General features: G+C 64.8%; 222 protein-coding genes, 2 tRNA genes, 2 pseudogenes and 1 riboswitch (2 of these 227 cut by a window edge). Of the genes and pseudogenes, 101 read left to right on the plus strand and 125 right to left on the minus strand.

What is annotated here, in order from left to right:
• On the plus strand, window positions 1–304 hold the 3' end of the coding sequence (locus ACZ1JX_RS15510; RefSeq protein ID WP_465124409.1) for a methyl-accepting chemotaxis protein. The gene continues 1499 nt to the left of window position 1, outside the view; only the last 304 of its 1803 coding nucleotides appear in the window; the start codon falls outside the window, past its left edge; the stop codon is at window positions 302–304.
• A gap of 60 nt (window positions 305–364) precedes the next feature.
• Here the strand turns inward: ACZ1JX_RS15510 and glpX are convergent, their stop codons facing one another.
• A complete protein-coding gene (glpX, locus tag ACZ1JX_RS15515; protein WP_465124410.1) occupies window positions 365–1357 on the minus strand; it encodes a class II fructose-bisphosphatase in 993 nt (330 codons plus the stop codon).
• A gap of 305 nt (window positions 1358–1662) precedes the next feature.
• On the opposite strand from glpX, the gene ACZ1JX_RS15520 reads away from it, so the two are divergent.
• Window positions 1663–2034 (plus strand): hypothetical protein, encoded by a 372-nt coding sequence (locus ACZ1JX_RS15520; RefSeq protein WP_465124412.1) that lies wholly within the window; start codon window positions 1663–1665, stop codon window positions 2032–2034.
• A gap of 13 nt (window positions 2035–2047) precedes the next feature.
• Here ACZ1JX_RS15520 and ACZ1JX_RS15525 read toward each other — a convergent pair whose 3' ends face one another.
• Together ACZ1JX_RS15525 and ACZ1JX_RS15530 are read right to left on the minus strand one after the other, a co-directional pair.
• A complete protein-coding gene (locus tag ACZ1JX_RS15525; protein WP_465124413.1) occupies window positions 2048–3355 on the minus strand; it encodes a homoserine dehydrogenase in 1308 nt (435 codons plus the stop codon).
• 85 nt (window positions 3356–3440) lie between these two features.
• Window positions 3441–4334 carry a hypothetical protein gene (locus ACZ1JX_RS15530; protein ID WP_465124414.1) on the minus strand — a complete coding sequence of 298 codons (894 nt, stop codon included), beginning with the start codon at window positions 4332–4334 and terminating at the stop codon, window positions 3441–3443.
• A 346-nt stretch (window positions 4335–4680) separates the two neighbouring features.
• Between ACZ1JX_RS15530 and ACZ1JX_RS15535 the strand changes: the two genes are divergently transcribed.
• From ACZ1JX_RS15535 to ACZ1JX_RS15550, 4 genes are all read left to right on the plus strand, one after another.
• Entirely contained in the window at window positions 4681–5343 is a 663-nt protein-coding gene (locus ACZ1JX_RS15535; protein ID WP_144904723.1) for an energy transducer TonB, read from the plus strand.
• An 82-nt stretch (window positions 5344–5425) separates the two neighbouring features.
• The gene (locus ACZ1JX_RS15540; RefSeq protein ID WP_465124415.1) at window positions 5426–6181 is read left to right on the plus strand and encodes a MotA/TolQ/ExbB proton channel family protein; all 756 of its coding nucleotides are present in this window, start codon (window positions 5426–5428) and stop codon (window positions 6179–6181) included.
• A gap of 117 nt (window positions 6182–6298) precedes the next feature.
• On the plus strand, window positions 6299–6829 hold the full coding sequence (locus ACZ1JX_RS15545) for an ExbD/TolR family protein (RefSeq protein WP_465124416.1): 531 nt from the start codon (window positions 6299–6301) through the stop codon (window positions 6827–6829).
• A 42-nt stretch (window positions 6830–6871) separates the two neighbouring features.
• On the plus strand, window positions 6872–7312 hold the full coding sequence (locus tag ACZ1JX_RS15550; protein ID WP_465124417.1) for an ExbD/TolR family protein: 441 nt from the start codon (window positions 6872–6874) through the stop codon (window positions 7310–7312).
• Window positions 7313–8810: 1498 nt separating this feature from the next.
• On the opposite strand, the gene ACZ1JX_RS15555 is transcribed toward ACZ1JX_RS15550, so the two are convergent.
• Both ACZ1JX_RS15555 and ACZ1JX_RS15560 read right to left on the minus strand, forming a co-directional pair.
• A complete protein-coding gene (locus tag ACZ1JX_RS15555) occupies window positions 8811–9158 on the minus strand; it encodes an arsenate reductase (protein ID WP_465124418.1) in 348 nt (115 codons plus the stop codon).
• Window positions 9155–9466 carry an antibiotic biosynthesis monooxygenase family protein gene (locus ACZ1JX_RS15560; protein WP_465124419.1) on the minus strand — a complete coding sequence of 104 codons (312 nt, stop codon included), beginning with the start codon at window positions 9464–9466 and terminating at the stop codon, window positions 9155–9157. The genes ACZ1JX_RS15555 and ACZ1JX_RS15560 overlap by 4 nt, the downstream gene beginning before the upstream one ends.
• A 75-nt stretch (window positions 9467–9541) precedes the next feature.
• Here ACZ1JX_RS15560 and aroC point away from each other — a divergent pair, with 75 nt between their 5' ends.
• Together aroC and ACZ1JX_RS15570 are read left to right on the plus strand one after the other, a co-directional pair.
• Window positions 9542–10609 (plus strand): chorismate synthase, encoded by a 1068-nt coding sequence (gene aroC, locus ACZ1JX_RS15565; protein WP_465124420.1) that lies wholly within the window; start codon window positions 9542–9544, stop codon window positions 10607–10609.
• A gap of 76 nt (window positions 10610–10685) precedes the next feature.
• Window positions 10686–12005: a dicarboxylate/amino acid:cation symporter gene (locus ACZ1JX_RS15570; RefSeq protein WP_465124421.1), complete on the plus strand. Its 1320-nt coding sequence runs from the start codon at window positions 10686–10688 to the stop codon at window positions 12003–12005.
• A 3-nt stretch (window positions 12006–12008) separates the two neighbouring features.
• Here ACZ1JX_RS15570 and ACZ1JX_RS15575 read toward each other — a convergent pair whose 3' ends face one another.
• From ACZ1JX_RS15575 to dapB, 3 genes are read right to left on the minus strand one after another with little or no spacing between them, the layout of a single operon-like run.
• Window positions 12009–12413: a hypothetical protein gene (locus ACZ1JX_RS15575; RefSeq protein WP_465124422.1), complete on the minus strand. Its 405-nt coding sequence runs from the start codon at window positions 12411–12413 to the stop codon at window positions 12009–12011.
• Window positions 12410–13096, minus strand: a complete 687-nt coding sequence (gene nth / locus ACZ1JX_RS15580) for an endonuclease III (protein ID WP_465124423.1) — start codon at window positions 13094–13096, stop codon at window positions 12410–12412. The genes ACZ1JX_RS15575 and nth overlap by 4 nt, the downstream gene beginning before the upstream one ends.
• A 19-nt stretch (window positions 13097–13115) precedes the next feature.
• Entirely contained in the window at window positions 13116–13844 is a 729-nt protein-coding gene (gene dapB / locus ACZ1JX_RS15585) for a 4-hydroxy-tetrahydrodipicolinate reductase (RefSeq protein ID WP_465124424.1), read from the minus strand.
• Window positions 13845–13879: 35 nt separating this feature from the next.
• On the opposite strand from dapB, the gene ACZ1JX_RS15590 reads away from it, so the two are divergent.
• The gene (locus tag ACZ1JX_RS15590; protein WP_465126436.1) at window positions 13880–14593 is read left to right on the plus strand and encodes an NAD-dependent deacylase; all 714 of its coding nucleotides are present in this window, start codon (window positions 13880–13882) and stop codon (window positions 14591–14593) included.
• A 70-nt stretch (window positions 14594–14663) separates the two neighbouring features.
• Window positions 14664–15068, plus strand: a complete 405-nt coding sequence (locus ACZ1JX_RS15595; protein ID WP_465124425.1) for an acyl-CoA thioesterase — start codon at window positions 14664–14666, stop codon at window positions 15066–15068.
• 297 nt (window positions 15069–15365) lie between these two features.
• On the opposite strand, the gene ACZ1JX_RS15600 is transcribed toward ACZ1JX_RS15595, so the two are convergent.
• The 3 genes from ACZ1JX_RS15600 to ubiG form a co-directional block, all read right to left on the minus strand.
• Entirely contained in the window at window positions 15366–15752 is a 387-nt protein-coding gene (locus ACZ1JX_RS15600; protein ID WP_465124426.1) for a hypothetical protein, read from the minus strand.
• Between the two features lie 220 nt (window positions 15753–15972).
• Window positions 15973–16155, minus strand: coding sequence for a hypothetical protein (locus ACZ1JX_RS15605; protein ID WP_465124427.1), 183 nt, complete (start codon window positions 16153–16155; stop codon window positions 15973–15975).
• 3 nt (window positions 16156–16158) lie between these two features.
• Window positions 16159–16911 (minus strand): bifunctional 2-polyprenyl-6-hydroxyphenol methylase/3-demethylubiquinol 3-O-methyltransferase UbiG, encoded by a 753-nt coding sequence (gene ubiG, locus ACZ1JX_RS15610; RefSeq protein WP_465124428.1) that lies wholly within the window; start codon window positions 16909–16911, stop codon window positions 16159–16161.
• An 84-nt stretch (window positions 16912–16995) separates the two neighbouring features.
• On the opposite strand from ubiG, the gene ACZ1JX_RS15615 reads away from it, so the two are divergent.
• Window positions 16996–18252, plus strand: coding sequence for an aspartate kinase (locus ACZ1JX_RS15615; protein ID WP_465124430.1), 1257 nt, complete (start codon window positions 16996–16998; stop codon window positions 18250–18252).
• A gap of 61 nt (window positions 18253–18313) precedes the next feature.
• Here the strand turns inward: ACZ1JX_RS15615 and ACZ1JX_RS15620 are convergent, their stop codons facing one another.
• A complete protein-coding gene (locus ACZ1JX_RS15620) occupies window positions 18314–19000 on the minus strand; it encodes a pentapeptide repeat-containing protein (protein ID WP_465124431.1) in 687 nt (228 codons plus the stop codon).
• Window positions 19001–19307: 307 nt separating this feature from the next.
• Between ACZ1JX_RS15620 and ACZ1JX_RS15625 the strand changes: the two genes are divergently transcribed.
• A complete protein-coding gene (locus tag ACZ1JX_RS15625; RefSeq protein ID WP_465124432.1) occupies window positions 19308–20318 on the plus strand; it encodes an NAD(P)H-dependent flavin oxidoreductase in 1011 nt (336 codons plus the stop codon).
• 4 nt (window positions 20319–20322) lie between these two features.
• The gene (locus tag ACZ1JX_RS15630) at window positions 20323–21564 is read left to right on the plus strand and encodes a TCR/Tet family MFS transporter (protein ID WP_465124433.1); all 1242 of its coding nucleotides are present in this window, start codon (window positions 20323–20325) and stop codon (window positions 21562–21564) included.
• On the opposite strand, the gene ACZ1JX_RS15635 is transcribed toward ACZ1JX_RS15630, so the two are convergent.
• Together ACZ1JX_RS15635 and ACZ1JX_RS15640 are read right to left on the minus strand one after the other, a co-directional pair.
• Complete coding sequence (locus tag ACZ1JX_RS15635; protein WP_465124434.1) at window positions 21537–22172, minus strand: HNH endonuclease; 636 nt, start codon at window positions 22170–22172, stop codon at window positions 21537–21539. The genes ACZ1JX_RS15630 and ACZ1JX_RS15635 overlap by 28 nt on opposite strands.
• A 156-nt stretch (window positions 22173–22328) precedes the next feature.
• Window positions 22329–23747, minus strand: a complete 1419-nt coding sequence (locus ACZ1JX_RS15640) for a M20/M25/M40 family metallo-hydrolase (RefSeq protein ID WP_465124435.1) — start codon at window positions 23745–23747, stop codon at window positions 22329–22331.
• 181 nt (window positions 23748–23928) lie between these two features.
• On the opposite strand from ACZ1JX_RS15640, the gene gyrB reads away from it, so the two are divergent.
• Window positions 23929–26439, plus strand: coding sequence for a DNA topoisomerase (ATP-hydrolyzing) subunit B (gyrB, locus tag ACZ1JX_RS15645; RefSeq protein ID WP_465124436.1), 2511 nt, complete (start codon window positions 23929–23931; stop codon window positions 26437–26439).
• 2 nt (window positions 26440–26441) lie between these two features.
• Window positions 26442–26693, plus strand: a complete 252-nt coding sequence (locus tag ACZ1JX_RS15650) for a hypothetical protein (protein WP_465124437.1) — start codon at window positions 26442–26444, stop codon at window positions 26691–26693.
• Between the two features lie 150 nt (window positions 26694–26843).
• Here the strand turns inward: ACZ1JX_RS15650 and ACZ1JX_RS15655 are convergent, their stop codons facing one another.
• From ACZ1JX_RS15655 to ACZ1JX_RS15665, 3 genes are read right to left on the minus strand one after another with little or no spacing between them, the layout of a single operon-like run.
• Window positions 26844–29258: a ligase-associated DNA damage response DEXH box helicase gene (locus ACZ1JX_RS15655; RefSeq protein WP_465124438.1), complete on the minus strand. Its 2415-nt coding sequence runs from the start codon at window positions 29256–29258 to the stop codon at window positions 26844–26846.
• 22 nt (window positions 29259–29280) lie between these two features.
• Window positions 29281–31062 (minus strand): hypothetical protein, encoded by a 1782-nt coding sequence (locus ACZ1JX_RS15660; RefSeq protein WP_465124439.1) that lies wholly within the window; start codon window positions 31060–31062, stop codon window positions 29281–29283.
• A gap of 10 nt (window positions 31063–31072) precedes the next feature.
• Window positions 31073–32794, minus strand: coding sequence for an Hsp70 family protein (locus ACZ1JX_RS15665; protein WP_465124440.1), 1722 nt, complete (start codon window positions 32792–32794; stop codon window positions 31073–31075).
• A gap of 176 nt (window positions 32795–32970) precedes the next feature.
• Between ACZ1JX_RS15665 and ACZ1JX_RS15670 the strand changes: the two genes are divergently transcribed.
• Entirely contained in the window at window positions 32971–33849 is an 879-nt protein-coding gene (locus ACZ1JX_RS15670) for a BON domain-containing protein (protein WP_465124441.1), read from the plus strand.
• Here the strand turns inward: ACZ1JX_RS15670 and pgmG are convergent.
• The 3 genes from pgmG to ACZ1JX_RS15685 are packed head-to-tail and all read right to left on the minus strand — an operon-like array spanning window position 33833 to window position 36361.
• Window positions 33833–35239, minus strand: a complete 1407-nt coding sequence (gene pgmG / locus ACZ1JX_RS15675; protein ID WP_465126437.1) for a phosphoglucomutase/phosphomannomutase PgmG — start codon at window positions 35237–35239, stop codon at window positions 33833–33835. The genes ACZ1JX_RS15670 and pgmG overlap by 17 nt on opposite strands.
• 13 nt (window positions 35240–35252) lie before the next feature.
• Window positions 35253–35543, minus strand: coding sequence for a J domain-containing protein (locus tag ACZ1JX_RS15680; RefSeq protein WP_465124442.1), 291 nt, complete (start codon window positions 35541–35543; stop codon window positions 35253–35255).
• Window positions 35543–36361 carry a division plane positioning ATPase MipZ gene (locus tag ACZ1JX_RS15685; RefSeq protein ID WP_465124443.1) on the minus strand — a complete coding sequence of 273 codons (819 nt, stop codon included), beginning with the start codon at window positions 36359–36361 and terminating at the stop codon, window positions 35543–35545. Before ACZ1JX_RS15685 ends, ACZ1JX_RS15680 begins: the two co-directional genes overlap by 1 nt.
• 98 nt (window positions 36362–36459) lie before the next feature.
• Between ACZ1JX_RS15685 and panC the strand changes: the two genes are divergently transcribed.
• Window positions 36460–37320, plus strand: a complete 861-nt coding sequence (gene panC, locus ACZ1JX_RS15690) for a pantoate--beta-alanine ligase (protein WP_465124444.1) — start codon at window positions 36460–36462, stop codon at window positions 37318–37320.
• A complete protein-coding gene (locus ACZ1JX_RS15695; RefSeq protein ID WP_465124445.1) occupies window positions 37317–37646 on the plus strand; it encodes a DUF2322 family protein in 330 nt (109 codons plus the stop codon). Before panC ends, ACZ1JX_RS15695 begins: the two co-directional genes overlap by 4 nt.
• Window positions 37647–37667: 21 nt before the next feature.
• Here the strand turns inward: ACZ1JX_RS15695 and ACZ1JX_RS15700 are convergent, their stop codons facing one another.
• From ACZ1JX_RS15700 to ACZ1JX_RS15715, 4 genes are all read right to left on the minus strand, one after another.
• Window positions 37668–39053, minus strand: a complete 1386-nt coding sequence (locus ACZ1JX_RS15700) for a methyl-accepting chemotaxis protein (protein WP_465124446.1) — start codon at window positions 39051–39053, stop codon at window positions 37668–37670.
• A gap of 145 nt (window positions 39054–39198) precedes the next feature.
• Entirely contained in the window at window positions 39199–40047 is an 849-nt protein-coding gene (locus tag ACZ1JX_RS15705) for a metallophosphoesterase family protein (RefSeq protein ID WP_465124447.1), read from the minus strand.
• A gap of 34 nt (window positions 40048–40081) precedes the next feature.
• Window positions 40082–40951, minus strand: coding sequence for a diacylglycerol kinase family protein (locus ACZ1JX_RS15710; RefSeq protein WP_465124448.1), 870 nt, complete (start codon window positions 40949–40951; stop codon window positions 40082–40084).
• Between the two features lie 52 nt (window positions 40952–41003).
• The gene (locus ACZ1JX_RS15715; protein ID WP_465124449.1) at window positions 41004–41270 is read right to left on the minus strand and encodes a hypothetical protein; all 267 of its coding nucleotides are present in this window, start codon (window positions 41268–41270) and stop codon (window positions 41004–41006) included.
• Between the two features lie 244 nt (window positions 41271–41514).
• On the opposite strand from ACZ1JX_RS15715, the gene ACZ1JX_RS15720 reads away from it, so the two are divergent.
• The gene (locus tag ACZ1JX_RS15720; protein WP_465124450.1) at window positions 41515–41841 is read left to right on the plus strand and encodes a UrcA family protein; all 327 of its coding nucleotides are present in this window, start codon (window positions 41515–41517) and stop codon (window positions 41839–41841) included.
• Between the two features lie 88 nt (window positions 41842–41929).
• On the opposite strand, the gene ACZ1JX_RS15725 is transcribed toward ACZ1JX_RS15720, so the two are convergent.
• Window positions 41930–42424, minus strand: coding sequence for a winged helix-turn-helix transcriptional regulator (locus ACZ1JX_RS15725; protein WP_465124451.1), 495 nt, complete (start codon window positions 42422–42424; stop codon window positions 41930–41932).
• A 156-nt stretch (window positions 42425–42580) separates the two neighbouring features.
• Here ACZ1JX_RS15725 and ACZ1JX_RS15730 point away from each other — a divergent pair, with 156 nt between their 5' ends.
• From ACZ1JX_RS15730 to ACZ1JX_RS15750, 5 genes are all read left to right on the plus strand, one after another.
• The gene (locus ACZ1JX_RS15730) at window positions 42581–42937 is read left to right on the plus strand and encodes a CC_3452 family protein (protein ID WP_465124452.1); all 357 of its coding nucleotides are present in this window, start codon (window positions 42581–42583) and stop codon (window positions 42935–42937) included.
• Between the two features lie 129 nt (window positions 42938–43066).
• Window positions 43067–43774, plus strand: a complete 708-nt coding sequence (locus ACZ1JX_RS15735; RefSeq protein WP_465124453.1) for a hypothetical protein — start codon at window positions 43067–43069, stop codon at window positions 43772–43774.
• A gap of 47 nt (window positions 43775–43821) precedes the next feature.
• Window positions 43822–44220: a peptide-methionine (R)-S-oxide reductase MsrB gene (gene msrB, locus ACZ1JX_RS15740; RefSeq protein WP_465124454.1), complete on the plus strand. Its 399-nt coding sequence runs from the start codon at window positions 43822–43824 to the stop codon at window positions 44218–44220.
• 174 nt (window positions 44221–44394) lie between these two features.
• Entirely contained in the window at window positions 44395–46530 is a 2136-nt protein-coding gene (locus ACZ1JX_RS15745) for a transglycosylase domain-containing protein (RefSeq protein ID WP_465124455.1), read from the plus strand.
• 99 nt (window positions 46531–46629) lie between these two features.
• Window positions 46630–46872, plus strand: coding sequence for a hypothetical protein (locus ACZ1JX_RS15750; protein WP_465124456.1), 243 nt, complete (start codon window positions 46630–46632; stop codon window positions 46870–46872).
• Window positions 46873–47269: 397 nt separating this feature from the next.
• On the opposite strand, the gene ACZ1JX_RS15755 is transcribed toward ACZ1JX_RS15750, so the two are convergent.
• The 3 genes from ACZ1JX_RS15755 to hflK form a co-directional block, all read right to left on the minus strand.
• Window positions 47270–48808 (minus strand): Do family serine endopeptidase, encoded by a 1539-nt coding sequence (locus tag ACZ1JX_RS15755; RefSeq protein ID WP_465124457.1) that lies wholly within the window; start codon window positions 48806–48808, stop codon window positions 47270–47272.
• Window positions 48809–48949: 141 nt separating this feature from the next.
• Complete coding sequence (hflC, locus tag ACZ1JX_RS15760; RefSeq protein ID WP_465126438.1) at window positions 48950–49792, minus strand: protease modulator HflC; 843 nt, start codon at window positions 49790–49792, stop codon at window positions 48950–48952.
• 10 nt (window positions 49793–49802) lie between these two features.
• Window positions 49803–50903, minus strand: coding sequence for an FtsH protease activity modulator HflK (gene hflK / locus ACZ1JX_RS15765; protein WP_465124458.1), 1101 nt, complete (start codon window positions 50901–50903; stop codon window positions 49803–49805).
• Window positions 50904–51268: 365 nt separating this feature from the next.
• Here hflK and ACZ1JX_RS15770 point away from each other — a divergent pair, with 365 nt between their 5' ends.
• From ACZ1JX_RS15770 to ACZ1JX_RS15800, 7 genes are all read left to right on the plus strand, one after another.
• A complete protein-coding gene (locus tag ACZ1JX_RS15770; protein WP_465126439.1) occupies window positions 51269–52036 on the plus strand; it encodes an Mrp/NBP35 family ATP-binding protein in 768 nt (255 codons plus the stop codon).
• 5 nt (window positions 52037–52041) lie between these two features.
• Window positions 52042–54342, plus strand: a complete 2301-nt coding sequence (locus tag ACZ1JX_RS15775) for a xanthine dehydrogenase family protein molybdopterin-binding subunit (RefSeq protein WP_465124459.1) — start codon at window positions 52042–52044, stop codon at window positions 54340–54342.
• 20 nt (window positions 54343–54362) lie between these two features.
• A complete protein-coding gene (hemH, locus tag ACZ1JX_RS15780) occupies window positions 54363–55376 on the plus strand; it encodes a ferrochelatase (protein WP_465124460.1) in 1014 nt (337 codons plus the stop codon).
• A 68-nt stretch (window positions 55377–55444) separates the two neighbouring features.
• The gene (locus ACZ1JX_RS15785; RefSeq protein ID WP_465124461.1) at window positions 55445–56839 is read left to right on the plus strand and encodes a cytochrome P450; all 1395 of its coding nucleotides are present in this window, start codon (window positions 55445–55447) and stop codon (window positions 56837–56839) included.
• A 114-nt stretch (window positions 56840–56953) separates the two neighbouring features.
• Entirely contained in the window at window positions 56954–57214 is a 261-nt protein-coding gene (gene rpsT, locus ACZ1JX_RS15790; protein WP_144904814.1) for a 30S ribosomal protein S20, read from the plus strand.
• 639 nt (window positions 57215–57853) lie between these two features.
• Complete coding sequence (dnaA, locus tag ACZ1JX_RS15795) at window positions 57854–59248, plus strand: chromosomal replication initiator protein DnaA (RefSeq protein WP_465126440.1); 1395 nt, start codon at window positions 57854–57856, stop codon at window positions 59246–59248.
• 227 nt (window positions 59249–59475) lie between these two features.
• Entirely contained in the window at window positions 59476–60243 is a 768-nt protein-coding gene (locus tag ACZ1JX_RS15800; protein WP_465124462.1) for a HesA/MoeB/ThiF family protein, read from the plus strand.
• Window positions 60244–60461: 218 nt separating this feature from the next.
• On the opposite strand, the gene acnA is transcribed toward ACZ1JX_RS15800, so the two are convergent.
• Together acnA and ACZ1JX_RS15810 are read right to left on the minus strand one after the other, a co-directional pair.
• On the minus strand, window positions 60462–63134 hold the full coding sequence (gene acnA, locus ACZ1JX_RS15805; protein ID WP_465124463.1) for an aconitate hydratase AcnA: 2673 nt from the start codon (window positions 63132–63134) through the stop codon (window positions 60462–60464).
• A 229-nt stretch (window positions 63135–63363) separates the two neighbouring features.
• A complete protein-coding gene (locus tag ACZ1JX_RS15810; RefSeq protein ID WP_465126441.1) occupies window positions 63364–64239 on the minus strand; it encodes a DMT family transporter in 876 nt (291 codons plus the stop codon).
• 180 nt (window positions 64240–64419) lie between these two features.
• Between ACZ1JX_RS15810 and ACZ1JX_RS15815 the strand changes: the two genes are divergently transcribed.
• Window positions 64420–65811: a L,D-transpeptidase family protein gene (locus tag ACZ1JX_RS15815; RefSeq protein WP_465126442.1), complete on the plus strand. Its 1392-nt coding sequence runs from the start codon at window positions 64420–64422 to the stop codon at window positions 65809–65811.
• 190 nt (window positions 65812–66001) lie between these two features.
• Here ACZ1JX_RS15815 and ACZ1JX_RS15820 read toward each other — a convergent pair whose 3' ends face one another.
• From ACZ1JX_RS15820 to ACZ1JX_RS15855, 8 genes are all read right to left on the minus strand, one after another.
• Entirely contained in the window at window positions 66002–66625 is a 624-nt protein-coding gene (locus ACZ1JX_RS15820) for a murein L,D-transpeptidase catalytic domain-containing protein (protein WP_465124464.1), read from the minus strand.
• A 51-nt stretch (window positions 66626–66676) separates the two neighbouring features.
• On the minus strand, window positions 66677–67180 hold the full coding sequence (locus ACZ1JX_RS15825) for an N-acetyltransferase family protein (RefSeq protein ID WP_465124465.1): 504 nt from the start codon (window positions 67178–67180) through the stop codon (window positions 66677–66679).
• A 5-nt stretch (window positions 67181–67185) separates the two neighbouring features.
• Window positions 67186–67818, minus strand: coding sequence for a DUF4919 domain-containing protein (locus ACZ1JX_RS15830; RefSeq protein ID WP_465124466.1), 633 nt, complete (start codon window positions 67816–67818; stop codon window positions 67186–67188).
• Between the two features lie 45 nt (window positions 67819–67863).
• Window positions 67864–69000, minus strand: a complete 1137-nt coding sequence (gene ispG / locus ACZ1JX_RS15835; RefSeq protein WP_465124467.1) for a flavodoxin-dependent (E)-4-hydroxy-3-methylbut-2-enyl-diphosphate synthase — start codon at window positions 68998–69000, stop codon at window positions 67864–67866.
• Window positions 69001–69040: 40 nt separating this feature from the next.
• Complete coding sequence (locus ACZ1JX_RS15840; RefSeq protein ID WP_465124468.1) at window positions 69041–69553, minus strand: N-acetyltransferase family protein; 513 nt, start codon at window positions 69551–69553, stop codon at window positions 69041–69043.
• A 40-nt stretch (window positions 69554–69593) separates the two neighbouring features.
• Window positions 69594–70016 (minus strand): hypothetical protein, encoded by a 423-nt coding sequence (locus ACZ1JX_RS15845; protein ID WP_465124469.1) that lies wholly within the window; start codon window positions 70014–70016, stop codon window positions 69594–69596.
• A gap of 95 nt (window positions 70017–70111) precedes the next feature.
• Window positions 70112–71551 carry a metalloprotease TldD gene (gene tldD, locus ACZ1JX_RS15850; protein ID WP_465124470.1) on the minus strand — a complete coding sequence of 480 codons (1440 nt, stop codon included), beginning with the start codon at window positions 71549–71551 and terminating at the stop codon, window positions 70112–70114.
• Window positions 71552–71607: 56 nt separating this feature from the next.
• A complete protein-coding gene (locus ACZ1JX_RS15855; RefSeq protein WP_465124471.1) occupies window positions 71608–71808 on the minus strand; it encodes a zinc-finger domain-containing protein in 201 nt (66 codons plus the stop codon).
• 71 nt (window positions 71809–71879) lie between these two features.
• Here ACZ1JX_RS15855 and ACZ1JX_RS15860 point away from each other — a divergent pair, with 71 nt between their 5' ends.
• Window positions 71880–72839, plus strand: coding sequence for an ABC transporter ATP-binding protein (locus ACZ1JX_RS15860; protein ID WP_465124472.1), 960 nt, complete (start codon window positions 71880–71882; stop codon window positions 72837–72839).
• A 450-nt stretch (window positions 72840–73289) separates the two neighbouring features.
• Window positions 73290–74876, plus strand: a complete 1587-nt coding sequence (nadB, locus tag ACZ1JX_RS15865) for an L-aspartate oxidase (RefSeq protein ID WP_465126443.1) — start codon at window positions 73290–73292, stop codon at window positions 74874–74876.
• On the opposite strand, the gene ACZ1JX_RS15870 is transcribed toward nadB, so the two are convergent.
• From ACZ1JX_RS15870 to trmB, 3 genes are all read right to left on the minus strand, one after another.
• Complete coding sequence (locus ACZ1JX_RS15870) at window positions 74873–75400, minus strand: hypothetical protein (protein ID WP_465124473.1); 528 nt, start codon at window positions 75398–75400, stop codon at window positions 74873–74875. The two genes, nadB and ACZ1JX_RS15870, sit on opposite strands and share 4 nt — an antisense overlap.
• A gap of 124 nt (window positions 75401–75524) precedes the next feature.
• The gene (locus ACZ1JX_RS15875) at window positions 75525–76292 is read right to left on the minus strand and encodes a sulfite exporter TauE/SafE family protein (RefSeq protein ID WP_465124474.1); all 768 of its coding nucleotides are present in this window, start codon (window positions 76290–76292) and stop codon (window positions 75525–75527) included.
• Window positions 76293–76416: 124 nt separating this feature from the next.
• Window positions 76417–77133 (minus strand): tRNA (guanine(46)-N(7))-methyltransferase TrmB, encoded by a 717-nt coding sequence (trmB, locus tag ACZ1JX_RS15880; RefSeq protein ID WP_465124475.1) that lies wholly within the window; start codon window positions 77131–77133, stop codon window positions 76417–76419.
• A 124-nt stretch (window positions 77134–77257) separates the two neighbouring features.
• On the opposite strand from trmB, the gene ACZ1JX_RS15885 reads away from it, so the two are divergent.
• Entirely contained in the window at window positions 77258–78076 is an 819-nt protein-coding gene (locus ACZ1JX_RS15885) for a helix-turn-helix domain-containing protein (protein WP_465124476.1), read from the plus strand.
• A gap of 77 nt (window positions 78077–78153) precedes the next feature.
• Here the strand turns inward: ACZ1JX_RS15885 and ctrA are convergent, their stop codons facing one another.
• Window positions 78154–78855 carry a response regulator transcription factor CtrA gene (gene ctrA / locus ACZ1JX_RS15890; RefSeq protein ID WP_011443965.1) on the minus strand — a complete coding sequence of 234 codons (702 nt, stop codon included), beginning with the start codon at window positions 78853–78855 and terminating at the stop codon, window positions 78154–78156.
• A gap of 317 nt (window positions 78856–79172) precedes the next feature.
• Entirely contained in the window at window positions 79173–80168 is a 996-nt protein-coding gene (locus ACZ1JX_RS15895) for a tetratricopeptide repeat protein (RefSeq protein ID WP_465124477.1), read from the minus strand.
• A gap of 231 nt (window positions 80169–80399) precedes the next feature.
• Here ACZ1JX_RS15895 and ACZ1JX_RS15900 point away from each other — a divergent pair, with 231 nt between their 5' ends.
• From ACZ1JX_RS15900 to ACZ1JX_RS15915, 4 genes are read left to right on the plus strand one after another with little or no spacing between them, the layout of a single operon-like run.
• The gene (locus ACZ1JX_RS15900) at window positions 80400–82976 is read left to right on the plus strand and encodes a cyclic nucleotide-binding domain-containing protein (protein WP_465124478.1); all 2577 of its coding nucleotides are present in this window, start codon (window positions 80400–80402) and stop codon (window positions 82974–82976) included.
• Between the two features lie 4 nt (window positions 82977–82980).
• A complete protein-coding gene (locus ACZ1JX_RS15905; protein ID WP_465124479.1) occupies window positions 82981–83877 on the plus strand; it encodes a hypothetical protein in 897 nt (298 codons plus the stop codon).
• Window positions 83878–83884: 7 nt separating this feature from the next.
• Window positions 83885–85768 carry a cytochrome c3 family protein gene (locus tag ACZ1JX_RS15910; protein WP_465124480.1) on the plus strand — a complete coding sequence of 628 codons (1884 nt, stop codon included), beginning with the start codon at window positions 83885–83887 and terminating at the stop codon, window positions 85766–85768.
• A 20-nt stretch (window positions 85769–85788) separates the two neighbouring features.
• Window positions 85789–86640 carry a phosphodiesterase gene (locus tag ACZ1JX_RS15915; protein WP_465124481.1) on the plus strand — a complete coding sequence of 284 codons (852 nt, stop codon included), beginning with the start codon at window positions 85789–85791 and terminating at the stop codon, window positions 86638–86640.
• A 12-nt stretch (window positions 86641–86652) separates the two neighbouring features.
• Here ACZ1JX_RS15915 and ACZ1JX_RS15920 read toward each other — a convergent pair whose 3' ends face one another.
• The 3 genes from ACZ1JX_RS15920 to lptB form a co-directional block, all read right to left on the minus strand.
• Window positions 86653–88677: an amidohydrolase family protein gene (locus tag ACZ1JX_RS15920; protein WP_465124482.1), complete on the minus strand. Its 2025-nt coding sequence runs from the start codon at window positions 88675–88677 to the stop codon at window positions 86653–86655.
• Window positions 88678–88726: 49 nt separating this feature from the next.
• Complete coding sequence (rpoN, locus tag ACZ1JX_RS15925) at window positions 88727–90220, minus strand: RNA polymerase factor sigma-54 (RefSeq protein ID WP_465124483.1); 1494 nt, start codon at window positions 90218–90220, stop codon at window positions 88727–88729.
• A 127-nt stretch (window positions 90221–90347) separates the two neighbouring features.
• The gene (gene lptB / locus ACZ1JX_RS15930; RefSeq protein ID WP_465124484.1) at window positions 90348–91124 is read right to left on the minus strand and encodes an LPS export ABC transporter ATP-binding protein; all 777 of its coding nucleotides are present in this window, start codon (window positions 91122–91124) and stop codon (window positions 90348–90350) included.
• 229 nt (window positions 91125–91353) lie between these two features.
• Here lptB and ACZ1JX_RS15935 point away from each other — a divergent pair, with 229 nt between their 5' ends.
• Both ACZ1JX_RS15935 and ACZ1JX_RS15940 read left to right on the plus strand, forming a co-directional pair.
• The gene (locus tag ACZ1JX_RS15935; RefSeq protein WP_465124485.1) at window positions 91354–91719 is read left to right on the plus strand and encodes a hypothetical protein; all 366 of its coding nucleotides are present in this window, start codon (window positions 91354–91356) and stop codon (window positions 91717–91719) included.
• 107 nt (window positions 91720–91826) lie between these two features.
• Window positions 91827–93173, plus strand: a complete 1347-nt coding sequence (locus tag ACZ1JX_RS15940; protein ID WP_465124486.1) for a TldD/PmbA family protein — start codon at window positions 91827–91829, stop codon at window positions 93171–93173.
• Between the two features lie 60 nt (window positions 93174–93233).
• On the opposite strand, the gene ppa is transcribed toward ACZ1JX_RS15940, so the two are convergent.
• The 3 genes from ppa to ACZ1JX_RS15955 form a co-directional block, all read right to left on the minus strand.
• Window positions 93234–93773: an inorganic diphosphatase gene (gene ppa / locus ACZ1JX_RS15945; protein ID WP_465124487.1), complete on the minus strand. Its 540-nt coding sequence runs from the start codon at window positions 93771–93773 to the stop codon at window positions 93234–93236.
• Window positions 93774–93860: 87 nt separating this feature from the next.
• Window positions 93861–94511 carry a DUF1345 domain-containing protein gene (locus ACZ1JX_RS15950; protein ID WP_465124488.1) on the minus strand — a complete coding sequence of 217 codons (651 nt, stop codon included), beginning with the start codon at window positions 94509–94511 and terminating at the stop codon, window positions 93861–93863.
• A 5-nt stretch (window positions 94512–94516) separates the two neighbouring features.
• Complete coding sequence (locus ACZ1JX_RS15955) at window positions 94517–96478, minus strand: M61 family metallopeptidase (protein WP_465124489.1); 1962 nt, start codon at window positions 96476–96478, stop codon at window positions 94517–94519.
• Between the two features lie 102 nt (window positions 96479–96580).
• Between ACZ1JX_RS15955 and hisS the strand changes: the two genes are divergently transcribed.
• From hisS to metK, 6 genes are all read left to right on the plus strand, one after another.
• A complete protein-coding gene (gene hisS / locus ACZ1JX_RS15960; RefSeq protein WP_465124490.1) occupies window positions 96581–97837 on the plus strand; it encodes a histidine--tRNA ligase in 1257 nt (418 codons plus the stop codon).
• 136 nt (window positions 97838–97973) lie between these two features.
• Window positions 97974–99038, plus strand: coding sequence for a peptide chain release factor 1 (gene prfA / locus ACZ1JX_RS15965; protein ID WP_465124491.1), 1065 nt, complete (start codon window positions 97974–97976; stop codon window positions 99036–99038).
• A gap of 99 nt (window positions 99039–99137) precedes the next feature.
• Window positions 99138–100004 carry a peptide chain release factor N(5)-glutamine methyltransferase gene (gene prmC, locus ACZ1JX_RS15970; RefSeq protein WP_465124492.1) on the plus strand — a complete coding sequence of 289 codons (867 nt, stop codon included), beginning with the start codon at window positions 99138–99140 and terminating at the stop codon, window positions 100002–100004.
• A gap of 195 nt (window positions 100005–100199) precedes the next feature.
• The gene (locus ACZ1JX_RS15975) at window positions 100200–101144 is read left to right on the plus strand and encodes a DUF4167 domain-containing protein (RefSeq protein WP_465124493.1); all 945 of its coding nucleotides are present in this window, start codon (window positions 100200–100202) and stop codon (window positions 101142–101144) included.
• Between the two features lie 61 nt (window positions 101145–101205).
• Window positions 101206–102813, plus strand: a complete 1608-nt coding sequence (gene lnt / locus ACZ1JX_RS15980) for an apolipoprotein N-acyltransferase (protein ID WP_465124494.1) — start codon at window positions 101206–101208, stop codon at window positions 102811–102813.
• A gap of 72 nt (window positions 102814–102885) precedes the next feature.
• Entirely contained in the window at window positions 102886–104097 is a 1212-nt protein-coding gene (gene metK / locus ACZ1JX_RS15985; RefSeq protein WP_465124495.1) for a methionine adenosyltransferase, read from the plus strand.
• Between the two features lie 77 nt (window positions 104098–104174).
• Here metK and ACZ1JX_RS15990 read toward each other — a convergent pair whose 3' ends face one another.
• A complete protein-coding gene (locus ACZ1JX_RS15990; protein ID WP_465124496.1) occupies window positions 104175–105689 on the minus strand; it encodes a DEAD/DEAH box helicase in 1515 nt (504 codons plus the stop codon).
• Window positions 105690–106016: 327 nt separating this feature from the next.
• Between ACZ1JX_RS15990 and ACZ1JX_RS15995 the strand changes: the two genes are divergently transcribed.
• Window positions 106017–107327 (plus strand): M20/M25/M40 family metallo-hydrolase, encoded by a 1311-nt coding sequence (locus ACZ1JX_RS15995; RefSeq protein WP_465124497.1) that lies wholly within the window; start codon window positions 106017–106019, stop codon window positions 107325–107327.
• Window positions 107324–107512 carry a DUF1289 domain-containing protein gene (locus tag ACZ1JX_RS16000; protein ID WP_465124498.1) on the plus strand — a complete coding sequence of 63 codons (189 nt, stop codon included), beginning with the start codon at window positions 107324–107326 and terminating at the stop codon, window positions 107510–107512. Before ACZ1JX_RS15995 ends, ACZ1JX_RS16000 begins: the two co-directional genes overlap by 4 nt.
• Here the strand turns inward: ACZ1JX_RS16000 and ACZ1JX_RS16005 are convergent.
• Entirely contained in the window at window positions 107485–108819 is a 1335-nt protein-coding gene (locus ACZ1JX_RS16005; RefSeq protein ID WP_465124499.1) for an alginate export family protein, read from the minus strand. The two genes, ACZ1JX_RS16000 and ACZ1JX_RS16005, sit on opposite strands and share 28 nt — an antisense overlap.
• 89 nt (window positions 108820–108908) lie before the next feature.
• Window positions 108909–109111: riboswitch (yybP-ykoY riboswitch) on the plus strand.
• 13 nt (window positions 109112–109124) lie between these two features.
• On the opposite strand from ACZ1JX_RS16005, the gene ACZ1JX_RS16010 reads away from it, so the two are divergent.
• Together ACZ1JX_RS16010 and ACZ1JX_RS16015 are read left to right on the plus strand one after the other, a co-directional pair.
• A complete protein-coding gene (locus ACZ1JX_RS16010; protein ID WP_465124500.1) occupies window positions 109125–109700 on the plus strand; it encodes a TMEM165/GDT1 family protein in 576 nt (191 codons plus the stop codon).
• A 38-nt stretch (window positions 109701–109738) separates the two neighbouring features.
• Window positions 109739–110230: an MmcB family DNA repair protein gene (locus tag ACZ1JX_RS16015; protein ID WP_465124501.1), complete on the plus strand. Its 492-nt coding sequence runs from the start codon at window positions 109739–109741 to the stop codon at window positions 110228–110230.
• Here the strand turns inward: ACZ1JX_RS16015 and ACZ1JX_RS16020 are convergent.
• Window positions 110227–110622: a hypothetical protein gene (locus ACZ1JX_RS16020; protein ID WP_465124502.1), complete on the minus strand. Its 396-nt coding sequence runs from the start codon at window positions 110620–110622 to the stop codon at window positions 110227–110229. The genes ACZ1JX_RS16015 and ACZ1JX_RS16020 overlap by 4 nt on opposite strands.
• Before the next feature lie 432 nt (window positions 110623–111054).
• On the opposite strand from ACZ1JX_RS16020, the gene ACZ1JX_RS16025 reads away from it, so the two are divergent.
• Window positions 111055–111131, plus strand: a tRNA-Arg gene (locus tag ACZ1JX_RS16025).
• Between the two features lie 146 nt (window positions 111132–111277).
• Here the strand turns inward: ACZ1JX_RS16025 and hisI are convergent.
• The 9 genes from hisI to ACZ1JX_RS16070 form a co-directional block, all read right to left on the minus strand.
• Window positions 111278–111685 (minus strand): phosphoribosyl-AMP cyclohydrolase, encoded by a 408-nt coding sequence (gene hisI, locus ACZ1JX_RS16030; protein ID WP_465124503.1) that lies wholly within the window; start codon window positions 111683–111685, stop codon window positions 111278–111280.
• A 146-nt stretch (window positions 111686–111831) separates the two neighbouring features.
• Entirely contained in the window at window positions 111832–112119 is a 288-nt protein-coding gene (locus tag ACZ1JX_RS16035) for a hypothetical protein (protein WP_465124504.1), read from the minus strand.
• A gap of 229 nt (window positions 112120–112348) precedes the next feature.
• Window positions 112349–113275, minus strand: a complete 927-nt coding sequence (locus tag ACZ1JX_RS16040) for a glycoside hydrolase family 130 protein (RefSeq protein WP_465124505.1) — start codon at window positions 113273–113275, stop codon at window positions 112349–112351.
• Complete coding sequence (locus ACZ1JX_RS16045) at window positions 113275–113538, minus strand: SDR family oxidoreductase (RefSeq protein ID WP_465124506.1); 264 nt, start codon at window positions 113536–113538, stop codon at window positions 113275–113277. The genes ACZ1JX_RS16040 and ACZ1JX_RS16045 overlap by 1 nt, the downstream gene beginning before the upstream one ends.
• A 276-nt stretch (window positions 113539–113814) precedes the next feature.
• The gene (locus ACZ1JX_RS16050) at window positions 113815–115161 is read right to left on the minus strand and encodes a dihydrolipoyl dehydrogenase family protein (RefSeq protein ID WP_465124507.1); all 1347 of its coding nucleotides are present in this window, start codon (window positions 115159–115161) and stop codon (window positions 113815–113817) included.
• A 239-nt stretch (window positions 115162–115400) separates the two neighbouring features.
• A complete protein-coding gene (locus ACZ1JX_RS16055; protein ID WP_313922127.1) occupies window positions 115401–117398 on the minus strand; it encodes a glycoside hydrolase family 15 protein in 1998 nt (665 codons plus the stop codon).
• A gap of 2 nt (window positions 117399–117400) precedes the next feature.
• Complete coding sequence (locus tag ACZ1JX_RS16060; protein ID WP_313922128.1) at window positions 117401–118207, minus strand: SDR family oxidoreductase; 807 nt, start codon at window positions 118205–118207, stop codon at window positions 117401–117403.
• Between the two features lie 170 nt (window positions 118208–118377).
• Window positions 118378–118971, minus strand: a complete 594-nt coding sequence (locus tag ACZ1JX_RS16065; protein ID WP_313922129.1) for a DUF3231 family protein — start codon at window positions 118969–118971, stop codon at window positions 118378–118380.
• A 588-nt stretch (window positions 118972–119559) separates the two neighbouring features.
• Window positions 119560–120036 (minus strand): MerR family transcriptional regulator, encoded by a 477-nt coding sequence (locus tag ACZ1JX_RS16070; RefSeq protein WP_465124508.1) that lies wholly within the window; start codon window positions 120034–120036, stop codon window positions 119560–119562.
• 217 nt (window positions 120037–120253) lie between these two features.
• Between ACZ1JX_RS16070 and ACZ1JX_RS16075 the strand changes: the two genes are divergently transcribed.
• The 13 genes and pseudogenes from ACZ1JX_RS16075 to ACZ1JX_RS16135 all read left to right on the plus strand — a co-directional run bounded on the left by ACZ1JX_RS16075 (window position 120254) and on the right by ACZ1JX_RS16135 (window position 129164).
• Window positions 120254–120424: a hypothetical protein gene (locus tag ACZ1JX_RS16075; RefSeq protein WP_465124509.1), complete on the plus strand. Its 171-nt coding sequence runs from the start codon at window positions 120254–120256 to the stop codon at window positions 120422–120424.
• A 139-nt stretch (window positions 120425–120563) separates the two neighbouring features.
• On the plus strand, window positions 120564–121202 hold the full coding sequence (locus ACZ1JX_RS16080; RefSeq protein ID WP_465124510.1) for a hypothetical protein: 639 nt from the start codon (window positions 120564–120566) through the stop codon (window positions 121200–121202).
• A gap of 178 nt (window positions 121203–121380) precedes the next feature.
• Entirely contained in the window at window positions 121381–121947 is a 567-nt protein-coding gene (locus ACZ1JX_RS16085; protein WP_465124511.1) for a sigma-70 family RNA polymerase sigma factor, read from the plus strand.
• Window positions 121934–122575, plus strand: coding sequence for an NrsF family protein (locus tag ACZ1JX_RS16090; protein ID WP_465124512.1), 642 nt, complete (start codon window positions 121934–121936; stop codon window positions 122573–122575). The genes ACZ1JX_RS16085 and ACZ1JX_RS16090 overlap by 14 nt, the downstream gene beginning before the upstream one ends.
• Window positions 122576–122722: 147 nt before the next feature.
• Window positions 122723–123427 (plus strand): tRNA-dependent cyclodipeptide synthase, encoded by a 705-nt coding sequence (locus tag ACZ1JX_RS16095; protein ID WP_465124513.1) that lies wholly within the window; start codon window positions 122723–122725, stop codon window positions 123425–123427.
• A 527-nt stretch (window positions 123428–123954) separates the two neighbouring features.
• Window positions 123955–124593: an organomercurial lyase MerB gene (gene merB, locus ACZ1JX_RS16100; protein WP_465124514.1), complete on the plus strand. Its 639-nt coding sequence runs from the start codon at window positions 123955–123957 to the stop codon at window positions 124591–124593.
• A 320-nt stretch (window positions 124594–124913) separates the two neighbouring features.
• The gene (locus ACZ1JX_RS16105) at window positions 124914–125327 is read left to right on the plus strand and encodes a mercuric transporter MerT family protein (RefSeq protein ID WP_465124515.1); all 414 of its coding nucleotides are present in this window, start codon (window positions 124914–124916) and stop codon (window positions 125325–125327) included.
• A 31-nt stretch (window positions 125328–125358) separates the two neighbouring features.
• Window positions 125359–125673: a cation transporter gene (locus tag ACZ1JX_RS16110; protein ID WP_465124516.1), complete on the plus strand. Its 315-nt coding sequence runs from the start codon at window positions 125359–125361 to the stop codon at window positions 125671–125673.
• 10 nt (window positions 125674–125683) lie between these two features.
• Window positions 125684–125944, plus strand: coding sequence for a mercury resistance system transport protein MerF (gene merF, locus ACZ1JX_RS16115; RefSeq protein WP_465124517.1), 261 nt, complete (start codon window positions 125684–125686; stop codon window positions 125942–125944).
• The gene (gene merA / locus ACZ1JX_RS16120; RefSeq protein ID WP_465124518.1) at window positions 125941–127374 is read left to right on the plus strand and encodes a mercury(II) reductase; all 1434 of its coding nucleotides are present in this window, start codon (window positions 125941–125943) and stop codon (window positions 127372–127374) included. The genes merF and merA overlap by 4 nt, the downstream gene beginning before the upstream one ends.
• A gap of 3 nt (window positions 127375–127377) precedes the next feature.
• On the plus strand, window positions 127378–128226 hold the full coding sequence (locus ACZ1JX_RS16125; RefSeq protein WP_465124519.1) for an alkylmercury lyase family protein: 849 nt from the start codon (window positions 127378–127380) through the stop codon (window positions 128224–128226).
• Window positions 128227–128234: 8 nt separating this feature from the next.
• Window positions 128235–128402: pseudogene (locus ACZ1JX_RS16130) on the plus strand (helix-turn-helix domain-containing protein); the annotation flags it as partial.
• 63 nt (window positions 128403–128465) lie between these two features.
• A complete protein-coding gene (locus ACZ1JX_RS16135) occupies window positions 128466–129164 on the plus strand; it encodes a LysR family substrate-binding domain-containing protein (protein WP_465124520.1) in 699 nt (232 codons plus the stop codon).
• Here ACZ1JX_RS16135 and ACZ1JX_RS16140 read toward each other — a convergent pair.
• The 11 genes from ACZ1JX_RS16140 to trbB form a co-directional block, all read right to left on the minus strand.
• Entirely contained in the window at window positions 129136–129399 is a 264-nt protein-coding gene (locus ACZ1JX_RS16140; protein ID WP_465124521.1) for a DUF2274 domain-containing protein, read from the minus strand. The genes ACZ1JX_RS16135 and ACZ1JX_RS16140 overlap by 29 nt on opposite strands.
• Before the next feature lies 1 nt (window position 129400).
• The gene (locus ACZ1JX_RS16145; protein WP_465126444.1) at window positions 129401–130534 is read right to left on the minus strand and encodes a TraB/TrbI/VirB10 family type IV secretion system protein; all 1134 of its coding nucleotides are present in this window, start codon (window positions 130532–130534) and stop codon (window positions 129401–129403) included.
• A 113-nt stretch (window positions 130535–130647) separates the two neighbouring features.
• The gene (gene trbG, locus ACZ1JX_RS16150) at window positions 130648–131715 is read right to left on the minus strand and encodes a P-type conjugative transfer protein TrbG (protein ID WP_465124522.1); all 1068 of its coding nucleotides are present in this window, start codon (window positions 131713–131715) and stop codon (window positions 130648–130650) included.
• Entirely contained in the window at window positions 131712–132401 is a 690-nt protein-coding gene (trbF, locus tag ACZ1JX_RS16155) for a conjugal transfer protein TrbF (RefSeq protein WP_465124523.1), read from the minus strand. The genes trbG and trbF overlap by 4 nt, the downstream gene beginning before the upstream one ends.
• A 2-nt stretch (window positions 132402–132403) precedes the next feature.
• Window positions 132404–133744 carry a P-type conjugative transfer protein TrbL gene (gene trbL, locus ACZ1JX_RS16160; protein ID WP_465124524.1) on the minus strand — a complete coding sequence of 447 codons (1341 nt, stop codon included), beginning with the start codon at window positions 133742–133744 and terminating at the stop codon, window positions 132404–132406.
• A gap of 1 nt (window position 133745) precedes the next feature.
• Window positions 133746–134135 (minus strand): putative entry exclusion protein TrbK-alt, encoded by a 390-nt coding sequence (trbK-alt, locus tag ACZ1JX_RS16165; RefSeq protein ID WP_465124525.1) that lies wholly within the window; start codon window positions 134133–134135, stop codon window positions 133746–133748.
• A gap of 15 nt (window positions 134136–134150) precedes the next feature.
• The gene (gene trbJ, locus ACZ1JX_RS16170; RefSeq protein WP_465124526.1) at window positions 134151–134909 is read right to left on the minus strand and encodes a P-type conjugative transfer protein TrbJ; all 759 of its coding nucleotides are present in this window, start codon (window positions 134907–134909) and stop codon (window positions 134151–134153) included.
• On the minus strand, window positions 134906–137344 hold the full coding sequence (gene trbE / locus ACZ1JX_RS16175; protein WP_465124527.1) for a conjugal transfer protein TrbE: 2439 nt from the start codon (window positions 137342–137344) through the stop codon (window positions 134906–134908). Before trbE ends, trbJ begins: the two co-directional genes overlap by 4 nt.
• Before the next feature lie 14 nt (window positions 137345–137358).
• Entirely contained in the window at window positions 137359–137634 is a 276-nt protein-coding gene (locus ACZ1JX_RS16180) for a VirB3 family type IV secretion system protein (RefSeq protein WP_110781228.1), read from the minus strand.
• Entirely contained in the window at window positions 137634–137966 is a 333-nt protein-coding gene (locus ACZ1JX_RS16185; protein ID WP_465124528.1) for a TrbC/VirB2 family type IV secretion system protein, read from the minus strand. Before ACZ1JX_RS16185 ends, ACZ1JX_RS16180 begins: the two co-directional genes overlap by 1 nt.
• Complete coding sequence (gene trbB, locus ACZ1JX_RS16190) at window positions 137963–138949, minus strand: P-type conjugative transfer ATPase TrbB (RefSeq protein WP_465124529.1); 987 nt, start codon at window positions 138947–138949, stop codon at window positions 137963–137965. Before trbB ends, ACZ1JX_RS16185 begins: the two co-directional genes overlap by 4 nt.
• A 166-nt stretch (window positions 138950–139115) precedes the next feature.
• Between trbB and ACZ1JX_RS16195 the strand changes: the two genes are divergently transcribed.
• Window positions 139116–139307, plus strand: coding sequence for an SRPBCC domain-containing protein (locus ACZ1JX_RS16195; protein ID WP_465124530.1), 192 nt, complete (start codon window positions 139116–139118; stop codon window positions 139305–139307).
• 92 nt (window positions 139308–139399) lie between these two features.
• Here the strand turns inward: ACZ1JX_RS16195 and ACZ1JX_RS16200 are convergent, their stop codons facing one another.
• A complete protein-coding gene (locus tag ACZ1JX_RS16200; RefSeq protein ID WP_465124531.1) occupies window positions 139400–139522 on the minus strand; it encodes a hypothetical protein in 123 nt (40 codons plus the stop codon).
• Window positions 139523–139553: 31 nt separating this feature from the next.
• Window positions 139554–139820 carry a hypothetical protein gene (locus ACZ1JX_RS16205; RefSeq protein WP_465124532.1) on the minus strand — a complete coding sequence of 89 codons (267 nt, stop codon included), beginning with the start codon at window positions 139818–139820 and terminating at the stop codon, window positions 139554–139556.
• Between the two features lie 271 nt (window positions 139821–140091).
• Between ACZ1JX_RS16205 and ACZ1JX_RS16210 the strand changes: the two genes are divergently transcribed.
• From ACZ1JX_RS16210 to arsH, 5 genes are read left to right on the plus strand one after another with little or no spacing between them, the layout of a single operon-like run.
• A complete protein-coding gene (locus tag ACZ1JX_RS16210; protein ID WP_465124533.1) occupies window positions 140092–140460 on the plus strand; it encodes an ArsR/SmtB family transcription factor in 369 nt (122 codons plus the stop codon).
• Window positions 140453–140995, plus strand: coding sequence for an arsenate reductase ArsC (locus ACZ1JX_RS16215; protein ID WP_465124534.1), 543 nt, complete (start codon window positions 140453–140455; stop codon window positions 140993–140995). The genes ACZ1JX_RS16210 and ACZ1JX_RS16215 overlap by 8 nt, the downstream gene beginning before the upstream one ends.
• 8 nt (window positions 140996–141003) lie before the next feature.
• Complete coding sequence (gene arsC / locus ACZ1JX_RS16220; protein WP_465124535.1) at window positions 141004–141429, plus strand: arsenate reductase (glutaredoxin); 426 nt, start codon at window positions 141004–141006, stop codon at window positions 141427–141429.
• Window positions 141430–141437: 8 nt separating this feature from the next.
• Window positions 141438–142493 (plus strand): ACR3 family arsenite efflux transporter, encoded by a 1056-nt coding sequence (arsB, locus tag ACZ1JX_RS16225; protein WP_465124536.1) that lies wholly within the window; start codon window positions 141438–141440, stop codon window positions 142491–142493.
• Window positions 142494–142495: 2 nt separating this feature from the next.
• The gene (arsH, locus tag ACZ1JX_RS16230; RefSeq protein ID WP_465126445.1) at window positions 142496–143206 is read left to right on the plus strand and encodes an arsenical resistance protein ArsH; all 711 of its coding nucleotides are present in this window, start codon (window positions 142496–142498) and stop codon (window positions 143204–143206) included.
• An 85-nt stretch (window positions 143207–143291) separates the two neighbouring features.
• On the opposite strand, the gene ACZ1JX_RS16235 is transcribed toward arsH, so the two are convergent.
• The 22 genes and pseudogenes from ACZ1JX_RS16235 to ACZ1JX_RS16340 form a co-directional block, all read right to left on the minus strand.
• Entirely contained in the window at window positions 143292–143720 is a 429-nt protein-coding gene (locus tag ACZ1JX_RS16235) for a ribbon-helix-helix protein, CopG family (RefSeq protein ID WP_024922534.1), read from the minus strand.
• A gap of 7 nt (window positions 143721–143727) precedes the next feature.
• Window positions 143728–145713, minus strand: a complete 1986-nt coding sequence (locus ACZ1JX_RS16240) for a conjugal transfer protein TraG (RefSeq protein ID WP_024922535.1) — start codon at window positions 145711–145713, stop codon at window positions 143728–143730.
• 24 nt (window positions 145714–145737) lie between these two features.
• On the minus strand, window positions 145738–147477 hold the full coding sequence (locus tag ACZ1JX_RS16245; RefSeq protein ID WP_024922536.1) for a relaxase/mobilization nuclease domain-containing protein: 1740 nt from the start codon (window positions 147475–147477) through the stop codon (window positions 145738–145740).
• A gap of 244 nt (window positions 147478–147721) precedes the next feature.
• Entirely contained in the window at window positions 147722–148429 is a 708-nt protein-coding gene (locus tag ACZ1JX_RS16250; protein ID WP_465124537.1) for a lytic transglycosylase domain-containing protein, read from the minus strand.
• A 69-nt stretch (window positions 148430–148498) separates the two neighbouring features.
• The gene (locus ACZ1JX_RS16255) at window positions 148499–148936 is read right to left on the minus strand and encodes a DUF736 domain-containing protein (RefSeq protein ID WP_465124538.1); all 438 of its coding nucleotides are present in this window, start codon (window positions 148934–148936) and stop codon (window positions 148499–148501) included.
• Window positions 148915–149460 carry a S26 family signal peptidase gene (locus ACZ1JX_RS16260; RefSeq protein ID WP_024922539.1) on the minus strand — a complete coding sequence of 182 codons (546 nt, stop codon included), beginning with the start codon at window positions 149458–149460 and terminating at the stop codon, window positions 148915–148917. The genes ACZ1JX_RS16255 and ACZ1JX_RS16260 overlap by 22 nt, the downstream gene beginning before the upstream one ends.
• Window positions 149457–149978: a DUF2840 domain-containing protein gene (locus tag ACZ1JX_RS16265; RefSeq protein WP_465124539.1), complete on the minus strand. Its 522-nt coding sequence runs from the start codon at window positions 149976–149978 to the stop codon at window positions 149457–149459. Before ACZ1JX_RS16265 ends, ACZ1JX_RS16260 begins: the two co-directional genes overlap by 4 nt.
• Window positions 149975–150229: a hypothetical protein gene (locus ACZ1JX_RS16270; RefSeq protein WP_024922541.1), complete on the minus strand. Its 255-nt coding sequence runs from the start codon at window positions 150227–150229 to the stop codon at window positions 149975–149977. Before ACZ1JX_RS16270 ends, ACZ1JX_RS16265 begins: the two co-directional genes overlap by 4 nt.
• On the minus strand, window positions 150226–150864 hold the full coding sequence (gene parA, locus ACZ1JX_RS16275) for a ParA family partition ATPase (protein ID WP_024922542.1): 639 nt from the start codon (window positions 150862–150864) through the stop codon (window positions 150226–150228). Before parA ends, ACZ1JX_RS16270 begins: the two co-directional genes overlap by 4 nt.
• Window positions 150865–151196: 332 nt before the next feature.
• A pseudogene (locus ACZ1JX_RS16280) lies at window positions 151197–152018 on the minus strand (replication initiator protein A); the annotation flags it as partial.
• Between the two features lie 18 nt (window positions 152019–152036).
• The gene (locus tag ACZ1JX_RS16285; protein WP_006022608.1) at window positions 152037–152318 is read right to left on the minus strand and encodes a helix-turn-helix transcriptional regulator; all 282 of its coding nucleotides are present in this window, start codon (window positions 152316–152318) and stop codon (window positions 152037–152039) included.
• Window positions 152319–152457: 139 nt separating this feature from the next.
• Window positions 152458–153000, minus strand: a complete 543-nt coding sequence (locus tag ACZ1JX_RS16290; RefSeq protein WP_036253777.1) for a DUF2285 domain-containing protein — start codon at window positions 152998–153000, stop codon at window positions 152458–152460.
• Window positions 152924–153232 carry a transcriptional regulator domain-containing protein gene (locus ACZ1JX_RS16295; protein ID WP_081766815.1) on the minus strand — a complete coding sequence of 103 codons (309 nt, stop codon included), beginning with the start codon at window positions 153230–153232 and terminating at the stop codon, window positions 152924–152926. The genes ACZ1JX_RS16290 and ACZ1JX_RS16295 overlap by 77 nt, the downstream gene beginning before the upstream one ends.
• Before the next feature lie 113 nt (window positions 153233–153345).
• The gene (locus ACZ1JX_RS16300; protein ID WP_024922545.1) at window positions 153346–153612 is read right to left on the minus strand and encodes a DNA -binding domain-containing protein; all 267 of its coding nucleotides are present in this window, start codon (window positions 153610–153612) and stop codon (window positions 153346–153348) included.
• Window positions 153613–153713: 101 nt separating this feature from the next.
• Complete coding sequence (locus ACZ1JX_RS16305; protein ID WP_024922546.1) at window positions 153714–153968, minus strand: helix-turn-helix domain-containing protein; 255 nt, start codon at window positions 153966–153968, stop codon at window positions 153714–153716.
• 206 nt (window positions 153969–154174) lie between these two features.
• A complete protein-coding gene (locus ACZ1JX_RS16310) occupies window positions 154175–154504 on the minus strand; it encodes a DUF736 domain-containing protein (protein WP_024922551.1) in 330 nt (109 codons plus the stop codon).
• Between the two features lie 597 nt (window positions 154505–155101).
• Window positions 155102–155539: a hypothetical protein gene (locus ACZ1JX_RS16315; RefSeq protein WP_024922552.1), complete on the minus strand. Its 438-nt coding sequence runs from the start codon at window positions 155537–155539 to the stop codon at window positions 155102–155104.
• Window positions 155540–155681: 142 nt separating this feature from the next.
• Window positions 155682–155849: a hypothetical protein gene (locus ACZ1JX_RS16320; RefSeq protein WP_162835316.1), complete on the minus strand. Its 168-nt coding sequence runs from the start codon at window positions 155847–155849 to the stop codon at window positions 155682–155684.
• Between the two features lie 220 nt (window positions 155850–156069).
• A complete protein-coding gene (locus ACZ1JX_RS16325; RefSeq protein ID WP_465124541.1) occupies window positions 156070–156510 on the minus strand; it encodes a hypothetical protein in 441 nt (146 codons plus the stop codon).
• A gap of 58 nt (window positions 156511–156568) precedes the next feature.
• On the minus strand, window positions 156569–157492 hold the full coding sequence (locus ACZ1JX_RS16330; RefSeq protein WP_465124543.1) for a DUF2493 domain-containing protein: 924 nt from the start codon (window positions 157490–157492) through the stop codon (window positions 156569–156571).
• Window positions 157493–157803: 311 nt separating this feature from the next.
• Window positions 157804–158841 carry a DUF7146 domain-containing protein gene (locus ACZ1JX_RS16335; RefSeq protein ID WP_465124544.1) on the minus strand — a complete coding sequence of 346 codons (1038 nt, stop codon included), beginning with the start codon at window positions 158839–158841 and terminating at the stop codon, window positions 157804–157806.
• The gene (locus tag ACZ1JX_RS16340; RefSeq protein ID WP_465124545.1) at window positions 158841–163154 is read right to left on the minus strand and encodes a strawberry notch-like NTP hydrolase domain-containing protein; all 4314 of its coding nucleotides are present in this window, start codon (window positions 163152–163154) and stop codon (window positions 158841–158843) included. Before ACZ1JX_RS16340 ends, ACZ1JX_RS16335 begins: the two co-directional genes overlap by 1 nt.
• 241 nt (window positions 163155–163395) lie before the next feature.
• Here ACZ1JX_RS16340 and ACZ1JX_RS16345 point away from each other — a divergent pair, with 241 nt between their 5' ends.
• Complete coding sequence (locus tag ACZ1JX_RS16345; protein WP_024922557.1) at window positions 163396–163755, plus strand: hypothetical protein; 360 nt, start codon at window positions 163396–163398, stop codon at window positions 163753–163755.
• Window positions 163756–163758: 3 nt separating this feature from the next.
• Here ACZ1JX_RS16345 and ACZ1JX_RS16350 read toward each other — a convergent pair whose 3' ends face one another.
• The 4 genes from ACZ1JX_RS16350 to ACZ1JX_RS16365 form a co-directional block, all read right to left on the minus strand.
• The gene (locus ACZ1JX_RS16350; protein WP_465124546.1) at window positions 163759–163989 is read right to left on the minus strand and encodes a DUF6117 family protein; all 231 of its coding nucleotides are present in this window, start codon (window positions 163987–163989) and stop codon (window positions 163759–163761) included.
• Entirely contained in the window at window positions 163986–164399 is a 414-nt protein-coding gene (locus ACZ1JX_RS16355) for a hypothetical protein (protein ID WP_024922559.1), read from the minus strand. Before ACZ1JX_RS16355 ends, ACZ1JX_RS16350 begins: the two co-directional genes overlap by 4 nt.
• A 166-nt stretch (window positions 164400–164565) precedes the next feature.
• Window positions 164566–166704, minus strand: a complete 2139-nt coding sequence (locus ACZ1JX_RS16360; protein ID WP_465124547.1) for a ParB/RepB/Spo0J family partition protein — start codon at window positions 166702–166704, stop codon at window positions 164566–164568.
• Between the two features lie 172 nt (window positions 166705–166876).
• Window positions 166877–168070 (minus strand): hypothetical protein, encoded by a 1194-nt coding sequence (locus ACZ1JX_RS16365; RefSeq protein WP_024922561.1) that lies wholly within the window; start codon window positions 168068–168070, stop codon window positions 166877–166879.
• Window positions 168071–168324: 254 nt separating this feature from the next.
• Between ACZ1JX_RS16365 and ACZ1JX_RS16370 the strand changes: the two genes are divergently transcribed.
• Genes ACZ1JX_RS16370 through ACZ1JX_RS16400 form a run of 7 tightly spaced genes read left to right on the plus strand, consistent with a single transcriptional unit; the run spans window position 168325 to window position 176183 of the window.
• Entirely contained in the window at window positions 168325–168918 is a 594-nt protein-coding gene (locus ACZ1JX_RS16370) for a DUF6088 family protein (protein ID WP_024922562.1), read from the plus strand.
• A complete protein-coding gene (locus tag ACZ1JX_RS16375) occupies window positions 168911–169927 on the plus strand; it encodes a nucleotidyl transferase AbiEii/AbiGii toxin family protein (RefSeq protein ID WP_465124548.1) in 1017 nt (338 codons plus the stop codon). The genes ACZ1JX_RS16370 and ACZ1JX_RS16375 overlap by 8 nt, the downstream gene beginning before the upstream one ends.
• A gap of 17 nt (window positions 169928–169944) precedes the next feature.
• On the plus strand, window positions 169945–170727 hold the full coding sequence (locus tag ACZ1JX_RS16380; RefSeq protein ID WP_465124549.1) for a HamA C-terminal domain-containing protein: 783 nt from the start codon (window positions 169945–169947) through the stop codon (window positions 170725–170727).
• Window positions 170714–174217 carry a DEAD/DEAH box helicase gene (locus ACZ1JX_RS16385; protein ID WP_465124550.1) on the plus strand — a complete coding sequence of 1168 codons (3504 nt, stop codon included), beginning with the start codon at window positions 170714–170716 and terminating at the stop codon, window positions 174215–174217. Before ACZ1JX_RS16380 ends, ACZ1JX_RS16385 begins: the two co-directional genes overlap by 14 nt.
• A 15-nt stretch (window positions 174218–174232) precedes the next feature.
• On the plus strand, window positions 174233–174934 hold the full coding sequence (locus ACZ1JX_RS16390) for a competence protein CoiA (protein ID WP_465124551.1): 702 nt from the start codon (window positions 174233–174235) through the stop codon (window positions 174932–174934).
• Window positions 174931–175047 (plus strand): SEC-C metal-binding domain-containing protein, encoded by a 117-nt coding sequence (locus ACZ1JX_RS16395; RefSeq protein WP_161773054.1) that lies wholly within the window; start codon window positions 174931–174933, stop codon window positions 175045–175047. The genes ACZ1JX_RS16390 and ACZ1JX_RS16395 overlap by 4 nt, the downstream gene beginning before the upstream one ends.
• Window positions 175044–176183 (plus strand): DUF3800 domain-containing protein, encoded by a 1140-nt coding sequence (locus ACZ1JX_RS16400; RefSeq protein ID WP_465124552.1) that lies wholly within the window; start codon window positions 175044–175046, stop codon window positions 176181–176183. The genes ACZ1JX_RS16395 and ACZ1JX_RS16400 overlap by 4 nt, the downstream gene beginning before the upstream one ends.
• 26 nt (window positions 176184–176209) lie before the next feature.
• Here ACZ1JX_RS16400 and ACZ1JX_RS16405 read toward each other — a convergent pair whose 3' ends face one another.
• Window positions 176210–177571: a tyrosine-type recombinase/integrase gene (locus ACZ1JX_RS16405; RefSeq protein ID WP_465124553.1), complete on the minus strand. Its 1362-nt coding sequence runs from the start codon at window positions 177569–177571 to the stop codon at window positions 176210–176212.
• A gap of 373 nt (window positions 177572–177944) precedes the next feature.
• Here ACZ1JX_RS16405 and ACZ1JX_RS16410 point away from each other — a divergent pair, with 373 nt between their 5' ends.
• The 3 genes from ACZ1JX_RS16410 (at window position 177945) to ACZ1JX_RS16420 (ending at window position 180448) form a co-directional block, all read left to right on the plus strand.
• Window positions 177945–178313, plus strand: coding sequence for a hypothetical protein (locus tag ACZ1JX_RS16410; protein WP_465124554.1), 369 nt, complete (start codon window positions 177945–177947; stop codon window positions 178311–178313).
• A gap of 34 nt (window positions 178314–178347) precedes the next feature.
• Window positions 178348–178665 carry a hypothetical protein gene (locus ACZ1JX_RS16415; protein ID WP_465124555.1) on the plus strand — a complete coding sequence of 106 codons (318 nt, stop codon included), beginning with the start codon at window positions 178348–178350 and terminating at the stop codon, window positions 178663–178665.
• A gap of 805 nt (window positions 178666–179470) precedes the next feature.
• The gene (locus ACZ1JX_RS16420; RefSeq protein ID WP_465124556.1) at window positions 179471–180448 is read left to right on the plus strand and encodes a bile acid:sodium symporter family protein; all 978 of its coding nucleotides are present in this window, start codon (window positions 179471–179473) and stop codon (window positions 180446–180448) included.
• 37 nt (window positions 180449–180485) lie between these two features.
• Here the strand turns inward: ACZ1JX_RS16420 and katG are convergent, their stop codons facing one another.
• Both katG and ACZ1JX_RS16430 read right to left on the minus strand, forming a co-directional pair.
• Window positions 180486–182705, minus strand: a complete 2220-nt coding sequence (gene katG / locus ACZ1JX_RS16425; protein WP_465124557.1) for a catalase/peroxidase HPI — start codon at window positions 182703–182705, stop codon at window positions 180486–180488.
• A gap of 594 nt (window positions 182706–183299) precedes the next feature.
• A tRNA-Gly gene (locus ACZ1JX_RS16430) sits at window positions 183300–183374 on the minus strand.
• Between the two features lie 217 nt (window positions 183375–183591).
• On the opposite strand from ACZ1JX_RS16430, the gene ACZ1JX_RS16435 reads away from it, so the two are divergent.
• Together ACZ1JX_RS16435 and ACZ1JX_RS16440 are read left to right on the plus strand one after the other, a co-directional pair.
• Window positions 183592–184488, plus strand: a complete 897-nt coding sequence (locus ACZ1JX_RS16435; RefSeq protein WP_465126446.1) for a tetratricopeptide repeat protein — start codon at window positions 183592–183594, stop codon at window positions 184486–184488.
• Between the two features lie 5 nt (window positions 184489–184493).
• Window positions 184494–185123, plus strand: a complete 630-nt coding sequence (locus tag ACZ1JX_RS16440; protein WP_465124558.1) for an LON peptidase substrate-binding domain-containing protein — start codon at window positions 184494–184496, stop codon at window positions 185121–185123.
• Window positions 185124–185274: 151 nt separating this feature from the next.
• On the opposite strand, the gene ACZ1JX_RS16445 is transcribed toward ACZ1JX_RS16440, so the two are convergent.
• From ACZ1JX_RS16445 to ACZ1JX_RS16475, 7 genes are all read right to left on the minus strand, one after another.
• Window positions 185275–185895, minus strand: coding sequence for a MarC family protein (locus ACZ1JX_RS16445; protein ID WP_465124559.1), 621 nt, complete (start codon window positions 185893–185895; stop codon window positions 185275–185277).
• Window positions 185896–185899: 4 nt separating this feature from the next.
• Window positions 185900–186673, minus strand: coding sequence for a hypothetical protein (locus ACZ1JX_RS16450; RefSeq protein WP_465124560.1), 774 nt, complete (start codon window positions 186671–186673; stop codon window positions 185900–185902).
• A gap of 158 nt (window positions 186674–186831) precedes the next feature.
• On the minus strand, window positions 186832–187725 hold the full coding sequence (folD, locus tag ACZ1JX_RS16455; protein WP_465124561.1) for a bifunctional methylenetetrahydrofolate dehydrogenase/methenyltetrahydrofolate cyclohydrolase FolD: 894 nt from the start codon (window positions 187723–187725) through the stop codon (window positions 186832–186834).
• Between the two features lie 31 nt (window positions 187726–187756).
• Complete coding sequence (locus ACZ1JX_RS16460) at window positions 187757–188056, minus strand: YggT family protein (protein WP_196276059.1); 300 nt, start codon at window positions 188054–188056, stop codon at window positions 187757–187759.
• 177 nt (window positions 188057–188233) lie between these two features.
• Window positions 188234–188743: a hypothetical protein gene (locus ACZ1JX_RS16465; RefSeq protein ID WP_465124562.1), complete on the minus strand. Its 510-nt coding sequence runs from the start codon at window positions 188741–188743 to the stop codon at window positions 188234–188236.
• 61 nt (window positions 188744–188804) lie between these two features.
• A complete protein-coding gene (argB, locus tag ACZ1JX_RS16470; RefSeq protein WP_465124563.1) occupies window positions 188805–189713 on the minus strand; it encodes an acetylglutamate kinase in 909 nt (302 codons plus the stop codon).
• 76 nt (window positions 189714–189789) lie between these two features.
• Window positions 189790–190455: a queuosine precursor transporter gene (locus ACZ1JX_RS16475; RefSeq protein WP_465124564.1), complete on the minus strand. Its 666-nt coding sequence runs from the start codon at window positions 190453–190455 to the stop codon at window positions 189790–189792.
• 85 nt (window positions 190456–190540) lie between these two features.
• Here ACZ1JX_RS16475 and ACZ1JX_RS16480 point away from each other — a divergent pair, with 85 nt between their 5' ends.
• On the plus strand, window positions 190541–191797 hold the full coding sequence (locus tag ACZ1JX_RS16480) for a NupC/NupG family nucleoside CNT transporter (RefSeq protein ID WP_465124566.1): 1257 nt from the start codon (window positions 190541–190543) through the stop codon (window positions 191795–191797).
• Between the two features lie 118 nt (window positions 191798–191915).
• Here ACZ1JX_RS16480 and ACZ1JX_RS16485 read toward each other — a convergent pair whose 3' ends face one another.
• Both ACZ1JX_RS16485 and mutS read right to left on the minus strand, forming a co-directional pair.
• Complete coding sequence (locus ACZ1JX_RS16485; protein WP_465124567.1) at window positions 191916–192530, minus strand: 5'-methylthioadenosine/S-adenosylhomocysteine nucleosidase; 615 nt, start codon at window positions 192528–192530, stop codon at window positions 191916–191918.
• Window positions 192523–195099: a DNA mismatch repair protein MutS gene (mutS, locus tag ACZ1JX_RS16490; RefSeq protein ID WP_465124568.1), complete on the minus strand. Its 2577-nt coding sequence runs from the start codon at window positions 195097–195099 to the stop codon at window positions 192523–192525. The genes ACZ1JX_RS16485 and mutS overlap by 8 nt, the downstream gene beginning before the upstream one ends.
• Before the next feature lie 155 nt (window positions 195100–195254).
• On the opposite strand from mutS, the gene ACZ1JX_RS16495 reads away from it, so the two are divergent.
• Together ACZ1JX_RS16495 and ACZ1JX_RS16500 are read left to right on the plus strand one after the other, a co-directional pair.
• Window positions 195255–196913: a hypothetical protein gene (locus ACZ1JX_RS16495; RefSeq protein WP_465124569.1), complete on the plus strand. Its 1659-nt coding sequence runs from the start codon at window positions 195255–195257 to the stop codon at window positions 196911–196913.
• Window positions 196914–197073: 160 nt separating this feature from the next.
• Complete coding sequence (locus ACZ1JX_RS16500) at window positions 197074–199338, plus strand: NADP-dependent malic enzyme (protein ID WP_465124570.1); 2265 nt, start codon at window positions 197074–197076, stop codon at window positions 199336–199338.
• 142 nt (window positions 199339–199480) lie between these two features.
• Here the strand turns inward: ACZ1JX_RS16500 and thiS are convergent, their stop codons facing one another.
• Complete coding sequence (gene thiS / locus ACZ1JX_RS16505) at window positions 199481–200476, minus strand: sulfur carrier protein ThiS (protein ID WP_465124571.1); 996 nt, start codon at window positions 200474–200476, stop codon at window positions 199481–199483.
• 43 nt (window positions 200477–200519) lie between these two features.
• Complete coding sequence (locus ACZ1JX_RS16510; RefSeq protein WP_465124572.1) at window positions 200520–200891, minus strand: MerC domain-containing protein; 372 nt, start codon at window positions 200889–200891, stop codon at window positions 200520–200522.
• Between the two features lie 129 nt (window positions 200892–201020).
• On the opposite strand from ACZ1JX_RS16510, the gene ACZ1JX_RS16515 reads away from it, so the two are divergent.
• The 7 genes from ACZ1JX_RS16515 to ACZ1JX_RS16545 all read left to right on the plus strand — a co-directional run bounded on the left by ACZ1JX_RS16515 (window position 201021) and on the right by ACZ1JX_RS16545 (window position 205220).
• Entirely contained in the window at window positions 201021–202085 is a 1065-nt protein-coding gene (locus tag ACZ1JX_RS16515; protein ID WP_465124574.1) for a COX15/CtaA family protein, read from the plus strand.
• Window positions 202082–202423, plus strand: a complete 342-nt coding sequence (cutA, locus tag ACZ1JX_RS16520) for a divalent-cation tolerance protein CutA (RefSeq protein ID WP_465124575.1) — start codon at window positions 202082–202084, stop codon at window positions 202421–202423. The genes ACZ1JX_RS16515 and cutA overlap by 4 nt, the downstream gene beginning before the upstream one ends.
• 93 nt (window positions 202424–202516) lie before the next feature.
• The gene (locus ACZ1JX_RS16525) at window positions 202517–202831 is read left to right on the plus strand and encodes a hypothetical protein (RefSeq protein ID WP_465124576.1); all 315 of its coding nucleotides are present in this window, start codon (window positions 202517–202519) and stop codon (window positions 202829–202831) included.
• 51 nt (window positions 202832–202882) lie between these two features.
• Window positions 202883–203185 carry a HigA family addiction module antitoxin gene (locus ACZ1JX_RS16530; RefSeq protein WP_465124577.1) on the plus strand — a complete coding sequence of 101 codons (303 nt, stop codon included), beginning with the start codon at window positions 202883–202885 and terminating at the stop codon, window positions 203183–203185.
• A 157-nt stretch (window positions 203186–203342) separates the two neighbouring features.
• Window positions 203343–203822 (plus strand): 50S ribosomal protein L13, encoded by a 480-nt coding sequence (gene rplM / locus ACZ1JX_RS16535; protein ID WP_011446923.1) that lies wholly within the window; start codon window positions 203343–203345, stop codon window positions 203820–203822.
• Between the two features lie 2 nt (window positions 203823–203824).
• Complete coding sequence (gene rpsI, locus ACZ1JX_RS16540; RefSeq protein WP_465124578.1) at window positions 203825–204367, plus strand: 30S ribosomal protein S9; 543 nt, start codon at window positions 203825–203827, stop codon at window positions 204365–204367.
• 157 nt (window positions 204368–204524) lie between these two features.
• Entirely contained in the window at window positions 204525–205220 is a 696-nt protein-coding gene (locus ACZ1JX_RS16545; RefSeq protein ID WP_465124579.1) for an HPP family protein, read from the plus strand.
• 4 nt (window positions 205221–205224) lie between these two features.
• Here the strand turns inward: ACZ1JX_RS16545 and ACZ1JX_RS16550 are convergent, their stop codons facing one another.
• A complete protein-coding gene (locus tag ACZ1JX_RS16550) occupies window positions 205225–205920 on the minus strand; it encodes an SOS response-associated peptidase (RefSeq protein ID WP_465124580.1) in 696 nt (231 codons plus the stop codon).
• Between ACZ1JX_RS16550 and ACZ1JX_RS16555 the strand changes: the two genes are divergently transcribed.
• Window positions 205895–206659 (plus strand): class II aldolase/adducin family protein, encoded by a 765-nt coding sequence (locus ACZ1JX_RS16555; protein ID WP_465124581.1) that lies wholly within the window; start codon window positions 205895–205897, stop codon window positions 206657–206659. The two genes, ACZ1JX_RS16550 and ACZ1JX_RS16555, sit on opposite strands and share 26 nt — an antisense overlap.
• Before the next feature lie 32 nt (window positions 206660–206691).
• Complete coding sequence (locus ACZ1JX_RS16560) at window positions 206692–207201, plus strand: (2Fe-2S)-binding protein (protein WP_465124582.1); 510 nt, start codon at window positions 206692–206694, stop codon at window positions 207199–207201.
• Between the two features lie 57 nt (window positions 207202–207258).
• Here ACZ1JX_RS16560 and ACZ1JX_RS16565 read toward each other — a convergent pair whose 3' ends face one another.
• Window positions 207259–209340 carry a TonB-dependent receptor gene (locus ACZ1JX_RS16565; RefSeq protein WP_465124583.1) on the minus strand — a complete coding sequence of 694 codons (2082 nt, stop codon included), beginning with the start codon at window positions 209338–209340 and terminating at the stop codon, window positions 207259–207261.
• Between the two features lie 186 nt (window positions 209341–209526).
• Between ACZ1JX_RS16565 and arsC (ACZ1JX_RS16570) the strand changes: the two genes are divergently transcribed.
• Together arsC (ACZ1JX_RS16570) and ACZ1JX_RS16575 are read left to right on the plus strand one after the other, a co-directional pair.
• Window positions 209527–209868 (plus strand): arsenate reductase (glutaredoxin), encoded by a 342-nt coding sequence (arsC, locus tag ACZ1JX_RS16570; protein ID WP_465124584.1) that lies wholly within the window; start codon window positions 209527–209529, stop codon window positions 209866–209868.
• 591 nt (window positions 209869–210459) lie between these two features.
• Window positions 210460–210672, plus strand: coding sequence for a DUF4431 domain-containing protein (locus ACZ1JX_RS16575; RefSeq protein ID WP_465126447.1), 213 nt, complete (start codon window positions 210460–210462; stop codon window positions 210670–210672).
• A 176-nt stretch (window positions 210673–210848) separates the two neighbouring features.
• Here the strand turns inward: ACZ1JX_RS16575 and ACZ1JX_RS16580 are convergent, their stop codons facing one another.
• The 4 genes from ACZ1JX_RS16580 to ACZ1JX_RS16595 form a co-directional block, all read right to left on the minus strand.
• Window positions 210849–210980, minus strand: a complete 132-nt coding sequence (locus ACZ1JX_RS16580) for a hypothetical protein (protein WP_465124585.1) — start codon at window positions 210978–210980, stop codon at window positions 210849–210851.
• Window positions 210981–211260: 280 nt separating this feature from the next.
• On the minus strand, window positions 211261–212391 hold the full coding sequence (locus tag ACZ1JX_RS16585) for a M14 family metallopeptidase (RefSeq protein ID WP_465124586.1): 1131 nt from the start codon (window positions 212389–212391) through the stop codon (window positions 211261–211263).
• A gap of 258 nt (window positions 212392–212649) precedes the next feature.
• Complete coding sequence (locus ACZ1JX_RS16590) at window positions 212650–213249, minus strand: DUF4136 domain-containing protein (protein WP_465124587.1); 600 nt, start codon at window positions 213247–213249, stop codon at window positions 212650–212652.
• 72 nt (window positions 213250–213321) lie between these two features.
• Complete coding sequence (locus ACZ1JX_RS16595) at window positions 213322–213990, minus strand: DUF4136 domain-containing protein (protein ID WP_465124588.1); 669 nt, start codon at window positions 213988–213990, stop codon at window positions 213322–213324.
• Between the two features lie 118 nt (window positions 213991–214108).
• On the opposite strand from ACZ1JX_RS16595, the gene galE reads away from it, so the two are divergent.
• Window positions 214109–215110 carry a UDP-glucose 4-epimerase GalE gene (galE, locus tag ACZ1JX_RS16600; RefSeq protein WP_465124589.1) on the plus strand — a complete coding sequence of 334 codons (1002 nt, stop codon included), beginning with the start codon at window positions 214109–214111 and terminating at the stop codon, window positions 215108–215110.
• Here galE and ACZ1JX_RS16605 read toward each other — a convergent pair.
• Window positions 215107–215829, minus strand: coding sequence for a hypothetical protein (locus tag ACZ1JX_RS16605; RefSeq protein ID WP_465124590.1), 723 nt, complete (start codon window positions 215827–215829; stop codon window positions 215107–215109). The genes galE and ACZ1JX_RS16605 overlap by 4 nt on opposite strands.
• A gap of 178 nt (window positions 215830–216007) precedes the next feature.
• Here ACZ1JX_RS16605 and ykgO point away from each other — a divergent pair, with 178 nt between their 5' ends.
• Both ykgO and ACZ1JX_RS16615 read left to right on the plus strand, forming a co-directional pair.
• Window positions 216008–216133, plus strand: coding sequence for a type B 50S ribosomal protein L36 (gene ykgO, locus ACZ1JX_RS16610; protein WP_011446910.1), 126 nt, complete (start codon window positions 216008–216010; stop codon window positions 216131–216133).
• A gap of 132 nt (window positions 216134–216265) precedes the next feature.
• Window positions 216266–216874 (plus strand): HAD-IA family hydrolase, encoded by a 609-nt coding sequence (locus tag ACZ1JX_RS16615; RefSeq protein ID WP_465124591.1) that lies wholly within the window; start codon window positions 216266–216268, stop codon window positions 216872–216874.
• Window positions 216875–217051: 177 nt separating this feature from the next.
• Here ACZ1JX_RS16615 and ACZ1JX_RS16620 read toward each other — a convergent pair whose 3' ends face one another.
• From ACZ1JX_RS16620 to pepN, 4 genes are all read right to left on the minus strand, one after another.
• Window positions 217052–217927 (minus strand): OmpA family protein, encoded by an 876-nt coding sequence (locus tag ACZ1JX_RS16620; protein WP_465124592.1) that lies wholly within the window; start codon window positions 217925–217927, stop codon window positions 217052–217054.
• Between the two features lie 272 nt (window positions 217928–218199).
• On the minus strand, window positions 218200–218829 hold the full coding sequence (locus tag ACZ1JX_RS16625) for a glutathione S-transferase (RefSeq protein ID WP_465124593.1): 630 nt from the start codon (window positions 218827–218829) through the stop codon (window positions 218200–218202).
• A gap of 5 nt (window positions 218830–218834) precedes the next feature.
• A complete protein-coding gene (gene pgeF / locus ACZ1JX_RS16630; protein ID WP_465124594.1) occupies window positions 218835–219596 on the minus strand; it encodes a peptidoglycan editing factor PgeF in 762 nt (253 codons plus the stop codon).
• Window positions 219593–221374 carry the 3' portion of an aminopeptidase N gene (gene pepN / locus ACZ1JX_RS16635; protein ID WP_465124595.1) on the minus strand. Its footprint extends 870 nt past the window's final position, so 1782 of the gene's 2652 nt are visible here — the last part of the coding sequence; the start codon falls outside the window, past its right edge — the gene reads right to left on this strand; it ends in the stop codon at window positions 219593–219595. Before pepN ends, pgeF begins: the two co-directional genes overlap by 4 nt.

Here is a 221374-nt window from a genome sequence, read left to right on the forward strand (position 1 = left end):
CGTGCTGGTGTCACAAATCGCCCAGTCCGCTGCGCGACAGGCGGAAAGCCTCGAGCAGGTCAACGCCGAAGTCGCCGCCATGGACCGGATGACGCAAGCCAACGCGGCGATGGTCGAAGAATCGTCCGCCGCCACGCGCAGCCTGTCAGCCGAAGCCGAGCGCCTGACCACTCTGGTTTCGTCGTTCCGGACGCGTGATGTCGATCATCGCCCCGGCCAGGTCAGCAACCCGCAGAACCTGCGCCGGACCTCTGCCCTCCAGACCGAACGCGCCATGCCTTCCGTCGTCCGATACGGGACATGACGCAAGAAAGGCCGGATGCTCCCACGAGCACCCGGCCTTCCATGTGTCTGATGCCGACGATCAGCGGCCCTTGCGGTGCTCGCCCTTGACCCAGCGGACGGTGCCCGAAGAGGCGCGCATCACGACGCTTTCGGTGGTCATCGTGCCGTTCTTGTGGACCTTGACGCCGGCCAGCAGTGAGCCGTCGGTCACGCCGGTGGCGGCGAAGATGCAATCGCCCTTGGCCAGTTCGATCAGGTCGTACTGCTTGTTGAGGTCCTCGATGCCCCACTTGCGGGCGCGGGACTTCTCGTCCTCGTTGCGGAACAGCAGGCGGCCCTTGAACTGCCCGCCGACGCAGCGCAGCGCGGCGGCTGCCAGCACGCCTTCGGGAGCGCCGCCAGTGCCCATGTACATGTCGACGCCGGTGTCCTCGTTGGTCACCGCGATCACGCCGGCCACGTCGCCGTCCGGGATCAGCTTGATGCCGCAGCCCAGCGCGCGCAGCTCATCGATAAGGGCCGAGTGGCGCGGACGGTCGAGCACGCAGACGTTGATGTCGCCCGGAGCCACGCCCTTGACGGCGGCGACAGCCTTGACGTTTTCGCTTGGCGACTTGTCGAGATCGATGATGCCTTCGGGATAGCCGGGGCCGACCGCGAGCTTGTCCATGTAGACGTCAGGCGCGTTGAGCAGGCCACCTTCTTCGGCAACGGCCAGCACCGCCAGCGCGTTGGGGCCGTCTTTCGCGGTGATCGTCGTGCCTTCGAGCGGATCGAGCGCGATGTCGATCTTGGGGCCCTTGCCGGGCGCCGCGCCGACCTTTTCGCCGATGTAGAGCATCGGGGCCTCGTCGCGCTCACCTTCGCCGATGACCACGGTGCCGTCCATATACAGTTCGTTGAAAGCAGCACGCATGGCTTCGACGGCGGCGGCATCGGCGGCCTTCTCGTCGCCACGGCCGATCAGGCGCGACGCACCGATTGCGGCGGCCTCGGTCACTCGGACCATCTCAAGCACGAGTACGCGGTCGAGGACCTGGGACGGGGCGGGGTTCTTGGTCTTTTCGGTCACGATGGCTCCAGCTCAGACGGGTGGTAACTGTAGTGCTCTACTACCAGATCGGTTCAGCCAGTGTGCATGATCTCACCGGCAAGACCGGCTCGACGCAGCCCCCAAGCTGTGCAAACGTATGCGCAAACATCACTGTGTCGCGCAAAGAGCTTTGCATGGCACAGGTGACGCGGGTGTGACCTGGCACTAGACGCGAGGGAAGGGTTTTGTCGAGACGCAGAGTAGCAGTTCTGGCAGGCATTGCGCTTCTTTTTGGCGCCGCGCCGCTTGCTGCGCAAGATTCAGCCGGTGCGCCTTCCGCCCCGGTGCAGGGACCCACGGTCACCGGCGTTGCGCAGAGCGATGCCGATGTCGCCCGCAATCTCCTGACCAACTCCCAGACGCAGCGGTGCAGGCCGATGCAGCGTTCGGACGGCACGATCGTCGTCTGCGGCGGCAAGGAAGCAAGCGAGCGCGAGCGCATCCCCCTGCGGGATGAGACGGATGGTGCGAAGTCGACCAACGACGGATTGCCGCGCGCGCCGAACGTCTCGGGCCTGCGCGATTGCAGCCGCGGCTGCATCGGCCTGGGCGGCAAACCGAACGAGATCTACCTCTTCGACATCAAGGCGCTGCCCCCGCCCCCGCCGGGTTCAGATGCGGACCGTATCGCCAAGGGCGAGATTCCTGCGCCCTGAGGCGCAAGCCATCTCACTCTCCGAGGATGTGCATGACCAGCGGCGGTTCGGCGAGAACCGGTGAGCCTTCGAGCAGCCGCAGCGCCTCGGTGATCGCGCTTTCCGGGCCTTCGTGCGTGACCATCGATACCATCACCGGCGCGGCATCGGCGCCGCCCTTCTGGATCAGGCTCTCGATAGAGACACCAGCGTCGCGCATGGCGGCGGTGATTTCGGCCAGCACGCCCGGGCGGTCGGCCACGGTGAAGCGGATATAGGCCTTGCCGGTGCGGTGGCCGACTTCGGCAGGGGCCGCACGGTCAAGCTCTGCCACGGGGATCGAGAACGGTGCGCCGATGTCGCCACGGGCGATATCGATGAGGTCGGCAACGACCGCGCTGGCGGTCGGGCCATCGCCCGCGCCTGCACCCTGGAACAGGAGGCGACCGACGAAGTTGCCCTCGGCAACCACTGCATTGGTCGCGCCATCGACGTGCGCCAGCGGATGATCGCGATGGACCAGATGCGGGTGGACGCGCTGGAACAGGCGGCGGTTGCCCTCGGCGTCGATCTCGGTATCGGCCATGCCGATCAGGCGGATGTAGTAGCCCAGCGCATCGGCCTGCGCGATATCGGCGGCAAGCACGCGGCGGATGCCGGTTGCGATGACCGGCTTGAAGTCCACCGCGGTCCCGAACGCGATCGAGGACAGGATCGAGAGCTTGTGCGCCGCGTCGATCCCGTCGATGTCAAAGGTTGGGTCGCTCTCGGCATAGCCCTTGGCCTGTGCTTCGGCGAGCACGTCGGCGAAGTCCCGGCCGGTGTCTTCCATGGTCGAGAGGATGTAGTTGCAGGTGCCGTTGAGGATGCCATAGACCCGCGCGATCTCGTTCGCGGCGACGCCCTCTTTCAGGCCCTTGATCACCGGAATCCCGCCCGCGACCGCCGCTTCGAACTTGAGCGCGACCTTGGCCGCTTCGGCCTTGGTGGCAAGTTCGACGCCGTGATGGGCGATCATCGCCTTGTTGGCGGTGACCAGCGCCTTTCCGGCCTCGAACGTGGTGCGGGCAAGCGCCAGCGCCGGGCCATCGGCCCCGCCGACCAGCTCGACCACGACATCCACATCCGGCCGCTCGCCAAGGATGACCATGTCGTCTTCCCAGGCGTAGCGCGAGACGTCGAACCCGCGATCCTTGTGGCGATTGCGCGCGCTGACCGTGGTGATCACGATGGGACGGCCGGCGCGCCTCGTGATCAGGTCTGCGTTGGCCTCCATCAGCCGGATCACCCCGCCGCCAACCGTGCCAAGCCCGGCCAGTGCGATGCGCAATGGTTCGCTCATGTCATTCCCGTCCGCTGGAATCTGCTATCTGTGCGCGGCGGGCCTTAGGGGACAAGGGGCACGCGGGCAACAGCCGGTTTGGCGCTCAGCGCTCCACGGCCGGACGGCTGCGCGTGCACTCGCCAAGCTCGGCCACGACAAAGGCGTAGTCCTCTGCCGCAGCGCGCACCTGGGATGCACTGCCCGACAGACTCGCGCCCGGCGGCATCGAGCTGGGCAGGCTGCAGGCGAGGCGATACCAGGTCAACGTATCTCGCGCGGGCGGGCGGGCCGCCTGATCGACGATCTCGGACAGGCTCACGCCCCAGGTGCGGTTCATGCCAGGCCGGCGGATGACCGAGACCGAGACCGGCGCATTGTTCTCGGTCTGGAGGAAGACCTGCGTTTCGCCTTCGCCGACAAGGTTGCCGGGAACGTAAAGCACTTCACGCACTCCGCTGACACGCGGAGGGGCTTCGGGCGAGAGCATCTCGGTGAGGATTGCACGGGTGCGCATCTCCGTTTCTCCGGACCAGGCGATCTGTGCGCCGCCGTCGACGAGACGCAATTCGCCTGGCCGGCCAGCGACCGTGCGGGCGAAGATCAGGACAACCGCCTTCGACAGCTTGGGCACCTTGCCCTTTGCATCAAGGGGGATGTCGGCGAGATAGCGCACGGTTTCGCCCATTGCCGGGCCGGTCAGCACCGTTTGCGTCCTCGCTTCGACCAGAAGGCGCGCCATGCCCGGGGCAAGGCCGGGCGCCTGTTCGGGCTTCAGCCGCGAGACTTTCCTGACCTGTGCACGCAGGACGACCTCTGCCGCGTCAGCCATCGAGGCAATATCGGCGTAAGTGAGCGCCCCGGCCGCAGAGGTGGTGACACCGTTGGCAGAGCCCCGAATCGGGGCTTCCTGCGCGATCGCGGTGCTGGCAGCGAATCCGGTGGCCAAGGTCAAGGCGGCGGCCGTCATGAGGGCGAACTTGAACGGGAATGCAGGCATTACGGTATCTCCGGCACCACGCAGGCTAGCATGGGCCCTTCGTTTCTGGCTGATTTCAGGCAGTGCAACCCTGAATCACCAGTTAACGGATAAAGCATTTGCGCGCCTTTGGCTTCGCCGTTAAAGATGCGCCCGTTCGGGCAATCCAAAAACAAGCAGCCCGACGCTTGCCGCCGCCAAACCCCCTGGTTTGATGTCGGCGGACCGGGTTGCCGGCAGGGTGGATTGAAATTTGCTGGATTGGCCTTCGGGCAGGACGGTGATCCTGCGCGCGGGCTCCACCTTGGTCAGGGCCGTATTGCGCGTGCTCCGGGCTCAGGTGGGCGATCAGGAGTATTGGAGCTGAATGGCATACGCTGACCAACAGATGAGCGGTAACAAGATCACCGCGCTCATCGTCGTTGCGATTCTTCATGTCGCCGTTGGCTACGCGCTCGTTACGGGCCTGGCTCAAGAGGCGTTCAAGAAGGTCAAAGAGGTGACCTCGGCGGTCAACATCGAGGAAGAGAAGCCGCCGGAGGAACCGCCGCCGCCGCCTCCTCCGAAGGAGAACACGCCGCCGCCGCCGATCGTCGCGCCTCCGCCGCCGATCAGTTTCAACGCGCCTGCTCCGCAGGTGCAGACGGTCAACGAAGCTCCCCCGATGCCTGCTCCGCCGGCACCGGTTGCGCTTCCTGCGCCGCCTGCAGCTCCGCCCCCGCCCCGGTTTACGCCGAAGGCAGCTGTCCCCAAGGGTCAGCCGGGCAACTGGGCAACGTCGAACGACTACCCATCGCGTGCGCTTCGCGAAGAGCGTGAAGGCACCACGGGTTTCCGTGTCACCATCGGCACCGATGGCAAGGTCACGGACTGCCAGATCACCAGGTCTTCAGGCAGCCCCGATCTTGACGAGGCCACGTGCTCCAACGTCCGTCGCCGCGCGCGCTTCCAGCCCGCGACCGATGGCGAAGGGCAGCCGACGACCGGATCGTACTCGAACTCGATCCGCTGGGTTATCCCGAAGGATTGATTCGGCTCACGGATTTGACACGGAAGTCCGGCACCTGACGGCTTTCACGCACTTTGATTTGAATTGAAGAGGAAGACTCGCAATGTCCATCTACGCACTTGCTGCCGCCGCCGCTGGCGCAGCGCCGCAGAAGTCCTTCGGCATCAAGGAAGCGCTGTTTCCCAACGGCCAGCCCAACTGGATCGGTATCGCCACCCTCGTGATCCTCGCGATCATGTCGTTCGGCTCGTTCTACATCCTGTTCACCAAGCTCATGGAGCAGAACAAGATCATGGGCCAGTACAAGAACATCGGCACCTTCTGGCGCGCCGGTTCGCTGCGTGAAGGCGCTGCCAAGCTCGAGAAGAACTCGGCATGGCGCCAGATCGTCGACGACGGCCTCGCTGCTGAAGACCAGCACTCGAAGATGACCGACTCGCTCGAAGCCCATGACTGGCTGCACGGTTCGCTCGCCCGCTCGGAAGCGTTCATCAACGCTCGCCTCGCTGGCGGTCTGCCGTTCCTCGCAACCGTGGGCGCTACCGCACCGTTCATTGGTCTGTTCGGTACCGTGGTCGGCATCTACAACGCGCTGATCAACATCGGCCTCGCCGGTTCGGCCTCGATCGACAAGGTCGCAGGTCCGGTCGGTGAAGCTCTGATCATGACCGCGCTGGGTCTGCTCGTCGCTGTTCCGGCCGTGCTTGCCTACAACTGGCTGCAGGCTCGCAACAAGAAGATCGCCGAACTGCTCTCGGGCTTCTCGACCGATCTGCTGGCGAACATCAACTCGAAGGGCGCTGTGAAGCCGGCCGTTCCGGCTGCTCCGGCTACCCCGGCAGCACCCGTCAAGAAGTAATCAGGATTGGGCCGGATCAACGTCCGGCCCCTTTCCGGAAACGCGAGTCTCGGGCCGGAGCCGATCTCCGGATATCTCCGGCCTCCCTCGCGGCTCAGAACGGATAGGATGTAACCCATGGCAATGTCTGTAGGCGGCGCTGGCGGAGAAGAACGCCCGATGTCGGACATCAACACCACGCCGCTCGTGGACGTGATGTTGGTGCTGCTGATCATCTTCCTCATCGCGGTGCCCGTCGCGATCCAGTCGATCGAAAAGCTCAAGGTTCCTGTTCTTGTCAGCGAGGAATCGCAGGACAAGGTCGAAAACCTGATGCTCTCGGTCGTCTCGACGGACGCTGCAGGCCGTAGCCCGAGGGAGCCCGGTTACGAGGGTTCTTCGCGCACCGGCCAGTGCCGCGTCTATTTCAACAACATCAGTCCGGTGGACAACCAGGAGCTGTACCAGCAGGCTTTCAATCGCCTCGATGCGATCGTGAAGCGTGAAGGCGGCGCCGCCAACATGGATCCGGAAAAGATCCCCGAAGTGCACATCCGCGGCGACGTGAATGTCCCCTGGAAGTGCATCGCTGGTGCGATCTATAACGTCCAGTCTGCTGGCTATCCGAAAGTCGGCTTCATCTCGACCCCGGTCGATCCGAACGGCTAACCCCGTTCCGACCGGGCCAGAGAGCGAACAGGAGTACCAACCATGGCAATGAGCGGCGGCAAGGATGATGGCTCGCCGATGATGGAAATGAACACGACGCCGTTGATCGACGTCATGCTCGTTCTCCTCATCATGTTCATCATCACCATCCCGGTGGCCACGCATGCGGTGAACATCGACCTCCCGCAGCCGACGAACATCCCCAACGACGTCAAGATCGATCCGATCAAGAACAAGCTGGTGCTGACGGCGACCAACCAGATCCTCTGGAACGGTGCAGCCATCAACGAAGGCCAACTGGTCTCGATCATCGCTTCGACGAAGGGGATTGATCCCGAGCCGGAACTGCAGTTCCAGCCCGAGGAATACGCCAGCTACGAGATCGCGAACCGGATGATGAAGATCATCACGGACGCCAAGGTCACGAAGTTTGGCTTCGTTGGAAACGAGAACTTCGCCACCTTCGAAAAGGGTCCTGCATAAGGTCCCTGCCGGAACTGGCTGAGACGAAAGGGGAGCGGGCGCGAGCCGGCTCCCTTTTTGTTTGGGTAACGCTGCGGGGTTTGGCGTGAGATGTGTCTGGCAGTGCGCCGGGGCGCCCACCCCTCTTGTTCTCGCAGAGACGCAGAGGGAGCAGAGGGCGCAGAGAAGGTTACGGGCTTCGCCCGGGGTGACTCACGCGAAGACGCAAAAAAGTTGTGCGCGTTGCAGGCCTTCAGCGTCATTCGGATGAAACGGCAGCAGACCAAGGCGGCTTTTCGTCGCACGCACGACATCTTGGCGTCTTTGCGTGAGATACTCTTTTCTTCCTCGCGCGAAACCCTCTCCTGCGCCCCCGCGAAGGCGGGGGCCTCGGGCGGTTTGCTGTGAGGGTCTGTAAGACCACCGAGGTCCCCGCCTTCGCGGGGACGCTTGAATTCTCACGCAAAGCCGCAAAGGCGCGAAGGTGTTGCGCTTTGGGGTGAGGATGCGTGTGGTTGGTAGGTGGTTGAGGAGTGGGACGCCTGCGGCGGGCGCGACGTCTTTGCGTCTTTGCGTCTTTGCGTGCGATTACTCTGTTGCGCTGGGGTGCCCACCCCGCTGCGACTAACCTAGCCTTTGCGGGTGAGCGCAGGATGCTTGTTTCTCGCAGAGACGCAGAGGGAGCAGAGGACGCAGAGAAGAAAGACGGCTGAAGGTGGCTGCGCCGCAGGCTTCCTCCCTTTCACTCTGCGATCTCTGCTTCCTCTGCGTCTCTGCGAGAAACCCTTTTCTGCTGGTGCGGAGGATCATCCGCTGGCGAGTGCGGACGGTAACGCCGGTGGGAAAGCACAGATCGCGCGACCGGTGCGGTGCCGTTGTGGCACGCGCGGGAAGGGCGCGGGACCGGTTGCGAGTGGCCGGGGGGCGGTTCCGGACCCCTTGTCGGCTCAGCCTGTGGGCGGACATAAGCGAAAGGACGAAGCTTTGGCAGCGGCTCGCGGGCTGCCTTGGCTTCTGGCAAGCGGCTGCGTGAAAAGAACCTGTCGTTTGCGCAGACTTCGTCACGCAAGTCATGGCGGGTTCCGCATCCGCAGCGTCGCTCAGGGTTCGGCGCCGTGCTATCAGCCCTGAGTTGTCCTGTCTGTCCTTGGGTAACGACAGGGTTTGCCCGGTGGGTCTTGGGCTTAACGCCCCGCATTGAACCCGCACGCACCTGCCGCACCGATCGCGCCGGAAGCTTCGGCCACAACCTCGGCTTCCGAAGGGAGAGGAGCGGGTTGGCCTTTTGCCCTCTCCTGACCTGTGGCGGGGCGTATAACCTATATGGTTCTTTTTGTCAAGATGGGTTGCGATCGCAGGCGTTTGGAACGCGCCGTCTTACTTGTCGTCGTTCCGGACTTGATCCGGGACCCCGCTCTTTTCGCAGGGGTGGCGCTGAATAAAAGCGGGGCCCCGGGTCAAGCCCGGGGCGACGGTGGGGTAGCAGAGGGTGCGATGGGGTCGCGTCAACGGATGGCGTTCAGCCTAATGCCGCTGCCCATTCCGCTTCCTTGAAGCCGACGAGCAAGCCACCGGGGTGTTCTACAATCGGCCGCTTGATGACCGAGGTATTCTCGGACAGCACGGCGGGAGCGCCTTCGCCAGCGAGCGCAGACTTCTGTGCGTCGTCAAGCTTGCGGTAGGTCGTCCCGGTCTTGTTGACGACCTTGTCCAGCCCGGCGGCGTCGATCCACCGGGCGATCCTAGCCGGGTCGGCGCCCTGCTTCTTGTAGTCATGGAAGGTGTAAGCGATGCCCTTGCCGTCGAGCCAGGTGCGGGCCTTCTTGACCGTGTCGCAGTTGGGGATGCCGTAGAGGGTGATGCTCATGTGTCCTGCCTGTTGAAGCGGTGCACCCGGGTGGGCGTGCCTGCGAAAAGGGTGTAGCTCTCGTAGTATTCGGCGCGGCCCTTGCCCTGCATCTCGGCGTGATGGGCGACACGCCGCCAGGCCAGAGCGGCGGCTTCGTCTTCCCATTCCGACAGGGCGATGACTTCGCCATCCTCGGCGGTGTAGCTCTTGAAGCCGAGGTAGCCGGGTTGCTGCGCGGCGAGCAGTTCCATTGCGTGCGCATCGACCGAATAGGCGGCGGCATCGATATCGGCGCGCTTGCGGTTGCGGAATACGACGAGGAACATGGAGCTTGCGATAGCGCGGCGCGCGATGCGCCGAAAGGTGGACTTTTCCTCCCATCCCCGGCAAAGGCGTGGCCCATGAGCCTGAACAGCTTCGGTCACCTCTTCCGTTTCACCACCTGGGGCGAAAGCCACGGGCCGGCCATTGGCGCCGTGGTCGACGGCTGCCCTCCCGGTCTTGCCATCAGCGAGGCGCAGATTCAGCCGTTTCTCGACGCGCGCCGCCCCGGCCAGTCGCGCTTCACCACGCAGCGGCAGGAACCGGATCAGGTCCGCATCCTCTCGGGCGTGTTCGAAGGCAAAACCACGGGAACGCCGATCAGCCTGATGATCGAGAACGTCGACCAGCGTTCCAAGGACTATGGCGATGTCGCCAAGGCCTATCGCCCCGGTCACGCCGACTATGCCTATGACGCCAAGTACGGCTTCCGCGACTATCGCGGTGGTGGCCGCTCGTCCGCGCGCGAGACAGCCTCGCGCGTGGCGGCAGGTGCGGTTGCGCGTCTGGTCATCCCAGAAGTCTCGATCCTCGCCTGGGTGAGCGAGATCGGTGGCGACAGGATCGACATGGATCATTTCGATGCCGCCGAGATTGGTCGCAACCCGTTCTTCTGCCCGGATTCGTGGGCAGCGGCGCGGTGGGAGAAGCTGGTCGATGATGCGAGGCTGTCGGGTTCGTCGCTTGGCGCGGTGGTGGAATGCGTGGCGACCGGCGTTCCGGCGGGCTGGGGCGCGCCGCTTTATGCCAAGCTCGATGCCGAGCTGGCGCACGCCATGATGGGCATCAACGCGGTCAAGGGCGTGGAGATCGGCGACGGATTCGAAGCTGCCCGCAATACCGGTGAAGGCAATGCCGATCCGATGCGGCCCGGTGATGGGAGCCCTGAGTTTCTTGCCAACCATGCGGGCGGCATTGCGGGCGGCATTTCCACCGGTCAGCCGGTGACGGTGCGCGTGGCGTTCAAGCCGACTTCCTCGATCCTGACGCCGATGCCGACGATCACCCGTGAAGGCGAGGCCACTGAGCTGTTCACCAAGGGCCGCCACGATCCCTGCGTCGGCATTCGCGGGGTTCCGGTGGTCGAGGCGATGATGGCGCTGGTGCTGGCGGACCAGAAGCTGCTGCATCGCGGGCAAGTCGGTTAAAAGACGCGGGCGGCGGTTGAGCCGCGCCTGAAACGTCGTTAGTCTCGCCTGCAACAATATTGCGGGAGCACGTTTCTTGGCCAGGCGCCTTACCCTCTACATCGTGATCGGCATGGTGCTCGGCATCCTCGTCGGCTACCTGCTCAACACCAGCTATCCCAAGGGTGACGCGACGCTGGCGCAGATCGCCGATTATCTGAAGCTGCTGCCCGACATCTTCCTGCACCTGATCAAGATGATCATCGCGCCGCTGATCTTGGCGACGCTGGTGACCGGCATCGCCGGGATGGGCGACAGCGCGGCGCTGGGCCGCATCGGCGGGCGGGCGCTGGCGTGGTTCATCACCGCAAGCCTGATTTCCATCGGGCTCGGCCTGCTGCTGGTGAATCTGTTCAAGCCGGGCGTGGGCCTTGAGTTTACCGCTGTAGGGCCGGTCGGCGATCTGGCGACGGCGGACTTCACGCTGCGCCACTTCGTGCTTGAGATCTTCCCGACCAGCGCATTGGATGCGATGGCGAAGAACAACGTGCTGCAGATCCTCGTTTTCTCGCTGTTTGCGGGTGTGGCGCTTTCGGCCATCGGCGAGACCGGCGCGCCGATCGTGCGCGGGTGCGAAGCGCTGGCCCATCTGATGCTGCAGATCACCGACTATGTCATGCGGATCGCGCCGCTCGCGGTGTTCGGTGCGCTCGCTTCGGTGATTGCGACCAAGGGCCTTGGCATCGTCATTACCTACGGCGTGTTCGTTTCCGAGTTCTACTTCGGCCTGCTGCTGCTGTGGATCATCCTGCTGACGCTGGGCGGCATTTTCCTCAAGGGGCGGGTGATCACGCTGGCGCGCTACATCCGCGAGCCGATCCTGCTGGCGTTTTCGACCGCGAGTTCCGAATCCGCGCTGCCCAAGCTGTTCGAGCAGCTGGACCGCTTCGGCGTGCCACGCCGCATCTCGGGCTTCGTGCTGCCGCTGGGCTACAGCTTCAACCTCGATGGTTCGATGATGTACACCAGCTTTGCGACGATGTTCATCGCGCAGGCCTATGGCATCGAGTTGTCGATGGGGCAGCAGATTGCCATGCTGCTGACGCTGATGGTCACGTCGAAGGGCATTGCAGGCGTGCCGCGCGCCAGCCTTGTGGTGATCGCGGCAACGCTCACGCAGTTCGGCCTGCCGCTGGAAGGCATTGCGCTGCTGCTGGGCGTGGACACGTTCCTCGACATGGGGCGCACGGCGACCAACGTGGTGGGGAATGCAGTGGCGACTTCGGTCATCACCAAGTGGGAAGGCATGCTCCAGCCGCCGATGGACCCGGACGCCGAACCACCCCACGCGCCTGCGCACACGGCGGCCGACGGGCGGGCGGGTCTGAACCTCGATCCTGTCAATTACGAGAAGTAGGCCCTACTTCTCCAGTTCAACCGGGGTAAATTCACCCAGACCGCAGGCACCACGGTTGACCGGGCCGGGGCCAGCGTTGTTCGTGATCACCGTGATGATGTCGACGTTGCACAGCTGGCTCAGCGACGTGCCATAGGCGAAGGCGCGTTCGAAGCCGAGGCTGAAGCAGCGGTTGGGCAGGGTGTTGCGATACCACTGGTTGCCGTTGGTGCGGAAATCGATGGTCCAGTCATCGCGCACCTGGCTTTCGCGGATGTTCTGAATGGGGATGCAGTTCACCGGCTTGCCGACGATCTTGGCCTTGGGAATGTCGGCGCGGTGGCCGTCATTGCCGCCCTTGGCGCTTGCGGTGCAACCCGCAATGGCCAGTGCAAGTGTTGCGATCAGAAACGGAGTCATGCGCTTCATGCCTTGCTCTCCTTCCTTGTTTTGCGGCTTGCTGGTGCCTTTTCGCCTTTTTCCAGAACCTTGCCCTTGAAACCGCAAAGGTCAACCAGCCCGCAGTGCCAGCATTCCGGCGTCCGCGCCTTGCACACATAGCGACCGTGGAGGATCAGCCAGTGGTGGGCGCCGACGCGAAACGGCTGGGGGACGCTTTTCTCCAGCCCTTTCTCAACGGCGAGCGGCGTCTTTCCCTTCGCAAGGCCGGTGCGATTGCCGACGCGGAAGATATGCGTATCGACCGCAAAGGTTTCCGCGCCGAACGCGCAGTTCATCACGACGTTGGCGGTCTTGCGGCCGACGCCGGGGAGCTCGGTGAGCAGATCGCGGTCGGCCGGGACCTCACCGCCATATTTCGCCACGAGAATTTCGGCCATGGCCATGACGTTCTTGGCCTTGGAATTGAACAGGCCGATGGTCTTGATGTGGCTCTTGAGGCCCTCTTCGCCGAGGTCGAGCATGTCCTGCGGCGTCTTGACCAAGGCGAAGAGCTTGCGCGTGGCCTTGTTGACGCCGACATCGGTTGCCTGCGCCGAGAGCGTGACGGCGACCAGCAGCTGGTAGACGTTACCGTATTCCAGCTCCGTTTCGGGAGAGGGATTTGCTTCGGCAAGGCGGCGGAAGAATTCGAAGATGTCCGCCTTCTTCATGTCAGAGCCCCAAATACCTTCACAAACCAAGCACTTCCGGCATAGTGTAGCGGCCCGGTCCCTTGCCGATGATCCACTCTGCCGCGCGGATCGCACCCTTGGCGAATATGCCGCGGTTTTCGGCGAGGTGGGAGAAGGTCAGCCGTTCGTTGTCGGCAAGGAAGTGGACCGAGTGGTCGCCTGCCACGCTGCCGCCGCGCAACGCGGCAAAGCCGATGGTGCCGGCCTTGCGTGCGCCAGTGATGCCATCGCGACCGCGCACGGCTTCGTCGGCGAGGTGAACGCCGCGCCCCTTGGCCGCCGCTTCGCCGAGCAGCAGCGCGGTGCCCGAGGGCGCATCCACCTTCATGCGATGGTGCGTCTCGACAATCTCGATGTCCCAGTCCTCGCCGAGGCGAGAGGCGGCTTCCTGCACCAGATGGGCGAGGAGGGTCACGCCCAGAGAGGTGTTGCCGGTCTGCAGCACCGGGATGCTGACGGCGGCGGAATCGATCAGCCAGTGGTGGCGTTCCTCAAGCCCGGTCGTGCCGATGACGATGGGCACGCCTGTGTGGATCGCCGCATCGAGATTGAACTCGAGCGCGCCGGGTGCCGAGAAGTCGACCAGCACGTCGCTGGCCTGAGCGAGGGCGAGGGGATCGCCGCCCTTGTCTATCCCGCCCGCGAACTCGTGCCCTGCTGCCGCTACGGCTGCCTGCAGCGCATTGCCCATTCGTCCAGCGCTGCCGATGATTCCGATTCTTGCCATTGCCTGCCCCTTGCGTCGCGTGCTTCATGGTCGCGATGAAACGCCCGCGCAATATCGTCATTCTCACTGGAGCCGGAATTTCCGCCGAATCCGGCATCGATACCTTTCGCGGGGGTGGTGGCCTGTGGGAGCAGCACCGCGTCGAGGACGTGGCGACGCCCGAGGCCTTCGAGCGCGATCCAGGCCTTGTCCTGCGCTTCTACGACATGCGCCGCGAGGCGATCCAGACCAAGTTGCCCAATCCGGCGCATCACGCACTCGCCCGGCTGGACCGCGAATGGCCGAAGAAGGCAGGTGGCGAGGTGCTGATCGTGACGCAGAACGTCGACGATCTGCACGAGCGCGGCGGCGCGTTGAACGTGCTGCACATGCATGGTGAACACCTCAAGGCCTGGTGCACGTCCTGCGACACGCGCCACCGTTGGACCGGGCCGATGCTCCATCGCCCGCCGTGCCCCACCTGCGGCATGGCCGCGCTGCGTCCCGATGTCGTCTGGTTCGGTGAGATGCCCTACCGGATGGGGGAGATCTATCAGGCGCTGAGTGGCGCGGACCTGTTCGTTTCCATCGGCACGTCGGGCGCGGTCTATCCGGCGGCGGGTCTTGTGCGCAATGCGCGCGAGCTTGGCATGGATACGCTGGAGCTCAATCTGGAGCGCAGCCAGGGCTCGGCGTGGTTCCACGAGACCCGGCTTGGCCCGGCGTCCGAGGTCGTCCCTGCCTGGGTCGAGGAACTGCTTTCCAGTTAAAGTGTTGCTGGCTTGAAAAGGGTGACACGGCGCCTGTCATTGGCGTGCGAATCATGTTACCTACATTGATGTGAGCAATGTGATCCCCCATCTCGTCCCTATCGCCGTAAAGCCCGCTGACATCGACTTCATGGGCCATGTCAACAATGCCTCGTACCTTACGTGGGTGCAGGACGCAGTGATCGACCACTGGCGCGCGCTGGCCCCTGCCGATGCGGTAGCGGCGCACCTGTGGGTCGCATTGAAGCACGAGATCACCTATCGCCGCCCGACCTTCCTCGAAGACACCGTGATCGCTCACGTGATCCTCGAGAAAGTGCAGGGCGCGCGCGCGTTCTACGAAACCATCATCAAGCGCGGCGAGGAAGTGCTGGCCGAGGTCAAGTCCAGCTGGTGCTGCCTCGATGCCGAGACCCTGCGCCCCGCGCGGCTGGCGCGCGATCTGGTCGAGAAGTTTCTGCCTTCTTCGGACTGAGCTTTAGCGCCAGTAATCGCGCCGCAAGGCGCCGTCGTATCGGCCCGAACGCAGGCAGCAGGACTTGAAACCTGTTCCCCGAACCGCAGGGGCAAGGGTCCTGTCGACCGAGGCGTTCCAGCAATTCCACGCTCATCGGATCGTCTGAACTGCCCCGGACCGTGCGCTGGCCGCGCTTGACGCGCGTTTCGCTCGGGAAGCCCTTACGGCGTTTGGATGTCGGCTCGAAAGCAGGGCAGGGCGTCGTAGTTGTCGGTCTTCATGGTAACCTCCTTCGTTGGAATTTCTTGAGCCGCGTCAGTGCAGTTGGCGCGGCTCGGGCTTGGCAACCACCTGCCAGCGGTCCCGGTAGAGCAACTGTCCCGGATCGCGCGTCCATTGCCGGTGAACCGGCACACCGCACTCTTCGAGCAGGGCTGCGAGTGCATGGGCATGGCCCAGCATTTCGCGGGCATCATCGCGAAACCAGCATACGCCATCGGACCACCGCCGCCCCTTTGCGACGACGGTAAACCGGTTCGGCACCGGCAGACATTCGTTGAACCAGTCCAGTTCGCGCCGAAGCGCGATCAGGACGGGCGTGTCTTCCTCCCGCTCCCACCACAGATCACAGGCGGTGCGGAACGGACCCGGCGCCACGCTCGCTCGCGTGATCACACCGGGCGTCGTGAAACGCGCATACATTTGAGAATTCTCGCTCGCACGGCAGAGGCCAACCGCGCGTGCGGAGCGTCTCAACCGGTCATGTCAGGGAAATGTGAAGCGCGCTTTGCGCTTTTATGTCCTGCCTGGTGGCAGCATGCATGCAAACATTGGCTGCCTCCTGGCATTTGACTGCGCGGACCATCCGCGAGCAAGTTCCGCGCCGATACCGTATTACGCAGAGGCGCGCAAGAATGCCCGCTCAGCGCAGCTTGGCGATGGAGAGGCCGTCGCTCTTGGCGCGCAGTTTTACCGATTCCTCGCTGCGGGTGAGGGCCTTGGCGATGGCTTTGAGGGCCATGCCTTTCTTGGCAAGCGTGTGCAGTTTCTGGATCTCGTCCGCGGTCCAGGCCTGCTTGTGGCGTTCGAAGCGTTCGGCGGCCATGATTCAGTCCTTCCGGGTCACGGTGACGATGTAATTCAGGGCGAGATCGTCCGAAAGGTGCAGGCCTTTCGAAACGCTCCACGCGATGCCGAGGGGATTGCCCATCTTCAGGCCCGCCGCATCGAGCAATTCGTGCAGTTCGACGGGCGTGATGAAATCGTCCCAGTGGTGCGTGCCCTTCGGCACCATGCCGAGGCTTTCAGCCCCCTCGACCAGCAGCAGGCGCGAGCGCGTGGTGCGGTTGGGGGTGGAGAGGATCATCAGCCCGCCGGGGGCAAGCGCGGCTTCGAGCGCAGCGATGAACGCGGCCTTGTCGGCGACGTGTTCGATCACTTCCATCGAGGTGACCAGATCGTATCCGGCAAGTCCGAGCTGGCCGACGTCACCGCAACGATAGTCGATGGCAAGGCCTGACCCTTGGGCATGGAGGCTTGCCGCAGCGATGTTTTCCTTGGCGGCGTCGACTCCGGTCACCTCGGCACCGAGACGGGCCAGCGGTTCGCACAACAGCCCCGCGCCGCAGCCGACATCGAGCGCACGGCGCCCCGCCAGCGGCTTCACCCCGCGCGAATCGGTGCCAAAGTGTGCATCGATGGCATCGCGGATGAAGGTGAGGCGCACCGGGTTGAGCTTGTGCAGCATGGCCGAGGAGCCCTTGGGGTTCCACCAGTCTGCCGCCAGCTTGCCGAAGTGGGTGGCCTCAGAATCTCTGATGGTGACCGGACGAATGGTATTCGCAGAGGTTGCATTGCTCATATCACGTCCCTAAAGCGCCCGCGCTGCAAGGTCCACCGGCCTTGCGGGCAAGATTCTTACGCGCAAGACTTCAGGAGCAAGCCCTTGGCCCGCATCGTGATGAAATTCGGCGGCACCTCGATGGCCGGAACCGAGCGCATCCGCCGCGTGGCGCGCATCGTGCAGCGCCAGCAGGCCGCGGGGCATGAGGTTGCGGTGGTCGTTTCGGCCATGGCGGGCGAGACCGATCGCCTCGTCAACTTCTGCCGCGAGGCGAACCCGCTTTACGACCCGGCTGAATACGACGTGGTCGTGGCCAGTGGCGAGCAGGTGACTTCGGGCCTTCTGGCGATGCACCTGCAGGCGCTGGGCTGCAAGGCACGCTCGTGGCTTGGCTGGCAGCTGCCGATCCATACCGACGATGCCCATTCCAAGGCGCGCATCGAAGGCATCGACTCCGAAGCTGTGCTGGCTTCGATGGCTTCTGGCGAGATCGCGGTGATCCCCGGCTTCCAGGGGCTGTCAGACAAGGGGCGCATCACCACGCTGGGCCGTGGCGGTTCTGACACTTCAGCCGTCGCCGTGGCCGCAGCGGTCAAGGCCGACCGTTGCGACATCTACACCGACGTCGACGGAGTCTACACCACCGATCCGCGCATCGTCGCCAAGGCGCGCAAGCTGAAGAACGTGACTTACGAGGAAATGCTCGAACTGGCATCAGTCGGCTCGAAGGTGCTGCAGACCCGTTCGGTCAGCCTTGCCATGAAGGAAGGCGTGCGCGTGCAGGTGCTGTCCTCGTTCATCGACGACGATGCCCCTGCTGCCGACACGATCCCTGGAACGATGATTGTCTCTGACGAAGAGCTCGAAGGACTTGATATGGAACGCCAGCTGATCACCGGCATCGCTGCCGACAAGAACGAGGCCAAGGTCACGCTGACCCGCATCGCCGACCGCCCCGGTGCCGTCGCCGCGATCTTCGGTCCGCTGGCTGCTGCCAACATCAACGTCGACATGATCATCCAGAACATCGCCAAGGACAAGGGCGAGACGGATGTGACCTTCACGGTGCCGATCTCGGACCTCGCCCGCACCCAGGCGCTGCTGGAAGAGCGCAAGGACACGATCGGCTACTACCGCATGCTGGCCAACAGCAAGGTCGCAAAGATCAGCGTCGTCGGTGTCGGCATGCGAAGCCACGCAGGCGTTGCCAGCACCATGTTCCGCGCGCTGGCCGATCGCGGCATCAACATCCAGGCGATCACCACCAGCGAGATCAAGGTCTCGGTGCTGATCGACGAGGACGAGACCGAACTCGCCGTGCGCGTGCTGCACACCGCTTACGAGATGGACGCGGAGTAAGCTTCGGCTATCGCCGAATGCCCACCCCCCACCCCTCCCGCCTGCGGGAGGGGAGCCGCCATCAGCGAATCAGCAGGCCCCAGCCGGACAGGAGCTGTTCGGCCTGTTCGCGCGAGATCACCGCGCCTCTGAACACCCGCGCATCTTCGAGCTGAAGACCGCCAAGGTCCGCTCCGCGCAAGTCTGCGCCCGCAAACTGCGCGCCATCGAGATTGGCTTCGCGCAAGCTGCAGCCTTCCAGCACCGCGCCGCGAAAGTCGGCCTTGCTGAGGTCCGCTTGCGCCAGATCGAGGCGCACCAGCTTTTCCTTGCGGAACGACAGGCCAGGCAGGCGCGCGCCGACCAGCAGGACTTCCTCGAACACGAAGCCCATGCCCTTGGCCATGTGCAGGTCTGCACCGGTCATGCGCGTGGAGACGAAGTGGGCCGAGCCGATGTTGGCGCGGCGGAAGGCGGCATTGTTGAAGTCGCAGGCCGAGACGCGGGCTTCCTCGAGGTCTGCGCCGGTGAGGTTGGCGAAGGGCGCCTTGCACCCGCGCCACGTCGTCCGCATCAGCTTCGTGCCCGAAAGGTCGGCATGGCGCAGTGAACAGCGCTCGAAGGTCCAGCCGGTCAGGTCGAGCTTCGAGAGGTCGGCTTCATCCAGATCGCAGTCGGTCAGGTGATGCGCGCCTTTTGGAGCCATCGCCAGGAGGTCTGCGCGAGCAAGGGTTCGGTCGGAAACGATGGGGGCGGTTGCTGCGGTCATCGCCAGCGCATAGGCCAGCGCCGCGTATATCCCAAAGCAAAACCCCACCTCCCGGTCCGATCCGGAACCGAGAGGCGGGGCGCGACCCGGGCCAGTCAGGAGATTGAGAAGACCGGCTCAAGGGCTCGGTGGGTGAGGGGGAACCCACTTGCTGCAATCCTTCTACGCCACGGATAACAATCGGTAAAACGGGTTAAATTGGGCAGAGATATCGCTTTTGGCGATCATATGGCCCAAGTCCGGCCTTGTTGCCGACACGATGCGGCCCTAAAGCGCGCGCCGGACTACCGGACGGGACTCTCAAGCTATGACCGCAACACCCAAGACATCTGGCCTGATGCGCCGTGGCGCCGAGTTCCTCGGCACGGAGCACGCGATCCTTTGCGGGGCGATGAGCTGGGTCTCGGAGCGCAATCTGGTCTCGGCGATCAGCAACGCGGGCGGCTTCGGCGTGATTGCCTGCGGGGCGATGACGCCCGAACTGCTCGACACCGAGATCGCAGCTACAAAGGCGCTGACAGACAAGCCTTTCGGCGTGAACCTGATCACCATGCACCCCGCGCTGTTCGATCTGATCGCGGTCTGCGCGAAGCATGGGGTCGGCCATGTCGTGCTGGCAGGCGGCATCCCGCCCAAGGGCAGCGTCGAGGCGATCAAGGCGTTCGGGGCCAAGGTGCTGGTGTTCGCGCCGACGCTGGCGCTCGCGAAGAAGCTGCTGCGCTCCGGCGCGGACGCTCTGGTCATCGAAGGATCGGAAGCGGGCGGGCACATCGGGCCGGTGTCCACTTCCGTTCTGGCGCAGGAATTCCTGCCTGCGCTGGCTGCCGATCACGTGGTGTTCGTGGCCGGTGGCATCGGTCGGGGCGAGATGATCGCCAGCTATCTGGAAATGGGCGCGAGCGGCGTGCAGCTCGGCACCCGCTTTGCCTGCGCCACCGAATCGATTGCGCACCCCGCGTTCAAGGCGGCGTTCTTCCGGGGCAATGCCCGCGATGCGGTGGCTTCGGTGCAGGTCGATCCGCGCCTGCCGGTGATCCCGGTCCGCGCGCTCAAGAACAAGGGCACCGAGGAGTTCACCGCCAAGCAGGTCGAAGTCGCCAAGATGCTCGACGAAGGCAAGGTCGACATGGCGCAGGCGCAGCTCGAGATCGAGCATTTCTGGGCCGGAGCCCTGCGCCGCGCGGTGATCGACGGCGATGTCGAGCGTGGCTCGGTCATGGCGGGCCAGTCGGTCGGCATGGTAAACAAGGAAGAGCCTGTGGCCGAGATCATCGCCCAGCTCATGGCGGGAAGCGAGGAAGCGCTCTCCCGGCGCTGATCCGATGGCCGCAAATCGCGCCTCGTTCGGGATCGTCTTTGCGATCGTGCTGATCGACATGCTCGGTTTCGGCATCGTCACGCCGGTGCTGCCGGGGCTGATCATGTCGCTCAAGCATGTTGATGTCGGCACGGCGGCGTGGTACGCGGGCTGGCTGGGCGCGGGCTATGCGCTGATGCAGTTCATCTTCGCGCCGGTGCTGGGCAACCTGTCGGACCGCTACGGGCGCAGGCCGGTGCTGTTGGCGGCGGTGTTCGTGCTCGGGCTGGATTATCTGCTGCAGGCGATGGCCCCGAACTTCGGCTGGCTGATTGCCGGACGGCTGATCGCAGGCGTGACCGGAGCCAGCTTCTCGCCTGCCTATGCCTATATCGCCGACGTGACCCCGCCGGAAAAGCGCGCGGCAAACTTCGGCATGATGGGGCTGGCGTTCGGCATCGGCTTTGTCGTCGGCCCGGCGCTGGGCGGACTGCTCGGCTCCATCGACGCGCGCCTGCCGTTCTACACCGCCGCAGGGCTGGCACTGGCCAATGCCGTGTTCGGGTTCGTCTTCCTCAAGGAATCGCTCGGCAAAGAGAACCGCCGCCCGTTCGACTGGCGCCGCGCCAACGCGCTCACATCGCTGCGCGCGCTCAAGGGGCAGAGCCCGACCGTGCTGTGGTTCGTGGCGGCGCTTGGCACATGGCAGCTGGCGCATATCGTCTATCCCGCCGTATGGTCCTACTTCGCGATTGCCGCCTACGGCTTCAGCGTGCGGCAGGTGGGCATAGCGCTGGCACTTGTCGGCTTTTCCAGCGCGCTGGTGCAGGGCGTGGGCTTGCGCATGCTTCTGCCCAAACTGGGCGAGCGGCGCGCGGTGATCCTTGGCGTTTCAGGGCTGTGCGTTTCGGCGGTGCTCTATTCCACCGCCCACACAACGTGGCAGGTCTATCTCGCCATCGCCGTCGGCGCGCTGCAGGGGTTCGTCCAGTCCCCGATCGCCGCGTTCAACAGCCGCGCGGTCGATGCGCGCAGCCAGGGCGAGTTGCAGGGCGCGGTCCAGGCCATCGGCTCGATTGCCGCGATCGTCGGCCCGCCGATGTACACGCAAGTGCTCGAGCGCTTCAGCGGCCCGCACGCAGTGCTGCACCTGCCGGGCATGCCGATCCTGCTGGCGGCGGCGATCTCGGTGGTTACTCTTGCCCTGTTCCTGAAGGGTGCGTCGTTGCTCGACCGCAGTCAGCTTTCCAGCTCGACATCCCAGTAGAGCCAGTCGCGCCAGGTTTCGTGCAGGTAGTTCGGCGGGAAGGCGCGGCCGCGTTCCTGCAGTTGCCACGTGGTCGGACGGATCGCGCGGTTCATCAGCCGCATGTGCGCCTGTTCGGGTGTCCGTCCGCCCTTCTTGAGATTGCACGGCGCACAGGCCGCCGCGACGTTCTCCCACGACGTGCGTCCGCCAAGGCGGCGCGGGACGATGTGGTCGAAGGTCAGGTTCTCGTGGCAGCCGCAGTACTGGCACTGGAAACGGTCGCGCAGGAACAGGTTGAATCGGGTGAAGGCGGGATATTCGCTGGGCCGCACGTACTGGCGTAGCGCGATCACCGAGGGCAGCTTCATGCCGAAGCCGGGGCTGTGCACCTCGCGCTCGTAAGTCTCGATGATGTCGACGCGTTCGAGGAACACCGCCTTGATCGCAGTCTGCCATGACCACAGGCTGAGCGGATAGTAGCTGAGCGGCGTGTAATCGGCATTGAGGACCAGCGCGGGGCAGTTCGCCAGATGCCGGTCATTTTGCAAAACGTCGTTGAAGGCGGTGCTGTCACCGCTGTTGGGCCTGGCCGAAGCCGCCCGATCGATCAGCGCCTTATGGAGCACGTCCGGATCGCTTCCCTGCAGGCAAAGGCAATCGCGCCTCCGCAGGGGCAGTCATGGCTGAGCCTCGTGACCGCAGTGTTACGCATGGGCCCAAGAGACACCTGCGCGAGTCTGCCGTCAAGAGGCTCTCGCGCAGGGTTTCCACAGGACGTTGTTTCAGAACGCGTAAGCGCGCACCAGTTCGTTCAGCAGGTCCCGACCGGTCATGGCCGAACTCACCGCGAGGCGTTCGTTGAGGCCATGCGTCCCGTTGCCGTCAGGATCGCCGAACAGTCCCGGCGGGCCATAGCTGGGGATGCCAATCGCTCCGAGAAAGACGCCGTCGGTGGCGCCGGTCGACATCATCGGCACCATCGGCACGCCGGGATAGTACTTCGCCACCAGCTTCTCGGCAGGCCCGGTAATCTTCGGATCAAGCGGCGGCGCCACGGCATCGGGCCCGCGATTGTCGGTGCGGGCCACGGTCATGCGCGGATCGGCGATGACCTCCTCGAGCGTCTTGCGCACCGCTTCCGCCGAGACGCCGGGGAAGATGCGGCAGTTGATGTTGCTGCCGGCACGCTGGGGCAGGGCGTTGTTTGCGTGGCCCCCGTCGAGCAACGTGGCGACGCAAGTCGTGCGCAGCATCGAGTGGAACGAACGGTCGGTGTTGAGCAGGGCTTCTGCCGCCTTGTCCTGCGGGTTGGCGGCGATGGTGACCATGGCCTTGCCCATGTCGTCGCCGCGCGCCGCTCCGGCCTTGGAAAAGAAGGCACGGGTCGTATCGTTGAGCATCAGCGGGAATTCGAAGTTGCGAATGCGCACCAGCGCGTCGGCGAGTTCATAGATCGCATTGTCGCGCACCGGGGTCGAGCTGTGCCCGCCGGGGTTGGTGGCTTCGATGCGGTAGTTGACCGGCGTCTTCTCGCCCACATGAATGGTCTGGACGACGACCTTGCCGCCTTGGTCGAGGCGCTTGTCGGTCCGGCCGGAGCCGCCTTCGTTGAGCGCAAATTCGGCGGCGATGAGGTCCTTGCGGTTCTCGGTCAGCCATTTCACCCCGTTGAACGCGGTGCTGGTTTCCTCGCCGCAGGTCAGCGCCAGCTTGAGCGTGCGCTTGGGCTTCTGGCCTGCCTTGCGCAGGGTCATGAACATGTCGACCCAGATCGCGTCCAGCGCCTTCATGTCGGCCACGCCGCGCCCGTAGAAATAGCCGCCTTCCTCGATGAAGGTGTAGGGATCGCGGGTCCAGTCCTCGCGCTTGGCGACGACCACGTCGAGGTGGCCGAGGAGGAGGATCGGCTTGGCGGTCTTCGAAGTGCCCGGAAGGATCGCCACGATCCCGCCTTCCCTGGGCGCTTCGGGCACGGCGAAGCGATGGATTTCGGCATCGGTGAAACCGGCCTTGCGCAAGTGGCCCTCGATCTTGTCGGCGAGCGCGGTGCAGCTTCCGGTGGTGATCGAAGTGTCGGTCTCGACCATTTCCTTGAGCAGCTCGCGATAGGCCAGCTGGTCCGGCCGGAGCGCGTTCTCAGCCGCCAGTGCGGGGGTGGAAAGGAGGCCGGTGGCGACCCCGAGGGCGAGAATCTTGCGCATTGTGGAACCCCTGTCGGCGGGGCAGCGTGAGGCCCCGAAAGAGGCATATCAGCAAGATTGCGCGCCCTTGCATACAGCCTTGTGCCGTGCTCGCTCCGAAGTCGACGATTTCACGCCCGTCGCTGTGTAAAACAGGGCGGATTCGCTTGGGTTTTTGCCCTTTCGTGCCTATGTGCAAACTATGGCCAGCACCAACGAAAACACCCCGAACACCAACGCCTATGGCGCCGATTCCATCAAGGTTCTCAAGGGCCTCGACGCGGTCCGCAAGCGCCCCGGCATGTACATCGGCGATACCGACGACGGCTCGGGGCTGCACCACATGGTGTTCGAGGTTTCGGACAACGCGATTGACGAGGCGCTGGCCGGGCACTGCGATCTGGTGCTGATCGAACTAAACCCCGATGGCTCGGTCTCGGTCGAGGACAACGGCCGCGGCATCCCGACCGACATTCACGCCGAAGAGGGCGTCTCGGCCGCCGAAGTGATCATGACCCAGCTCCATGCGGGCGGGAAGTTCGAGAACACGTCTGACGACAACGCCTACAAGGTTTCGGGCGGTCTGCACGGCGTCGGCGTCTCGGTGGTCAACGCCCTGTCCGAATGGCTGGAGCTGACCATCTGGCGCGACGGCAAGGAGCACTGGATGAAGTTCGCGCACGGCGATGCCGTTGCGCCGCTCGAAGTGCGTGGGCCCGCTCCTGAAGGCAAGAAGGGCACCCGCGTGACCTTCCAGGCCAGCCACGACACCTTCAAGAACGTGCTCGAGTTCGATTTCGACAAGCTTGAGCACCGCTACCGGGAACTCGCCTTCCTCAACTCGGGAGTGCGCATCCTGCTTCGCGACAAGCGCCACGAGGAGGTCAAGGAGCACGATCTCTACTACGTCGGCGGCATCGCGGCCTTCGTGAAGTACCTCGATCGCAACAAGCAGGCGCTGATGCCCGAACCGGTGGCGATTTCGGCCAATCGCGATGGCATCGGCATCGACGTCGCGCTGGAATGGAACGACAGCTACTACGAAAACGTGCTGTGCTTCACCAACAACATCCCGCAGCGCGATGGCGGCACACACCTGGCTGCATTCCGCGCGGCGCTGACCCGTACGCTGAACGGCTATGCCGAGCGTTCGGGCATGCTCAAGAAGGAGAAGGTCACCCTTACCGGTGACGACATGCGCGAGGGCTTGACCGCCATCGTCTCGGTCAAGCTGCCTGACCCGAAGTTCTCCTCGCAGACCAAGGACAAGCTGGTCTCCTCCGAAGTGCGCCAGCCGCTCGAAAGCCTGATGGCCGACAAGATGGCCGAATGGCTTGAGGAAAATCCCGCGCACGGCAAGGCGATCATCCAGAAGGTGATCGATGCCGCCGCCGCACGCGAAGCGGCCAAGCGCGCCCGCGAATTGACCCGCCGCAAGGGCGCGATGGACATCGCCTCGCTGCCGGGCAAGCTCGCTGATTGTCAGGAACGCGATCCCGCCAAGTGCGAACTGTTCCTGGTCGAGGGTGACTCGGCAGGCGGCAGCGCCAAGCAGGGGCGTGACCGCAAGACGCAGGCGATCCTGCCGCTCAAGGGCAAGATCCTCAACGTCGAGCGCGCCCGCTTCGATCGGATCATCGGTTCGAAGGAAGTCGGCACGCTGATTCAGGCGATGGGTACCGGCCTGCGCGACGAGTTCAACCTCGAAAAGCTGCGCTATCACAAGATCGTGATCATGACCGACGCCGACGTCGACGGCGCGCATATCCGCACGCTGCTGCTGACGTTCTTCCACCGCCAGATGCCCGATATCATCAAGGCCGGCCATCTCTTCATCGCCCAGCCACCGCTCTACAAGGTCGCCAAGGGCCGCAGCGAGGTCTACCTCAAGGACAACGCCGCGCTCGATCGTTACCTCGTCGAAGCCGGCCTTTCCGGGCGCGTGCTGGAAACCACCGGCGGCGCGCGCAGCGGTCCCGATCTGGAAGCACTGGTCGAACACGCGCTGCGCCTGCGCAACCTGATGGCTTTCGTGCCACGCCGCTACAATCCGGCGATCATCGAAGCGCTGGCCCTGTCCGGCTCGCTCGAGCACGCCATTGCCGGGGCCGAGCGCGATGCGGCGCTGGCCCGCGCCGCCGACTGGCTGAACCGCGGCGATGGCGAAGCGCGCTGGACCGTCGAGCTTGCCGAAGAAGGCGGCTACCACGTCAAGCGCGTGTGGCGCGGGGTGACCGATCATCACGTGATCGAAGCCGGGTTCCTCGTCAGTGCCGAAGCGCGCAAGCTCGCCAAGCTCGCCGCCGAAAACGCCGAAGTCTATGCCGGTATGGCCCGTCTGGTCCGCGCCAGCTCCGCGCCGGTCGATGCCGAGCCCGTGGCTGTGGCCGAAGGGGAAGAGGATGCTCCCGCAGCCGCCCCTGCCGCCAAGGTCAAGGATGCGATCACCCGGCCTTCGGAACTGCTCGACGCGGTCTTCGCCGGTGGCCGCAAGGGCCTGTCGATCCAGCGCTACAAGGGTCTTGGCGAAATGAACGCCGAGCAACTCTGGGAAACCACGCTCGATCCCGACAACCGCTCGCTGCTGCAGGTGAAGGTCGAGGACGCCGACATTACCGACGAAATCTTCACCCGCCTGATGGGCGACATCGTCGAACCGCGCCGCGAATTCATTCAGGAAAATGCGCTGAACGTGGCCAATCTGGACGTTTGAGGATGGCGTTTACCGACGATATCCCGTGGGATCAGCCCGCCACGATGATCGACCTTGAAGGTCGCGCCCCGATCATCGGCACGATCCGCGACTGCGCGCTGCACTATGGCCTCTACAAGCCCCATGCGCGCGACAATGCGCGCGTCCTGCTGACCAAGCCGATCCATCGCGAAGGCCGGGCGACGCGCACGTGGCTGCTCGATCCTTCGGAGATTGCCGAACTGGCCGACCGGCTAACGCGCGAGACGAACTGAATTGAAGCGGGACCCCGGGTCGAGCCCGGGGTGACGAAGAAAAAGACAGCATTATCAACCGTCACCCCGGCGAAGGCCGGGGCCCATATGCTCTCGTTACATGGTCATGGATCCCGGCCTGCGCCGGGATGACGGAAATGTGGGATAGTTTTAGTCCGCCCGCATCGCCGCCGATGCAAGACTCTCGGCCTCGATCAGCAGTTCGTCATCAGCAGCGCCCGCTGGCGTCGTCTCGCGCCCGATCATCACCAGCACCGGCACCGCCAGTGGACTGACGCGGTCCAGCTCCACGTGGACCAGCTGCTCCTGTGCCCGGTCGAGCAAATCCCCCAGACGGCCGACATCAGTCATCCGCGCCCGCGCATCGGCCCATGCGGCTTCGATCAGCAGGTGGTCCGGTTCGTACTTGCGCAACACGTCGTAGATCAGGTCGGTCGAGAAGGTCACCTGCTTGCCCGATTTGCGCTTGCCCGGATGCTGCCGCTCGACCAGCCCGGAAATCACAGCCACCTCGCGGAAGGCGCGGCGCAGGAGGTGCGATTCCTGCACCCATTCCACGAACTCATGCGCCAGAATATCGGGCGAAAGCAGCGGCGCCGGGTCCTCCACCGGCCGCGCGCTCCACACGGCGAGCGAATAGTCGTTTGCCACGAACCCCAGCGGCACCAGCCCGCGCTCGTTCATCCGCCGCGTGATCAGCATGCCGAGCGACTGGTTCGCGTTCCACCCCTCGAAGGTGTAATAGACGGTGTAGTGCTTGTTCTGATACGGAAAACTCTCCGCCAGCAGCATTCCCGGCCCCGGCAACCTGCTGCGCCAGTCCTGCATTTCCAGCCACTCGCGCACGTCATCGGGAAAGCGCGACCAGCCCGCGCGGTCCACCAGCAGGCCCCGTACCCGGTCCGAAAGGTGCGTCGTCAGCGGCAGGCGTGCGCCCATATAGCTCGGGATCTGCCCCGGCTTCTTCGCCGCCCGCACGATCAGCTCCAGATCGCGCACGCCTTCGACCTCAAGGTCCATGCCGGCAAAGCGGATCGTGTCGCCCGGCGAGAGCGTCGCGCCGAAGCTTTCCTCCACCTTGCCCAGCGAGCGGCCGTTGCGGAATCGCACCTCGAGCATTTCGGAATCGACGATGATCCCCGCGTTCAGCCGGAACCGTGCAGCATGTTCGGGATGGGTCAGCCGCCAGGTGCCGTTGCGGTCCCGCACGATGCGTTTGAACCGGTCGTAGGCCCTAAGCGCGTACCCGCCCGTCGCGACGAACGCCAAGACCCGCTGCCACTGCGCCTCGTCAATCCAGCGATAGGGATGGGCCGAACGCACCTCGGCATAGAGCGCGTCTTCGTCAAACGGACCCGCGCAGGCGCAGGCCATCACGTGTTGTGCCAGCACGTCGAGGCCGCCGGGGCGGAAGTCCTCGCCATCGCGCTTGCCCTCATGCACCGCTTCCTGTGCGGCAAAGGCCTCGAGAAACTCGAAACGGTTGCCGGGAGCCAGTAACGCGCGGCTTGGGCAGTCGAGCCTGTGGTTGGCCCGCCCGATCCGCTGCAACAGGCGCGAGGAGCCCTTGGGCGCGCCCATCTGCACCACCAGATCGATGTCACCCCAATCGACACCGAGGTCGAGGCTGGCAGTGCAGACCAGAGCGCGCAATTCCCCCCGCGCCATCGCCCCTTCCACCTTGCGCCGCGCTTCCTTGGACAGCGAGCCATGGTGGATGCCGATGGGCAGGTGATCGTCGTTCACGTCCCACAGCAGCTGGAAGATGTATTCCGCCAGAAACCGCGTGTTTGTGAAGATCAGCGTGGTCCTGTTGCGGCGGATCTCGTCATAGAGCTGCGGCACCGCCCATGCCGCTGCATGGCCGCCCCAGGGCACACGCTGGTCCTCGGGGTTCATGATGGAAAGCTCGGGCTTCACGCCTTCCTCCCCCTCCACCAACCGCACCGAAGCGGCATCGCCATCGGGCGCGAGCCAGGCGCAGAAGTCCTGCGGATCGGCCACCGTCGCCGAAAGCGCCACGCGTCGCATGTCTGGCGCAAGCGCCTGCAAACGCGCCAGCGACAGCGCCAGCAGATCGCCGCGCTTGCCCGTGGCAAAGGCATGCACCTCGTCCACGATCACCCGCTTCAACCCGGCAAACATCGTCGCAGCTTCCGGATAGCTCAGCAGCAGCGAAAGCGATTCAGGCGTGGTCAGCAGCACATGCGGCGGCCTCGCCCGCTGCCTCGCCTTGCGGTCGGACGGCGTATCGCCGCTGCGCGTCTCGACCCGGACATTCAGCCCGATCTCGCCAATCGGCGTGAGCAGGTTGCGCTGCACATCATGCGCCAGCGCTTTCAGCGGAGATACGTAGAGGGTGTGCAGCCCGTCTTCCGGTGGATCGTCACCCGCAAAGTCTGCCAGAGTCGGCAGGAACCCCGCCAGCGTCTTGCCCGCACCCGTATCGGCTACCAGCAGCGCATGCTGCCCCTCGCGCGCGGCCTCAAGCATCTCGCTCTGATGCCGCCGCACGCGCCAGCCGCGAGCGGTGAACCAGTCGGTGATGGAGGCGGGCAACGTCATCACCCTCAAGATAGGGATCGCCTCAAAGAACCGAAAGGATTGCCTCGCGCTCCTTGGCCGATCCCTTCCACGCAAGGGTCGCGTCGAGCAGGGCAATGGTCACGGCGCATTGGTCGGCGTCCGATCCCTTGTTGCCCATCGCCTGGCTCACGCGCTTGTCCGGAAGGCCGGTGGCGGTCATGACCTTTTCGACCAGCGCTCCCGGCACGCTCGCCGTTCCTGGCGCGATCCGTTTTGGTGGCCCGAGCTGGCGCGCATCGAGCATGCGCGTTGCCAGATCCCGCTCACGCAACTGCAGCGCCACAGGTATCGACACTTCAGGCGCCAGCCTGCGCGTCCGCACGAAAGCCATGCATTGCGCCGCCCCTGCCTTGCGCGCCGCCCGCAGGATATCGGCGCGAATGCGCTGCACGTCGGCCAGAAGCTGGCCCTTCTCGACCAGAGCGGTCATGTACATGCGCTCGCGCACCAGATCGTGGACCTTGGAGACATAGACCTCGTCGCTGCTGCCGTCGCTGCGCGCGATGGTGCGGTTGGCGCTGAACAGCGCGGCGAGATCGGGCTGCAGCGATTGCAACCCGTCAAACGTGATCTCCGGCCCGAACACCGTCGTCACTGCGCGGTTGATGATCTCCTGCTCGCGTGCCGTATCGGCAGCGGACAGCTCGATCGGTGGCACCGGCGGCGGCGCGTTGTTCCGGTCACTGTCGCTGAAGGCAAAGCGCAGCACCTGCACCAGCAGGATCACGCCGAAGATTATCAGCCGCCCGTTGCTGAACCAGCCTTGCCCGACGTTGCCGCCCGACGACTTCTCCCACAGCGCGACCCGCCAGGGATCGAAGTGGTGCTCCAGTTCGGGAAAGTTGCGCCGTATTCCTTCGAGCAACTGCTCCACTTCCGCGCGCTTGACGAACCAGCCGCGGCGGCTGCCCTGTTGCGCGGGCGTGGTCAGTTCCCTCCACGCCTTGTGCAGCGGGTGCTTGGGGTCTTCCACCTTCTCGCGGAAGCGCAGGCCTCGCAGGCGGGCGTTGAGGAAAGCCACCGCAGGCCGCTCGGAAACCTGCCCGCGCTCGCTTTCCCAGCCGAAAAGCGCGGCAGCAGGTTCGAGCAGCGGGGCCGAGCGCGGCCAGGCATCGGCGAGAATGCGCGCCAGCCAATTGTCGATCTCGTCGAAGGCGGTCACACTGACCGTTTCGGCATGACGCAGCACGGCTTTCAGATGGCCCAGCGCCATCGCCTCCTCCCAGCCTTCCAGCGGGGGAAGCTCGTCGTCATGGGCTTCGGGGAGGAGCAGGCGATAGAGCGCCTGTTCGTGCGCCCATGCCGGCATTACGGCATCCGATGTCGCCTCAAGGCCCAGCAGCACCGGGCGCGCAAACGGATCGCGCGCCACCGCGATGGCCTGATCTGCCGGGGCCTGTGCCGCCGAGAAGCCGCTGACCACGTCAAGCTTGGGCGCAGCACCGCCAAGCCGTGTTGTCAGACTTGGGTCGGATTCGCCCTTGGCCTCGGGTGCGGCATAGAGCCAGTTGGAAGGCTCAGGTTCCGGCTCGGTGGAAGCTTCCGGTTCTTCAAGCGGAGTCACGCCCGCGAATGGATCGAAGTCGTCCTCGGCAGGGGGCTTGGTGGCCTGCATCCTTGCCCAACGCAGCGCCGCATCGCGCGCCTCGCGTAACCGGGCGTAGCCATCGACGTCCTTGTCGACGTCCATCGCCTTCAGGCGCTCGGCATAGGCACGCCGGATCGCCGCCACTTCGGGCGTCTTGGCAATCCCGAGGACTTTCCAGGCCTGGGTCGGTGTCATGTCGTTGGTGTCAAAGCGGCGGGTTCGCTTCGAGCATGTCGAGCAGTTCGGTCAGCCCTGCCGCCGCATCGGTGATCCGGCGGGGGTCCTGGCTGTCGAGCGCGGCCACGAACATGCGCGTCCGGTCGCCGACTACGGCGCGGATGTCGCCGAGGAACTCCTCGTAGCAGCGCTCCGCCCGCGCGAGCAGCGCCTGATTGCCCGCTTCCTCGCGAGGGTGATGCTTCAGCGCGGCCAGCGCCTTGCGCCGCGATTCCAGATCGTTCGCGGCCCGGCGATCTTCCTCGTCGATGATCACCAGGTTGTGCTTCGCGCCGGTCAGCGGCACTTCCACGTCAACCTCGAGCAGGCCCGAACTGTCGTAGGAAAAGCGCACGTCGATCGACACTTCGCCTGCGGGACGCGGCGGCACGGGAACCTTGAGCTGGCCGAGGTGGACATTGCCCGAAACCTCGCGCGCCTCGCCCTGATAGATCTTCACCTCGATCTGCTTCTGGTTGTCGGCCATCGTGCTGTAGAGCCCGGAGCGGCTGACCGGGACCGGGGTATTGCGCTCGATGATCGGCGAGAACAGGCCCTGCTGCACCGTGCCGCGCGCCGAATGCTCCGCAGTCTCGATGCCGAGCGTAAACGGGCAGACATCGGTGATGCGGATTTCCTCAAGGCCCCCGTCGCGCGCGATCAGCCCGCCCTGAATCGCCGCGCCCAGCGCCACGGCATGGTCGGGGTGGACCGAGGAATTGGGGAAGCGCCCGAACAGCCGGGTGATCGCCTTGCGCACCACCGGCATGCGCGTCGCCCCGCCGACGAGCACGACCTCGCTCAAGCTTGCCGCATCGATCTGGCTGTCGCGCAGCGCGCGCACCACCGGATCGCGCAAGCGCTTGATCAGCCCTTCGGCCTGCGCTTCGAACTCGCTGGTGGTGACCGTGGTGGAAAGTCGCTGGTTGTCCACGGTCAGCGCGAATTCGGTCTCCTGCGCCTCGCTCAGGGCGCGTTTGGCCTTCTCGGCGGCCTGCAGCAGCAGCGCCTGCGCGCGTTGCTCGCCCAGCTTGCCGAGCAGCCCGTCAGGATCGAGCCGCCCGCGTACCGCCGTTGCCAGTGCCGAGTTGAAATCGTCGCCGCCCAGCCGGTTGTCGCCTGCAGAGGCGCGCACCTCGACGATGCCTTCAAACATCTCGACGATGGAGACGTCGAACGTGCCGCCGCCAAGGTCGAACACCAGAAACGGCTCGCGCTGCTCCTTGTCCTGCAGCCCGAAGGCGAGCGCGGCGGCGGTCGGCTCGTTGATCAGGCGGCGGACGGTCAGCCCCGCCAGCTCTCCCGCGCGCCGGGTGGCCTTGCGCTGGCGGTCGTTGAAATAGGCAGGAACCGTGATCACCGCTTCGGTCGGGCGCGTGCCGGTCAGCGCGGTCACATCGTCGCGCAGCGCCATCAGCACCAGCGCGGAAAGATCCTCGGCGGAGAACTCCTTCTTGCCCAGCTTCACCTTGCGGTCGGTGCCCATGTAACGCTTGAAGCTGGTCGCGGTCGCCCCGTCTTTCAGGCCCACGCGCTCGAGCGCGGCGGCGCCGACCAGCGTCGTGCCATCGGGCAGGACCGAGACGGCCGAAGGCGTCAGCAGTGCGCCCAGCGCATTGGGCACCAGCTGCGCCTGTCCCCCGCCATTGTCGTCTGCCTGCCACAGGGCCACCGCGCTGTTGGTGGTCCCCAGATCGATCCCGATGAGCATTCGTCTTCCCGTTCTGGTCAAGCGGCGTGATGCGACAGGCCTTGCGCGCTTGGCAAGCGCAAAGCGCTGCATCCTGTCGCGCGACGGGATGGCCGCTGGATGCGTCAGGATGCGGGGGCAGGGAGCGCTCCGGTCCGTTTCCTCTTCACGACAATCATTTTGAATGGAGAAGAGCCATGGCCCAAGGCACGGACTGGAATTCGCGCGACCGCTGGCAGGACGAGGAGCGACGGCCGAGCCGCGACTATTCCGGCGAGTTCGCGCCCGAGTTTGCGCGCGACCGTCTTGATCGCAACGACCGGGATCGAGACCAGTGGAGCCGCTCGGGCTCGACCGGCGCCGCCACCCCGCGCAACGATCCTCCGTCGCAATGGCAGGGCCGCGACATGCGCGGCGATCGCCGCACGCATGACTGGGAGGTGGGTGACCGAAATTATGCCGGTACGGGGCAATCGGCCGCACAGCGTCGCCCGCGTTACCGCGACATCGGCTTCGGTGGAAGCGACACCGCAGACTACTTCACCGCTGAAGACTATGGCGAGGGAAGGCGGGCCTGGAACGGTCCGACCGGACAGGGCGCCTACGGCACCGGCAGCAGCGGCGGTTATCCTTCGTCTTACGGCTACAGCGGCAGCGGGGCCTATACCGGTCGCGATCCGCGCGGCTTCTTCGACCGCGCTGTCGACGAGGTGCGCGGTTGGTTCGGCGACGAAGATGCGCTCGAAAGGCGTGAGGAAGACCATCGCGGGCGCGGCCCCAGCGATTACACGCGGTCGGACGAACGCATTCGCGAGGACGCCAACGATCACCTGACCGACGATTCCCGGATCGATGCTCGCCAGATATCGGTCACCGTGACCGAGGGCGAAGTGACTCTTTCGGGCACTGTCACCAGCCGGATGGACAAGCGCCGCGCCGAAGACATCGTCGAGGCGATCAGCGGCGTGAAGCACGTGCAGAACAACCTTCGGGTAAAGACCGGCAGCGGTCTCGAAGGGCAGGGTGGAACGCTCGGCTGGGGCAATGGCGACCGCTCGGTTACGCCGGACGCTTGATCCCCACCGCGGCAAGGCGGGCATCGACTTCGGCCAGGAGCCGGTCGAGCCCGTCCTCGTCGCGGGCCTCGGCGCGCACCACCAGCACGTCCTCGGTGTTCGAGGATCGCAGCAGCCACCAGCCGTCCGGCGTATCCACGCGAACGCCATCGGTATCGTTGACTTGCCGCCCGTCACCCCTGAGCGCCGCCAATACTTGCGCGACCGCAGCCACCTTGCGTTCGCGCGCCACGGCAAAGCGCAGTTCGGGCGTGGCGACCATTTCCGGCATCGCATCACGCAAATCCGTAAGCGACTGTCCGATTCGGACTGTCGCCGCGATCAGGCGGACGGCGGCATAGAGCGCGTCGTCATAGCCGAAGTACTTGTCGGCAAAGAACACGTGCCCGCTCATTTCCCCGGCCAGTGGTGAACCTGTTTCCTTCATTTTGGATTTGATCGGAGAGTGTCCGGTCTTCCACATCAGCGGCACGCCGCCCAGTTCGGCGATGCGCGCAAACAGGGTCGAACTGGCCTTCACATCCGCGATAATCGTGGAGTTTGGCTGCTCGTGCAGCAGTTCCTGCGCATAGATTGCCAGCAGCTGATCCGCCCAGACCACCCGGCCCTTGCCGTCCACCGCTCCGATCCTGTCGCCATCTCCGTCGAAGGCCAGTCCAAAGTCGAGGTTTCCCGCCACGACAGCCGCTCTCAGATCGGCGAGATTGGATTCCACAGTCGGATCAGGATGATGGTTGGGAAAATGGCCGTCCACGCTCGTGTAAAGAAGGACATGCCGTCCAGGCAGTCGCGCCGTCAGCGCCTCGATGACGGGGCCGGCAGCACCGTTGCCGGCATCCCAGCCGATGCCCATGCGGCTGAGGGCAGCCGGATCGATCCCGTCCAGGGCGCCGATCAGGCAATCGACGTAGGCGGTGGCAATGTCGGCGTTCTCGATGCTGCCCCGGCCGGACGTCCAGTGGCCTTCACCGGCGATGCGCCCGAGATCCTCTATGTCCCCGCCAAAGAAAGGAGCCCCTTCAAGTACCATCTTGAAGCCATTGTGATTGGCGGGATTGTGGCTGCCGGTTACGTGAACGCCGCCCTGCACCTCTGGGGTTAGGGCGCCCGCTGCAGGCGTCGCCGCAAAATAGAGCATCGGGCTGGGGCCAAGTCCGATCCGCACCACGTCCACGCCGCTGGCGGTCAGCCCTTCGACCAGCGCGTGTTCGAGCACGGGCGAACTGACACGCCCGTCATAGCCCACCGCGACCCGCGATCCACCACGCGCTCTAACCACGCTGCCAAAGCTGCGTCCAACCGCCCGCGCATCGTCTGCGCTCAGCGTCTCGCCGAACACCCCGCGAATGTCATATTCGCGCAGGATCGAGGGGTGGAACTCGTGGGCCAATTTGCCCGCCGCCTCAGCTGCCGCGCCGGTCCGAGAGCCGTGCCAGCAGCAGGTCGCGTGCGGCGTTGGCTTCATGCACCGCCTCGTTGCTGCCGCCCCGGTCCGGATGGACCTTCTGGATCAGCCGACGGTGCGCCTCGATCACCTCGTCATAGCCCGCCTGCGCGCCGATCCCGAGCAGGTTGCGCGCCCGCTTCTCGTTCGCCGCGCGCGGATCGCCTTGCAGCAGTTCCCACGGCCAGCGCCCTGACAGCAGCTTGCAGGCAATGCTGACAAGGGCGGCAAGCGTGAGCAGCTTGATCATCAGGCCGCGCTTTCCAGCTTGGGTTCGGGCGCAGCCTTGGCCGGCACCGGCAGATTCAGCCCCATGACCAGCGTGCGCAGTTCCTGCCGCGCCACCAGATGGCTGGTGCCCAGCTCGCCCAGATGCCCCTTGTCGAGCAAGGTCAGCCCGCTCGGGAACAGTTCGCGATAGATCACGCGTTCGGAAAGGCCGCTCGCCACACGAAAGCCCACGCGCTTGGACAGCTCGGTCAGTGCCTGGTCGATACGCCGCTGGTTGCGGGCCTCGGTATAGCCGGTGCGGTTGCGCACCACGACCCAGTCCATCTCGCGCCGCGAATCCTTTATCGTCGCCATTGCCCGCTTCTTGCGCGCTTCCCAGATCAGCTCGGCATAGAACGACAGGCGGCGCACCTTGAAGGTCTCGGCGTCCACCTGCCCGATCAGGTCGAAGTCGACGAAGCTGTCGTTGAGCGGCGTGACCAGCGTATCCGCACGCGTTGCCACGTGGCGGGCCATTACGTCGTCGCGCCCCGGCGTATCGTAGATGATGAAGTCGCAGGTTTCGGCCAGCCGCTCGCTCAGCGCGTCCAGTTCCTCGACATTGTCCCCGCCGAACACCTCGAACGTCGCCGTCGGCAGCGCGATCTCGCGGCGCTTCATCGTCTCGGCGCGGTTTTCGAAATAGCGGTGCATCGTGCGCTGGCGATGGTCGAGGTCGATCGTCGCCACCCGTGCGCCCTGATAGGCCAGCGCCACGGCGACGTGCACCGCCGTGGTGGACTTGCCGGTGCCGCCCTTTTCGTTGGCGAAGACAATGCGGTGCGGGCCGTTTGACAAGGCTGGAATCTCTCTCGGTTGTTGCAGCGTCAGGCTTGCGAGAGGCGTTCGCCGCCCGTATCGCCCGTCCGGTCAGACTTAGGGGAGTGGCTGCCAAGGTGCAAACGATCAACCGGCTGGAAGACCTGCGCAAAGCGGTCGACGCGCTCAAAAACGGGGGAAAAACCGTTGCCTTCGTCCCCACCATGGGCGCGCTGCACGAAGGCCACCTGACGCTGGTACGTGAGGCCCGCCAACGCGCCGATCACGTTGTCGCCTCGATCTTCGTCAACCCGCGCCAGTTCGGCCCGAACGAGGATCTCGACGCCTATCCGCGCCGCCTCGCCGCCGATGCTGCCCTGCTCGAGGCCGAGGGCGTCGCCATCCTGTGGGCCCCCACAGTCGATCAAATGTATCCGGACGGCTACGCCACCAACATCAGCGTCTCGGGCGTGAGCGAAGTCGCCTGCGGAGCCGCGCGCCCCGGCCATTTCGATGGCGTGGCGACCGTGGTGTGCAAGCTGTTCAACCAGGTCCGCCCCGACTTTGCCCTGTTCGGCGAGAAGGACTGGCAGCAGCTCGCGATCATCCGCCGCATGGCGCGCGACCTCGACCTGACCCAGCCCCACGTTTCGAACATCATCGGCGTCGAGACTGTGCGCGAGCCGAGCGGCCTCGCCATGAGCAGCCGCAACCAGTACCTGACGGAAGACGAGCGCACGCAGGCCGCAGGCCTTTCGGCTGCCATGCGCCGTGCCATCGCCGCAATCGAAGGTGGTGCCGATGTCGCGCAAACGCTCGCCACGCTGAACGCAGACATCCTCGCCACCGGCTTTGCCTCGGTCGACTATGCCGACTTGCGCGACGCCGCCTCGCTCGAAGCGCTGGAACACTATGCCGGGCAACCCGCCCGCCTGCTCGTCGCCGCGCGCATCGGCGCGGCCCGCCTGATCGACAACATGCCCGTAGGACCGCAATGACCCCGATTCACCCTACCGCCTCGTTCAAGGACAACCTTGCCCTGCTGCCCTCGATCGAGGGCATTGCACGCATCGACCTGATCGATGCCACAGGCGCCGTTGTCGCCAGCATTGCCAACGAGCCGGGCAAGCAGGGTTCGCTCAAGGTCTACAACTATCTCAAGCTGTGCTTCGGAAAGCTTGATGAAGCTGCGGCGAAGCATGGACTGGCGGTGTTCGGCGAGCATACGCCTGATGCCATGGCGCGTCCCGGCGCGCATCCGAACATCGATCGCCTGCTGGCCGTCGATGCCGCCGGACTCGAGATCACGGTGCTCGCGAAGTAGCAAAGACGCGTCCGGGGTTGTTCAGAACTCCGACCAGTCATGCGATGGAACCGCCTTCAGCGCGGCATTGCCCCGGCTCTGGTAGATCGGCTGTGGGGCCGGTGCTGCGGAGCGAAGCGGCGTTGCACCGCGCCTGCCTGTCTCGAACCGTTGTACAACGCCAACGAGTTCTGCGGCCTCTTGCGACAATGATCGTGCCGCCGCCGTGGATTCCTCGACCATGGCTGCGTTCTGCTGGGTGACGCGGTCCACCTCTGCCACCGCCGTGTTGATCTGCTGCAGGCTGACGGCCTGCTCCTGCGCCCTGGCCGCAATCTCCGAGACGAGGGTGTTGATCTCGCCTACGCGATTGAGGACTCCGGTCAGGACGAGGCCGGTCTGCCCCACCAGGTTCACGCCGGAGGCGACCTGTCCGCTCGAGGTCGAGATCAGCGTGCGAATATCGCGTGCCGCGTCGGCAGAGCGCTGGGCAAGTGCCCGCACTTCGGTGGCGACAACGGCAAAACCCTTTCCGGCATCGCCGGCCCGCGCCGCTTCGACACCGGCGTTCAGGGCCAGCAGATTGGTCTGGAAGGCAATGCCATCGATCAGCCCGATGATCTGGCTGATCTCATCGGCAGATTTGGCGATCGCGGCCATTGCATCGACGGCCTTGTCCACGACTGCGCCGCCGTTGCTGGCCTCTACCTGCGTCCGCGTAATCGAGTTCTGCGCATCGTCTGCCGATCTTGCCATGGCCTCGACGCCGAGCGTAACCTGATTGAGCGCAGCCGAAGTTTCCTCGACGCTTGCAGCCTGCTTCTCGTTCCGCCGGGCAAGATCGGCCGATGCCGTGTTGATCTCCTCAGAGCCGTTCATGACGCTCTGCGCGGTGTGGTTGACGCTGCTGATGGCCTTGCTCAGCGCATCGACGGCGCGATTGAAGTCGAGGCGGAGATCTTCGTAACCACCGGGAAAAGGCTGCTCGATGGCGCAGTTCAGCCTGTTGTCGGCAAGTGCACCCAGCGATGTCTTGAGCGCCGAGACGACCTGCTCCTGTGCGACCTTCGCTCTTTCGACCTGCAGGGCGTTCTCCGTGAAGATCGCCATGGCCTTGGTCATCCGGCCCACGCAATCTCGGTGGTCGGTATGATGGATTTGGCTCCGGGTATCCCCGGCGGCCAGCGCTTCCATCCGCACCACGGTGTTCACATAGGGCGTGCAGATGCGCTCCTTGGCGATCAGCGTCGTGACGATGATTGCGACGAGCGATGCCAGGGCAATGCCAATTGGCACTGTTGGTGATGCCAGATTGTAAACCCCGAGGATGGTTGCAATCAGCCCCACGCTCGACAGCGTGCTGTAGGCGATCAGGAGTATCGTGAACTTCTGCCGGATAGGAGCATCACGTTCGAACCATGTCAGCATTGCAACTCATCCTGCACCTTTGCCCGACCACCTGCGCGTAAAGGTTCGCAGCGAGCCTGCCTTGTCATCGCAGAATGTGGGAGAAGTGCCCAAACAATGCCCAAAGGTGCATAAGGATTTGCACTAGGGTTTGGGCTGCATCTTCTTAGTGAACCGGCGGATCAACCGCCGGCACCGCTCCAACCGGTGCAACCGGCTCACCTTCGGTCCGTGGCGGCAACGCGTTCTCCGGCACGTCTTCGATCATCATGTCGCGCGAGGATACGTGTTCGAGGTTGCGCACTCGCACTGCGATCGTTTCGCCTTCAAAGGTCAGTTCGTTGAAGCTTGGCGGAGTGGAGCGGACGCGCTGGCTCAGCGTGCCGGCGCCGATCATCCGCACCGGGCCGTTGGGCGTCGGGTGGATGAGGTCGAAAGCGTCGTGGACGTGGCCTGAAAGCACGGCGAGCACATTGCGCCTGGCGAGTTCGGCAAGTGCATGGTTGCCGCCCCGGGTCAGCGCCTTGCCGCGCGTTCCGGCCTCCACCAGCGGATGGTGGCAGGCGACGATGGCGCGTGTGCCTTCAGGAAGCGCGTCGATGGCGGACAGGGTATGCGCCAGTGCGGCCTTGCCCACCGTGCCCTTCGACCAGTTGAGACGGAACTGCGCGCGTGCAGTAGTCTTGAGCGGCACGATCTTCGCACCCGGAATCGGCAGCTCGCGCTCCAGCACGCCCTCGATCGAGCGGAAGCGGCGATACGGATCGGTGAAGCGCTCGATCAGGTTGAAGTAGGGCAGGTCGTGATTGCCGACCTCGACGGTTACCGGCACGTCGAGCGCCTTGATCCAGTGGCAGGCGGCAGCAAACTCGCGGTGCCGCGCGCGCATCGTCAGGTCGCCAGTTATCGCCACGGCATCAGGCTTCTCGCGCGCGATGCACTGCGCCACCCAATCGAGCGCGCGGCGGTCTTCAAGGCCGAAATGGATGTCGCTGATGTGAAAGATGCGGGTCATGCGCGCCGGTTGATCGTCGCTGCGGGCGCGGCGGTCAAGGTCCCGTGGACGCGGTGGAAATGAAGTCCAGCGCAAAGGTATCGCAGGTGATCCGCTCTTCCCGCCCGCCTTCGCGCCGTTCGCCATCGATCATCAGTGCGATCGGCCCTTCGCTGGCCAGCGTGACCGCCCGGAACCTGCCGAGTTCGTCATGCGGTCCCTGGCGGAAATCGCGCTTCACCAGCATGGCAAAGCCTTGCGCGGCGAACTCGCCAATGTCGGAGAAATCATAGCCGTCGGCTTCCAGCTCATCGCCGCTGCAGCCGATGCGGACCGCGCGATAGCCTTCGGCCTTTCCAGCGGCCGGATCGGTCAGGCGCACGCCCGGGCCGTCGCGGGTTTCGCGAAGAGCGTTGCCGAAGGTCTCGGCAATCGCGGCGAGATCAAGGTCCCGCACGCCTTCGCGCACGTCGGCCCACATCGCGCCGGGTCCTGCCAGCACTTCGATCAGGCCTGCGCCCTGCGCGGTGCGGATGGCGGGGCGACGGATCTTGCGCGCGCCGGGGAGCGCGCCGGTGATCGCCTCGGCCGGAACGTCGCCATGGAGCGATTTGGCGAGGAGGTTCTGCGTGCCGCCGGGCAGGACCAGCAGCGCGCCGCCCCAGCCTTCCAGCGCAGAAGCGGCCGCGTTGACCGTGCCGTCGCCGGTAAAGACAGCGAGCGTTGCGACGCCTGCGGCGTCCAGCGCCTTGCGCGTCGGCAGGTCCTCATCGGGAAAGCGGATCACGCGTTCCGGGGCGCAACCTGCTGCGGCAAGCGATGCGGCGAGGTCGTCGACGGCGGCATCGCTGTTGCTGCCGCTTGCCGCATTGGTGAGAAGCCAGAGAGGGGAGAGTTCCATCACGCCCAGAACCGGTGGCGCCATTCAAAGTTCCGGGCCAAAGTTCCGGGCCAAAGTTCCGGCCCAGGGTTTCGCGTCACACCTTGTCGGTCAGGATCAGCCAGGCCGAGAAACTGTTGAGCATCGAATAGACCACATAGGCAATCGGGCCGCCGACATTGCCTTCCGATGCGAAGAGCAGCGCGCCTAGCAGCAGCGCGAACTCCACGAGCATGGTGAACCGTCCGCCGAGGCTGTGCACGATCCACGGCATGCGGCCGATCATCGGGTGTCCGCTGTCCATCACCGCGCGATGAAGGGCGAAGTTGCCGATGCCGAGGAGGAAGGTGATCAGAATCGCCATGAACGGCGATGACCCTAGGGAATCGCCATCGAATTGTCACACCTGCAGTTCGTGGAGTTGGAATTGCATTTCGTCGGACGGGCTAAGCACTTGTCGGACGTAACGGAAAGCTGGTCGAGGCGCGCAAGATTTCATCGCCGGTCGGGCGTAGCGAGAATGCATGCGGTGCACCGGAAGAGCCGGACAGCCGCTGAAACGCCCCCCAGCCGGTTCCCTCGCCGGCACCCCGTCGAAGGAAGTTGCCATGTTCGCCAAGACCCTGTTCTCCGCCGGCCTCCTCGGCCTCGCTCTCGCCGCCAGCCAGCCTGCCCAGGCCGCCGAAAAGCTGGTGCGCTACCACGATCTCGATCTGTCCACCAAGGACGGCAGCAAGGAGCTCGATGCCCGTCTGCGCAAGGCCGCCAAGGACGTTTGCGGACTGAGCCAGCCCGATCTGCCCTCGTCCGAATGGGAATCGGCCCGCCAGTGCTTCGCCAAGTCGCTCGCCGATGCCCGCAAGGCCAAGTCCGGCGCAGTGCAGGCCACAGCGCTTGCCGCAGCCAAATCCAAGTCCGACCTTGCTGTCCGCTGATCCCGGCAGCTTGCACAACCCGGCGGATCCAGTCCCCCACCGGGTCAAACTTGAAGGGGTCGTCCAGAAACGGGCGGCCCCTCTTTCCTCAGCTCACCTCGCGCAGCGCGGGGCTGGGTGCCTGCTGTTCAAGCTCGGCGCGATCCCGCCAAGTCAGGTCTTCGGGCGAAAGCCTGCGACCGTCATGCGACTGGATGCCGATTGGTGCGATGGGCTGCCCGTCGCGCGCGTCGCACAGCACCGGATTGGCCGGAACGCCCAGTTCCCACTTCTCGCCCCACTGGCGCAGCGCCAGCATGGCGGGGAGAAGGTCGATGCCCTTGGGCGTCAGGCGGTATTCGATGCGGCGGCGATCATCGGCGCAGTGTTCGCGCTTGAGGATGCCCGCCTCGACCAGACGCGACAGGCGGTTGGACAGGATATTGCGGGCAATGCCGAGCTGCTCGAGAAAATCCTCGAAGTGGCGCACGCCGTTGAACCCCGCGCGCAGGATCATGAAGGACCATCGCTCGCCCATCGCTTCAAGCGCGCAGGGCAGGCCGCACTGGGCGATTTCACCCAAAGGTTCACGAAGCTTATCCATGTCATCCTTTGCATAGCCCATTTGCAGGACCTGTTTAAGTTTCTAGTTGCAACCTGAAACCTATATTGATAGGTAGCGATTCGCAACGGAAATAGCATCCTCTCCAGAACCCCGCAATTTCCGAAGCCCTAAACAAGGTAATCCAGGGGAAGAACAATGTTTGCACTCAAGACCAACAGCGCCCTGCGCCAGCTCCTCCCGGCCGTGCTTGCCCTCGTCGGCACCACGGTCAGCTTCGCCGTGACGGCTGAAACCGCTCGCGCTGCCAGCAACGGACCGTTCTATTCGGTCAAGCTGACCCGTCCGATGGATGGCACGCAGAAGCTCGTCCAGAAGGGCGTGCTGTGGAAGTGCGACGGCGCAGAATGCTCCGCCGCCCGCGACACCTCGCGCCCGGTGATCGTCTGCGCCCGCCTTGCGCAGAAGGTTGGCCCCGTCGCCCGCTTCGCCACGCCCGAAGGCGAACTCGCTGCGCAGGACCTCGCCCGCTGCAACGAAGCGGCTGCCGGATAAATCCGACTTTCGATCTCCAGCGCATTCCCGGAACGATACCCTGCCGGGGGTGCAATCCCTGACCGTGAAGGTCATTGGGCCGCGAACGGGACGCCTGTTCGCGGCCCCTTTTTTCGCTATGGTCGTGCCATGCGAATGCCCTCCACAGTTACCGCCCTGCTCGGCGGAGTTGCTCTTCTGCTCGGCGGAGTTGCCCCTTTGCCCCCCCAGAGTTGGAAACTTGCCGCAGCCACTCCTGCGCTATCTTCGCAGACCCGCGAGGACCTGCGCTGTTCGGCTGCATTTGCGGTGGTCGCGCTGGAGCAGGCGGGCGGCGATGCGCTTGCCGGGTGGCCCTTACTGGCGGTGCGCGGCAAGCGTTTCTTCGCCGATGCCGGGCAGAAGGCGATGGCCGAAGGTGCGCTCACCCGCGAACAGGTGCGCGAACTCATCACCGCCGACGTGACCGCTCTGCAGAGCGCCCCCGATCCCGACAAGGCCTTGGCCGCGCTTGCAAAACCCTGCGTCGCCCGGCTCGACGAAACGGTCGCCCCGCTGGCCACGCCGAACCTCAAGCAATGCGCCGCCATCTTCGATCTTGCCTATGACGAAGTCCATGGCCGCCAAGGCATGACTCCTGCGGCGCAGGACCTCAAGACACTCGCCTCGGTGCTGGCAGCGCGCGAACGCGAGGCGCTGATCGCGGCTGGAGGCACAGGTGACGATGCCGACCGCGCGCTGGCCGAGGCACGCACGGCGATGAGCGTCATGGACCCCGACGGGACAGCGCAGGCCGAGAAGTACGATCTCGCCCATTGCTACGACCTCGCAAAACCTGCCGAGAAGTCGCACTATTGAGCGTTGGGGCAGCGCTCCCCATATTCGCGGCCAAGGAGATCCCCCAGATGCCCGACAAGATGAACCTGAGCGATGCCGAATGGCGCGAACGCCTCTCGCCCGAACAATACCATGTCCTGCGCCAGGGCGGCACGGAACGCGCCTTTACAGGGGCTTATGAGAAGAACAAGGCGAGCGGCGAGTATCACTGCGCCGGTTGTGGAGCGCCGCTGTTCACGTCCGAAACCAAGTACGACAGCGGATCGGGCTGGCCGAGCTTTTATGCCCCGGTCGCCCCTGACGCGATCGAGGAGCACCGCGATACCTCGCACGGCATGGTCCGTATCGAGGCGCGTTGTGCGCGCTGCGACGGGCACCTCGGGCACGTCTTTCCCGATGGTCCCAATCCGACCGGCCTGCGCTACTGCATGAACAGCGCCTCGCTGGATTTCACGCCGGACGATTGAGGCCTGACCGACGCTGGCAGATTGCCAGCGCCGGTTCGCCGATTTGCAGTTAACCCGGCGTTGCGATTGCCCTATGCACAGGCGCGGTGAGCGTGGCGCCATCTGCCGTTGTCGCATCCGGTCCTGCGGACCACTGCGTCACGGGTCGATATTGAGGGAAGCGGTACAAGACTGATGGCCAGACGGGACATTCCCCGCCGCCCCGACGGCGGCAGGTCCGAACCGCAACCCAAAGGCAGGTCCACGCTCGGACGGTGGTTTCGCCGTCTTGTGGCGTGGGGCGCAGGCTTCGCGCTGCTCGGCACGATCGCGCTGGTCGTGGCGGTTGCCGTCACCGCGCGATCGCTCCCCGGTTACAGCGAGCTGAAGTCGAGCCAGACCGGCCAGATGATCGTGGTGCGCGCCGCCGACGGTTCTGAGATCGTCACGCTTGGCCCGAGCTACGGCAAGTGGGTGCCCTACGAGCGCATTCCGCAGGCCATGAAGGATGCGATGATCTCGGTCGAGGACCGGCGCTATCGCAGCCACTGGGGCGTCGATCCCATCGGCATCGTCCGTTCGCTGATGGTCCGCGTCGAAAGCGGCACGTGGAAGCAGGGCGGCTCGACCATTACCCAGCAGCTGGCGCGCAACATCTTTCTGAACAACACCAAGACCTTCGCCCGCAAGGGACGCGAGTGGGTCCTGGCGCTTGCGCTGGAGCAGAAGTTCTCGAAGGACCAGATCCTCGAACTCTATCTGAACAAGGTCTACTTCGGCGGCGGCGCCTACGGGATCGACAGCGCCGCGCGCAAGTTCTTCGGCCATTCGGGCGAGGAGATCACCCTGCCCGAGGCCGCGATCATCGCAGGTCTGGTCAAGGCACCGTCGCGCTATTCGCCGACCGCCGATGCCGATGCCGCGGTGGGCCGCGCGGGTGTGGTGCTGCAGACCATGCAGAACGCGGGCGTGCTGACCGCGCAGGAAGTGCAGGCGATCGACCTCAAGGCCGTGAAGATGGTCGAGGATCGCGCAAGCCAGAACTCGGCGCGCTATTTCACCGACTGGGCCTTGCCGCAACTCGACCTGATCCTGCCCGAAAACGACAAGCCGATCGAGGTGTGGACCACGCTCGACCCGATCGCCCAGAAGGCGGCGACGAGCGCGATTGCCGGATTTGCTCCGAAGGGCGCGCAAGGGGCGCTGGTCTCGCTTGACCGCGACGGTGCGGTGCTGGCGATGGTCGGCGGCACCGATTACGTGACCTCCAACTACAACCGCGCGGTCAACGCCGTGCGACAGCCGGGTTCGGCGTGGAAGCTGTTCGTCTATCTCTCCGCGCTCGAAGCGGGCTACACGCCAGATGACCGCGTGGTCGACGAGCCCGTCACCATCGATGGGTGGACGCCGCGCAACGATGGCAACCGCTATGCCGGTGAAATCGACCTGCGCACCGCGTTCGCCTATTCCAAGAACACCGTGGCGGCGCAGCTTGGCAACGAAGTGGGCTTTGGCACCGTGGCCAACATGGCGCGGCGCTTTGGCATCACCACCCCGATCAACACGCTGCCATCGATGGTGCTGGGATCATCCGAAGCGCGGGTGATCGACATGGTCCGCGCCTTCGCCTCGGTCCAGGCCAAGGGCATGTCGGTGACGCCCTATGGCATCCGCAAGGTGACCACGACCGACGGCGAAGTGCTCTACAAGCATCGGCCCGACAGCTCGCAACAGCTGGTGCCGCCCTATGTCGCGGCGGCCATGACCGACCTGATGCAGACTGCCGTCAACATCGGCACGGGCCGCGCCGCTCAGATCGGCAGGCCGGTGGCGGGCAAGACCGGCACGACCTCGTCCAACAAGGATGGCTGGTTCCTCGGCTTTTCGAGCGGGATCACCACCGGCGTGTGGATGGGCCGCGACGATGCAAAGGCCGTGCCCGGCTTGCAGGGTGGTGCGGCCCCGGCGCGCGCCTTTGCCGCCTACATGAAGGTCGCCACGCGCAAGCGCCCGGTCGAGCAGTTCGACACCGAACTGAAGCTGCCGCAATGGCAGTTGGAGCCCGATGGCGAGGCGATGCAGGGCAATCCCGACGACTACTTCTACGTCGACGAGCAGGGTAACCTGGTAGATCCTTCGCGCAGGCAGGCGGTCAATCCTGACGGGCTCGATCCCGAGGCTCCACCGGAAGGTGTGCCGCCGGACGTGCCGCAGGCCGCAAACGATGACTTCCTCAACCGGGCGACCGGTCGGCGCGATCCGGAAACTGCGCCGCCCGCCGCCGGAACGCGTCCGAGGCCTACCAGCACGAGGCCTGCGACCTCTCCCTGATTCCTTTGCGGCCTGAACCTTTTGTCTGAACCATTTGGCTGTCCGTTCGTTGGCTGCTCGATGGGAGGCGCCCTCGCCTCCCGAACGAGGAGACGAACCATGAGCCTGCTGCAATGGGCGGTCGCTGGTGCGGCCGGATACGCGATCTATCGCGCGGTGCAGAAGAACAAGACCGAACAGGCCCCCGCCGCTTTCGCGCAAGGGGAAGAGACCGGCGGCAACTTTGCGCAAGTGCGCTCCGCCGGAGTTGAAGGGATGCGGTCGGATCCCAAGCGCTGGGATGCGGTAGATCAGGCCTCGGACGAAAGCTTCCCGGCCAGCGATCCGCCGTCGACGTATTGATCGCGGTTCTACCTTGCCTACGTCATCCCGGCGAAGGGCAGGATCCATGGGCTTTCGTTGAGACGCAAACATTGCGCTTTGCGAGAGGTTATGGGCCCCGGCCTTCGCCGGGGTGACGGTTGGGGTGAGTGGAGGATGGAGTTACATCTAGCCGGTGTTCTGCGGCCAACATCCTGAATGGCCGCCCTAACCACTCCCGTCATCCCGGCGCAGGCCGGGATCCATGGGCCTTCGTTGAGACGCAGACTTTGCGCTTTGCGAGAGGTTATGGTCCCTGGCCGACGCCGGGGTGACGGTTGGGAGAGTTGGGACTGACGGGAGAGGTGGGGCGGGGCCCAACAGAAAAGGGCCGCTCCATCGCTGGGGCGGCCCTTTCTCTTTTCGTTGTTTGCATGGATCAGCGGATGCGGACCGGGGCGTAGAGTGGGGGCTGGCCGCGGCGCTGGATGCGCAGGAGCACGGCCTCGCGGCCATCGGTCTTGGCCTGACGCACGATCCGTTCCAGATCGGCGACCGTGGTGACGCTCACGTAGTTTGCCGAGAGCACGATGTCGCCACGCTGCAGGCCCTTGGTCCCCGCATCCGAGGAAGCATCTACTGCCGTGATCACCACACCCTTGGCGTCCTCGCCTGCGCCGAGCTGGCGGGCGATCTGCGGGGTGAGCGGGATGGCGGCAATGCCGAGCGAGCCTTGCAGGACGCTGGGGCCCTGCTGCTGTTGCGGCTTGCTGTCGGGGCCGAACTGGTCGTCGTCCTGCGCATCGGGATCGAAAGTCTGCTGGGCGAGTTCTTCCTCGCTCGGGCGCTTGCCGACGACGGTCTGCACCGTCAGGCGCTGACCGTTGCGGATCAGTTCGATCGGGATGCGCTTGCCCGGCGTGGTGTTGGCGACGATGAACGACAGGGTCTGGTCAGGGGTGACCTCCTTGCCATCGACCTTCACTACGACGTCACCAGCCTGCATGCCGGCCTTTGCTGCTGCCTGTCCGGGTTCGACCGCCTGGATGAATTCGCCGCGGTTCTTCGGCAGGCCGAGCGAGGCGGCGAGGTCTTCCGAGAGGCCCTGGATGCGCACGCCGAGGTAGCCGCGTTCGATCGCCTGACCCGCACGCAGCTTGTCGACGATGGGGGCGGCGATTTCTGCCGGGATGGCAAAGCCGATGCCGACCGAGCCGCCGGTGGGCGAGAAGATCGCGTTGTTGATGCCGATCACGTTACCCGCCATGTCGAACATCGGACCGCCCGAGTTGCCCCGGTTGATCGAGGCGTCAGTCTGCAGATAGCGGTCATAGGCAGAGCCCGAGCCGGTGTTGCGATAGACCGCCGAGATGATCCCCTGCGTGACCGTGCCGCCAAGGCCGAACGGGTTGCCGATGGCGATGACCCAGTCTCCCACCCGGGCCTTCCGCGAATCGCCGAACTTGACGAAGGGGAAGGGCGTCGGGCGGCTGATCTTGAGCACCGCGAGGTCGGATGCGGCGTCCTTGCCGATCAGCTTGGCGGGGTATTCGGTGCCATCGGGCGTGGTGACGGTGATCGATTCGACCTCGCCCTGCCCGTCGGCGGTGATCACGTGGTTGTTCGTCACCACATAGCCGTCCGCCGAGATGATGAAGCCCGAGCCCAGCGACTGCGCCTCGCGCGTCTGCGGGCTGCCGCCCTGACCGCCGCCGAACAGATCGCCGAACGGCGTTCCGGCGAAGGGGTTGTTGGGCTGCACCTTCACGCGCTGGCGGGTGGAGATGTTCACCACCGCAGGCTGAAGCTGCTGCGTGAGGTCTGCAAAGCTTGACGGGGCGCCCGCGCGCGGGACGACGCTGCGCATCTCCGACTGGTCGTTCTGCGCGACTTGCGCGCCTGCGGGAAAGCCTGTCACCAGGGTCAGTGCGCTGCCTGCGAGCAGCAGCGCCGAAGTCACACCATAAGCGTATCGCACGTGGCCTGGTCCTCTTTGTCTATAATGCGCCGGGGGCGGCGCGGCTGACTTGTGCCGCAGTCGATTCACGCGTCTTGCGATGAACGGACTTTGAATGACGATGTTCCGTATCGTTCAGGTTGCGGTTTCACTTTCCCCGAGTCACTTACCTTTGAACTGGCGGAGGTATTCGTTGTCGGGCGAGAGCACGATCGAGGTGCTTGACCCCTTCTGCGCAAAGGTTGCGTCGTAGCTCTGCATCGCGCGGTAGAAATCATAGAACGCCGGGTCCTTGTTGAAGGCATCGGCATAAGTCTTGGCGGCGGTGGCTTCGGCGGTGGCGCGGATGATTTGCGCCTGCTTCTGGCCCTGCGCACGGATCGTGGCTGCTTCCTGCTGGCGCGCGGTGGCCATGCGGGTGAAGGCGGATTCGAGCGGTGTGCCTTCGGGAAGGTCAGCCCGCTTGATCCGCACGTCGATCACTTGCGCGCCATATTCGCGGGCTTCACGGTCAAGGCCTTCGCGGATTTGCTCCATCGCGCGGCCGCGATCGGCCGTGAGCAGCGAGCCGAAAGTGCGCTTGCCCAGTTCCTGTCGCAGCGCGGAGTTGAGGATCGGCTGGAGCTGTTCGGCGACGCGCTCGGTCGTCCCCGCCGTCTGCACCATGCGCACCGGATCGATGATGCGGAAGCGGGCGAAAGCGTCGACCTCGAGGCGGCGCTGATCGGCAGAGAGGACCTGCTGGCGCTCCATGTCGAGATCGAGGATGCGTTTGTCGACCTCGACCACCTGTTCCATGAACGGGATGCGCCAGATCAGGCCTGCGCCGGTCTGGCCGAAATCGGCATCGGGCTTGAAGCGGTTGACCACGCGTTCGGGCTGGCCGAGGCGGATGATCACGGCCTGGGTCTTCTCATCGACGACCTTGAGGCAGCTGGCGGCGGCGGCAAGCGCGATCAACGCGGCGATGATCGGGGCTTTGCGTTCCTGCCAGAGTGTCTGCATGGCGCTCATCTTACTGGCCCCCTTCCTGCGGCTTCTGATTACGCTTCATTTCGGGAAGCGGCAGGTAGGCCTGGGTGTTGGGCGTTTCGAGGATGACCTTGTCGGTCTGGCTCAGCACGCGCTCCATGGTTTCGTAGTACATGCGGCGGCGGGTGACCTCGGGCGCAAGCTTGTACTGTTCGTAGACCTTGTCGAACGCGGTTGCCTCGCCCCCTGCGCGGGCGGTGAGCTGCTGCGCCCACGACTGCGCACGGTTGATCTCGCTCTGCGCGTCCTGCTGGGCGGCGAGCACTTCCTTGAAGGCATCGACGACCTTGGCCGGGGGATCGGTCTTCTTGATGTCGACGCCCTGGATCAGCACGCCCGAGCGGTAGGCATCGAGCACGCGCTGCATCCGGTCGCGGACGTTCTGTTCGATCTGCTGGCGGCCCGAGCCCATCGCGTCGTTGAGGTTCACCTCGGCGATGGACTGGCGCATCGCGGCTTCGGCCACTTCGCGCACCGTCTGGTCCGGATCGGCGAGCTGGAACATGTAGAGCTTGAGGTCCTTGATGTTCCAGCGGACGAGGTAGGTCAGGTCGACGAGGTTCTGGTCGGCGGTCAGCATGAGCTTTTCGCCATCGCCCTCGGGGATCGATTCGCGGCGGATCGAGGTGACGTCCTCCACCTTCACCGACTGGATCGGCCAGGGCAGGGTCAGCGCCATGCCGTTGTCGATGGTGCGGCTGTAGGAGCCGAAAGTGGTGACCACGCCCTTTTCCTGCGGGGCGATGCGGTGGACCATCGAAGTGCCGAGCCAGACCGCAATGATCAGCGCGATGCCGACCGGCGCCCACGACTTGCCATCGGGGCGCTGCGGCAGGCGGGGCATGTTGGGACCGCGCCCGCCGCCGCCGCCATTCCCGCCGCCCTTGCGGTTGCGGAACAGGTCTTCGATGTTGGGGCCACGGCGCGCAGGGTCCTTGGCAGGCTCGGACGACTGCGGCGGGAGCCATGGGTTGCGCGGGCCTTCGGCGGGCGGTGAAGAGGGAGGCGGTGATGCTTCGCCATCAGCAGCGGGCGGCGCATCGTTGCCTCCGCCAGAGCCCCAAGGGCTTTTCTTTCCGGTCATGTAAAGGCCCCGGCCAAAACGCGCGATCAATCCGCCCAAGTCTGTCATGCATTCGTTATAGGAAGCCCGGGCGCGAAAAACAGTGTCCATTCCCGAAAATTCATCTGCTAGGGGGCATGAGAAGGCTCCGAGGGGGAGCAGAACAGGGAAATGGCGTGAGCATCGAAGAACAGGCGCTGCGCGAGGCGCTGAATGCGGTGGCGGGCGACCGTCTGCAGTCGGTCAAGCTTGCCAGGAGTGAGGCGGGTGAGGCCGCAACGATCTTGCTGGAAGTGGGCGGGCTGGACCGGCTCGACCGCGACAAGCTGGAAATGGCGCTGCGCGACGCGGCGAGGAAGGCTGGCGTGGCCGAAGTGCGCATCGGCATGACCGCCGAGCGCAAGGCGCGGGTGATCATCGCGGTGGGTTCGGGCAAGGGCGGGGTCGGCAAGTCGACGCTGTCTGCCAACCTTGCGGTGGCGATGGCGCGGCTCGGGCGCAAGGTCGGGCTGGTCGATGCCGACATCTACGGCCCCTCGCAACCGCGCCTGCTCCTCACCGAAGGCCGCAAGCCCGAGGCCGAGGGCAACAAGATGATCCCGATCGAGAGCCCCTATGGCGTGCCGATGCTGTCGATGGGGCACCTCGTTCAGCCGGGACAGGCGATTGCATGGCGCGGGCCAATGGCGGGCAATGCACTGGGCCAGCTGATCGACGCGCACTGGGGCGATACCGAGATCATCGTCGTCGACCTGCCGCCCGGCACCGGCGACGTGCAGCTGACCATGCTGTCGAAGCACAAGCCGGCAGGTGCGGTGATCGTATCGACGCCGCAGGATCTGGCGCTGATGGACGCGACGCGGGCCATCGGCCTGTTCGAGCAGGGCCAGGTGCCGATCGTCGGCATGGTCGAGAACATGGCGGGGTACATCTGTCCGCATTGCGGCGAGGAGAGCGATCCCTTCGGCGTGGGCGGCGCGGAAGCGGCGGCCAAGACGATGGGCCTGCCGTTCCTTGGCCGGGTGCCTCTGGACATGGCGATCCGACGCGAGAGCGATGCGGGCAATCCGCCTGCCGCAGGCGACACCCCGCAGGCCGAGGCGTTCCTCTCGATTGCGCGGGCGGTGCTCACCTGGCTTGACGGGAAGCGCTGAGGCCCATGCGCCTCACCCGGCGAGGGATGCTGGTGGGAGCAGGATTGGGCGGCGCGCTGCTCATCGCCTTCCCGCTGATTCCCCGCCGCTATCCCGTGCCGCTTGAGGCAGGCAAGGACGAACATGTCGTCGATGCCTTCCTGAAAGTGGGGCGGGTCAAGGGAGGTAAGGACTGCATTCTGACGGTGGCGGTGCCCTTCTGCGAGATGGGGCAGGGGATCACCACGCTTGTCGCGCAGATCATCGCGGACGAGGCTGGTGCAGACTGGCGCAAGGTGGCGGTGGAAGCCGCGCCGATCAGCCCGGCCTATGCCGATCCGGTGCTTTCGGGAAAGTGGGCGCCGCTGTGGATGCCAGCGTTTGCCTCGCTTGGTGCGGATGCCGAAGGTATGCTGGCGCGGCTCCATGCCGAGCGTGGGCCGCTGATGATCACTGCCGATGGCACGGCGCTCGCCGCTTTCGAAGCGCCCTTGCGCGAAGCGGGTGCGGCGCTGCGGGCGATGATGGCGCAGGCTGCCGCCGACAAGTGGGGCGTGGGCTGGGAAGAGTGCGAGACGAAGGACAGCTTCGTGATGCACGGGAAGCAACGCCTGTCCTTTGCCGAGCTGCTCGATGCGGCGGTGGACTACGATCCGCCCGCCGTCCCGGTGCTGCGCGCCGAACCGCTGCGGGAGAAGCCGGGGCAGTTTCCCGAAGGCGCGCCGCCACATCATCCCCGGCTTGACCTTCCCGCCAAGGTTGATGGCAGCTTTACCTTTGCAGGCGATGTGCGCCTGCCCGACATGGTTTTTGCCGCGATTGCCCACGGGCCGCAGGGAGCAAGCGTGCTGTCGAGCTATGACAAGCAGGCCGCCGCTCGGGTGCGCGGTCTGGTCGGCGTGGTCCATGCCAAACGTTGGCTGGTCGCAGTGGCGACCGACTGGTATTCGGCGGACAAGGCGGTGCGCGCGATGGAGCCGCGCTTCAAGGCCGACGGTCCGATTGCCGACAGCGAGAAAGTGCTGGTCGCGCTCGACAAGGCGCTGACCAAAGGTGAGCCGGAGCGCTTGTTTGCCGAGGGCGATCCCGACGTCCTGCTCGCCAAGCCCTCGCTGTCCGCGCGCTATGATGTGGAGCCCGCGTTCCACGCGCCGCTGGAGACGGCGAGCGCGACGGCACGGCTTCGCCATGGCTTGCTGGAACTGTGGATCGCAACGCAGGCGCCAGAGCGGGCAAGGCGCGCGGCGGCGCGGGCGGCCGGTCTCTCGCGGCGTGACGTGATCGTCTATCCCTTGCACGCGGGCGGCAGCTTCGATGCGCGGCTCGATGTGCGGATCGCCGCCGAAGTCGCAGCCATTGCCAATACCATCGGCAAGCCGGTGCAACTCACGTACTCGCGCTGGCAGGAAGCGCTGGCCGGTATTCCCCGCACGCCCGTTTCGGCGCAGCTCGACGGCGCGCTGAGCCCGGACAAGACGCGGGTGCTCGGCTGGCGGGCGCGGCTGGCGGTGCCTGCGACCGCGATCGAATCCGGCGCGCGGTTGCTCGATGGCTGGGGCGTGAAGGATGCGCTCGACCTGCAGAACAAGGCCGATCCGATGGCCTGCGAAGGCGCCATGCCGCTTTACCGCATTCCGGAAAAGGCGGTGGAGCAGGTGCCGCTGGCGCTGCGGCAACCCACCGCGCGGTTTCGCGGGCAGGCCCATGGCTATACCGCGTTCTTCACAGAATGCTTTGTCGACGAGCTGGCCCATGCGGCGGGCAAGGAGCCGCTGTCGTTCCGCGTCGGCATGCTGGAGGGCGAACCAAGGCTGGTGTCCTGCCTGCAGGGCGCAGGCCGTCTGGCGCAATGGGGCGGCGGGATCGACGCTTCGGGGCAGGGCATCGCCTGCCACCAGATGGAGCTTGCGCTTGGTGGCGGCAGGGTCGCCAAGGGCCTGATCGCCGTCGTCGCCACCGCGCGCAACGAAGCGGGCGTGGTTCGGGTCGAGCGGCTGAGCGCCTTCGTCGACATCGGCCGCATCGTGAATATCGACATCGCTCGCCAGCAGATCGAAGGCGGGCTGATGTTCGGGCTCGCCCATGCTGTCGGCGGGGCCAGTGGCTATGCCAGAGGGCGCCCCCTTTCGGGCAGACTCTCGCAATTGGGCCTTCCTCTGCTTGCCGATTGCCCCAAGGTTGATATTGCCTTTGCCGACAGCAACGAAGACCCGTTCGACCCCGGCGAACTGGGCATGGTTGCGGTGGCCCCTGCCATCGCCAATGCCCTGTTCTCTGCCACGGGCGTGCGCTTCCGCCGCCTGCCGCTGATTTCCGAAGGCCTCTAGGCCCTCTTTTAAGGACCGTAATGGAACGCCCAGCCGACCATCCTGTTGTGCTTACCGGCAAAGTCGGCGTGCTTGTCGTCAACCTCGGCACGCCTGACGCGCCCGATGTGAACGCGGTGAAGCGCTACCTCAAGGAGTTCCTCTCGGACCCGCGCGTGGTCGAGATTCCGAAGCTGATCTGGCAGCCGATCCTGCGCGGGATCATCCTCAACACCCGGCCGAAGAAGTCCGCCCACGCCTATTCACAGGTGTGGAGCGAGGACGGCTCGCCGCTTGCCGCGATCACCAAGGCGCAGGCGCGCGCGCTGCAGGAGCGGCTGGGCGATGCCGCGATCGTGCGCCATGCGATGCGCTACCAGTCGCCCTCGATGGCCAAGGAGCTCGATGCGCTGCTGGAGGCAGGGTGCGAGCGCATTCTGGTGGCCCCGCTCTATCCCCACTATTCGGGCGCAACGACTGCCTCGGCGCTCGATGCCGTGGCCGACTGGATCAAGGCGCGCCGCCGTCTGCCCGCGCTGCGCACGCTGCCGCCCTATCACGACGATCCGGCCTATATCGGCGCCCTCCATGCGGACATGAGCCGGCAGATGAGCGCGCTCGACTTCGCGCCCGAAGTGCTGATGCTGAGCTATCACGGCATGCCCGAACGCACGCTGTTTCTGGGCGATCCCTATCATTGCCACTGCCGCAAGACGTCGCGCCTGCTGGCCGAACGCTTTGCGCAGAGCCATCCCGAGCTGCGACTGGTAACCACGTTCCAGTCGCGCTTCGGGCGGGCCAAGTGGCTGGAGCCTGCGACCGATACCGTGCTGGTCGAGGAAGCGGGCAAGGGCACCAAGCGCGTGGTGATTGCCGCGCCGGGTTTTTCGGCCGACTGCCTCGAGACGCTCGAGGAACTGGCGATCCGCGGCAAGGAGGATTTCGAGGCGGCAGGCGGCACGCACTTTGCCGCGCTCGAATGCCTCAATTCCGGGGCGGAGGGCATGGACCTGCTCGAGACGCTGGCGCGGCGCGAGCTTTCGGGCTGGATCTGAAGAACCCGCTTGGCTGCTGCTGACAGCCATGTTAATTGACCGGTTAAACCACGATACCGGGAGATAGCATGGCCAGCCTCGCGCCGGACATCCGCAACGACCTTCATACAGAACGCGCCAATCCGCACTGGGTGCGGCTGGGCGGCGACCATAAGCTCGATCACATTCCGGGCGAGGACGGCTGGCCGGTGCTCGGCACCACGCTGATGCAGCTGGCCGACCCGATCGGCTTCCAGAAGCGCATGGTCGATGCTTACGGCCCGGTGTTCCGGACGCGCAGCTTCGGGCGGCGCGGGGTCAACCTGATCGGGGCCGACGCCAACGAACTGGTCCTGTTCGACCGCGACAAGCTGTTCTCGAACGAGCAGGGCTGGGGTCCGGTGCTCAACCTGCTGTTCCCGCGCGGGCTGATGCTGATGGACTTCGAGGCGCACCGGGTGGACCGCCGCGCGCTGTCGATCGCGTTCAAGCCCGAGCCGATGCGCGCCTATTGCTCCGTGCTCAACAGCGGCATTGCCTCGGCCATCGAAGGCTGGGGCGGCAAGATGCGCTTCTATGACGCGATCAAGGCGCTGACGCTCGATACCGCCGCGTCCAGCTTCCTCGGCCTGCCGCTGGGGCCGGAGGCGGACCGGCTGAACAAGGCCTTCGTCGACATGGTCCAGGCCTCGGTCGGCGTGGTGCGCAAGCCGCTGCCGTTCACCAAGATGGGCAAGGGCGTGGCCGGGCGGCGGCTGATGGTCGACTACTTCGGACGGCTGGTGCGCGAGCGTCGGGCCAATCCGGGGCAGGACATGTTCAGCCAGTTCGCGCTCGCCACGCGCGACGACGGATCGCTGCTGCCCGAAGACGTCGTGGTCGATCACATGATCTTCCTGATGATGGCCGCGCACGATACGATCACTTCGTCTGCCACGGTGCTGTTCTGGCAACTGGCGAAGAACCCCGAATGGCAGGACAGGCTGCGCGCAGAAGCGCGGGCAGTGACGGGGGGTGATGGCTTGCCGCTGGCCTACGAGGACCTCGGCCGGATGGAATTGACCGAGATGGCATTCAAGGAAGCGCTGCGCTTCATGCCGCCGGTGCCCAATATGCCGCGCCGCGCCTTGCGCGATTTCGAGTTCGGGGGTTTTCGCATTCCGGCAGGCACGCCCGTCGGCATCAGCCCGGCCGCCGTTCATGCCGACCCGGCGCACTGGGATTCGCCGGAAGTGTTCGATCCGCTGCGCTTCACGCCCGACAAGGTGGCGGCGCGGCACAAGTATGCCTGGGCGCCGTTCGGCGGCGGAGCGCACATGTGCCTGGGGCTCCACTTTGCCTATATGCAGGTCAAGCTGCTCGCCAATCACATCCTCACCCGCTTCGAGGTGCGGATGCAACCGGGGGCCGAGCCTTCGTGGCAGGCCTGGCCGATCCCCAAGCCGCGCGACGGGCTGCGCGTGGAACTGCGCCGAATCTGTTGACGATTCGGGCACTCGCAGTTAAGGGGCGCGCTTTCCGACGGGATTTCCCGTCACTCCACGAGAATTCATGCGGCCGCCCCGTGCGCCCGCTAAGGCACGAGAAACAGGAAAACCATGGCCAACACGCCGCAAGCCCGCAAGCGTATCCGTCGCAATGATCGTCGCGCCGAAATCAACGGCAACCGCCTTTCGCGCATCCGCACCTTCGTCAAGAAGGTCGAATCGGCGCTCGCTGGTGGCGACAAGACGGCTGCTGCTGCGGCGCTCAAGGAAGCCCAGCCTGAACTGGCGCGTGGCGTGGCCCGTGGCGTGCTTCACAAGAACACCGTTGCCCGCAAGATGTCCCGCCTGTCGAAGCGCGTCGCCGCGCTCTGATTCGGCTGCTCTCTGCCTGACCGGAGGTCGGGACGGGAGATTCGGATCTGCGCATGATTCTCTCCTGCCCCTTTGGGCCTAAGGGATATCCCGCAGATTCGGGCACAAAGACGGAACATGGCCGACGGGTTTCCCGTCGGCCGTTTTCGTTTCTGCGGCATGTCACGCAGCCGTCTGCGCATTGTTACAGTGTGCAGTCGCAACAAGTCACGGAATCTACGCGATTCGCTTGGCTCCAACCTAATGCATAAGTAAAAATCCCTATTTTTCAGTAACTTGATGCATCTCTGCGGGTTAGGGCGAGTCAAGGGCATTTATTTCAGTTTTTTTGCGCTCGCCCCGCTTGCGTGATGCCCCCCAACACCAATAGACAATGCGGACCGGGGGCGGGAATCACTGCTCATCGGCGTCACAAGAAAATTCTTCGAACGGGGTCTGCCGCGCGCGTGCGTGGCGGGGCGGCAGGTTAATTGTGCCTGCATGCCGGACAGCGTGCGGGTAGGGAAGTCGGGGCAGCGACGCGTGAAGATTGATGATTTCGCAGGGGGGGCCGGCAGCCACGACGTGGCGGCCGTGGCCGGAGCCGACCGGATCGGCAACGAGCGGACTACAGCGGGCAGGAAGGGAAAAGACAGCACGATGATCGAGGACCAGGAAGCGCTGGATCTTGCAGCAGACTGGGCCGACATCAGCCAGGGGCTGAAGAAGGATCTCGGCCCGCAATTGCATGCGCAGTGGATCAAGCCGATCCAGCTCGGATCGTTCTGCAAGGAAACCGGCACGCTGGACCTGTTCCTGCCGACCGAGTTCTCCGCGAACTGGGTGGCCGACCGTTTCGCCGACCGGCTGAGCCTTGCGTGGAAGATCGCCCGTTCGGAAGTGCGCCAGGTGCGCATCACCGTCCACCCGCGCCGTCGCTCGATGCCCGAGCTGCGCATCGGCGGTGAATCGCCGGTCCAGGCGCGCGTGCCAGCCCACATGAGCGCTGCTCCGGCCATGATCGATTCGGCGCTTTCGGGTCTCGATCCCTCACTGACATTCGCCGAATTCGTCTCGGGCTCGGCCAACGTGCTGGCGGTCAACGCCGCCCAGCGCATGGCCGCGATCGAAACCCCGCAGTTCTCGCCGCTTTACCTCAAGGGATCGACCGGACAGGGCAAGACGCACCTGCTCCACGCCATCGGCCACGCCTTTGCCGCCAACAAGCCCGGCGCGCGCATCTTCTACTGCTCGGCCGAGCGGTTCATGATCGAGTTCGTCCAGGCCATGCGCTCCAACGAGATGATCGAGTTCAAGGCCCGCCTGCGCGGCTTCGACATGCTGCTGGTTGACGACATCCAGTTCATCATCGGCAAGGCGAGCACGCAGGAGGAATTCCTCCACACGATCGACGCGCTTATGAGCGCGGGCAAGCGCCTTGTCGTCGCTGCCGACCGCGCACCGCAGGCACTGGACGGCGTCGAGCAGCGCCTGCTCTCGCGCCTGTCGATGGGCCTTGTGGCAGACATTCAGCCGGCCGACATCGAACTGCGCCGCAAGATCCTCGAACATCGCCTGAACCGTTTCGGCAACACGCAAGTGCCGTCAGACGTTGTCGAGTTCCTTGCCCGCACGATCAACCGCAATGTGCGCGAGCTGGTCGGCGGCCTCAACAAGCTGATCGCCTATGCGCAGCTGACCGGTCAGCCGGTCTCGCTGCAGCTGGCCGAAGAGCAGCTGACCGACATCCTCTCGGCCAACCGTCGCCGCATCACCATCGACGAGATCCAGCGCACGGTCTGCCAGTTCTACCGCGTTGACCGCACGGAGATGGCTTCCAAGCGCCGCGCGCGCGCTGTGGTGCGCCCGCGCCAGGTGGCGATGTACCTCGCCAAGGTGCTGACGCCGCGCTCGTATCCTGAAATCGGCCGCAAGTTTGGCGGGCGCGATCATTCGACGGTGATCCATGCCGTGCGCCTGATCGAGGAACTGCGCACCCGCGATGCCGACATGGACGGCGACGTGCGCACGCTGCTGCGGCAGCTGGAAGACTGAGAAGTTTAGGGGCGGTTCACGCAGAGACGCAGAGAAGAAGTGGAGGCGCAGAGAGGTCGGGCGCGGCCGATAGGCCGCTTTGTCCATCAATGATCACGTCAGAGTCCGGGCAGAGATTATCGAGCGGCTTTGCCGCAAGGGCAACGTCTCTCCGCGCCTCCACTTCTTCTCTGCGTCTCTGCGTGAACTCCCTTCCTCTTCTGCCCCGCAGCCCCTAACTGCACATCATGACGCCAGACCGCCTCGACCGCTTCGCCCGCCATATCGTCCTGCCCGAAGTGGGCGCGATGGGGCAGGCGCGGTTGGCGCAGAGCCATGTCGTGCTGATCGGCATGGGTGGCATCGGCTCGCCCGCCTTGCAGTATCTCGCAGGGGCTGGCGTGGGGCACCTGACGCTGGTCGATGACGATGTGGTCGAGGCAAGCAACCTGCAGCGCCAGACGATCTATACCGAGGCTGACATCGGCAAACCGAAGGCCGAAGCATCGGCGGCTTGGGTGGCCGCGTTCGATCCAGCGCTGCAGGTCACGGCGCATGTCACCCGCATCACGCGCGACAACGCCGCCGGGTTGATTGCCGGAGCGGATGTGGTGCTCGATGGCTGCGACAACTTCGCCACGCGCCTTGCCGTCTCCGACGCCTGCGTGAAGGCTTGCGTGCCGTTGACCAGTGCTGCGCTCGGGCGGTTCCAGGGACAGGTGGCGAACTTTGCCGGGCATCGTGAAGGGCATGCCTGCTATCGCTGCTTCGTGGGCGATGCCTTCGATTCCGAGGATTGCGATACCTGTGCCGATCTTGGCGTGCTGGGCGCGATGGTCGGCATGGTCGGCGCATTTGGCGCGATGGCTGCGATGCGGGTGCTGCTGGAGGGCGTCTCGACGCTCGGCGATCCGCAGTGGGGGCAGTTGCACGTTGTGGACGGCCTGAAGCCCTCCCTGCGCACGATGCGCATTGCGCGCGACACGGACTGCCGCGGGTGTGGTTCTCGCCTCTGAGGCGGCGCAGGCAGCCCACCCCGCTGCGACTAACTTCACTGCGTTCAGTAAGTCTCGCGGCCCTCCCGTTTGCGGGAGGGCTGGAGCAGCGCGCTTAACTCCCCTCCCGCAAGCGGGAGGGGTTGGGGGTGGGCATTCCCTGACCTTGCCGTACAAACAGAAAAGGGCGCGAGGACCGAAGTCCCCGCGCCCCTTCTGTCTGGCTCTGAAGCCGCGTCTTACGAAGCGAGCTTGCGTAGCACGTAGTGCAGGATGCCGCCGTTCATGAAGTACTCGACTTCGTTGGCGGTATCGATGCGGCACAGCGCGGTGAAGGTCAGCTTGGTGCCGTCCTTGCGCGTCACTTCTACTTCCACGTCCTGACGCGGCTGGAGGTTTGCCACGCCCTTGATGGTGAAGGTGTCGTCAGCCGAGAGTGCCAACGAGGTGCGGTTCTGACCTTCCTTGAACTGCAGCGGCAGCACGCCCATGCCGACGAGGTTCGAGCGGTGGATGCGCTCGAAGCTTTCGACGATCACGGCGCGAACGCCGAGCAGGTTGGTGCCCTTGGCCGCCCAGTCGCGCGAGGAGCCGGTGCCGTATTCCTTGCCCGCGATCACGACCGTCGGCGTGCCGTCGGCCTTGTGCCTCATGGCGACGTCATAGACCGAGCCGACTTCATCGCCATAGCGCGAGAAGCCGCCTTCGATGCCGGGGACCATCTCGTTCTTGATGCGGATGTTGGCGAAAGTGCCGCGCATCATCACTTCGTGGTGGCCACGGCGCGCGCCGTAGGAGTTGAAGTCCGCCTTCGAAACCTGATGTTCCATCAGCCACTTGCCCGCCGGGCTGTCAGCCTTGATCGAGCCTGCAGGGCTGATGTGGTCGGTGGTGATCGAATCGCCGAGGATCAGCAAGGGCTTGGCCTCGATGATGTCGTTCACCGGCGAAGGCGTCATGCTCATGCCTTCGAAGTACGGCGGGTTGGCGACATAGGTCGACCCGGCGCGCCACTGGTAGGTTTCCGAGCCGGTGACGTTGATTGCCTGCCAGTGCGCATCGCCCTTGTAGACGTCGGCATAGCGGGCCTGGAACATCGCGCGGTCCATGCAGCCGGCCATGGTGGTGGCGACTTCGCTGTTCGAGGGCCAGATGTCCTTCAGGTAGACGTCAACGCCATCCTTGCTCTTGCCGATCGGAGTGGTGGTGAAGTCTTCGATCACCGTGCCCTTGAGCGCATAGGCGACGACCAGCGGCGGCGAGGCGAGGAAGTTGGCGCGCACGTCGGGCGATACGCGGCCTTCGAAGTTGCGGTTGCCCGAGATCACGGCGGCAGCAACGAGGCCGTTGTCGTTGATCGCCTTGCTGATCGGTTCGGAAAGCGGGCCCGAGTTGCCGATGCAGGTCGTGCAGCCATAGCCGACGAGGTTGAAGCCCACCGCATCGAGGTGCTCCTGCAGGCCTGCACGGACGAGGTAGTCAGTGACGACCTGGCTGCCGGGGGCCAGCGAGGTCTTGACCCACGGCTTGGGCTTGAGGCCGAGTTCGTTGGCCTTCTTGGCCACGAGGCCAGCGGCCACCAGCACGCCCGGGTTCGAGGTGTTGGTGCACGAGGTGATCGCAGCGATGGTCACGTCACCATCGCCGATGTCGTAGTCGGTGCCTGCCACCGGAACGCGCTGCTGCGCCTTCTTGTAGGTGTTGGCCATGTCGGCGTTGAACACGTCGTCGACTTCGGGAAGCGAGACGCGGTCCTGCGGGCGCTTGGGGCCTGCGAGCGAGGGCACCACGGTGCCAAGGTCGAGTTCCAGCGTCGAGGAGAAGATCGGCTCGACCGAGGGATCGATCCAGAAGCCCTGCTCCTTCGCATAGGCTTCGACGAGCGCGATCTGCGATTCCTCGCGGCCGGTCAGGCGCAGGTAGTCGAGCGTCTTTTCGTCGATGCCGAAGAAGCCGCAGGTCGCGCCATATTCAGGCGCCATGTTGGCGAGCGTCGCACGGTCGGCCAGCGACAGCGCGGCAAGGCCGGGGCCGTAGTATTCGACGAAGCGGCCGACCACGCCGTGCTTGCGCAGCAGATTGGTGCAGGTCAGCACGAGGTCGGTGGCGGTGACGCCTTCCTTGAGCTCGCCGGTGAACTTGAAGCCGACGACTTCGGGGATCAGCATCGAGACGGGCTGGCCGAGCATCGCGGCTTCGGCCTCGATCCCGCCAACGCCCCAGCCGAGCACGCCAAGGCCGTTGACCATGGTGGTGTGGCTGTCGGTGCCGACGCAGGTGTCTGGGTAGGCCACGGTCGCGCCGTTCTGGTCCGTGCTGGTCCACACCGTCTGCGCGATGTTTTCCAGATTGACCTGGTGGCAGATGCCGGTGCCCGGGGGCACGGCGTAGAAGTTGTTGAGGCTCTTCGAACCCCACTTGAGGAAGTCGTAGCGCTCCATGTTGCGCTCGTACTCGATCTCCATGTTCTGCTCGAACGCCTTGGGGTGGCCGAATTCATCGACCATGACCGAGTGGTCGATCACGAGGTTGACCGGCACCAGCGGGTTGATCTTGCTGGTATCACCGCCGAGCGTGGCGATGGCATCGCGCATCGCGGCAAGGTCGACCACGCAGGGCACGCCGGTGAAATCCTGCAGCAGCACGCGCGCCGGGCGGTACTGGATCTCGTTGTTCGATTCGCTGGGGTTCTTCTGCCAGTCGACCACGGCCTTCACGTCGTCGGTCGAGACAGTGAAGCCGCCGTCCTCGAAGCGCAGGAGGTTCTCGAGCAGCACCTTCATGGAGAAGGGCAGGCGAGAGATGTCACCGAACTTGGCCGCAGCCTTGTTGAGCGAATAGTAGGCGAACTCCTTGCCGCCCACGTTCATCGTGCTGCGGGTGCCGAGCGTATCCTGTCCGACCTGGGTCATGGCTGTGCGTCTTCCCTCCTGTCGCGGCCGCAACGCGATTGTGTCGCGCGGGGAATCGCCGAAGGGCTCGTGGCCCATAGGCGGCGCGACGAAATGCGGCCTGAAAGCCCGAGCGCGATGCGCGCAAACCGGCCATGCGTCAAGGGCGGGAAGAGGCCAATCTGCGCAGGTGCGGCACAATTTGCCGCGCATCACGCCGTATTGATTATCAATAGCAATAATGACTGCTTCACGCTGCCGGTGTGCTGCTTCGCGTGGCATAGAGGCACCCTGCCACGATCAGCGCAACGCCGGTCAGCATGGTCAGCGTGACCGGCTCGGCAAAGGCAATCCAGCCGACGATGGCGGCCCAGATGAACGCGGTATACTCGAGCGGGACCAGCACTTGCGCCTCGGCGCGGCCATAGGCCCAGCTCAGCAGCATCAGCGAGGCGGCAGACAGGATCGCCGAGACGACCAGCAGTTCCCACACTGGTGCCGTGGGAAAGGGAGCGAACCACCAAGCGCCAAGGCCGAGAAAGCCGAACTGGACCAGCGCCTGAAAAAACGCCACTTCCTCGGGCCTGGCGAGCAGCGCCTGCTGCCGTTGCAGCACGAGGTTCCAGGCATAGAGCACGGCCGAGACCAGCGTGGCGACCAGGCCCTTGACCGCCTCGGTATCGGAAGGGCCGCTCAATTGCCCGCCCGCAATGATCGCCACCCCTGCCAGTGCCAGCAGCGAGCCACCAATCGCCGCAGGGCGCACTTTTTCGCCCAGCAGGATGGCGGCGAGATAGAGCGCGATCAGCGGGGCGATGAACGACAGCGCAATGCCCTCGGCCAGCGGCAGGCGGACGATGCCGTAAAAGAACAGGACCGCCATGGTCGAAGCCACGGTGCCGCGCAGGATGTGGACCTTGAGCGTACTCCATGCAGGCCAGCCCTGTCCGCGCCATAACCACAGCGGCAGCATCAGCAGCGACCCGGCAAGGCCGCGCCAGCACATTGCGGCATAGGCACCGACCGCAATCGAGGCGGCTTTCATCACCCCGTCCATCACCGAGAAAAGCGCCAGGCCAAGCATTGCCGCCAGCACGGGGAACAGGGGAAAGCGCACGTCGTTCATCCATGTGCCATAGGCAAACTGGTTGCGACTTGAAACCATCTTGTAGGGCGAGCAGATGATTAAGCCTCCAGACAGGCCCGAGGTCCGATAGATGCGTGGCTTGATAGTCGATGGGGCTTGAGGCAGGACATGAAGGTGAGGCCTCAGGCCTTGCGAACGTGGGTGCGAGTGAACAGGGAAATGCAAAGCGTGAAGCGTGCGATCGAAGGGACCGGCCTTTCCGGCAAGCTTGGCGTGGCGTTCTTGGCGCTTTCCATCGCGACCCAGCCGCTGGCTGCACAAAGCGCTGCCTCGGCAGGGCCGGTCGATCTGACCAAGCAGGCCAAGCCCGCGCCCGTTGCACCCCCGATTGTTGCGCCGACTCCTGCTGCCGCTGCTACCGCCGCCCCTGCAGAGGCTTTGCCTGCACCTGCACCGCACTGGACGCAGAGCGACGCGCAGAGCCTGCTCGTGACGATCAAGGGCATTGGCGCCGAGGGTCTGTTCCCGCGCGACTATCAGCCCGAAGTGCTCTCCGCTGCCATCGTCAAGGGCGAGGGGCCGGAGCTTGACGAAACCGCGACCCGCCTGTTCGGCTGGCTTGCCGAAGACCTGCGCGACGGACGCACGCCGATGACCGCGCGCGTGCAATGGTTCGCAGTCGATCCCGATCAGGACGTCAACCCGACCTCGCTGATCCTCGCCGACGCGCTGGCAAGGCATGACGTGAAGGGTGCGCTGATGGCGCTCCTGCCGACCGTGCCCGACTATGCCGCGCTCAAGGCCGCACTGCCCAAGGCACAGACACAGAAGCAGGCCGCACTGATCCGCGCCAACATGGACCGCTGGCGCTGGCTCGCTCGCGATCTCGGCACGCAGTATCTGCTCGCCAACGTGCCGGAACAGATGCTGCGCCTGACCGTGCGCAACAAGATCATCAGCACCTACAAGGTCATTGTCGGCAAGCCCGGCAAGACGGCGACGCCGCAGTTGGCCGAGACGGTCGAGGGCGTGATCTTCAATCCTACGTGGACCGTGCCGCAGTCGATCGTGGTGGGCGAAGGGCTCGGCGCGCGACTTGTCGGCAACCCCAAGCAGGCCGAGCGCGAGGGCTACAAGGTGACCAAGGCCGCTGATGGCACGATCTATGTCGTGCAGCAGCCCGGAGACACCAATTCACTGGGCCGCATGAAGCTCGACATGCCCAATGAACACGCGATCTTCCTGCACGACACGCCCAACCGCAACCTGTTCAACCTCCCCGCCCGTGCGCTCAGCCATGGTTGCGTGCGCGTGGAGCGGGCGACCGAACTGGCAATGACGATGGCGATTCTCGGGGCAGGCATGACGCCGGACGACGCGGTCACCGCGCACACCTCGAAAGTCTATACCAAGGTGCCGATGACCAAGACCTTCCCGGTCTATCTCACCTACTTCACCGTGGCGCGCGACGTGACAGGCATGCTGCGTTCGTTCCCCGACATCTACGGGCGTGACGCGCCGGTGCTGGCAAGTTTTGCCCAACCGCGCCAGCTGCACACCACGCAGCGCAAGAGCAACGAAGCGGTGATCAAGCTCGACAATCCGCTTTGATCTGGGCCGCTTTGTCGCCGTGAGAACAAGGCTCAGCGTCTGCCAGCGCAAACAGCGTTTCGGCAGCAAGGAGGAAGCCGTCGAGGCCGCGACAAAGAGCGGCCTCTTGCTCCATCCCTATGAATGTGACCGGTGCTTGCGCTGGCACCTGACGAGCCGGACCAAGGGGCGTCGTCAGCCCCGCCCTTTGTTAACCTAGGCCCAGTCTGTCCGCATAGATCAGGCGGCCACCCGAAAGGTGCCACAGCGCCTCGTTGAAGTCCGCCTCGCTCATTGCGAAGCAACCATCCGAGCGACCGAGCTTGCCCCACTTTTCCAGCATGTCGGGATTGGCGTACCACGCCGGGTGCAGCACGATCGCACGGTCGAGCACGTTGCTGTTCTCTGGGCCAAGACCGCCCAGCCGGATCGAGGTGCCGTACTTGCCCTTGTACCATTCGTAGGTGACATAGGCCCCGCGCGACGTGGCAAGGCTGCCGACATCGTTCGAGAAGGTCTTGAGGAACCCGTCATGTTCGGGGTCAGACCCGCGACCGTGCGCGACGAGGAACGAGCGGACTTCGCCGCGTTCGAGGTTGGCAAAATGGAACCGCGGCAGCGAGGAGGGCAGTGCGAAGTCCGCGATGCCGACGATGTCCGTCCGCCACAGCGAGGCGCGGTGCTTTTCGACCTGCTCGGCCGCGATGCGCAGGACTTCGCGGTGCTGCTCATTGGGATAGTAGGTCGCGGCCGCAACGCGCGGAGGGAAGACAGCTGCAGCAGCGCTTGCCGCAACGCCTGCCAGTACCGTTCGCCTGTCGACTCGATGTGTCATGCCAAGTCCCGTACCACGCCGCCCCCGTATCGGGCGTGAACGGTTGCCATTCTATGCGTTTTCGACCGAATTTCCAGCATTCGCGCCAAGCTGCTTCAAGGCCGGGCCATCGACGCGCATTACGGTCCATTCGTCCATGAACCTGGCGCCGAGCGACTTGTAGAAGCCGATGGCAGGTTCGTTCCAGTCGAGTACCGACCATTCCAGCCGCGCGCAGTCGCGTTCCACAGCCAGCGCAGCCAGATGCGAGAGCAGCGCCTTGCCAAGGCCCGACCCGCGCGCCTCAGGCTTTACGAACAAGTCTTCGAGATAGATCCCCGGCTTGCCCTCGAAGGTCGAGAAGTTGTGAAAGAACAAGGCAAAGCCCTGCGGCGTGCCGTCGATCTCGCCGATCACGACTTCGGCATAGGGGCGCGGTCCGAACAGCTTCTGCCCAAGCACGGCCTCGTCGAACCGCACTTCGTGGGCGAGCTTTTCATACTTGGCCAATGCGCGGATCAGGTTGGCAATCAGAGGGACGTCAGAGGAGGTGGCAGGGCGTATGGTCGTCTGCATCCCTGTCAAAGTCCCAGCCCTTCGAATTGCTTGCCGAAGAAGAAGTCGATGTTGAAGTGAAGCGTCAACTCCTTGCCCGTCTCGGAGCTCGTTACCGTCATTGCGTCAAATCTCTTGCCATCTTCCATCACGAGCGCCTGCATCTTCGGCTCGAAGCCGATCAGTCGCAGTACCTGATACTCTTCGTCGATGCTGACCGCATTCCATGCTGTCTTTGGAGACTGTCCGTCCTTGCCGTCCATAACCGACTCAAGCAGCGCCATGAGCAGGTTGTGCTGGCGGGCTTCCTCGTCCTTGCGCCCCAGCTTGGACAGCGCAATCTCGGTGAGCAGGTTTGCATCCATGTCGAGGGGGTTTTCCGCAAGTTGCTTTGCGGCAACCTCCAGTGCTTTTTCGGGGTTCTTCTCAAGCGTCTCGAAGGCCTTGCGGCCGTCCTCCCAGCGTGGTGCCATGTAGGAGAAGCGGCGTGAGTTTTCCTGCCGCAGCCATCTTACGTCGGCAGCGGGGTCCTTCGCCTTCGTTTTCTCGACCATGGCAGAGAGGGCGGCAGGATCGACCTTTTCCTTGGCCAGCACGGGGCTGGAGCCGAGGCCAAGCAACAACAATGCTCCGGCCGCGATGAACGCCCTTACTCCCATGATCTGCCCCCTGCTTCGATTGTCGACGGTAATCGGGCAGCCAAGCTACTCCGCCGCCTCGGTCACGTTCCCCGCGTCGCTGGTTGCCGCTTCGATTTCCGCCGCCTTGGCTTCGACCAGCGCGACGATGTGCTCCAGCATTTCCTCGGACTGCACGGTATGGTCGGTCACGCCCGAGAGATAGACCATGTGCTTGCCGTTGCCGCCGCCAGTGAGGCCGATGTCGGTCTCGCGCGCTTCGCCGGGGCCGTTGACGACGCAGCCCAGCACCGAGAGCGAGAGCGGCGTCTTGATGTGGGTCAGGCGCTTTTCGAGCGCTTCGACGGTGCGGATCACGTCGAATCCCTGTCGCGCGCACGACGGGCACGAGACGACGCGGACGCCGCGGGTGCGAAGGCCGAGCGACTTCAGGATCTCGAAGCCGACGCGCACTTCCTCTTCCGGCTCTGCCGAGAGCGAGACGCGCAAGGTATCGCCGATCCCCGCCCAGAGCAGATTGCCGATGCCGATGGAGGATTTGACCGTGCCGCCGATCAGCCCGCCTGCTTCGGTGATGCCGAGGTGCAATGGGCAGTCGACCGCTTCGGCAAGGCCCATGTAGGCCGCAACCGCAAGGAATACGTCGCTGGCCTTCACCGCCACCTTGTATTCGTGAAAATCGTGATCCTGCAGCAGCTTGATGTGATCGAGCGCGGATTCGACCAGCGCTTCGGGGCAGGGCTCGCCGTACTTCTCGAGCAGGTCCTTCTCGAGGCTGCCGGCGTTGACGCCGATGCGGATGGCGCAGCCGTTGGCCTTGGCGGCGCGGACCACTTCGGCGACGCGTTCGTTGCTGCCGATGTTGCCGGGATTGATGCGCAGGCACGCAGCGCCAGCATCAGCCGCTTCGAGGGCGCGCTTGTAGTGGAAATGGATGTCCGCAACGATCGGGATGCGCGCTGCCTTGACGATCTTGCCAAGCGCCGCCGTGCTTTCGACGTCGGGGCACGATACGCGGATGATGTCCGCGCCAGCATCTTCGCAGCGGCGGATCTGGTTGATCGTGGCCACCGGGTCGGACGTCGGCGTGTTGGTCATCGTCTGCACGGTGATGGGGGCATCGCCGCCGACGGGGACGGTGCCGACCATGATCTGGCGGCTCTTGCGACGCGCGATATCGCGCCATGGACGGATCGAGGACATGCACCCTCTATAGGGTGTCCCGCGCCCGTCCGGAAGGCTTCTAAAGTGGCCCTGCGAACATGAACTCCGGATCGCAGTGATCGCCGACCCAGAATTCGATGTCGGCAACCTTTTCGAGGCCGTAGCGGCGGTAGAAGCGCTGAGCCTCCGGGTTGTGGGCATAGACCGAGAGCTGCATCTCGTCGGCTCCCCAGGCGCGTGCCTCGGCAATAGCCCAGTCCATCAGCCGCGCGCCGTGGCCGCGACCGATGAGGTCGGGATCGGTATAGAGTTGCTTGAGCTCCATCGGCCGTTCGGCACCGGTCTTCGGGGGCAGGGTGCTGGTGCGGACGATCTTGCAGAAGCTGGTGAGTCGACCCTGTTCCTCAACTACCGCGATCTTCATCGAAGGATCGGCAAGCTGCGCAGCGACTGTGCTCTCGGAATGCGATTCCTCGAGAAACCGGGCAAGGTTCCCGGCGCTGTAGAGATGGCCGAACTTGGCGATGAAGGCACGTTGTCCCAGATCAGCAAGGGCAGCAGTGTCGGCGGCGGTGGCAAGGCGGAGCGTCATGCCCCGCCTTAGCCCGCAATTGCCGCGTCTTCCAAGAGGCTCAGCTGCCCTTGGCGTCCTTCACCTTGGTGTAAGGCACGAACTTGCCCAGTCCGATCGACCCGCGCCAGAATCCGACATTGCGATCGACCATACGTACGATGTCGACGCTGCAAAGCTGTGCGCCGAAAGGCGTCGTCACCATGATGTCGTTGTCGTCGAGCGAGCTGGCGCCTGAGTCCGGGCGATTGACCCAGATCGTGTTGCCCGAGTCATATACGATCGCGGTCTTGTCGTAGATGCGCGTGTTGATCACGCGCGGCAGATAGAGGCAATCCTGCGGCTTGCCCGCAACGCGGCCTTCCAGGGTCTTTGCGAGCTCCTGCTCAGGGGTGAGACGCGGCTTGGCGTCGGCGGCAGCTCCGGAAAGGAGCAGCGATCCGGCGGCCAGTGCCGCAGCGATCCTGCTGGCGGTATTCTTCATGACTGGCACTTCCTTCTGAGTCGGTCTGGTACCTTTGGCACGGATCGGCTTAACCCGCGCTGACCACACAACGCCGCATGTCGGGAAAGCCTTCGTCAGGCTGTCCCGCCCACGGTCAGGCCTTCGACCAGCAGCGTCGGCTGGCCGACGCCCGCGGGAACGCTCTGTCCGCCCTTGCCGCAGACGCCGACGCCTTCATCGAGCGCGAGGTCGTTGCCGATTCCGGTGACCTTGGTGAGGCACGTGGGGCCATCGCCGATCAATGTCGCGCCCTTGATCGGTGCGCCCAGCTTGCCGTTCTCGATGCGGTAGGCCTCGGTGCAGGAGAACACGAACTTGCCGCTGGTGATGTCCACCTGCCCGCCTCCGAACGACTTGGCGAAGATGCCGTTCTTGACGCGGGACAGCAGTTCGGCCGGATCGTCGCTCCCGCCGCGCATGAAGGTGTTGGTCATGCGCGGCATCGGCGCATGGGCAAAGCTCTCGCGCCGCCCGTTGCCGGTGGGCGCGACGCCCATCAGGCGCGCGTTGAGGCGATCGTGGATGTAGCCCTTGAGGATGCCGTCCTCGATCAGCACGTTCTCCTGCGTCGGGGTGCCCTCGTCGTCGATGGAGAGCGAGCCGCGGCGACCCTGTCCGTTCACGCCGAGCAGCGTGCCGTCGTCGACCACGGTGACGCCGGGTGCGGCCACGCGCTCACCGATGCGGCCGGAGAAGGCGCTGGTGCCCTTGCGGTTGAAATCGCCTTCAAGGCCGTGGCCGACCGCTTCGTGGAGCAACACGCCGGGCCAACCTGGGCCGAGCAGCACGGTCATCTCGCCCGCTGGTGCGGCCACCGATTCGAGGTTCACCAGGGCCTGTGCCAGTGCCTCGTCGATCGCGCGGTTCCAGGTCTCGGGCGAGAAGAGGTCGTCATAGAGGCGGCGGCCGCCGATGCCGAACGAGCCGGTTTCGCGCCGTCCGTTCTGTTCTGCCACGATCGAGACGTTCAGGCGCACCAGCGGGCGGACATCATGGGCGACGAAGCCGTCGGCGCGGACGATCTCCACCACCGACCACGAGCCCGAAAGCGAGGCGGAAACCTGTGCCACGCGCGGATCGCGGGCGCGCGCGGCAGCGTCGATGGTTTCGAGCAGCTTGACCTTGGCCTCGAACGGCACGGCGTCGAGCGGCGAGGCTTCGGTATAGAGATGGCGGTTGTTGTTGCGCGGCGGCGGGGCAGGCTGGCCCTTTGCCGGATCAAGCAGCTTGAGCGTCTCGCCAGCACGCGCGATGGCGGCGGCGGAAATCTCGTTGGCATGGGCAAACCCGGTCATCTCGCCCGAGACGCCGCGAAGGCCGAAGCCCGCATCGCGCGAATAGTCGGCGGTCTTCAGGCGCCCGTCGTCGAACCCGAAGCTCTCGCTGGCGATGAACTGGAGGTAGAGTTCGCCATCGTCGCAGGATTTCAGCGCATTGGCGGTTATTGCCCGCGCCTCGTCAGGAGAAAGCAGGCCGGAGCGGTAGAGCAGCGAGCGTGTATCGGGATCGGTCATGGGACCGATATAAGCACTGGGTCACAGAAGGCCAGAGGCGCTTCCGTGACGGTCCTTCAGGCAGCCGCCGCCGTATCGGCCGGACCGCCCTTGAGCACGAAGCGGCGATCGCAGTAGCCGCATTCGACGTAGCCCTTCTCGTCGATCTCGAGCCAGACGCGGGGGTGGCCGAGGGCGGCGCCGCCACGAATATCAGACGCGCCATCGCACTTGACGCGATGATGATCGGTGAAGACGGTTTCGGGTGCCTGAATCATGGGCCTGCGGCTAGCAAATCGGCGGGCTTGAGACAATTGCGTTTTCGCTGGCACTGGTGCAGGCAGCGGCGATGGCAAGCACCGACGATACTCCCCCCGCAATTCGAATTCGCGATCTGGTGAAGCGCTATGCGCCCACGGGCAAGGCACCAGGCAAGCTGGCCCTCGACGGCGTCAGCTTCGATGTGCCGCAAGGCCAGATATTCGGGCTGCTCGGACCGAACGGCGCGGGCAAGTCGACGCTGATCAACACGCTGGCCGGCCTCGTCATGAAGACTTCAGGCAGTGTCGAGATCTGGGGGCACGATATCGACCACGACGTGCGCAACGCCAAGGCCTCGATCGGGATCGTGCCGCAGGAGATCGTGTTCGACCCGTTCTTCACGCCCGCCGAAGTGCTCGACAACCAGGCCGGGCTCTATGGCGTGCCCAAGGCGATGCGGCGGACCATGGAACTGCTGCGCGCGGTGCATCTGGCCGACAAGGCCGATGCCTATGCCCGGTCACTGTCCGGTGGCATGAAGCGCCGGCTGCTCATCGCCAAGGCCATGGTCCATGCCCCGCCGGTTCTTGTGCTCGACGAGCCGACCGCAGGCGTCGACGTCGAGTTGCGCCGACAGTTGTGGGAACTGGTCGGCGAACTGAATCGTGACGGGGTGACGGTGGTGCTGACCACCCATTACCTCGAGGAGGCGGAAGAACTCTGCGACCGGATCGCGATCATCAACCATGGCAAGCTGATCGCCAACAAACCCACGCGCGAGCTTGTCGACATGGCGCGCGAAAAGATTGTCGTGCTCACGCTGGACCGCGACGTCGATGTTGCGCCGCAGCATCCAGCCTTCCTCAAGAGCTTGATTTCAGGCGAACGGCAGGTCGAGATCGGCTATGACAAGGACCGCATGACCGCAGGCGAAGTCATGTCTCTGGTACAGGGACAAGGGTTTGCCATTGTTGATGTTTCGACGCGCGAAGCGGACCTTGAAGACGTGTTCGTCACTCTGACCAGCCAGCCCAAGGAGGCGGCCTGAACATCTGTCAGAAGCGGCAGAAATACACGGGAAACCGACGTTCCTTAGGAATCCTTGCGCCAGCCACCTCGCTCGCGACGACGGATCTGCGCTTCACAACGCTTGCATTTGCCTACGAAGGAACGACCGTCCCATTCCACGCCAGCGCGTTGTGGACGGTGTCGGTCGAACAGGCAGAGCAGTCTTGCAAAAGGCACAGGGCCCTCCATCCCGCGTAGGAATTTATACGCAGAAATACCTACCATGCTGCGCCTGCGAAGCAAGCGACCAAAGTGGTTAAGGAGTATTAAAGTCGGCTCGACCGTGGGCGGCTCGGGCGCTGCCAAGACTTTCCCGATGGATCGCCAGTCGCTAGGGCAGATACAGACCAGTCAAAGCAGTGCCATGAACCGGCATCAGGCAATGGAGAACCGCTTGAGCGGCAAGGACAAGGGCGAAAGGTCCGTGAGGATGCAGGACAGCCACGATGTGCTGATCATCGGATCAGGCGCGGCAGGGCTGACGGCTGCCCTGGTGCTCGCCGAGACCTGCCGGGTGCTGGTGCTTGCCAAGGGCGGGCTTGACGGCGGATCGACCAACTGGGCCCAAGGCGGCATTGCCGCCGTTCTCGATGCGGGCGATACCTTTGACGACCATATTCGCGACACGATGATCGCCGGGGCAGGGCTCAACCGGCGCGAGACGGTGGAGTTCGTGGTCGAGAATGCGCCAGAGGCGATTCGCCGCCTCGAACAACTTGGCGTGCCGTTCAATGCCGAGGCTGGCTCGCTCCATCTGACGCGCGAGGGCGGGCATTCGCATCGCCGCATCGTCCACGTCGATGACGCGACCGGTGCCGCTGTCCAGAAGGCCCTGCTCAAGGCTGCGCGAGAACATCCCAACGTCACCCTGCTGCCCGGGCGCACTTGCATCGACCTGATCACCGGTCGCCACGAGGCTGCGCGCTATTCGGGGTCGGGGCGGGTCTGGGGCGTCTATGCGCTCGACGAAGCGACCGGCAAGGTCGAGGCGCATACTGCGCGTGCGACCATTCTGGCGACGGGCGGTGCCGGGCGCGTCTACCAGTTCAGCACCGCACCGCGCGGGGCGACCGGCGACGGCATCGCCATGGCCTGGCGTGCGGGCGCGCGGGTTTCCAACATGGAAATGATGCAGTTCCACCCGACCTGCCTCTACAACCTCGAGGTCAAGAACTTCCTGATCACCGAGGCCGTGCGCGGCGAAGGCGGGCGGCTGATCAACCCCCGCACCGGCAAGCGCTTCATGGAGTTCTACGACGCCGCACGGCTTGAACTCGCACCGCGTGACGTGGTCGCGCGCGCGATCGATGCCGAAATCAAGAAGTTCGGCCTCGACTACGTCCACTTGGACATCAGCCACATGCCCGAAGACTTCGTTCGCGGGCACTTTCCGAACATCTACGAAAAGCTGATGGGCCTGGGCATCGACATGACGCGCCAGCCAATCCCGGTAGTTCCGGCCCAGCACTATACCTGCGGTGGCATTCTGATCGATCTTGACGGTCGGACCGACCTGCCGGGTCTCTATGCTGCGGGTGAGTGCACTGAAAGCGGGTTGCATGGTGCGAACCGCCTTGCATCCAACTCGCTGCTGGAATGCTTCGTGTTTGGCGATGCCGCGGCGCGCGACATCCAGCGGCGCTGGGACAGCTTTGAAGCTCCGCCCGAAGTCCGCCCCTGGGACGAGAGCCGCGTCACTGATTCCGACGAGGAAGTGGTGATCAAGCAGAACTGGACCGAGATTCGCCGGTTCATGTGGAATTATGTCGGCATCGTCCGCACCGACAAGCGGCTCGAACGCGCCGCGCACCGGATCGCGATGCTGAGTGGCGAGGTCAACGACTACTACGGCCACTTCCGCGTGACGACCGACCTGATCGAACTGCGCAACCTGCTGCAAAGCGCCGAACTGATCGTGCGTTCGGCGCGGGCGCGGCACGAAAGCCGGGGGCTGCACTACACGCTGGATTATCCGCAGACCGATGCAGTGGCGCGCGATACGGTGCTCGTACCTTAGGCGGCCTCGGCTTCGACGAACTCGGGGTAAAACACTGGTTCCCGCTTTAACCAGCCTTGCGCTGTCGCAGCCGCTTCGCTGATCGACTGGAGCAGATCGCGGCGGCGGTCGGCGCGGATCACCGGCAGAGCGGCTGCGCCGCAGAACGCGCCGGGGAGCCATGGCCGGACTTCTGCGCCGAGCAACCGTTCGTAGAGGAAGCGAAAAGCCGAAAAGCCGGTCAGGCGGTCCTGCGAAAGGTCGAACGCAGTCAGCCGGACGAGCGGGCCGATGAAGGGCTCGAGGCTGCCAAGATCCTGCACGTCGGGCAACAACTGGCGTAGCAGGGGAAGCTCGCGGTAAAGGTCCGCCTGCTTTTCGATCGCGCGGGCCTCTTCGGAACTGCGCGCCCAGCGCCGCAGTGTATCGCTTCGTCCGCGCGCGATGTCGAGGCTGCGGCGGATGTAGCGCTGCTCGCACGGGGCGAAGCTTGCGAACTCGCGCAACTCGGCAATGGTCATGCTGCTTGCGCCGTGATGCGCCATGGTCCTGCCCTCCTGCCGCACGACTCGGGTTTTGCGGCAGGATCAGTATGGCGGATCGTGGTTAATGGTGCGTTAGAGGATCAATCCGATTGCGCTGCGCATGAATGCGCAGCGCAAGGCAGGATCACGCAAAGGCCTTGTACGCCCCGTAAGCGCTGGTCAGCGTGAGTACGATCCCGACCATGATCAGCATGGTCTTGGCAGGAATGTGCTTGGCAGCCCAGGCGCCGAACGGTGCGGCTGCCAGACCGCCGATCAGGAAACCGAGTGTAGCCCCGGCAACGTCGGCAACGCCAAGGTGCCAGATGAACGTGGCCGACACGGTCAGCGTCAGGAAAAACTCGACTGTGTTTACCGTGCCGACGACCTTCCGCGGATCGGCGCCTTGAATCAGCAAGTTGGAGGTCACCACCGGCCCCCAGCCACCACCGCCAGCAGCATCGAGGAAGCCGCCAACGAGCCCGAGCGGCGCAACCCAGCCTGCTTCCTTGATCTTGGGCGGATAGAAGATGCCGCGGACCAGCAGATAGACGCCGATCGCCGAAAGATAGAGCAGCACCCAAGGCTTCACCACCGACGCATCAAGCGAGGAAAGCACGTAGGCCCCGAGTATGCCGCCGGCCATGCCGGGCAAGAGCAGTCGGAAGAACAGCTTCTTGTCGACATTACCGTGGAACAGGTGGCTTATGCCCGACGTCGCCGTGGTGAAGCATTCGACGATATGCACGCGCTGCGAGGCCAGTGCCGGCGGCACGCCCAGAACGCCGACGAGAAGCGTGTTCGAGATCACGCCGAAGGCCATGCCCAGCGCGCCATCGACCATCTGCGCGGCAAAGCCGACCGCGATGAACGGAAGCAGTGCCGTGAAATCGAAGCCTGCCAGAAAATGCATCGCGAATCCTTCCCCTGTCGGGCGGGAGGATTAGCCGGAAACAATCTCTACCAAAACAGAAGAATTTATTGCGCGCCACGAAATGCCGCTTTGCTGCGGCAGGCTGCAGGCCATTCAGGACTGCTCAGCGGCGCCGGTAGCGGAAGTACCACACTTCGTGCCCGTATACCGTGCGCGCCTTGTGCTCGTAGCGTGTTTCCGGCCAGCCGCCGGGGCGGACCTGAAAGTCCTTTGCGTCCTTGGCCAGCCAGGCGAACTGGTGCTTGTGGCGACGCATGACCATCAAAGCGTGACGCAGGTAGATCGCGTGGTCGGTGCCGAAGCGGAATTCGCCACCGGGCTTGAGTTTTGCTGCGAACAGGTCGAGCGGGCCGTCGTTCATCATCCGCCGCTTGGCGTGGCGTGCCTTGGGCCAGGGGTCGGGATGGAGCAGGTAGAGGAAGGACAGCGCGCCATCGGGAATGCGCCGCAACACTTCCAACGCATCGCCGTGATGGATGCGCACGTTCGGGATCGGCGGATGGGCGCCATTGTCCCCCGACACATGGGTCAGCGCCTGCGCCACGCCGTTGAGAAACGGCTCTGCCCCGATGAAACCGTGGTCGGGCAGCATGTCGGCACGGAATGCCATGTGCTCTCCGCCGCCGAAGCCGATCTCGAAGTGGAGCGGACGAGTCTCGCCGAACAGCGCCTTTGCCGTGATCGGCCCTTCGGCAGGCATGGAGATCTGCGGGAGCAAATCGTCGACCAGCGCCTGCTGCCCTTGTCGCAGAGGCTTGCCCTTGGCGCGGCCATATAGGCGGTTGATCGTCGTCGGATCGCCGGATTTGTAGGCTGTCATGGCGGCGGCGTTTGGCAGCGGGGCGGGCGGGGGTCAATATGATCGGCCCCAAGATCGCACGCGCGCGCCAAGGTACAAGAAAATTGGATGGACGCTATGGGGCGGCTGTGGTGATCAAGCAGGCATGCCTGCCATCGATCCTGGCCCCCGCGCGATAGCGGAACTGACCGACAGGGAACTCGAAGTCCTTCGCCTGCTCACCGCCGGCCACACGATAAAGTCGATAGCGACCTCTCTTGGCCGTAGCGAAGCCTCGATCAACGAGCGGCTGCGCGACGCCCGGCGCAAGACCGGGATCGGCAGCAGCCGCGAACTGGCCCGGCTCGTGGCAGGACAGGAAAACTGGCCCAGAAAAACTGATCTTCCTTCGCCCGGCCTCTCGGGTGACGCCGATGAACAGCCCGCAGATGCGGCGCGTCATTGGCCGAAAGGAAAGATCGCCATGCTTACACTCATTCCCCTTGCCGCCGGTCTCATGCTGGTTTCGACCGGTTCCCAGCAAACCGCGCAGGCACCGGCTGAACACACGGCCGCTGCAATTGCCTCGCCGCTCGTCGGCAAGTGGTCGCTGGACACCGCGCGCATTCCCGCAGACGAGCGACCCCGCAGCGTCACGATCGCCTTCAGCGTCTCCCCCGATCAGCGGTGGAGCACGCAGGTCGATATCGTCGCGCCCGACGGCAACGAGATGACTGCAAGCTCGACGGCACGGCTTGATGGCGTGGCCGTGCCGATATCGGGCAACATTCCGATCTACGATGCGGCATCGCTGCGTCAGCCCGCTCCGAATACGCTGGTCATGACGCTCGGGAAGGCAGGCACGCCCGTTGCTACCCGCGTTTATACGGTGGCCCGCGACGGCCAGTCCATGACCGAGACGATCGTCTGGGCGGAAAAGACCATGCCCAAGATGGAAACGACTTACTTCAACCGCGTGGGTTGAGAGCACCGTCCCTGAAAACGAAAACGGCCCGCCGTTTCCGGCGGGCCGTCTCAGGGATGGCGTTGCTTGTGCGGCCGTCAGGCGGCTTCGATCGCGCTCATGTCGTCCGGATCGCGCAGCACGTAGCCGCGGCCCCAGACGGTTTCGATGTAGTTCTCGCCGCCGCAGGCATGGGCCAGCTTCTTGCGCAGCTTGCAGATGAACACGTCGATGATCTTGAGTTCGGGTTCGTCCATCCCGCCATAAAGGTGGTTGAGGAACATTTCCTTGGTCAGCGTGGTGCCCTTGCGCAGCGAAAGCAGCTCGAGCATCGCGTATTCCTTGCCGGTCAGGTGCACGCGGGCACCATCGACCTCGACCGTCTTGGCATCGAGGTTTACCGAAAGCTTGCCGGTGCGGATGACCGACTGCGAGTGGCCTTTCGAACGGCGCACGACCGCGTGGATGCGGGCAATCAGTTCTTCGCGGTGGAACGGCTTGGTCACGTAGTCGTCCGCGCCGAAGCCGAACGAGCGGACCTTGCTGTCCATCTCGGAGATGCCCGAAAGGATCAGGACCGGCGTCTGCACCTTGGCGACGCGCAGCTTCTTGAGCACGTCATAGCCGTGCATGTCCGGCAGGTTCAGGTCGAGCAGGATGATGTCGTAATCATACAGCTTGCCCAGATCGAGGCCTTCTTCGCCAAGATCGGTAGAGTAGACGTTGAAGCCTTCGGTCGTGAGCATGAGCTCGATCGCCTTGGCCGTGGTAGGTTCGTCCTCGATCAGCAGTACGCGCATTGATCCGCCCCTTGATTGCCATGTCCCCTTGGCAATTAACCCGCCTTCAATTCGGGTTGCCCGCCATTAACCATAGGAGGAATGAACATGAAAGGTTAATTTGTTGTAAAGCCGCAGGCAGGGTTCAATCGCGTTAACCGGCCATGTGTCGGACAATGAATCGTTTTGGCACGAAAGTGATTCAGATCGGGACGAAAAGTGCCCGAATTCCGGGTGTCCCGTAATGAATCACCCGGTCTCGCAGGTCGGCTAAATAGCGCACCATGGTTAACGGGAATGCCATTCGGCCTTCGCAGAAACGATTCGCTCCGTGCGAATCAGGCCCCGGCAATCCCCAGAGTGGACGCCGCTTCGCGTAACTTTCTCGCACTCGCACTGTCGTTGCGGAAAGCCGCAAGGCCCTTCTGCAGGGCTTGCGCGGCCTTGCGCGGCTCGCCCAGCTGCATCCGGCTGCGCAGCAGCATGATCCAGCGGTCGACATCGGCCGGGTCCTTGTCGAGCTTCGCTTCCAGCCCGTCGACCATGCCGCGGATCATCGCTTCCTGCTGGCCTTTGGGCATACCCGCAGCGGCCTTCATCTGCTCGCTGGTGGGGCCGGGGATTGCCGCGGCGGCCTTGTGTGGGCCGTCGGTGATCACGCCATTGGCAGGCGCTGCGAACTTCGCTTCGGCCAGCCGCTTCTCGACATCGATCTTGCGCTTCTCGCCGACGTTGCGGATGACTTCGCGAATGTCCTCGGCATAGGGCGCATCGGCCGGCGTGTCCTCAAGCAGGTCGAACCACGCATTGATCGCCTGGCGGTGTCGACCAGAAAGGTCCATCGCCACGGCCTGGAAATAGCGCGCGCGGGCGTCCTTGGGGTCGAGCTTGATCGCCTTGTCGAACGCGGCCTTGGCGTCGCGCGGCATCCGGCCTTCTTCCTTGCTCGCCAGGACAAGCGCCTCGCCAAGGAACGACCAGGTCTCGGCATGGTCGGGATCCAGCTTGGTCGCCTTCTTGAGCGCTGTGGCCGCTTCGGCATAGCGTTCGGTCTGAAAGTACGACCAGCCGAGCATCCGCCAGCCTTCGGCATCGTCGGGCGTTTCGGCGAGCTTTGCCTCGAGCTTGGCAATGACATCGTCGACCGAGGGCTGCTGGCTCGGCACCGCAGGCGGCGGGACGGCGGCGGGCGGAGGCGTTTCCGGTCCGCGCATCATCGCGACTCCGCCCGCACCGAGTGCGATCAGGCCCGCAGCTACGAGCGCGATCTTGCCGATTCGCGATGCACCCTGCGCAGGTTCGCGCGCTTCGGTGGCAGGTTCGGGATCGGTCATCGCAAACTCCTGTCGGATGCCTTGCACGTCATCCGTCTGCTGCGCCGCATATCGTGCGGGGGCGGGGGCGCGCAAGCCATTGCGCCGCAAAGACGGTGCAGCGAATTTTGCGACTGGCAATGCGCGGGTCTTCGGCTAAAGTCCGCGCGATAGGGGTCGCAAATCGGTTTTTGAAAGCGGGCAGGGGCAGGGACATGCTCCGTTCGCTTGCGATGCGGGGGACGCATACCGGTGGGCGAGGTTTTCAAGGTTGCGATTATCGGTTCGGGCCCGGCAGGCATGAGCGCTGCCGGACGCGCAGCGCAGCTTGGCCTGAGCCACGTGCTGCTCGAAAAGACCGACCACCTCTCGGACACGATCTACAAGTACCAGAAGGGCAAGCACGTGATGGCCACGCCATCGCAGCTGATCCTGCGGTCGGATCAGGAGTTCGACGCGGGCAAGAAGGAAGACATTCTCGACAAGTGGAACCGCCGTAGCGCCGAACTCGGCGTGAACGTGATGTACAATGCCGAGGTCAAGTCGATCAAAGGCACCGGCGATCCGATTCCGGGTTCCATCCAGAAGATCGTCACCCGCGCGCGAGATGGTTCGAGCACCACCACTGAACTCCAGCGCCATGCGCCGCCCTATGCCATCGTCCTGACCAACGGCGAGACGGTCATGGCCGAGAACGTCGTGCTGGCCATCGGCACGCAGGGCAACCCCAACCTGATGCGCTGCCCCGGCGGCGATCTGCCGCACGTCACCTATCAGCTCGATGACCCTTACGCCGTGCTCGACCAGCACATCGTCGTGGTCGGCACCGGTGACGCAGGGATCGAGAACGCGCGCGGTCTTGTCGAGGACCCGGCGCAGGGCAACGTGGTGACGGTGCTGAACCGCAGCCCGAAATCGACCAACGTCCGCGAAAGCTTCGCCACGGCCAAGGAGCCGAACGCCAAGGCGCTGGTCGAGGACGACGCTGCGGGCAAACTCACGATCCGCTACGAGACCGAGACCAAGGCCATCGAGCCGGGCTGGATCACGCTGTCCACGCGCGATGGCGAGGAGCGCATCCGCTGCGACCGGATCATTGCCCGCATCGGCTCGGCCCCGCCGCGCGGCTTCGTCGAAGGGTGCGGGATCGAGTTCGCCAGCGCCGACCGTCTCGCCTTCCCGACGCTTTCGCCGCAGTTCGAATCGACCGCGCCCGGTATCTTCGTGATCGGCGCGCTGGCGGGCTATCCGCTGATCAAGCACTGCATGAACCAGGGCTACGATGTCGTCGAGTTCATCAACGGCAACACCGACTTGAAACCGGCGGATGAGCCGCTGCTTGAAGCCAAGTTTGCAGGACTGCCCGGCAACCGTTCGGTCAATGACTGGCTGGAATTCCTGCGTACCAACGTCACCATTCTCGATGGCATGACCACGCTGCAGCTGCGCGAATTCATGCTCGATTCCGCCGCGCGCGCCTATGCCAAGGGCGAGACCATCTTCGAGAAGAACGACCCCGGCTCCTCGCTTTTCGCGATTGCCTCGGGCTCGGTCCACGTCCGGCTTGATCCCAAGGATCCATCGAAGGTCGTTCCGATCCCGGCGGGCACGATCTTTGGCGAAGTCGGCCTGATCTCGGGCCGCAAGCGCGGCGCGACCATCGTTGCGGCCGAAGACACCATCTGCGTCGAGATCAGCCGCAACGCCGCGCTCAAGCTGCAGAGCCAGGTGCCGACCGCCAAGCGCGCGATCGAGCGCATCTCGACCGAGCGCCAGATCCTGCAGATGTTCGGCTCGGGCCTGACCAGCGCCGACATTGCCGAAGTCGTCGAAAGCTCGAAGATCCTTCAGGTCCGCGCGGGCGATGCGATCATCAAGGAAGGCGACGAGGACAAGGACATCTATGTCATCCGCGTCGGCTCGATGGTGGTCGAAAAGGAAGTCGGCGGAAAGCCGGTGTTCCTGTCCTACCTGCCTGCCGGGTCGTATGTCGGGGAAATGGCGCTGATCGATGGCGGCCGCCGCACGGCTACGGTGCGCGCCGCGATCAAGAGCGAGGTCATCAAGATCGATGGCGAGGCATTCGGCCGTGTCCTTGCGGCCAAGCCTGCTCTGCTCGAACGCGCGCGCAAGGACATGGAAGTCCGCCGCGCGACCAACGCCTTCATCGAATCGAAGAAGGACAGCTTCTCCGGCGTTGTCGACCTCTACTCCGAACAGGCCAAGTTCCTCGTTTCGCAGGGTCTAGGCGAAGCGACCGACGTGCTGCTCATCGACGAGCGGCTTTGCGTGGGCTGCGACAATTGCGAGAAGGCCTGCGCCGACAGTCATGACGGCCTCTCGCGGCTGGACCGCGAGGCAGGCAAGAGCTTCGCCCACCTCCACGTGCCGACCTCGTGCCGACACTGTGAACACCCCCACTGCATGGCCGATTGCCCGCCCAACGCGATCCATCGCGGGCCGGACGGCGAGGTGTTCATCAACGATACCTGCATCGGCTGCGGCAATTGCCAGCGCAACTGCCCCTATGGCGTGATCCGGATGGACAAGGTGCCGCCGAAGAAGCCGTCGCTGCTGTCATGGCTGTTCTTCGGCTCCGGGCCGGGACCGGGCGAGCCGCCGTACAAATGGTCGAAGAAGAACACCAAATACACCGGCGATCCGGCAGTGGACGAACTTCTCGACCGCAAGAAGGCGATCAAGTGCGACATGTGCGCCGGGATCGAAGGCGGCCCCAGCTGCGTCCGCGCTTGCCCGACGGGCGCTGCCATCCGCGTATCGCCCGACGAGTTCCTGACCGTCGCGCGGCTCGAGAACGAGGGGGTCTGAGCCGATGGCATCTGTCGCACCACGCAAGCGTACCGGAGCCAGTCGCGAACGCACCAGCACGCACGAGGGCTTCCTCACCCACCGCAACCTGTTCTGGGGCAAGCTCTCCGCCGCGCTCGCCGCTGTCCTGATCGGGCTCTACATCTTCGTGCCGCTGCCGGGCACGCACTTCGGTTCGAGCTGGCTGGGCTACACGCTCGGCACTATCGGCGCGCTGCTGATCCTGTGGCTGACCATGCTCGGCATGCGCAAGCGCGCGATCACGCCGGGGCGCTGGAGCCTCAAGGGCTGGACTTCGGCTCACGTCTATCTCGGCCTGTGCCTTACCGTGATCGGCACGCTCCATTCGGGTTTCCACCTCGGCTGGAATGTCCACACCCTGGCCTGGGCACTGATGCTGATCGTGATCGGATCGGGGATTTTCGGCATCTGGGTCTATGCCACGCTGCCGCGCGCGCTCTCGTCCAACCGCTATGACGAAGAAGGTGCGATCACCGAAAAGCAGATGATCGAAGCGCTGCGCTCGCTCGACCGCCAGATCCACGATGCCGCCCAGCCGCTCGACGTTGAGACCGCAACGCTTGTAGGCAAAAGCCTCGACGAGGATCCCTTCGCTGGCTCGTTCTGGAACCGAATCACCGGCAAGTACCCGAACTGCACCACGCGCAGCACTGCGGCCGAACTGCGGCGCATTCGGACCTACCGCCCCCGCATCGCCAACGACCCGCTCGACAAGGTCGACGCGCTGCTGACGCGCAAGGAGGCGATGCTCGGGCGAATGCGACGGCACTTGAAGCTCAAGTCATGGCTGCAGGCCTGGCTCTACATCCACGTGCCCGTGACCTTTGCGCTGATTGCGGCGCTTTCCGCCCATATCGTCAGCGTCTTCTTCTACTGGTGAGCGAGAGATGAGCTTCCTAGTCCGCCAGATCGCGCTCAAGTCCAGTGGCGAGGAGATCGTCCGGCCGTCAACGGTCGAGGGTGACGTCCTGACCATCGGCCGCGATGCCGCATGCGACATCCACCTCCCCGACCTTGCCGTCGACCCGCGCCACGCGCAGGTCAGCCGGCAAGCCGACGGCAGCCTCGTCATCGCCTCGATCGGCGCGCAGCCGTTCGAGGTCAACGGGCGCAGCACCACACAAAGCCCGTTCGATCCAGCGGTCGGAGCCGAGCTCACATTCGGCGGGCACCGCATCTCGGTGTCGAACGATGTGGAAACCGGCGCCGCCACCTTCACCGTCCGCCGTGTCGAGGCCGTGTCCGATTCGGCCGAGGACAAGGACATCACCACTGTCTACACGCTCAAGGGCCTGCTGCCCGGCAAGCGCATGTCGGCGTGGACGTTTGCGGTACTGGTGCTGATCTCGTTCCTCGCCTTCCCGATCTATAGCTACATGACCTACAAGCCGCTGGCGATGCAGGAAAAGGCGCGCAGGCCTGATGGCTTCCATGCCGACCAGACCTGGTCGTCCGGCCCCTTGAGCCTTGCCCACAAGAACCTCGGCGGCGATTGTCAGGCCTGCCATACGCAGGCCTTCGTCGCGGTGACAGACAAGGCCTGCCTCACCTGCCACACCAAGGACGCGCATGATCACATCGCCGACAAGTCGCGCCTGCTGAAGGCTCGCGGCGCACCCACCGGCATGGCCGCATTCCAGCGCGCGGTCGCCAATGCCTTCAACCGCCCCGCCGGTCGCTGTGTCGATTGTCACACCGAGCATGAAGGCGCGGGTGCTATGCCGGCCACCCAGCAGAAATTCTGCGCCGATTGCCACAACGGGATGAAGAGTCGCTTGGGCGATACCAAACTTGCCGATGCCGCCGATTTCGGAACGATGCACCCCCAGTTCAAGCCGATGATCATCAGCGGCATGAACGGCAAGAAGCCGCTGTTCCAGCGCGCGAACTGGACGCCGGGGCTGACCGAGAACAACGGCCTCAAGTTCACCCATGGCCAGCACCTGTCGAAGACCAACGGCATTGCCCAGATGGTCCGCCGCATGCCCGGCCGCTTTGCCGCGAACGATGCCCTGCAGTGCAAGGATTGCCACAAGGCCGATGCCACCGGCACCCGCTTCAAGCCCGTGGTGATGGAAGATTCCTGCCAGTCCTGCCACTCGCTCGGGTTTGACCAGATCGGCGGCACTTTTCGCACGCTGCGCCATGGCGAACCGGAACTGGTCGTGGCCGATCTGCGCGCCTTCTATCGCGGCGGCGCTCCGGCGCGTCCGGCCAACCTCTCAGGCCTCGCCCGCCGCGTGCCCGGCGATGCCGCGCTGCGTTCGACCGCGGCGGACTATGCCCGCGCCGTGCGCTTCTACCCGACGCAGGCCGATCAGGCCGTGGCGCAAGTCTTCTCACAGGGCGGCATGTGCTACGATTGCCATACCGTGACGCGCGATGGTTCGGCTGCGACCGGCGGCTTCACCGTGCAGCCAGTCGCCCAGAACGATCGCTACTACCACAAGGGCTGGTTCGATCATAAGGCGCACAACAAGAGCGATTGCGCCGATTGCCACGTCAATGCAGGCACGTCGAACAAGGCGACTGACCTGCTGGTGCCGGGTATCGAGGGCAAGGGCGGCTGCCGCTCCTGCCACGTCGGCGGCGAGGGCGCGAAGCTTGCAACCGTATCCGTGAAAGACCCTGTCGATTCCTCCTGCGCAATGTGCCACTCCTATCACATGGATGCAGGCGCTCCCTGGGCGCCCAAGAAGGACCGGAAGAAGGACGTGGCGCAAACCGTTGCCGTGGCTGAAAGGCCCCGGTTCCCGGTCAAGCTGCGATAAAGCGCCGGGACGGGGGGACGATGCTGATCGCGCAGGTCACGGATATTCACCTGGGATTCGAACCCGATTCCCCCGGCGAATTCAACCGGCAGCGGCTTGACCGCGTGCTTGGCGAACTGGCGGCCATGCAGCCACGCCCCGATCTGCTGCTCGCCACAGGTGACCTGATCGATCGTGGTGACAAGGCCAGTTACGAGCGCCTGCGAGAGGCCTTCGCCGACCTGCCGTTCCCCGTCCACTACGCGCTCGGCAATCATGACGTGCGTGCAACGTTTCAGCAGGTCTTTCCGGAAGTCGCTTTTGATGGCGGTTTCCTGCAGTATGTCGTTGATTCTGGTCCATTACGGTTGATCGTGCTGGATACGCTCGAGGAAGGCCGCCATGGCGGTGCCTTCTGCGAAGCACGCGCTGCGTGGCTCCAGGCCCGCCTTGATGAAGCGCCCGAAGTGCGCACGCTGATCGTCCAGCACCATCCACCGGTCGAAGTTGGCATTCCCTGGATGAACACCGATCCGGCGGAACCCTGGGTTGAACGCCTTGCCCAATGCCTTCGCGGGCGGAGCAATATCGTCGGCGTGGTGTGCGGCCATATTCACCGCGCTGTGACTACGGCGTGGGAGGGCACCATCGTCGCCACCTGCCCGTCAACCGCACCGCAAGTCGCGCTCGATCTGCGCCCGATCGATCCTGACGTGCCGGACGAGCGCCACCTGATCATCGCCGACCCGCCGGGCTATGCGCTGCACTGGTTCAACGGTCGCGAGCTGGTCACCCACTGGGATACGGCGGAGGATCACCCGGTCCTCGCGCGCTATGACGCCAACCTTCAGGGCATGATTCAGGACATGCTGGCCGAACGCCCTCAGGTCTAAGGCCCGTCCGCGCTATGGCGCGGCGCTGACTTTCGGAGCGGTGGCAAACGGCTTGATGCCAAGCTTGGGGTAGATCTCTGCCGGGTAATAGAACGTCCCGTCCTTCACAACCATGGCGATGGATTTGATCGCCTTGAGGTCCTGCGTCGGATCACCCGGCACGAGGAAGAAGTCCGCCAGCTTGCCCCGCTCCAGCGAGCCGAGCTGCTGATCCTGCTTGAGGTAGGCCGCCATTTCCAGCGTGGCGCGCGACAGGACCTGCCCCGGCGTCATCCCCAGCTTGCCGAACAGTTCCAGCTCGCGATGATAGTTGAACGCCCCGCCAAGGTCGGTCCCGGGGATCAGCAGGATGCCCTTGCGGTTCATCTCGGTCAGTGTTTCGAGCACCTTGCCATAGGCAGCCACGTACTGTGCGCGCTCCTGCGGCGTATCGGTGCCGAACAGTGCCTGCTTCAGCTGGCGCTGCTCCGCAGGTGGCATGTGGTCGATATAGTCCACCGCGCCCGGATTGGGCTGGCCATCCAGCGCGGTGAGGCCCAGTTCGTGGATGCCGATCGTCGGCTCGTGCGCGGTGTGCCGGGCGACCATTGCATCGAGCGTCGCCTGCACTTTGGCGGATTTGATGTCGAGTGTGGGGAACCGGCGCATCGCAGTGAAGCGGAACAGCGTGCGGGTATCCTCGCCGGGGTTCAGCACCCAGCCGAGCATCAGCTGGTTGACGTGGGTGATCTCGTCGAACCCTGCGGCAATCATCGCGTCGGCATTGGAAAACGCCGGCACATGCCCTGCCACCCTCATGCCCAGACGATGCGCTTCTGCCACCAACGCGGGAGCCCAGCCCGGATTCATCGAATTGTAGAGCTTGGCCTGCCAGAAGCCGCGCGCAGCATACTTGCGAACCGCAGCAATGGCTTCGTCCTGCGTCGATACCAGCGTGCCGTTGCGCGCCGAGAACGGGCTCTTGCCTTCGATGAAGCCCGAACGGACGATGCGCGGGCCTGCCAGTTCCCCCTTGTCGATCCGCGCCACCAGCTTGTCGAGCACGTCGTCGCGGTTGCCCATGTCGCGCACCGTGGTGACGCCTGCCAGCACATTGAGCAGGGCGTCCTGCTGCCCGATGTGCCCGTGCATCTCGTAGAGCCCCGGCACCAGCGTGCCGCCGCTACCCTCGATCATGGTTTCGCCCGGCGTTGCCACGCTGCCCGCAGCAACCACTTCGCTGATGCGGTTGCCGGACACGACCACGTCGCGCAGATCGGTCAGCGCCTTCGACGCGGGATCGAACAGCCGCACGTTGCGGATGCGCACCGGCCCGGCATAGTGCCGTGCGCCCTCCGCCTGTAGCCGCGAGAACCGCTCGGCCCCAAGCTTTTCGGCCAGAGCGACGAGCGGCTCTTCCGAAACCTTCTCATAGCCCTTGCGCACCAGCACGTTGCTGTCGGTCAGCACCGCGAACAGCTCGCCCGAACTGTCGAGCGCTATGTAGTTCGGATCGAGTGCCAGCCCGCCCAGTTCGTAGATCGTGACCTCGATCTTGCCCTCGGGACCATCGAAGCTGCGGCGGTCCCGTTCGACCAGCGTCGCCGTCCCGCCCGGCGCGATGGCAAGGCTGCGGCCGGGGGTAGCGAGAAGAGCCTTGGCAAGGATCGCGATGTCGAAGACGGACCCGTTCTGCGTGACGTAGAAGCGGGGGGCATCCTTGCCCTTGATCGTGCCCTTGCCGGCAAGGTCGGTCCAGCTGGCACCTGCTGCCGTGCGCCGGAAGCTTTCGTTGACGGCATTGCCGAACGTGGTCCTGCCGGTGATGCGCCAGTCGAGCGGTGCACCATCGGCATCAAGCGTCACCGTTTCCCGGATCGTCGGCCCGCGCCCATTCTGCTTGATGTCGTAGTCGATGCTGACCTTGCGGCCCTCGCGGTCCACCACGTAGCGGCCGATGTCGACGCCCTCGGTCACCATGCGGAACTCAATGGGCCTGGCGCAGAGCGGCGATGCGGCGCTGGCGAGCGCCGCGGCGAGGAACAGCTTGAATTTCATGGCAGGATTGGCCCCGGAAAACGTTTCAATTGCGACGAGGCTAGCCCAGTCAGCGCACGCCTGCCAGAGCCTTCTGCCGCCGCCGCTGCACCGAACTGCCAAGGCCAATTGCCTCGCGATACTTCGCCACCGTGCGCCGTGCGAGGTCGAAGCCGCGCGCCTTAAGCAGGTCGACCAGCGCATCGTCCGAAAGGATCGCCTTGGGGTCCTCGGCATCGATCAGCTGGCGGATCGCGGCCTTCACCGCCTCAGCCGACGCACCTTCGCCATCCGACGATCCCACGCCCGAAGTAAAGAAGTACTTCAGCTCGAAGGTGCCGCGATTGCAGTGCAGGTACTTGTTCGAGGTCACCCGGCTGACAGTCGATTCGTGCATCGAAATCGCCTCGGCCACGGTGCGCAGCGTCAGCGGGCGCAAGTGCGCGACGCCGTGGCGGAAGAAGCCGTCCTGCTGCTTCACGATCTCTGCCGCGACCTTGAGGATCGTCTTCTGCCGCTGGTCGAGCGCTTTCAGCAACCAGTTGGCATCAGCCAGCTTCTCGCCCAGCCAGGCCTTGGCGTCCTTGGTCATGCACGCGCCGCGCATCTCGACGTAGTAGCTGCGGTTGACGATCAGCCGGGGCAGGGTTGCCTGGTTAAGCGCGATGTCCCAGCCGCCATCCTTGCCGCTGCGGATCAGGATGTCGGGCACCACCGCCTCGGCCATTCCTCCCCCGAAGCGCAAGCCCGGACGCGGATCATAGCTGCGCAACTCTGCCAGCATCTCGGCAAAGTCCTCGTCATCGACCTGGCAGAGCCGCTTGAGGCGTGCGATTTCGCCCCGCGCGACCAGCTCCAGGTTGTCGATCAGACGCGCCATGCACGGATCGTAGCGGTCCGCTTCCTTGGCCTGCAGCGCGATGCATTCGGCCAGATTGCGCGCGCCCACGCCCGTCGGGTCGAGCGACTGGACCAGCCCCAGCGCGCGCTCTACCACCACCGCCGAAAGGCCAAGCGCTTCGGCCACTTCGCCCAGCGGCACCGTCAGATATCCGGCTTCGTCGAGCTGGTCGATCAGCCAGCGTGCCACGAACAGCAATTGCGGATCGGATGTCTCGGCACCGATCTGCGCATGAAGGTGCTCAGCCAGCGTTTCCTCGCTGCGCCCCCGCTCTTCGATGTCCGGCCCTTCACTTCCGCCACCGCCCATCTCGCGCGAGGAGGACAGCTCGAAAGTGCTGGCATCCCCGGTGTCGCGATCCCGGTCTAGCGCCGAAGCGTCGATGTCGAGCGGCCGGTCCTCGGCCACGCGCCCTTCCGACACGAGCTGGTCCACCGGCGAGGATTCGAGATGCGTGCGGCGCAGTTCTTCGGGCACCGCCTCCACGGGTTCGCCTGCGGAACTTTCGCCGATTTCAAGCAGGGGGTTGGCGTCCAGCGCCTCGCCGATAAAGGCCTCGACCTCGAGGTTGGACAGCGCCAGAAGCTTGATCGCCTGCTGCAACTGCGGCGTCATTACCAGCGACTGGGTCTGCCGGATGTCCAGCCTTGGCCCGAGCGCCATGGTCTAGATCCCCCCCGAGATCCGCATCAGCCAACCTGCTTCGACAGGCTCAGCATGAGCGGTGGAAAGGCAGGTTCATGCGCAGCCCCCGCTCGTCCTGAGCCTGTCGAAGGACCGCAAGCCAGTCTCACAGCGTAAAGCCCTCGCCCAGGTAGAGCCTGCGCACGTTGGCATCGGCGACCAGCGCTTCGGGGCTGCCGGCAAACAGCACCTGCCCGCCATAGATGATGCAGGCGCGGTCGACGATGTCGAGCGTTTCACGCACGTTGTGGTCGGTGATCAACACGCCGATGCCGCGCTCCGAAAGGTCCTTTACCAGATGGCGGATGTCGCTGATCGAGAGTGGGTCGATCCCGGCAAACGGTTCGTCGAGCAGGATGATCGAGGGCCGTGCGGCCAGCGCCCGGGCAATCTCGCAGCGTCGCCGCTCACCGCCTGAAAGAGCCATCGCGGGGCTGGAGCGCAGCCGGGTCAGTCCGAATTCGTCGAGCAGGCGCTCAAGCTCGGCTTCGCGCGTAGCCTTGTCGGGCTCGATCAGTTCAAGCACGGTAGAGATGTTCTGTTCCACCGTCATGCCCCGGAAGATCGAGGTCTCCTGCGGCAGGTAACCAAGCCCGAGGATCGAACGGCGGTACATCGGCAGCTTGGTGATATCCACGCCATCGAGCAGGATGCGCCCCGAATCCGGCCGCACCAGCCCCATGATCGAATAGAAGCAGGTCGTCTTGCCCGCGCCGTTCGGCCCCAGCAGCCCCAGCACTTCGCCCTTGCCGACCGAAAGCGAGATGTCGGTCAGTACCGCCCGCTTGTCGTAGCTCTTGGCGATCGACACGACCTCAAGCCCGCCTTGCGGAATGGGCGGTGCGGCATTCGCGGGGGCGGCAGCTTCTTCGATCACAGTCATCAATCAGGCTCTGCAGTTTCAGGCGCTTGGGGCCACCAATAGCGTTTCAGCGCCGCGCGGCAAACCCCGCAGCGTGCGATTGGCAGGATTTATGCGTGGTACTGCTTTTGCAAAGGTGAACGGGCGATGATGTCCCGATGAAGAACGCACCGAATTGGAATTGATCTTGCAGGTTCGGCCCGCGCATGATCTAGTGCTGCCGGAGCAGGATAACCGAAGGAATGGTGCCATGAACAAGGCCCTCCAGTCGCAGAAGAGCCAGTCGGCAACGGTCGATTGGCGCAAGAAGATGAGCAACAATGTTGCCTACGGTCTTCTCGTATACACCGGCCTGCAGATCTTCGTGACCATGCACGAGATCCAGGGAAAAAGCGCCTCGATCCTGCCGGTCTTCGTGCTTGTCATGCTGGTCGCCGCGATCATCCCGCTGTTCCGCCATTTCGAACGTCGCTGGGAGCACCTCACCGACGATCAGGCGCACAATCCGGCCTACAGCGCTGCGTTCAGGCGCGATCAGATCAAGGTCTGGGCCTTGGCAGCGCTTCTGCCATTCCTGATCACCGGCGGGTTCAAGGCCTTCACCGCGCTTTCCTGATCGGCGGCCTGCTTCTCGACCTGATTGACCGCCACGACCTATCGATTGCCCCCGCCCCGCGAGGGCGCTAGACCCCGCAGCCTTGCCGCTTGCGAAAAGGTCTATCCATGCTGCCACCCGCCGATGCCCAGGAGCGCTGCGAAGCGCTGATCGCACGCGCACGCCGTGCCGGGGCCGATGCGGGCGATGCCGTGTACCTCGGCAATGCCTCCGAATCCGTCTCGGTCCGCCTGGGCGCGCTCGAGGAAGTGGAGCGCTCCGAGTCCGAGAACATCGGTCTTCGCGTATTCGTCGGCGGCGCGTCGGCCTCGATCGGATCGACCGACCTTGGCGATGCCGCGCTCGATGAACTCGCCACCCGCGCCGTCGCCATGGCGCGGCTTGCCCCTGCCGACAGGTTCGCAGGGCTCGCCCCCGAAGAACTGCTGCTGAAGGGTCCCGCTCCCGATCTCGACCTCGATGATGCCACCGAACGCAGCCCTGCCGAACTGCGCCGCCTTGCCGAAGAGGCTGAAGACGCCGCGCGCGCGGTTGCTGGCGTGACCAACAGCGAAGGCGGAGGGGCCAGTGCGGGGCGCGGACTCTTCGCGCTGGCCACCAGCCACGGCTTCTCGGGCGCCTACGCCGCCTCCAGCCACAGCCTGTCAGCCAGTGTCGTCGCGGGCGAGGGAAGCGCGATGCAGCGCGACTATTCCTGGCGCAGCACCCGCTTTGCCGCAGACTTGCGCGCGCCTGCCGAAATCGGCCGCGAAGCAGGCGAGCGCGCGGTGCGCCGCCTCAACCCCGGTCGCGTCAAGAGCGGGCCGATGCCCGTGGTGTTCGACCCGCGCGTCGCCAACTCCATTGTCAGCCACCTCCTTGGCGCGATGTCGGGTGCTTCCATTGCCCGCCGCGCCAGCTTCCTGCTCGACCGCGACGGGCAGAAGCTGTTCGACAGCTCGATCACCATCACCGACGATCCCCTGGTCGCGCGCGGCATGCGCTCGCGGCCCTTCGATGGCGAAGGCCTGCCGACTTCGGCGCGCAAGATCGTCGATGCCGGGCAGATCACAGGCTGGCTGATGGACGCCGCCGCCGCGCGCCAGCTTGGCGCCACGCCCACCGGCCACGCCTCGCGCGGCTCGTCGGGCGCACCGCACGTCACCTCGAGCAACGTCGTGCTCCACCCCGGCACGATGACACCGGCGCAACTCATCGCCGACATCGCCGATGGCGTCTATGTCACCGAACTGATCGGCCACGGCGTCAACGGCGTGACGGGCGACTACAGCCGCGGTGCATCGGGCTTCAGGATCGTGAATGGCGAGATCGCCGGGGCGATTGCCGAGTTCACTGTCGCGGGAAATCTCATCGACATGTTCGCCGCGATGACCGCCGCCAATGACCTCGAAGTCTATCGCGGCATCGACACGCCCACCCTGCGCATCGACGGCATGAGCGTCGCAGGAGACTGACGCAAAAAGGGGCGCCGGTCCCTGCGAACCGACGCCCCCTCCTAATCTTACGTGGAACGATCAGGCCGGCTTGGCGGCCTTGGCGCGTTCGATCGCCTCGATGGTGATGCGCTTGGCATCGTCCGCACCGCCCCAGGTGCCGACGCGGACCCACTTGTCCTTTTCGAGGTCCTTGTAGTGGGTGAAGAAGTGCTCGATCTGCTGCATCACGATCTCGGGCAGATCCTCGCGCTCCTTCACGTCCGAATAATACGGGAAGGTCGAATCGACCGGCACGCAGACCAGCTTTTCGTCGCCGCCATGCTCGTCTTCGAGATTGAGCACCGCAATCGGGCGGGCACGCACGACCGAGCCTGCCAGGAACGGCGAACGGGCAATGACAAGTGCGTCAAGCGGGTCGCCATCGGGCGAGAGCGTGTGCGGCACGAAGCCGTAGTTCGCCGGATAACGCATCGGCGTGTGCAGGATGCGGTCGACGAACAAGGCGCCCGAAGCCTTGTCGAACTCGTACTTGACCGGCTCGCCGCCGACCGGAACCTCGATGATGACGTTGAGGCTTTCCGGCGGATTGTCACCGGTGGGGATCATGTCGATGCGCATCTTTGGCCCTGTTCGCTAAGGGTGGAGAGAATGCCCTGCCCCTAGCGAAGCCGCTTGTGCACCGCAACAAGACTTATGGCGAAAGGCCTATCCGAGTGCGTTGATAGTGAAGGCGATCACCCCAATGTTGAACACGAAGGCCGCGAAAGAGTGCAACGTGGCAATCCGGCGGATCGAGCGTCCGGTGATCTGGGTGTCCGATGTCTGGAAGGTCATCCCCAGCGTGAAGCTGAAATAGGCGAAGTCGAGGTAGTCGGGCGTCTTCGTGCCGGGGAAGTCGATCCCTGCGCTGTCGGCCCCGTCGCGGGCGGAATAGTAGAGGTGCGCGTAGTGCAGCGCATATACGGTGTTGGCGAAAAGCCAGGTCAGTGCCAGCGTTCCGATCAGCTTGGCCAATGCCACCTGGTCGCCGCCCGATGCTCTTGGCAACTCGGCCGAGATCGCCGCGAGGACGACCATGGTCACGATCGTGGTGATCGCCAGCACGAACATCCGGTTGGCGTCGTTGTCGGCCGCGTGGCGACGAATTTCGGCCACGCTCGAATCGCGCAGCAGGGGGATAAGCGAGAGCAGGAACACCACCGCGGCCAGATCGAAGGCCATCGCGGCAGTGTCCGTCATGCTCTGTGCCGCAGCGAAGTGCCGGAACGTGAAGAAACCCGCCACCAGCACGACAAGGAACAGGACGAAGCGGGGCGGCGCTAGCCGGTTTCCCAGCGTTGCGCCGCCGCGCGCCATGCCGATTACTTCTTCGACTTCGCGACCGCAGCGCCGGGACGCTTCGGCTCGAGCAGCAGGTCGAGCCCGGTCGGTGCCTTGCCCGCAGCCACGCGTTCCAGCCACGGATAGCGAAGGCCATCCCTGTAATCGAGCTTCACCGTCTCGAACTGGCTGCCGCGCTTGACCAGCAGTTCCAAAGGAGCCCCCTTCTCACCCTTGGCCGCAGTGATCGCCTTCTTCATGTCGTCGGCGCTGTAGGCCGCACCGTTCACCGCCATGATCTGCGTGCCGGTCACGATGCCGGCATTGAACGCCGGGCTGTCCCAGCGTGTGCCGGTGACCTTGCCGTCCTTGTCGAGCGAGATACCGATCGAGTTGGCAAGGCTCAGGCCCTTCCCGAAGTCGATCGCGGCCTTCATGTAGGGGTTGGGCTCTTCCTTCCAGACCAGCTTGTAGCCACCCTTCTCGATCCCGTTCAGCGGCGCGGGCTGGCCCGGCTGGTTGATGCGGGTGTCGATCAGTTTGGCCCAGTCATAGGGATAGAGCGCATTGAGCTTGGCGACGATCTCGTCGACCTCGAATGGGATCTGGCCGTAATCGCCCGGATTCATGCCGAAGAAGGCCTTGGCGAAATCGTCGATCGACTTCTTGCCGCCGGTGCCTTCGCGAAGGATCTGGTCGATCTCGAGCCAGACCAGCGCACCTTCGGTGTAGTAGTCCTCGTTGCGGGCGAGCGAAGAGTAGGGCTTGGGCTTGCGCGAGGCGAAGACCGGATCGAACCCGGTATCCTCGACCGAGCGCCATTCGCGGCCGGGCTGCTGGGTAAAGCCACCGGCCCATGCCGCCAGCATGCCCAGCACCATGTCCTTGCCCTGCATCCCCGAACGCGCGGCGAGCACCGCGCCCCAGAACTGGTCCTGCCCTTCATAGGTCCACAGCAGGTCGCCCTGCATCGGCTGGCGATAATCGGGCGTCCACAGGCGAGCCGGACGCCGGAACTTGCCCGACCACGAATGCGAATATTCGTGCGGCAGCAGGTTACGGTCCCACTCCTGCTTGGCCCACTCGGTAAAGGCCTCGGGCTCCAGCTGGTTTTCGCTCGACCGGTGGTGCTCAAGCCCGATCCCGCCGATCTTGTCCGACAGGGCGAGCAGGAATTCGTAGTGATCGAAGTGGTTCGCGCCGAACGCCAGACGGGCCTCCTGCACCAGTGCAGTGTGCGCGGCGATGTGCTCGGGCTTGGCGGCAAGCTGCTCGGGCTTGTCGGCCACGACATTGAGCGTGACGTTCTGCCCCAGATCCCACTTCTTGAAGTACTTGCCGGCAAAGATCGGCGAATCGACCAGCGTTTCGTAGTCCGTCTCGGCCCAGGTCACGCGGTTGCCCGCCATGCTCATGCCGTCCAGCGCAGTTGCCGGAGTCCAACCCTGCGGCAGCGTCACCGTCGGCTTCACGCGGATGCGGCGGACGTAGTGGCCTGCGGGGTAAAGGCTCATTTTCTCCCACTGCAGGTTGAGCATTTCGGACGTCATCGTGATGCGCCCTTCGGCCGATTGCAGCGGCGAGGTGTGGATCAGCTTGGCGACGACTTCCTTGGCCCCTGCGGGCAGCATGACGTGGAAGGCATAGACCTCGACCCGGTCACGCTTCCACTCGACCGGCTTGCCATCGACAAAGAACTGCACGCCCACCAGTTCGGCCAGAGGACCGCGCGGGCCATGGTTGCCGGGCAGCCATTGCGGATAGAGCAGGATGAGTTCCTTGGCGCCTGCCGCCACGGGAATCGTCTGGGTCACCTTGTAGTCGCCGCGCACCACGTCGGTCGCGTCGATATCGAGCGTCATCGTGCCAGGATAGGCGACGTCCTGCGCATCCGGCACAGTCTGCTGGATCGGCACGGCCATCGGCGCGGAGTTCGCGGCGAGGGCGGTGGTGGAGACGGAAAGGGCGAGGAGGAGCGGAGCTGCCGTGAAGTGCTTGATCATGGGGCATGTTCATGGCGCGAAGCAGTCGCATCCGCAACCAGTCTCATCCGCCTTTTTGTCAGTGCTTTCCGTTTTCGCGCTTTCGGGCTAATCGCGCGCTCCATGAGCACACAGACACCAAGCATCCAGACCCCTCAGGCCATCCGCGGCACCCAGGACATCTTCGGCCCCGATGCCGAGGCGTTTGCCTTCGTCGTCGAGACCTTCGAGCGCGTCCGCAAGCTCTACCGCTTCCGCCGCGTGGAAATGCCGGTGTTCGAAAAGACCGCCGTGTTCAGCCGCTCGCTGGGCGAGACGACCGATGTCGTCTCCAAGGAAATGTACAGCTTCGAGGATCGCGGCGGGGAATCGCTCACCCTGCGCCCCGAATTCACCGCCGGCATCGCGCGCGCCTACCTCACCGACGGCTGGCAGCAGTATGCCCCGCTCAAGGTCGCGACCCACGGCCCGCTGTTCCGCTACGAACGCCCGCAAAAAGGTCGCTACCGCCAGTTCCACCAGATCGACGCCGAAGTGATCGGCGCGGCCGAACCGCAAGCCGACGTCGAACTCCTCGTCATGGCCGACCAGCTGCTCAAGGAACTGGGCATCGCCGATGGCGTGACGCTCCAGCTCAACACGCTGGGCGATGGAGCCAGCCGCGAGGCATGGCGCGAGGCGCTGATCGAATACTTCCGCGCGGTGAAGGGCGATCTGTCCGAGGACTCGCAGGACCGTCTCGAACGCAACCCCTTGCGCATCCTCGACAGCAAGGACCCCCGCGACAAGCCATTCACCGCCGATGCCCCGAAGATCGACGATTTCCTCAGCGCCGAAGCACAGGACTTCTTCGCCAAGGTCACTGGCGGTCTGGACGCCGCAGGCGTTGCATGGACCCGCGCCCCGGCCCTGGTGCGCGGCCTCGACTACTACCGCCACACCGCCTTCGAATTCGTCACCGACCGCCTCGGAGCCCAGGGCACCGTGCTGGGTGGCGGCCGCTACGACGGCCTGATGGAAGCCCTCGGCGGTTCGGCCACGCCTGCCGTCGGCTGGGCTGCGGGGATCGAGCGGCTGGCGATGCTGGTGGGGGAGAAGGGCGAGGCCAAGGCCGACGTTATCGTTGTCGTAGAAGACGATGCGCTGCTCAATCGCGGCATCGCGCAAGTCTCGCACCTGCGTCGCGAAGGCGTTTCGGCGGAACTCGTCGCGTCCGGTTCGGCGCGCAAGCGGTTCGACAAGGCGGTCAAGATGGGTGCGAACGCCATCCTCGCCCTCGCCATGCGCGACGGCCAGCCTGCAGCCCGCGTCAAGGCCGAGGACAGCGCGCCTGCTGCTCTGCGTCAGCTTCTGGACGCAATGGCCTCGGATTTCGCGTGAGCCATCCCCTTTCCGTCACCCCGGCGAAGGCCGGGGCCCATGACCTTCAGGCGATGCGTGACAGCCCCGTAATGGGCCCCGGCCTGCGCCGGGGCGACGGAGTTTGTGGCGTTGCGGTGGAACGGGGAGCGGCCTGATGTCGGTAAGCGAAGCCCGCCTCGCGCAGATCGCCAACCGTTTCGCCGAACTCGAAGCGCGGCTCGCCTCGGGCACACTCGAAGGCGCGGATTTCATCGCCGCCAGCCGGGACTATGCCGAACTAGAACCCGTCGCCCGCGTCGCGCGCGAGATCGCGGACATGCGCGCCGAGCTGGTCAGCCTCGCCGCGATAGACGATCCCGACATGCGCGAACTGGCCGACGAGGAGCTGCGGCGCATCAACGCCGAACTGCCTGACGCCGAACACCGCCTCGCCATCGCGATGCTGCCGCGCGATGCAGCCGACAGCCGCCCCGCCATGCTCGAAATCCGCGCAGGCACTGGCGGCGATGAGGCCGCGCTCTTCGCCGCCGACCTGTTCCGCATGTACGAACGTTACGCCGCAGAGCAGGGCTGGCGGGTCGAGATCGTCTCGGTCAACGCCAACGACATCGGCGGCTACAAGGAAGTCGTCGCCAACGTCGCGGGCAACGGTGTCTTCGCCAAGCTCAAGTTCGAGAGCGGAGTCCACCGCGTGCAGCGTGTGCCCGTGACCGAATCGGGCGGGCGCATCCACACCTCTGCCGCCACGGTCGCGGTCCTGCCCGAACCGGACGAGGTCGACGTGCGGATCGAGGACAAGGACCTCAAGATCGACGTCTACCGCGCCAGCGGCGCGGGCGGGCAGCACGTCAACACCACCGATTCGGCCGTGCGCATCACCCACCTGCCGACTGGCACCGTCGTCACCTGTCAGGACGGACGCAGCCAGCACAAGAACAAGGACAAGGCGATGCAGGTCCTGCGCGCCCGCCTGTTCGAAGCCCAGCGCGATGCCGCGCAAGGCGAGGAGGCCGAGGCGCGCAAGGCCATGGTCGGCTCTGGCGACCGCTCCGAACGCATCCGCACCTACAACTTCCCGCAAGGCCGCGTGACTGACCACCGCATCAACCTGACACTCCACCGCCTGCCGGAAATCCTCGAAGGCCCCGGCCTCGCCGAGCTGATCGATGCGCTGATTGCCGAGGACCAGGCCAAGCGGCTTGCGGCGATGGATGCCTGATCTGATCTCCCTGCGTCCTCGCGCAGGCGGGGACCTCAGGCGGTTCGCGGTGACGTTCCGTAACAACCCCGAGGCCCCCGCCTGCGCGGGGCAGCAGGCGTGACGGTAGCCGCCGCCCTTCGCGCCGCCACCGAGCGCCTGTCTTCCACCAGCGACACCGCGCGCCTCGATGCCGAACTGCTGATGGCCCACGCGCTCGGCTGCTCGCGCACCGATCTGCTGCTCCGGCATATGCAGGCGGAGGCCCCGGCCAGCTTCGCCCCGCTCGTGGAACGCCGCCTGACCCACGAACCCGTCGCCTACATCACCGGCAGCGCCGAGTTCTACGGGCTCGACCTTATCGTCACGCCCGACGTGCTGATCCCGCGCGGCGATACCGAAACCCTCGTCGAGGCCGCGCGCGAGGCCTTTGCCAATCGCGCACCGCCCCGACGCATCCTCGACCTAGGCACCGGTTCGGGCGCGCTACTGCTGGCGGCGCTGTCGCTTTGGCCGCAAGCGGAAGGCGTGGCGCTGGAACGCTCTCCCGGCGCGCTGGCCGTGGCGCAGGCCAATGGTGCCCGACACGCAACCACCGCCCGGTTCCTCGCAGGCGACTGGACACAGCCCGGCTGGGCAGACGATCTTGGGCAGTTCGACCTGGTCCTTTCCAATCCGCCCTACGTCGAGGACGCCGTTGAACTGGACCCTTCGGTCCGCGCGCACGAACCCGCATCGGCGCTGTTCTCCGGGCCGGAAGGGCTCGACGACTACCGCGTGCTGATCCCGCAACTGCCAGGCCTGCTGGCAGCAGACGGCATCGCGATTGTCGAGATCGGCTGGACCCAGGCCGATGCCGTATCTGCTCTGGGGCAGGCCTCAGGCATGAGCACGCGGGTCCATTGCGATCTGGCGGGACGAAAAAGGGCGGTCGAAATGGCGCGAATTGCCAATATTCCTCTTGGCAAGGGACCTGCGGCCCACTAATTGTGTTTTCAGGCAGGGGACGGACGAAGGCTTCCCGTCCCGGCCAGCTCCACCATTTGCAGGGAATATCGGCCAACGGGGTCGGGACGAGCGCAGATGCTGGGAACCCCGATTCGCATGATGCGGACCGGTGGCGGAGGGTTGCGCGGCATACGGGTTGCTCAAGCTTTACGAGAGGCCGCCCCATTTAAGGAAGTGCCTGAGTTGAATAACAATCGTGGTAACAACCGCCGTCGCGGCCGGGGCAACAACAATCGCCCGCAGAACGGTGGTCAGCAGCTGAACCGGATCGACAGCCGCGCAAGGGGCAATGCCCCGCAGATGCTGGAGAAGTATCGCAAGCTTGCGCAGGACGCGCACCTCAATGGTGATCGCGTGCAGGCGGAATACTACCTGCAGTTCGCCGACCACTACTTCCGCGTGATCGCCGACACCCGCGTCCGCCAGGAAGAGCAGCGCGCCCGCCCCAATGGCGAACGCTGGCAGGAGCAGGAAACCGACGACAACGGCGACGACTTCAGCGTCGAAGGCGATTTCCCCGCCTTCGACCGCCCGAGCTCGACCCGCCACGATCGCGAAGATCGCGGCGAACCTCGCCAGCGCGACGATCGGCCGCGTGAAGACAGGCAGCGCGATGATCGTCCCCGCGAGGACCGGCAGCGCGAAGATCGCGGCGAACCCCGCCAGCGCGATGATCGCCCCCGTGAAGACAGGCCGCGCGAAGACAGGCCGCGCGAAGACCGTAACGAAGGCCGTCGCGAGCCCCGCCGCTTCGACCGTAACCGCAGCCGCGATGCCGAGGCCGAAGTCGCCACGGAAGAACGTCTCCCCGGCGAAGGCGTCCCCGCCATCGAGGGCGAGCCGATTGCCGAAGTCGCCGACAACCCGTTCGTCCGCGAAAGCCGCGCCGGCCGTGGCCTGCGTCCGCGCACCGAGCGTCGCCCCCGTCGCGCAGCCGAAGACGAGGCACCGGCCACGCTCGACGCCTCGTTCCTGCCGCCATCGATCAGCGCTCGCAGCGAGCCCGAGCCGGAAACGGCACCTGCAGCCGCTGAGGAAGCGCCGGCACCTGCGCCCAAGAAGCGCGGTCGCCCGCGCAAGACGCCGCTGCCCGAGGCAAGCGAACCGGCTGAAGGCTGAAATCTGACGCCGGGGGCAGGCTGCTTGCGGTCTCTCCCGGCGCACCCCATAGCAGAGGGGCATGAGCCGCTTCAGCTTCCCCCTCCGTTCTGTCTCGGGCCCGATCCCCCGCGATTCCCTGCTCACCATCGCCGCCGGAGGTCTGGCCGCCTGCGGGTTCCAGCCGCTGGGCCTCTGGCCGCTGACACTGGCGGCTTTCGCCTTCCTGATCCACCGCCTGCACGTGGTGAAGACCTGGCGGCAGGCATTGCTCGCCGGATGGTTGTTCGGGGTCGGGCATTTCACCGTCGGCAACGGCTGGATCGCCACCGCTTTCACCTATCAGGCTGAAATGCCCGCGTGGCTCGGCTGGATCGCAGTGTTCCTGCTGGCGCTTTATCTCGCGGTCTATCCGGCGCTCGCCACATGGGCCGGCTGGTGGCTGGCGAATACCCGCCGCGCGATGCTCCTGCCCGCCTTTGCCGCAAGCTGGATCGTCGCCGAATGGCTGCGTTCATGGGTCTTCACCGGCTTTGCGTGGAATCCGCTGGCGATGGTCACGCTCGGCGAATTCGAACGCCCCGGCCTCGCACTCGCGGCGCAATGGACCGGGACTTATGCGCTCTCCGGGCTCGTCGTGCTGCTCGCAGGCTGGTGGCTTTTCGCGCTCAGGGCATGGCGGCAGGGGACGAAGTGGGCCGCAGGCGCCTACGCGCTCGGCCCCGCGCTACTGATGGTCCTGCCCCTCCATGGCGAGAGGCGCGAGGGCACCTTGCCCTTCACCCTGGTCCAGCCTGACGTGCGCCAGGAACTGCTCGCCGATCCTGCCAACTTCGAGAACCAGTTCCGCCAGACCGCCGTGCTCTCGCTCGCCCGCAAGCCCGGCGAGAAGCGGCTGGTGCTCTGGCCCGAAAGCGGCGTCCCCGATTTCCTGCGCCCCGGCTACGCCCAGTTCTGGTACGACGAGACGACTTACGCCTCCGACCCCGCTCTCGCTCGCGAACGCCTTGGCCGCGTTGCAGGCAGCGGTGGACTGCTGCTGACCGGCACGACGGACCTTGCGATGAAGGGCCGCAAGGTCATCGGCGCGTGGAACGTGGTCACCGCGCTCGATTCGTCCGGCATGATCCGCGGCTCCTACGCCAAGGCCCATCTCGTGCCCTATGGCGAATACCTGCCAATGCGCGACATCCTCGAACCGCTCGGCCTGTCGCGGCTGGTCGCCGGTAGCCTCGATTTCTTCTCGGGGCCGGGCCCGCGCACGGTGGACTTCGGCCCCGTCGCGCAAGGCGGCTGGGGCAAGGCGGGCTTCCAGATCTGTTACGAGATCATCTTCTCAGGCCAGGTCGTCGATCGCGCCCATCGCCCCGACTACCTGTTCAACCCATCCAACGACGGCTGGTTCGGTGCCTGGGGCCCGCCGCAGCACCTTGCCCAGGCCAGGATGCGTGCGATCGAGGAAGGCCTTCCGGTCCTGCGCGCCACGACCACCGGGATCAGCGCGGTGGTCGATGCCGACGGCGTCGTGCGCCAGTTCATCCCACAACAGCGCGCGGGTCGGCTCGACGGCAAGGTGCCGCCCGCCCATGCGCCGACCCTGTTCGCGCGTACCGGCAACATGCTCGCGCTTGCATGGGCAGTAGCGCTTCTTTTTGTTGCACTGGTTGCAAGAGCTACGCGGAAACGCTAAGCGGGGCGGGACATAAAGGTTTCTTTATATCGCTGGCTTCCTGGCATAGGCCCACTTGGCATAGGATTTCCAATGCGCACCGACTATCTGTTCACTTCCGAATCTGTCTCCGAAGGCCACCCGGACAAGGTTTCCGACCAGATCAGCGACGCCATCGTCGACCTGTTCCTGTCGAAGGACCCCGAAGCGCGCATCGCCTGTGAAACGCTGACCACCACGCAGCTCGTCGTGCTCGCCGGTGAAATCCGCTGCAAGGGCGTGTACGAGAACGGCGAATGGGCCCCCGGCGCGCAGGAAGAGATCGAGAAGACCGTGCGCGATACGGTCAAGCGCATCGGCTACGCACAGGACGGCTTCCATTGGGAGAAGTTCGAATTCATCAACCGCCTGCACGGCCAGTCTGCCCACATCGCGCAGGGCGTTGACGCTGGCGAGAACAAGGACGAAGGCGCAGGCGACCAAGGCATCATGTTCGGCTACGCCACCGACGAGACCCCCGGCCTCATGCCCGCGACGCTCTACTACAGCCACAAGATCCTTGAGCGCATGGCCGCCGACCGCCACTCTGGTGCGGCGCCCTTCCTCGAACCCGACGCCAAGAGCCAGGTCACGCTGCGCTACGAAGGCTCGCTCCCCGTCGCTGCCACCGCGATCGTCGTCTCGACCCAGCACAAGGCCGGCTACGACGAGAACGACCCGGCCAAGCAGGCCGAACTCGAAGCCTATGTGAAGGGCGTCATCGCCGACGTGATCCCGCCGGTGCTGCTGCGCGAGACCGAATACTTCATCAACCCGACCGGCAGCTTCGAAATCGGCGGCCCTGACGGCGACGCTGGCCTCACCGGCCGCAAGATCATCGTCGACACTTACGGCGGCGCATCCCCGCACGGCGGCGGCGCGTTCTCGGGCAAGGACCCGACGAAGGTTGACCGCTCGGCAGCCTATATCACCCGCTACCTTGCCAAGAACGTGGTCGCAGCAGGCCTCGCCACGCGCTGCACCATCCAGATCGCTTATGCCATCGGCGTTTCCAAGCCGCTGTCGCTCTATGTCGACACCCATGACACCGGGACCGTCGGCGACGACAAGATCGAACAGGCGATCCTCGGCATCGCCAAGCTCGGTGGCCTGACCCCGCGCGCGATCCGCACGCATCTCGGCCTCAACAAGCCGATCTACCAGCCGACCGCCGCCTACGGTCACTTCGGCCGCAAGGCAGAGGGCGACTTCTTCCCGTGGGAGCGCACCGATCTGGTTGACGACCTCAAGGCCGCACTCGCCTGATCCTGCGATACGGCTGAAACACAAAAGGCCCGCTTCCGGCAAGGAAGCGGGCCTTTTCTTTGTCGGCGCCAACCAGCTCAGCTGGCGCGGCGAACCTTGTTGCGGTGTGCGCCGACGCCCGGAGCGCCGCGCGGGCGGAAGTTGCGCGGCTGGTTCGGATCGCGCTCGCCGCCGTTGACGGTAGCTTCGAGCACCGGGTTGCGCACGGGACCACGATCGCCCTGCGCGCCATCGCGGCGTTCCTGGCGGGGCGAGGTATCGCGCGGACGACCGTCGCGGCCCTGCGCCTTGCCACCGAAGTTCTGGTTGCCGCGCTTCTGGTCACCCCTTGGCTGGCCGCTTCCGCCACGGCCACCGTTGCCACGCTGTGCGCGGGCATCGTGGCGGGCATCGCGTTCCTGCTCTTCCGGCTTGCGGCTCGGGGCAGGGAGCTTGGCGGCTTCGGCCATGAAGTTCTCAGGCAGAGCCATGGTGTCGATCTTCAGCCGCGTCAGCTTCTCGATGTCCTTGAGGTAAGGCTTTTCGTCCGGCGCGCAGAAGCTCATCGCGATGCCGTCAGCCCCGGCGCGCGCGGTGCGGCCGATGCGGTGGACGTATTGTTCGGGCACGTTGGGCAGTTCGAAGTTGAACACGTGGCTCACCCCCGAAACGTCGATGCCGCGTGCAGCGATGTCGGTGGCGACGAGCACCGGGCACGAACCCTGACGGAACGCTTCCAGCGCGGCGGTGCGCTGCGCCTGGCTCTTGTTGCCGTGGATGGCGCGGGCGTCGATCCCGGCGGATGACAGATGGCGCACAACCCGGTCGGCGCCGTGCTTGGTGCGGGTGAACACCAGCGCGCGGTCCAGTTCCTTGGTCGCCAGGAGGTTGCGGATGCGCAAGGTGAGCAGCGCCTGTTTCTCGGCCTGGTTGACGAAAGTCACGTACTGTTCGACGCGCTCGGCCGTGGTCGAGTTCGGGGCGACTTCGACGCGCACCGGGTTGACGATGAACTGCTTGCCCAGATCCTCGATCGCCTTGGGCATCGTCGCCGAGAAGAACAGGCTCTGGCGCGTCTTGGGCAGGAGGTTCGCCACGCGCTTCAGGGCGTGGATGAAGCCGAGATCCATCATCTGGTCGGCTTCGTCGAGCACGAAGATCTCGGTACGGCCGAGCGTCAGTGCGCGCTGGTCGATCAGGTCAAGCAGGCGGCCCGGCGTTGCCACGAGAATGTCGATGCCCGGCACGAGGCGGCGCGCCTGCTTGCCAATGGGCACGCCACCGAACACGCAAGCCACCGAAATGCGCAGGTTGCGGGCATAGCCCTCGATGTTGTCGGCAATCTGCGCGGCCAGTTCGCGGGTCGGCGAGAGGATCAGCATGCGGCACGAGGCCGGCTTGCGCTCGATCGGGTTGGCGGCAAGGCGGTGCAGCGAAGGCAGCGCGAAGGCTGCGGTCTTGCCGGTGCCGGTCTGGGCAATGCCGAGGAGGTCGCGGCCCTGCAGCAGCGCAGGGATCGCCTGACGCTGGATCGGCGTCGGATCGTTGTAGCCCTTGGTTTCGAGGGCGCGGAGAATGGGTTCGGCAAGGCCGAGTTCAGCAAAAAAGGACATGAATATGCTTTCGTCAGCGCATCGGCGAAAAGCCGACGCGCAAAGAGAGTTCGCTTGTGCGCTCATGCCGAAAAGGCACGAGCGGGGTCGATCGTGCGACCCATGCGTGAAAGGGGAAGCGGGCGGGGCAGAGACCGTTCGTCCGGGGCGGATTTCTGCTTGCACAGCGAAATCTCACGCCAGCACCCGGATTGCAGCGGATTGCCCGCCGCCGGTCTTGCTGCGGTGCACATAGGGACGAGTTCCCGATAAGGCAAGGAAATTCGGGCAAAAGGCGGTTGCATGGTCCGCACGAGGTCGCCAACGTGCCCGCCAAAGGAGCGGGTCATGCGTGTGTTCTTCGGGTTTGCCACTGGTCTGGCCATGCTGTGCAGCACGGCCCACGCCGCGCCATCAGGCAGCGACGCCAAGATGATCGCCACGGTCGATGCCGAACAGGCGCGCACGCTGGGGTTGCTCGAAACCATGGTCAACCAGAACTCGGGCAGCCGCAATCTCGAAGGCGTGCGCAAAGTGCGCGATATCGTCGTGCCCGAATTCACTGCGCTTGGCTTCACTTCGCGCTGGATACCGATGGAGCAGACCGGGCGGGCCGGGCACCTCGTGCTTACTCACAAGGGCCGCAAAGGTGCCAAGAAGCTCCTGCTGATCGGCCACCTCGACACGGTGTTCGAACCCGATTCCCCATTCCAGCGCTACGTCCTCAATGGCGACAAGGCCACCGGCCCCGGCGTCGGCGATGACAAGGGCGGCATCGCGGTGATCGTCGCCGCCGTCCGCGCCATGCAATCCGCTGGCACCCTGAAGTCCGCCAATATCGAAGTGTTCCTCACCGGGGACGAGGAAGAGGCCGGCTCCCCCACCGATGTCGCCCGCGCCGATCTCGTCGCTGCGGCCAAGGCCGCCGATGTCGCGCTCGATTTCGAAGGCCTCAGCCGCGAGAACGGGCGTGACATGGGCTCGATCGCCCGCCGCTCCTCGCAGAGCTGGACGCTGACCGTCGAGGCAAAGTCCGGCCACTCCAGCGGCGTCTGGGGCGCAAATGCGGGTGATGGCGCGATCTACGCCGCCTCCAAGATCGTCAATGCTTTCCGCGAGGAACTGCCCGAGCCCTATCTCACCCTCAACGTCGGCCTGATCGCGGGCGGTGCCGAAGCCGAAGTGGCGGAAGACAATGCCCACGTCTCGGCCCAGGGCAAGACCAACATCATCGCGGGCAAGGTCGTCGCGCGCGGCGATCTGCGCACGCTCAGCCCCGAACAGAACGCCGCCGCGATGCGCAAGATGGAATGGATCGTCGCACGCAGCTATCCGGGCGTTACCTCTGCCAGGATCGAGTTCAGTGAAGGCTACCCGCCGATGGCTCCCACCGATGGCAACAAGGCGCTGCTCGCCAAGCTGAACACGGTCAACGCCACGCTTGGCCTTCCCGAAATGCAGCCGCTCGATCCGATGAAGCGCGGCGCGGGCGACATCAGCTTCGTTGCTGCATACATCGACGGCCTCGTCGGCCTCGGCCCGCACTCGACCGGTGACCATGCGCCGGGCGAAACGGTCGATGTGCCCAGCATCTGGACCCAGGCCAAGCGCGCCGCCCTGCTGATGACCCGGCTCTCGGCGGAGAAGTCCGCCAGATGAACGAAAGCGATCCGCCAAGTCCCTGCACCGGCGTCTGCAAGATCGAACCGGTCACCACGCAGTGCCGCGGCTGCCACCGCACGCTAGCTGAAATCACCGCATGGTTCACCGCATCGCCTGCGCAGAAGCACGCAATCCTGCGCAACCTTGCCGAGCGTCAGAGCGTCAGCGTAAGATCGATGTAGCCGTAAGTCGTGTTGCCAGTCGCCGGAGCATTCGGCGCATCACGCAGCAGCCCGCGCTTGAACAGAACCGCCGCCCCGCCGTCGATCTGCAAAATTCCCGGCACGATCCAGTGCCGCACGCGCCCTTCGATCTGGTGTCCGGCTAGACTGCCCGAAGCGCCACTCGCATCGCGTACGCCCGTTGCCGCAAACTGGTCGCGCCGGCTCTCCGCCCAGGCACTGCGCCAAGCCACGAAAGCGTCGGTCCGCTTTGACGGCGTCACTTCCAACCGCAGCGATGGCGAGACGATGTTGCTCCGCCGGAAGGGACCATAGAGCCCGTTCGGCCCGAACTCGAAGCGTCGCGCCGAATAGAGCGTGTCGAACCGCGTGAACTTGTCGGTCTTGCCCTTGTCCCCGCTCGCCGCATCGAACATCGCCACCAAGCGCGGCTTCCAGCCCCCCGCAAAGGTGTAGCCCGCATCGGCATGAACGAACCACGCGAAGACATCGAGGTCGGTCCGGTCAGCCGCCCCCGCCGTCCGCCGCGCTTTGCCGAACTGCATGGCGGCTTCAATGTCGTGGTCCCAGCCGCCAGCTTTTGCCTGAACGAAATGCCGCGCACCCACCGTCCCGATCCGCCGGTTCGCCGTCGCCAGCTTGACGCCATCGCGCTCGATCAGGCCGAAAGCATAGGGCTGAAGCGTTCCCCCAAGCACTTGCGGCAGCGTGCCATGCGCGCCGAAGAACACGACGTCGAAGTTCTCGCGATCCCACTTCACGCGATCCTCGCGAATGCCTTCCACGTCATCGGGCAGGCGCTGGTGGGGCAGGGCGAACAGGACGTCGAGCCTGCGCCCCTTGCTGCCGCCAAGCGCAAGATGCGCACCGGTGAAGGCATTGGTCGTATTGCGGAACCGCTGCCGCGCCACCATGCGCCGGTTGCCGAGGTCGAGCGTATAGCGCCCGAGCGTCAGCGCGCTCTTGCTGTCGAGCCTCACCGCGACGTTGGCCTGCACCAGTTCCAGCGCGTTGACCTCGCCGCTATTGGCCGAAGAGCGCGCATCCTGTCCCCAGGCCCGCGCGTCCCACATCTCGGCATTGAACCGCACCGGTCCCGTGTCGTAGCTCGCCGCCACTTCCGTCCGCAGCGATACCATCGTGTCGGTTGCAGGAGCAGGTGCCGGCCGGAACTGCCCGTCGATCGATTCAACCCGCAGCCGTGCACTGGCGGCGATGGTTAACGGCCCCGGTGCTTCATCGGCGGCCCGCGCTGCCGTCGTGCAGCACAGCAGCGCCACACCCAGCGCCGTGGGAGTCTTCTTCACTTGGCGTCTCCGTCGCGCCCGTGGTCGGGTAGCGTACGCGCAGGCCCTTAGCCCGCCCTTGCGCGCTGCGCCATAGGCCGCTAACGCGCCCCCACGTCACTTGGGGAGTAGCCACCGCTTCTTTTGAGCGGCCCTCAGCGTCAACATGCTTGGTCGAGAGGCCATGGCGCAGGCGGCAGGACCTACGAGTCAGAAGGCTCTGGTCCACCGGGCGAGACCAATGACAGCGAACCCATCGTCCGGGCCGGGCGGAGGGGTTAGCTGTCGTTGGCCTGATCGCTCCGCCCGGCCCCGGATATGACCCGATGCTAGAAGCCTTCACCACGTCCACCGCGATCGTCGCGCTCGCCGAAATCGGTGACAAGACGCAACTCCTCGCGATCATCCTCGCCACCCGGTTCAAGCGCCCGCTGCCGATCGTGCTTGGGATCTTGGGCGCGACGCTCGCCAACCACTTCCTCGCGGCCTTGCTCGGCGCGACCGCTGCCGCCTACCTCGATGGCCAGTGGTTCCGCTTCGCCGTCGCCATCGGTTTCGTCGCCATGGGCCTGTGGACCTTGGTGCCCGACAAGATGGACGAGGACGAAGCGCCCAGGCCCTCGCGCTATGGCGCTTTCCTCACCACGCTGGTCGCCTTCTTCATCGTCGAAATGGGCGACAAGACCCAGATCGCCACCATCGCATTGGGTGCGCGCTTTAACGATGCGCTTGCGGTCACCGCCGGGACCACGCTCGGAATGATGATCGCCAATGTCCCCGCCGTCATTTTCGGCAACGAACTGATCAAGCGCGTGCCCCTGGACGTCGTCCGCATGATCGCAGCCGCCCTGCTCGTCGCGACCGGCGTCTGGCTCTTCGTCCAGACGCTGGGCCTCTGGTAAGGCTTTACCTGTTCGGCATTTGTTCTTAGGCTGGCGGCATGATCGAATCAGCTGTCAGCCTCGATGTTGTCGAACGGGAATCCCGCGCCGTCGCGCGCGGGATCTGCCGCCTGTTCGCGCGCAACGATATCTGGTGCCTGCCGGAGATGCCGCTGCGCTCCGGCCGCCGCGCCGATCTCATGGGCATCGATGCCAAGGGACAGGTGGTAATCGTCGAGATCAAGGTTGCCCGCGCCGATCTGCTCGGCGATGGCAAGTGGACGGACTATCTCGATCATTGCGATCGTTTCTACTGGGGTCTCGCCCCGCATCTCGATCGCGCCGTGCTCGATACCGAGGATTTTCTGCCCCACGCCTGCGGGGTGATCGTTGCCGATGGCTATGATGCCGAAATCCTGCGCCCCGCGCCAACGATTCCGCTCGCAGCTGCACGACGCAAGGCCGAAGTCGAACGGCTGGCTCGCGCTTCGCTACGCCGCCAGTTGGTCGGTCTCGATCCCCATTGCGCAAGCTGGGGCGGTCAAGGTTAGGACCTACGCTTGATCCCCAGCGGGGGGATCAGCGCGATCAATCCCGCGCGCGCAACGAGAAACTCCTGCCACAGCGCTCCCGCCGCCGCTGCCGGTGACTGTCCCCGTGCCGAGACCGCCAGCAGCGCGGCGAGCCCCGGCTCCATGAACGCGGCCAGATCGTCGACGCCCTGCTTCGCCAGCTCGCAGCGCCAGCCGCCGGTATCGCGCATGATCGCCGGGAAATTGCGCACTTCGGGCTTGCGGATTTCGGGCTGCAATCCGGCAAGCGTGCAGACCAGCGCCGCCGCGTCGTGCAACGCCGACCACTTCATCGACATCGCATTGCCCGATGCATGGCCGAACTCGGCGCGTCCCGCCTTTGCCGGCGGGGCCGCTGACGAATCGCTCAAAGGGGAAGGCGTTGCGTGCATGCATCCGCATTAGGCCCAGCAGCGCTACCAAATTGCTAAGCCCGCTTGGCCGTTGTTCCCGCCTGCACAAAATCGCTGGCAAGCGCGCAAACGCGCTGCTAGGTGCCGGGTCGGCCCAGGCACCCGTAGCTCAGCTGGATAGAGCGTTGCCCTCCGAAGGCAAACGCAAGCTCTTCCTGCCGATCGAGGACGTCGTAAAAATCGAGCGAAACCAAGCGATTGGCAAAACTCGAAGGATGCACGAATATCGCGTTCGAGGTCGCGGAAGCACCACGGAAGCAAACCGAAAGGAGGTTGTGGAGTACGAATGGCGACAATCGGCCCGGCTTAAGCCCCGCTCCGATTGAGCCGATTCGATCGTTGAATTCGAGATTGACCCTGCTCGATCTCGGGCACTATCTGAACACCGATGCACCCGTAGCTCAGCTGGATAGAGCGCCACCCTCCGAAGGTGGAGGCCACACGTTCGAATCGTGTCGGGTGCGCCATCTCTCTTGATGGCCATAGAACCAATCGCTCGCTTCGCTCCCACTTTGCGCATGTAAACACACGGCGGCCATGGTTGCGGCTAGTGGCAGCAGGGTCGTCGTTGCCCGTCGGGTGCTGCCTCAGCGGGCATGTACAGCTTATTATCTCATTTCCGAGGCGGCCTCTCAGCGCGACAATGCCCGAGCGTGGGACGGCTAAGCGTCGGGCCCTCCGGCCCGGTCACGATTCGGCGATAGAAACAACTGGTTCGGCCGGTGTGACAACAGCCGCCGTCGCCCGCGACGCGCACCCTGAGCCAGACCACGTCCTGATCGCAGTCGATGCGCAATTCCTCGACCTGCTGGATCTGCCCGCTGGTTGCGCCCTTATGCCAGAGTTGCTGGCGGGACCGGCTCCAGTACCAGGCCCGGCCGGTCTCGATCGTCTTGTTCAACGCCTCCGCATTCATCCACGCCAGCATCAGCACCACTCCACTCGCGACATCTGTCGCGACAGCGGGGATGAGCCCGTAATCATTGAACCCTGGCAACAGGGTCGAGCATTCTTCGATCATCTCCGCGGGGTCCGCTCTTAGTGGGTCAGGTTGCTGATCTTCCAGTGGCATGTGGCATTTCTTGAATGGGACGTACCAGTTCTATGGATGTTCGTCCGGCCTGAGCGATCGCCACCGTGCGCTGCGGAACGCCCGGATTGTTGCGATTAGCGGGTCCGCCGTTCGTTCGCAGGCTTGACGACATCAAGCTCGACGTCCTGCCGCGCCTCAGATACATCGCATGCGCAAGTTGAGCCGGCGTCCACTCGACTGGATGAAGCCCTGCGCCAACGCATCACGGCGTAGCCGACGGCTGCGGCCAAGAACGCGAGCACGGCGATCAATGCAAGACCCTGTCCGCTAAGCCAGCCCAGGACACCACCTACTGCCGAGCCGATAAAAAGCGGCCCAAGGCAGCAAAGCGCGACCAATGGCGCGACGACAATTGCGGTCATTAGCCCGGCTGCTGGCTTTTCATTCACGACACCTCACTTTCCGCGCTGGTGGCGCTGCCAAGCCATCAGTGCGGCGCTGCTCGTTGGTTCACATTGAGGATCATCACATTAGAGCTGCTACACCCTGTACCGAGTACAGGGTCAATACCTAATTTTGATCCGATTGGCTGGTCGACTAGTTTCGCCGTCTGCGCCCGCGTTCCTGGGTTGGCGCATCGCCGACGAGCGACTAGCTACGTCGAACCTCCGCGCGAGCGAGCTCGGCGTCGTTCAACGAGTAATAGAGCCAGATGCGTCCGTCCTCGATGACTACGGAAGACGCAAAGGCAATGTCGGTCGCGGAGCGATCCTCGACCGGCGGCGGCGTCAGCAGCGGCTGGATGCCACGGCAGACGACGCGCGTGCAATCGCGGTCGAACGCAGTCCAGCCGATTCGCCAGCGCGCGTCCCGGGTCGCCCCATTGTAGAACATTACCGGCATGTCGGGATCGTCGAGCAACATCGGACCGGGCGACAAGTGCCAATTGTCCCAGCTATCCTCGCGCGGACGGAAGGGCGCGGACTGCTCTTCCCAAGGACCCGCGACGCCTGCGCCACACGCAAGCCCGATCAGTGAGGCGTCCTCCTCGGCGTATTCGTAAAATAGTCGCCAGCTGCCATCTGGCGCGCAGATCACCGTCGCTTCCTTAGTGTTGCCCTTGGTCTTCGATGAGGCGAGCGCGACGCCCTTCTTCTGGAGCCGATCGATGGCCGGACCCGCCGCATAGAGCATCTGCCCCGTCGCGAAGTCGTCGAGGACCCCCGTATAGTAGACTGTGTAACTGCCATCCGCCGAGCAAAGCGGGGTCGGATCCTCGCAGCCCCCAAAATCAATCGCGTCGGGACCGGGTCTGATCGCCGGTTTATCGGCCATCACAAAATGGACGCCGTCCTGGCTTTGCCCGTGCCAAATGACGCCCGTGTCGGTGAGCGGCCCGTCTAGTCTTGGTCGCGCCCGCATCAGCATCTCGTAGCCCCCGCTCTCGGTCTTCCAGACATAGGGACTCATATAAGCGCGGTCGGTCAGCGCCGGCCGGCCGTCAAGCGTCACCCGCTCGAGCCGCTCGACGTTGAAGTCCAGGGTGACCGGATTGGGGATGACCTTATCGCGGGCCACTATGCGCACCGCCCGGGAATAAACGACAGACCGCCGTCCGTGACAACCGACGCTCCGGTGACATAGGCTGCGGCGGGTGAGACGAGCCACAAAGCCAGCCCGGCGACCTCCTCCGACGTGCCTGCGCGAGTGGCGGGAATGTCGGCCTCCAGCGATCGACGATACTCGGTGTCGGCGATCGCGCGCTGGTTCTTCGGCGTTAGCATCACACCCGGATCGATCGACTTGACGCCGATGCCGTTGGCCGCGTGCTCGAGCGCCATCGTTTTCGTCGGCCGCTTCGATCGACACTGGGAAACTATACCGGCTTCCGACATCGCATGCATCCTTCGCGTTATCTTCTCCGCTACTCCGCTATGCCTACGCCACCGCGTAGGCACGGGAGAGAGGCATAGTGCGGACCCGTGATCACTCACCGACATTGCCGTTTCCGGTTGCCCTCTGGCCCGCATGTGCGACGAGGCCTGCCCAAGCTCGGCAAGCGCGGTTATCGTGTCGTCAAATGTGAGACGGCTCGAGGTTGGCACGCACGCCGGCATTCAGAGCATGTAGCCGATATCCGAGGCACCGGTGGGATACGCGAACATCGTCGTCTTCAGATTGTCGGCCGTTAGGTCGTGACGGATCGCCAGGGCAAACAGATTGATCACTTCATCGGCGTGCGGTCCGACAAGATGTGCACCTAGGATACGCCCGGTGTCGTCCTCCACCATCACCTTGAAGCCATAGGTCTTCTCTGCGGCCTGGCGAGCAGTAAACCAGTCGGACGCCTTCTGGGACTTGGTCTGGAATTTCAGGCCCTGCTGACGTGCTTCGTCCTCGCTCAGTCCGACAGCAGCGATCGGCGGAATCGTGAAGGCCACGCTCGGCACACCGCGATAGTCGGGCGTATGCCGATTGCCCTCCAGAAGATTAGCGGCGACCACCTTGCCGTCGTGGCTTGAGACCGGAGTGAGTGGTGGGCCCTTCTGTGCCGCATCGCCGGCGGCGTACACGGCCGGGTTCGAGACGCTCTGCAGGTGCTCATTCAGTTTGAGCCGGCCGTTCTCCGTCGCGATGCCGCCGGTTTCAAGATCAAGCGCGTCGAGCGCGGGCGCCCGACCGGCCGCATGAACAACAAGGTCGGCTTCAAACGTCGTGTCACCGCTTTCTGACGAGGCGCGAACGACAAAGCCAGCACCCTTCTTCTGGATTGTCTGTACTGTGGTCCGCAGGCGCACATCGATCCCGATCTCGCCGAATTTGTCCATGAGCCAGCCGACAAGTTCAGGCTCAAAGTGCGTAAGCATCCGCTCGCCACGTTGAAGGATGGTCACTTGCGCACCCGCGCGCGCGGCGATGTGGGAAAATTCCGACGCGATATAGCCGCCTCCCACCAGCACAATGCGTTGGGGTAGTCGCCCCATCGCTAGGAAATCCTCATTGGTCGCGAAATATTCTTCACCGGGAATGTTCAGCTTTATCGGTTCGGCGCCCGCAGCGATCAAAACGTGACGGGCTTCAAGGCTCTCGCTACCCACTGTCAGGCTGTTCTGGCCTACGAAACGCGCGTGACCGTGATAGGTATGGATGCCCTTTTCGTTGTAACGATGCTCGTGCTTTTCGGGGACCGGGTCGGTAAAGGTGCGCTTGAAGGCGATCAATTCTGGCCAGTCGATATGGACGTCGCCGGCAACGCCATTGCCACTCATGCGCCGGACATGGTCGAGAGCCGAGGCGCCGCCGACAAGCATCTTTTTCGGGTCGCAGCCCCGCAGTGCGCAGGTTCCCCCGAAAGGCCGGAAGTCGATGACCGCCACGCTCCAACCGGCGGCGCGCACTCGCATCGCGGCGACCATGGCCGCAGTGCCGGTTCCTATGATTATAAGGTCGTATTGGTTGGCCATTGGTCTCTCCTACTTGTTCGTCGTTCATCGTTTTGTATACGTGTTGCTACCATACGAACGTGGCGGTAACTCCGGGGAGAACACCCGCATGGACCGCAGCATCATCGTGCCTGCGCTGGCCGCACTAGTCGCAACAGTACGTTTTCGCTCCGCACGGGCTGGGAAAGTTCACCACAGCGCGCAGGTCTGTACCGCCTCGACGGAACGGGATTAAAGGTTTGCCAACCGGGCGGACATTCTCATAGGCCGCCACGCTGCGTCTCCGTATCTGGTCGCCCGGGCTGCGGCGAGATGGTGGGTTTCAAATCGAGAACAGAAGCACGCGAATTGGTTCGCGAGCCGTCGCCGTTGATGTCCTGCCAGATGGCCTCACGGGCGGCCGTTCGTTTCGCGCGATCGGCATGCGTTCCAGCGAGGGCTTCCACCCCCTTGTTCTCGTAGAGCTGCAAGTGAATGGCGCTGTTGATCAGAGCGAGATGCGTGAAAGCTTGGGGGAAATTGCCGAGAAATGCACCGTCGTGTGGACGGACCTCTTCCGCATACAGGCCGAGATCATTGCCCTTGTTTATGAGGCTCTCAAATAACGAGCGCGCTTCCACCGCTCTATCCAGCGCAAGGAGTGCATCAACCAGCCAAAAGCTGCAGATGAGAAAAGCGCCTTCGCCGCCGGGAAGCCCATCAGGGGTCCTGTAGCGCAGGACGTAGTCGCCCTCGCGTAGTCGCCTCTCCACGGCATCCACCGTGCGGGCTAGCAGGTCGGGCGGAACCGGGAGATCGAGCAGCGGGGCCAGCAAGAGTGCGGCGTCCGGTTCCCGGGACCCAAAAGCCTGCGTTAAGTAGCCGCCCTCGGGATCAATGCCGGAGCGCAGGACCGCCTGAAGCACGGCTTTCCGCTCGGTTTCCCAGATGGGATTTGGTCCCAGCAGACGGATCGAGCGGTCGAGGGCAACCCAAGCCATGAGCTTACCGTGAACATGATGCCGCGGCTCGCCGCGCATCTCCCAGATACCCTGATCGGGTTCGCGCCAATGAGCGGCCACATAATCGGCAGCGCCGCGGAGGATTTGCTTCAGAGTCGCGTCGAGGGGCTCACCAAGCGCGTGATGGAGAAGTGCCCAGTCCGCAATTTCGCCGTAGATATCGGCTTGCTTTTGGCGGTAAGCGGCATTGCCGACGCGGACAGGCCGGCTGCCGTCATAGCCATCGAGATGGTCCAGCCTTTGTTCGCGGAGCTCCGTCTCACCGCGAATACCATAGAGGATTTGCAGTCCAGGTAATGTCTGCACGCAGCAAAGGCGTAGGAAATCGCAATAGCGGCGGGCTTCACCGCTGTAACCAAGCGCCGCGAATGCTTGGAGCACGAAGGCGGAGTCTCGAAGCCAGCTAAAACGGTAATCCCAATTCCGTTTGCCGCCCGGTTCCTCGGGCAGGGACGTGGTAGGCGCGGCGACTATGGCCCCCGTCGGGGCAAAGGTGAGCAGCTTCAGGGTTAACGCGCTGCGCCGCACCGCCCCGCCATACGGGCCTTGATATTGGCAGCGGCCGCACCACTCTTGCCAGAAGGCGCACGTGATCTGCAGTAGTCGAGCGGCCTGACCAGCGGGGGCTGCGGTCGCGGCCGATACCGGCGCAAGCACGAAGGCAAGCCTTTCCCCAGCGGCGACTTCGATCGCTTCGTTGGCGGCCGTGACTCCTTTGGGCGCCCCTCGGCACATGTAAAGGGCGAAGGTTTCGAATGCGCACACATCCTGGGGCAGCTCGTCCAGGGCGGCGCCGTCGAAGGAGGCTTTTGGCGGACGATACTGGACCCTTATCGTCACGCGGCCCGCCACGCCTTCCACGATGCGCACCAGCCAGCCCGGAGCGGACAGGGTGACATAGTCGTCTTTCGTCGCAGCAGGCGCCCGGCCGACCGGCACAAAGTCAGTCACCGCAACGCGGCCGCCGCGAGTCGTCCAGACTGAGCGCAAAATGTTTGTATCAGGAAGATAGGCCCGCTCCACCTCCGCATCATCTTCGGGACAGATTTCAAAGACCGGGCCCTTTTCGGCGTCGAGGAGACGCCAGAGGACTGGGTCAGCGTCGAAGCGCTCTGGGCACCACCAGTCGATCCCGCCGTCGCGGGCGACTAATGCTGCGCCATGACAGTCGCCGATGAGTGCGTAATCTCGGATAGGAACGTAAGAACGCCGGCTCGACGCGGCCAAGGGTTCGGCGGATTTGTGTGGTGTCAACACGGTTAGCCGCCCTCCCGAAAGGCGGGATACAGCACCATCCCGCCATCCACGAAAAGGGTTGTGCCCACGACATAATCGGAGTCATCGGAAGCCAGCCACACCGCGGCCTGGGCCACGTCCTCGGGCTCGCCGACCCGGCCGTAAGGAACGAGCTTGAGCAGCTTCTCTTTAGCGGCTTCGGTTTCCCATGCCTCCTTGTTGATGGCCGTCTTGATCGCGCCTGGCGCGATAGCATTCACCCGGATCTTCTCCGCCGCTAGTTCCTGCGCCATTGTCTCCATGAGCAACTTCAGTCCGCCTTTCGCAGCGGCGTAGTTGGCATGTCCACTCCAAGGTATTGTTTGGTGGACGGAATTAGTGAAAATGATCTTGCCAAGCGCGGGTGAGCGGTCGGGACGAAGCCCCTGTTTGCGAAACCGCCTGACGGCCTCCTGCGCGCAAAGGAATTGGCCCGTCAGGTTGACGTCGATGACCATGCGCCAGTCATCCAGGGTCAGCTCCGTAAACGGGGCGTCGCGTTGGATGCCAGCATTGGCGACAACGACATCAATGCCGCCGAACTGATGCGCCGCCGCATCGAATAACCGATTGCAATCCTCAGAATTTGAAATGTCTCCCTGAATTGCTACCGCGCTGCCCCCGCGTGTGTTTATCTCTCCAACTACCCGCTCGGCCCCTTCGCGGTCCGACCTATAGTTGACGAGAACCAACGCGCCCGCCTGGGCGAAGGCCCGGGCGATCGCTTCGCCGATGCCGGTACTAGCGCCCGTTACCAATGCCCGGCAGTCCTGAAGTGCTCGGTCTCTCATACATGTTCCTCACTGAGGATGACGCGGCTCGCCGGCGCGGTCAGCTAACGCGTGGAAACTCTTCGGCTGCGGCAGCCAATGCGGCGCTGTAGGCCAGATGGCCAAGCAAACTTCGCATGTACGTTGCGCCCGGGCACTCTCGGTTCGATGCCCGAAGCCGCGCTCTGGCGTCACGGATTCGTTCCGGGATGACCGACATGCTGATTACCGATGATAGGAAGGGGTTTCAGGTGGCCGCTTTCTAGGGCCATCTCATATATCGCCACGTGCCAGCGATTGGCTCTGTGATAGTTGCGAATGAAGGCGTCGCGCACATCGGTGCGCTGGCTCATGATCGCGAAGTTGTCCCACAGCGTCATGAATCCGCGGATGGCGAACCATTGCGCGATCACGATGGCGCGGTCGTTGATCGCGTTCATGTCGACTTCGCGAATATCATCCGGACCCTTCGTTTCCTCCATGGGGGCGGGCAGCGTGTAGCCACCATCGTCAAGTATCTTTTTCATTTCCTGGATGTTCGGATTGCAGACGTCTTCGAGGTAAACTTTGATCGACTCTTTGATCTTCGGATCCTTGGCCGACCCGAGGTAAAGGTTGCATTGGCCCATGCACACGAACTCGCGAAGGTATCCCTCGGTCACCGCCACATACTCGCTGGCCGAGAGCGTCTGGCGCTGGCTCCGGGCCTGCTCGTAGTAGCGTTCGGCGTATCCGCTATAGGATGTCTTCCCTTCGGGGCGACCAATCTCGACCTGCTGAGCCATGACAGCTTCCTTTCATCCAGTTAGATTTTCGGGGTAATGGCGCGGCGGCCCTCATTGCGGGGACAGGAGGCGCAGCCGCGTTTGAAGTACCAGACGAAGCCGACTATTCCGAGTAGGGCTAGAACTCCAGCGGCTACCGGCCAGTAAGGCGTTATAAACGCGAGTGATACCCCGGAGAGCAGCAACAAAGGCAGCCCACAGCAGATGAAATGCAAGAACGCGAAAAGCATTATCTTCCCGCCTGAATTGCTTTGAGTGCCTATGGGCATGATTTCGACCAGTCCGCTTGAGGATATGCTATGCTTGCCCGGCTCAAGGAGATGGCCGCAGCTACCATAAAATTGGAAACACACCTGTAGCGGGTACAGGTTTCACGCGAATGAGACTTTTTTTGATGCCAGAGAGACTGAACTGGCGAGCTCAGCGTTCCCGCAGAGAAATTTAGCCCGCAGCCACGCTCAGCAGGCCAGATGGAATGGCGGCTCATACGTCACAGGGGGTTAGGCACGAACTGCTGCCGGTTGGGCCGCACGCACGGTCACTAAGCTGTCCCATCGGGCTGAAGACTGTACGGCGAGGTATGGCGCCTTAGCGATGGCCACGGGGACTTCTCGCCGGTTTTGTCCCTGGCTTTGCCGATCTGGCCGTAGGTTCGCGGAACAAGGTCTCGATGAGCGGGCATTCCGGCTGCGTGCCGTCTCCGCATTGAACGACGACGTTTTTGAGCACGCCCTCCATGCGCTTCAAATCGGCGATCTTCGCCCGCACGTCCTGAAGGTGGGTAGCTGCTACGGTGCTAGCTTCGGCGCATGGTCGGTCGCGCTCTTCTGCCAACCGCAGAAGCTCACGGATCTCTTCCAGGGAAAAGCCAAGTTCGCGAGCTCGCAGGACGAAGCGAAGGCGCCGTTCATGCGTCGAGCTGTAGGCACGATGACCACCCGAGGTGCGCGGCGGCTCCGGCAAGAGGCCAATCTTTTCGTAGTAGCGCACGGTCTCAATATTGCAGCCCGTGCGTTCGGCAAGCTCCCCCCTCTGGAGGCCTTTTACTGCTGCGTGACCGCTCATCGAATTTTCCTCTTGAACCTGTAGCGACTACAGCCCGTACCATACGATTCGAATCGAGTTTCGGCAACGGGAGTAAGGTCTGACGTGATGAGTGCATCGCTCCCCTCACCGGCGGCGACAACGCCTGCCACCGCGGATTTGCACGCGTCGGAACACGTTGCTGTGGAGCGGCGGCGCTTGGTTGCCGTCGGCGGTATTCCTCGGTGCGGTGGCCACCTTGTCCTGCAGTATCGGACCGCAGATCGTCTTCAGCCTCGGCATCGGAGCGGGGCCATGGATCGCCGACCTGACGGCGCTTGCGCCCTACAAGCCGCTGTCAGTGGCAGGAACGGCCCGGTTCCTCGACTACCACTTCTACCTTGGTCTGCTGGGAGCTCAGGGGGTTTGAGTCAAAGAAGCTTGCGCGCGGCCTCTCCCCGACGGCGTCGTGAAGTTTTAGTCGGGCTCAACGCCACTCAAACCCAAGGCGACGGCGCGCTTCAGCCGCGCGGCGCGGCCCGACGGCTGATCACAGGGGAGATTTGAATATGGCCGCCGTTACTGCCAATTTCGATGGCTCGATTTTCGATGGCTTTCGACAGGGTCAAACGTCCAGAGACTTCTGGCTGCCGCGCGCCCTGGCGCTTGCGGCGTGCGTGATCGGGCCTCTTCCCCTGATCCTTGACCTGAAATGGGGCGTGCCGATGTCGACCATCGGACCCATCTTCTGGCTGGCTTCGATCCTTCTCACCATCGCCTCCGTGGCACTGGCCAGACGGACCGGTGATCAACGCTTCGTCCGAACAGTCATCGTGGCCCTTCTGGCGGGCTATATGGCAACCGCCACCTACGACGCCAGCCGGGTGGCGGGGATGAGCGCCGGAATCGTCGCCATGGACGAGGCGCTCGACTTTGGGCGGCGCCTCACAGGGCAAGTTGCGCCCGGGGGCCATGGGTCCATGCATGCCGACGATCACGAGACCGGTCCCATGCGCGACGAAGCCGCGCCGCCTGTTCCGAGTCCAGCTGATGCGCACGGCTCGGCTGCCCCGCACGAGGAGCAAAAGCCCGAGGCGGGACATGCCGCAGAGCATGAGCGGATTTCCTTTCTTAGCCGAGGAGCGACCGTCGCCCTGGGCTACGCTTGGCATTATTGGAGCGGGATCATGTTCAGCCTCTCTTCCTGATGCTGTTTGGCGGACGGGGATGGAAATGGGCGGTACCCTACCTCGTGCTGGTGATTTATCCCGGCATGGTCTTCGCAATGGGGTCCCACACCGTTGCGAATTTCATCTGGGAAGCCGTCGGACACGCGGGCTTCGGTCTTACCTTGGGCATTGTAAGCAGCGCGCTCCTGAGCCGGGGATGAAACGTCAGGAAGGCGCCCTCAGGCTGATGATGGAACAAGCCCAGCTCGGAGATGCGACGGCTTACCGAACTCTTCTGGAACAGCTGAGCTCGCTGCTTCGCGTCTATATGAGGAGTAAGCTGACCCAAATGGGCCGGAACGTCGCCGATGCTGAGGACGTCGTCCAGGAAGTGCTATTGGCGGTGCACACCCGACGAGATACCTATGATCCCTCCGAGCCCTTCACGCCGTGGTTGTACGCGATTGCACGCTACAAGCTTATCGACCATCTCCGCCGGAGCAAGATGGCTCATGCCGAGGGGCCGCTCGTCGCGGCCGAGGCAATGTCGGACGGGTTCGACCATACGGCGGTGGAGTCCGGTATCGATATGGAAAAACTGCTTGCGACCATCCCCCAACATAGTCAGCGTGTCATTCGCGACGTCAAACTCGATGGACGAAGCGTCACCGAAGCCGCCGCTCGCGAAGGCATCACTGAGGCGGCCGCGAAAGTCCGAATCCATCGGGGACTCAAGGCTATGACTGTTGCCATCGGCGGGAGGTTACGGCGTGAAGACCGCTGATCTGATCAATCGGTTGACGGTCGATCTCAAACCCGTTGACTATCGTCGCGCGTCTCGCGCCTTGGGCCTCGCGTTTGCAGCGGGAAGCCTAACGGCTGTCGCCGCGATTTGCCTGACTCTGGGTCTGCGGCCCGACATTCGAGAACCCCACGCGCTTGGCTTTCTCATGCTGAAGCTTGTATTTGCGGCTGGCGTGGCGACCACTGCGTTCCTGTTACTGCTCAGGCTCGCCAGGCCGGGGCAAGCACGACGGTCGTCAAACCTTGTTGCGGTGCTACCTTTCGTCGGAATCGTATTGCTGGCGGCGCTGGATCTTTACGCAACACCCGACGCACAATGGACAGCTTTGATTGCTGGTCATGCGTGGCCGAAGTGCCTGGCGATCATCACGGTCATGGCCGCGGCGCCCTACGCCTTGATGGTGCTGGCGCTGCGCTGGGGGGCGCCCACAGAACTCTGGCGGACAGGCGCACTAGCAGGGTTGCTGGCGGGCGGGGTCAGCGCCAGCGCCTATGCCCTCGCCTGCGGCGACGACTCTCTGCCCTTCGTCGCTTGCTGGTACAGCAGCGCCATCCTGATGTGCGGCTCGATCGGCGGCATGCTCGGACAACGGCTTCTGCGCTGGTAGCTCGTCGCGAGGCCTCTGCCCCAGCGTAGAAATCGCCCGCAGCTTTCGCTCGAAACCGACATTCGATGTAACCGGCCGAGCCGCGCTTGCGAACTTATGTTTCGTAAGGCTGCCCGTCGGGGGCGGCTGAAGCCATTTGGATTTTGCATGCTCACCAATCCCGTAACCTTGCGTTGCTCTGAGCTGTTTGACAGCCGATCCCATGCTGTCATCGGCATCAGCCCCTTCAACAGCTACTTCTCAGAGATGCGAATTCTTGAACTTATCGGGTGGGCGAGCCGAAACTTTGCCGCTTTTCACCTCTATGTACCTGACAAACCCGCTGCGCTCACGCTTGAGGCGCTTGGATATTCACCGGCACGTGCAGAAAAGAAGGCGCGACGCCAAGCGAATTACCTCGAGAACAAGATCGCTCGCGCGCTTTCGACGTTGGGATTGGGGGACGAGCTCAGCACCATATTGTTGAACAGTCGCGTTCTGACGGACCATGCCGAATATTCAGTCTTGCATGCTCAGTATCAAAAGCGCTTCGCCTCCGACATCGAATTCCGAGAAGGTTGTCTTGAGAGCGCAGCATGGGTGCTTGAGAAGCATCCAGATCGAAAGGGCCCCTTGACGCCAACGGCGATCGAGACGGGCGCCCGCTACTTTCTCGCCGAAGTGCCGCTCTTTCTGGACACACCGCGGATTGTGGGCGTGCAGCGGTCGGTATTTTGCTACCATCAATGCCCTGCTTTTCTGCGCAAGCTGCTTGAGACACAACGCGGAGCGACAGCTAGCCCTAACCAGGGCTTTATCGAGGTCACTCCCCGTGTTCGGCTAGCGTCCATGGAAGTGTTGGAAACTCAGTGAGGCGGGCCGCGGAGAGTCGCCGGCCTAGCTCTCAGGCGGACCATCTTGGGCCGCGCCCTCCCGCTGCGCGGCGGCATTGCGCCATGCTCGGGCGCCGCTTGGTACCGAGGCGCCCAGGTGGATGCCCTCAGCATAGAGGAAGCTGACATCGTCGCTGCCCGTCTGGTCCGCCGAATCCAGGCAACGGTCGCACTCTCGGATGAGAGAGCAGGTTTGTTGAAGGCGAGCTTCGCCGGCATCCTCAAGGCACGTTTTATCCGCAGCTCTGATGCGCCCCGCACAGGCGATCAAAAGCCCCGCGATGAGCAACTTCGGGACATAGCGCGAGCACAACTTGGCGCAGCTGGAGTGTCAGCATTCGACGAGGCGCTTGCGAAGGGAGAGCGCCCCGCGCCCGGGGAAAAATAGCATCCTTAGTCGCGCGGCGCGGGCGACCACCGAGCAATCCGATCTAGGTCGCGGCCGCCGCCGGGCCATCCTCGACGACGTCAAGCAGCTTTCGTGCTGTGCAGCCTTAGGGAATAGCTATGAAACATACCCGCTACATCACCGAGATTGCAGAAGCTCTAACGCCGGCCAATCAGCCCGAAGGGTTCGGGGAACTGTTTGTCGTGCTGCTGCGTGAGCTGGCCAAGGGGCGTCCGGTTTCGCGAACGACGCTTGCCATAACCCTTGACTGGCCCGCAGAGCGAGTGAACGCCGTGCTCGAACGGACCACCAGTACCGAGTACGATAACGATGGGAATATCGTTGGGCATGGCCTCACCTTGCGCGAGACTTCGCATATCTTCGAGATTGACGGCCGCCGTCTATACGCCTGGTGCGCACTGGACACCCTAATGTTCCCGGCACTGATCGGCCAGACGGCGCGCGTCTCGTCGCATTGCGCCGCGACCGGAGCGCCAGTTTCTCTCACGATTTTGCCGAACGAGATACAGAATGTTGTACCGGCCGACGCCGCGGTGTCACTGGTTCTTCCGCAGGCAACGGCCGACATCCGTCAGTCCTTTTGTTGCCATGTGCATTTCTTTGCGTCGGTCGTGGCAGCGAAAGATTGGGCCTCCAAGCATGAAGGAGTGGAGATCGCAAGCGTCCAAGATGCCTTCCGCTTGGGCCAAGAGCTGAATCGGCATCTGCTGCAGACTATTCCATCGAGAAAATCGTGATGTCCTACTGCCCGGTATTCGTTTTGTAGGTGCGGATTACACTCTGCGAAATCTACCCGGGTAGCCCGCGGAGCAATCAAAGCGGGGCCAAATGGTCGCGCACCCGAAATCTCGTCTGGCCCACTATGCCGGCGTGAGCGTCGACGGGCGGAGGGGCGAGGGTCTTGCCCGACATGGCACTGGGCTGTTCTCGGGCCTGCGACATCCCGCGCGCGGGGCCCGAATCGATCGGGTCTTTGGCGGTCATCCAGCGCAGCGGCTCGTCCTGTCCCTTGGGAACTGCGGTTGCAGGGCTTTGAAAATATTGAGGAGAAAAAGGAATGAGTGAGTATGTTCGGACGGCCCCGGCGCGGGTGACCGGCAAACCCGAAGCAGGGACGTCGCAGGGCGGGCAAAAACTGTTGATGGCGGGCGGGATCCTGGCCGCCCTTGGCGCATCGTCCTGCTGCATACTGCCGCTTGTTCTGTTCAGCATTGGCGTGAGCGGGGCGTGGATCGGGAACCTGACTGCGCTTGCGCCTTACCAGCCTGTCTTTGTGGCCGCAGCGCTTGTCTTTCTCGCTGTGGGCTTCTGGCGCGTCTACCGCCAGCCGAAGGTGGACTGCGTGGAAGGCAGTGCTTGTGCTCGCCCGGGCGCGAGCCGGATTGCCAAAATCGGGCTGTGGGCAGCGACGGTGCTCGTCTGTGCAGCGGTGGCGTTTCCTTATGTTGCGCCTTTTCTTCTCGACCTCTGATGCAACCTCTCAAACCAGGAGACTTCTTACCATGAAAAACTTGTTTCGCACTGCAGTGACCGTCGCCGCCTTGACTCTCGCCGGAGGCGCTTACGCCGCCCCTCGGACCGCCACGCTGGCGGTTGAGAACGTCAGCTGCGTGTCCTGTGCACCGATCGTAAAAAGAACGCTCTCGCGCATCTCCGGTGTCAGCCAGGTCGTGGTCGTGGAGCGGGACGGTCGGGCCACGGCGACCGTGACCTTCGACGATGAGAAGGTCACGGCAGAGGCACTGGCCCAGGCGACCACGAATGCAGGCTATCCTTCGACCGTGACAGGCGTGAAGAGCGCGGCTCTCGCGCGCTGACGTGACCGCAATGAACAATCGCGCCCTTTTCCGAACGGGCGTCATCGGAGCGGTCGTGGCGGCGCTCTGCTGCGCGACCCCAATCCTTGGGATTGCGCTGGGAGCGATCGGGCTCTCAGCGCTGGCGAGCAAGGCCGATTATGTCCTGATCCCGGTTCTTATCGCCTCGCTCGGGCTGGTCGGGATCGGGCTCTACCGACGCAACGCATCTGCCCCGGCCGTCATCGACTGCTGTGAGACGGATAAGAACACAGGAAAGTCCAAGTCATGAGTGATTGCTGCGCTCCGAGCGCAAAGAACGGGAACGGCCGCTACGACCTCATCGTCGTCGGCGCCGGCTCGGCCGGGTTCTCGGCCGCGATTACGGCGGCCGAACAAGGGGCGCAAGTTGCGTTGATCGGTCACGGCACGATCGGAGGGACGTGCGTAAATGTCGGCTGCGTCCCATCGAAGGCCCTTATCCGTGCCGCAGAAGCGGTGCACCACGCCAACGCCGCACCCAGGTTCGCCGGTATCGCCGCAGAGGCGCGGGTGGATAACTGGGGTGCGCAGGTCGCCCAAAAGGATGCACTGGTCGCGGGTCTGCGTCAGGCGAAGTACGCCGATCTCCTGCCATCCTACAACAGCGTGGCATATCATGAAGGCCGTGCCCGCCTCGTCGATGGCGGCGTCGAAGCCGGTGGCAAGCGTTTCGCGGCGGATCGTATCATCATCGCCACCGGAACCCGGCCGGCGTTGCCCGCGATCCCGGGCATAGCGGACATCTCAATCCTCGATAGCACCACGGCGCTGGAGTTGACCGCGCTACCACGCTCGATGATCGTGCTCGGCGGCGGCTACATCGGCGCTGAGCTCGCGCAAACCTTCGCTCGAGTGGGAGTCGAGGTGACGCTTGTCTTCCGCAGCCGCCTCCTGCCGGAAGCAGAGCCCGAGATCGGGGCGGCGCTCGCCGGTTATCTCGCCGACGAAGGCATCAAGGTCGTGGGCGGTCTCACTTACGAGTCCATCCGTCGGACGGAGGATGGCGTCGCGCTCACGGTAGTTCGGGATGGACGTCCGGACACGCTTGCAGCCGAGCGAATTCTCGTCGCGACCGGTCGCGCCCCGAATACCGAAAACCTTGGCCTTGCAGAAGTCGGGATCGCCCAGACTCCCGCTGGCGCCATCGTGGTCGACGACCGGATGCGTACCTCCAAAGCCAGTGTCTACGCGGCCGGTGATGTGACGGGCAAGGACCAGTTCGTCTACATGGCGGCCTATGGCGCGAAGCTCGCCGCGAAGAACGCGCTTAACGGCGACAGCCTCCGCTACGACAATTCGGCGATGCCCGCAGTGGTCTTCACCGATCCGCAGGTGGGAAGCGTCGGTCTCACGGAAGCGCAGGCGCGTGCCGCCGGGCACAACGTCCGCACTTCCGTGCTTTCGCTCGACAACGTGCCCCGCGCGCTCGCGGCCCGGGATACACGCGGGCTGATCAAGCTTGTGGCGGACGGCGACACACGCAAGCTGCTTGGGGCACACATCCTTGCGCCTGAAGGCGCGGACAGTATCCAGACGGCGACGATGGCGATTCGTGGCGGTCTGACAATCGATGACCTCGCGGAGACGATCTTCCCGTATTTGACCACAGTCGAAGGGCTCAAGCTTGCGGCGCAGACATTCGACCGGGATGTCAAGAAGCTGTCCTGCTGCGCGGGCTGACGATTGGCCAAACGATCAGTCGAGGAAGAAGTGATAGCGATCGACGCGACAACATCGGAAGAGTTCAGTGTCGAGATCAGGCCGGGCGTACGCCGCCCGGACTGGTCGGCCGTTACCACGCCGGCCGCGCGGCATGCGCTCAGTGGGCGCATGGCGGCGCGGACGGGACTTTTGGACAAGTGGTCTCAGGCGCTCGAACCGAATGAGGATCTGGTGTGGCGGATGGTCCTCGACCTTTACGCCGAGAACGGTCGGCCGCCTCGCGCCAGCGAGATCGCCGCCTGCTTGGACATCTCTGAGGGACGCGTGCTCGTCATTCTGCACAAGCTGCAACTGCGCGATCTCGTGGGTCTTGAACCCGGCACGGACGCGATCCGATATGCCTACCCATTCACGGAGACACAGACAGGTCACCGCGTCGCACTGAAGAGCCACACCTTGAACAGCCTCTGCGCCATCGATGCGCTCGGGGTCGGTAGAATGTATCGCAGCGACATCACCGTCGAGTCGCGCTGCCGGCTAAGTGGTGTAGGCGTCCGGGTGACGACAGGCGATGAGGGTCGTACCTTGCGTAACGTGTCGCCGGCTGGCGCCGTAGTCTGGTACGACTTTGCCTATGAAGGAGGTGCGGCGGCAAGCTCTTGCTGCCCGTCGATCGCCTTCTTTTGTTCGGAAGAGCACTTGCGGCGTTGGCTTGATCAGCAGACGCCGCCGCGGCATGGCGTCGTGTTGTCGATTGAAGAGGCCCTAGAAGTGGGCCACGCGATCTTTGGTCCAGTTCTGACAGTGCCTGGCGCAGTGTCGGAGGAAGAGTCGCGCGCATCTTCCGAGTCTAGGAAGGCGCTTCTCTGACAATCGAGCTGCGCCATCTTCGCTACTTTATTGCAGCGGCAGAGCGCCGTAGCTTCCGACGCGCGGCGAAGGCGCTTAAGATTCAGGAGTCCGCCATCAGCCGGCGTATTCGGGATCTGGAAGATGAACTAGGAGCGGCTCTATTCATTCGCCACCATGGTGGTGTCGATCTCACTCAAGCCGGCCAGAGATTTCTCGTCCGCGCTCGTAAGGCCATCACTCAGATCGGCCATGCCGCCATGGACGTTGGTTCAGTTGGGCGTGGTGAAGCGGGCACAGTGCACATCGGGATATTTTCGTCGCTTGCATCCGGCTTTCTCGCCGATCTCCTCCGCGCCTATGCTGCGGCAAACCCCGCCATCCGCCCCGATCTGATTGAAGGCGGGCCCTCCGGCCACATCGCCGCGATTCAACGGCATCAGCTGGATGTCGCCTTCCTGACCGGTGAGCCGATCGCGGACGGATGCGATCTGGTGCATCTTTGGAATGAGCGTGTCTTCGTAGCATTGCCAGACGACGACGACCTGTCTCGAAATCGCGAGATTTCTTGGACGGACCTGCGAGACCGACACTTCATCGTCAGTGAGACCGACCCTGGTCCGGAGATCCACGACTACCTGGTGAAGCACCTCGCTGACCTTGGGCACCACCCCAACGTCGAACGCTGCCGTGTCGGTCGAGACAATTTGATGAATCTCGTCGCCATGGGTCAGGGCCTCACGCTGACCAGCGAAGCGACTATCGCGGCGCGCTTTCCCGGCGTCGTCTACCGCCCACTCAGCGAGGAGATTCTGCCGTTCTGCGCGATTTGGTCGCCGCACAATGACAATCCGGCTTTACGGCGGTTGCTGAGTCTGGCCAGAACAATGTCGCGACGATCGAACGCCGTCACAGTGCCGGGACTGATCGCTAATTCTGCGACGACGAGCCCGAGCTAGCAGGCGGGTGCCCGTGATCGCCGTCGCGTCGCGCCTTCAAGAATCCTCGGTCGGTCGCCATGAATCGCTCGATCATCGGCGGAATCAGCTTCACCGGATCGCCCACGGATCTTCCTGTCTCGCGGGCTAGTACCTGGGCATAGGCCACGAGATCGCGGTGAACCGTGGCCGGCAGTTCGAACGAGACCTTGACCGGCTTGTCATCGGTAATCGAGCCAAGCTTCAACTTCACCATATCAGCCTCCATAAGGTTCGAGCACCAGATCGCGGGTGACGATCACGCGGACCGGGTATCCAGGTCGAATAGTGAGAGTCGGCGCGATGTTGAGCTGGCGCTGGACGATCTGCTGGCCGGTCTGATTGATGCTGTCGGAGGCGCCGTTGCGGAGCGCACGGACGATATCGCTCTCCTGCCCGGATGTGCCGACCTCCGCCCCGACGCTGAGAAGCGTGGAGAGCGCAGCGGCCTTGAACAATTCTCCCCAGTGGTAGTCGACGCCATCCTCGAGACCGGCATAGCCTTCCGCGTCGGCGCCTGGCTGACGCTCCAGAACGATGGAGCGGCCATTGGGGAAGATCAGCCGATTCCAGACGAGGAGTATGCGCCGCTGACCGAAGCCGACGCCGCTGTCATATTGCCCGATGACGCGCGTACCCTGGGGCACGAGCAGGATCTTGCCGGTCGGGCTGTCATAGATGTTTTCCGTCACCTGCGCGGTGATCTGACCTGGCAGGTCAGAGCGGATGCCGGTGATGAGCGCGGCGGAGATGACCGCACCGGCCTGCAGGATGTTCTTCGACGCCGGCGCCGCAGCGCGATCCGGCGAGACGGTCCGCTTGTCCGGCGTCTGATTGAGGAATGCGAGCTGGCGGTCCTGCGCCGAGGGTGTCGCGGGCTGCGGCGCGAGGCCAAGACCAGTGAGGTCTGGTTGCGGCGCGACGGTTGTCGCAGGCTGCGAGCTATTTGCAGGCCGCGTTTCCGTTGACGCAAACAGCCGCGCGGTCCGCGCCGCCTCCAGCTCCTGCGCCCGGCGCTGCTCCTCCCGGCTTGGCCCGACAGGGCCTGATGCCGGCGCACCGATTGCCGGCACGGGACCGCCATTTTGCGCGTTGAGGATTGGGCGGCCGAGATCGCCAGGGAGCGGCGGGCCGAGCTTCGGAACGCCCGAATAATCTTTCGGCAAGCCGGCAAGCCCGTCCGGCGTTGAACGATTGTCGGTCGAATATAGCTCCTGGCCTTGGCCATTTTGACGGGTCTGAAGCGCATAGATCAGCGCGCCGCCAACCCCGAGGCTCGCGGCAAGCCCCAATCCGGCCAGCACCTTGCGGGACAGGCGGGTCACGCGCGGCGGTTCGGCACGCAGCCGCATCGTCGCGGCAGGCTCGCCGGTCAGCGGCTGAGAGTCGGCATCGTCCACCGGCTGTGCCTCAGACGCCGAACCAGGTTTCCGGCCCTCTTCCTTTTCGGGATCGAGTTCGTCGCTCACGATGCCGGCCTCCCATCGGTGCGGGAGATGCGGACTCGCTTCTGGTTCTTGCCTGCGCCGAAGCGTAGCTCGGCCGCGGCGAACATCCGATCGACGATCATGTAGTCGCCGCGCACGCGGTAGTTCACCAGCTCGGAGGTGTCGCCTTCCGGCCCTACGACAAACAAGGGTGGCATCTCGCCCTGGCCGATACCGCGCGGGAATTCGATGAACACCTGCTTGCCATCATCGAAGGCCCGCAAGGGCCGCCACGGGGCGCGGTCGCCCGTCACCTCGTAGCGAAAGTTGACGCGGGCAAGATCGATGCCGTTGGACACCGGCTGGGCGGCCTCGGCTTGGCTGTTCTGGCGACGCAGCGCGATGAGCTGGTCCTGCGGATATTGCCAGGACACCGACGCCATGTAGGTGGAGGACGTCGCGCGCAGCTCCATGTGATAGGTGCGCCGGTCGGTGTTGATGACGAGATTGGTCATCAGGTCGGCGCGAGTCGGCTTGATGAGGATGTGGATCTGCTTGGCCGCGCCGATCCCGCTCTCGGTGTCGCCGATGATCCAGCGCACCGTGTCGCCGGCGGCGACGGGACCTGAACCGACGAGCTGTTCGCCGGGCTGGAGCGCAATGTCGGTGATCTGCCCCGGCGAGGCATAGACCTGATAAAGCGCGCCATCGACGAAGGGATAGACCTGCATCGAGTTGATGAAGCCGTTGCGAACAGGCTGGATGCGTGCTGCGGCGTTGGCCTGATTCACGCGCGCGGCGGGATCGGCCGGTTCTGGTTCCGGTTTGCCGTCCCTGCCGACCGGCTTCAACTGGCCGGGAAGCGGGAGCGGCTTTGGCAGTTCCACCACTCTGACAGGCGCTGGGGGATCGGACGTTTGCACGGCTGGTGCCGCGTTATCGTAGGAAATCTCCGGCGGCGGCGTGTGGGTGGCGCATCCTGCCAAAGCCGAACCGGCAAGCAGGATTGCCGGCAATGCGGATTTACGGAAAGCCGGCATTGCGTGGATGAGGCAAGCCGGACGCCCTGCACTCCAGGGGGCGGCTTTGCGGAGTGCTGGCGTCATTGTCCAAGCTCCTTCGACCAGTTGATTGCGTTGACGTAGATTCCGAGCGGATTGGCCCGAAGCTTTTCGGCGTCGCGCGGCGTTTGCACGACGATGGTGAGGATCGCGGACCAGCGCTCGGTCGAGGCGAGCGAGCCGTCCTGATAGCGTCGCTCCGTCCAAGCCACGCGGAAGGAATCCGGCGACGCGCGGATGACGCTCGACACCTCAACGGCGACCTGCTGCTTGCCGACCTTCGCGAACGGATCGTTGGCGCGCGCATACTCGTTGAGGGCGAGCGCGCCGGCCTGCGTGGTGAACTCGTAGGCGCGCAGCCAATTCTGCCGCACGATGATTGCATCGGCCGGGATCGAGCGGACCTGCTCGATGAAGCGGGCGAGATGGAAGGCGATCTGCGGATCCGACGGCCGATAGTCGGCCACGGCAGGGGCGACCGCTTGCGCCTGACCGAGTTTGTCGACCTGAACGACCCAGGGGACGATGGTGCCGCTGGCCGATTGCCAGACGAGGCCGCCCGACAGGCCGGCCGAAAGGGCCAGGCAGCCGAAGGCCATGTAGCGCCAGTTGCGGGCCTGCACGCGGGCAGAGCCGATACGGTCATCCCAGACCTGCGCGGCGCGTTGATAGGGCGTTTCGGGCTGCGGGGCTTTCCCGTAGTGAGTCGATGGTCGTTTGAAGAAGTTCATAGTCAGTCGCTTTCGGAGAGATTGACGGAGGAGCCGCCGCCATGGCTGTCGCCGGATTTGACGGCGTGGGCGGCGGCCTGGACGCCGTGGGCGAGTTGCTGCGAGCGTTTCATGCGCTTGGCCCAGGCGGGCGGGCCGTCGGCCGAGGCGGCTGGAGGCGCGGATTGCGTCGCCCCGCCATGGCTGGCCGCGCCGCCGGAGATCTCGGTTGCGGCGCGCGAGCCGGCTTCGAAGCTGGATTTCAGGCTGTCGGTCGCGCGTGCCGCGGCGCGCTTCAGGGGCGAAGCGGCAGCTTTCGCGCCGGTGCTCGCGACATTGCCGAGGCCGGACGCGATGCCTGATGCGCCGGACTGTCCGGCGGCTCCGAGGCTATAGGCAGCGGAAGCGCCACCCGCGACGGCGGCGCCGCCACGAGTTGTGGCGGCGGTGCCGCTGGCGAGGGCCGCACCGCCGGAGGCGACGGCGCCGACAGTCGCAGCGCCGGCCGCGACCATGCCGCCGGCAGCGACGCCCGCACCAACCGCGGCGCCAGCGCCGAGCTGCGGGCCGCCGGATACGAGGCCGTTGGCGATGCCGGGACCGAAGATGCCGAGACCGAGAAGCGAGAGCGCGGCGAGCACGATCGCCATGGCGTCGTCGATGGTCGGCGTCTGGCCGCCGAAACCCTGTGTGAACTGCGAGAACAAGGTGGAGCCGATGCCGATGATGACGGCGAGCACTAGCACCTTGATGCCGGATGAGATGACGTTGCCGAGCACGCGCTCGGCCATGAAGGCAGACTTGCCGAACAGGCCGAACGGGATGAGCACGAAACCGGCGAGCGTCGTCAGCTTGAACTCGATCAAGGTGACGAAAAGCTGGACCGCCAGGATGAAGAAGGCGAGCAGGATCAGCGCCCAGGCGAAGAGCAGGCACGCGATCTGGATGAAGTTCTCGAAGAACGCGACCCAGCCCATCAGATTGGAGATGGATTCGAGCAGCGGCCGTCCGGCATCGAGGCCGGTCTGCGCGACCTTGCCGGGGCGTAGGAGATCGGTGACGGAGAAGCCGGTGCCCGAGGCTTTCAGGCCGAGGCCAGCGAAGCTCTCGAAGACAATGCGGGCGAGATTGTTCCAATTGGAGATCAGATAGGCGAAGACGCCGACGAACAGCGTCTTCTTCACGAGGCGGGCGACGATGTCGTCATCGGCGCCCCAGCTCCAGAACAGGGCGGCCAGCGTCACATCGATGACGATGAGCGTGGTGGCGATGAAGGCGACTTCCCCGCCAAGCAGGCCGAAACCTGAATCGATGTAGCGGGTGAAGACGCCCAGGAAGTTGTCGATGACGCCGGTGCCGCCCATGTCAGTGCGTCCCCGGACGCGCGGGCTCGGGCTGCATGACCGGCGCGGTTTCCTTAAGCGCCGAGTCCGGCGCCGACGCTGGCGCGATCGTCGCGGTCGGTGTCGGCGCATCCGGTGCTGCCGTCCGCGGCGCTTCCGGGTTCTGGCCCAGGAAGCGGTCGCGGTTGGCGGCCCAGAGCTTGAGGCAGGCCGGATCACGGATCGCGGCCTCGCCCATATCCCGGCATCCACGAAGCTGACGCTGGAGAGCCTCGACATCAACGCCTGGTCGCAGAGCCAGCGAGTGGACCTCCGGCTCCTCCTCTTTCCGGGTCAGCTCGATGACGGTGGCGGTGATGGCGACGCCGACGAAGATGACGGTGCCGAGCCGGGCGAACATTTTGCCGTCCATGACGATCGCCCCCGCTCAGTTCCGGTTGTTGAACATCTGGGCGTTTCCGGGCTGGTAGCCCGTGCCCGGCGTCAGGAAGCGGCGACGCTGTTCACGGCCCTGTTCGACAGCGGCCGCGCGTTCGGCCTCGGTCAGCATCTGCGCGCGTCCGTTCGCCGCGACGATGGCGGTGAGGTCGGCGAGCTGCTGGGCCTGAAGCGCGAGGAGCTGGTTGCCGGCCTGCGTCGCCTGCAGCGCGCCGGTCGCGCCCTGGCTCTGGCCGACGAGCGCCGACATCTGCGCGCGGTTGGTGTCGATGTTGCCCACGACACCGGCTTGCACGCGCATTGCGTCCTGCAATCCGCCGACGGTGTTCTGCCAACGCGAGCGGGCATCGGAGACGAGCTGCTGGTCGCTCGCCGACATCGAGACGTTCCCGTATTTCTGCTGGAACATCTGGTCGATCTTCTGGACGTCGTAGGCGATGTTCTGCGCCTGGCTGAGGAGCTGCTGCGTCTTCTGGACCGACTGCTGCAACTGCTGGAGCGCGGAGAACGGCAGGCTGGTCAGGTTGCGCGCCTGATTGATCAGCATCTGCGCCTCGTTCTGAAGCGAGGTGATCTGGTTGGTGATCTGCTCCAGCGCGCGGGCGGCCTGAAGGACGTTCTGCGCGTAGTTGGTCGGGTCGTAGACGATGATGGCGTGCGCGGGCGTTGCCATCATCGGCGCGAGTGCGATCGGAGCAGTCAGCAGCGCGGCAGCAAAACGCGCTGCGCGGGAATGGCGCAGTTTCATGTCAATTCTCCTTGGGTGTTGAGGGTGGGAACGAGATCCGCCGCCCAGCCGACATCGCGGTGGTGCAGCCAGGCGGTGAGGAAGCCGTCGCGGCCGTGCTCGGCGATGATGCGCGTGATCGCCGTCTGATCCGTCTTGGCGGAGGCGGCGCAGAGCGCGAGCGCGACAGCGGACAGGCCGAGTTCGAAGAGGCGATTGCCTCGACGCGATTGGCAGTAGTAGTCGCGCTTGGGCATCGCCCGCGCGATGATCTCGATCTGGCGATCATTGAGGCCGAAACGCCGATAGATTGCGGTGATCTGCGGCTCGATCGCCCGCTCATTCGGCAAGAGGAGACGAGTCTGGCAGCTCTCGATGATGGCCGGAGCGATCGCCGAACCGTCGATGTCCGACAGCGATTGCGTGGCGAAGATCACGCTGGCGTTCTTCTTGCGCAGCGTCTTCAACCACTCCCTGAGCTGGCCGGCGAATCCTTCATCGTCGAGCGCCAGCCAGCCCTCGTCGATGATGATCAGCGTCGGTGAGCCGTCGAGCCGATCATCGATGCGATGGAAGAGATAGGCGAGGACGGCCGGCGCCGCGCCGGTGCCGATCAACCCCTCGGTTTCGAACGCCTGGACCGACGCCGTGCCGAGATACTCATGCTCGGCATCGAGCAGGCGTCCATATGGACCGCCGACGCAGTACGGCCGGAGCGCCTGCTTCAGATCGTTCGACTGGAGCAGCACGGCGAGGCCCGTCAGGGTCCGCTCCTCGACCGGCGCGCTGGCGAGCGAAGTCAGCGCCGTCCAAAGGTGCTCCTTCACCTCCGGCGTGATGGCCACGCCTTCGCGGATGAGGATCGCGACCAGCCAGTCGGCGGCCCAGGCTCGCTCAGGCACATCATGGATGCGCGAGAGCGGCTGAAGGCTCACGCTATCCGCTGCGCCATCGCTGAGATCGCCGCCGAGATCGTGCCAGTCTCCGCCCATCGCGAGCGCCGCCGCGCGGATGGAGCCGCCGAAGTCGAAGGCCACGACCTGAGAGCGGACATAACGGCGGAACTGGAGCGCCATCAGCGCGAGCAGCACGGACTTGCCCGCGCCGGTCGGGCCGACGATCAGTGTGTGGCCGACATCGCCGACATGGATGGAAAGCCGGAACGGGGTCGAGCCTTCGGTCTTGCCGAAGAGCAGTGGGGGAGCTGCAAAATGCTCGTCCCGTTCCGGTCCCGCCCATACCGCCGAAAGCGGGATCATGTGGGCGAGATTGAGCGTGGAGATCGGCGGTTGCCGAACATTGGCGTAGACGTGACCGGGCAGCGAGCCGAGCCAGGCATCGACCGCGTTGACGGTCTCCACCATGGCGGTGAAGTCGCGGCCCTGGATGACCTTCTCGACCAGTCGCAGCTTCTCGTCGGCCGCACGCGGATCGGCATCCCATACCGTCACCGTCGCGGTGACATAGGCCATGCCGGCATAGTCGGCGCCGAGTTCCTGCAACGCCATATCGGCGTCGGCGGCCTTGTTGGCCGCATCCGTGTCAACGAGGACGGACGCCTCGTTGGTCATCACCTCCTTGAGGATCGCGGCGATCGACTTGCGCTTGGCAAACCATTGCCGTCGGATCTTGGTCAGCAGCTTGGTCGCGTCGGTCTTGTCGAGCAGGATCGCGCGCGTCGACCAGCGATAGGGAAAGGCAAGCCGGTTCAGCTCGTCGAGCAGGCCGGGCGTCGTCGCGGTCGGAAAGCCGGTGATCGTGAGGACGCGAACATGCTGGTCGCCAAGCCGGGGTTCGAGCCCGCCCGCGAGCGGCTGATCGGCAAGCAGCGCATCGAGATAGATCGGCGTCTCGGGAACCCGGACGCGATGCCGTTTGGTCGAGACGCAACCGTGCAGATAGGTCAGGGTCTCGGCGTCATCGAGCCAACGGCATTCCGGCATGAAGGCCTCGACCAGACGCAGGATGCGGTCGGTGCGATCGGCAAAGCCGGTCAGCGCCTCCCGAGGGTCGATCCCCGACGTCTCGCGGCCCTCGTAGAGCCAGGTTTCGGCGCGGGCGGCGTCCTCGGCCGGCGGCAGCCAGGCGAAGGTCAGGAAATAGCTCGACTCGAAATGCGCGCCCGCTTCCTCGAAATCCGCCTTGCGCTCGGCATCGACCAGGGCGGAGGCGGTGTCAGGAAACTTGCTGTCGGGATAGCGGTTCGACGGGTGACGCTGAGCTTCGACGAAGATCGCCCAGCCGGAGCCGAGACGACGAAAGGCGTTGTTGAGGCGGCCGGCGACGGCGACCAGCTCGGCAGGGACAGCCGAGTCCAGATCGGGGCCGCGGAATTGCGCGGTGCGCTGGAAGCTGCCGTCCTTGTTGAGGACGACGCCGGAGCCGACCAGCGCCACCCAGGGCAGGAAATCGGCGAGCCGGCTGTTGCGGTTGCGGTATTCGGCGAGGTTCATCATGGCGACGCCCTCCCTCAAACCGCGAGATGCGCGGGGATGCGCAGGTGGCGGCGCACGACATCGACGAAAAGCGGGTCGCGCTTGGCGGCCCAGACGGCCGCGACGTGCCCGATCGCCCAGATCGCGATACCGACGAGCCAGAGCCGCAGGCCGAGCCCGACAGCGCCCGCGAGCGTCCCGTTCATGATGGCGATGGCGCGAGGGGCGCCGCCGAGCAGGATCGGCTCGGTCAGTGCGCGGTGGACCGTGACCGTGAAGCCCGGAACGTCCTGATCGGCGACGCCCACCATCAGACCAGCGCTCCGCCGCCGAAGCTGAAGAAGCTGAGGAAGAACGAGCTGGCCGCGAACGCGATCGACAGGCCGAACACGATCTGGATGAGCCGGCGGAAACCGCCAGACGTGTCGCCGAAGGCGAGCGTCAGGCCCGTGACGATGATGATGATCACCGCGATGATCTTCGCGACCGGACCTTCGATCGATTGGAGGATCTGCTGGAGCGGCTGTTCCCACGGCATGGACGAGCCGGAGGCTTGGGCGGCGGGCGCCATCGCCACGCTCATGACGATGGCCGATGCCGTCATCATCAGACGGCGAGGCAAGCTGCGGGCATGCGAGATCATGCGGATTCTCCTTTTTGGGGCTTCGGGGTGATGGGGCTGACGCGGTAGTCGCCGTCGGGGCCGAGCCCTTCGACGCGGGCGAGTTCGGCGAGCCGGCGCTGCAAGCCGCGGCCGGACAAGACCGCGACGAGATCAATCGTCTCGGCGATCAGGGCGCGCGGGACGGTGACGACGGCTTCCTGAATGAGCTGTTCGAGACGGCGCAGTGCGCCGATGGCGCTGCCGGCGTGGATTGTCCCGACGCCGCCGGGGTGGCCAGTGCCCCAGGCCTTGAGCAGGTCGAGCGCCTCCGCACCGCGAACCTCGCCGACCGGGATGCGGTCGGGGCGGAGGCGAAGCGACGAGCGCACGAGGTCGGAGAGCGACGCGACGCCATCCTTCGTGCGCATGGCGACAAGGTTCGGCGCGGCGCATTGCAGCTCGCGCGTGTCCTCGATGATGACGACGCGGTCGGCGGTCTTGGCGACCTCGGCGAGCAGCGCGTTGGTGAGGGTTGTCTTGCCGGTCGACGTTCCGCCGGCGACGAGGATGTTGGCGCGGGAGGCGACGCCCTGGCGAAGTGCTTCCGCCTGCTCGGCCGACATGATGCCGGCCGCGACATAGTCATCGAGCGTGAATACAGCGACCGCGGGTTTGCGGATCGCGAAGGCGGGCGCGGCGACGACGGGCGGCAACAGCCCCTCGAACCGTTCTCCCGTTTCGGGCAGCTCGGCCGAGACACGAGGCGCGCCGGCATGGACCTCAGCGCCGACGTGGTGGGCGACCAGGCGGACGATGCGCTCGCCGTCTGCCGCGGACAGCCGCTCGCCCGTATCGGACAAGCCCTCGGAGAGACGGTCGATCCAAAGCCGGCCGTCTGGATTCAGCATGACCTCGACGATGCTGGCGTCGTCGAGGTAGCGCGCGATGGCGGGACCAAGCGCGGTGCGCAGCATCCGCGCGCCGCGCGCAAAGCCTTCTGAATTTTGATGAGACGCCGCCATACAACCCCGATTCCATCGGGGTCGAGACAGACCTTCCCCGGACGGGGATGATTAAAAGGGCCTGATTTTGGGCCGATTCAACAAGGATTCATCGGCGTAGTAGTGTGGCGTGCAAATACAGGGAAACGGCGGAGTCAGATTTCGGACGGCGCGAGGTGAACGATCAGTGGCGGCAAATCTTCAGCGGGGAAGAACCGACTCGGCGAGCCGATTCATCGCAGCCAACGCGGGCGCGATCTATCGTGCATTCGTTGATCCGACAGCCTGGACGCAATGGCTCCCGCCCAGCGGCATGTCCGGCGAGATCTATGAATTCGACGCCCGGCCAGGCGGCACCTACAGGATGGCGCTCACCTAACTTGGCGACCACGCAAACGCGGGAAAGGCCTCGGCGGATACGGATATTGTTGAGGGGCGGTTTGCCGAACTCGTTCCCGATGAGCGCGTGGTTCAGGTCGTTACGTTCGAGTCAGACGATCCACGATTTGCAGGCGAAATGCCGATGACGTGGAGCATTTCACCGATGGAAGGCGGCGCCGAAGTCTCGATCAGCGAAGGCGAGCTTTCTGCCATGGAAGCGACTGCGGCACCGACCCGATCCCGACTAGAGATAAGGAGCCATCTTCTGCATCATTGCGAAGGACGGAACACTCTGAAGCGCGGTCGCCCTCGCCAGATGGCTGTCATATACGGTGCGTGCGCGATCCGGCTCCTGTTCCGCGTCGAACCCGAAGAAGGCGCGAGCGGTCGTGCGCCAGTCTTGGCAGCGAGCCTGACGGTCGAGCAAGCAGATGTAGAGCATCGTGTGGTCACGATCGTAGCTCGTAAGCTCGTTGCTTGACGGGGCGACATCCTCGAACGACTGGAACACGTCTGCTTACTCCGATCTTCCGCTTGCGCATTGAAATACAAGCGTCATCGATGAGTTTAGGCAGATCGCGGCGCGCCACACTCCGGTTCGTACTTTCAAACTACCCGCACCGTCAGCCATTCCGCGGACTAATTGCGCCGCAGCGCCCTTTCGGTGGGAAACCCGTCAAGCAACCAGCGAATCCGGCCGACCGCTAGAAATTCGCTGCATGGGCTGGCGTGGCGCCAACTCTTGGTATATTCAATATCTCAATGATTCTTGAAATGTTGAGATGACAATGCACGAAAAGCAGGCCCTCGACGTCTTCGCCGCGCTTTCGCAGGAAACAAGGCTCCGCATCGTCCGTCGTCTGGTGACAGCCGGCCCCGAAGGGATGTCCGCTGGCGCCATCGGAGAGGCGATGGACAGCGCGTCCTCCTCGCGCATGTCCTTTCACCTTAGCCATCTCGAACAGGCGGGGCTTGTCGAGTCCCGGCGCGAAGGGCGGTCGATCATCTACAGCGCGGCTCTGGTGACGCTCTCCAACCTTGTCGAATTCCTCATGCGCGACTGCTGCCAGGGCCATCCCGAGGTGTGCAATCCGGCTGTCGCCGCGCTGTCCTCCTGTTGCGAACCCACGAAAGGCGCTTCCCATGTCTGATGCAGATCAGCCTGACCGCATCTTCAATGTCCTTTTCCTTTGCACCGGCAATTCGGCCCGCTCGATCCTCGCCGAGAGCATTCTGACCAAGGACGGTGCCGGCCGGTTTCGCGCGTTTTCCGCTGGCAGCCAGCCCAAGGGGGACGTCAATCCCTTCGCGTTGAAGGTGCTGAAGAGCTTCGACTATCCCGTCGGGGGCTTCCGCTCAAAGAGCTGGGAGGAGTTCGCGGGGTTCGACGCTCCCGTCATGGATTTCGTGTTCACGGTTTGCGACAACGCCGCCGGCGAAACCTGCCCGGTCTGGCCGGGCCAGCCGATGACCGCGCATTGGGGCATCGAAGACCCCGCTGCTGTGAAAGGTTCCGACATTCAGAAGGAAGCAGCCTTCGTCGCCGCGTTTCGTTACATGAAGAACCGGATCTCCGCTTTTTCAGCATTGCCGGTGTCGAGCCTCGACAAGGCTTCGTTGCGCGCGAAGCTCCTGGAAATCGGGCAATCGGACGGCACGTCCTCGCCTCGCAACAGCGCAGCGTGAGATCGGCCATGGACGTTATCATCTATCACAACCCCGAGCGCGGCACCTCGCGCAACACTCTGGCGATGATCCGGAACGCCGGCATCGAGCCGCATGTCATCGAATATCTGAAGACGCCGCCGTCGCGCGCGCTAGTGACGCAACTCATTGTGCGCATGGAGATCTCCGCTCGGGCGCTTCTGCGCGAAAAGGGCACACCCTACGAGGAGCTGGGCCTTGCCGATCCGGCGCTGACCGCCGACCAGCTCCTCGATGCCATGATGGCGCATCCGATCCTTATCAATCGGCCGATCGTCGTCAGCCCCAGGGGCGTCAAACTCTGCCGGCCTTCCGAAGAAGTGCTCGATCTGCTGCCGCCGCAGCAAGGCGAGTTCACGAAGGAAGACGGTGAGCGCGTTATCGACCAGCAAGGCCGCCGCATCGCGACGGCTTGAGGAAAACCATGTCTACCTTTGAACGCTACCTCACCCTGTGGGTCGCGCTCTGCATCGTCGTCGGCATCGCGTTCGGCCATATGATGCCGGGCGTGTTTCAAGCAATCGGCGCGGCGGAAATCGCCAAGGTCAATCTGCCGGTAGCGGTGCTGATCTGGCTGATGGTCATTCCGATGCTCCTGAAAATCGACTTCGCCGCGCTCGGCGAGGTCGGCCGCCACTGGCGCGGGATCGGCGTGACGCTGTTCGTAAATTGGGCGGTGAAGCCTTTCTCCATGGCATTGCTCGGCTGGCTCTTCGTCGGCTGGCTGTTCCGGCCGCTGCTACCCGCCGACCAGATCGACAGCTATATCGCCGGCCTCATCATCCTTGCCGCCGCGCCTTGCACGGCGATGGTGTTCGTCTGGTCGAACCTGACCAGGGGCGAGCCGCATTTCACGCTGAGCCAGGTCGCGCTCAACGACGCGATCATGGTGGTGGCGTTTGCGCCCATCGTGGGGCTGCTGCTCGGCCTGTCCGCGATCACCGTGCCATGGGGCACGCTGATCCTGTCAGTCGGGCTCTATATCGTCATCCCGGTGATCGTCGCGCAGATCGTGCGCCACCAGCTTTTGGCGAGCGGCGGGCAAGCGGCGCTCGACCGGCTGCTCGCGAAGCTCGGGCCGGTCTCGCTCGTTGCGCTGCTGGCGACGCTGGTGCTGCTGTTCGGTTTCCAGGGCGAACAAATCATGGCACAGCCGATGGTGATCGCGCTGCTCGCCGTGCCGATCCTGATCCAGGTCTATTTCAATTCGGGCCTTGCCTATCTGCTCAATCGAATCTCGGGGGAGCAACATCGTGTCGCCGGCCCATCGGCCCTGATTGGCGCGTCCAACTTCTTCGAGCTGGCCGTTGCGGCCGCCATCAGCTTGTTCGGTTTTCACTCCGGCGCGGCGCTCGCGACCGTCGTCGGCGTGCTGATCGAGGTGCCGGTCATGCTCTCCGTCGTGTGGATCGTTAACCGCTCCAAGGGTTGGTACGAGCGCGACGGTAAGGCCGCGGCTGTCGTGGAGGCAAACCGTTGACCTTGCCAAACCTCCCTAATGTCGATGCCGATTGTATCGCTGTGCCGCGCATTGATCGACTGCAGGCAACACCCTCGACCCATCCGCCTCGCATTCTGTTGCTCTACGGTTCGCTTCGCGAGCGGTCCTACAGCCGGTTTCTGACCCAGGAGGCCGAGCGACTGTTGAAGCACTTCGGCGCGGAAACCCGTATCTTCGATCCGCATGGTCTGCCGCTGCCCGATGGAGCGGAAGTCGATCATCCGAAAGTGCGCGAGTTGCGAGAGCTATCGCTCTGGTCGGAAGGCCAGGTCTGGACAAGTCCGGAGCGGCACGGCGCCATGAGCGGAGTGATGAAGGCACAAATCGACTGGATACCCCTGTCGGTCGGCGCGGTTCGTCCAACGCAGGGCCGCACCCTTGCCGTCATGCAGGTTTCCGGTGGTTCGCAGAGCTTCAACGCCGTCAACCAGATGCGCGTGCTCGGCCGCTGGATGCGGATGGTGACGATTCCGAATCAGTCATCCGTTGCCAAGGCGTACCAGGAGTTTAATGAAGCGGGCCGAATGAAGCCGTCCTCCTACTATGACCGGGTGGTCGATGTGGTGGAGGAACTGGTCAAGTTCACGCTGCTGACGCGCGATGTCTCCTCGTATCTCACCGACCGCTACTCCGAGCGCAAGGAAAGCGGTGAGGCCCTGATGCGGCGAGTGAATTTGGTAGCAGCGACCTGAGCTTCTAGGTTGCTACCAACTGGTCGGCATGTCGCAACATAGCGCGTTGTCGGCGGTGAGCAGAACCAGCTTCAACGCCAGTCGGCTATTCGGCCTGCCCACCGACATCCTCCGAAATCTCCTGGCTCAGCTTCGGTCCCTTGGCCAGCCGACGGCCGAGCGCGACGACGAATTGATCATAGCGTTCGCCGGCTTTGGCGCGGGCGGCCTGCGCGGCAGGTTCCGGCAAAGCCGGCGTGGTTGCGACCCAGAAGCGCACGAACACGGCGAGCATCTCGACGGAGATGCCGACATCGCGCTCCATCCGCGTCATACGGCGATCGAGCTGGTCGAGCCGCTTGGTGATCGCCGCCTCCTGTCGCTCGGCCGCATCCGGCGAGAGGAAGGATTCAATGGCAGCCTCCGCCACGAGCGATCGGGAATGGTCGCGCCGCGCGGCATGTTCGGCGAGACGACGCATCACGGCCGGATCAAGATAGACCGACAGCCGCTGTTTCCTGGGAGGTTTCGTCATGGCGACCTCACAGCTCCATGCCGTCGCCGGGATCGAGCGAGACCTGTCGCGCGACGCCCTGCATCATCCGGTTCATCCGGCTATTGCGGACCGCATCATCCTCGGCGTCGTCGGCAAGGCCGATCTCAAACTCGTTCTCGATCGGCGCCTTCTTCTCGACGGGCTTCACGCGGTTCAGCTCGGGTTGCTGACGACGTTCGGATTCGGTCGGATCTTCATCGCCGATTTCCGCCGCCGGCTTCGCCTCGGTCACCTCCGGCTGGGCCGGGAGCGGCAGCGCCGTCCAGTCGTCGGGCCGAGCCTGTCTTGGTGGCACGATCGTCGGCGGCATCAGGATGCGTTCCTTGAAGCGCGCATCGTCGTAGTAGCGCGCCTTCTTCGCCCGGATCGGCGGCGTGCCCGCGACCATGACGATCTCGTCGGTCGGCGGGAGCTGCATGATCTCGCCGGGGGTGAGCAACTGCCTGGCCGTCTCGGATCGAGAGACCATCAGATGCCCAAGCCAAGGCGACAGCCGATGCCCGGCATAGTTCCGCATCGCCTTCATCTCGGTCGCGGTGCCGAGCGCATCGGATACGCGCTTGGCGGTGCGCTCGTCGTTGGTCGCGAAGCTCACCCGCACGTGGCAGTTGTCGAGGATCGAGTTGTTCGCGCCATAAGCCTTCTCGATCTGGTTCAGCGACTGCGCGATCAGGAAGCTCTTGAGGCCATAGCCCGCCATGAAGGCCAACGCGGACTCGAAGAAGTCGAGTCGGCCGAGCGCCGGAAACTCGTCCAGCATCAGCAGGAGCCGATGGCGGTCGGCCTTCGCCTGCAGGTCCTCGGTCAGGCGTCGGCCGACCTGGTTGAGGATCAGCCGGATCAGCGGCTTGGTGCGGTTGATATCGGACGGCGGCACAACGAGGTAGAGCGTCGTCGGGTGCTTCCCACCCACGATGTCGGTGATCCGCCAGTCGCAGCGCCGCGTCACCTCGGCCACCACGGGATCGCGATAAAGGCCGAGAAACGACATCGCGGTGGAGAGCACGCCAGAGCGCTCATTGTCGCTCTTGTTGAGCAGCTCGCGCGCGGCGCTGGCGATGACGGGATGCGGTCCCGCCTCGCCCAGATGCGCCGTCTTCATCATCGCCGCCAGCGTCGACTCGATCGGCCGCTTCGGATCGGAGAGGAACGCAGCAACGCCGGCGAGCGTCTTGTCCTCCTCCGCATAGAGAACATGGAGGATGGCGCCGACCAGCAGCGCATGGCTGGTCTTTTCCCAGTGGTTTCGCTTCTCCAGCGATCCTTCGGGATCGACGAGGATGTCGGCGATGTTCTGAACGTCGCGGACTTCCCACTCGCCGCGGCGCACTTCGAGCAGCGGATTGTAGGCCGACGATTTTGCGTTGGTTGGATCGAACAGCAGCACGCGGCCGTGCTTGGCGCGGAAGCCCGCCGTGAGCTGCCAGTTCTCGCCCTTGATGTCGTGAACGATGGCCGAGCCCGGCCAGGTCAGCAGCGAGGGCACCACCAAACCGACACCCTTGCCCGATCGCGTCGGCGCGAAGCACAGCACGTGCTCCGGCCCGTCGTGGCGAAGATACTCGCGCTCGTATCGGCCGAGCACGACCCCATCGGCGCCGAGCAGGCCGGCGGCATCCACCTCCTTCTTCTCGGCCCATCGCGCTGAGCCATAGGTTTCGACCTTCTTGGCCTCGCGCGCGCGCCAAACCGACATGCCGATCGCGACGGCGATCGAGATGAAGCCGCCCGATGCGGCGATGTAGGCGCCTTCGACAAAGATCGCGGGGGCGTAGGCGTCGAAGCCGTACCACCACCAGAAAAACGAAGGCGGCAAGTAGAAGGGAAAGCCGAACAGCGTGAACCACGGATGCCCAAGTTCTGGCTGGAAGGCGAGACGCCAGGCCACCCATTCGGTCGCGCCCCAGGTCGTGACCAGCACGATGGCGAAGACGGTGAGAATCTGGCCCCAGAGAATTTTCGTAGCGGACATGGCGGAGATTCTTTCTGCGAGGGTTCAGAGGCCGAGGCCGCGCTTGCGGCCGAAACTCCAGTCGATGCCGCCGTCATCGCGGGCAACGCCGGAGACGTGGCGGCCGAGTTGCTTTTCGAGGGAGGGCGTCCAGGGCACGAGCTGGAAGCCGAGACCGTCGTCCAGCATGGCGAAGCGGCCCGAGGCGAGCGTGAAGCGCTGACGGTAGGAGCCGGCGATATATTCGCCGCTGGCCGCCCGATTGAACGGCTGGCCGGTCTCACCGGAGAGTTTCTCGCCGAGCGCCTCCAGCTCGCGGCGGCGCAGGGTGTCGATCAGATTGCGGGTGAAGGTGACGCGCTGGCCGTGCCGCTCGCCGAAGCCCTGTCCGACCAGGTGATTGGCGCGGCGCTCCAAAGCGTGTCGAACCTCGGCGCCGAACCCGCCCTCGGACAACGCAGCCGGCTCGCGGGCGATATTCTGCCGGTCGAGCCAGGTCGCGCCCGACGCGGTGATCTGGCGGTCGATGTCGAGGTCGGAGCGGACGGCGATCGCGACGCGGCGCTGGCCCTGGGCGTCGTCGAACCGTCGAAGCTCCACGATCGAACCGGGCGAGCTGTCGCCGGCCGCGTCGAGGTCGGGCAGCTTGATGTGATGGGTGCGCCCGTCGACCCCATCGACCACGGCATAGGCCGTGCCCTTCAACTCGTCGTCGAGGCCGCGATCGACCAGCCTGCCGATAATAGGCGTGTCCAGACTCTCGGCCGCCAGCACATAGCTGGCCGAGCCGCGTTCGATGCCGCGATCGGTCAATGCCCGGTGCATGCGTTTGATGATGTCGCCGCGCTGGCCGAGCTCGCGCAGCGTCGCCTCGGCCCTGCCGTCGATCATCCACTGGCCGGGGCCAACCTGTTCGGCGAGACCAAGCGTTTCGAGCTTGCGCAGCCGCCCGACCTTCAGCGCATGATATTCATCGGGCCTGGCGCTTTGGTCGGGCGCCATGTCGATGACGCCTCCGTCGCGGCTATCGCGAACGAGCTGGCGGTCGAGCTGGGTCCAGCGTTCGGTGTCGACCTGGCGCTCAAGGCTGCGGCGGATGTCGAGATCGGTGCGCGGCCCAAGTTCCTGGGTGATGAGATCACGCGCTCGATCGCGCATCCCTTCCTTGATGTAGTCGCGTGAGATGACGAGATCCTGCCCGTCGTCGCGCAGGCCGCGCACGATCAGATGGACATGGGGATGCTCCGTGTTCCAGTGATCGACGGCGACCCAATCGAGCTGAGTGCCGAGGTCCTTTTCCATCTGCCCGGCGAGATCGCTGGTGAAGCTGCGGAGATCCGCCATGTCCATCGCGTCGTCGGGCGAGACGATGAAACGGAAGTGATGGCGGTCTTCCTGACACCGCTCGGCGAAAGCCTTGGGATCAGCGTCATCGCCGCCGGGACCGAACAGGTGAGCCTTCTCCCCATCACGGGTCACGCCCTCGCGGCGGAGATAGTTGAGATGTGTCGCGAGCGGCGCAGAGCGGGACGTCTGGCGCACGACGCGCGACTTGATCACAGCGCCGCGCGAGCGGGAGTTGATCAGCCTATTCGCCTGGATGCTCGCGCGCTGGCCGCGGCCGAAGCGGGAGCGGTTGCCAGGCACGATGCGGCCCGAGCGGGAGATGCCGGCGCCCGCTTTCTTAGCGGCGGCAAGCGCTTGCGCGATGAAGGGCCTGGCGCGCTGCGCGCTCGATGAGCGGATGCGGCCGGGCCGGATGCGAAAATCGTCCTCGCCGCTCATGGCCGAGACCCTGCACATCGTATCAAGGTTCGGAAATCATAAGAAAAGTGGCTTTGCCGCGAGGTGCGCGGAAATCTCGCACCTCGCAAAAGCGGGGCATAACCTCTTGAAAAACCACAACCGACCGAAGCCGCACCTCGCGGCCTTTTATCCTGCCATCGTCCGGTTGTGTTGCCTGCCTCCACCTCTAACGCACCCCATGACACGCCGGAGCCCGCTATCGTGCGATCGGGAACCTGGTCGCTCACGGCGCATTCCTCCTGCCCGAGCGCGGGACGAACAGCCCGTCCGACTGCGGCTCGATGGCGGAGACATCGCGCACAGATGATGTCATCGTCGCAGCACCTGGCGCGCGCTCGGCCGGCACGGGATCAGCGGCCGGTCTGCGGTCTGGCAGCGCGATGAACAACGGCGCGCGTGTCCAGGCCAAGGGATCGGCTGCGGCGACTACGATCGGGCCGGCCGCATCGCCGCCGCCCACGGCCGGCGCGATGATGGCGACATAGGCGCGCGTTTCCGCAGGCAGTACGCGGCCCTTCAGCGAGTACTCATAGCGGCCAGGACCGGCATTGTAGGCGGCGATCCAACCGGGAGATCCGTATCGGTCGAACAGCTCGCGGATGTAGCCGGCGCCGGCGATGATGTTGTCATGCGGATCATAGGGATCGGCGCCGAGACGGTGGCGAAGGCGCAAGCCCGCCCATGTCTCCGGCATGATCTGCATCAGCCCCATCGCGCCCTTCGGCGAGATGGCGCGCGGATCGCCGGCGCTTTCGGCACGCATCACGGCCCTGATCCATGCGATCGGAACGCTGAAGCGCCGCGACGCCTCGGCGATGTGATCGGCATAGGAATCGCGCGGCGACGGACGGGCGATCGGTACACCCTGCGCCATCGTGACCGCCGGCATAGCGCTCACGAAGGTAAGGCCGGAAAGGAGAAGGAGAGCCATGCGCCGGGCAGCGCGAAGCGGCCCGGACGCAGTCGAACGGCTCGTCGATTGGCGGCGAGCACGCATCGCTCAATCCTTCTCGCCGCGATCGCGCGGGCGCGACCAGTGCAGCGACCAGGCGTTGCCGGCATCGTCGTCGCGGAACAGGTTGGCCCGGATCGGATGTGGCAAGGCCGGATCGTCGATCAGCAGCGCGACATATTCGCCGGCCTTCTCGCCGGAGCGTTTCCATCCGGCGCCGATCTCCCCGCCCGGCTCGTTGTTCATGCCGTCGAAGACGTGGACGCGATACTGAGGTGCATTCTCGACGTCGGACGGTTCGGCAGCGATGATGATGACGTCCTGGTTCAGGACCAGCGTTGTCAGATGTCCGATGAAGCCTGCTTCGTCGCGGGTAAATGTGCCGATCTGTGGCATGATGGTCTCCTTGGCGGTGCGGTTGGGAAAACCCTCGGCGAGCACCGCTCCCGCCGATGGGCAAGCGGTCAGCGTGTCGGCGCGCGCCATGCGAAGCGGCCACCTCCGTCCTCGTCGGTCCACAGCGGGACCGCTCGGCCGATGATCTGGTCGGTCGAGATCAGGCCGAAGTAGCGGCCGTCGAGGCTGTCGTGGACCTGCCAATTCATCAGGAAGACTTCGCCGGTATGGACACGGCGGCAGCCCTGCCACACGGGCAGTTCGCGGCCGGCGCGATCGCGCTCGAGCGCCGCGCCGACCTCGACCCCATCCACCGTGATGGTGAGATTCGAGCGGCAAACGGTCTGTCCGGATACCGCGAGGATGCGCTTCATCAGCGGCACGCCCTTGGGCAGGTAGCCGCGTTCCGCGAGAAAGGTCGCGAGCGGCTCGGGCGCATCGACGGCGACAAGATCGGTGACCTCAAATGGCCCGTCGAAGTCGATTGTGTAGAAGCCGATCGGCGCGCTCGCCGATGCGTTCCAGATCAGCTTGATCGGCATCGGCGTTAGGCCGGGATAGCCGACGCCAAGCGCCGCGAGCGTTGTCGCGAGGAGAAGTCCGGCGCGGCTCACGGCTCGGCCCTCCGACGCAGAAGGAACGCGCGGTGATGTTCGAGCGTGTAGGCGCGCGGCTCATCTCCGGCGGTCAGCCGGTTGTGGACGTGCCGCCAGTGATCGGGCGAGACGGCCTCGGGATCGATGCCGGCGCGCTCGATGGCGTCGATCGCCTGCAGCACCCGCTCGACTTTCGGCCAGCTCTCGACCTTGAGCAGGATGTCGCCGCCGGGACGCACGAAGGGCAGCGTCTGGTAGGCTTCGCCACGCGCGACGGCGCGCACGATGTCGATGCGCGAGATGATCGTGCCAAAGTCGTTTGACGCCCAGCGCACGAAGGCGAAGACCGCGCCGGAGCGAAACGACAGGGTACGCCGGCGTCGATCGAGGATCTGTTCGTGGGCGTGCGAACCGAAGCGAATCCAGTTCTCGATTTTCTTCTCGACCCAGGTCAGCTCGACATGGGTAAGATTGTTTTGCGGGAGCGCAGTCGGCGTCGGGCCGCCGCGCACGCGGGGGGCCGCGGCGTCGGTCATGAAGGTTCTCCTTCGATGGGTGGGAATTCGCGCGCGAGCAGTTCGCGCAGCATGTCGGCGACAGTGACGCCGCGCTGGAACGCGATGATCTTGATGCGCCCCCGCAACTTCGGCGTGATGTCGATGGTTAGGCGGGCGGTGAAGCCCGCCGCATCGGCCATGCGAGCCGGTTCAGTCTCAGCGGCCTTGATCCAGGCGTCGGGATTGGTCGGGCGCGATGCGAAGCCGCGCCGTTCGGATCGCTCGTTCATGGCGCGATCCTTTCGATCTCGGTGACGAGCGCCGCGATCTCGCGCGCGGCAGGACCGTCATCGTCGATCTCGAAAGCAAGGCGACCGGACTGCGCAGCGTCGGCGTAGATGACGCGCTGCCCAACTGTCGTGCGCAGCACTGGCGGATCGTGGTCGGCCAGCGTCTCGGCCGTTTCGCGGGCGATGACGGTGCGCGCGCCGCAGCGGTTGAGAACGAATCGGGCGCGCAGCTCCGGCCGGTAGATGCGCGCTTCCGATAGGAGCGCCAGCATCTCGGCCGATGCCCAACCGTCGAGCGGCGACGGCTGCACTGGGATCAGTACAAGGTCGGCGGCAAGCAGCGCCGAACGCATCAGTCCGGCGACGCGCGGCGGCCCGTCGATGACGACGTGATCGACGGGCCGCGCCAACTCCGGCGCCTCACGATGGAGCGTATCGCGCGCCAGGCCGACGACGCCGAAGAGGCGCGGCGCCTGCTCGCGGGCGCGTTGCTGAGACCAGTCGAGGGCCGAGCCCTGCGGGTCCGCATCGACCAGCGTGACCCGCTTTCCCTTGCCGGCCCATTCGCCAGCGAGGTGCAGCGCAAGCGTCGTCTTGCCGACACCGCCCTTCTGATTGAGCAAGGCCACGATCATCGCCGTCCTCCCGATCGACGATCGAGGGGGAGTTGCGGCGTCGCGGCCGTCTCGCGTTTACCCGCGTCAGCGCCGGCGACAGTAGGTCGGGATGCACGCCCTTTGCCGGTCGCGCTGAGCGCAATTGCAGCGCGCCGAACGAGGTTTTCCACCTCGCGCGCGCGCTCTTCAAAGTTAGATTCTATGTTAGATTCTAAGTTAAGGGCGCGAATTTCGCTTTCCGTGCGGTGGGTTAGGCCCTGTTTGGGTTCCCGTTGGCACGAGGGGGCGGTTCCTGATGGCACGTGCTTTCGGGTTCCCGATAGCACGAAGCCCTTCACAGCTTTTCCACAGGGCGTCGGTTCGAAAGCGAGCAGTGTCCGGCCGCCAGTCTCGATCTCCAGAAACAGCGTGTAGCCTGGAAGCGGCTGGCGGCGGATGATGTCGCGAAGTTCGAAGGCGAAGCGTTTGAATGGCGACAGCGCGCCGGATTTCTGGTGGAGGTGGCGGAAGTCGAACCGCCAGCCATTGCGCTGGCGCCCGCCGTGCTTGCGCACCAGTCTATAGAGCCAGCGATCGAGCCCGCCCGTGAGATCGAAATAGGCCCGGTCGATCGTGAGCACGAGCGCGTCGTCGAGAACGGCCTGATAGAACCAGTCCGGCACGATCATCTCGATACCGTCCGGCTTGCCGTTGCGGTTGGTGCGTTCCTTCCACTCGTTGATCCACGAGAAGCGGTGACGCCGGCCTTCGGCGGCTTGGCGGATCGAGGTGCTGACCGTCGTCGATTGGAGGCGGTCCAGCGCGGCCTTCAGGCGCTGATAGTCACGCAAGGACGTGCCGCGTCCGATGAACTTCAGGATTTCATAGGGGGTGGCGACCATCAGGCGCGAGGTACGCAAGCCTGTATCGCGCGCCTCGACGATCTGGCTCGCAGCCCAGATGAGGATGTCGGCGTCCCAGATGGTCGCCATGCCGTGATCGGGCACGGCCTCGACGCGGATCGACACATCGCCGGCAGCGAAGTCGATCGGCGCGACGCGGTGAGATTTGGAGAGTGAGAAAAACGGATAGGCCATGAGATCCTGCGCGTCTCGGGCTGCGAACTCGCCGGGGAGCGCACGGAACAGATCGAGCTGCCCGCGCTCCGAGGGGGACTGGTGTCGCGCCGCCATTCGGGAATCCGGGGGCGGTCAGCGCGCGTATCGTCCGGCATGTGCCGGCGGCGCAGGCGTATGGCGCTTGGCCGGAAGCACGCTGCCGCGCGGATCGGAGGTGGAGGTCACGGCGCCGCGCTCGGCCCAGGCTTCGAGATCGTCGACGGCATAGACGACGCGGCCGCCGAGCTTGCGGTAAGCCGGGCCGGTGCCGTAGGTCCGATGCTTTTCGAGGGTACGGGCCGATAGGCTGAGGAATTCGGCGGCTTCCTTGGTGCGCAGGTAGCGCGGCGGGAGAACGGCGAGATCAGGTCGCATGAGAGGGCCTCCGTGGGTTCGTTGGGGCCGCCGGGAAGCGGCGGGTAACGAAGGCCACGTTGGCGAAGCAGGACCGGCGAGATGCAGGGCGAATTCGGGGGGTATCAAATTCGCCCACCATGGATTGTGGGCCGATCGGCTAGGTCTGCCTGCGATGACGAAGCAGCGAACGATAGCCGCCCGCGATCATCGCGCGGGCGTCACGCAGCAACGATTTGATGGCGTGGCGCGCGGAGGATGCCTGCCAGTCGTCGCGATCGAGAGGGCCGAGCCGAAATATGACCTGCGCGATCTCTTGCTGGGTCGTGCCCGCGCGGTAGCCATCGAAGGCTTGCAGCATCCTTCGCAATCGTGCCCGCTGCTGGAGGGTCAGGCGTGTGTCCGGTGGAATGGCGCGGCGATGGAGGGCGGCGAGCAGGCGGCCGATGGATTCAATCTGGTCAAACCCATCAAGACCGAGGGACACAAATGCGCCGAGAGGCTTGTCCGGCGACGCGTTGTTGGCATGAACGAGCTGGACATGCTGGCCGTTGCCGAGGTCGTAGAGCAGGTTGGTCTCGCCGTCAGCGGTAACGGTAATGGCGGCGTCGATCGTCGGCTGTTGTTCAGTGCTTGCGGAAAGGACATCGGGCGGCTCGCCAAGAACGATGGCGCTTGTATCCTCGCGGGGGAGCCAGAACACCGGCGCTTCGGGCGGGGCCTGCAGTGGGTCCACCGGGAAATCGTAACCCCCAACGTTGCCGGATCTTCTCGGTCAGCGGACGTGGATCGACCTTGTGATCGTTGAATGCCCGGAAATCCCTGTCGTAGGAATCGTTGCGGCGGAGCCATTCCCACGCGAGGTCGGATGCGGTCATGTCATCGACATGATCGTAGCCCTTGGGCGAACGCCAGCCCGATGCATCTGGTGTCATCGCGATCCTCCCGTAGTCTTTTGAACTTGTGGGAGAGTCAGGATTCCCGGCTGGGTTGTTCTACGGAAGTCAGGCAGACGGCAAAGGGTGATGCCGAAACGGCATCGCGGCGATCACTGCGCCGAGCGGACCAATTCGCGATAGCCGTGTTCGGTCATCCAGCGCGCACGTTCCAGATGCGTGTCGTGGATTTGGCGGCAGCGCTGCGGTTCGCGGGCTGGGTCGAGACCAAAGAGGATCTGGACGGCCTCCCGCCAGTCGGCGCCATCGCGCGCCGAGTCGAGCAGGCGCAGATAGAGAGCCATATGCTCGCGATCGTAGGTCGTGAGCGTTTGGCTGATCGGTGGCGCGTCAAGAAACGGCGGCATCGTTTGTCCCATGGAGCGACTATATTCGCGTGGAAAGCATTCGTTAACACATGCGCCTGGTTATCTTGTGACAAAGGGCGACGGACGATGCCCGCGACGTGACAGGAGGATCGCTAGCGCTTTGCTGGTCGATCATCCCGCTCATGGAGCAACAGCACCCCTTCACCCTTGTCGGTGGAGAGCAGGACGATGCCGGCTGCCTCGAATGCCCTGCGAACCTGATCGCGCGTCGTCTCATACACCTCCAATCCATTCTCGGATTCGAGGCGCTTGAGCGCGGTCAGCGATGTCCGGGCCTTGTCAGCGAGCGTCTCCTGTGTCCACCCCAGCAACGCGCGCGCGGCCCGTGATTGTCGGGCGGTGATCATGCATGATCACCTCCCACTGACGCGAACGCACTTGCCAGAACTACGACTATAATAGTCGTTCTTGGCAACGTGCGCGAGGAAAATCGAGGCTGAGCGTCGATTCGCACCGCGCCTCACGGGCGACTGATTCGGTCGCCCGCTGGCGCGCCGCCAGCGACGCGGGAAGGCCCCACCCGGTTCGACCGGGCGGGGCCTTGGCCCGGGGATCACTCCCCGCTGCGGCGGCCGTTGGGGCGGGACCAGATGAGGCTGTAGCCTTCGCCTTCCTCGTCGTCGAAGAGGTTGGCGTAGATCGGAGCGGTGAAGCTCGGATCGTCCAGCTTCAGGCCGAGATAATCGCGACCCTCGTTGGAGCGCTTGGCCCAGGCGGCGCCGATCTCGACCCGGCCGACGAAGACGCGGTGGCTGGGGGCGTTGTCGCCGGAGCGGTTGGCCTCGGGCACGACGCGGACGTTCTTGGTCTGGAGCGAGAGGGTGACGATTTCGCCGGTGAACTCGTTGTTGCCGGTTTTCTTGAAGGTGCCGATGGTCGCCATGATAGTTCTCCTTGAACTCTGTTCCGAGCCCGCACCATTGCGGCCTCGATGGCGATCGGTGGGCCGGAGGCGATCGACGCGGCATCGCTTGCGACCGGAGCAACGCGGAGGACGGCGTGGACACGACTTTCTTGTCTCGCGAGGAATGACGGCGCAGCCGTCAGGGGAAGAAAGTCGAGACGCGCCGTTGCGGCATAGGCGATCGAGGCGCAGCCGACCTTCGGCCAGATCAGCCCATTGAAGAGGCCGTTTTGGAGCGGTCGACCTGACAGAGATGCATCAACGGAGAACCTGGCGACATCGTCATAACCGCCAGGACCCGGCAACGACGTCGCCGACGGCGATCTTTCCTTCGTGCAGGCCTCATGAAAGTCCGAACGCCGTTGCCGACCACATTGCTCAAAGACACGAACGGCGACACCCTGATGTTGGCCGAGTTTCGTGCGCCGCCTGACTTCACAGCATTCTCCAACGCGGTTGCGCGTGTCCGGCTCCACTGCTGGTCAGTGTCATCAAGATGTTTGCCGACACCCCCGATGATGAGGGAAGCGCAAGGTCACAATCAGCTCCGCGTCTGCCTCGGCCGCATCGTGGGGCTCAACCTTGCGCCAGGCCCTGTCCGGTCGAACCGGGTGTGGCCATTGCAACCATCCGTGTAAGGGCGGTGACACCGACAGCGATGGCCCCAACAACGGAAAAGGCGAGCTGCCAGCCCTCCGACGGCATGGTGTGTTTCACGATACCATGCGTGGCGTGATAGCCGGCGATCGCCGCCGGCGCGACGAAGGCCAGCGCGATGGCGATACGTGCCCAGAGCGGTCGCACGAAGACGAGCAGAAGTTGGCCGATGCCGAAGGTCAGGCCGGCTGCAAGTGCGCCAACGATGATCGCGCCGAGCCAGCCGGCGCCGGTGTAGGCCCACGTTCCCGCGGTTACGCCCGCGAAGAAGGGCAATGCGAAGACGGCGAGTGTGAACAGCAGCCAGCAGAAGAAGCCGATCGCCGCAATGGAAAGAAGGATGCCGATAAAGATCATGGTGGTGTCTCCGTAAGCATTGCTCGAACGGTTGCGCCTCCACCACCACCACGGCGCGGTGCCGAGCATAGCAAAAGATGATCACTGGCGGGAGCGGAAACCGGCAAGGTTTCCGCTGCGGCTGTGGCGATCTTCGCCCCAGTCATGGGGCGAAGGGATCGATTTCGTGGACGATTTCCGAGTCGTCGCCGTCGAATTCGGTGGCAGGGGTGACCGAGAGGGTGCCGTCACCGGCGCGGAAGATTACGATGGCGACCATCAGGCTGGTGGCGAGGCTGAAGGCGAAGGCGTGTGCGTCGGGGAAGGACATCGATCCGGCTCCTGTTTGGAGCGGGGGACCATCCCCCGCTGACAGGCGCCCGATGTGTTCGGCCGAGGGCTGCAATCACCGCGCAGGCAGAGCCGAAGCGGCGGCACGCGTAAGCGTAGTCCGACCCTTCACGGGTTGATGGCGTTAGGCCATCGGCTGGACCAAGGATTAGCGCCATTCAGCGGGAGGTGGTCGTCTCCGAGCGAGGAGCCGGAACGATTCAAGCGTGAAGAACGTGAAGCCGTATTGCTTGGACAAGCTGACGCCCGACCTCACATGCGTCGTATGCAAGACCTGGTGGCCATGGTGTCGACGACTCTCGCTGAAACCCGCCACCTTGAAAGTGCGGATGGAGGTAACCGATAACCCATTCGACACGTGAAGGTGGGGCCAAGCCGGCTTGGGTCGAATAATAGAGTGCCTTGGCGAGATCGTGCCCGATATTCGCGCGGTTCCAATCGTCATTGGTCGCGACATTGAGAAGATACGATTTCAGGAGCAGCTCGATGGCGATGGCCATCGCATGCAGGGCCTCATTGTCCAATCCGCGACTCGCCGCCCACTCAGCGGCTTCAACTTTTACGGCGGCATTTTCCAAGAGAACCTGGGCGAGTACGGCGTCCGAACGTGCGGGGACCGGAAGTGGCGTCAATCGTGGCATGGATTACGCTATGCCATGCGCTCGGTTTATTGCAGATAGCGAATTGATGAGGCGGCGCTTACGCGCCGCCGAACTTCCAGACCGGGATGCCGAGCTTCTTGGCCTTGTCGGCGAGGTTGTCGTTGATGCCGGTGCCCGGGAAGTGCAGCACGCCCTTCGGCACGATCTGCAGCATCTCATCGTTGCGCTTGAAGGGTGCAGCCCGGCCGTGCTTCGTCCAGTCGGGTGCGAAGCCGATTTGCGGGACATTGCGATTCTTGGCCCAGAGAGACGCGATCTTTTCGGCGCCCTTCGGCGATTTGCCGTGGATCAGCACCATGTCGGGGTGCTTCTCGTGGACCTGGTCGAGCTTCGCCCAGATCAGACGATGGTTGTCGAAATCGAGCCCGCCGGTGACGGCGATCTTCGGGCCAGGCGGCAGGAGCACCTCCTGCTCGGCGCGCTTCTTCGCCATGAGGAAGTCGCGGCTGTCGATCATCGCCGAGGTGAGGTTGCGATGGTTGACCTTCGATCCCGAGCGCGGAAGCCAGGGTTTGCCGATCTGGCGTTCATAGTGCTCGGCGGCCTGGTCGCGCATTAGTTCGAAGGCGGTCTGGCGCTCGACCAGTGTCATGCCCTCGGCGGTGAGGCGCTCGAGATCGACTGACTTCACCTCGCTGCCGTCCTGTTCGCGCTGGGAGCGCTTTTGCACCTGCTCGTTATCGTCGAGTTCGCGGTTGATCCGCTCGGCGGCGCGATGGAAGACGTTAACGGTCGACCAGAGGAGATCGTCGAGGTCGGGTTCGAGGCGTGAGTCCTCCAAGGTCACGATCAGCGCGTCGAAGATATCGGCGATCGCGCCCGCTACCGCGTTGCCGTCTGGCAGAAGCCGCTGGTCTGGTTCATCGGCGAAGGGCCGGTAGCCGTGGAGCTGCAGTTCGTTGAGGACATGGTCGGTTGCTGAGGATTCGTGGTGCGGTTCGTAGTCGTCGTGCTCGCGCATGGGATGCTCCGTCGGTTGGACCGCGACCGTCGCGGCCTTCATGGCGACGAAGCCCACAGGCGGGACGGCGCTGCACCCGGAGCGCAAGCGAGGGGCCGGAGCGTCAGCGGAGGATGGCGCAGGCCGGCTATTTTGCCTCGCGATGGAAAGCGGCCCCTTAGGGCCGCGCCGGAAAATAGTCGGCCGCAGCCATTGCCGGGCCGGCCCGCCTGTGGGCCGATCGCCCTCTCGAAGGCCGAGGCGCGGTCCTCTCCGATCCCCTGCATCTGCGTGAACACGGCGTCGATGCCGTCCCACAGCTTCTTTGCCGGCTATGCCGCCAGCGCCATGAAGCGTGCGACGTCCTGCGGCCCGAGCTGCACCCGCGTCTGGCTGCGCAGCGTCGCGAGGCCGAGGGCGCAGAGATCCTCGTTGAAGTCGCCGAGCTGTGGCGAGATCACGATCGCCTCGATCCCGGCCGCGTTCGCCCGTTCGACCAGGCTGTCACGCGCTCCGTCACCGGCCGGATCGTCATCGCGCAAGATGTAGAGCCGCCGTAGCGTGTCGGGGAAGAGGATGGCGGCGAGATGTGCTGCGGAGAGCGCCGCCACCATCGGCATGTTGGGGACGACTTGTCGGACCGAGAGGACCGTCTCGATGCCTTCGCCGGCCGCCATCACGTCGCCGCCGACGCCAAAGCGAACCACGTTGCCGAGGAGATCGCCCATCGCCCGGCGCGGGGTGTCGAGGGGCGCCTTGTCCAGGCGTTGAGGGTCGAGCCAGGTGCGATGCGCCCCGGTGATCCTGCCCGCAAGATCGGTGACGGCGGCGATCATCGCCGGCCATGTCTCGGTCGGCGCGTGTTCGTCAGACCGATAATAGCAGCGTGGGTGGAAATGCAGATTTCCGGTTCCACGGAGATCCGTAATGCCGCGTTTCCGGAGATACGCCGCGACGATTGTGCGCGCAATCGGCTGTGACATGCGGATGAGACGCCGTGCGGCTTCGGGCGATCCATGCGGTGCAGGCGCCAGAGGCTGGAACGCGGACGGTTCCGGCTCGGGTGGTGGCATACTGAGGAACAGCCGCGCCTCTTCAGCGACATCCTTGAAGTCGATGAGGCCGCAGCTTTCGCGGATCACGTCGAGGAGGTCGCCATGTTCGCCCGTCGCGGCATCGGTCCATTTCCCGGCGGGGCCTTTGGGCGAGTCCTTGAGGCGGACATACATCGAGCGACCCTTGGTGTTGCGGGCGTCTCCGACCTGCCAGTAATTGCCCTGGCGATGGCCGTTGCCGAGATAGTGGCGGCACACCGCCTCGGCCTGTCGGCCGAGACGCTGCGCGAGATCGGATGCGTCGAGACGAACCATCACGCAGCCTCCCGTTCGCCGACGCGCTGGATCGGATAGGTGCCGATCAGCTTGCCGATGATAGCCGCACCATCCGCGCCCACGGGCACGAAGAAGCGGAGCTTCCACGAGATGATCTCGCTGAAGAGACCATAGGCGCGCAGGCGCTCACGCATCGCGTCGATGAAACCTGAGAGTTCGATGCGATCGGCGCCCATGACGCGCACGCGGCGGAGCTGGAGGCCTTCGGCCAGGTCGAGGATCGTCTTGCCCTCGACCAGCGCGGCATAGGCATGGCCTGCCGACAGGCTCGTCGTTCCGACCATGGTGGCGTTGGCGACCCAGGCGGGCGACACGCGGCGGCCGATGATCCGTTCCCCGTCGTCGGTCTGGAGCCGATAGACGCGGCTCGATTCGTTGGGCAGCCGCTTCCAGATCGGCAGCAGCAGGCCGGCGACGATGTGGATGGTGGAGTCGGAATAGGCCGGCACCTCCGCGACCTCGGCGTTCCAGGCGGCGGTGAACTCGGCCCGGCTGGCGGCGATCCAATGGCTCTCGTCCATCATGCGGAGCGATGCATGATGATGCTCCATCGGCCGGATCAGCCGCACGCGGCGTTCGATCTCGCCATCGTCGAGCATCAGCGATGGCGCTGGAAGCTGAACGGCGGCGCGGTGGGAACGCTCGTTGACCAGCAGCATGGCGGCCGGATCATCGAGCCACGCCATCGCCTCCTCGGCGGTCATCGGCCGGTTGCGTTCGCGTTGCTGGATGGTGAGCAGGCTGGTTTCCGCGCCGGTGCCGGGATGGGTGTAGATGGTCTGGCGCTCGGTGACGACGAAGCTCTCCGCGCGTAGCGTTTCCAGCCCGACGTCGTAGATGCCGGCGGCGATCGCGCCCTCGACCTTAGCGGTCAGGAGCTGCTCGAAGGCGGCGAACAAGATGTCCTGCAGGTCGATGGTCAGCGCGAGAAGGCGATTGAGGAAGGTCGTGATCGGCGGCAGCTCGTCCTTGATGCCGTTGTCGTCCATCAGCTTCAGGCCGGTCGTTTCCTCGAACCGTTGGAGCGAGCATCCCTCGACCTTGCCGCGGACGATCAGGATGTAGAGCTGGCGCAGTGCATCGCGCGCATAGTGGCTCTCCAGATTGTCCTCGGGCCGGAACAGGCCTTGGCCGCCGGTCTGGCGCTGGCCGCGCGTGATTGCGCCCAGCGTGTCGAGCCGGCGCGCGATGGTCGAAAGGAAGCGCTTCTCCGCCTTCACGTTGGTCGCGATCGGACGGAACAGCGGGGGCTGCGCCTGATTGGTGCGGTGGGTGCGGCCGAGGCCCTGGATCGCGGCGTCAGCCTTCCAGCCCGGTTCGAGGAGATAGTGGACGCGCAGCCGCGTGTTCCGCGCCGACAGCTCGGCATGGTAGCTGCGGCCGGTGCCGCCGGCATCGCTGAAGACGAGCACGCGCTTCATGTCATCCATGAAGGCCTGCGTCTCGGCGAGGTTGGCGGAGGCCGCGCGGGTCTCGACCGCAAGGCGCTGCCCCTTGCGCACGATGCGGCGCGAGCGGCCGGTGACCTCGGCCACCATGTCCGCGCCGAAATGCTGGACGATCTGGTCGAGCGCGCCGGGGACCGGTGGGAGGCTGGCGAGCTTCTCGATCAGCTCGGTGCGGCGTGCGACCGCCTCGCGGCTCTCGACGGGCTGGCCATCGCGATAGACCGGACGGGAGGACATGTTGCCCTCGCCGTCGGCGAAGGGCTCATAGAGCTGCACCGGGAAGCCGGTTTCGAGGTAGGACAGAGCGTACTCACGCGGCGTGATGTCGACGCGAATGTCGTTCCATTCCTCGGTCGGGACTTCGGCTAGGCGCCGTTCCATCAGGGCCTCGCCGGTCGAGACGATCTGGATGACGGCGGAATGGCCGGCCTCCAGATCCTGCCCGATCGAGCGGATCAGCGTCGGCGTCTTCATTGAGGTCAGCAGGTGACCGAAGAAGCGCTGCTTGCAGCTTTCGAAGGCCGAGCGTGCGGCGGATTTGGCCTGGCGGTTCAACGTCCCGGTCGAGCCGGTGATGTTTGCCGCCTGCATGGCCGCGTCGAGATGGTTATGGATGATGGCGAAGGCGCCGGCATAGGCATCGTAGATGCGCCGCTGCTCGGGCGTCAGCTCGTGCTCGACCAGCTCATATTCCACGCCGTCGAAGGAGAGCGACCGGGCGGTGTAGAGACCGAGCGCGCGCAGGTCGCGGGCCAGCACCTCCATCGCCGCGACGCCGCCGGCCTCGATCGCCTCGACGAACTCCGCCCGGGTCGAAAAGGGGAAATCGTCGCCACCCCACAGGCCCAGCCGCTGCGCATAGGCAAGGTTCTGGACCGTGGTGGCGCCGGTCGCCGAGACATAGACGACACGCGCATTGGGCAAGGCGTGCTGCAGGCGCAGTCCCGCGCGCCCTTGCTGCGAGGGCGTGACGTCGCCGCGTTCTCCCTTGCCGCCGCCGGCGTTCTGCATCGCGTGCGCCTCGTCGAAAATGATCACTCCGTCGAAATCGGAGCCCAACCATTCGACGATCTGCTTGACCCGCGAAACCTTCTCGCCGCGGTCGTCGGAGCGCAGCGTGGCATAGGTTGTAAATAGGACGCCTTCCGGCAGCGTGATCGACTTGCCCTGCGGGAAGCGCGAGAGCGGCGTGACCAAGAGGCGCTCCATGCCGAGGGCGGACCAGTCGCGCTGCGCGTCCTCGATCAGCTTGTCGGATTTGGAGATCCAGACCGCCTTGCGCCGGCCCTGCATCCAGTTGTCGAGCACGATGCTGGCGGACTCGCGCCCCTTTCCAACGCCCGTGCCGTCGCCGATGAAGAAGCCGCGACGGAAGCGGACGACACCGCTGGCATCATCGGCGGCGGCCGCCACGACGTCGAACGTGTCGTCGACCGTCCAGGAGCCCGCGAGAAAATCGGAATGGGCTTCGCCTGCGAAGATCAGGGTTTCGAGCTGGGCATCGGAAAGCGAGTTCAGGATGGTCGCAGGAAGCGTCGGCCGATAGCTCGGCTTCGGCGGAGCGACCGAAGCCATGGCGGCGGACTGCACGAGCTTGGTGGGATGGGCCTTAGAGCCGGGAATGCGGATCGTCTGCAATCCGTATTGCTCGTAGATCGCATCGCTGAGCCGCGCGCCCTCGGCCGGGGTCCAGTCGACGGTCTCATAGGCGAGTGGTGCGCCTTGAGGATCGGCGAGGCTCGCGCGGGTCGATGATGTCGCCGCGGTGCGCGCGAGATAGCCGCGAACGGTGCGCGGTGCAGCGCTGGTCGGCATGACCTGAACAGCGGGCGCAAGGGCCAAGCGCGGCGGCACATGCTCGGCGATCCACGTCATCAGCGTGGCGATGTCCGGCGCCGTGCCGGGGGATGCCGGAAAGGAGAGCGGATCGTCGGCCGGGATCTTGTCGATCACGGTCAGCCGGGTTTCGACGGTCGTGCCGTGCTTGGCGTAGACCGAGCCGTGGACGGCAGCGGTGAACACGACGCGGCCTCGCTCCTGCAGGCGAACGAAGGCGTCGCGCCAGGCCGGCATGTCCGGGCCGAAGTTCGCGCCGGTGATCGCGACCAGGCGCCCGCCATCGGCGAGCCGGGCGAGCGCGGATGCGAGATGGCGATAGGCCGCGTCGGCGATGCGTCCCTCGACATTGGCGAGCACCGAGAATGGCGGGTTCATCACCACGACGGTCGGGACGGTCGCCGGATCGAGATGATCGTCGATCTGCGCGGCGTCGAAGCGGGTGACGGGGATGGCCGGAAAGAGGGAGGAGAGAATCTCAGCCCGGGTCTCGGCGAGTTCGTTGAGGACGAGCGTGCCGCCCGCGATCTCGGCGAGGATGGCGAGAAGGCCGGTGCCGGCCGATGGTTCGAGCACGCGATCGACGGGGGTGATGGCCGCCGCCGTGATCGCGGCCAAGCCGAGCGGGATCGGCGTCGAGAATTGCTGGAAAGCCTGGGCCTCTTCGGAGCGTCGCGTGTGGGTGGGCAGCAAACCCGCGATCTTGCTGAGCTGGGGAATGGCCGCGGCCGGAGAACCGGCTTTGCGCAAAAGCGCCTTTCCGTATTTGCGGAGCATGAGGACGGTGGCGGCCTCGCAGGCTTCGTAGGCGGCCTTCCAGTCCCAGGCGCCAGACGTGTCGGACGCGCCGAAGGTGATCTCCAAGGCGGTGCGCAGGATCGCGGCGTCGATGCGCTCGCCGCGCTCAATGTGAGGAAGAAGGAGGTGTGCCGCGGCATGGATGGCGGCGGCATCAGTCGGCTGATCGGCACCGATCGGCAGCGCCGACGCTAGCGTGTGAGCGTTCATGGAAGAGGTCCTCGGGAGAGCGGAAACGGGGATGCCCGCCGGCGCTCTCTCTCGGACCGGACGGGCTCAAACCCGTCCCGGCCTTCCTCTCACTCTGCCGCGACCGTATCCCGGCTCATCGCTTGGCCTTCCACCGCGCGAGGCGCCCCGCTAGACTCCGGCATCCAACGCAAAGGCAGGATGCCGCCGCGCCTCGGATGATTTCCGCCGCGCTGCGGCGGGAGAGGAAGGAAGCAGCGGCATGAAGGGAAGCGTGGTCGGCATCGTCGCGGCGGGATGCCTGGTGGTGGGATTTGGAGCCGGGTTCGCCCTGCGGCCCGCATTGTTACCGGTAGCGGCGTCGCCGGCAGCGGCGGCCGGCGTAGCGCAGCCGACTGAGGCAGAGGCGACCGACGCGGTTCGGCGCCACCGGCTGTTCACGGGAACGTCGCTCGCCAACGCAACGCTGAAGCTCGGCGACTGCTCCCCTGGTGGGGTCGGCCCTGGTGTCACCTGCATGACGCAGCTCGTCATGGATTCGACCAAGCCGAACGCGACTCCGCAAAACCGGCCGATCGGCTTCGCGCGCGTCAACGGGCAATGGGAAGTGGCCGTCTGGTAGCCGCTATCGGGATGCCGGCTCGCTGCCGGGCGGAACATAGGCCTCATAGGGATTGCCGTCGGCGAGGTGTCCGAATGGCGTGAACAGATAATCGCCATCGCGGCTGACGGCGCAAATGACGTAGCGGGGTTCGCCTGTCACGGCATCAGTGCATTCCATCAGAGCTAGATGACCGTTCTCGGCGGCGCGCAGCAACGTCTGGAAATTGGCGCGGGCATGATCGGGAATGCTCATGATGCAGCTCCCTCGGCGAGCATGGTCGCAAGCCAGCCATCGGTATAGGTCCACGCCACAGTCGCGCCGGTTGCGAGATCAAGGACATGCGCGCCGCCGCCGAAACCGTCGAGACGCGGCCGCGAGCATGTGTTGGCGTACTGGAATCCCCAGCGCCCGGTGAGCTGGAATTCGGCGGCGCAGCGTTTGACGAACTGGATCAGCCGCTCTGGATCGCCGGTGACGTCGTCGCGCATCCATAGCTTCGTGCCGCCATGTTCGGGCTGAATGGAAAGGAGAAAGTTATCGGAGGGTGGATCCTCGGATGCTCCGTCCTCGGACAGTTGGTTGTAGAGGTCGAGCGCGCGAGCGGCGTTGTCAGCCGTGCGGACGTCGAGCAGGCATGAGAAATGGGTGAAGTATTCGGCCATGCGGCCTCTCCCAGAGAGCAGGGAACGGGAGAGCCGGCAGGCGCTCTCTCCTCCAGGTCCGGCTCGCCTCGTCCGGGCCAAACTCTCCCTCTCGATCGCCTCGCATGAAAAAAGCCCGGCGCCTTCGAAGGGACGCCGGGCTGATCAGATCAGGAAAGGTACATCGTCACTCGGCGGCGGCGAGGTGCTGTTCCTCGTCATCGTCGGCAACGGTCTCCTCGTCATCGCCAGCGAGGAAGTCCGGCAACGCGTCGTCGCCCTCGCCAGCATCCGCCTCGATGGTTCCAGCATCGATGCCGGAATTGCGCAGCGGCTCGGGCAGCCAGCCTGTCTCGACAAGGAGGCGTTCGGCTTCGGTCGCCATATCGCCCTTCTTCAGATGCTCGATGAGGTGGGCGGCACGCTCGCCGACGCCTTCACACACGGCTTCGAGGATGCGGGGCTTGGTGACGCGACCGAGATAATTGGCAACCGTCGGCCGCCAGCCCGCTTCGGCCATGTCGAGCCCGACTGCGAGCGACAGGCGATCGGCCTCGGCGATACGCTGGTCAATGCTGTGCGCCGAGACGCGGCCACCATAGCGATCGGCCTTCTCGTAGAGCGCATTGACGCCGAATGAAGCGCAATGGGCGAAGAGTTCCGCCTGTTCGGGGCCAGTCAGTGCGGCCAGCCCATCCCAGAGATCAGCCACCTTGCCCGGGAGCCGCTTGCGCCAGCCATCATGCCGGGCCTCGATCGCCTTGGCATAGACGCTGTCACGCAACCCTTCGGGCTGCGAATGGAAGGTCGTGCCGCGCACGCTGACCTCCATCGCGAAGCCATACTGGCTGCCGCCGTAGAACACGTCCTGGCAGAACTTGTGCAGGACGGCGACGAAGGCGACCGAGGGATCGCTGGCGAGTTTGTCGCGCAGCGCGAGGGTGCGATCGGCGGTCAGCTCGGTGATGAGGCGATCAGGGAGCGGCTTGATCGTGTCGTCCTCGTCCTCCTCCTCGGACCCGGCGGGTTTGCCGCCGATGGTGATGACCGCACGCTGGACCGAAGGCGTCATCGGATGGTCAGCGTCATGTTCGCCATCATCCTGCTCATCCCCTTCGCCGCCGTCCAACTGGTTGGCGGGCTCGTCCTCGGGGCGGACATAGCCGCGGTCGATCGACAGCGTGCCGTCGGCATCCAAGCTGACGAAGACACCTGCGATCGCGATGTCTGCGGGCTCGTAGTGGACCGGCCGCTCGTCGAAGCTGGCGAGCGCGGTTTCGATTTCGCCAAGGCGCTGATCGATCTCGTCCGGCAACTCGTCGGCGTGCTCATATTCGGCCTCCAGCTTGGCGTACTCGGCGTTGAGCGCCTCGATGGTCGCCTGTTCGTCAGCCGTCAGGTCGAGCGGCGTGCCCACGATCTCGCGCAGGCCGTGGGTGGCGCCATAGGGGAAGCTCATCGCCACCTCGATCCATTTCCAGCCTTCGCCGGCGATCGCTTCGGCGGAGGCCTTCAGCTTGTCGGCGACCAGGCGATCGAGCAGCGCAGGATCCTGCAGCCAGCCGCCGTCGTCATCCTGGAAGAGATCGCGCAGCACGCAGCCGCCGGCGGTTTCATAGGCATCGATACCGACGAATACGGCCCGCTTGTCGGATGCGCGGACGGCGCTCTCGGTCAGCATGCGCCGGATCTGGTAGGGTTCCTTCTGCCAGCTATTGCGAACCGACTCCCAGACCTGCTCCTGACGCGCATGATCGTCGGTGACGGTGAACGCCATGAGCTGTTCGAGCGTGATGCCGTCCTCGGCATAGATATCGAGCATTGCCGGCGAGACGGCCGCGAGGCGAAGCCGCTGCTTCACGACCTGGACGGGCGCGAAGAATGCTGCCGCAATCGCCTCCTCGGTCATGCCCTTCTCGCGCATCGCCTGGAACGCGCGGAACTGGTCGAGAGGATGCAGCGGGGCGCGTTCGATATTCTCGGCCAGCGACACCTCGTCGACGAGGATGTCGGCATTGGCGTCCGACACCACGCACGGCACCTTGGAGGTCTTGGTGAGGCGCTTCTGCTTGACGAGGAGTTGCAGCGCGCGGAAGCGACGCCCGCCCGCCGGCACTTCGTACATGCCGGTTTCCTGTCCTTCGGCATCGAGCACCGGCCGGACGTGGAGGGACTGGATGAGACCGCGCCGGGCGATCGATTCGGCCAGCTCGTCGATCGAGACGCCGGCCTTGACGCGGCGGACGTTCGACTGGCTCAGCACCAGTTTGTTGAAGGGGATGTCCTGCGCCGACGACAGGGTGATCTTCTGAATGGCAGTTGCCATGAGACTTACTCCGCGACGGGCGCCGAGAGCCTCTCTCTCGATCCTAAACCCGTCACGAAGCGAAGCACCGCCCTCTCACTCTAGGAGGGCAGCGCATCGAGGGTCGGGGAAACGCTGGAGGAAAAACGCAAAGCCGGAGACACGGACAACCGCATCTCCGGCTTTGTGGGAATCAGGCGGCGCGATCGAGGAGCTTCTTGGCCTTGCCTTCGAGTTCGAGCCGCGCGTCCTGATGCGGCTTGTCGCGGGCGACGGCGGTGATGCCCTGCACGAAATCGAAGATGCTCTCCGGCGGACGGCCTTCCTCGGCCAGCACCGCGTCGATGATCTTGCCGGTCTCGGCCTTCGAGAAACCCCGGCGGCGCAGGAATTCGGTGCGTTCCTCGTCCTTGTGCGCGACGATGCGTTCGCGCGCCGCCTTGATGCCGTTGATGAACGGCTGCGGCGAGGAGTCCGCGAAGGAGAGCAACGCCGGCGCCGCCTCATGGGCGAAGCGCGAGGCGGCGTATTTGGAGTGGCGGATGGAGATCTCCTCGAAATCCTCGACGCCCCACAAATTGCGATTCTGGCACACGGCCCTGAGATAAAAGGACGCGATGCCGAGCGTTTTCGCGCCCACCTCGCTGTTCCAGGCATAGAAGCCCCGGAAATAGAGATCGGGCGATCCGTCCGCGAGCTTGCCGGCCTCGATCGGATTCAGATCGTCGACAAGGAAGAGGAAGACGTCGCGATCGGAGGCGTAGAGCGTCGTGGTGTCCTTGGTGATATCGACGCGCGGATTATAGACGCCGGTCGACCAGTCGAGGACGCCCGGCACTTTCCATCGGGTGTCGCCGGTGCCGTTGCCGGCGATGCGCTGCACGGCTTCGACCAGCTCGTGGTCGTAGATCCGGCCGTAATCAGGGCCGGTCACGGCGCGCAGCTCGACGCGGCCGTCGTCGGTCTCGAGCGTCTTGATCTGCTCGGCGCGGTGAGCGGTCAGGCCATATTGCAGGTTGATGCCGGCGAGCGCGGCGGGGAGCTGCCGCAGATAGGCGGCCGGCGCGCCGACCTGGCTGGCGAGCTGGCCGAAGCTCCAGTGCGTCGGCGCGATGGGCTTGTCGGCGCCTGGTAGGATCAGGGCAAGCCGTTCGGGATCGGTGCGGCTGGCTTCGACATGGATGAGCGCGGATTCGACGACGCGCGTCCGGCTGCGCTCAGTCCGCTCGCGGACGGTCCGGCCGAGTTCGGCGAGCGAGAGATAGCGCTCGTCGTCGGGCCGCGAGAACCACTCCGAGGAAACGCGGCCGATGCGCTCGCCGCGGTTGACGTCCACCTTCCAGCCGCCACTCACGTCGCGCCGGGCATCGAGAACCTGCATGTTCATGGGATCAAACTCCATGACGGGCGTCGGAAGACTCTCTCCCGACCCTCAACCCGTCACGGAAATCCGGTCCACACTCTCACTCTAATGGGGGCGTTGCGGGGTCTCCCCGCAGAAGGGGTCGGCCGAGACCCTGGGCTCGGCCGCAGGGGAAGGCTTTCCCCTCCAGGCCCCTCTCAATCGCTGGCCCTTCCAGCCGGTTTTGGGGAGATTGAAAACTGTCAGAAAACTGCGTATATTTCTGACAGGAGATTATCGTGCAGCGACTGACCGAACAGATTCTGGCGCATACTGAGGGCTTGCCCGAGGGCGCTCCGATCGCGGCGAAGAGCCTACTCCATCTCGGCAATCGCGCCGCGGTGGACCAGGCCTTGTCGCGACTGGCTGAACGTGGCCGGCTGATGCGCGCCGGGCGCGGCGTCTATCTGCGCCCGGTTTCCAGCCGGTTCGGCTCTCGCGCGCCGTCCGTCGAGAAGGCCGTCGAAGCCCTCGCGCTCCAGCGCGGCGAAACCATCGTGTCGAACGGCGCCGCCGCCGCCAACGCGCTCGGCCTCACGACCCAGGTGCCGGTCCGGTCGGTCTATCTGACATCGGGCCGTAGCCGGACGATGAATCTCGGTCAGCAGGTCGTCGAGCTGCGGCATGCGCCGCGCTGGCAGTTGGCGCTGGCCGATCGGCCCGCCGGTCAGGCCGTACGTGCGCTCGCCTGGTTGGGGCCGGAGAAGGCGGAAGCCGCCTTGAAGACGTTGAAGCGCAAGTTGCCGTCTTCCACCTTCGGCGAACTCGTCGCGGCCGCGCCCCAGCTTCCGAGCTGGCTCGCCAGGACGGTGGGCAAAGTCGCGCATGGCTGAGGCGTTCCTGACATTGTCGGCGGACGATCGGCGCGAGGCTCTGGCCGTCGCCGCCGATCGATCCGGGCGACCGCTCCATCTGCTGGAGAAGGATGTCTGGGTCGTCTGGACCCTCGCGACGCTGTTCGGGTCCGACCTTGGCGAGCATCTCGTGTTCAAGGGCGGCACGTCGCTGTCGAAAGCGTATCATGTCATCCGGCGGTTTTCCGAAGACGTGGATCTCACCTACGACATCCGCGCCATCGCCCCCGACCTGGTGGGCGAGAACGGCGAGGCCCTGCCGAAAAATCGCAGCGAGGAGAAGCGGTGGTCGAAGGCTGTCCGGCACCGCCTGCCCGAGTGGGTCGACGGAACGGTCCAGCCCCTTCTTGCCGGCGCGATCAAAGCACTATCGCTCCCCGCAGCGCTCCGGGTCGAAGGCGACAAGCTGTTCGTCGACTATGAGGCGACCTCGGCGGGGTCGGGCTATGTGGCTCCAAGCGTGATGCTGGAGTTCGGCGCCCGCTCGACCGGCGAGCCGGCAAGTCCGCGGAATGTCGTGTGCGACGCGGCCGGGCTGATCGAAGGTGTCGAATTTCCAACGGCGCATCCGCGCGTGATGCACGCCGAGCGGACCTTCTGGGAGAAGGCGACGGCCATGCACGTCTTCTGCCTGCAGGAACGGCTCCGTGGCGAACGCTTCGCCCGCCACTGGCATGATGTTGTTCGACTGGATGATGCGGGGATCGCCACCGCCGCATTGGCCGACCGCGACCTCGCCAACGCCGTCGCCCGCCATAAGAGCATGTTCTTCGCCGAGAAGGCGGCCGATGGCGAGACTATCGATTACGAAGCCGCCGTCGGCGGGAAATTACAGCTCGCACCGAGTGGTGAGGCGCGCGCGGCATTGGCTACGGACTATGCGCGCATGGTCGAAGACGGGTTGCTGCTGGAAGACGCAGAGCCGTTCGAGGCGCTGATCGAGCGATGCGCAGACGTCGCCGAACGGGCGAACCGCGCGGCGGAATAACAGGAGTTGGGGAAAGCGTGGGGCTGTATAAGAAGTGGTGTGATGCCACCAGGGAAAAGGACAAGCGCAAGCGCTACTGGACCTATGTCGAGAAGGACGGCGGCCGCGACGAGATTCGCGATGACCTCGCCGAGACTATCCGCTCGCACTACGACCGGCTCGAACGCATCGCCGAGGACGTGGAGCGGCTCGGCTACAAGGTCGCCGCGAAGATCCTCAGCGAGGCGATGCCCCAGACGCCAAAGGGCCGTTCCGGCGATCTCGGTGAAATTCTCGCGACCGAGCTGGTCGAGGAAGAGATCGGCCTGCGCGTCCCTGTGCGCCGCCTCCGCTACAAGGACGGCCGCAACATGGCCATGCGCGGCGACGACTTCATCGGCGCTGGATACGATGCGGCCGGCGAGAAGCTCTGGCTCCTGAAGGGCGAAGCTAAGAGCAACAAGGTGCTCGGCAAGGCCACGGTCACGAGCGCCCGCAAGGTGCTCAACCGCGATAACGGCCGTTGCACGCCCGATTCCCTGCTGTTCGTCGCCAACCGCCTGTTGGAGAGCAACGACCCGGACGACAACGCGCTAGGCCGCAGCCTGCGTGACGAAGTGGGCCTGAAGTCCCTCCGCGCCGATCGCATCGACCATATGCTCTTCACGGTGTCGGGCAACGGCCCGCACGCCTCGCTGAAGGAGGATCTCGACGCCACCGGAACCAACCGGGACCACTATGTCGTGAACGTCCACGTCGAGGACCATCAGGACTTCATCGCAGCCATGTATCAGGAGGCGGAAGACCTTGGAGACGATTGACGAACTGACCGCGTTCCTGGCGACCGCGACCGTCGACGGCATCCTCGGGCGCCTGCTCTATCGTGGCGCCGCCTGGTCTCTGATGCGTGAGGAAGGCGTGTTGCCGGCGAACGCGCCGCCGCTCGGTGCGACGATCGAAACTGATCTTGCCGAACACGGCTTTGCCCTGCTTCGTGGGGCGATGGCCCTGCGCGCTCAGGCCGGTGCGTCGGATCTGACCAGCAAGGCGTTCGAGCGCGCCGCCAACGCCTTCGAAGCCCTGGTGCGCAACGGCGATCCTGAGTCTCCCGATCGCGGTTTCCGCCGGACGATCGCCGCAGCGGCCTATCAGCTGGCCGGCTTCTCGGCCGTCGCCTATTCGCTCTTCAACGAGACCGCGGACGATCTCAATGCCTCACCGGGCGAAACGGCGATCCGGCATCTGATCCTGCGCGATCTTGGCCAGTTGCGCGGGTTCGTTCGCGAGTGGTTGGACGATGAGGCTCACGGAGATGAGCAGATCGCCGAGGCGCTGACGGGCGAAGAGCCGGACATCGACGAGGCCCTATCGACGATCCTCAACACGACGATCTGCCGAGCTCTCGCGCATTTTGACTTCGCGCTCGAGACGGGCGAACCCGAGCCGATCGAAACCGCGCGGATGCTGCTCGGCACCGCGGTCAGCCTGGCGGACAACGCCGAGAATGTTCCGCTGTGGTGGATCTCGAATCTCTGTCGTCACCTGATCGATGACCTTTGGCAGCATTCGCTGCACGAGAACCTGCCCACCGAGCCGCCGGAGGGAACGGAGGAAAAATACCCGGACCTGCGCCGTCTATTCATCTCGTCGCTCTACGCCCGCAAGACGTCCGAGGTGGAGCTATGGCCATCGCAGCGCGAAGCGGCCCGGCGCTCCACGGACGTCACCGACGATCTGGTCGTCGCCCTGCCGACCAGTGCCGGCAAGACCCGCGTGGCCGAGATCGCCGCGCTGATGACCCTGTCGTCGGCGCGCCGGGTGCTGATCGTGACGCCGCTGCGCGCGCTGTCCGCCCAGACCGAGCGATCGTTCAGAAAGACGTTTGCGCCGCTCGGCTTCAGCGTCTCCTCCCTCTACGGCGCCAGCGGCCTTTCGGCTGGCGATGAAGACGCGCTGCGCTCCCGCGAGATCATCATCGCGACGCCCGAGAAACTCGACTTCGCGCTGAGAAGCGACCCGTCGCTGATCGACGATGTCGGCCTGATCGTCCTCGACGAAGGCCACATGATCGGCCCGAGCGAACGCGAGATCCGATACGAGACGCTGGTGCAGCGTTTGCTTCGACGTGCGGACGCGGGCGAACGCCGCATCGTCTGTCTGTCCGCGATCCTGCCCAGCGGCGACGAACTCGATGATCTCACCGCGTGGATACGCTCTGACGAACCGGGCGAGCCGGTGCGCTCCGACTGGCGCCCCACGCGCCAGCGGTTCGGCGCACTCACCTGGCGGGGCAAGGACGCGCGGCTGCGACTGGATCTCGACGATGATGGTCCGTTCCTCGACAAATTCGTCGTGCAGAAACCTGCGCGGGGAAAAGAGAAGAAGCCCTATCCGCGCAAGAACTCACATCTCGCCCTGTTCGCGGCATGGGAATTCGCGGGCCAGGGCAAGCGGACGCTGATTTTCTCCACCCAGGCGAATTGGGTCGAGAGCTACGGCAAACAGGTCGTGGACCTCTGCAAGCGCGGCTATCTGGACTCACTGTTGGAGGATGAGGCCTCCATCGCCCGCGCTCTGGAGGTCGGCAAAGAATGGTTGGGCGAAGACCATCCCGCCGTCGCCTGCCTGAAGGCCGGCGTTGCCATCCACCACGGCCGGCTGCCGAGCCCGTTCCTGCGTGAGCTGGAAGCCCTGTTGTCCGAGGGTGTCCTGAAGGTCATCGTCGCGTCGCCGACACTCTCGCAGGGTCTCAACCTCAACGCCGCCGTCCTGTTGGTGCCGGCGCTGTATCGGGCGTCCGAGAAGATCAAAGGCGAGGAGTTTGCGAACGTCGCCGGCCGCGCTGGGCGCGCCTTCGTGGACGTCGAAGGCCTCATCGTCCATGTCATGTTCGATAAGGTCGATTGGCGAAAGAAGGAATGGGGGAAGCTGGTCGCTTCCGCCAAGGCCCGCACGCTGAAGAGCGGTCTCATCCAGATCGTCGCCGAGATCCTTGAGCGCCTGTCCCGCGAAGGTGTCCTGGATCGCGACGATGCCTGGGAATATCTGGCCAACGCCCGTGAAGCCTGGAGATCGCCCGAGGAGGAAGCCGCGGTCGCCGAGCGCCTGGCGGCCGGCGCGGAGTACGACGCTGACGGCGATGATGATGAAGGCGGCGGCGAGGACGAGGAAGAAACCATCGACGAGGAGCCGCTGTCGCAGATCGTCGAACGCCTCGACGCGACAGTGTTCGGTCTGATCGAAGCACTCGATTCCGATCGCGCCGACCTGCCGAAGCTCTTGGACGAAGCGCTCAAGGGATCGCTCTGGGCGCGCCAGATCGCCCGCGAGGACGAGGATGTCGCCCCGCTGCACAAAAAGGTGTTCGAGGCGCGTGCGGATCTCATCTGGAGGACCACCACGGCGCAGGCGCGGCGCGGACATTTCGCCATGGGCGTTGGGCTTGAGGCTGGACTCACCATCGACGCCATGGCCGACGAGCTGGCCGAACTTCTGGACCGGGCTGACGATGCGGCGTTGAGCGGCGACGTTGACGCACTTGTCGAAGCGCTCGGCGGTCTTGGCGAGCGCCTGCTGTTCATGCGGCCCTTCATCCCCGACAAGGCGAACGCGCTGCCGGCGAATTGGAAGGCTATTCTGCGCAGTTGGGTGTCCGGCGAGGATGTGGCCAAGATCGGACCGCAGAACATGCGGGCCGTGGAAGAGGCCTTCACCTATCGCCTGGTCTGGGCGCTGGAAGCTGTCCGCACTCGTCGCATGTCCCTCGGCTGGTCACCGGAAACGGTGGCGGGTGGCGCCGCGGCGGCGGTCGAAACCGGCGTCCCGCAATTCATGATGTCGATGTTGATCCGCGCGGGCCTTCCGTCACGGCGCGCGGCCATGGCGGCGATCGAGGATGCCAAGCCGGTTTTCGTCACGCCCGCCGAGATGAGGGCCTGGCTCGAATCCGACGAGATCACAGCCTACACGGATGCCGGCGACTGGCCGACGCCCGACACCGCCGCGCTATGGGCACGGTTCCGAACCGAAGCCCTCAGCGGCGGCATCCAGAAGTGGTCGGTCGAACACTACAAGCGCTTGCTCGACGTCGCGGCCGCCCCGCCTTCCGGCCTCTATCGGATCGTCACCGACGGGGGCGACGGGCGAACCTGGCTGACGACGCCCGACTATCAGCGGGTCGCTGCTTTCAAGAAGCCGGCGGTCGATCCCAAGCCCAGCCTCTTTTCAGGCCGATTGCCCGGCGGCACCAGGCTGGTGGAGGCCTTGCGTGTCGGCCGCGGGAAACTGCGCTGGCCGACAGCCGATGCGTAAAAGGAAGCCGTAGCTATGCTCTATGCCTGGGTCGACGACCAGAAGCGCGCGCCCTTCGCGAAGGGAGAGCGCACGACCTGCCGCGACTGCGGCGGCTTGCTCACCGCTGTCATGCCTGTCGAGAACACGCCCCATTGGCGGCACAAGGCGGGTGACTGCGATCCTTGGAGCGAGCCCGAGGGGCCTTGGCACCTCGGCTGGAAAGAACTTTTCGACATGGCGTGCCGTGAGATCGCTTTGCGCGATCCGGCGACCGGAGAATTGCATCGCGCCGATGTTCTGGTCGGTAGCGGCACCCCCAGGGCGACGGTGCTGGAGCTGCAGCACTCCTCAATCAGCGAGGACGAGCGCAACGCGCGGGAAACTTTTTATCGCCGCGGGCATCGGATGTTCTGGCTGGTCCACATCCATAGCGAAAGCTCGTTCCTGGGAACCTATTTCGGCATGTCGCTCGATTTCAAATCGCGTGTCGTCAATCTCGACGGCAAGGAATTCGCGATCATGCGGTGGATGGGACCGAACAAGCAGTTCATTGAGAAATGGAAGCGCGCTGCTGCCCACGTCTTCTTCCATGCCGGTCCATACATCTTCTACCTCGCCGGTCCTGGCGTGGCCGCCCGCCTCGGCAGTCCATTGAAGCGTGGCGAGTTCGCCCTTTGCGCTCTGACACGCGATGAGTTTTTGCGGGCCGTCCGCTGGGAGGATGGTGCTGCTTGACGAACTACTCGTATCGAGCGGCGCGGCCCCCACGAAGTCGAACCAAGGTCGGTCGAAACCAGCGGTGTCAGTGCCAGTCAGACCGGAACTTCAAGCAGTGTCACGGCCGATGACCGACGACAGCAAACACCCATCATCGAGCGTTGCTGTAGACCGCTATTTCCTCGACGAAAGCGGCCATGGCGGCGATCTTGCCTCGGCGAAAGCGCTCGATTTCGCTGGGCAACCATTCTTCGCGCTGGCCTGTGTCGGCGCTGCGGATGCTGCGCTGTTGGCCGCAGAGCTGGATCGGCTGCGTGTGCATTACGCCTGCGGTGAAGGCGAGCTGAAATCGACCAAGTTGGGAAAGAAGCTGACGCCAATCGCGGGTGAGCTGATCACCTTCCTTGGCCGGCATCGATGGCCGCTCTTCGTGGAGCTGGTGGACAAGCGGTTCTTCGTCGCGATCCACATCGTTAACCACCTGCTTTGCGGCTCCTACGGACTCGATGATGTCGACATGGCGAGCCGCAATATGATCGCCGAGTTCCTCTCGGACGAGGATTCCGACGCGGTGCTGCTGGCCTATATTAACGCCTGCGAGACACTCTCGGTGACATCCGTGGCGGCCGTCATCGATCTGCTCTGGGACTGGCTGGATCGCTCCGACGCCGAGATCGCCCGAACCGCACAGATGCTGACGATGTTCGCGCGGGACCGCGTGCGGAAATCGTCGGCGAAGGCCGAGGAATTTCTGCCAATCGCTGATGAGTCAGCCACCGGGAAGAAGGTTTGGATGCTGCCCAACCTCCAGTGCCTCACGAACATCTACGCTCGTCTCAACCAGTCCCGCCCTGCGAGCCTCGACGGCGCCCAACTCGTTCACGACGGGCAGATGCAGTACGCAAAGGTACTCGAGGACTCCAAGACGCTCATGGAGCAACTCGCGGCTGAGGCGGCTCTGCCGATCGTTCCGTTCGCCGACTATCGTTTGCGAGGGCGTGGCGATCTCATCTTTGCGACAGGGAAGATCGAACCCTGCCTCCAGGCAGCCGACATCCTTGCGGGCTGCGCGATGCGTTTCGCGCGGGACGGCAAGGCGCGGAAGGGGCGCATCGAAAAGCCGCTCCGCGAGGTCTTCCACCGGATGATCGACGCCGGCAACCCGATGCAAGCGACTGGCATCAACCTGGTGATGAGCACCCGCCTGCTCGAAGCGCTGGGTGTTCCGCATATCCCGGCGGACTTCGCGGATCGCATGTTCTCCTAGTCCTAATGGCGCTCCGCACAGAGATCTCAGGCAGCCAGACGACGCTCCTCGTCCTCCGCTTCGTTCGCCGGCTCTCCCACCGCTTTGCTCAGGAAGAGATCGAGTGCAGCGCGCCGGGAATCGCGATCCAGCGCGTAGGCCGTCTGCTTGAATTCGATGCCCTCAAGCAGCCCGTTGATGTAGCCCGAGATCGTGTCGGCGGCCATGATGAGCGCAGTGTCGAGCGTGTGAATGTATTTGCTCGTCACCGAGCCCTTGGAATGGCCGACGAGCGCCGCGATCGTCACCTCGGTGAAACCGAGATCGTTGGCGATGCTGGCAAAGCTGTGACGCAGGACGTGCGGCGTGACGCCGGCGAGCGGGCTGTCGTTGAAAATCTGTTCCCAATGGTTCGGGAAGCTGCCGAACGCATTGTCCTCGCCCTGACCTGGGAAGACATAGGTGCCCGCTGCGGTCTTGCGCCGTTCCTCCAGATACTCGACGACGGGCAATCCGATTGGACGAATGGACTCACCTTCCTTGCTGTCCACCAGGCGCATGCAGCTCGCGTCGGTGTCAGCCTCGATCCACATTAGCGAGATCATTTCCGAGCGGCGGCAGCCGGTGAGCGCGATCTGCCGGATGATGTCCACGGTCATGGCGTATTTTTCGTTCGTCGCGGCATCGCGAAGCATTTGCCCGAGGGTGCGATACTCCGCCTCGGTCAGCCGACGATTCCGAACATTGTCCTTGGGCTTCTTGATGCCGTGCGCCGGATTGACCTCGATGATCCCAGCATCGACAGCGTAGGTGAGGATTCCGCCCAATAGGCCGACGGTGCGCGTGGCCGTGCCCGCGCCACCACGAACAATGGCCTTTCCTCGCAGCTTCTTCGTCTTGACGGCGACGCGCGTCTTGCCGGCCATGATGTCCTTCAAGACTTTGTTGATGTCGGCCTTGGTGAGATCCTTGACGCGGCGTGCGCCGATCAGCGGGATGATGTGTCGCTCGATACGGCCAGTGTCGGTGACGATGGTGGTCGGCTTTTTCGATCTCCCGCCCTTACCCAGGATGAGGCCAGCGTTCAGGTCGGCGGTATAGAGAGCGCAAAGCTCCTTGACCGTGATGGCCTTGTGATCGAGCTGACGTTCCTCGGAAGGGTTGTCCCCGCGCGCGACGCGACCCAGTTGGACCTTCGCTTCTTGCCGGGCTGTCTCTGGCGTCCACACGCCATGCAGGCCGATGGTGTAGCGTCGCGTGCGTCCAGCAGCGCGATATTGAATGAGGTAGCTGCGTTTGCCGGAAGCGAACACGCGGAGGCCGAAGCCGGGCAGTTCGTCGTCCCAGATGAAATAGTCCTTCTCGCGGACATCGGCAGCATCCACGATCCGCTTGGTCAGCTTTGCCATGAGGCGTTCCCCTCGCTAGTGCGGGGCTGCTTCCGCGGAAGCACCACGGAAGCAACCGGATGGATATCGGAGCGAAATTCTGGATAGACAGTTCGGCGCGGAAATCCGAATTGTCTAGCGACTTCAGTAACATATCGCATTGTAGCGTGCCCTATCGTGCATTTAGGATAGGCAGGCTAAATTGCTCCGAAGGCAAAGGCCACAGGTTCGAATCCTGTCGGGTGCGCCATTTCTCCCATGCTCACGCTTGTTACATCGCCGCCAAGGCATGCTGGTGCTGCAACCCGCACGGGTCGGTAGCCGAAAATGCTATTGTTGGCGCGCGTGATTTCCCCTTTGTTCCGGGTCCTTAAGGTCTCTCGGCAGGTTCAGGATGTCACGCGACAACGTCGAGCCCTACAGGCGGTATCTGATCAGGTTGCCCTGGTTGAAGCAGGGGTTGTTCACCCCTGTCGGCGTCAACCGCGCCTATTCCCGTATTCGCGAGCGCTTCGAGCACGCCGGCTTTCACATCGCAGCCAATGACGACCGCCTGATGCGGTTCTGCGCCTATCGGGATCGCAAGGAGGGCGAATGCACCTGCCTTCACGTGGTCTGGGTCAGGCTCAGCGGTCATTCGACCTACATCAGCTACGGCGTCGATCCGCGATACTTCTTCTTCTGGTTCTGCCGCCGGGGAGACCATCTCGAGAAACTGCGTCGCTGCGGGCAGGTGATCCGTGCCGCGCTCGAGGCCGACTGACCTGCGACATATGAAGCACAAGGTTCCTCCAACCGTGGCAAGCCCGGCAGAAGACATTGCCCTGTCCAGCGCGATCATCGGCATCGATCACTCGACTGGCGAAGTCGCCGTCATGGCCGCGCCGGACGAGACACGGCAACGTGACCGTTTTCCCCATGTCTTCGGCGCGTGCGATCCCTACTGGTCGGATCACGGCGAGGAAGCGTTGCGAGGAGAGTTGCTGGTGCAGATATGGCACGCGGTAACCTTGCTCGGCGTTCTCCCCTCGGCAATCCACGAAGCGCTGCTGGTCCTGCCCGAATATCGCGACCTTATGCCGATCGAGGCATTGCCCAAGCCCTACCGCAAGTAGCCTGGTCCAACTTGGCCGGAAGCGACGCTGACGAGGTGTGTTGCGCTACATCTTGACAAAACGAACCATATAGGTTATACACCCCGCCCACAGGTCAGGAGAGGGCACAAGGCCATCCCGCTCCTCTCCCTTCAGAAGCTGATGCTGTGTGCGGATGCTTCCGGCGCGATCGGTGCGGCAGGTGCGCGCGGGTTCAATGCGGGGCGTTAAGCCCAGACCCACCGGGCAAACCCTGTCGTTACCCAAGGACAGACAGGACAACCCAGGGCTGATAGCACGGCGCCGAACCCTGAGCGACGCTGCGGATGCGGAACCCGCCATGACTTGCGTGACGAAGTCTGCGCAAACGACAGGTTCTTTTCACGCAGCCGCTTGCCAAGAAGCCAAGGCAGCCCGCGAGCCGCTGCCAAAGCTTCGTCCTTTCACATGTGTCCGCCCTCAGGCTGAGCCGACAAGGGGTCCGGAACCGCCCCCCGGCCACTCGCAACCGGTCCCGCGCCCTCCCCGCGCGTGCCACGACGGCACCGCACCGGTCGCGCGATCTGTGCCTTCCCCACCGGCGTTACCGGTCCGCACTCGCCAGCGGATGAACCTCCGCGTCTCCGCGCGAAACCGATCTTCTTCCCCGGCGCCCTCTGCTTCCTCTGCGTCTCTGCGAGAAACAAGCATCCTGCGCCCACCCGCGAAGGCGAGGTTAGTCGCCTCCGGCGCTCTGCCAGACGACGTCTCCGACACGCCCCGCCTTGACTCCCGACTCCATGCCGCCAAGAGGTCCGCACCAGACATTGCCAAGGCAGCCCACTTGATGATCCGGCGCTTCGCCTCCCTGCTCGATCCCTTCCTGATGGCGCTGATCGCCACCGTGGTCCTCGCGAGCCTGCTGCCTGCGCGGGGGAGCTTTGTGCCGATCGTCGGCGCGGCGGCGGATGCCGGGATCGTGCTGCTGTTCTTCCTCCACGGCGCCAAGCTTTCGCGCGAGGCGATCTGGGAAGGCGCGCGCAACTGGAAGCTGCATCTTGCGGTGCTCGCGGCAACCTTCGTGCTGTTCCCGCTGCTGGGCCTTGCCTGTGGTGCGCTGCCCTTCCTTCCGCCCGAGTTCGCGGTGGGCCTGCTGTTCCTGACCCTGCTGCCCTCGACTGTCCAGTCGTCGGTCGCCTTCACCGCCATCGCGCGCGGCAATGTCGCCGCAGCAGTCTGCGCGGCCTCGTTCTCGAACCTTGCCGGGATATTCGTGACGCCCGCGCTTGTCGCCATTCTGCTCGGCGGGGCGACGGGCGGCTTTTCATGGGCCTCGGCGCAGACCATCGTCCTGCAACTGCTCCTGCCGTTCATGGCCGGGCACCTGCTGCGCCCGTGGATCGGCGGCTTCGTCACGCGCAACAAGGCGTGGCTCGGCAAGGTCGATCGTGGCTCGATCCTGCTGGTGGTCTATTCCGCGTTCGGCGCGGCCGTGGTCGAAGGCCTGTGGCAGCGCGTGCCGCCGCTCGGCCTGCTGGTCTTGACGCTGGTCTGCGGGGTGCTGCTGGCGATCGTGCTTGGCGCAACCTGGTGGCTGGCGCGCGCCATGAAGCTCCCGCGCGAGGATGCGATTGTCCTCCTGTTCTGCGGCTCGAAGAAGAGCCTTGCCTCGGGCGTGCCGATGGCGGGCGTGCTGTTCCCTGCCGCCTCGGTCGGCATCGTGCTGCTGCCGGTCATGGTCTTCCACCAGTTGCAACTGATCGCCTGCGCCCTGATCGCGCCGCGATTGGCGCAACGGGCGCCGGAACAGGAAACGGCGGCGTAGCCCGTCGCTGCGCCGCCGTTCCTTTACGTTCGACCGATCAGAACCGGTCGGCGTTCATCACCTTGGTCCATGCCGCCACGAAGTCGGCCACGAACTTGTCCTTGGCATCATCCGAGGCATAGACTTCGGCCACCGCGCGCAGCTCGGAATTCGAGCCGAACACGAGGTCGACCGGCGTCGCCGTCCACTTCAGCGCACCGCTCGCACGGTCCTTGCCTTCATAGAGCCCCGGCGTCGCCGCCTTCGCCCACACCGTGTCCATCGACAGCAGGTTGACGAAGAAGTCGTTGCTCAGCGCACCCGGACGGCTGGTGAACACGCCCGCCGTCGATCCACCGGCATTGGCCCCCAGCGCGCGCATGCCGCCGAGCAGCACGGTGGTTTCGGGCACCGTCAGCCCGAGCATGTCGGCCTTGTCGACCAGCGCCTCGGTCGGTCCGTAGAACGAATCTGCCGCATAGTAGTTGCGGAAGGCATCAGCCTTGGGCTGGAGGTAGTTGAACGATTCGACCTCGGTCTGTGCCTGCGTGGCATCGACCCGGCCCGGTGTGAACGGCACGCTCACGTCATGGCCTGCCGCCTTGGCCGCCTGCTCGATAGCCGCATTGCCGCCCAGCACGATCAGGTCGGCCAGGCTCACCTGCTTGCCGCCCTTGGCTGCCTTGTTGAAGCCAAGGCGGATTTCCTCGAGCTTGGCCGTCACCTTGGCCAGCTCCGCCGGATCGTTCACCGCCCAGTCCTTTTGCGGGGCAAGCCGCACGCGGGCGCCGTTGGCACCGCCGCGCATGTCGGTCCCGCGGAAGGTTGATGCCGAGGCCCAGGCCGCCCGCACCAGCTCTGCCGTGGTGAGGCCCGAAGACAGGATGCTGCCCTTGAGCGCCGCAACGTCAGCCGCATCGACCGGCGCGTAAGTCGCCTTGGGCAGCGGGTCCTGCCAGGTCATCGTCACCTTGGGCGCATCCTTGCCGAGGTAGCGCGCCTGCGGGCCCATGTCTCGGTGGGTCAGCTTGAACCACGCGCGGGCAAAGGCATCGGCGAAGGCCTGCGGGTTCTTCTTCCAGCCCAGCGTGATCTTGCGGAAGCCCGGGTCCTCGCGCATCGCGATGTCGGTGGTGAACATGATCGGCGCGTGGCGCACGTCAGGCCGGTGCGCGTCGGGCACGAGGTTCGCCGCCGCCGGGTCCTTCGGGATCCACTGCGTCGCCCCTGCCGGGCTCTTGGTCTTGACCCACTCGAAGCCATAGAGGTTGTCGAGATACTGCGTGGTGAAGGCGATCGGATTGGCCGACCATGCGCCTTCGAGTCCGCTCGTCACGGTGTCCTCGGCATTGCCCTTGCCGCACTTGTTGGCCCAGCCAAGGCCCTGCTGCTCGATCTTGCCCATGCCGGGGTCATTGCCGACGCATTCCTCGGGCTTGCGCGCGCCGTGCGCCTTGCCGAAAGTGTGGCCGCCTGCGATCAGCGCGGCGGTTTCCTCGTCGCTCATCGCCATCGCACCGAAGGCGCGGCGGATGTCGGCGGCGGCGGCCAGCGGATCGGGTACACCGTTCGGACCCTCGGGGTTCACATAGATCAGGCCCATCTGCGTCGCGCCCAGCGGCCCCTTGAGGTTGCCCTTGCCATCGCGGCGCTTGTCATCGAGCAGCTTCGTCTCAGGCCCCCAGAACACGAGGTCCGGCTGCCACGCATCCACGCGCCCCCCGGCAAAGCCCAGCGTTTTGAAGCCCATGTCCTCCATGGCGACATTGCCGGTGAGGATCATCAGGTCGCCCCACGAAAGCTTGCGCCCGTACTTCTGCTTGATTGGCCAGACGAGGCGGCGGGCCTTGTCGAGGTTGACGTTATCGGGCCAGGAGTTGAGCGGCTCGAAGCGCAGCTCGCCACCGTCCGAACCACCGCGCCCGTCACCGGTGCGATAGGTGCCCGCGCTGTGCCAGGCCATGCGGATGAAGAACGGGCCGTAGTGGCCATAGTCCGCAGGCCACCACGGCTGCGGCGTGGTCAGCACCTTGCGGATATCGGCCTTGACCACATCGAGATCGAGCGAGGCGAACTCCTTGGCATAGTCGAAGTCCGGACCATAGGGATTGGCCTTGGTCGCCTCGTTCTGGCGCAGCGCGGTCAGGTCCAGTGTCTTGGGGAACCATTCCTTCGCGGCGGGCTCGCTCGTCGGCGTTGCGGTTTCGGCCAAAGCGGCGTTGCCGAGCGGCAAGGTGGCCGCGAGCACGGCGGCAAGCGCGATCCTGCTGATCTGCATGAGTTTCTCTCCTCCTGTCGTCCCGCACGATAGCGGGCCGACAATCGAATAAATCGCTCAATGGTCACAGACCAACGGGTTAGTCCTATCACAGTGATCGGCTGGACCGTTCATCTTGTAGCAATTCAGCAATGAATCCGATGGGGAGGTGCGCGAACGAAGGCCGATGGATCCCGGCCTACGCCGGGATGACATGAAAAGAGTAGCCACACACAGCTACGTCGCCCCGGCGCAGGCCGGGGCCCACAACCTCGCCCGCAAGGCACCGCGCTTGCAAATCGAGCGGTAAGGGTTCCCCGAAGGGAAAAGCCAACCCCGAAATTTGCGATGTAGTGATAGTGGAAACTGGAGCGGGCGAAGGGATTCGAACCACGCTCGTAGCGGCTTGCCGCGGAGAGCCACACAAGACTCGAGGGTTCCCCGAAGGGAAGCTTAGACCCCGAAATTTGCGATGTGGTGATAGTGGAAACTGGAGCGGGCGAAGGGATTCGAACCACGCTCGTAGCGGCTTGCCGCGGAGAGCCACACAAGACTCGAGGGTTCCCCGAAGGGAAGCTTAGACCCCGAAATTTGCGATGTGGTGATAGTGGAAACTGGAGCGGGCGAAGGGATTCGAACCCTCGACCCCAACCTTGGCAAGGTTGTGCTCTACCCCTGAGCTACGCCCGCTCGTGCGTTTCTGGCCGGTGGGAAATGCCCCGTCCGGCTGGGGTGTGGGGGCCTCTAACGGTGACTCGGGATGAGCGCAACACCAAAAATGCATGTTGTGTGAAGTCTTGGCGCAAAAGCCCGTTTCCTGCCCCTTTCCCCTTGCCGAATGGACAAGCCTTCCCACATGGTGCGGCACACGCGAACGACATTCGACCGGAGACGCATCTTGGCCAGCATGGGGCTCAATCTCGACGAACAGAAGGCGGTGGACCGCTTCCGCAAGGACGTGGTCGAACCTTCGATGACCCAGCTGGTCATCCTCGATTTCTGGGCGGAATGGTGCGGTCCGTGCAAGGCGTTGACCCCGGTGCTCGAAAAGGTCGCGGCAGAGTACGCGGACAAGGGCGTGGTCCTCGCCAAAATCAACGTCGACGAGGAACAGTTCATCGCCGCGCAGTTCCAGGTGCGCTCGATCCCGACAGTCTATGCGATGTTCCAGGGCCAGCCGGTGGCAGACCTCACGCCAGCGCGCACCGAATCGCAATTGAAGCAGTACCTCGACCAGCTTCTCGCCAAGCTGCCGGTGCAGGCAGGGGAGCCCAAGCAGGACGTGACCCCGCTCCTTGCCATGGCCGAGGAAGTGCTTGGCGAAGGCGATGGTGAGCGTGCCGCCAGCATCTTCGCCCAGATCGTCGAGATCGCGCCAGACAACGCGCAGGCCCACGCCGGCCTTGTCCGCGCGCTGATTGCTGCGGGCCAGAAGGACGAGGCTCAGGCCGTCCTTGATTCGCTCCCGCCCGAGATTGCGGGCGATGCCGTCTTCGCGCAGGCCCGCTCGGCGCTTGCTTTGGCCGAGGACGCCCCCGAGGAAGGCGAACTGGCCGCCTTGCGCGCGGCCGCAGCAGAACGTCCGGCAGACATGGACGCGCAGCTCGCCTTCGCCAACGCGCTCTATGCCAGCGGCGCGCGGGATGAGGCTGCGGCCAAGCTGCTCGCCATGATCGCTGCCGACCGCGAATGGAACGAGGGCGCGGCCAAGGCCCGCCTGCTGCAGATCTTCGAAGCCATCGGGCTCGAGGACCCGTGGGTTTCGGCCACGCGCCGCAAGCTCTCCACCGTGCTGTTCGGCTGATCGGCATGGGCGCGAGCGCAAACACGACGCGCCTGTCGATCTTCCCGCTGGCAGGCGCTGTCCTCTATCCCGGCCTGCAACTGCCGCTGCACATATTCGAGCCGCGCTACCGCGCCATGGTCAGCGATTCGCTGGCGCGTGACCGGCGCATCGCGATGATCCAGCCGCAATCGCCCGAGAACGGCGCGCCGCTGTTCCGCATCGGCTGCGTCGGCAAGATCGCCGATGTCGAGGCGCTGGAGGACGGGCGGTTCAACCTGATCCTCGAAGGCATCTCGCGCTTCCGCGTGATTCGCGAACTCGAAGTCACCACGCCCTTCCGCCAGGTCGAGGCCGAACTGATTGCCGACGACATGACCGAAGCGCTGAGCGCGGTCGAGCGCGCCTCATTCGAACAGGAATCGCGCCGCTTTGCCGAGGCGCAGGGCTACGCGGTGGACTGGGATTCGGTCGGCCGCCTGGACGACATGTCGCTGATCAACGGCGTCTCCCAGATCGCCCCGTTCGATGCGGCGGCCAAGCAGGCCTTGCTCGAAGCGGATTCGCTTGCGGCACGGTGCGAATTGCTGGTCCAGCTGATGCAGTTCTTCGGCAAGCGCGACAATGACGATGGCGGCAGGGTGACCCTCCAGTGAAACTGATCCTCCCCGTTTTCACGAAGTGCAAATGGGGAGGTGGCAGCGCGCAGCGATGACGGAGGGGTAAAAACATCCAAACCTCTCCACCCCCAGCTTCGCTGGCGGTCCCCCTCCCCGTCTGTGCTTCGCAAAGACAGGGAGGATCTTCTCAAAACTGCGCCTGAATCCCGTCGATCACGAATTGCGCCGCAAGCGCTGCCAGCAGCACGCCGAGCAGGCGGGTGATCACTGCTTCGACTTGTGAGCCCAGCGCGCGGATGATCGGGCGTGCGCCGACCAGCGCGATGAAGCTCAGCACCATGACCACCGTGAGCGCGGCGAGAATGACCAGCGTTTCCTGCGTGCCGTTCGCCCGCGCGGTCAGCAGCATGACAGACGCGATCGAGCCGGGGCCTGCGAGCATCGGCATGGCCATCGGGAAGACCGAGACGTCCTCGACCTGCGGTTGCGCGGTACGGACTTTCTCTGCCCGCTCCTCACGCCGCTCGGTGCGCTTTTCGAAGACCATGTCGAGCGCGATCAGGAACAGCATGATGCCGCCTGCGATGCGGAAGCTGTCGAGTTCGATGTGCAGCGCGCCCAGCAGGTCTTCACCGAACAGCGCGAAGACCAGCAGGATGCCGGTGGCGATCAGGCAGGCGCGCAGGGCCATCGAGAAGGCCTGGCGTGCCGTCGCATTGGCGGTCAGCCCCGCATAGATCGGCGCGCAGCCGGGCGGGTCGATCACCACGAACAGCGTGACGAAGGCGGAGAGGAACAGCTGCCACATCGCGTCAGGCTCCATTGGCTTTGAAGGTGCGGGCCATGACTTCGAGCATCCGCCCGTCCTTCCACACCCACGCGGTGAAGCGGCGGCTGCCATCGGGCATCACCGTCGATCGCCAGGCGAAGCTGCCATCGCGCGACTGGCCTTCCTTGCTGTCACCCCCTTCGGAGGCGGGAATGGCCCCTGCCAGCGGGCGCAGCGGCGGCAGCTTGCTGTCTTCCCTGCGCTCGCGCTTGCTGCCAGCAGGCGGCGGGGGAGGGGCGCCTTCGGGGCGACGCCGTGCGGGGCAATCGGCTACGGTGCCCTGCGCCCAGTCAACCTCGCGCAAGGGGGTGGCGAGGTCCTGCCCGTCGTCGAGCACCCACTTCCAGTCGACCTTGCCCTTGAACTGGCGCTGCCAGACGGTGACGTATTCGCCGTCTCCGCCAGATGGTCCGTGCCAGCCGCCATAAGTCAGTCCGGCAGTGCCGTCGCAGCTGATCCATGCAGATTGCGGTGCCCAGCTGACCGGCGCTGCCGGGTCCTTGCGGTCCTTGAGCAGGGTTTTGGCAAGCTTGCGTCCGCCCTCGAACATTTCCGCCGTTTCATCCGCCGTCTCGCGGAACGCGGTCCACTGGCCCTTCTCGCGGGCGAGGCGAGAGAAGGCGAGGTCTGCGGCAATCAGCGCGGAAGGGTTGGCATAAGCCCGCTGCGGACGGCCTGCGGTCTGCGGCTCGGGCGCGGATTGGGCGAGGGCGGGGGAGGCCAGAGCAAGGAATGCGAGGGGGATCAGGCGCTTCATTGAATCAGCCTAGCCGATGCGCTGCGCGGTGCCCACCCCCAACCCCTCCCGCTCATCCTTAGCTTGTCGAAGGGGGGAGGGGAGAACAAGCACGGCGCTATCACTCCCCTCCCGCAAGCGGGAGGGGTCGGGGGTGGGCAGGTCCCAGAACTGACGCTTCAGACAGCGTCCGCCGCCAGCTCCAGCCCTTCATTGCGATAGGCCGCAACCAGCGCATTGCGCAGCAGCACCGCAATCGTCATCGGGCCGACACCACCGGGCACCGGCGTGATCGCCGAGGCGACGGCGGCAGCGGAAGCATAGTCCACGTCGCCCACCAGCTTCGTCTTGCCTTCAGCCGCCCCGGGCACGCGGTTGATGCCCACGTCGATCACCGTGGCACCGGGCTTGATCCAGTCGCCCTTGACCATCTCGGGACGGCCCACGGCGGCAACCACGATGTCGGCGCGGCGCACCACTGCTGGCAGGTCCTTGGTGCGGCTGTGCGCCACGGTCACGGTGCAGCTTTCCGCGATCAGCAATTGCGCCATCGGCTTGCCGACGATGTTGGAGCGGCCGATGACAACGGCATCGAGGCCCGAGAGGTCGCCCAGCTTGTCCTTGAGCAGCATCAGGCAGCCCAGCGGCGTGCAGGGCACGAAGCCCGGCTGGCCCACGGCTAGGCGGCCCGCGTTGGTCACGTGGAAGCCGTCGACGTCCTTGTCGGGATTGATCGCGGCGATGACCTTCTGCTCGTCGATGTGCTTCGGGAGTGGCAGCTGCACGAGGATGCCGTCGACTGCAGGATCGGCGTTCAACTGCTCGACCATCGCCAACAGATCGGCCTCGGATGTTTCGGCGTGCAGCTTGTGCTCGAAGCTGTTCATGCCCGCTTCCAGCGTGCTCTTGCCCTTGGAGCGGACATAGACCTGGCTCGCCGGGTCCTCGCCCACCAGCACCACGGCAAGGCCCGCCTTGCGCCCGGCCTTGGCCTCGAACGCGGTGGCAAGCTCGCCCACGCGGGCGCGCAGGGTGGCGGCAAAGGCCTTTCCGTCGATTACGGCAGCAGTCATCGGGTCATCCGTCCGGAGTTTGCTAGGGGCCTCAGACCGCCGTGGCGAGCGAGGCGAAGAAGAACAGCACCTGCACCAGAATGCGCAGGCCGAAGATCAGGATCATCGGCGAAAAGTCGATCCCGCCGGTGTTGGGCATCACCCGGCGGATCGGGTTGAGCATCGGGTCAAGGATCGCGCCAAGCGCGGTCCAGACGGCGGCCACGGCCTTGTTGTGCAGGTTCACCACGTTGAACGCGATCAGCAGGCTCAGCACGAACTGTACGATCACCACCATGACGACGATGTCGATGAGCTGGGAAAAGACCGAAATCAGTGTGTACAGCAGCATTGGCGCATTTCCCTTGTCGGCACGGATGAGGCTGCCTTGCGGCAAGCCCAAGCTCCTAGCCGACCCTCTCCCCGAGCGACAAGTGCCCGTTCACCAGCGCAATGCGCCGGAGTGCGGCAGTCTGTATGCAGCACTTACCAATTTGGCAAGCAGGCGAAGGGACGGACAGCCGTCCGATCACGGCTCCAGCGTGGTGCTTTCCACGTGCCAGCGCAGCTGCTCGGAAGTGGCGCCGGGAACGTCGTTCACCCGCCGCAGCACGACTTCGCCCGCGATGGTCCGGTCGCCATCGATAACGACCACCGGGGCGGTGTAATAGATCGAGCCTGCAGCGCCTTCCTGCTGTCCCTGCCCGACCGTGACGGTGGGCGCTTTCAGCTTGCTCCAGTTCGCGGAAAAGGCCGCCTCGTCCATGCCGCTGCGCGTGCCGTGCTCGCCCCAGAATGCGCGCAAGGCCCGCCAGTCGCGCGCCTCGATGGCGGCAGCAAAGGCGTCGAGCACTTCTTCGGGCCGCCGGGAAAGTGATGGCTGGGGTGTCTTGTCCGCGAGCGGCGGCTGACTGGCCGGAGCGGAAGAAGCCTCAGGCTCGCTGCCGGAGGGCGCAGGCGTTGCCGGGCCTCTCTGGCACCCGCCAAGATGAAAGACGAGCGCCGAGGCGGCTGCGAAAACAAGAGCGGTACGGGTCATCCTGCCCTGACGCTTCGCAGCGCGCAGGGTTCCGGTGTTAATCGGAACTTCAGGCAGCCGGTCAGGCGCGGATCAGCGTGCCCGCCCCGCGCGCGGTGAAGATTTCCAGCAGCATCGCATGGGGCACGCGGCCGTCGAGCACGACCGTCGCCTCGCAGCCCGCTTCCACCGCGTGGACGCAGGTTTCGAGCTTGGGGATCATCCCGCCGCTGATCGTGCCATCCTCGGCCAGCCGCGCGATGTCGGCGGGGCGCAGGTCGGTCAGCAGGTTCTTGTCCTTGTCGAGCACGCCGGGAACGTCGGTCAGCAGGAACAGGCGCGAGGCACCAAGCGCTGCGGCAATGGCACCCGCCATGGTGTCGGCATTGATGTTGTAGGTCTCGCCATCCGGGCCCACGCCGATCGGCGCGATCACCGGGATCATGCCGGCGTTGACGATGGTGTCGATCACGGTGGTGTCGATCCGGTCGGGCTCACCAACGAAGCCGAGGTCGACCACGATCGGATCGCCATCCTCGCCCTCGATCGCCTTGGGGGCCTTCTTGGCCTGGACCTTGCGGGCCAGGACCATGCCGCCGTCCTTGCCGGAGATTCCGATGGCCTTGCCGCCTGCGCGGGCGATCCAGCTGACCAGTTCCTTGTTGATCGCGCCCGCCAGCACCATTTCGGCAACGTCCGCGGTCTGCTTGTCGGTCACGCGCAGGCCGTCGACGAACTGCGATTCGATGCCCAGGGCCTTCAGCATCCGCCCGATCTGCGGGCCGCCGCCGTGCACGACCACCGGATTGATGCCCACGGCCTTGAGCAGCACGATGTCCTCGGCAAAGTCCTGCGCGAGTTCGGGATCGCCCATGGCGTGGCCGCCGTACTTCACCACGAAGGTCTTGCCGGCATAGCGCTGGAGATAGGGCAGCGCCTCGGTCAGGGTCTGTGCCTTGGCAAGCATCGCGGGGTCGTGGTTCTGGCTCATGCGCGGGCCCTTACGCGCAAAGCGTGCGGAATCCAATATTGGCGTTGCTTGAGCTGCGGCAGCTTATGCTGTCCAATCAGGATGGCCGGTCCAGCCACCTGCCGAGCTGCACGAAGACCCAGATCAGCGGCGGGACCATGATCGTGGACAGCACCAGCTTGGAAATGATCTGCCCTTCCATGATCGAAAGCAGCGGCAGGTCCTGCCCGTAGAACGAGATCGTGATGAACAGCACGGTGTCGACCACCTGGCTGAGCATCGAGGCGAGCCACGCGCGCAGCATCAGCAACCGCCCGCGCCCACCCGCAATGCGCGAGAACAGGAAGACGTTGAGCGTCTGCGACGTGCCGTAGGAAATGAGGCCCGCAAACTGCATCCGCGCGCCCTGGCCGAGCAGGCGGGCAAAGGCGTCCTGGTCACCCCAGAACGGTGCGGGTGGCACCACGTTGATCACCGTCGTCAGCAGGATCATCGAGACGATCAGCGGCACGAAGCCAAAGCGGACAAGGCGGTTGGCGGTGTCCTGTCCGAACAGTTCGGCCACCGCGCTTGCCATCACCACCAGCAGCAGGAACGCGAAGATCCCGGATTCCACCGCCAGATCGCCCAGCACCGGCCAGTGCCCCAGTGACGCCAGCTTCACTCCCAGCACGCCTGCAAGCACGCACATCCCGCCATAGAGCAGCGAGACGGCGAACAGCGAACGGGGGATAGCGGGTGCGGAAGCGGCGTTATCGTGCATCCAAGGCCGATAGCGCGCTTTTCAGCTTGCGCCAATTCGCTATTAGGTTCGGCTGAAACCAGAATTGCGGAGCAAGCCCTTCCCGATGCGTGTCGCTTCAAGTCTTCTCGGGATGGTGCTCATCCTTGCCCTCGCTTTCCTGCTCTCGTCCAACCGCCGTGCGATCCGCCTGCGCGTCGTGGCCGCCGCCTTTGCGCTTCAGGCAGGCTTTGCCGCGCTGGTGCTCTACGTGCCGCTCGGCAACCGCATGCTGCAGGGCGCGGCAGGCGGGGTGGAGAGCCTGCTCGGCTTTGCCCGCGCGGGCGTCGCTTTCCTGTTCGGCCCGCTGGCTGATCCTGCCATCGGCGGCACCAGCTTTGCCATCTCGGCCCTGCCGGTGATCGTGTTCTTCGCTGCGCTGATCTCGATCCTCTATTACGTTGGCGTAATGCAGCTGGTCATCCGCTGGATCGGCGGCGCGCTCGAGAAAGTGACTGGCATCAGCAAGGTCGAATCGCTGTGCGCGGCGAGCAACATCTTTGTGGGGCAAAGCGAATCGCCGCTGGTGATCCGGCCCTACCTTGCCGCGCTCAATCCCAGCCAGCTGTTCACCGTGATGACCGTGGGCATGGCGGGCGTGGCGGGCACGATCCTTGCCGCCTATGCCAGCATGGGCATCCGCATCGATTATCTCGTCGCCGCAGCCTTCATGTCGGCACCGGGCGGCATCCTCATGGCCAAGCTTATCATGCCCGACGAGCCGCCGGTCCCTGCCGAAATGGCCGACGAAGCCCTGCCCAACCCCCACGTGAAGCCAAGCCTCGCCTCCGACGAGGAAGAGCGTCCCGCCAACATCATCATGGCCGCGAGCCAGGGTGCGCAGACCGGCGTGAAGCTCGCCGTCGCGGTTGGCGCGATGGTGCTGGCCTTCGTGGCGCTGGTTGCGCTCGCCAACGGCATCCTCGGCTGGATCGGCGGCTGGTTCGGCTCGCCCGAACTCTCGTTCCAGATGGTGCTGGGCTATGTCTTCGCGCCGGTGTTCTACCTTCTGGGCGCCGATGGCTGGGCCGAGGCGATGCAGGCGGGCGGACTGTTCGGCTCGAAGATCGTGCTCAACGAATTCGTCGCCTTCATCGAACTGGGCAAGGACACCGCGCTGTCGGCCCACACCGTCGCCATCGTCACTTTCGCGCTGTGCGGCTTTGCCAACTTCAGCTCGATCGCGATCCAGATGGCGGTCACCGGCGGCCTCGCCCCCAACCAGCGCCCGGTCATCGCCAAGCTCGGCCTGCGTGCGCTGGTGGCAGGGGCCCTGAGCAACCTGATGAGCGCTGCGCTGGCGGGGTTGTTCCTCAGCCTTTGAGCCCTACTTCACCCACGACATCGTCGGCCCGGACTTGATCCGGGCCAAGGCTTGTTCTTCATCGCGCGCCTGAAAAAGCCCAACCCCGGGTCAAGCCCGGGGCGACGATGGGGTGAGGTCAGGCGAAGTGTTCTGCCAGCAGGTCCACCGCTTTGGCCAATTCCCCATCGAGATAGCCCAGCAGCTTGTGCCAATCGTGCGCACCCGCAAGTTCGCCGGGGCCATCCGACACGCCGCGCAGGCCGATGAGCGGTATGCCAAACATCCGGGCGGCGCGGGCGACGGCGTAAGTTTCCATGTCGACCATGTCGGCGCTGATGCGGTCCCAACCTGCACCGCTGACTACGTCGCCGCCGCTTGATAGCGTAGCAACAGGCAGGTCCAGCGGAGTTTCCAGCGGCAGGTCCTTCGGCTCGTCGAGATAGGGTACGACGCCCGGTTCGATGCCAAGCGGCGAGGCGTCCATGTCGCGCCACGATACGCTGCTGATCTGGTGGATCGATCCCAGCGCACAGCGTCGCGATCCGGCCGAGCCGAGGCAGACGATCAGGTCGGGCAGGGTGCCTCCAGCCTCCAGCCGCGCCAGCGTGATGCCCACATGCAGCGCAGCCTCGACCGGGCCGATGCCGGTGATCAGCGGCACGAAGCGGGCGCGCAAGTTGGAGCCGTACTCCGGTTCTGCCGCCATTACGAAAAGCGCGCGCTTGGTGCCGAAGCTGGTCACTTCAACCATTCGCCTGCGCCTTCAGCTGATAGAGCAGGTCCAGCGCCTCGCGCGGGGAAAGCGCGTCGATGTCCAAACCGTTCAGCCGCTCGCGCAGGGCATCGACCTTTTCCTCGGCGGCTTCGATGGCGGCGGCGAAGAGGGGCAGGTCGTCAAGCCCTGCGGCAAGGCCTCCGGTTGCGGCGCGGCCTTTTTCCAGCTTTTCGAGCACGGACTTGGCGCGCTTGATCACCGGGGCCGGAACGCCTGCCAGCCGCGCCACGGCAAGGCCATAGGACTTGTCCGCCGGGCCTTCCGCCAGTTCGTGCAGCAGCACCAGATCGCCCTTCCATTCGCGCGCACGGACATGGTGGAGCGAGAGCGCCTCGCAGGTCTCGGCCAGCCGGGCGAGTTCGTGGTAGTGCGTGGCGAAGAGGCAGCGGCACTGGTTGATCGAATGGATCGCCTCGGCCACCGCCCATGCCAGCGACAGCCCGTCATAAGTCGACGTGCCGCGCCCCACCTCGTCGAGGATCACGAAGCTGCGCTCGGTCGCCTGAGACAGGATCGCCGCCGTCTCGACCATCTCGACCATGAAGGTTGACCGGCCCCGTGCCAGATTGTCCGACGCACCGACGCGGCTGAACAGGCGGTCGACCAGCCCGACCTTTGCGGCCTGCGCGGGCACGAAGCCGCCTGCCTGCGCCAGCAGCACGATCAGCGCATTCTGGCGCAGGAAGGTCGATTTACCGCCCATGTTCGGGCCGCCTACAAGCCACAGCCGGTCCTGCAGTCCGAGAGCGCAATCGTTGGCAACGAAGCGCTCGCCCCGCGCAGCAAGCGCCGCTTCCACCACCGGATGCCGCCCGCCGGTGATCTCGAGGCAAGGCTCGTCCACCACGCGCGGCAGGGCCCAGCCGCCTTCCGCCGCGCGTTCGGCCTGTCCTGCCGCAACGTCGATGCGGGCGAGCGCGGCGGCGGTGGCGGCAATCGCCTCCTTGGCGCGCACGGCATGGGCGACCAGTTCCTCGAAATGCGCTTCTTCCGCCGCCAGCGCATGGCCGCCGCTCTCGGCAATGCGGCTGGCTTCCTCGTGCAAGGCAAGTGCATTGAAGCGCACCGCGCCCGCCATGGTCTGGCGATGGGTGAAGCCGGTATCGGGGGCCATCAGCCGGTCGGCGTGCTTTGCCGGGACCTCGATGAAGTAGCCCAGCACGCCGTTGTGCCGGATCTTCAGCGCCGAAATGCCCGTCTCGTCGCGGTACTTGGCTTCCAGCGCAGCAATCGCGCGGCGGGCATTGCCCGATACGCGGCGCAACTCGTCGAGCGCGGCGTCATAGCCTTCTGCAATGTAGCCGCCCTGCGAGCGCTCGGTCGGCGGCGCGGGCACCAGCGCGCGGGCATAGAGATCGCACAGCGCGCCGTGGCCCGAGAGCGAGGGCAGGAGATCGACCATCGGGCCGGGCAGGTCGCTGCGGGTGCGCAGCATGTCATGCAGGCGGCGTGCTTCGGAAAGCCCGTCGCGCAACTGGCCGAGATCGCGCGGACTTCCGCGTCCGGCCACCACGCGCCCGAGCGCACGACCGACATCGGGCAGGGCGCGCAGCACGCCGCGAATGTCGCCGCGCAGCAGCGGATCGTCGTGCAGCCAGCTGACCAGTTCCAGCCGCCGGTTGATCGCGCGGGCATCGGTCAGCGGGGCGGATAGGTCGTCGGCCAGCAGGCGTGCGCCCGCGCCGGTCACGCAACGGTCGATCGCCTCCACCAGCGAGCCGCGCCTCGTACCGCCCGAACTGACGAGGATTTCAAGGCTGCTGCGAGTCGCCTCGTCCATCGCCATGTGCGTGCCTGCCTCGCGCGCGACAGGCGGGAGGAGCAGCGGCAGGCTTCCTCGCCCGACATGGTCGAGATATGAGAGCAGGCCGCCCGCCGCCGCCAGCATGGCGCGGGTGAACTGGCCGAAGCCGTCGAGCGTGGAAACTCCGTGCACGGCCTTGAGCCGCACTTCGCCCTCATCGCTGCCGAACGAGCGATTCGGGCGCGGCACGCAATCGACCGGCGCTTCCTCCCACGATTCGGGCACAACCACTTCGCTTGCGCCAAGCCGCGCCAGCGCCGCGCCCATGTACTCGGGCGTGCACTCTTCCAGCTCCATCCGCCCGGTCGAAATGTCGCAGGCCGCAATGCCCACCACCCCACGCACTTCGCATACCGCCGCCAGCACATTGGCCCGGCGCGGTTCGAGCAGGGCCTCTTCGGTCAGCGTCCCCGCCGTCACGAAGCGCACGATGTCGCGCGCCACCAGTGCCTTGGAACCCCCGCGCTTCTTCGCTTCCTCGGGCGTTTCGACCTGTTCGGCGATGGCCACGCGGCATCCGGCCTTGATCAGGCGGGCAAGGTAGCCTTCCGCCGAATGGACCGGCACCCCGCACATCGGGATCGGCGCGCCACCATGCTCGCCCCGGCTGGTCAGCGCGATGTCGAGCACTTGCGCGGCGATCTTGGCGTCGTCGAAGAACAGCTCGAAGAAGTCGCCCATGCGATAGAACAGCAGGCAATCGCCAGCCTGCTGTTTAAGCGCAAGATATTGCGCCATCATCGGAGTTGGGGCATTAGGGGTCACGCGCACGTGGCTAGACGAGCGCGACGTGTTTCTCAAACCATCGACATCGGATATCCGCAACTCCTGCGTCATCTTGCCCAAGGGCAGGCTAGCAGCGAGACGGTTCCGGTCTTGTGGGGGGTATTTAAGGTTTGACGCAAGTCCGCGACAAGGATGGGCTGCCCGCCTGGCTCAATGGTCTCAAGACCGTGTGGGCCCGCGCCGGAGCGCTGCCGTGGCTCTCGGGCCCCGGCATCCTCATCGCCGTGCTGCTGGTCTGCCTGCCCTTCGCGCTTGTCGAAGTGCCGCCGCTGATCGACGTGCCGGGCCACATGGGCGCCGCCGCGATCGAGGCGGCAGGCCCCGGCAATCCGCTCGAAAAGTACTTCACTTGGAAGTGGGTGTTCACGCTGAACATCGGCGGCGGCGTGCTGATGAAGGTGCTCGGCGCCCAGTTCGGCATCCTTGCCGCCGGGTGGTGGAGCACGGTGCTGGCAACCGGCCTGTTTGCGGGCGGCTGCCTGTGGACCATCCGCATGCTCAACCCCAGGGGCGGGCACGCGGCAGCATGGTCGCTGATGTTCGTGTTCAGCTTTCCGCTGCTCACCGGCTTTCTGAACTACATCCTCGCCACCGGTCTTTCGCTGACCGCGTTCGGCGCCTCGCTGTGGCTCGAACAGAAGAACCCCAAGGCCCGCGCCGCCATGCTGATCGTGGCGCAGCCGGTTGCGATGCTGTGCCACGCGATTGGCGGGCTGCTGCTCGCGCTGCTGGTCGGCGCACACGCCCTTGGTCGCGCGATGGACGAACTGCCCGCAGGCTGGCGCTGGCGTGACCTGACCAACCGCCAGTGGCTCGCCACGCTCGATTGGAAGGCCATTGGCCTGCGCCTGTGGCAGGCGTGCTGGCCGCTGCTCGCCACCGTCGTCACGATCCTGCTGTGGAAGGCGTTCTCGCCCCCGGTCAAGTCGATGAACGTGTGGCGCTGGGACCAGAAGGCGTGGTCCTTCGTGCTCACGCTGCGCGATCAGTCCAAGCTGCTCGATTTCGGCACCTCGATCATCGCCGGGTTGCTGGTGCTGGCAGGGCCGTTGCTCGGTGCGAAGTGGCGCTGGGGGCAGGGCCTGCCTGCGCTCACCGTGTTCCTGCTGTTCCTCGCCATCCCCAGCGACATCAACGGCTCCTCCTTCGTCGATATCCGCATCCTGCCGGTTGCCGCCATGCTCGGCCTCGGCCTGCAGGACTGGAGCGGTGCGCGCCGTCCCGCATGGGCCAAGGCAGTCGCCTATGTCGGCATGGCGCTGCTCGCGGTGCGCCTTACCGTCACGGCGTGGAGCTTCAACGGCTATGCCGAGGACTACAACAAGCAGCTTTCGGCGCTGACCCATGTCGAACCCGGCAGCCGCGTGCTCGCCTTTGTCGAGCATTCCTGCCTCGATGAATCCTGGCGCAACACCCGCCGCGATCACCTCGCCAGCCTTGCCAGCCTTTACCGGCAGGCCTGGGTGAACGACAACTGGGCGGTCCCGGGCCTGCACATGGTGGTCCCGCGCTTCCGTCCCGGCCGCAACTTCACTGCCGATCCTTCCGAGTTCGTCTGGTCGCGCCGTTGTGCCGGCGGCTGGCGGCGCACGGTCGACAGCGCGCTCAAGTTCGCGCCGATCGAACGCGTCGACTATGTCTGGCTGATCGATACCGGCCTGCCGCACCGCGCCGATCCGCGCCTGCAGCTGGTCTGGCAGGAAGGCCGCAGCCTGCTGTTCAAGGTGCGCCCGCTCGGCATTCCGACGTGGAAGCCCAAGGACTTCTGAACGCGCAGCCCCAGCTTGCTTCGGATCGTCCGCCTTCCGTAGTCCGCATTCGGTTTGTTCGATAGTATTGCATCATATTTGCAGCGTTTGCGCGCCTTGACGTAACGTCCAAGGTCGGACACTGCCGACACAACAAGTCCGGCCAGATACGGGGGGAACCATGTCCGAGGAAAGCAACGTCCGCTTCACCGAACGCGAGGCGCTTTTCTACCACAACACGATCCGCCCCGGTAAGATCGAGATCATCGCGTCCAAGCCCATGGCGACGCAGCGCGATCTCAGCCTCGCCTATTCGCCCGGCGTTGCGGTTCCGGTCCGCGCCATCGCCGACGATCCCGCCACGGCTTATGATTACACCGCCAAGGGCAACCTCGTTGCGGTGATCTCGAACGGCACCGCGATCCTCGGCCTCGGCAATCTCGGTGCGCTGGCGTCCAAGCCGGTGATGGAAGGCAAGGCCGTTCTGTTCAAGCGCTTCGCCGACGTCGATTCGATCGACATCGAACTCGACACCGAAGACGCCGACAAGTTCATCGAAGCCGTGGCCCTGATGGAGCCGAGCTTCGGCGGGATCAACCTTGAGGACATCAAGGCGCCCGAATGCTTCATCATCGAGCAGGCGCTGAAAGAGCGTCTCAAGATTCCGATCATGCACGATGACCAGCATGGCACCGCGATCATCTCGGCAGCGGGTCTGCTCAATGCCTGCCATCTGACCGGGCGCAAGCTCAATGAGGTCAAGGTCGTGGTCAACGGCGCGGGCGCAGCCGCCATCGCCTGTACCGCGCTGATCAAGGCCATGGGCGTGCGCCACGACAACGTGATCATGTGCGATCGTTCGGGCGTGATCTTTCGCGGTCGCGAAGGCGGTATGGACCAGTGGAAGAGCGCGCATGCGGTCGACACCACTGCGCGCAGCCTCGAAGACGCACTGGTCGGTGCCGACATCTTCCTCGGCCTTTCGGCCAAGGGCGCCTTGAAGCCTGAATGGATGGCGAAGATGGCCCCGCAGCCGATCATCTTCGCCATGGCCAACCCGGACCCGGAAATCACCCCGCCCGATGCCAAGGCAATCCGCCCGGACTGCATCGTCGCCACGGGCCGTTCGGACTATCCGAACCAGGTCAACAACGTGCTCGGCTTCCCGTTTATCTTCCGTGGCGCGCTCGACGTGCGCGCCACGGCGATCAACGAGGAAATGAAGATCGCCGCAGCCGAAGCCATCGCCCAGCTTGCGCGCGAACCCGTCCCCGAGGAAGTGGCCGCCGCTTACGGCATCAACCACACCTTCGGTCTCGACTACATCATCCCGGCGCCGTTCGATCCGCGCCTGATGGAAGTCGTATCCTCTGCCGTCGCCAAGGCGGCGATGGATTCGGGCGTCGCCCAGAAGCCGATCGAGGACTTTGACGCCTACCGCACCAGCCTCAAGGCGCGTCTCAACCCGACGACTTCGGTGCTGACCAACGTCTTCGCCCAGGCCAAGGACAATCCCAAGCGCGTCGTCTTTGCCGAGGCCGAGAACGAGGTGGTGCTGCGCGCCGCGATCCAGTTCAAGGACTTCGGCTATGGCACCCCGGTGCTGGTCGGCCGCACCCAGCCGGTGCTCGACCTGCTGACAGAACTCGGCGTCAGCGATCCGTCATCGTACGAGATCCACAACTCCGCCGTCTCGCCGCTGGTGCCCGAGATGGTGACCTACCTCTATGAACGCCTCAAGCGCCGGGGCTACATGGAGCGCGACGTCAAGCGCATGGTCAACCAGGACCGTAACGTCTTCGCCTCGCTGCTCGTCGCACTGGGCCATGGCGATGCGCTGATCACCGGCATGACGCGCACTTTCGCGCAGTCGATGAAGGAAGTGCGCCGCGTGCTTGATCCCAAGCCCGGCCACCTGCCCTTCGGCATCCACCTGATGGTCGCCAAGAACTACACCGTGTTCCTTGCCGACACGACGGTGAACGAGCGTCCCTCGGCCGAGGACCTTGCCCAGATCGCACGCGAGACTGCCGCCGTCGCCCGCCGCATGGGCCACGAACCGCGCGTGGCGTTCCTGTCGTACTCGACCTTCGGCAATCCCTATGGTCGCTGGCTCGAATCGATCCGCGGTGCTGTGGCGATCCTCGATGCCGACAATCCCGGCTTCGAATACGAAGGCGAAATGGCGCCCGACGCAGCCTTGAACCCCAAGGTCATGGCAAACTATCCGTTCAGCCGCCTGTCGGGCCCGGCCAACGTGCTGATCATGCCCGGCCTGCAATCGGCCAACATCTCGGCCAAGCTGCTCCGCGAACTCGCGGGCAACGCCGTGATCGGCCCGATGCTGATCGGCATGGAAAAGCCCGTCCAGATCGCGCCGATGACCTCGCTCGCGCCCGATATCCTGACGCTGGCGGTTCTGGCGGCGGCGGGGGTTGTGGGGTAATGCCCACCCCCGACCCCTCCCGCTTGCGGGAGGGGGGTAAGAAGGTGGCGTTTGCACCCTCCCGCAGGCGGGAGGGTCGCGAGGCTTACTGAACGCAGTGAAGTTCGTCGCAGCGGGGTGGGCACCCCGCGCAACGCTTGCCTCAGATCAACCCCGCAAGCGGGCTCGACGGATCGGCATACCTGCGGCGCTGCATCCGCCCGGCAAGGTAGGCATCGCGCCCGGCCTGTACGGCAAGCTTCATCGCGCGGGCCATGCGGATCGGGTCCTTGGCTTCGGCGATGGCCGTGTTCATAAGCACCCCGTCGCAGCCCAGCTCCATCGCCACGGCCGCTTCCGATGCGGTGCCAACGCCCGCATCGACCAGCACCGGCACCTTGGCGCCTTCGACGATCAGCCGCACCGTCACCTGATTCTGGATGCCAAGGCCTGAGCCGATCGGCGCGCCCAGCGGCATGACTGCCACAGCGCCCGCATCCTCCAGCTGCTTGGCCGCAATCGGATCGTCGACGCAGTAGACCATCGGCAGGAAGCCTTCCTTCGCCAGTACTTCGGTCGCGCGGATCGTCTCGATCATGTTGGGATAGAGCGTGCGCGCTTCGCCCAGCACTTCGAGCTTCACCAGGTCCCAGCCACCCGCCTCGCGCGCCAGACGCAGCGTGCGGATCGCGTCCTCGGCGGTGAAGCAGCCTGCGGTGTTGGGCAGGTAGGTGATCTTCTTCGGATCGATATAATCGGTCAGCATCGGCGCCTTGGGGTCCGACACGTTGACCCGGCGCACCGCCACGGTGACGATCTCTGCGCCCGAGGCTTCGACGGCGGCGGCGTTCTGCTCGAAATCCTTGTACTTGCCGGTGCCGACAATCAGGCGCGAGCGGAAAGTGCGTCCGGCGACGGTCCACGTATCATCAGTTTCCGTCACGTCGCTCTGTCCTCCACCTACGAAATGCACGATCTCCAGCACGTCCCCCTCGGCAATCGCCACGTCGGCCAGCGTGGAGCGGGGCACGATCTCGCCATTGCGCTCGACCGCGACCTTGGTCGGCTCCAGTTCGAGGCTGCGCACCAGATCGGCAACCGATCCGGGCGCGGCGCGGCGGGGTTCGCCGTTGACGGTAAGGGATAACAGTGCAGTCATGCGGCCCGCTTTAGCGACGCGGGGGAAGGGTGCAAGTACGGCCTTAGTGAGAATGCCGCATGTTGATCACGTGCGCGGTTGCCACCAGCAGCACGCCGCATACCGTCAGCACCACTTCGGCATCGCCATGGCCCACAGCCACCGCGCCGCCCATCAGGGCGAGGCCGGTGCCGCCAATGGCCAGTGGCAGGAACCGCCCATGCCGCAGCGCGCCAATGCCGATGGTCGCCGCGCCGATCACCAGCGCGAAGGCAAGGCCCCAGCGGTGGATATCGGGATTCAGCAGCACGCCGCCGCCAAGGCCGAGCATCCCGACAAGGAAAATGCCGGCGACACAGTGAATCAGGCACAGCCCCGAAAGGAGCACGCCGATCCGGTCGAGCCGGGAACGCAAGGCAAGCAGGGCATCACTCATCGCTGGGTCATATATGTTATACTGTATCATCCGGCAAGGGCGCGCTGCAGATTCATTTGGAAGAGCCGCCATTCGCCTGTCCCACAATGCCTCTTGCGAATTGGCAAGTGCAGGAGCAGTGGCAGCCCCATGAGCACAAGCGTCACGCCCAAGCTGCGAAACGATGCCACCGCGCTCTCGCGCTGGCTGTTCATCGTCGCCTTCATGGTCCTCGCCATCGTCGTGGTTGGCGGCATCACCCGCCTCACCGAATCGGGCGTCTCGATCACCGAATGGAAGCCGGTCAGCGGCACGCTGCCGCCGATCACCGAGGCCCAGTGGCAAGCCGAATTCGACGCCTATCGCGCCACCCCGCAGTACCAGCTGGTCAATGGCCCGGCGGGGATGACGCTCTCCACCTACAAGTTCATCTTCTTCTGGGAGTGGGTCCACCGCCTGCTTGCCCGCACCATCGGCCTTGTCTTTGCTGCGCCGCTGGCATGGTTCTGGATCAAGGGCCGCATTCCGCAAGGGTACAAGCCGCGCCTGCTCGCGCTGCTGGCACTGGGTGCGCTGCAGGGTGCGGTTGGCTGGTGGATGGTCAAGTCCGGCATCGTCAACGACGTCAAGGTCAGCCACTTCCGCCTCGCCACGCACCTGCTGGTTGCGCTGTTCACGCTGGCCGGTCTGGTCTGGACCGCGCTTGACCTGATTGCGCTGGGCAAGGGCGAGGGGCGCTCTAAGCTCCACGGCCTTGGCCTTCTGGCCCTCGTCATGCTGGTGCTGCAACTGTTCTATGGCGCGCTGGTCGCTGGCTTGCGCGCGGGCACTTCGGCGGGCGGCGGCTGGTTCAACTGGGACGCCTGGCCGCTGATGCAGGGCAAGGTCTATCCCGATGGCGTCGATTGGGCGTTGGGCGCAGCCCACGCGCTGCTGTCCGACGTCTTCCTCGTCCACTTCGTCCACCGCTGGTGGGCATGGGCGGTCGTCGCCGTTCTGGTGCTTGTCGCCCGCCACCTTCGCAAGACGGACCGCAAGGCATCTTTCGTGCTGCATTCCGTGTTCGGCACGCAAGTCCTGCTCGGCATTCTCACCGTGTGGAGCGGCGTCGCCCTCTGGCTCGGCGTGCTGCACCAGCTGGTCGGCGCGCTGCTTGTGGCGACTACGGTGTGGTGCGCCCACATCCTCGGCCGCCCGAAACAAGGCGCGCAATGAGTGCCGCGCTGATCTGGTGCCCCTTCGGCGACGTTGAAAGCGCCGAGGCGGTAGCAGGCCAGCTGCTCGACGAACGCCTGATCGCCTGCGCCAACATCCTCCCCGCCATCCGCTCGCTCTATCGCTGGAACGGCGAGCGGGGCGAGGGCAGCGAAGTTGCCGTCCTGTTCAAGACCCGCGCCGATCTGCTGGACGCCGCCGTGGCGCGACTGGAGTCGCTGCACCCCTACGAGGCCCCTGCAATCTCAGGCTGGCGCTGCGATGCTGCGGGCGAGGCGACACTGGGCTGGCTGGAGGCGGATTGCGCTTCGATTGACAGATTTGAAGGCGGTTATTGAGCCGTCTTGCAAACACAATCTGGTCATCACTTTGGCGACAAGTTAGGATGGCCGAAACTCAGTTGTGGCTTCGGATGGAAGGAAAACGTGACTGTGCGAGTGCTTGTCGCCTCTTTCTTCACACTGGCTCTTTTGGGATGTCAAAATGAAAACCGCAATAATGCGAAAGCAAACGCGGCGTGGTCAAAATGCACCTTTGAACTGGACAAGATTGAGGCTCTTAGAGGTCGAAATCTAGACGATTTAGACAAGGGTGGATCGGTTGCTCGCAACCAGTTCCTGATGGACTGTCTTGCAGTTGAAGGGGCTGGTCCAACAGCGGATCAAATCTCTGAAATGTCTACGTATGCCGCGAATAAGGCGAAGAGAGGCCCCAACGATATGAGCCTCAATAGCGGCAAACGCTAATTTTCTTCCGCAGATGGGGTGCGCTCGTCGACATGGATATGGAGGACTATCATGGCGATTAAGATGCACCCGTCGCTGGCGGTCCATGTCGGTGACTGGCTGAAGACCGAGATCGTCGAGCCTGCCGGAGTCAGCGTGACGGCTCTGGCCGAGCACTTCGGCGTTTCGCGGCAGGCGCTGAGCACGCTTCTGAATGGCAATGGCAGCCTTTCAGCAGACATGGCTATCCGGTTCGAGAAGGCGTTCGGGATCAAGGCCGATACCTTGCTGCAGATGCAGACGGCTTACGAACTTGCTCAAGCACGTCTGCACGAAGGCGAAATCAAGGTTTCGAGGTTTGCAAAAGCTGCCTGACGCTTGGCTCTCCGGGTGGCGGTATTATTTTACCTCCCCGAAAACCCGCAGTTTGCTTGACTCTGGTGGGTATTTGCAACAAAGGCGCGCTTCCTTCGTCGTGAAGCAGCGGATTCCCGCCCGGATCGACGCACTGAAATCCAGGGAACCCGTAGCCATGAAGGCTCTCAGCAAGGTCACCCGGTCGATCAAGCCGGCCGAGGTGGAAAAGAAGTGGCATCTTATCGATGCCGAAGGTCTGGTGGTCGGCCGTCTCGCCGTCATCATCGCCAACCATCTGCGCGGCAAGCACAAGCCGAGCTTCACCCCGCACGTCGATTGCGGCGATCACGTTGTCGTGATCAACGCCGACAAGGTCCGTCTCACCGGCAACAAGCTGAAGAACAAGACCTACTACAAGCACACCGGTTATGCCGGCGGCATCAAGGAAGTCACCGCGGACAAGGTCCTCGGCGGCCGCTTCCCCGAGCGCGTGCTTGAAAAGGCGGTTGAGCGCATGATCCCGCGCGGTCCTCTCGGCCGTGCGCAGATGCGTGCCCTTCACCTCTATGCCGGTGCCGAGCACCCGCATGGCGGCACCCAGCCGGTGGCGCTCGACGTCGCCTCGATGAACCGCAAGAACAAGGTGGGTGCATAATCATGGCCGAAACCGAAAACACCGTCTCCAGCCTCGCCGATCTCAAGGATCTGACGGCTGCTGCCCCGGTTGCCGCAGCTCCCGCCGAAGCTGGTGAAGTTGTCGCTCCGGTCCGTACCGGTCCCGCTGCCGTGATCCGCGCCCGCGAAGTCGACGCGCAGGGCCGTTCGTACGCCACCGGCCGCCGCAAGGACGCCGTGGCTCGCGTGTGGCTCAAGCCCGGCTCGGGCAAGGTCACCGTCAACGGCCGCGATCAGGAAGTGTACTTCGCCCGTCCGACCCTGCGTCTGGTGATCAACCAGCCGTTCGAAGTCGCCGGTCGCGAAGGCCAGTACGACATCGTTTGCACCGTCAAGGGTGGCGGCCTCTCGGGCCAGGCCGGCGCGGTCAAGCATGGCATCGCCCAGGCCCTGTCGAAGTTCGAACCCGAACTGCGCAGCGCCGTGAAGGCCGCCGGCTTCCTTACCCGCGACCCGCGTGTCGTCGAGCGTAAGAAGTATGGCAAGGCTAAGGCCCGCAAGAGCTTCCAGTTCTCGAAGCGCTAATCGCGGCTTCTACTGGCAGTTCTCGAAGCGCGCACTTTGCGCTTCGCCTGCAAGGCAAAACAGAATCAAGGGGTTGGCTTTCGGGCCAGCCCCTTTTTTCTTGCTTGCGGCAAAGCACCGTCGCATCGCTGATTTGGACGAGAGGAGACCGCACCCCATGATCAGGCTGCCGCGCCCCGCCGCATGGGGACAGCTACGCTTTGGCGGACGCCTGGGCTGGGCGCGCGGTGCGGTGGGGGCGCTGTTCGGCGTCGCGCTCGCAGCCGTGCTCGGCAAGCTGATGCCATCCGCGCCACAATGGCCTTGGATCGTGGCGCCGGTGGGGGCGTCCGCCGTGCTGGTTTTTGCCGTACCCGCAAGTCCGCTGGCGCAGCCGTGGTCGGTGCTGGGGGGCAGCATGGTTGCTGCCCTGACCGGATTGTTCGTGGGCCATGTCATCGGCGATCCGCTCACCGCAGCAGGCATCTCCGTGGGCCTCGCCATCGCGACGATGACTCTGGCGCGCTGCCTGCACCCGCCGGGCGGGGCCTGCGCCATCCTCGGCGCGCTTGCCGCGACAAGCCCTACCGGAAGCTCGGCAGGGTTGCTCCTGCCGTTGCTGGTCAATCTTGTCGCGCTGGTCTTCGCAGGCTGGCTCTACAACAACGTCACCGGCCACCCCTGGCCGCACATTCCGCTGCAGGCTCCGCCGATGCCAAAAGGCACTTGCGCGGGCACCTACGAGCGCGCCGACCTCGACGCGGTGCTCGAAGACTGGGACGAAGTGCTCGACGTCGCCCCTGCCGATCTAGACGCCCTGTTCCGCGCGGTCGAGCGTCGCGTGCTGCGGCGCTGGGAGGATGACCACAAGTAGACGGTCAGAAAAGGCTCGGCTGCTCCGGCCTGGGCGGGGCAGGGGCCTCTTCCTCCACATCGATTTCCATCATCTTGTCGTCGGCAAAAGGCACCTGCATTCCGGCGGCGAGCTGTCCTTCCGCCGTGAGCCACTGGTGCGCGGCTTCTGGCGTGCCAAGGATCACGGGCATCGCCTTGGGGTGGACCCGGCCCACCACCGCATTGGCCTCGCAGGTCAGGAAAGCAAAGCGCGGGCCCTCGGCGGTCGGTCGCCACAGCCCGGCAAAGGCGAACAGGTCCCGCTCCTTCAGCGCGAACCAGTGCTTGCGCTTGCGGCCCGTCGCGGGATCGGGCGTGGCCGACCATTCCGAGAAGGCGGTGACCGGCACGATGCAGCGCCGGTTCGGGTCCTCCAGCGCATTGCGCCACATCGGCGAGGCGAGGTTGCGGATGTTCGTCACCGGGCGCTTGATTTCACCAAACGGCGGCCAGCCCCAGCGCATCGTGCCGAGCCGTCGTGCGGGGCCACGCGCGATCAGCACCGGTGCCTCTGCATCGGGGTAGATCACATGAAACGCGGGCAGATTGACCTGCGCATTGGCCACCGGCGCGCACATCTGCGCGATGGCTTGCACGTTGCTGGTCATGCGATACAAGTTGCACATAGCAACCAGATATGTCCCGGAGAGCACCATGGCTAGCCTGATCAGGCCCAACATCGAATGCAGCGATGCCGAATGGCAGGCACGACAGGAACTTGCCGCCTGTTACCGCATCTACGATCACCTCGGCTGGTCGGAATCGATCTACAACCACATCTCCCTGAAGGTGCCGGATGAAGAAGGCGCGTTCCTGATCAACCCCTTCGGCCTGCTCTACTCCGAGGTGACCGCCTCGAATCTCGTCAAGATCGACATCGACGGCAACAAGCTCGATTCCAGCCCATATCCGGTGAACCAGGCAGGCTTTACCCAGCACGCCTATTTCCACCGCCACCTGCCCTGGGCCCACGCCATCGCGCACGTCCACACCACCGAGACGATGGCTGTGTGCAGTCTCGAGGAAGGGCTGATGCCGATCAACTTCTATGCCTGCAACTTCATCGGCCAGCTCGCCTATCACGATTTCGAGGGCGTGACGGTGCGGGCCGAAGAGGGCGAGCGCCTGCTGGCAAACCTTGGCGACAAGCGCATCCTCATGCTCAAGAACCACGGCCCGGTCGTCCTTGCACAGACCCTGCCGCAGATGTTCATCATGCAGTGGAGCCTGCAGCGCGCCTGCGAGATCCAGATGGCGACGCTTGCGATGGGCCGCCCCGCGATCCACGTCCCCGAAGACGTGATCAAGGTCCACCAGCGCGATCTGGGGCAGGTCAATGCCGGAGGCCGTGTCGGCGAGGCGGATTTTGCCGCGTGGACCCGCCGGATCGACCGGATCGACCGCAGCTGGCGGGATTGATTGAAGCGGCAACGGCGGGCTAAGCCACGGCCATGGCCCGCCTTACCGTCAACAACCAGCCCGTGCAGTATCGTCTCGAGGACGACACCCCGCTGCTCTGGGCGCTGCGCGATGCGGCGAACCTCACCGGCACCAAATATGGCTGCGGCACCGGCGAGTGCGGGGCCTGCATGGTCATCGTCGACGGGCAGGCGATGCCCAGCTGCACGCTCTCGCTGGGCGAGGCTGAGGGCCGCAACGTCACCACGATCGAAGGGCTTTCCGGCGATCGTTCGCACCCTGTGCAGCAGGCGCTTGTGGCCGAGCAGGCGATCCAGTGCGGCTTTTGCACGCCCGGCATCGTCATGGCCGCCGCCGCGCTGCTGACCAGCAACGCCAGCCCGACCGACGACGACATCGCCCGCGCCATCACCAACATCTGCCGCTGCGGCACCTATCCGCGCCTTACCCGCGCGATCCAGCGCGCCGCCCGCGTGATGCGCGGCGAGGAAACGATCAGTGCAGCCCCGCCGCCTGCGATCGTTGCTCCGGGGGCGGGTTAAAAGGGGTTGGCGCCCCCTCCCGAGGGATTGGGGGAAGGAGAGGGCGCCGGGGGGTCTTCAGAACTTTGCGCGTACCGTCAGGCGGGCGTTGATCGGCTCGCCGGTGGAAATGTTGTTGTCGGTGTGCGCGGCGGGGAAGTAGTCGACGTCGGTCAGGTTCTCGACATTGATCTGCACCGAGATCCGGTCTGACAGATCGTAGAACACCGCCGCATCGAGGCGGGTGAACGCGGGCAGCGTCACCGCGTTGCTGATCGTGGTGAAGCTCTTCGACTGGTGCGTCAGCCCGAGGCCCAGCCCGAGCTTGTCGGTCACGTCATAGCGCGTCCATGCCGAGGCCTGATGGCGCGGCAGCTGCGAGAGCTTGCGTCCCGCAGGCGCGGCCGTGGTGGCCGAACGGACCTCACCATCCTGCAGCGTGTAGCCAAGGCTCATCTGCAGTTGTGGGAGCACGCGACCTGCCAGCGAAAGCTCGATGCCCTTCGCCCGGGTCTTGCCGGAAAGCTCGGGGAAGCCTGTGACCGGGTTGTTGAAGCGCGAGTTCTCGCGATCAAGCTGATAGACTGCAGCAGTGAACGCAAGGCCGGGGTTCACGTCCCATTTCACGCCCGCTTCGAGGTTCTCGAACTGCTCGGGCGCCAGCGTTGCCTGCGTGGCATCGAGCGCGCCGAACTGGTCGCCCGACTGCGGCAGGAAGGTGCGGGTGAAGCTGCCATAGAAGCTGACGTTTTCCTGTGGCTTGAGGATCACGCCGAAGCGGGGTGACCACTTGCGGTCGGTGCGCGAAGCACCCACGCCGTTGATCGCGTTGCGCCCGGTGATGCGAAACTCGTCATAGCGCACACCCGCCACCAGTTGCAGGAACGAGGCGAGCTCGATCTGGTCCTGGATATAGGCCGAAAGCGTGCGCACGTCGGTGCGGCTGTTGGTGACGAGCGGGCCATAAGCCAGGGCCGGGATCGCCAGCCGCTCGGCCAGTGTCACCGATCCGCTGGGGGTGTTGCGGCGCGTCGAATGCGTGTCCTGATCGGCCACTTCGAAGCCCGCCAGCAGGGTATGGCCGATTCCGCCAGTCTTGCCGGTCCAGACGAGGTTGGCCTGCCCGATCCAGCTGTCCCGCAGCGTGCCGCTTTCATAGCCCGAAAGCGCGACGGTGTTGGTGGTGGTGTTTACCGCCCCACTGGCGAAGATGTTGCCATAGAGTTTGTCGGTATGGCTGTACTGGCCGAGCACGTTGAAGCTCAGGCCATCGGCCAGTTCATGATCGAGCCGGGCTTGCGCGATGTGCGCCTTGACGGTGGCGATGTTGGTATCGGTGCGGCCGAAGAAGGTATCGTCATAGCCGGTCAGCGGCTTGCCGTTCAGCGAGGGCACGCCGCGGTCGGTTATGCGGCGGTCGTCGTCGTAGTTGTAGGAAAGCTCGATCCGGGTCTTCTCACCGGGCTGGAACGCCATGGTCGGGTTCACGCCGATGAAGCGGCCCTCGAAGTCCTGCCGGTGGTTGTCGAATTCCTCGTAGGTGCCGTTGAATCGCGCGCCGACGGTTTCGCTAAGGGGCTGGTTCCAGTCGGCGGCAAGGGCGAATGCGCCGAAGCTGTCGAGATTGGCGCTGGCCTCGCCCTTTTCGCGGGTCAGGTCGGGTGTCTTGCTGACGCGGTTGATCACGCCCCCGCCGCCGCCACGGCCAAACAGCAGCGCATTGGCGCCCTTCAGCACTTCGACGCGTTCGATGTTGTAGAGCGAGCGATAGTACTGCGTGTCGTCGCGCAGGCCATCGAGATAGAAGTCGGCGGTGGTGTTCTGGCCGCGCAGGGTGATCTGGTCGCGGTGGCCTTCGCCCTGGCCCAGCACCACGCCCGGAACATAGCGCAGCGCATCGCCGAGCTGGGTGATGCCCTGATCGTCAAGCTGCTCGCGCGTCAGCACGGTGATGGTCTGCGGCACATTGACCAGCGGGGTAGGGGTCTTCACCGCATTGGCGTCGACCGGGCGATAGCCATCGGCGGTGCCGGTCACCACGATAACCGTGTTGCCGCTCTCGGCATCCAGCGCGGCGTCTGCAGGCACCAGATCTTCCGCAAAGGCAGCGGACGGCATCAGCATGGTTCCGGCGAGCAGCAGGCTGGAAAGACGGTTCACGGTAGTCCCCTTGGCAATCACTGTTTGCGATAATCATTCGCAAGAAGGCGAGTATTGCGACTCAATCGCAGTTGCAAGGAGTTTTTGAGAATTTTTCGCAATAATATTGACCTGCATCAAAACTGGAGCGTTGCAGCCGGTGTTCGCGCGGCTAAGAGGCTTGCAACGCACATGCAGGAGGCACCGATGAAGGCGACGATCTGGCACAACCCCAATTGCGGCACCTCGCGCAACACGCTGGCGATGCTGCACGAGGCGGGCGCGGATGTGACGGTGATCGAATACCTCAAGACCCCGCCCACCGCCGAAAAGCTCGCCCAGCTCTACCGCGATGCCGGATTGACCCCGCAACAAGGCCTGCGCCTGCGCGGCACCGACGCCGAGGAACGCGGCCTGCCCTCAGCCGATGACGCCACGGTGCTGGCCGCCATGGCCGCCGAACCCAAGCTGATCGAACGCCCGCTGGTCGAAACCGACAAGGGCGTGCGCCTGTGCCGCCCGAAGGAAAAGGTGCTGGAAATCTTGTAGGGGCGCATCGGGCGGAGGCCCTCGCCGCCCCAACCAACCCCAAACCCCTCGTCGCCCCGTGCTCGACACGGGGCTTGGCTACCTTCTGACGCCAGCCTCGCAGACTCTTGCGAAACTCGCAGCACGTGTTGAGCGGCCATGCCGAGCGCAAAATCGAAAGAAAAGCCAAGCCCCGTGTCGAGCACGGGGCGACGAGTGGATTGCGTGCGAGAGCTCGCGAAGTCTGTCACTTAGCTGCAGTGGAAGGCTCTGATCTGAGCCGCAGAACCCGTCGTTGGTCTAGTCGAGCAGCAAAAGTCTGCAATCCACTTGCAATCGACAAAAGCAGCCTGTCGGGACACAACGCCATTGCGGTCGAAGCGTAACTGGCAGACAAGTAGCGTCACTATGAGAAGTCTTGTTTTCGCAGCTTTGTGCGCCTCTTGTGTGCCGCCCGGCTTAGCCCAAGCGGTTTCGGAACGCACTACGGCAGGTTGTGTCAACACGGCGGAGACAGATGCGACAGTCCTGCTCGAAGGCCGCTTGGCGACCGGAACATCTGCGACTGAGTACGACAAAGAGCGTTTTTATCTACTCAAGCTACGCCAACCAATGTGTATCGATGATGGTGGCGAATTTGCAGACCCGACTGCTTATCTCTCTGAGGTGCAAGTCGTGGGAACGGGCCAGCCCTCATGGAGGGATATCCGAAAATCGATTGGCCGAACGATTAAGCTGAGCGGCACTGCGTTTGCAGCGCACACTATGCATCATCACCGCCCCATGGTCGTCCTCGTTGATAAAGTTCTACTTCAGCGGCGTTAGCGTCGGCTGCCAAAACCTGTGCGGTCATTCGCACCCACCAAACGGATCACAAAAACCGGACGTCACCCTGAACTTTTTCAGGGTCCATCTCTCGAAGCTAGACGCTGCTCGGTCGGCACAATGGATCCTGAAACAAGTTCAGGATGACGATGTGCAAGGTGTCAGCGACCAGCAGCTCAGAAGAACAGGAACGGTTTGCCCGCCATGATCAGCGCGGCGGCGCAGCCGAGGACGATCGCCTTGCGCGCAAGGTCCTGCAGCGAGAGGTCTGCGAGGGGCGCGTGGACGAGGGCGATGGTGCGGGCCATTTGTCGGACATGCGCCATGACCTCTTAACGTCGCGTAAAGGGGAAGCGCAGCGAGAAGGATTGGCACGCAAAGACGCCAAGACGCAAAGGGGGTCGCGTTTGGCCCAAAGCTCCCCCTCAGCCGAAACGTTCGTCGGCTCAGGCTACAGCGCTCCAAGCGCAACATCTTCGCGTCTTTGCGTCTTTGCGTGAGATATCTCTAACTAACCTCACGCCATTCAAAGACGCAGTCGTCGCAAGCCCACCCCCACCCCCTCCCGCTTGCGGGAGGGGAGCGAGATCACCCCTCCAGCCACTCCAGCAACGACGCCAGGCAATCCCTTGCCAGCAGCTTGGAGCGCTCCGGGCTCCAGCCCTGTTCCTTGCAGGGCAGGTCGTCGTTGTCCTTGAACGGCATTTCCAGCGTCATCGCCACGCAGCCGAAGCGGTGGGCGACCTGATTGGTGCTCATGGTCAGGTTGGCGCGGCCCGGCGCAGCGACGGGATAGCCGCGCCGCGTCTGGAAATCGGGCGTGCGGCGTTCGAGGATGCGGCGGTAGCGCTCGTAGGATGCGCCAAGCTCGTCGGTCCACGAAGGGATGCCTTCGAATCCGGCCAGGAACACGTGCGGGATCGCCTCGTCGCCGTGGACGTCCATCGCGAAGTCCACGCCGCTCTCGTCCATGGCGTTGCGGATCGCCAGCACTTCGGGCGAGCGTTCCGGCGTCGGCTCATGCCATTCGCGGTTGAGGTTCACGCCCACGGCATTGGTGCGCAAGTGCCCCCGGCACGACCCATCCGGGTTGGCATTGGGCACCACGTGGAAGCGGCAGAGCTGGCGCAGGCGGCGTGCATGCGGGTCCGCCGGATCGGTCAGCAGTTCGAGCGCGCCTTCGATCCACCACTCGGCCATCGATTCGCCGGGATGCTGGCGGGCATAGAGCCATACCTGCTTCGGGCCTTCGCCCAGTTCGAGACAGTCGATCGGCTGGCCCTCGATGCTGGTGCCAAGGCAGCGATGGGTGACGCCGGGAAGCGCCGCGGTTTGCGCCACCAGATCGTGATGCCGCTCCATCGAATAGGGCGCGAAATAGGCAAACCAGCAGGTGCCCGCGTCCGGCGTGTGGCAGATTGTCAGCGTGCCGCCATCCTCGCCCGGATCATAGCGGGTATCGGTCCGGCCCCAGTATTCGCGATCTTCAGAGAACGCCGCGCGGTATCCCGGCCAGCCGCCGGGATAGGCCGAATTGCCAAGCCCGGTGATCTTCAGCTCAAGCTCGCGCCCTGCCGCGCCATCAACGCGGAAGTGGAACCACTGGAAAAACTCGGAATCGCGGTCCTTGCGGATCGCCAGCCGTGCACTCGCGCCCGAAACCGAGAGCACTTCGATATTGCCGGAATCGAACGCGGCATTGATGCGGATATCTGTCATTTAGAGCCAGATAACATATAATTGACCCGCCGTGATTGCTTTGTGAGGTTCGCCGACAAGGAACGTTGCGCAGCGCGGGCTGGTTGCCCGTGCAAGCGACGTGACGCTGGCGGCGGGCCTCACAAAGCAACCCCGAAGGGGCGGGCCGCTTTTGGCCCAGCGCTGCGTCTTTCGTCGGTCACTATGCGACGGCATGGCTCCCTCCTCTATCCTTGCGCTGAGCCAAAATCGGCTCCGTCCCGGTGGGTCAATTTTATGCTATCTGGCTCTTACAGTGATAGTCTCACCCGACGTGCCGGGGAAGCCCGAGAACAGGGCATGGGCAAGGCGCGGCGCGGCCACGGCCGGTTCGGCCTCCTTGGCCTTGGCGTTCTCGCGGTTGTCGGCGCGGCCTTCCCACAGCGCCTCGCCGGTCTTGCGATCACGGATGCGTACTGACAGGCGCGTGACGACGTATTCCTTCGGCCCGCCGCCAAGGTTGAAGCCGAGGCCCAGCCCCAGGCCGCCGCCATAGCTCCCGGTCGATCCGCCAACGCCCACGCTCACCGGCCCGTGCTGCTTCTCGCGCTTCTGCACTTCGCGGTCCACGCGCACTTCGGCCACGACATCGACCGCGCCCGGCGTTGCGCTGCCGAAACCGCTGGCCATGAGCTCCTTCTGCACGGCGTCCAGCCACACCTGATTCTCGAGGCTCACCGCGTCAGCACCCGGCGCCGGTTCGACGATCACTGCCGCGCCTTTCAGCCGGGGCAGGGTCTGGTCCGTGTGGAAGCGGGTCACGTCTATCGGCGCAGGCTTGGCCATGACCGGAGTCGCGACCAGAAGGCCAAGAGCAATTGCGGCAGAAAAGCGGTTCATAGGCTTGCGTCCCGTTGTCATGGCGTCAGTGGTGCTACGCTCTGCCGTCCGCCGCAATGCCAATTGGCACAATCAGCTCGCCGGCACGACCTGCGCGTCTGCAAACTTGGCAAAGAGTGCGGACGCCAGCCGCGCCGCCACCGCACCGTTGTTCAACCCGTCATCGTCCTCGCGCGTCTGGGCTTCGGCATGGCCTTCCCACAGCACGCGATTGCTCGCCTTGTCGCGGATGCGCACGTCAAGGCGCGTGGCGACGATAGCCTTCTTCGCCTTGGTCAGGTCGATGTTGAGCGCCATCGCGGTGTAGTTGCCGCGATTGGAAACGCCCACTTCCATCGCGCCCGAAACCGGCTTGCGCTTGGGCTCTTCGGGCACGACTTGTTCGTGGCGAATGCCGATCTGCGCGATCTGGCCGCCTTCCGCGCCGCTCACCGCCGTGTCGTATCCCAGCTTGGCCAGCTGATCGACGACCGCCGCTTCATAGACCGGCAGTTTCCATTCGGCCTCCGTGCCATCGGCTGCGGCCACGGTGATCGGCCCTTTGCCCAGCAGTGGTGCGGCATCGGCGGACTGGAACGCCTCGACCTCCAACTTCTTTGCTGGCTCGATAGACCGCCTGCCATCTTCCCCGCGCAAGCGCTGGTCCATCGGACCATCCCATCGCCCGCCCATCGGCTGGGCCATGGCTGTTCCGGCAAACACAAGGGTCGCAACGGCGGAGAGAAGCAGTTTGTGGTTCATTCGTATTTTTCCCGTAAGGGGCTGATGCGGACCCGCCCGAGCGTGTAAAGCGCACGCGCTGTCGCAGTCATGAACGCGGTTGCGGGGCAAACCCTGCACGCAAAGGAGCAGAACGCCAATGTCGAAGGTCCCCGTACTCGTCACCGGCGGCGCAGGCTATATCGGCAGCCATGCCGTGCTGGCGCTGAAGGATGCGGGCTATCCCGTCGCGGTGATCGACAACCTGACCACCGGCTTCCGCTTCGCCGTGCCCGATGGCGTCGCCTTCTATGAGGGCGACATCGAGGACGGCGCGCTCCTCGCACGCATCTTTGCCGAACAAGGCATCCGCGCCGTGATGCACTTTGCCGGGTCGATCATCGTGCCCGAATCGGTCGAGAACCCGCTCAAGTACTATCACAACAACACCGCCAAGAGCCGCGCGCTGATCGCAGCTGCGGTGGATGCTGGCGTCCCGCACTTCATCTTCTCCTCAACGGCGGCGACTTACGGCATCCCCGAAGTCTCCCCCGTCACCGAAGACAGCCCCAAGCGGCCGATCAATCCCTACGGCATGTCCAAGCTGATGACCGAGACCATGCTGGCCGACGTCGCCGCCGCGCACCCGCTCAACTATTGCGTCCTGCGTTACTTCAACGTCGCAGGCGCAGACCCCGAGGCGCGCACAGGCCAGTCCACGGCAGGTGCCACCCACCTGATCAAGGTCGCGGTGGAGGCGGCGCTCGGCAAGCGCGCGTCGGTCGGCGTGTTCGGCACAGATTTCGCCACGCACGATGGCACTGGCGTTCGCGACTACATCCACGTCTCGGACCTTGCCGCAGCGCACGTCCTCGCGCTCGAGGCGCTGATCGCCTCGCCCACGCAATCGCTCACCATGAACTGCGGCTACGGGCGCGGCTTCTCGGTGCTCGACGTGCTCGACGCCGTGGATCGCGTAACCAACCGCAAGATCGTGCGCGAATTGCAGGGCCGCCGCGCGGGCGATCCCGATTCGCTGATTTCCGACAACAGCCGCATCAAGGCGACGCTGCCGTGGCAGCCGAAGTACGCCGATCTCGACCTTATCGTCGCCCATGCTCTGGCGTGGGAGCGCAAGCTGGGCGAGGTTCGCGGCGGCTAAGCGCCGATCGTCCGGAACACCCCGTCCGGCTGGCAGAAGAACCGCCCCTGCCGTCCGGCGGTCTTCTCGATCGTCTCCCACTCGGCCATCCGGTCGGTCCCGAAGGTGAGCGACAGAAACACCGCGCGCTCGTCGAGCCTGCCGGTCGCGGTCGAGTGGAGGAAGCCCGAGCCGAAGGCCACGCCCTTGCCCATGCGGTAACGGTACTCACGCTCGTCGCCATGGACCGAGCGGTAAGCGAGGCCCATGGCACAGGCATTGTCCGTCAACGGAGCCATGACCGTGAAGGCGGTGTTTTGGGGCGTCAGCCAGTCATGGTGCATGTCATGCGAGGTGCAGTGGCTGCGCGTGACGAAGAACCCGGAATAGAGCCGGATCTGCGAATCGTGCGCGACGAATGGCGCCACCGCTTCGTCCAGCTTCAGCCGGCGAAACAGGTTCTCGAACCAGCGGTACGCGGCCTCGTCGGCATTGCTCAGCCAGCAGATGTCGCTTTTCCAGCCAGATGGGCGCTGGTTGTAGAGCCTCACGCCGCCCGGCAGCGCATAGACGGTATCGTTTGCCTCCATCGCGCGAAGGGCGTCTGCCAGTGGTGCAAGCTCGGCCAGAATCGCGTCCGGCATGTCGAACTCGAGCACGTTCATCGCCATCAGCGCGGGGTTGAGGAATGTCGATTGCCCCGGCTTGTGCAGCAGCCCTGCCATGGTCGAAGCACTCATCCGCCCGGTTTCCGTCCTTGCCTTGCGGGAGCAGCCCCGCAAGCTTCAGGATTTGCACGGCATGGGCAGGCGGGCAAGCGCCATGAAAGCGACCTGCAGGGTTGACTTGGGGTATTGCCCCCACTAACGGCGTCGCTTCAGTTTTCGGCCCGGTCAGCTTCGGGCAAAGGGATTCGACATGAAGATTCGCAACAGCCTGAAGTCGCTCAAGGACCGCCACCGGGACAACCGCGTCATTCGCCGTCGTGGCCGCGTCTATGTGATCAACAAGACCCAGAAGCGCTTCAAGGCGCGCCAGGGTTGATCTAACCAGTTTCGGTGCAGTCTCGCGACGGCGGGGCTGCATCGGAAACCTGCAGGCTGGAGACCCAGCCACGCTGCCCCCGCCCAAACGCGGGGGCGCAGTCGTTTATGGGCCACCTTCGGTGAGGCTGCGATGGGCGTAGAGGCAGTAGTCTGGGACATCGGCCGCGTGCTGGTGCAGTTCGACCTTTCCGGTATCTACACCGAAGCGATCCCCGATCCGGCCGAACGCGCTCGATTCGTATCGCAGGTTGTCACCGAGGACTGGCACGCCCAGCACGATGAAGGCGTGTCATTCTCGGAAATGGTCATCACCCGCACCGCGCAATTCCCGCAATACGCCGATCTGATCGCGCTCTACGCCAGCAACTGGCTCGCCAGCCTGCCGGGGCCAGTGCCGGGCACGCACCAACTGGTCGAGCGCCTCGCCGCCAAGGACGTGCCACAATATGCGATCACCAATTTCGGTATCGATTCGTGGAACCTGTTCCGCCCGACCTTCCCGATCCTCGATCACATGCGCGACATCGTGATCTCGGCAGTCGAGCGCCTGATCAAGCCTGACCCCGCGATCTTCCACCTCGCCGCCTATCGCTTCGGGCGCGCGCCCGAAACGATGCTGTTCATCGACGACAATACCGCGAACGTAGCTACGGCCCGCTCACTCGGGTGGAACGTCCACCACTTCACCGGCGACCCGGACGTTCTGGAAGCGCGGCTCGACGCACTGGGGCTGCTCTGACTTAACTGCCCGCGCCAAAGAAAGAGACCGTCGCCCCGGACTTGATCCGGGGCCCCGCTTTTCTTCGGCGGCCTCGCGCGTCCTTAGGAAGATGCAAGCGGGGCCCCGGGTCAAGCCCGGGGCGACGAACAGGAGTAGTGGTGGGTTATCCTGGGACCACCACCTGCCCCATCCGGATCAAAGCCCGTCGATGGCCTTGCTCACCAGAATGTTCACCGCCACGCGGCGGTTCTGGGCCTTGCCTTCCTCGGTCGAATTGTCCGCTGCCGGATCGGACTCGGCCATCCCGGTGGGCGTCAGCATGCGGTAGGGCGCCCAGCGGCACTGCTGCTGGAGGAAGTTGATCACGCTCGCCGCGCGCTTCTCGCTCAGCGTCTGGTTGTATTCCTCGTCACCGACCGAATCGGTGTAGCCCACCACCAGCATCAACGCGTTGTCGGTGCCGTTCGCCATCTGGGCGGTCTGGCACAGCTCGGCCTTGGCCTGCGGGGTCAGCGCATATTTGCCGGTGTCGAAATAGACGTTGGTCGTGGCCTTGATGTTGTACTTGTCGATATCGCCCATGCGGCCCTTGAGCGCGGCGGTGGCGGCGGTCTGCTCGGCAAAGCCCTGTGCGGTGCCGTTGCGGATCATGTTGGCGGTCTTGAAATCACCGTTCCTGAAGGTGATCTGGCTGGCCAGCAGCGTCTCGCCTGCCTGCATCGTCTTCACCGAAACCGGCAACCCGTTGAGCAGGTTCGCCGTCGTCAGCTTCTTCGAGCCGAACAGGCCTGAACTTGCCTTCACCACGGTCGCGTCATTCACGAAAACCACCGTGCTGGTGCCATCGTCGGCGGTCACCTTCATCTTGTCGCCCTTGCGCGCGGTGATGATGCCCTTGACCTCGGGCCCCTTGGTCATCGCCGCCGTATCGGGCAGGACTTCGCCTTCAACGATGATGTTGGGGTCCTGCATGCCGTTTTGCTGGGGCTGGGCGACTGCAATGGCCGAAACAGACGCAGCGGCGGCGGCCAGCAAGATCATTCCTGCACGCCGGGGGGAAGTGGTAGTCATCGAAAACGCTCCTTGCGACCTTCAAAAATGCATCGGTGTTGCGGCCAAACTTTCGCCTGCATGAACGATCCCGCCCGGGAACCCGATTTCGGGCACTGACAGCACCAGCCTTGCGACGAACCGAGTGGGCCGTGCGCGTGCAGGGGACGGATGGAAGGCCTTTCTTCCCCTCTCCCGCAAGCGGGAGGGCGCTTTCCAATACTCCCCTCCCGCAGGCGGGAGGGGTTGGGGGTGGGCCAGCAACGCCAGCGGCAAAAGACGAATCCGCAGCCTCAACCAACCGGAAACACCACCGGCAAATCCCCCTCGCGCCACGGCGCAAACTTGCCCATCACGCGCGCGAACAGGCCGGATTCCAGATGCCCCGCCAGCCAGCGCTGCACATGGGGCAGGGGCTGCTGGTCGAACCACTCGCCATCCACCGCGGCAAACTGGCGCACGAACGGCATCACCGCCATGTCCGCCAGCCCGCGCGCTTCGCCGCAAAGCTGCGGACCAGCGGCAAGCCTTTCGTCGAGTTCGCGCAGGAACACCATGCCGCTCTCCCGGTGCGCAACAGCATCGCTGCCATGCCGTTCGGGATACTTGTAGCGATCAAGGTCATGCTTGAACGGCCCGTCGTTGCGTTCGATCAGCGCGGCATCGTCACGCTCCAGCCATCCCTCTGGATCGCATTGCGCCAAGGCCCAGCGCATCACGTCAAGGCTCTGCTCGATCACCGTACCATCGGGCAGGACCAGCACCGGCACCGTGCCCTTGGGCGAGGCTTCAAGCATCGCGGGCGGCTTGGCCGACAGCTTGATCTCGCGCAGCTCCAACTGCAGCCCGCTCACCGCAATCGCCAGTCGCGCCCGCATCGCATAGGGGCAGCGGCGAAAGCTGTAGAGCACCGGCAGCGCCATGGCGTTCAGGCCGGCAGCGCGATCAGCGAGATCTGCCGTCCGTAGCCCGGCTCCTTGCGATGGGTGGCGCGGCGGAACGAATAGAAGCGCTCCTCTTGCGCGTAAGTATCCTCGCCCAGCATGCCGACCTTGCCCAGCCCCGCATCACGCAGCCGCGATGCGACGTAGCCTTCAAGGTCGAACCACGCATGGCCTTCGCGCCCGGCGCGGAAGAAGCGTTCGTTTTCCGCTGCCTGTTCAAGGAACCGCGCCTCGAAGCCGGAGTCCACTTCATAGCTCTTCTGCGCAATGCAGGGGCCGACCACGGCGGCGATGTTGTCGCGTGTTGCGCCCAAGGCCTCCATTGCCGCGATGGTGGCGTCGGTCACGCCGGTGAAAGCGCCCTTCCACCCGGCATGGGCCGCGCCGACCACGCCCGCCACGGCATCGCAGAACAGCACTGGCGCGCAGTCTGCGGTCAGCACGCCGAGGACAATGCCGCGACGGTCCGTCACCAGCGCATCGGCTTTCGGGCGATCCGCATCGGCCCAGGGCTCGGTCACCGTAACCACATCGGGCGAATGGATCTGGAAGCAGGTCTGCAAGGTCCCGCCCGGCAGCACCGCCTCCACCGCCCGGCGGCGGTTTTCAGACGTCAGCGCCGGATCGTCCTCGCTGTAGCTGACGTTGAGCCCCGCAAGGTCACCCGTGCTAACCCCGCCCTTGCGGCCAAGGAAACCATGCGCCGCGCCCGACAGCAGCGGATGGGTCAGCGCCTCAACGGTCACGCCTCCAGACTCTTGCTCACCTGCTCGCGCACATCGCGCGAAAGGGTCGGCTCGGCGGCGATCCGTTCCAGTTCCGCGCGCATCAGCGCGGCGCGGGTCTCGTCCACCTTCTTCCACCGGCCAAGGTAGGGCACGAAGCGCGCCGCGACGTTGCCGTTGATCGGATCGAGCCGGAGGATCAGGTCCGCGATCAGCCGGTAACCCTCGCCGCCGTCCTTGTGGAATGCCTGCGCATTGGCCGCAAAGGCCATCCACAGCGCGCGGACGCGGTTGGGGTTGGTCATGGTGAAGTCGGGATGCTCGGCCAGAGCCTTCACATGCTCGGTCGCCTTGGGATTGAGCGAGCCCGCCTGCAGCGAGAACCACTTGTCGATCACCAGCATGTTGCCGGCAAAGCGTGCGTGGAAATCGGCCAGCGCCGCCTCGCGCTCGGGGCAATCAAGGCTGCACAGCACCATCAGCGCGCCCTGGCGGTCGGTCATGTTGGTGGCGGCATCGTACTGCGCCTTGGCCCGGCGTGCGGCCTCGGCAGGGTCGGCCGCGCCCAGATAGACGAGCGCTTGCGTCTTGCACTTGCGCGCGCCCCGTGCCTCGGCCTCGAGGCTGTAGGGAACGGCGGAGACGCGATCATGCAGCGCGAGCCACTTGTCCTTGAGCGTCGTGCCCAACCAGCGCTTGAGGCCTTCGCGCTCGGCAAAGATGCGCGTCGGGTCGGCGCGGTTCAGCTGTTCGGCAAGGTAGGCTTCGCCCGGAAGGATCAGCAACTCGCCGCGCATCAGATCGTCGAGCGCGGTGTCATCAAGGATCGCGCCCATCGCCGCGCCGATCGCGGCCTGCGATGCCTCGCGCTTCTCCAGCGTCCCCGCCACCGCGCCCACGAGATGGCGCACGATCAGCTGCTGCATTGCTTCATAGCGGGCGAAGGGATCGTCGTCGTGGCGGGCGAGGAAGAGGAGGTCTTCGGTGGTCACCGGCGCGACGATCTCGACCGGGGCGGAGAAGCCGCGGTTGATGGAAAGGACGGGAAGCGAATCGAAACCGTCGAAGGTGAAGGACTGCTCCGTTTCGGTGAGGACGATCAGTTCCTCGCCGTGGTGCTTGCCGGTCTCGCGGTCGAACAGCGCGACGCGCAGCGGGATCACGAAAGGCTTCTTCTGCGCCTGCCCCGGAGTGGGCTGAGTTGCCTGTTTGAGGGTGAGAGTTACCGCTCTGCCCCCGAGAGTTGCCCCTTCGCCTTCGAGAGTTGGATTTGCATTTTCGAGCGTCATTTCGACGCTGACTCGCGGCGTTCCGGCCTGCTCGTACCAGTTGCGGAACTGCTTCAGGTCCAGCCCCGCGCCATCTTCCATAGCCTTTACAAAGTCTTCGCAGGTCGCCGCCTCGCCGTCGTGGCGGTCGAAGTAGAGCGTGGTGCCCTTGAGGAACCGCTCCATGCCTGCCAGCACGGTCATCATGCGGATCACCTCGGCGCCCTTGTTGTAGACAGTCGCGGTGTAGAAGTTGCTGATTTCCTGATAGGAATCCGGCCGGATCGGATGCGCCAGCGGCCCCGAATCCTCAGGGAATTGCACGGCCCGCAAGATACGCACATCCTCGATCCGCTTGACCGGAGCGGAGCCGCGATCCGCGCTAAACTGTTGATCTCTAAGGACTGTGAAGCCCTCCTTGAGCGAGAGCTGGAACCAATCGCGGCAGGTCACGCGGTTGCCCGACCAGTTGTGGAAGTACTCATGCGCCACCACGCCCTCGATCGCGTCGTAATCGCCATCGGTCGCGGT

It is taken from the genome of Novosphingobium sp. BL-A-41-Hi4A-0G (assembly GCF_055521735.1).

Coding starts and splice junctions, on each gene's coding strand:
- ACZ1JX_RS15525 (WP_465124413.1), bottom strand. CDS start 3,355: ATGAGCGAACCATTGCGCATCGCACTGGCCGGGCTTGGCACGGTTGGC.
- ACZ1JX_RS15530 (WP_465124414.1), bottom strand. CDS start 4,334: ATGCCTGCATTCCCGTTCAAGTTCGCCCTCATGACGGCCGCCGCCTTG.
- ACZ1JX_RS15535 (WP_144904723.1), top strand. CDS start 4,681: ATGGCATACGCTGACCAACAGATGAGCGGTAACAAGATCACCGCGCTC.
- ACZ1JX_RS15540 (WP_465124415.1), top strand. CDS start 5,426: ATGTCCATCTACGCACTTGCTGCCGCCGCCGCTGGCGCAGCGCCGCAG.
- ACZ1JX_RS15545 (WP_465124416.1), top strand. CDS start 6,299: ATGGCAATGTCTGTAGGCGGCGCTGGCGGAGAAGAACGCCCGATGTCG.
- ACZ1JX_RS15550 (WP_465124417.1), top strand. CDS start 6,872: ATGGCAATGAGCGGCGGCAAGGATGATGGCTCGCCGATGATGGAAATG.
- ACZ1JX_RS15555 (WP_465124418.1), bottom strand. CDS start 9,158: ATGAGCATCACCCTCTACGGCATCCCCAACTGCGACACGGTCAAGAAG.
- ACZ1JX_RS15560 (WP_465124419.1), bottom strand. CDS start 9,466: ATGTTCCTCGTCGTATTCCGCAACCGCAAGCGCGCCGATATCGATGCC.
- aroC (WP_465124420.1), top strand. CDS start 9,542: ATGAGCCTGAACAGCTTCGGTCACCTCTTCCGTTTCACCACCTGGGGC.
- ACZ1JX_RS15575 (WP_465124422.1), bottom strand. CDS start 12,413: ATGAAGCGCATGACTCCGTTTCTGATCGCAACACTTGCACTGGCCATT.
- nth (WP_465124423.1), bottom strand. CDS start 13,096: ATGAAGAAGGCGGACATCTTCGAATTCTTCCGCCGCCTTGCCGAAGCA.
- dapB (WP_465124424.1), bottom strand. CDS start 13,844: ATGGCAAGAATCGGAATCATCGGCAGCGCTGGACGAATGGGCAATGCG.
- ACZ1JX_RS15590 (WP_465126436.1), top strand. CDS start 13,880: ATGAAACGCCCGCGCAATATCGTCATTCTCACTGGAGCCGGAATTTCC.
- ACZ1JX_RS15600 (WP_465124426.1), bottom strand. CDS start 15,752: ATGTATGCGCGTTTCACGACGCCCGGTGTGATCACGCGAGCGAGCGTG.
- ACZ1JX_RS15605 (WP_465124427.1), bottom strand. CDS start 16,155: ATGGCCGCCGAACGCTTCGAACGCCACAAGCAGGCCTGGACCGCGGAC.
- ubiG (WP_465124428.1), bottom strand. CDS start 16,911: ATGAGCAATGCAACCTCTGCGAATACCATTCGTCCGGTCACCATCAGA.
- ACZ1JX_RS15620 (WP_465124431.1), bottom strand. CDS start 19,000: ATGACCGCAGCAACCGCCCCCATCGTTTCCGACCGAACCCTTGCTCGC.
- ACZ1JX_RS15625 (WP_465124432.1), top strand. CDS start 19,308: ATGACCGCAACACCCAAGACATCTGGCCTGATGCGCCGTGGCGCCGAG.
- ACZ1JX_RS15630 (WP_465124433.1), top strand. CDS start 20,323: ATGGCCGCAAATCGCGCCTCGTTCGGGATCGTCTTTGCGATCGTGCTG.
- ACZ1JX_RS15640 (WP_465124435.1), bottom strand. CDS start 23,747: ATGCGCAAGATTCTCGCCCTCGGGGTCGCCACCGGCCTCCTTTCCACC.
- gyrB (WP_465124436.1), top strand. CDS start 23,929: ATGGCCAGCACCAACGAAAACACCCCGAACACCAACGCCTATGGCGCC.
- ACZ1JX_RS15650 (WP_465124437.1), top strand. CDS start 26,442: ATGGCGTTTACCGACGATATCCCGTGGGATCAGCCCGCCACGATGATC.
- ACZ1JX_RS15655 (WP_465124438.1), bottom strand. CDS start 29,258: ATGACGTTGCCCGCCTCCATCACCGACTGGTTCACCGCTCGCGGCTGG.
- ACZ1JX_RS15660 (WP_465124439.1), bottom strand. CDS start 31,062: ATGACACCGACCCAGGCCTGGAAAGTCCTCGGGATTGCCAAGACGCCC.
- ACZ1JX_RS15665 (WP_465124440.1), bottom strand. CDS start 32,794: ATGCTCATCGGGATCGATCTGGGGACCACCAACAGCGCGGTGGCCCTG.
- ACZ1JX_RS15670 (WP_465124441.1), top strand. CDS start 32,971: ATGGCCCAAGGCACGGACTGGAATTCGCGCGACCGCTGGCAGGACGAG.
- ACZ1JX_RS15680 (WP_465124442.1), bottom strand. CDS start 35,543: ATGATCAAGCTGCTCACGCTTGCCGCCCTTGTCAGCATTGCCTGCAAG.
- ACZ1JX_RS15695 (WP_465124445.1), top strand. CDS start 37,317: ATGACCCCGATTCACCCTACCGCCTCGTTCAAGGACAACCTTGCCCTG.
- ACZ1JX_RS15700 (WP_465124446.1), bottom strand. CDS start 39,053: ATGCTGACATGGTTCGAACGTGATGCTCCTATCCGGCAGAAGTTCACG.
- ACZ1JX_RS15705 (WP_465124447.1), bottom strand. CDS start 40,047: ATGACCCGCATCTTTCACATCAGCGACATCCATTTCGGCCTTGAAGAC.
- ACZ1JX_RS15710 (WP_465124448.1), bottom strand. CDS start 40,951: ATGGCGCCACCGGTTCTGGGCGTGATGGAACTCTCCCCTCTCTGGCTT.
- ACZ1JX_RS15715 (WP_465124449.1), bottom strand. CDS start 41,270: ATGGCGATTCTGATCACCTTCCTCCTCGGCATCGGCAACTTCGCCCTT.
- ACZ1JX_RS15720 (WP_465124450.1), top strand. CDS start 41,515: ATGTTCGCCAAGACCCTGTTCTCCGCCGGCCTCCTCGGCCTCGCTCTC.
- ACZ1JX_RS15725 (WP_465124451.1), bottom strand. CDS start 42,424: ATGGATAAGCTTCGTGAACCTTTGGGTGAAATCGCCCAGTGCGGCCTG.
- ACZ1JX_RS15730 (WP_465124452.1), top strand. CDS start 42,581: ATGTTTGCACTCAAGACCAACAGCGCCCTGCGCCAGCTCCTCCCGGCC.
- ACZ1JX_RS15735 (WP_465124453.1), top strand. CDS start 43,067: ATGCGAATGCCCTCCACAGTTACCGCCCTGCTCGGCGGAGTTGCTCTT.
- msrB (WP_465124454.1), top strand. CDS start 43,822: ATGCCCGACAAGATGAACCTGAGCGATGCCGAATGGCGCGAACGCCTC.
- ACZ1JX_RS15745 (WP_465124455.1), top strand. CDS start 44,395: ATGGCCAGACGGGACATTCCCCGCCGCCCCGACGGCGGCAGGTCCGAA.
- ACZ1JX_RS15750 (WP_465124456.1), top strand. CDS start 46,630: ATGAGCCTGCTGCAATGGGCGGTCGCTGGTGCGGCCGGATACGCGATC.
- hflC (WP_465126438.1), bottom strand. CDS start 49,792: ATGCAGACACTCTGGCAGGAACGCAAAGCCCCGATCATCGCCGCGTTG.
- hflK (WP_465124458.1), bottom strand. CDS start 50,903: ATGACCGGAAAGAAAAGCCCTTGGGGCTCTGGCGGAGGCAACGATGCG.
- ACZ1JX_RS15770 (WP_465126439.1), top strand. CDS start 51,269: ATGACCGCCGAGCGCAAGGCGCGGGTGATCATCGCGGTGGGTTCGGGC.
- ACZ1JX_RS15775 (WP_465124459.1), top strand. CDS start 52,042: ATGCGCCTCACCCGGCGAGGGATGCTGGTGGGAGCAGGATTGGGCGGC.
- hemH (WP_465124460.1), top strand. CDS start 54,363: ATGGAACGCCCAGCCGACCATCCTGTTGTGCTTACCGGCAAAGTCGGC.
- ACZ1JX_RS15785 (WP_465124461.1), top strand. CDS start 55,445: ATGGCCAGCCTCGCGCCGGACATCCGCAACGACCTTCATACAGAACGC.
- rpsT (WP_144904814.1), top strand. CDS start 56,954: ATGGCCAACACGCCGCAAGCCCGCAAGCGTATCCGTCGCAATGATCGT.
- dnaA (WP_465126440.1), top strand. CDS start 57,854: ATGATCGAGGACCAGGAAGCGCTGGATCTTGCAGCAGACTGGGCCGAC.
- ACZ1JX_RS15800 (WP_465124462.1), top strand. CDS start 59,476: ATGACGCCAGACCGCCTCGACCGCTTCGCCCGCCATATCGTCCTGCCC.
- acnA (WP_465124463.1), bottom strand. CDS start 63,134: ATGACCCAGGTCGGACAGGATACGCTCGGCACCCGCAGCACGATGAAC.
- ACZ1JX_RS15810 (WP_465126441.1), bottom strand. CDS start 64,239: ATGAACGACGTGCGCTTTCCCCTGTTCCCCGTGCTGGCGGCAATGCTT.
- ACZ1JX_RS15815 (WP_465126442.1), top strand. CDS start 64,420: ATGCAAAGCGTGAAGCGTGCGATCGAAGGGACCGGCCTTTCCGGCAAG.
- ACZ1JX_RS15820 (WP_465124464.1), bottom strand. CDS start 66,625: ATGACACATCGAGTCGACAGGCGAACGGTACTGGCAGGCGTTGCGGCA.
- ACZ1JX_RS15825 (WP_465124465.1), bottom strand. CDS start 67,180: ATGCAGACGACCATACGCCCTGCCACCTCCTCTGACGTCCCTCTGATT.
- ACZ1JX_RS15830 (WP_465124466.1), bottom strand. CDS start 67,818: ATGGGAGTAAGGGCGTTCATCGCGGCCGGAGCATTGTTGTTGCTTGGC.
- ispG (WP_465124467.1), bottom strand. CDS start 69,000: ATGTCCTCGATCCGTCCATGGCGCGATATCGCGCGTCGCAAGAGCCGC.
- ACZ1JX_RS15840 (WP_465124468.1), bottom strand. CDS start 69,553: ATGACGCTCCGCCTTGCCACCGCCGCCGACACTGCTGCCCTTGCTGAT.
- ACZ1JX_RS15845 (WP_465124469.1), bottom strand. CDS start 70,016: ATGAAGAATACCGCCAGCAGGATCGCTGCGGCACTGGCCGCCGGATCG.
- tldD (WP_465124470.1), bottom strand. CDS start 71,551: ATGACCGATCCCGATACACGCTCGCTGCTCTACCGCTCCGGCCTGCTT.
- ACZ1JX_RS15855 (WP_465124471.1), bottom strand. CDS start 71,808: ATGATTCAGGCACCCGAAACCGTCTTCACCGATCATCATCGCGTCAAG.
- ACZ1JX_RS15860 (WP_465124472.1), top strand. CDS start 71,880: ATGGCAAGCACCGACGATACTCCCCCCGCAATTCGAATTCGCGATCTG.
- nadB (WP_465126443.1), top strand. CDS start 73,290: ATGCAGGACAGCCACGATGTGCTGATCATCGGATCAGGCGCGGCAGGG.
- ACZ1JX_RS15870 (WP_465124473.1), bottom strand. CDS start 75,400: ATGGCGCATCACGGCGCAAGCAGCATGACCATTGCCGAGTTGCGCGAG.
- ACZ1JX_RS15875 (WP_465124474.1), bottom strand. CDS start 76,292: ATGCATTTTCTGGCAGGCTTCGATTTCACGGCACTGCTTCCGTTCATC.
- trmB (WP_465124475.1), bottom strand. CDS start 77,133: ATGACAGCCTACAAATCCGGCGATCCGACGACGATCAACCGCCTATAT.
- ACZ1JX_RS15885 (WP_465124476.1), top strand. CDS start 77,258: ATGCCTGCCATCGATCCTGGCCCCCGCGCGATAGCGGAACTGACCGAC.
- ctrA (WP_011443965.1), bottom strand. CDS start 78,855: ATGCGCGTACTGCTGATCGAGGACGAACCTACCACGGCCAAGGCGATC.
- ACZ1JX_RS15895 (WP_465124477.1), bottom strand. CDS start 80,168: ATGACCGATCCCGAACCTGCCACCGAAGCGCGCGAACCTGCGCAGGGT.
- ACZ1JX_RS15905 (WP_465124479.1), top strand. CDS start 82,981: ATGGCATCTGTCGCACCACGCAAGCGTACCGGAGCCAGTCGCGAACGC.
- ACZ1JX_RS15910 (WP_465124480.1), top strand. CDS start 83,885: ATGAGCTTCCTAGTCCGCCAGATCGCGCTCAAGTCCAGTGGCGAGGAG.
- ACZ1JX_RS15915 (WP_465124481.1), top strand. CDS start 85,789: ATGCTGATCGCGCAGGTCACGGATATTCACCTGGGATTCGAACCCGAT.
- ACZ1JX_RS15920 (WP_465124482.1), bottom strand. CDS start 88,677: ATGAAATTCAAGCTGTTCCTCGCCGCGGCGCTCGCCAGCGCCGCATCG.
- rpoN (WP_465124483.1), bottom strand. CDS start 90,220: ATGGCGCTCGGGCCAAGGCTGGACATCCGGCAGACCCAGTCGCTGGTA.
- lptB (WP_465124484.1), bottom strand. CDS start 91,124: ATGACTGTGATCGAAGAAGCTGCCGCCCCCGCGAATGCCGCACCGCCC.
- ACZ1JX_RS15935 (WP_465124485.1), top strand. CDS start 91,354: ATGAACAAGGCCCTCCAGTCGCAGAAGAGCCAGTCGGCAACGGTCGAT.
- ACZ1JX_RS15940 (WP_465124486.1), top strand. CDS start 91,827: ATGCTGCCACCCGCCGATGCCCAGGAGCGCTGCGAAGCGCTGATCGCA.
- ppa (WP_465124487.1), bottom strand. CDS start 93,773: ATGCGCATCGACATGATCCCCACCGGTGACAATCCGCCGGAAAGCCTC.
- ACZ1JX_RS15950 (WP_465124488.1), bottom strand. CDS start 94,511: ATGGCGCGCGGCGGCGCAACGCTGGGAAACCGGCTAGCGCCGCCCCGC.
- ACZ1JX_RS15955 (WP_465124489.1), bottom strand. CDS start 96,478: ATGATCAAGCACTTCACGGCAGCTCCGCTCCTCCTCGCCCTTTCCGTC.
- hisS (WP_465124490.1), top strand. CDS start 96,581: ATGAGCACACAGACACCAAGCATCCAGACCCCTCAGGCCATCCGCGGC.
- prfA (WP_465124491.1), top strand. CDS start 97,974: ATGTCGGTAAGCGAAGCCCGCCTCGCGCAGATCGCCAACCGTTTCGCC.
- lnt (WP_465124494.1), top strand. CDS start 101,206: ATGAGCCGCTTCAGCTTCCCCCTCCGTTCTGTCTCGGGCCCGATCCCC.
- metK (WP_465124495.1), top strand. CDS start 102,886: ATGCGCACCGACTATCTGTTCACTTCCGAATCTGTCTCCGAAGGCCAC.
- ACZ1JX_RS15990 (WP_465124496.1), bottom strand. CDS start 105,689: ATGTCCTTTTTTGCTGAACTCGGCCTTGCCGAACCCATTCTCCGCGCC.
- ACZ1JX_RS15995 (WP_465124497.1), top strand. CDS start 106,017: ATGCGTGTGTTCTTCGGGTTTGCCACTGGTCTGGCCATGCTGTGCAGC.
- ACZ1JX_RS16000 (WP_465124498.1), top strand. CDS start 107,324: ATGAACGAAAGCGATCCGCCAAGTCCCTGCACCGGCGTCTGCAAGATC.
- ACZ1JX_RS16010 (WP_465124500.1), top strand. CDS start 109,125: ATGCTAGAAGCCTTCACCACGTCCACCGCGATCGTCGCGCTCGCCGAA.
- ACZ1JX_RS16015 (WP_465124501.1), top strand. CDS start 109,739: ATGATCGAATCAGCTGTCAGCCTCGATGTTGTCGAACGGGAATCCCGC.
- hisI (WP_465124503.1), bottom strand. CDS start 111,685: ATGATCGAAGAATGCTCGACCCTGTTGCCAGGGTTCAATGATTACGGG.
- ACZ1JX_RS16035 (WP_465124504.1), bottom strand. CDS start 112,119: ATGACCGCAATTGTCGTCGCGCCATTGGTCGCGCTTTGCTGCCTTGGG.
- ACZ1JX_RS16045 (WP_465124506.1), bottom strand. CDS start 113,538: ATGGCGCTCGAGCACGCGGCCAACGGCATCGGCGTCAAGTCGATCGAT.
- ACZ1JX_RS16050 (WP_465124507.1), bottom strand. CDS start 115,161: ATGGCCAACCAATACGACCTTATAATCATAGGAACCGGCACTGCGGCC.
- ACZ1JX_RS16060 (WP_313922128.1), bottom strand. CDS start 118,207: ATGAGAGACCGAGCACTTCAGGACTGCCGGGCATTGGTAACGGGCGCT.
- ACZ1JX_RS16065 (WP_313922129.1), bottom strand. CDS start 118,971: ATGGCTCAGCAGGTCGAGATTGGTCGCCCCGAAGGGAAGACATCCTAT.
- ACZ1JX_RS16070 (WP_465124508.1), bottom strand. CDS start 120,036: ATGAGCGGTCACGCAGCAGTAAAAGGCCTCCAGAGGGGGGAGCTTGCC.
- ACZ1JX_RS16080 (WP_465124510.1), top strand. CDS start 120,564: ATGGCCGCCGTTACTGCCAATTTCGATGGCTCGATTTTCGATGGCTTT.
- ACZ1JX_RS16085 (WP_465124511.1), top strand. CDS start 121,381: ATGAAACGTCAGGAAGGCGCCCTCAGGCTGATGATGGAACAAGCCCAG.
- ACZ1JX_RS16095 (WP_465124513.1), top strand. CDS start 122,723: ATGCTCACCAATCCCGTAACCTTGCGTTGCTCTGAGCTGTTTGACAGC.
- merB (WP_465124514.1), top strand. CDS start 123,955: ATGAAACATACCCGCTACATCACCGAGATTGCAGAAGCTCTAACGCCG.
- ACZ1JX_RS16105 (WP_465124515.1), top strand. CDS start 124,914: ATGAGTGAGTATGTTCGGACGGCCCCGGCGCGGGTGACCGGCAAACCC.
- ACZ1JX_RS16110 (WP_465124516.1), top strand. CDS start 125,359: ATGAAAAACTTGTTTCGCACTGCAGTGACCGTCGCCGCCTTGACTCTC.
- merF (WP_465124517.1), top strand. CDS start 125,684: ATGAACAATCGCGCCCTTTTCCGAACGGGCGTCATCGGAGCGGTCGTG.
- merA (WP_465124518.1), top strand. CDS start 125,941: ATGAGTGATTGCTGCGCTCCGAGCGCAAAGAACGGGAACGGCCGCTAC.
- ACZ1JX_RS16135 (WP_465124520.1), top strand. CDS start 128,466: ATGGACGTTGGTTCAGTTGGGCGTGGTGAAGCGGGCACAGTGCACATC.
- ACZ1JX_RS16140 (WP_465124521.1), bottom strand. CDS start 129,399: ATGGTGAAGTTGAAGCTTGGCTCGATTACCGATGACAAGCCGGTCAAG.
- ACZ1JX_RS16145 (WP_465126444.1), bottom strand. CDS start 130,534: ATGCGGCTGCGTGCCGAACCGCCGCGCGTGACCCGCCTGTCCCGCAAG.
- trbG (WP_465124522.1), bottom strand. CDS start 131,715: ATGACGCCAGCACTCCGCAAAGCCGCCCCCTGGAGTGCAGGGCGTCCG.
- trbF (WP_465124523.1), bottom strand. CDS start 132,401: ATGAACTTCTTCAAACGACCATCGACTCACTACGGGAAAGCCCCGCAG.
- trbL (WP_465124524.1), bottom strand. CDS start 133,744: ATGGGCGGCACCGGCGTCATCGACAACTTCCTGGGCGTCTTCACCCGC.
- trbK-alt (WP_465124525.1), bottom strand. CDS start 134,135: ATGGACGGCAAAATGTTCGCCCGGCTCGGCACCGTCATCTTCGTCGGC.
- trbJ (WP_465124526.1), bottom strand. CDS start 134,909: ATGAAACTGCGCCATTCCCGCGCAGCGCGTTTTGCTGCCGCGCTGCTG.
- trbE (WP_465124527.1), bottom strand. CDS start 137,344: ATGATGAACCTCGCCGAATACCGCAACCGCAACAGCCGGCTCGCCGAT.
- ACZ1JX_RS16180 (WP_110781228.1), bottom strand. CDS start 137,634: ATGGTGGGCGTCGCCGATCAGGACGTTCCGGGCTTCACGGTCACGGTC.
- ACZ1JX_RS16185 (WP_465124528.1), bottom strand. CDS start 137,966: ATGATCTCGCATGCCCGCAGCTTGCCTCGCCGTCTGATGATGACGGCA.
- trbB (WP_465124529.1), bottom strand. CDS start 138,949: ATGGCGGCGTCTCATCAAAATTCAGAAGGCTTTGCGCGCGGCGCGCGG.
- ACZ1JX_RS16200 (WP_465124531.1), bottom strand. CDS start 139,522: ATGGCAGAAAGCTCGCCTTCGCTGATCGAGACTTCGGCGCCGCCTTCC.
- ACZ1JX_RS16210 (WP_465124533.1), top strand. CDS start 140,092: ATGACAATGCACGAAAAGCAGGCCCTCGACGTCTTCGCCGCGCTTTCG.
- ACZ1JX_RS16215 (WP_465124534.1), top strand. CDS start 140,453: ATGTCTGATGCAGATCAGCCTGACCGCATCTTCAATGTCCTTTTCCTT.
- arsC (WP_465124535.1), top strand. CDS start 141,004: ATGGACGTTATCATCTATCACAACCCCGAGCGCGGCACCTCGCGCAAC.
- arsB (WP_465124536.1), top strand. CDS start 141,438: ATGTCTACCTTTGAACGCTACCTCACCCTGTGGGTCGCGCTCTGCATC.
- ACZ1JX_RS16235 (WP_024922534.1), bottom strand. CDS start 143,720: ATGACGAAACCTCCCAGGAAACAGCGGCTGTCGGTCTATCTTGATCCG.
- ACZ1JX_RS16240 (WP_024922535.1), bottom strand. CDS start 145,713: ATGTCCGCTACGAAAATTCTCTGGGGCCAGATTCTCACCGTCTTCGCC.
- ACZ1JX_RS16245 (WP_024922536.1), bottom strand. CDS start 147,477: ATGAGCGGCGAGGACGATTTTCGCATCCGGCCCGGCCGCATCCGCTCA.
- ACZ1JX_RS16250 (WP_465124537.1), bottom strand. CDS start 148,429: ATGGCTCTCCTTCTCCTTTCCGGCCTTACCTTCGTGAGCGCTATGCCG.
- ACZ1JX_RS16255 (WP_465124538.1), bottom strand. CDS start 148,936: ATGGCGCGCGCCGACACGCTGACCGCTTGCCCATCGGCGGGAGCGGTG.
- ACZ1JX_RS16265 (WP_465124539.1), bottom strand. CDS start 149,978: ATGACCGACGCCGCGGCCCCCCGCGTGCGCGGCGGCCCGACGCCGACT.
- ACZ1JX_RS16270 (WP_024922541.1), bottom strand. CDS start 150,229: ATGAACGAGCGATCCGAACGGCGCGGCTTCGCATCGCGCCCGACCAAT.
- parA (WP_024922542.1), bottom strand. CDS start 150,864: ATGATCGTGGCCTTGCTCAATCAGAAGGGCGGTGTCGGCAAGACGACG.
- ACZ1JX_RS16285 (WP_006022608.1), bottom strand. CDS start 152,318: ATGCGACCTGATCTCGCCGTTCTCCCGCCGCGCTACCTGCGCACCAAG.
- ACZ1JX_RS16295 (WP_081766815.1), bottom strand. CDS start 153,232: ATGACACCAGATGCATCGGGCTGGCGTTCGCCCAAGGGCTACGATCAT.
- ACZ1JX_RS16300 (WP_024922545.1), bottom strand. CDS start 153,612: ATGGGACAAACGATGCCGCCGTTTCTTGACGCGCCACCGATCAGCCAA.
- ACZ1JX_RS16305 (WP_024922546.1), bottom strand. CDS start 153,968: ATGATCACCGCCCGACAATCACGGGCCGCGCGCGCGTTGCTGGGGTGG.
- ACZ1JX_RS16310 (WP_024922551.1), bottom strand. CDS start 154,504: ATGGCGACCATCGGCACCTTCAAGAAAACCGGCAACAACGAGTTCACC.
- ACZ1JX_RS16315 (WP_024922552.1), bottom strand. CDS start 155,539: ATGATCTTTATCGGCATCCTTCTTTCCATTGCGGCGATCGGCTTCTTC.
- ACZ1JX_RS16320 (WP_162835316.1), bottom strand. CDS start 155,849: ATGTCCTTCCCCGACGCACACGCCTTCGCCTTCAGCCTCGCCACCAGC.
- ACZ1JX_RS16325 (WP_465124541.1), bottom strand. CDS start 156,510: ATGCCACGATTGACGCCACTTCCGGTCCCCGCACGTTCGGACGCCGTA.
- ACZ1JX_RS16330 (WP_465124543.1), bottom strand. CDS start 157,492: ATGCGCGAGCACGACGACTACGAACCGCACCACGAATCCTCAGCAACC.
- ACZ1JX_RS16335 (WP_465124544.1), bottom strand. CDS start 158,841: ATGGTTCGTCTCGACGCATCCGATCTCGCGCAGCGTCTCGGCCGACAG.
- ACZ1JX_RS16340 (WP_465124545.1), bottom strand. CDS start 163,154: ATGAACGCTCACACGCTAGCGTCGGCGCTGCCGATCGGTGCCGATCAG.
- ACZ1JX_RS16345 (WP_024922557.1), top strand. CDS start 163,396: ATGAAGGGAAGCGTGGTCGGCATCGTCGCGGCGGGATGCCTGGTGGTG.
- ACZ1JX_RS16350 (WP_465124546.1), bottom strand. CDS start 163,989: ATGAGCATTCCCGATCATGCCCGCGCCAATTTCCAGACGTTGCTGCGC.
- ACZ1JX_RS16355 (WP_024922559.1), bottom strand. CDS start 164,399: ATGGCCGAATACTTCACCCATTTCTCATGCCTGCTCGACGTCCGCACG.
- ACZ1JX_RS16360 (WP_465124547.1), bottom strand. CDS start 166,704: ATGGCAACTGCCATTCAGAAGATCACCCTGTCGTCGGCGCAGGACATC.
- ACZ1JX_RS16365 (WP_024922561.1), bottom strand. CDS start 168,070: ATGAACATGCAGGTTCTCGATGCCCGGCGCGACGTGAGTGGCGGCTGG.
- ACZ1JX_RS16375 (WP_465124548.1), top strand. CDS start 168,911: ATGGCTGAGGCGTTCCTGACATTGTCGGCGGACGATCGGCGCGAGGCT.
- ACZ1JX_RS16390 (WP_465124551.1), top strand. CDS start 174,233: ATGCTCTATGCCTGGGTCGACGACCAGAAGCGCGCGCCCTTCGCGAAG.
- ACZ1JX_RS16400 (WP_465124552.1), top strand. CDS start 175,044: ATGACCGACGACAGCAAACACCCATCATCGAGCGTTGCTGTAGACCGC.
- ACZ1JX_RS16405 (WP_465124553.1), bottom strand. CDS start 177,571: ATGGCAAAGCTGACCAAGCGGATCGTGGATGCTGCCGATGTCCGCGAG.
- ACZ1JX_RS16410 (WP_465124554.1), top strand. CDS start 177,945: ATGTCACGCGACAACGTCGAGCCCTACAGGCGGTATCTGATCAGGTTG.
- ACZ1JX_RS16420 (WP_465124556.1), top strand. CDS start 179,471: ATGATCCGGCGCTTCGCCTCCCTGCTCGATCCCTTCCTGATGGCGCTG.
- katG (WP_465124557.1), bottom strand. CDS start 182,705: ATGCAGATCAGCAGGATCGCGCTTGCCGCCGTGCTCGCGGCCACCTTG.
- ACZ1JX_RS16435 (WP_465126446.1), top strand. CDS start 183,592: ATGGGGCTCAATCTCGACGAACAGAAGGCGGTGGACCGCTTCCGCAAG.
- ACZ1JX_RS16440 (WP_465124558.1), top strand. CDS start 184,494: ATGGGCGCGAGCGCAAACACGACGCGCCTGTCGATCTTCCCGCTGGCA.
- ACZ1JX_RS16445 (WP_465124559.1), bottom strand. CDS start 185,895: ATGTGGCAGCTGTTCCTCTCCGCCTTCGTCACGCTGTTCGTGGTGATC.
- ACZ1JX_RS16450 (WP_465124560.1), bottom strand. CDS start 186,673: ATGAAGCGCCTGATCCCCCTCGCATTCCTTGCTCTGGCCTCCCCCGCC.
- folD (WP_465124561.1), bottom strand. CDS start 187,725: ATGACTGCTGCCGTAATCGACGGAAAGGCCTTTGCCGCCACCCTGCGC.
- ACZ1JX_RS16460 (WP_196276059.1), bottom strand. CDS start 188,056: ATGCTGCTGTACACACTGATTTCGGTCTTTTCCCAGCTCATCGACATC.
- ACZ1JX_RS16465 (WP_465124562.1), bottom strand. CDS start 188,743: ATGACCCGTACCGCTCTTGTTTTCGCAGCCGCCTCGGCGCTCGTCTTT.
- argB (WP_465124563.1), bottom strand. CDS start 189,713: ATGAGCCAGAACCACGACCCCGCGATGCTTGCCAAGGCACAGACCCTG.
- ACZ1JX_RS16475 (WP_465124564.1), bottom strand. CDS start 190,455: ATGCACGATAACGCCGCTTCCGCACCCGCTATCCCCCGTTCGCTGTTC.
- ACZ1JX_RS16480 (WP_465124566.1), top strand. CDS start 190,541: ATGCGTGTCGCTTCAAGTCTTCTCGGGATGGTGCTCATCCTTGCCCTC.
- ACZ1JX_RS16485 (WP_465124567.1), bottom strand. CDS start 192,530: ATGGTTGAAGTGACCAGCTTCGGCACCAAGCGCGCGCTTTTCGTAATG.
- mutS (WP_465124568.1), bottom strand. CDS start 195,099: ATGATGGCGCAATATCTTGCGCTTAAACAGCAGGCTGGCGATTGCCTG.
- ACZ1JX_RS16500 (WP_465124570.1), top strand. CDS start 197,074: ATGTCCGAGGAAAGCAACGTCCGCTTCACCGAACGCGAGGCGCTTTTC.
- thiS (WP_465124571.1), bottom strand. CDS start 200,476: ATGACTGCACTGTTATCCCTTACCGTCAACGGCGAACCCCGCCGCGCC.
- ACZ1JX_RS16510 (WP_465124572.1), bottom strand. CDS start 200,891: ATGAGTGATGCCCTGCTTGCCTTGCGTTCCCGGCTCGACCGGATCGGC.
- ACZ1JX_RS16515 (WP_465124574.1), top strand. CDS start 201,021: ATGAGCACAAGCGTCACGCCCAAGCTGCGAAACGATGCCACCGCGCTC.
- cutA (WP_465124575.1), top strand. CDS start 202,082: ATGAGTGCCGCGCTGATCTGGTGCCCCTTCGGCGACGTTGAAAGCGCC.
- ACZ1JX_RS16530 (WP_465124577.1), top strand. CDS start 202,883: ATGGCGATTAAGATGCACCCGTCGCTGGCGGTCCATGTCGGTGACTGG.
- rplM (WP_011446923.1), top strand. CDS start 203,343: ATGAAGGCTCTCAGCAAGGTCACCCGGTCGATCAAGCCGGCCGAGGTG.
- rpsI (WP_465124578.1), top strand. CDS start 203,825: ATGGCCGAAACCGAAAACACCGTCTCCAGCCTCGCCGATCTCAAGGAT.
- ACZ1JX_RS16545 (WP_465124579.1), top strand. CDS start 204,525: ATGATCAGGCTGCCGCGCCCCGCCGCATGGGGACAGCTACGCTTTGGC.
- ACZ1JX_RS16555 (WP_465124581.1), top strand. CDS start 205,895: ATGGCTAGCCTGATCAGGCCCAACATCGAATGCAGCGATGCCGAATGG.
- ACZ1JX_RS16550 (WP_465124580.1), bottom strand. CDS start 205,920: ATGTTGGGCCTGATCAGGCTAGCCATGGTGCTCTCCGGGACATATCTG.
- ACZ1JX_RS16560 (WP_465124582.1), top strand. CDS start 206,692: ATGGCCCGCCTTACCGTCAACAACCAGCCCGTGCAGTATCGTCTCGAG.
- arsC (WP_465124584.1), top strand. CDS start 209,527: ATGAAGGCGACGATCTGGCACAACCCCAATTGCGGCACCTCGCGCAAC.
- ACZ1JX_RS16575 (WP_465126447.1), top strand. CDS start 210,460: ATGTGTATCGATGATGGTGGCGAATTTGCAGACCCGACTGCTTATCTC.
- ACZ1JX_RS16580 (WP_465124585.1), bottom strand. CDS start 210,980: ATGGCCCGCACCATCGCCCTCGTCCACGCGCCCCTCGCAGACCTCTCG.
- ACZ1JX_RS16585 (WP_465124586.1), bottom strand. CDS start 212,391: ATGACAGATATCCGCATCAATGCCGCGTTCGATTCCGGCAATATCGAA.
- ACZ1JX_RS16590 (WP_465124587.1), bottom strand. CDS start 213,249: ATGAACCGCTTTTCTGCCGCAATTGCTCTTGGCCTTCTGGTCGCGACT.
- ACZ1JX_RS16595 (WP_465124588.1), bottom strand. CDS start 213,990: ATGAACCACAAACTGCTTCTCTCCGCCGTTGCGACCCTTGTGTTTGCC.
- galE (WP_465124589.1), top strand. CDS start 214,109: ATGTCGAAGGTCCCCGTACTCGTCACCGGCGGCGCAGGCTATATCGGC.
- ACZ1JX_RS16605 (WP_465124590.1), bottom strand. CDS start 215,829: ATGAGTGCTTCGACCATGGCAGGGCTGCTGCACAAGCCGGGGCAATCG.
- ykgO (WP_011446910.1), top strand. CDS start 216,008: ATGAAGATTCGCAACAGCCTGAAGTCGCTCAAGGACCGCCACCGGGAC.
- ACZ1JX_RS16615 (WP_465124591.1), top strand. CDS start 216,266: ATGGGCGTAGAGGCAGTAGTCTGGGACATCGGCCGCGTGCTGGTGCAG.
- ACZ1JX_RS16620 (WP_465124592.1), bottom strand. CDS start 217,927: ATGACTACCACTTCCCCCCGGCGTGCAGGAATGATCTTGCTGGCCGCC.
- ACZ1JX_RS16625 (WP_465124593.1), bottom strand. CDS start 218,829: ATGGCGCTGCCGGTGCTCTACAGCTTTCGCCGCTGCCCCTATGCGATG.